We start from the raw sequence: 227,297 nt of genomic DNA, 5'->3' as shown, positions 1-227,297 counted from the left end.
AGTAACTTGTGGATGCTTGGTCCGTGGACATCGGCATCTAGCACGCCGACCCTCTTACCAGAGACCGCAAGAGCCGCGGCTAGGCTCGCGGTCACAAAGCTCTTTCCGACACCACCCTTGTTGCTCATGATAGCGATCTTGTACTTGATCCTCTTCATCCTCTCCACTATCTTCTTCTGTTGCTCCTGTAGTGCCTTCATCCTCTGTGCAACAGCCTTGTATTCCCCCCTGTTGATTCTCATGGACGACATCTAGCACACCACGGTCTATTTTGCAGGAGAGGCTTTTAACTACCAGGTATAGGCTTGTAGTAGCGGGATGAGGAGTTTGCCGAGTCTGAAGCCCTAGTAGTTGGGCGATGCCGAGTGGTGACCTCACCGACCTTCTAATTAGTCCTGGACTCCACCATGACCCTTGAGGGGTCCGGCGATGAAGATGGTTTTAAGAGGTGAGCCCCATGGGTGATGATCAGGGACCCACGCCGGGAGCCGGCCTCTGCCTGGAGGATCTCCCCTTTGTTAACCCAGAGAGCGCCTATGAGGTATGGTCGATTCTCCAATACAGGGAATACCTCAGGGTTGACATTCTCTTGTATGACAGTCCTGGCTTGGAAGTCTATGCTAGAGGAACCCTGGGAGCCGACTGTGTGTATGTAGAGGAGCTTCATATAAGGAGCTGCGGTGAAGGAGCTGAACGCCTCATACCATTCGCGGATGAGGCTGAGGTAGTTAGGATTAGCTTGGAGAGGATCGGCGGTTCGAACTGTGTTGTACTGGTAGCTAGCTTCAACCCAGTCGCCAGAGCTGCGAGGCTTCTAGAAAAAATAGGTATCACCGGCAAACTAGGAGTACTAGGGTATAGACCTGTGGTGGAGGTAGCCTGATGAAGAACACCATTGTGCTGCCGCGGATCCGCATTAGGGTGGCTAAGTGGCTTCCGAAAGAGGACTTCTACCAGCTCACAAGAATAGCAAGGTATCTGGGGCGCTTCGATAACTATTCGGTTTTCGAGCTTGACCCCGACCGTATAAATAGGAGTGGGCTTGGATTGGACGATATCCTAGCTATTATCAGCAGTATTGATGGTGTCAATGAAGAGGATAGAGAGGCGTTGAAACAACTCATAGCAGAGGCGACCCGAGTCGACGTGTACTTCGGGGATGACGGCTGGATACGGGTTAAATCCAAGGTATACCTTAAGGATATTCTAAGCGAACACGGTATAAGGCTTCCCTATGATAGGAGCGAACACGCCTACAAGGCTCCCCCATACATGTATAGGAGGATTATCGAGGCGTTACAGCGAAGAGGGTTACCCGTTAACGATGAAATCGGCTTACTAGACTCTAGAGCACGGCTTCCGCGGCCCATAGAATTCAAGGGCAAACTAAGGCCCTACCAGGAAGAGGCGCTTGAGAAGTGGCGGTCAAACGGGTATACAGGGATAATTGCTCTACCCACGGGAGCCGGTAAAACTGTCATCGCCATCGCTGGGATCGCGGAGCTGGGAGTCAGGACGTTGGTCGTAGTCTATACTAAAGAACAGGTGAAGCAGTGGATTGAAGCCATCAGGCACTTCACTAACGCTGGAGCCATGGTTGGAGCCTATTACAGCGATGAGAAGCGGCTAGCCCCTATCACGGTAACTACCTACCAGACCACGCATCGCCACCTTAAAGTATTCTCAAGAAACTATGCTTTTGTGGTCTATGACGAGGCACACCATCTGCCGGCTGATAAGTTTAAGGCTATATCGATTGGGCTTGCAGCTCCCTACAGGCTTGGCTTGTCTGCTACCGTTGAGCGGGAGGATGGGAAGCACGAAGAGATCTTCCCGTTGATAGGTGGTGTAATCTTCTCGCTAACCCCCGGCGAGCTCACCAGGCAGGGATACCTGGCTACGTATGTAATTAGGACTAGGAAGGTGAAGTTGCTTGACAACGAAAGGAAGAGGTATGAGGAGCTTAGGAGAAAGTACCAGGCCCTATCTCGGGGTAGGACTTTCCAGGAGCTACTTGAGGCTGCCAAGAAGGGAGACAAGAGTGCTATAGAGGCCTTGCGCGTCCACAAGGAGATGGTGAAACTAGTACAGCATAGCGAGGCAAAGCTGAGGGAGGCCGAGAAAATAATAAACAGTGAACTCGCAAAAGGGTCTAAGATCATAGTCTTTACACAGCTTAAATCCCAGGCCGAGGAGATAGCTAGAAGAGTCAATGGCTTACTCTTACACGGCGGCCTCGACAAGACCCGTAGAGCCCGTATACTGGATACCTTCAAGCGTAGCAGAACCGGTGTGTTGGTAGTGACTACAGTCGGCGACGAGGGCCTCGATATACCGGACGCTAACGTGGGAATTCTCCTTTCTGGCACTGGTTCGCATAGGCAGTTCATACAGAGGCTGGGCCGGTTATTGAGGCCCAAGCCCGGTAAGAATACCGCGGTGCTCTACGAGGTCATAGCCGCGGGGACTAGTGAAGAGTATCAAGCTAGGAAGAGGAGGATGTCTAGGTTATAGATGTGTGGGGCCTCTGGTTTAGAGGTATTCTTTTATCAGGCTTGGTATCTCGAACGGGGTTCTAGCTACTTTCACCCCGACCTCTTCCAGGGCTTTGACTTTGCCTTCGTAGGTGCCGGTCCCCATCATTATTATCGCGCCCGCGTGGCCCATTCGTTTCCCGGGTGGGGCCGTTCTGCCTGCTATGAAGGCAACTACTGGCTTCGTGAACCTGCCTTCAGCTATCATCTTAGCGGCTCTCTCCTCCATGTCGCCTCCGATCTCTCCCACTAGTACTAGTGCCTTCGTCTCTGGATCCTTCTCGAAATACTCCATTGCCTCTGTAAAGGATAATCCTATGATTGGGTCTCCTCCGATGCCGATGACGGTACTCTGTCCTATACCCTCCTTTGACAGGGCATAGCCTATCTCATAGGTTAATGTACCGCTTCTTGAAACTATGCCTACGGGACCTGGCTTAAACGTTGCACCCGGCATTATTCCTACCTTTGACTTGCCGGGGGATATTATGCCTGGGCAGTTGGGTCCTATGACTACCGTCCCTTTTTGCTTTGCATAGTTGACGAACTTTAGGGTTTCGTGGACCGGTATGTGCTCGGTGATTACTACGACCAGCTTCATCCCAGCGTCCACAGCCTCGTACACCGCGTCGGGCGCGAATCTCGCCGGGACGAATATTATCGAGGTATTGGCGTCTGGATGAGCCTCTACCGCCTCCTTCATCGTATCATACACTGGCACTCCATGCACTTCTTGGCCTCCCTTGCCTGGGGTTACTCCAGCCACTATCTTCGTCCCGTAGTCTAGCATGAGCTTGGTATGGAACGAGCCCTCTCTGCCCGTTATGCCTTGGACTATTACCTTCGAGTTCTCGTCTAATAGGACGGCCATTTCACGCCACCCCTCTCTCCTATAACTCTATCACCCTTTTTACTGCTTCAATAGGATCTGTGAAGGCTTCTATCCCCGCTTTCTGCAGTATCTCCTTGCCCTCCTCGGCCCGCGTTCCAGCCAGCCTTATTACTATGGGCTTCGGTATCTGGCCTAGCTCCTCCATGGCCTTGACTATTCCCTTAGCTACTTCGTCTCCCCTGGTTATTCCCCCGAATATGTTTATGAATATCTTCTTGGCCTTGGGATACTCTATGAGGAATGAGACCGCCTTCTTGACTAGGTCGGCACTGGCACCGCCGCCTATGTCTAGGAAGTTAGCTGGTTTGCCGCCGAACTCGTATACGAGGTCCATTGTGGTCATGGTTAAGCCTGCCCCGTTACCGATTATCCCCACCTCTCCGTCGAGCTCGACGAAAGCTAGCCCTGCCTTCCGCGCTTTGATCTCCCACTCCGTATACTCGCCTGTCAGCTCTATCTCCTTTACAAGCTCTTGGTGCCTGTAGAGGGCGTTGTCGTCGACTATCATCCTGGCGTCTAGGGGTATCACCTCGTCTCCCACGAGTGCTAGTGGGTTCGACTCTGCTAGTTCAGAGTCATATTCCACGAACACGTTGTACAGCGCCGTTAGGAAGCGTGAGAAGCTAGATAACGCTTTCCCGGACAGCCCTATCTTCTTCCCTATGAGTCTGGCCTGGTATCCTTTCATCCCGATGAAGGGGTCTATGTGCTGCCGGACTATGCTCTCTGGTTTCTCCCTGGAGATCTCCTCTATGTCCATTCCACCGTACTTGCTTGCTAGGACGACCGGCTTCCTGGCACTCCTGTCGAGAACTATCGCTGCATAGAGCTCTACCTCGTGGGGGATAGCCTCCTCTATTAGGAGTAGCCTCGGCACTAATCCTTTGATGGGCTTGTTAAATAGTTCCTGGACTACCTGTCTGACCTCTTCCTCGGTCTTCGCCATCTTTATGCCTCCTGCTTTACCCCTCCCGGCTACTAGGACCTGCGCCTTGACCACGACTGGTGGCGTCAGGCCTGCCTCCTTCATCTTGGCTATTGGGTCATCCGAGGGCGTGACCAGGACGCTTCTAGGTACCTTAACCCCCTTTCTAGCAAGTATCTCCTTGGCTTCATACTCGAATAACTTCAAGCCAATCCACCCTTCCACAGTGATGTTACGTAGCGCGTTGCAATTTAAATGCTGAATCCATTCCCAAGGTATTAGCCGGCTGTAGGATCGTTTTTAGGTGCCTCGTGAGCCTGGTTACTCCTCATAGCCCCCATTACTAGCTGGGGGCTTGGCCCTTACACGTCGCTTCATCGGCTTCCGTCCAGTTCTGTCGCCGGGGAAGGTTAAATGGCTCCAGACACCGGGGGTTACTAGAGGGAGGAGATTGTATGCCTCGTGTGGATGCTGGATGGATCGTCCTTGATAAGCCAGCCGTAGAGGGTGAAGGCTATGACAGGGTATTGGACGCTGTCGAATCGACCGGTGGAGTACTAGTTACCTATCCCAGCATAGTTACTGCACGTGGGACTCTACGGAGTGTTAGACTGGCGCTTGCGGTGGGTAGTGTTATACTTCCACCCGGTTCAGGGCTCAAGGGCTATGTCATTACCAGTCCAGAATGGGTCGATGGGTGTGTTATCAACGAACTCGCTGGTACGGGTCTAGAGCGGTCGGGGATTGGCGAGGAGCGAGAGATTACGGGGAGGCTTGTAGCGTATAACGCTAGGGATCCCATAGCGTTGTCTGCGAACGGGGTCAAGGGCGTTTTTCGTACAAGAGGGTCCCTATCCGGGTGTATTCCTCTAGTGCTGTTGGATGGCCAGCCTGTCATTGGAGCCAGAGGCGATGGCGTGTATTGTACAAACATCGTTGAGGGTCCCTCAATAGAGTTCCTTAATTTTACTGCTAGGCTATACGCCTCCTGTAGGGGGCGATGAGTAGGCTACCCTACACCGAAATAATGTATGTGGAGCACCGACCACTACATGAGCCCCTACTGCATGGTGGGTATGGTATGGGGCTTCCCGGTAGACGTGAACTAGCTGTTTACCGCCTCGTCTTGGAGCTCGGCGAGGCGAATCTGGGCACGATTATAGATAACGTGTCCAAGGAGTTGTGCATGACGCGTAAAACTGCGAGGAATATAATCAAGTATTTGGCTAAGATTGGTGCTCTTGAGGTTATCAAATACCCCGGGGAGCTCTCGGTGCGTGCTAGGGATCCCCGCGAGTTCCTAGAAATACTTACAAGCGGCTACATAAGCTCGCGTAGGGAGCGTTGCAGGGATAATAAATAGACGGTTGTAAGGGTACTTCCATCGAAGACGGGGATGAGGAGGGCTGTACTCGCCAACGCCCCCGGTCCCGGGGGGCTGTGAAGAAGCCTTTAAGTCCCGACCCGCATAGATTACAACCTTTTACCTCTGCCCCGAAGACACCCTATAGGAGGTGGATGAGATGTCGCTTAGGCTGAGGAGACTGAAGAGGATACCTAAGGGCGAGGAGTACGATGTAGTGATAGTAGGCGGTGGTCCAGCTGGCCTCAGCTCCGCGATCTATACGCAAAGGTTCCTCTTGAGGACGCTCGTCGTGGCTAAAGAGCTCGGTGGACAGCTCAACTTGACAGATTACATCGACGACTATCCCGGGCTCGGTAAAATCAGGGCCAGCGACCTGGTTAACAAGTTCAAGAAGCATGCAGAGATGTTCAAGGCCGATATATACTATCCCGAGGAGGTTGTGAGGTTCGAACGCTTGCCCGATGGGCGTCTAAGGGTTCTCGGTAAAAGGGGTCTCGACGTGGTAGCCAAGGCCGTGATAATGGCTGTTGGCTCGACTAGGCGAAAGCTGGGCGTCCCCGGGGAGAGGGAGTTTAGCGGTAGAGGCGTTAGCTACTGTAGCGTGTGCGACGCTCCCTTCTATGCTGGGAAGGACTCAGTCGTTGTCGTCGGAGGCGGAGACGCGGCTTTTGAGGGGGCTATACTTCTGAGCGGCTACGTGAGGAAGGTATACCTGGTGCACAGGCGGGATCAGTTCCGTGCTAAACCATTTTTCGTCCAGGTCGCCAAGTCTAAGGACAACATAGAGTTCTTGTTGAATAGCATCGTTACCGAGATAAAGGGGGATGGGAAGGTCAAGTCGGTCGTCGTAAAGAATAGAGTCACTGGCGAGGAGAGGGAGATAAAAGTAGACGGGGTCTTCATCGAAATAGGCTTCGAGCCCCCCAAGGAGTGGTTCGAGAGCCTCGGGCTCAACACTGACGACGCGGGTTACATCAAGGTAGACGAGTGGATGAGGACTAATCTTGACGGGGTATTCGCCGCGGGAGACTGCACTAGCCAATGGCGCGGGTTCAGGCAGGTCATTACCGCCGCGGCGATGGGCGCTGTTGCAGCCTACAGCGCCTATAATTACATCGTCGAGAAGGGATGGTATCGGCCGGTCGAGCTGAGCATCGAGGGTACAATATTTCAACGCTAGCATGATCATGCACTAGATAAGACTATGGGGGTTAACCGGGGAGCTACAATGGCTAGTCTACGGTTGAGAGATGCCGTGGAGAGGGTACCGGACCCCTACAAGCCTCTAGCCGAGGTAATGGCCAGGCAAAAGTATCATTTCGTCGGGAGGCATACTGTGGTCAAAAAGTGCTATTGGACGCATACCGCCATAGTGGAGAATAGGTTCTGCTACAAGTGTAAGTTCTATGGCATAGAGAGCCATAGGGACATCCAGATGAGTCCATCCGCCTTCTGGTGCTGGAATGCATGTCTACACTGCTGGAGAATCAGGCCTCAGGACCTAGGCATCGACGTAGATGAAACGAGGATGCCCTTCAGCGACGACCCGAGAGAGATAGTTGACGGTATAATACGCGAGCATAGGAGGATCGTTAGTGGATACAAGGGGCACCCTAAGGCCGACCCCAAGAGGATAGAGGAGGCCATGAACCCGGTGCACGTCACGATGAGCCTAACCGGGGAGCCAACACTCTATGAGCTACTGGGAGACTTGATAAAAGAGATTCACAGGCGTGGTATGACTACGTTCGTCGTGACCAGGGGGGTGCGCCCGGACGTCCTAGCGGGCCTCGACGAGGAGCCCAGTCAACTTTACATTAGCCTTGAAGCCTGGGATAGAAAGAGCTACAACTACTTCAATAGGCCCCTAGTACCGAGGGGATGGGACCTAACCTTGGAGACGCTCCGGATACTCCCGAGCTTCTCCAGCCCGACAGTATATAGGATAACGCTCGTCAAGGGCTTCAACGACACTGCAGAGGCTCTAAGGGGGTTTGCTAGGCTCGTTGAAATCGGGCTGCCAACCTACGTGGAGGTAAAAGCCTACATGTGGGTTGGGGCTAGTAGGGAGAGGCTCAGCAAGGCAAACATGCCCAGCCACGACGAAGTTAGAAGGTTCGCCTGGAGGCTCTCTGAGCTCACAGGTTATAAGGTGCTTGGCGAGGTCAAGGCGAGTAGAGTAGTGCTGTTAAGCTCTATAGAGAAACCGATCAGGCATGGAAAGGGGTGCCCGGAGGGGCCCGAGGCACCCGAACCACCAGGCGGGGGAGAATACGACGTGGAGGACCCCGAGCTAACCTACTAGGCTCCAATAATAAGTATGTGGTGGGGACCCTCCTTTCCATGGCGCCGATGACGATCAACCTCGTCACCGACTCCAAGGTGGAGAATGCGCCGGAATCTGAGGCGCCTAGCTTAATCCTGTGGGGTGAATCTAGGTGGGTGGAGAAGGCCTGGAGGAAGCTGTTGAAGCAACGGCGGAACTGCTCAGTAGATCTACTTATGCCATCGTATTCACGGGCTCGGGTATATCCTCGGAGGCAGGGATACCGACTTTCCGGGGAAGAGATGGTCTCTGGAACAAGTATAGGCCGGAGGAACTCGCATCGCCAGAGGCCTTCAAGAGGGACCCCCTAAGGGTTTGGAGATGGTATGCTTGGAGGCTGAAACTGGTCCTACAGGCGAGGCCGACGCCAGCCCATAGAGTTATAGCCGCGCTGGAGAATAGGGGCTTGGTAAGGTCTGTTGTAACACAGAATGTTGACGGCCTGCACCAAAGGGCTGGTTCCAGGAATGTAATCGAGCTACACGGTTCTATACTGCGGGCGCGTTGCACGGGTTGCGGCTACAAGTGGATGATAGACAGGGTCCTGGAGGATAGCGAGTTGCCCCTGAGATGCCCCAGGTGTTCCTCACTTGCCAGGCCCGATGTTGTCTGGTTCGGCGAGGCTCTACCTCCCGATGCTCTTCGTAGAGCCTACAGTGAATTCCTTAAGGCCGATCTAGTCCTGGTTGTCGGCACTAGTGGGGTTGTCGAGCCCGCTGGCAGCCTGCCACTCCTTGCAGTCGAGAACGGTGCCAAGCTCGTTAACATTAACCTTGAGCCGAACAGGTACTCTGGTATTGCGCACGTGAATTATATGGGGTCTTCAAGCGGGTTCTTTAAGGCTCTAGCCGAGAGGCTAAAGATATCTATATGAGGCTGGCGCCACTCCATAAGTGGTTCCGCCTGGAGAGGCAATGGATGTGGTGCCAGGGGCGTGAGAAGCCATAGCGTACCCAGGATCGTGGTGAAGCGTAGAGGGAGCGTGTTGGAATACGCGTTACGTGTGATTGTCGAGTTCAATAGGGGGTTTGAGAGGATCGGGCTTATCGGTTATGGAAGGGACGTCTGCGTGCTAGCCGACGTCGTCGCAGAGGTACGTAGGAGGCTGGGGGGTTCTGTCGAGATTGTTGGATGGGAGATAGATAGTAGGCGGGTAGGGGGTGGGAGGGAGAGCTACTTGTACGTTGAGTTAGCCTATAGGCCCGAATCCTAGGGGCTATTCACCGGCCGTGTCAAGTCGAGATGGCGGTCCGCGATAGATTTGCCGCGTCTACCAACCCTGTTATGAGCGACTTCACATCCTCTATGACCTCGATTGGATCGGTCTCGCCGCGTTCTATGCTGGTTAGCCTCTCTTCCATTCTCCTGCTGGTCTCTTCGGAGACTAGCTCGGCGAAGTTCTCGGCTAGGTACCCGTAGACGCTGATACCGTGCTTTGTCGGTATCAGGTAGTTGAGCCTCTTACTCTCGATTACATAGCCGTGCCTTATATTGGCCTCTATCGCCTTGGCATAGGTGCTAGGCCTGCCTATGCCGCGCTTCTTCATCAACTGTATAACGTCTCCGGACTTTAGTAGTGACACCGCGCTGGCCCTCACGACACGCGTCTCCAGTACCGGGATCTCCTGGCCCTTTGATAACCCGTCAGCCCACTTCCTGGCCCTGGGCTTGTAGACTAGATGGAATCCCTCGCCCCGGTAGTCGACCGGGCCCTCGACCACTTCGTTTAGTGTGCCTAGCCTGAGCGTTATCGACGCCATTTTCACTGTTGACGGGGTCATCTGGCTGGCGATGAACCTCCTGAATATCAGGTCGTAGAGCTTTATGTGGGCTCTAGTCAGTTTTAGCGGGACCTTTATAGTACCATCGTAGACCATTCGTTCGAGTTCCTCTGGAGATATGGGTCTTGTGGGCCTGATTGCTTCGTGTGCTCCAGAGTCGCCCCAAGACCTGGGCCTGTAGAGGTGCTTTAGGCCAGTCTTTTCTAGATAGGAGGCCGCTATAGCCATCCCGGTTTTAGATACCCTGGTGGAGTCTGTTCTATGGTACGTAATCAAGCCGCTTTCAAATAAGTCTTGGGCTAGCTTCATGGTGAACCGGGCGTTATAGGAGTACCTTCTAGACGCCTCGTAGAGTAGGGAGTCCGTGGTGAAGGGGGGTGGGGGGTTATGTGTTTCCTCCCAGTATGTGGCTTCGGCCACAATTATACTCTTGGATTGTGCCGCTTGCTCGGCTTCTGCTTTATCCTTTGTGAAGAAGTAGACTCTGCCGTCTTCTAATACCGCTACTACCCGGTAGCCCCTCCCTCTCTTGTACTCCTCGTACCTGTCGATTATCCATCCGAGAACTGGAGTCTGTACCCGGCCGGCTCCGTACCATCTCTTACCGAATACGCTCCATAGGTGGCTGCTGAGGTAGAACCCTATCCATCTGTCCTCTATTCTCCTGACGATCTGAGCGTTAACTAGCGGCTCTTCTATGCCGTTTGCGTTCCTTAGGGCTTCTAGAACTGCCTCCCTCGTAACCTCGTGGAATCTCCCCCTCTTTATGTTGTCGTTATAGGGTTTTAGGGCGAGGTAGACGTCCCATGCTATCTTCTCGCCTTCCCGGTCTGGGTCGGTTGCTATGATTACCTCGTCGACTTCCGTAGCTAGCTTTCTCAATAGTTGTATAGTCCTCCTTGAGTCGTTGACGTTTACCGAGCCGCAGCGGGGGCAGGGGCCGGTGCCAGCGTATTGGTATCCGCAGTCGAGGCATCTCCTTATCGGGGCATAGACGGGTCTTATCCTACCGTTATCCATAATGACGCCATATACCCCGTCGTCTTCATCGATTGATAGATCGTATAGATGCCCTCTCGTGGCTGTTATCGTGAGCAGATACACTATGCCGGTCTCCGGGTCGCTAACGCTTGTCTCGTAAATAGTCGTTCTACCACTTCTCCTCTTGCTTGGTCTGCCCCAGAACCAGGCTATTGTCCGGGCTTTAGTGGGTGACTCCACTATGAGGAGGACTGATTTAACTGTGACCTTCTTCCCTTTACCCTTCCTGCTCTCCTCGATCCTAGCCAGCTCGTCTTCCACGGAGACCCTTGAGAAGTCTACAGGCTTGTCGCTAGTGTACCAGGAGAGTCTCTCCCAGAGTGCCTCTACGAGATCCTTTCTCCGCTCCAGGATTATGCTTACTCCATAAGTCATTGTGCCCTTGTAGAGCCTGCTCGTCCTGCCACTGGCTTGTAGGTATGTTGGGGCATCGGGTATGATGACCGATAGCTTGTCCCCGCTATTTTCAAGGACGATTCCTCCGATCCTCAGCGTTTCCCCTACTCCAATGCGTGTTTTGAATTCTTCCTCCGCCCGATCGGCGGCTTCCTTCATCGTCGAGATTAGCTCCCTTAGAAGGCCCTCTGGCTTGATCCTACCCTTGAACGCCATGGATACTATACTGTAATCTGTTATTTTATCCATTAGCTTCCTTATTTTATCGATATAGGACTTAGCCCACTCTATACCCTGATCATTCAAGTAGTATAGCAGTGTCAAGAGGCGCCTAGGGTTTGAAACAGCATCTTCATAAAGTTGAATCCTGGCTGGTACGCCCAGGAATACAGCATACCTGACTTTTTCCGGAAGATCGAGTCCCCTCACTATGACACCGTACCTGCTGGCCACGCCGACTAGGATCTTTACCTTACCGCTAGCCAGCTTCTCTATACTCCTCCGGGAGCCAGCTAGCGCCAGTGAAGCTGGTATACCCGCCTCATCCAGCTTCTTATAGACTAGCTTCGCATGTGTTTTACCATATAACTGTGAGATGAATACTATCCCCCCGTCTCCCATGGTTTTAACTATCTCTATAACATCGCCAATAGGATTTTCCGTGATCTTATAGGTGTCGAGGACGTTCCTCATGTAGTCAGTTCCACCGCCGACCTCGAAGCCGAGTAGCTCCTTGAAGAGTAAGTGTCTTATGCCCCGTGGCCTGCCCGTTGCAGATGCGATAACTAGTTGACCCTGGCTACCGTCTATCGAGGCTCGTAACCTGGATTCTACCTCAGCTACTCTCGACCTTAATTCCTCGATTTTCTCCTCTTTCCCTGAGGCTAGGGCGGCGTACAGTTTGAGTTTGGCCTTGACTAGCTCCTCTGCAGCCTCTATCGATTCCCTTGAGAACCCCAGTAGTAGGAGGACCCTGTCGACGTTTCTGCTATTCCTGAGTAGACTGTCCACATCGTCGACTATGACTAGGTTGAAACCGCTGCTTCCGGATAATAGATCGAATCTCCTCTGCAAGAAACTTGTGGTCACAACGAGTACCTTATAACTGCCCTTCTTGATCCTTTCAAGCTGCTGCTCCTTCAACGCCTTCGGCATAGAACCATAATAGTAGGCTAGCTCCCCTCCCACTAACCCCTTGAGCCTCTCAACAACCTGTTTGGCCAAGTTCTCGGTAGGAACCAGATAAAGCACGCGCCACCGGTCACGGCGGACTCTATAGGATGCATAGGCCTGTAACAGCGTGGACTTCCCCACTCCCGTGGGTGCTATTATAGCCAGGCTCTCAAGGGAGAGTAGCCTCTTAGCCCAGCTAGCTTGAGCGCTCCAGAGGCTCGACCCCACCCTAGCCTCGAAAAAGACTTTAAAATCGTCGAATCTCTCCGCTAGGTCGTACAGCCATAGATAACCCTTCAACACGCCTCTCTTAGCGAGGCTCTGGGCTATCTCAGTCACCGTGCCAGCAGTCGCATTAGGCAGGCAAGCCTCGCATGGAAGGCCCTTTTCCAGTCTCTCGGCACTTATAGGCCCGCCACAGTTAGGGCATGAGGTCTTGAAGATGGGGTCGAGCCTCTTCATAGTGGTATCACCGGTCTTACTCGTGGACCTCGTCTAGCTAGATGCCGTACTCCTGTTGCCTATTACGCGGGAGGCCGGGATAATGGAGCTATTACCCGGTATCACCAGGTTAATAACACGGACCAGTACCGGATGCCATGCAGGAACCCTAGTATTTACCTTAAGTCTATTTACTCCTACATGTATCCTAGTAACTGGTGATGTATTATGGCGAAGTTCGGAGACATCATATACACCCCGGAGGAGGCGCCCGAGCAAGTCATCTCCAAGGCCGAGACACACACAGCCAAGATAGAGGCGCCAGAGGTGGTTAAGAAAGGAGAGGCTTTCGAAGTCAAGATAACCGTCGGTCCCCATGAGATGAAGACCCACCACTCGATCAGGTATGCAGAAGTATGGTTCTATGAGGAGGGGAGGCCCTTCAACCCTGTACGAGTAGCAAAGATAGAGTGGGAACCCGAGTACACCGTCGCAGAGGCTTCGCTGAAGCTCACGCTAAACAAGAGCGGTACACTGTACGTTATAACATACTGCAACCTGCATGGACTCTGGGAAGCTAGAAAAGAGATAAAAGTCGAGTAACGCCATCAATAATAACCTAATATAACCATAAAATTAATCAACACGCTAATTAGCCCCCCTACAAACAAGCCAGTAAACATTCTTTTTCCCTTGATACCGAGCAGTACACTAGCGATGGATCCTGTATAGACTCCAGTGAAGGGCAACGGCACCGCGACGAAAGCGACGAGTCCTATCCAGCCGTAACGCTTGATTAGGGGACTAGCTTTCTCCAGGCTCCTATTCTCAAGCCACACGACAAAGCGCTGTAGTAGCGGTATCCTAGACAACATTCCTTCACGTGCAGAGTCTAGTATTCCCTCGATTAGGAGTGTTATAACTAGTGACAAGATAAACAACCCGGTTATTGTTACGGCTAGTGCCTCTAGAGGAGGCATCCCGTATATGGTTACTCCAGCCCATATGGCGAATCTCGGTTCTATAATGGGGATAAACGACAGTATGAGCGTTGACAAGCGTGGGTCTAGCGTCGAGAGGGCCTGTATTACGTCGTTACGTGTTATCATGACCGTAGACCCTCTATGTTAAATGTTCTCTTGAGGGCGCTGGGCAGTGATATCGTTATTGCGAGTAGTATGATTGATAGTATGGCTGATGCCTTAATCGAAATAAGATACTTGTTAGATATAATATTTATTATAAATAGTATGATCGCCGCTGCCGCCGGATACGAAGAATAACTCGAAGCTGACAACAAGAGGGCCGCCATTGCCATTGATAACACTACCATTGACAACGATAGACCCAGGAGGTTAGGCGAACTCAAAACCATTAGAATCGACGTCAAGAACGCTACTGAATAAGACACGATCCTTGCTCTAAATATGTAATTATACGCGATACTGGTAATCTTGATTATTTTGTCGAATCGCTCCTCCAGCTTCAAAACGGCATCGACTAGTTTCCACCGTTCGCCAGCGCTGTCAAGTACAGCGAGGCCCTCTACCACGGTCTTCTCCATAGTCTTCCATCCTAGTCTCTTGTAGGTTCCAACGAATTCCTCCATTTTGGATGCGAAGTCGTCTAGACGATCCCTTACGTAGCCCCACTCAAGGTCGCTACGAGCATTTAGCGATGCTCTTGCTAGGGCAGCATACACCGGCTCTAACTCGTCGTAGATAGGCCTCAGCTCCTTGTTGGCCCTCACCATATTCTACACCATCTAAAATTAAATTTAATAGAAGAAATAATATTTCTCTTCTATGTACTTAGCCGCGTTAAGGAGCAGGTATTTCAAGGCGTCAGCCGTTACATAGTAGTGAGATATAACAACGTCATCCTTCCTATTCTCACTATAAGCAGAGGTTATCCTAACATTATACAGTTCCTGGGGGAACATCTGCTTGATCCGTTCATAGTTCTTGACAACCGTCTCCGGAGTAACTATGAGTTCCTTGGGCCTATGGGCCTGTGTAGGCTTTATATAAACTCTCAGGGGTTCCCTCATTCTTACCGGTTTGAAGCTGTTCTCGAACTCCTCCATCGAGACCACCTCTTCAAGCGATCTTAGGAGGGTCCACCTCCAGTCATCATCATCGATATCGATAAATCCAACTACTCTTATATCGTCGTAATCCGGGCGTCTCATGTCTTTTATCTTAGCCTCCACAGTTTTCTCTGCTAGTTCAAGTATATCAGCCAGCTCGAATACTGTCAGTGCGGAGCCCTCTAGCATGCGTGCTATTCTCCTGGCCAGGTCTGGCATCCAGGGTTTTACCGGCGGCGCCTTTAGTATCTCTCTGGCGATGGGGGTTAGTCCTCCTCCCATCGGCGTATGTACCTTTATCTTGCCCTCCTGTAGCATGGTGATGAACTCTCTCGCCGTCTCTATATCCAGGTATTCTTCTATAACCTGCCTCTTGGCCTCCTCAACTATAAAGTAGTCTTCCTCGACGTCTATAGAGCCTATCTTGCCGAAAGATAGCTGTATATCGCGTATTACCTGGTATAGATAGGGACTCTTATCGAGCACAGTCCAGACGATGTCATATATCTCGTCGGGATTTATCTCCATAAACGTTTCAAGAGGGTTTAAACCAGGGGATTTCACGCTAAAACCGGAGAACGAGGCCCTATAATAGACGTTTAACCCTAGAACCTTCATGGCCTCATGGAAAGCTATTAGACCTAATACCTCGTTGGCGCCGCTCCCCAGCAGTACAGTCACTATATGTTCGTCGTTGTAGGTCTCGTATATAACAGAGTCCGTTGACGGTGTAGGCAGGCCTCGTCTCCTGTACTCTTTCGACCATCTACGCAGTATCTCTAAACCGTAATCTTCAACTTCGACTCCGGGAGGGACCCCGTTTTCAAGGATAGCCGATATCCTCTCGGCGACCGTCTTGCTCCTCCGCGGACCTTCCCCTCTCCATAGGGGTACTTCAGCCGGTGAATCGCTGGGCTCTACTTCTACTTTACCAGAGTTGTCGTCTATCTTTTTGATGAGCCAGGAACCGCCGGCTAGACGTATCACGTCGCCTGTTCTAAGATGCCTGTATACGAATACAGAGTCAATATAACCTATTATCCTATCATTATATTTTACGATAAAAGTGTCTCGCTCATTTATCATAGAGAAGAACTCGCTGAAATCCCTACTCCACCAGGCCTTGGCACCTTTGTCACCTCTAAACCTCCATATCTTGTAGAACCCGGAGCCCAGTCTGACGTAGTCGCCTTCCCTCCTCAAAGTGCCCAATGATACCATATAGTCTATTAGATCGTGGAATTCCTCGCGGGAGACGTTTACCGCTGGGCTACTGGCTATGAGTGCATATATATCGTCGATTTTCATCTTCTTTTTAGATAAAAGTAGACCTTGTACCTGTCTAGCCAATACGTCTAGAGGTATCCTGCGGATAGAAGTATTCTCTACCTTCTTCTCGACCGCTAGTGACGCGATAGCCATAGACTCTAGGAGATCTAATGGCTCCGTCGCTATGATTACACCCCTGGGAGTGCCGCCACGGACATGCCCGCTTCTACCAATCCTCTGTAGCAGGCTAGCAACTCTTCCAGGCGACTTTACCTGGATAACTTTTCTTATCCTACCTACGTCGATCCCGACCTCCAAGGTCTTAGTACATACTATTGCCGACAACTCTCCACTCCGGAGCTTGTCCTCGGCCTCCTCTCTGAGCTCCGCTGATACACTAGAATGATGAACGAATACATCCCTAACGTTGAGCTCTTCGAGAGCCCCCTTTATCCTCTCGGCAACATACCTGCTGTTAACGAATATGAGTGAAGGTTTCTCGACTTCTTCTACGACCTTTCTAGCCACAGCAATCCACGGATCGCCTGAGTCCTCGTTAGTGTAAACGATAGAGATCTCTGGGTGCTTAATCATCTCGGGGTCTACTATGCTTTTAGGCCGCTGGCTAGCTCCAGAGAGGAGGGTTATCGTCCACTCTGGATCACCCACTGTAGCCGATAAGCCTATCACTTGTATATCCCTGCCAGTAAGCTTTCTGAGCCTCTCTAGCTGGAGTGCGAACTGGGCCCCTCTCTTACTGGCTAGTAGCTCGTGTACCTCGTCGACGATTATCCACTGTAGGTTCCTATAGTTTTGCCGGAACTTGGGGGCCCAGTCTAAATCTATCTCTAGGCTCTCAGGGGTTGTAATGAGTATATGAGGTTTCTCCCGTAGTCTACGGCTTCTTTCGCTGGAACTGGTATCGCCGTGCTTTCTAGCGACTTTGAAACCCAGCCTGTCAGTCCACCATTTAACGCGGAGGTATATGTCATTGATTAACGCCTTCATGGGTGTTATATAGAGTAGAGAGACCGGCTGTGCCCTAGAGTTCAACATCATGGATAGAATAGGTAGGAGTGCGGCCTCGGTCTTACCCTCTCCTGTCGGAGCCATGATCAACACATTATGCCCATTGAATATCGCTGGCAGTGCCAACTCTTGGACCGGAGTTAGACTAGACCATCCCTTTTCATCGACGAGCTCCCTGACCTTTGGATGGAGCATCTCTATGATAGTGCTTTCCCTGCTCATCCCTCCTATCACGCCCTATGTCGTATCCTCTCGATGCGGAGTTAGCAGCCATTGTCACACGCTGTGACCTTAAAGTAGAGCGCAGATTATCGCTTATTAATTTAGCGTTTCGATCCATTGCTTAGAGGGTGGCGTAACTCTTGGCAAAAAGGCTTTATGAGTGCGTAGTTTGTGGGCGTAAATTCCCAGAAGGCCAGGGCATAGTAATCTCCAAAGGAAACACCGTATTATACTTTCATAGCAGCAGGTGTGCTGCCAGGTTTCTTCGAGCGTTGTTAGAGAACTCCGAGAGCACATGCATCGAAAAGAGCCTGGGAGAGACTCTTGAGCAGTTTCAGAAGGCTATAGAGAGAAAGAGAAAAAGTTCTAGGAAAGTCATATAGCTGGGGAGCCAGTTGAGGATCAAGGTTAGACTCTACAGTATTATCTCCGAACTCGTAGGCAAGCGAGAGGTATCCATCAACGTTCGGGATGGCGCAAATCTTCAGGAGCTGTTCCGCTATCTCTCCGATAATTACGCCGGCTTTCTCGAAGCTATCAGGATCCTTGGAAAAGATAACATAATCGTACTAGACGATAGAGGCCGGAGACTATCCTGGAGCGATAACGTGAAAAGCACTCTTGTCCACGTAATGCCTCCTCCCGAGGGTGGAAACGTTGCCGTAATCGAGACCGGTATTCTAGCCAAAGGAGAGACGATAGACTTGAACAGACTGGTGGAGAACGCTATAACATCCTCCGACTCCACCGGAGCTATAGCTGTATTCGTCGGATCGGTCCGCTCTGATAATTTCGGCAAAAGTGTTAAGAAGCTTGTATACGAAGATGCTGGCAAGTTGACTGCGCTTAAGCTCAGGGAAATAGCTAGGGAAGTACTAGAGAAGTATAAGCTCTCCTATCTTGCAGCCTATCACTATGTAGGCGAATTAGAGCCTGGCGATTTGACGATGATAGTCGTTGTGGCTTCTAGGAGCAGGAAAGAGGCGTTTCCGGCTATGGAGGAGTTAGTAGAGTCTATGAAGAGAAAGTTGCCTATATGGAAGAAGGAGGTTTACGACGATGGTAGCTATAGCTACATACTGGGGGGAAAGCCGTACAGTGTTAAGTCTTGAGGTTTAACTTTAGGTTCTCTAATATCCTCCTGGCGTTATTTATAGCCTCTTCCTCGCTGGCGGCGGCTACATTGACCACTATGTTAGTGTCCCCGACTTTGACGCGGTATCTCTTCTGTCCGCCTATAGTGTAAACCTCTATTATCCTAAACTCCTGGTCCATAGCTTGTCCCGCTGTTGTCTCCTATTCCCAGGAGTTATTAATCAGCTGGCAGACTGGATATGAGGGTGTCGAAATGTGGAGACAAGCGTGCCTAGGATCATAGTGGAGCCTCCGGGGCCCCGGGCTAGGAGCGTTATAGAGAAGGACAAGGACCTTATTATGCAGTCTTTCAGCCGATGGTATCCTATAGTGGTTAAAGAGGCGCAAGGGGCTGTCGTGGAGGACGTAGATGGCAATCTTTACATTGACATGAACAGCGGGCTTGTCGTGACTAATGTAGGCCACCGTAACCCTGTCGTGGTCGATGCTATTAAAAAACAGTTGGATAAACTAATACATTATTCCCTCACAGATTTCTACTACGAGGAAGCCGTTGCTGGAGCCGAGAGGTTACTATCTATAGCCCCGATTAGCAATGGCAAGGTCTTCTACACGAACAGCGGAGCTGAGAGCATAGAGGGAGTCCTAAAGATCGCTAGGGGGCACTTCAGAAACGCTAGGCCCTACGTAATAGCCTTCCTAGGAGCCTTCCACGGAAGAACGTACGGCGCTATGAGCGTCACAGCAAGCAAGCCGGTCCAGAGAAAGGGCTTCTCGCCCCTGGTCCCAGGCATAATACATGTACCCTACCCCTATCCGTACAGATGCCCCTTTAGGGCAGAGACGGCAGAGGAGTGCGGCGAGTCGGTGATCGAGTACATCGAGGAGTGGATTTTCGGGAAAATGGTTGACCCTAGCGAGGTCTCTTTAGTCTTAGTTGAGCCTATTCAGGGGGAAGGCGGCTATATTGTGCCGCCGGACAACTTCCTACCCAGGCTGAGGAGGCTTACCGAGAAACACGGTATATTGCTCGCGAGCGACGAGGTTCAGGCGGGTATGGGTAGGACTGGTAAGTGGTTCGCGATCACTCATTGGAACGTGACTCCGGATCTCATGGCTTTAGCTAAGGGGATAGCAAATGGCCTCCCCCTGGGAGCTGTCATTGGAAGATCAGACGTTATGGATATACCTAGAGGAGGCCACGCGAACACCTTCGGAGGTAACCCTGTTGCGCTGGCTGCTATGATGGCTGTTATTGACTTTATCGAGAAAGAACACTTGCTTGACAGGGTTTCGAGGCTAGGAGAAGAGATTAAGAAGTTCTTCATGGATCTCGCCAGTGAAGTCGAGCTGATCGGCGATGTGAGAGGTAAAGGGTTCATGATTGGCGTGGAGCTCGTTAAAGATAGGAAGACGAAGGAGCCGGCTAAAGATGAGATGGTTAGGGTAATGACTAGCGCTTTCAAGAGAGGCGTCCTTGTGGTTGGAGCTGGGGTTTCAACGTTGAGGATCGCTCCTCCATTGACGATACCCGAGGATCTGTTGTGGAAGGCTCTCGAAATAATAGGAGACGTGATTAGAGACGTTTATCGGAGCAATAGGCCTTCTTAGGCACATAGACGAGTTTATTCTTACTATAATCAGGTCTTTTCTCGATTATTCCCCGTCTCAATAAATCTGATATAATCCTTCTAATTACTTGTAATTCTACACTGGATAGACGCGCTTTAAGTTCCGCTATTGTACATTCGCCGCAACTACAAAGTACTTCTAATATCTTCTCTTCCATCTTCATCTCCCGGGGTGAGTACTCGATGGCGGGCCCTTATAGTTATAATAGGTGTGTAAATAAGCGAATTAGAGCTTTGGGATGGGGAGCTATACTCGTTTCTCTGGCTAGTTCTCTGCTTAGTCTATACGCATACATTAAATTAAATATAATATTTTACTTTTTTATGATATTTTTATGGATTATAATTGCTCTCGCATCCATAAAAGTGTATCTATCGTTTCCCTGCGGGAATAACAATTCATAGGCCCTGCTACTATATCGTTTTACGAATCCTAGACGTTCAAGCCTGGATAACACCTTACCGGCGGTTCTCTCCGAGACGCCCAATCTTCTCGCTATCTCCTGAATAGTTATGTATTTCTTATTATTTTTATATAGATCCATGGCGAGTAATTCCAAGTCTATTGTTACCTTTATCGCAGCACTCAATCCCTACACCGTAACAGTAGAGGATTACTTTATTAAACTGGTGGAGACTCCTCTCCGAATCTAATTGGGTGTGAGACGGATATGGTTAAGGTACTCTCCAAATACAAGTACATAGTCGAAGAGCTAGGTCTGAGACAGCTGGACGTATACAGGATAAAGGGTGAAAAAGACGTTATAAAAGACGTAGTTAGGCTATACGATCCCGCTACAACCAAAGTCATTACGGTAGACCTAGGTAAAATACGAGAGTCGATGAATCCACTTGAATTCCTTGAGAAAATAGCTGACGCAGCAAAGAAAGAGGGGATAAGCCTACCCGAGAGGAAACTCCGTGAACTAAGGGATACACTAAGCAAATAAATATAATTATAGAAATTATCTAGCTACCATGCAGAGTTCCTAGCTATCTCTAACACTTCATCTAAAGTCGGCATGTTTGAACCCCCTCTCCTGAGTATCTTTGCGGCGCCCGCGGCCATCGCCATCTTTAATGAATCCTTTATACTACACTTATTTATGAGACATATATTGAACATTGCGTTAAATGCGTCTCCAGCTCCTGTCACATCCACAGGGTTAGGTGTTATAGGTGGATATAGCTCTATTTCGAAACCTCTAGTGATTACCTTAGCGCCTATGCGACCCTTTTTAATAACTATAATCAAGTCGTCCGTCCCATACACTAAATCCATAATATTTATATTATTTTTTATAATTAAGTTATTTAATTCTTTATCGTTGATATAGAGAACACTCACAATACCACTATACAGTGCCTCCATAACACCGCCAGGATCCCTGTACACCTCCCCTCCAGGGTCATATGTAGCAAGCCTATCGCCTATCAAGGATCTAGACTCCCTAACTACATGGCCCCTTACACTAGCGAAGTGAACGACCTCCCCTTCAGACGGGATCATAGACCCGGTTACACCCTCATTAGCCCCACGAACAGTAATCATAGTCCTAGTAGACTTCCTTGGAGCTACGATAACAACTACTATACCCGGGGGTTCGCCTTTGGCGACTTGGACAAAAGAAGTATCTACGCCCATTTTCTTCAGATCGTCTAGGATCCCTAGTCTAACTAGGTCCTCTCCAGCCCTGGCAACTAAGATTGGAGAATGACCGAATCTTGCAACAGCTACAGCATAGTTCGTCGCTGCGCCACCTGGGCCTATCCAGGCCCGCCTAGCAAAGGTAGTAGTATCCTCGTCGGGATACGAATCCACTTCAACGCTTATATCTATATTTATATTACCTATTACGACGTGAGTCTGAGCAGGCCCGGATAAAAGTATCTCTTCCCAGCGCTTTCCTTCACTCGATCCCAATTCCAAAGCACCCTTACAGCTTCATTAGCAACAGCAACAGCCTCTTCAACCCCGGCATTAGGTACGAATTTGTCGGTTATTCTATTTGCTACTACAGCACAAATGCATCCCGCTCTAACCCCATATATGGAGGATAACGTGAATAACGCGCTGGACTCCATTTCAAAGCCCATTACGCCTATCTCCGAGAGGCTTGGAATTAAACTAGAAGCTTCCACTGTAAAATACCCCTTGTAACCAGGCCTGCCCTGGCCTAAGTAGAAGCTATCAGTAGTAGCTACAACACCAACACTATACCTTACACCCAGCAACTCTGCCGCCTCAATGAGAGCTTGAACAACCTCGTAATGTGCCAGTGCCGGATATGAGATATCCACGTATTGCTTACTAGTACCCTCCAGCCTGACCGCACCAGTGCCTATAACTAGAGTACCCGGCTCTAGATCACTCAGTATACCGCCCATTGTCCCGACTCTTATCAGAGTATGAGCCCCCACACGCAACAACTCTTCCACTGCAATGGCCGTGCTAGGGGACCCTATACCAGTGCTGGTAGTAGTGATTGGCGCTCCTTTGTATACGCCTGTATACGTTTTGAACTCCCGATGATAAGCTACAAGCCTTCTCTCATCCCAGCTTGCAGATATTAAATCAGCCCTCTCAGGATCACCCGGGAGAAGCACATAGGGGGCGATATCACCTGGACCTACTTCAATATGGTACTGGCGCCCCCTGGATGCGACTGGTATAGCGGCGCTCTTCAGCTCTTCAGGCATCGTCTTAACCCCTCCTTATAATGTACCTGGCCGGGCCCCTACTAATATAAGAGAGCGAAGTTACTATGAGGGGATGCGGTGTGGGGCGCTACGACAGAACTATCGGGATCCTTTTGAGCGTTGTTGGTTTTGTATTGGCGGTTCCCCTAGTTTACCTTACGATAAGGCTGGATTACCAATCGTTCATAAATATCTTAAAAATTTTATTTATTATTTTATTATTTATCATTGGTTCGCTGTTGAGCGCTACAGGAATAATATTAGCTCTGGGATGGCCGAAATCCAGCGAAGAGGCACAGGATCTATCGTGACGCACCATGACTGTAAAAGTACTAGTTAGAAGCAAGCGCGACGCCGACGCAGTAAAAGCGAGCCTAGAGAAGTTCCCCGAAACTACTCATTGGACCGTGAAGAGCCTAGGCGGGGTCAGAGGAGGCAAGCTATACGATTCAATTCTGGACGAGATCGAGCCCTTCTCTATAATACTACTAGGGTGGGAGGATCGCGAAATCCATGAGAAAATAAGCCAGTTAACCCTCCGCATCCCCTTCACCGCCTCGATACTGGCCCGCACCAAGAAGGTCAGGAATAGCACCATAGAGATGATAAACGCCCTCTTCAGCAGGGCCAGGGCAATTATCAGGATGCGCACTCTTTGGAACGGAACCTATGTGCTATCAGGATGGAGGGAAGGCGAGCCTATAGAGGTACCAATGGAGCCATACGGCGATGCCTTCTTCCTGTATGGTAAGGGTTCTATGCACGCGCTCAAAGTCCTAGGCCTCCCTGAGCCCGATAACGGCGACGCTCCTATTCTATATGCTGTTAAACTAGCCAAGGGATTACATTACATCTATAGTGGAAACGAGCTTATCGGTGAAATCTACATGAACAATCATGGTCTTCGACCCCACGGCAAATCTATAAAAAGAAATATACTTGTTAAAAAGCATTTAGACGTGAGCGAATTAATAAACACTAATAAACCAATAATAGACATACTAGTAAAAGAGAGTAAATCCTATTTACAAAATATTGCCCATTACGACAAGAAAATAGTTCCTCTAAGCGGAGGAAAAGACTCCGCTGCAGCACTACTACTAGCCCTAGAGGAGTTCAATCGAGACGAGATAACTGCGATCTACGTAGACACCGGCATCGACTTTGACGAAAACAGAGACTATGTGATTAACCTAACTAGTAAATTGAATATCGATCTCATCATTGTTGAAGCTGGCGTAGATAAAGGTCTACTAAGCGGGTATCCACTTCCAACGCCCAATAATAGGTGGTGTACTGCTAGAAAACTAGCTGCGTTAAAGAAGGCCATAGAAAGGATCTCCAGTGGAAAGAGGATCGCCCTCATAGTAGGAGATAGGGACTCCGAGTCCGACCGCAGGAGCAGAAGGCCCTTGCTGCGCGTCGACAAAGGATTACCCTATCCAACCATAGCTCCTCTGAGGCTCTGGTCTGCCGCCCATGTAATGGTTTTTCTCTGGTCTAGAAATATTGGAGTCAACCCACTCTATGACTATGGTTTTTACAGGACGGGGTGTTACGTGTGTTTCTCCCTTAGATCATGGGAGCTCTCAATAATGAACGAGCATGGCATCCTCGATAGGATCATGAATAGGAAACCCCACCATGAAACCTTTATTAAACGATTCCTCGAAGAGAAATCTAGGGACTCGTAAAGTGAGTAGTATAGAAGAGCGTCTAAAGCTGATAACACGGAACACCTCCGAGGTTATCACTATAAAAGAACTCCGGGAAAAACTTGAGTCGGGCGTGAAACTTAAGGGATACATAGGCTATGAGCCCAGCGGACTAGTTCATATAGGTTGGCTAATCTGGATGCTTAAGGTACGAGACCTTGTCAGAGCTGGCGTCGATTTCACCGTGTTGGAGGCGACATGGCATGCCCACATAAATGATAAGCTTGGAGGTGACCTCAACCTCATCAGAGAGTCCACTAAAATCGTTAGGGCCGTGTTTAGGGCTATTGGGGTTAATGAGGGAGATATCAAATATGTGGATGCGGAGGATCTGGCCTCCGATAAGGATTATTGGGCCCTGGTAGTTAGAGTGGCCAAGAACAATACGCTGCACAGGATTAAGAGGGCTATGACTATAATGGGTAGGAGAGCCGAGGAGGCAGAGATCGATGCGTCTAAGCTCATCTATCCCATGATGCAGACTGCGGATATTTTTTATCTAGACCTCGATATAGCCTTGGGTGGAATGGATCAACGGAAAGCCCATATGCTGGCTCGCGACACGGCCGAGAAGATCGGATTGAAGAAGCCTATTGCAATACACACGCCAATACTAACCGGGCTTCGTGGAGCCGGTAGAATGGATACAAGCAAATTAGAGAGAGACGAGATACTTGCTATGATCAAGATGAGTAAGAGCAAACCGGGGCAGACTATATTCGTTCATGCATCGCCGGATGACATACGCAGGGTAATAAGTAAGGCCTATTGTCCCCCTAGAGAGGTGAATTATAATCCTATCATAGAGATAAATAAATACCTGTTATTCCAACAAGAAGGATTCAAACTAGTCGTCGAAAGACCGGCGAAATACGGGGGAACCGTAATATATGAGTCTTATGAGGAGCTTGAGCGTGATTATATAGAGGGCAGACTTCATCCCGCTGATCTCAAGCACGCAACAGCTGAGGCGCTCATCAAATTCCTGGAACCCATAAGGTCTAGCCTCTTATCCGATAGAGAACTAGTCGAGGTAATAAGGAAGATAGAGGAATATTATAATCTATAAATAAATATTTATAATTCTATTCTAGTTGTAACTAGACAATAACATAAAAGAAGCGTCATAACAACCCTACTAAGAGGACATAAAGACTGAGACGCTCAGAGCGGCTCTCAAGTTCCACCCGAACAAATACACCCGCGAGGTGATGTACAATGAAGTACCTAATCAAGGCGCGGCTCGAAGTCGACGGGCGAGTCGATAAACACGACGTTATCGGGGCCATATTTGGCCAGACAGAGGGCCTTCTAGGCAGCGAGTTTAACCTGGAGGAGCTACAGAAGAAGGATAAGATAGGGAGAGTCCACGTTGATATACGGTACCAGGGTACAAAGACGACAGGAACCATAACAATACCGAGCAACCTAGACAGAGTGGAGACGGCAATACTAGCAGCGATGCTGGAGACGGTTGATAGAATCGGGCCGTACACAGCTCGAATCACGATCGATGAAATCAAAGATCTAAGAGCGGAGAAGATAAAGCATATACTGAAGAGGAGCAAAGAGATACTGAAGAAAATGAAGGAAGCAGAGCCGGATATAAGAGAGATAATGCGGCAAGTACAGGCCTCCGAAGAGGAGAAGCCTAGACTCGTCGAATACGGGCCCGAGAAGCTACCAGCCGGGCCTGACGTAGACAAGTCTGATACCGTGATAATCGTTGAGGGCAGGGCTGATGTACTAAACCTACTGCGCTATGGCTACACTAACGTTATCGCATTGGAGGGAGCCAGAGAGAAAATACCTAAGACCATCATCGACTTGACTAAGAAGAAGCAAGCCATAGCCCTTGTAGACGGTGACCGTGGAGGAGAACTCATACTAAAGACTCTCCTCGACCAGGCTGACATAGACTATGTAGCTAGAGCACCAAAAGATATGGAGGTCGAGGAATTAACGGGTAGAGAGATAGCCCAGGCACTAGAGCAGATGGTCCCAGCCGAGACCTACAAGAAGAAGCTAGGCCTCATAAAGGAGAAGCCCCAGACGGCACCCAAGGCCGTAGAACAAAGCGTGTCGGAGGCGAAAGAGGAGAAACCCACTATTACTCCGACGGTCGAAGAGAAAGCGATAGAGGAGGAGAAAAAGGAGAAGCCCCTTGAACTAGCTGCCATTCCAAAGACGGTCATAGACGAGATACCCAAGTTAAAGGGGAGCCTAGAAGCAATATTATACGATGAGAACTGGAACCCTGTAAAACGGATAAGCGTCAGGGACCTATACCCTGAACTACAGAGGATAGAGCCAGGCTCTATTTACGGCATCGTGTTCGACGGTATAATCACACAGAGGATTATTGACGCTGCAGCAGAGAAAGGAGTGAAGGTGCTTATCGGTGCTAGGACTGGAACAAAGCTAGTCGGCAAGCCCAGCGAGATACTGTTCTTTACTTTCAGCGATTTAACCTAGCCTCCCATGAACTCTAGTAGGCTAGTCTGCCTGCCTCCACCTTTTAATCTTTTTTCTGTCACGCCAAAATACTTTAATATTCTCATCACAGCCGGGATCAGCTGCTTGTCGATGTAATAGTCTATATCAAGCTCGGCGGGCTTAGCCAGAAAGTACGGCTTTACCCTCTTTGACAAGGGCCCTGTACCCTTAACTACAACGTAACCGATCTTCATACCCGGATGGACTTTTATACCCAGCTTCTTCAGCTGTCTAGCCACGACAACGTGAGGCTGCTCTGCCGTATACTCTTCAAGCCTCTTTGAAAGCGTCTTCCATATTATCAGTTTTCTCATATCTATTTTTCCTTTACGTAGTTCCTCTATAACGCCTCTAACATATGATACCGCTTTCTCGACGTCCCCGGTTGACAGGACTATCTCAGCGACCTTCATCTGGGCCTCCTTGGCTAGCTCGCTCCAATCCCCTCTCATAGCCTCAAATCCAACTACGTCTATCTTACCCTTATCGGTTAATCCAACATAGCGCTTCTTAGCCTCTGTAAAATATACTCTTTTGTATATTTTATCTATTTTTACCTCGAATCCGAGCTTCTCCTCTATCCATCTAATTAGACTCTCCACCTTAACCTTATCGTAAGTCACGAACAGGCTGTCGGTATCACCATATATAACGTCAAGCCCCAGCTCCTTGGCCTTGCTAATGGCTCTTTTAATGATAGATCGCCCCCACGCGGTTATCGACTCGGCGCATGCCTTACAATACCAGCGTGCATGAGGCCAGCCCATGTAGCCGTAGGACGCGTTGGCCAGGAGTTTTACCGCCTTCTGCCTCTCATTGAGTAGGTTGTACATGGGTGATCCTTCGGGATATTTCTTTAACTCGCTCTTTATCCTCCTCCTTATGTCAAGGAATTTCTGGACCACTAGTTTGAAGAAGCCTGGGGGGTTCTTTCTAAACTTGTGACCTACTTCTGGCGCTATGTTTACCTCGGATTCCTTGTAGGGCTCCCCCGGTTTTACTAGGGTGTCCGGGCCTACATTGTATTTGACCATTATGCTGGGATACATGCTGGCGAAGTCTAGTACCGCTATGTTCTCGTGGATGCCAGGCTTAGGCTTCAGGACTATAGCTCCCGTGTAGGATTCCTCCAGTCTCTCGACCCTATTCGGCACAAGCTCGTTGAACTTGAAGGCTTCACGCATCAGCCTCCACTCAAGACGGAACCCGACGCTAGCCGCCATGACCTGATCCAGCGGGAGCCCGCTAACCTGGCTTAGCTGTGCCCCGAATGGCAGGAATTTCGGTACTAGGCCGTAGGTGGAGTACACGTCGTCCTTAGCGTATTGGAGTAGGGTTGGACGTTTCTCTGGGTCGTCCCAGTACTCGCTTATTTGCCACCATTCAAGCATTACCCTCTTATCTTTGGGCATGACGCCTAGATAGTCGGCTACTTCTTCTAGCGTCTTCATTTTGACCTCATACATCTCATCGGCGAAATCATAGAGATCGACATTGAGCCTGCCAGCTATGCTATAATGTCCATAAACGCTGGGCTGTGGAGGCGAGTTGGCTTTCCTGCCCACGTCTAGCTTGAGACCTAGTACCTTTGATCTCTCAACGAGGTATGGCCAGTCGAACCTATTCTGATTGTATCCAACTATTATGTCGGGGTCATATTCAAGTATCTTCTCTACGAATTTTTTAATTATTAATCTGTCATTGTTGTCCTCGGCAACGAGCAGCTCTGGCTCGCTCATTTCATCGGTCATGTATCCAATGATTATTACAGGGTCCTTCCTTGGATCAGGGGTTCTCTGGGGATTGTATGCCTCAATGTCAAAGGCAAGCAGTCGAAGGTCCTCCAAAGGATCCTTACCAGCGTATCCTTCGAGCTCTTCGAGCTCCCCTCTTATCATGTAAACCCCATCCACTCTAGTACCAGAGGACGCCTGTTTCTCTTCGACGCTCGCCCCATACCATCTGAGCGGATATATGTTCTTGTCGATCAAATACCTCATAGTGAATCTTATATCAGCCTCTAGAACCTCCCTGACGCCAGGGATCCGGGCTACTTTCTCTCTATACTCCCTGACGGTTGACGGTATCGTGGTCTCTATTCTTAACGCGTTGACCCGCTTACCCAGATACCGTTTCTCTACTAATCGGACCTCGGTTATCGGGCTTGAAGGTTTCGATAGTGATTTAATCTTCCTAGCTATATCCTCGATGTCTGCATCATCTTCGACAAGAGCGTAAAAGTATGGTTTAAAGCCTCGATAATAGAGTATGGCCCTCCTATTGTCGTTAAGCCTAGCCCACAGTGCTATAACTGCCTCGCCGCCTAGCACTTCATAACTAGCATCTAGGACTTGGAACTCGATCCACAACTCTACGGCACCCTCCCCCTGTTTAATAGGGTGTTCCGAGAGCCAAATACCTAGCAGTCGTCCAGGAATCGGAACGAGGGATCCAGCAATGCCAGCCTCGGGTCTGCATATAGCCTTTGAGGGAATAGATGGTAGTGGCTTGACAACCCATTCCATGCTCCTAGTAGAGCGGCTACGCAGGAACGGTTTTAAGGCCGAATACCTCAAGGAGCCTACGAGCGGGCCTATAGGGGAACTCATAAGGACATACCTTAGAAGGGATGATTCCCTTCATCACGAGCTCCTAGCCCTTCTCTTCGCCGCCGACAGGTACTGGAACTACTATCTCTCTGAGAAGCCCATCTCTAATCTAAAGAGTGCAGGTTACGTGGTTGTGAGTGATAGATACAAGTATTCCAGTATTGCCTACCAGGGAGCGTTTACCAGTATAGAGTGGGTTTGGGAGGTTAATTCGAGGGTCCCCCACTCCGATATCATTGTGTTCCTAGACGTCCCCGTCGACCTAGCATTGAAGAGGATCGAGTCGCGGGTCATGAACGGATTTGTCCGGGAGGGATACGAGAAACGCGAACTCCTAGAAAAAATATACCATAACTACGATATTGTACTGAAGAGAGCCGAGGAGGAGGGAGTCAGAGTCCTTAGGATATACGAGGTTGAGGGAGATAAGGAGTTAAGCGTCGAGGATGTAAACGAGGAGATCTACTTGCGTCTCGCCGGTTATCTACAATAACCCCTGCTTTACTATTGATACGACTCCTTCTCTGTTAAATTCTATCAGGTCACCTTCATCTACAGATTCGAGGATATTCCTGGCATTGTCAAATAAGGGTATGTCCGCTAGGACGGCGCCCGCGACTAGTATTGGATCGGCGCCTGACTCTACTATAATTGCAGCCGGCTTTCTACCATAATATTTAAGCCCATAAATAGTATAAGACCCGACCGTTGACCCCCTAGGCCTCCCTACAACTAAAACCTTCCCCGTGATCGATCTCCCATCAACTAGCTTACCCGTGCGCGGATCTACTTCCCCATAGAAACTTAGAGCCTCGACCTTAACGGCCTCTCCCCTCCCTTCTCCAGGAACTAGGACCCTAGCGCGAACCTGTATCAACTCTGATCCACCCCCTTGGCCCCTCTACTCGTACGCAGCTGAGACTAACTCTTCTATACTAGCCAGAAACACTGGTAACCCCCTCTTCTTTAGATAGAAATAGGCTTTGAAGCTATTAGTCGCAACTCTCAACTTACCGCTGTATCCAAAAGGCGAGACTATTAGGCACGTGTCCCTGGCTAGAACCACTTTATCTCTGACTCCAGATATGACCTCTGGATGCTGGCTTTGGAGTCTCTCGTATTCTGCCCTGGATAGTGTTATCACTATTTTAGACTTGGGCCGTCCCCTATGCTTTAGAAGCCTATAGACTAGTAAGACGTCCTCTGCACGGGAATGGGGGCATCCGATGAATACAATGTCTGGGGCCGAGGCCGGCTTGTACATTGATACCTCTTCTTCCAGCGCCTCAAAGGGAACTCGCTCGACCCTCTCGAAGGTTTCTATACGCGGGCCGGTGATTCCAGGTATGTAAACCATTCCCAGACTCCCAGCCGCGCCTATAGCCGCTAGCAGCTCCTTTACTGCTAGCTCGTCGCGCAACGACACAGCCAGGTACGGAGGATTCACACTGGTGTATCGCTCTGCTACGACCTTTCCAAATACCCCGGCCTCTACCTCGTCGAGCAGCCTACTTTGTCCTTCTAGGAGGAACGCGGTCCTCGGTATCCTGTTCTCGTCTATGTGCAGCCCCCAGTTGTAGGTCTTGCCCGATATTGCGGCCATTAGAGCTAAGGGGCCCCCTTCCCTGTTAGTTTTGACGCCGAGGACGCTGTTTCCGTATAGTATAGCATTCGACTCCCCCCAGGCGACGCTATCCCCTCTTGCCAGATGGCTTGTATCGGGTAGATGGTAGGGTGTGCAGGTCAGAGTCAGGTTAGCACCCATGGCTTTTAATGCCCTGATTATCCTAGTCTGGCCTTTTATGAACTCCTTGTCGAGGCGCACTCCCACCTCCTCTAGTATTCCTGGATCCTCGTAGTCGAATCCTATTGGGTTCACGCTAGCTGGGACAGAGAACCTGGCTCCCATTTCAACTAGTTTCTCAAGTAATACTGCTCCATGCTCTCCTATCGTTCCATAGGAAATCCCCGAGATGTGGGCGTGTTTTATATCTATCAGGCTTTCGGCGCCTAGGGCCTCCCCGACCTTGACTATAGTTTTCAACGCCAGGGCCTTTGCCTCTCCCTCCTCCCCTTCCAATATGAGCTCCTCTTCTCTGGTTAGATACATCGGCGCTCACCGTGGGAATGAAGCCCTCTCAAACCGTGGATCCCCTATCTCTGGCACCGTAGCGTCTATACCCATCTTTGCCGTGAAACCTTGCCTCGCTGATGGATCTAGGGTCGATCCTCTAGCGTTTTTGATAACTATGAGGTCTCTATCCGCCTGGAAGCGGGTCGCTATAGCCCATTCAACCATCGATGGATCATCTGGATCTATGTCCCCGTCGACCACGATAACGTGTTTGAGGCTTGGGTGTCCTGCGAACGCGGCTAGTATAGCGTTTTTACCGTCGCCTGCGTGGTTCTTCTCTATCGATATTACTGCGTTCAGCCAGCCTCCGCCTCCCCGGGTCAACCTCACCTTGTAGACTCTTGGAACGACTTTTGAGACCGACTCCCAGATATGGGCTTCCCTAGGGAAGCCCATTAGATTGATATGTTCCAGTCCGCCCGGGAGTAAGACGTGTGTGTAGTGTTCTTGGGATACATAGACTTTCTCGACCTTTAGTACGGGTTCTCTGCGGACTTGGTCGTAGAGCATGAGTATGTCGGCGAAGGGCCCCTCTTCTACTCTATCCGGGAGTAGGTAACCCTCAATTATCGCACCTGCCCCGAGTGGGACTGGGTTTCCATGTAGAGGGCTGGGGAAAACCCTTAGACCCCCTATTAATCGTGACGCTACTTCTAGCTCGAAGACGCCTAGGCGTGGTGAGGTTGAGACGCCTAGGAGCACTGCTGGGTGGACTCCTAGTACAATGGTTACTGGGAGCATGCCCTTATCTTTCACCGCGCTAGTGTACAGGCGGTAGAGGTGCCTTGGAACTATTCTGACTGCAGCGGTCTGCCTGTTAATGTACATTATCCTGTGTATGCTGGCGTTGCATACCTCCCGGTGGCAGGCTACGAAGAAGGCTGCCGTTAGGTAGCGGTTTCCATCTTTCTCGTAGAATTTAACAAAGGGTAGGGCGTCTAACAGTTTTTCCGTCTCCTTGTAGTAGCCTGGGTCCTCCTTGAAGACGAGTTTTGCAGGGCTGCTCACGGCTCTCAAGAGCTTTTCATAGGCTTCCTCGTCGCTCTCGACTTTTAGGGATTTATATATTCTATCCCTGGTCGAGACTAGATTGCCAGTGCTTTTAGTTGTTGCCCCAGAGACTTGGAAAACTGGGATTGTGTCGCTTTCCTGTGTGTCGTGAAGGATCTTGGATGGCTGGAAGTCTCTCTCGACGACACCATAATCTTTTATTTTTATATTATTTTCATTAATATATGTATTTATTGATGTATCTAGCACCGTATGCACCTCTTAATGCTATTGCAATACTGGCTATTATGTCTCTGTCCTTGACAACATCCAGTATCCTCTTAGTCACCATGAGCGTCTTACTCGTACCCCGCTCATCAGTTACCCGGTACGGAATAGAATTGACATCAAATGATGCTGCAGCCGCCTCAAACCCGCTACCATCGCCTACGTAAACCTCACGGCGATTAGCAGGGATCCTCTCTAAGAGTGACTTCACCGTGAAACCGACACTCCCACAGTCCACTTTACCTACATAAACAACTATATCATCCCCTATGCAGGAAAAACCACATCTCCTGCCTGGATCGACTCCCAAGACCAGCCTATTGAAGCGGTCATCGGGATAGGCGAGGGCGAGAGCTAGAGCTCTAATGGAGTCGCTGTCGCTGATGATGGGGCCTGGGTAGTTCCTAAGCGTGTCGACGTAAGCGGATTCCTCGGGGGACCCCTCTAGTGGGGCCACAACCACGTCGGCGTCTATATACTCGTGTAACCCGGGTAGATACACACTAATACCCTGAACCTCCAGTAATTTCTTTATTTTCTTTAACAATTTCAGAGATCTGGGATCAGCCCTCAGCCATGCTATGCTCTTAGCCGAGTCCCTTCACCCTCTCGCTGGAGGCGCTAGTTTATGCCTGTTTATGTGGACGAGTCCGGTTGGAGGGCTATATATTATTGCATAGGCGCCATAGAGGGACTGGTACTCCCCGAATGACGCGTCATATAACTGAGGCGGGTCTATAGAGCCTAGATAGACTCTCATATAGCGTTTGATTCTATCGAACATCATATCCTTGTTCCTGAGATAAACGCCCCCGGAGAGGACTACGAGGTCCGGGTCATAGGCATACTTGACTGCTGCTATTCCAGCTCCATGCACACGACACAAGTAGTCGACGGCGAATAGCGCGAACTCATCGTTTTCACGAGCTAGGTTGAAGAGTAGTTCAGGAGTAAGAGAGCCCTCATACGCGAGTCTCCAAGCTCTTGACTCCAGTCTTTTATTATAGGCTAAGCGTTTGGCCGTTCTAGGGATCCACACTCCTCCGGCTAATGCTTCCCAGTGGCCTTGACCGCCGCATCCACAGGGTGCGTCCTCGTCGAGGTTAAGTGGTATGTGGCCTATCTCGTGCGCGTTGCCTCTGCTGCCTAGGAGTAGATGGTCGTCGACTATTACGCCCCCTCCTACTCCGGAGCCTATGCTCACTAGGACCATGTTCTCGGACCTATGTTTTCCCAGCGTTTTCTCGGCCCATACGCCTGCTACTGTGTCGTTTGCTATTAGAACGTATCTGGCTATGTCTTCCATCATTTCTATTAGGCTTATGGTTGTTTGTTTCATGTTCGGGGGATTCACTATTTGTCCTTTCGTATAATCGAGGGGGCCTGGAGCGGCTATACCTGCGTACTCAATCCTATTAATATTATTTTTATTAAATAATTCTATTATTTTCTCTCTTATAGCCCACTCTATTCCTTCGTCAGGAGTCGCCATCTTAATATATTTTTTTAATTTATTTTTTATAAATAATCCTATGAGGGTCTTCGTCGCACCTATATCTACGGCTAGAACCGGCTCTGCCACTATTAGACGCCCTCAGCAACCGAGCATGATTTATGCTCCATAACCATAAAATCACTAGCGGGACGCGATAATGCCTGTACACATAATGGCCAAGGAAGGCGATATAGCCGAGAACGTCATCGTCGTCGGCGACCCGCTGAGAGCCAAGATGCTATCACAACTCCTAGATAATCCGAGCCTAGTTAACGAGAATCGCTGTCTCCTCACCTACACAGGTAAGTGGCGTGGAAACAATGTTACTATTGCCACCCATGGCGTTGGCGCTCCGTCCGCCGCTATAGTTTTCGAGGAACTTGCCCAGCTCGGTGCCAGGAATATAGTTAGACTCGGTACTGCTGGTGGCGTTGGCGACGCCGTCGAGGTCGGCTCGATAGTCGTTGGGGATTCCGTTTCAACATATTTAGGTGGATGCAGCCTAGCGCAGTACTTCGGCAGGTATATACCGCCTCTCGCACCTTCACACACCCTACTACATAAAATTATAGATATATTTAATAAACATGATATAAAGTACCTGGTGGGATCCGTATTCTGCAGCGACGCTTTCTACGCAGAGACTCCAGAGTTAGAGGGCGATCTCCGGAGAATGGGTGTTCTAGCCATAGAAATGGAGACCGGTATACTCTATGCACTAGCCAGGAAAAACAGGTTAAACGCGCTGTCAATACTACTGGTTTCGAATAAACTAGGCTCGCACGAATTCCTAGATAAACAGCGAATGGAAGCAGTGTTCAAGAAGATAGCCTCGCTCACCCTGGAAGCCCTAACCCTGTGAAACGAGTAAAACATCCCTGTGCATTAATCTGCTCGCATTCACGTGAAAGACTGCATCGCCTGATCGCAGCACAATATGCCCGCCCCAGTACCCGAGCAAGTCAAAAGACTTCCCGGCCAATCTATCCTCCTTGAACTCAGGAGTCGTATAGACTAGATCCGTGGCCTCGCTCAGCACCCTTACAAAACTGTGGTCCCATTCGGTACCCAGCATCCGCGATGCCCTCTCCGCGATGGCTGACAAGGACGGGGCAATTTGAGATGGTGTTAGTCTGGACAGTTTTCTAGCCTTTGCTTGCGTTGCAATGCCCGCCTTACTCACCATTATCTCAGCCCTCCTAGCCTCGTAGAGGCTGTCAGTGACCTGCAGTACCGTAGCCAAGTTATGGGCCTGTTCTGAGAGTCTCTCTAGGAACCTGAACGATCTAGTGACACCTACCTTAGCTCTACCAGAACCTGCATCTGTAAGGTATACAGTGTATTCCGTCCGGTCTATCCTGTCGATTAATTTACAAGCCTCTAACGCGTCTTGTGCGTGCATGCCTAGGCAATACTCGTATATTGCCCTTATGGATCTTTTATGCTGTCTGCAATAGGATTTGGACTCGACCACGCAGTAGAGCCTTCTCCAGGGCTCGTCCCTTTCAAAGAGGGGACCATTATGCCATCTACAGAAGGTCCTCCAAGGCATGGGTGCAAAAGACAGTTTCTTAGCCTCGTACTTGTAGGCATCGGGTCCTCCAGGGTACTGTATTACGAGATAGTCTATCGAGGCCTTGTACTCCTTCAGCTCCCAGGATCGATTCTCGAATAAACCCCGTGATTCGATCTTCTTTGATCCCGATGGCTCTACCCTCTTGTGTATCAAACGTAGTATAGCTCTTTCAGTCATGGCCGACTAGCCTCCCAATCAAGGTACTCCCCTCTAGGAGATATGCCTTTAGCGAAGATAATGGTATTGACTCGAACCCAGTCTGGTTCGAATATTCATAATAATACTCGTAGATAGTTCTAGCTAGGTAGAGGAGTTCTAGCGTCTTTTTATCCGGCAGTTGCCTTTCTCTCCGGTAACCTGAGAGTAGAGATGTAGCCAGGTCTCTGGCGATAACCTTGGTGTCTCCAAGTAGAGCGGCTATCATATGGTCGATGTACTCGATGCTTCTTACGAGAGAGGCTATATCGTATTCGAGGCAGGGCATTGTCTGAGTGTAGGGTTCCGGTCCTGGGTCTGTGTATACTATTCTATTCTCACCTGTTAGGATCTGGTAGAGATGGAGGTCTCCGTGTCCTATCGGTGTCCTGCAGGGTTCCTCCGTGTAGGATAACAGTAATTCCATCATGGCACTACATATCTTTTTAACTATATATTTATTTTCTTTAATTAGTAATGCTAGTCTGCATCTATCTTTTACTATCTCCTCCAGCGTATGCGAAGCCAACAACGACCTAGCTCCTCCACACGACGCTAGCTGGTTATGGAAGAGAGCCATGCTTCTACCTACGTCGTAAACCAGCCTCCTAGTCTCTGCAAGTTCCCCCCTCATGAGGTAAAGTAGGACTCGATCTGCCACCGTCTCATACCTTAGGTATTCGACAACAATACAATTTCTCGAACCAAACAGGAAATTGACCTCCGGGACGAAATCAGTGCATTGACGCAATAATAGATAGTAGTCGATCTCCCCGTTACACGCTAGGAGATAGTCGTTATCTCGATATCTAACTATATAGATTTTCTTGTTTTTTGATGGAAGACTTTCAATATGTTTAACGGGCAGTATTAAATTAATTATGTCAATTATGTTCAAAGATCCTACCCGGTTTGATAAGATAAATTATTGAATTGCCCATTATATTCTATATCATGGCATCGCCGTATCTTATGGGTTGAGAGATGAAGAGATGTCCGCTATGCGGGAAGATGCTAGCCGAGATATCAATTGACTCGCGGAGAATCATAATACGGGGTATATGCCCCGAGGATCGTGACAAGCTACTGGACTTCTATAACAAGCTGAGCGACGAGACTATATACACTAGGTTCTTCTCCATAATTAGATATTTCGATCCCTATGTGGAGAGGCTCGTGTCTAAGTCCGGGATACTCGGCGTGGTAGCCGAAGATGTAGAGACAGGGGAGATTGTTGGCGTCGCAGAACTTATCCTGGAAAAGAACGGGGTAGCCGAGGGTGGAATTGTTATTCTTGAAAGCATGCAGGGGAAGGGCCTTGGGAGCACTATGGCTAAAGTGATGAGGGATATAGCCAGGAGCTTTGGCATAAAAAGGGTCTATGGGTACATCCTGGCTGACAATGTCAAGGCACTGAAACTTGTTAAAAAACTTGGGGGGCGCCTGAAGGAGTACTATTCTTCGATGATCCTAGTCGAGATTCCATTGAACGGAGATTAGCTACATCTACTCGGCTCGTTCAATAGCTCTCCCAGGACGCTCCTGGCATACGCGTAGACATTGTGCGGGTGTATAGATTCGATGCTATCAACCGATACCTCCAGGATTGAATCAGTTGAAACCTTTTTCTTTAGCCTCTTTGCTAGGTTGCAGAGCGCACTCCTGGCTATATCCTCGGCGAACATGGGTCTTCTGTGCGCTTCTATCACTAGTCTCGCCTCTTGCATCCTCTTGAGGTGCGTAAATACGGGGGCGGAGGCGCTGTCTAAGAGTGCGTGAGCTATATCTTCTATGCGAGCCATCTCACCGCGTGTAGTGACTCTCCCCGTTATCAGAACCCTTTGGACGTGGCTCGGAGCTAGATTATCCGTTTTAAGTAATTGACTCACGCTAATCTGTGCACTTGGACATACGCTCATAGCGGCCACGGTCACCGATGTCACCCATGTCCTGCTCCCATCGCGTCTGGTTACCACCGCGACTTCTACGTTTACGGGTTCTACTCCCTGTATGCCATTGTATTCGATCTCGGTGTAGTAGATCGTCCTAGCACGGGCCTCGACCTGTGAGGCATAGTTATGTAGCTTTAGCAGCTTCTGGGAAACAGCCTCTAGGTATTCCTCTATACTCCTAGCGGGGCCTAGCGCGAGTAATCCTGCTAGGTCTAGGGCCTCGATGTTTCTTGAGAGGTGCGCGCCTCTCCTCGAACCGTCTATTGATATGAAAACGTCTAGGTCTAGGTCTAGTACGATCTCTCCCTTGGGAGTGTTTAGCTTGATCCGCCTTTTGACCCCCTTAAACCCTATCTTTTCGAGTGGCAGCTTTATGTCGGGTTCTGTGTCTTGAACTTCCATTCTGCCAGCACCTCTAGGTTAAGTTCAGCCACGGCAATAGGATATCCTATCTCCATCTTCTCCAGTACTTCGGGTGAGATCTCTCCGGCTATCCCTAGGTGTCGTCCCTTTGCGTCGATGATTTCGGCCGTTCTGCCTTCTATGAAGGCTGGATGCCTATACTCCCTGACAGAGAATTTAATATCGAGTATTCTTAGTATAGAGTAGATGACTGCCTGTATGTCCTCGTATCCAACCTCATCATCCATTACCAGGAACCCTATACGATACTCGTCCCTGGGAGGCTCGCCAGGTATGACAATACTCCCTATCTCGAAGACCTTCACAGGCTTGCTAGCATGCACGTTACGCTGAGCCACTGTCAGTAGCGTGGGGACCAGGCTAGGCCTCAGGACACTGTATTCTAGCTGAACGGGGTTCGCTATCTCGACACGCTCTCTGTAACCAGTCAAATCCAGTAGCCCTGGGCTTGTTAGTGTTAGCTGTGCTACCTCGGTGAATCCAAGCCCTATAGCTAGATCCCTCAATAGACGGGATACTCTGGTTTCGGCCATTAGCTTGCCTGGATCGGTTACAACGGGTCTATTAAAGCCGAGTTCCTCGTAACCGATGGCCATTGCTATGTCTTCGACCAGGTCTATCCCGCCTAGTACGTCGGCTCTGAAGGGTGGTACTTCAACGTGTAGATCCGCCCCGGACATCTCTACGTTATACAGCATCCGTTCCAGGGCGTTCTTTATATCAGGGGGCCTCAGTGAGAGTCCTAGAGTCGAATTCACATAGTCGCTCTTCAATGTTAACTTCTCGAATTTAAGAACGGGCGTGTGGAGTATGCTATTGTCATCGGCGTTGACCACCTTTACCATGCCTATGTAGACGCCGGGCCGCTCGGCTAGGTTAGACGCGATTATATCGAGTACCTTTAAAACGGTTTGTAGATCTGTCCCCGTCACGTCTACGAACAGATCTCGTGTCCCAGGTTCCATCCGGGTGATGTCAGAGTTAATGACGGGTGGAATCGCGATTATCTCGTCACCCGAGTATAGAGCGGGGTGCGAGTTATCCCTGCTGTCCAGGGACAGGGTGCCATACTTTTCACCCTGAGGTGTAGTCCTCAGAATCTCGCCGATTGTCATCTTTTCCCCGTGCTCTAATGGCTTCATTTCCTCACTAGTTTTTACGCTTGTGTATTTGAGACTGGTTGAAGGTAGCTTCTCTAGGTCATGGAAGCCTATGGCGACTTTTTTCCTCCTCCTCCCTATCGTATCGTGGAGCTTCTCTTGGAACTGTATTAGCTCGGGGAGAAAGTCTTCATCGACGTTGACGTTGTAGATTACCGCCGCAGCAATATAGGGTCTCTTGGCCGGGGGCTCTACTCTCAGCGAATACTCTGTGGTCGTAGTCCTTGGCTTTCGCCAGCCCAGCCTAGCACCTTGTAACCCCAGGACTGCCCTACCTATCCCTTCTCCCAGATACATGTCGGGCCTGTCGGGGTTTATCTCGACTTCGAACTCGTCCTCTATTAGTTCAGTCTCGCACTTGAGTCTAAATAACGCCTCTTGCAGCTCGCCTATAGTGAGCCCGGTTAGCCTGACCAGCCTCTCGGTCTTAAACCTCAGTACCGGCAAGTTCCATACACCTATACACTCCTAACCTTAAACTCCATAATTTTCTTTACATCTTTAGTATATAATTCCCTGATATCACTAATACCTAATACCGCGGCAGCCAACCTCTCGACTCCAAAGCCCCACGCGCCCACTGGATAATCCACGCCAGCCGCCTCAAGAACCTCTGGCCTGAAGAGGCCAGCGCCAAACAACTCAAGCCATCTTCCATTAGGCAACTGAACATATCCCTCTACACTTGGCTCTGTGAAGGGGAAGTAACCCGGTTTGAGCTTAAGATTCAAGCCAAGTCTTTTAGCAACCTCCTGTAAAAGTCCGATTAAATCCCTGAAAGTGTAACCCTTCCAGCCCATAATACCGTCTAGCTGATGAAACTCCGGTAGATGCGTTGCATCGACGACATCGCTCCTGTAAACTCGTCCGAGAGTGAAGAAGCGTATAGGCGGCTTCGGCCTTTCCACAAGGATTCTCGCTGAGACACTTGTAGTTTGACTCCTTAAGAGTAGCCGAGCAGCTATATCCGGGTTCCACTTGTAACCCCATCCCCTCTCGTGGATGCGTGCGACTCTCTCCACGAGATCGCTATAAGCTGAGAGGTCTGCTTTCCGGGGCTCTTTTATCCATAGCGTGTCATGTATCTCCCGTGCAGGATGGTCTTGGGCCTGGAATAGAACGTCGAAGTTAAATAGCTCTATTTCAACCAAGGGCCCCCTAACCTCTATAAAGCCTAGCTCCTTCATTATATCGCGCAGCATCTCAATGAACTCTACTAGGAAATGCTTCCTAGCCGGGTATATCCGGGGCGGTTCTGCCGTTATATCATAGCGCCTCAAACGTATGCGCCGCCACTCACCTGTCGACACTAACGAACTGGTTAGCTTGGCGTATTCCACGACGACTTTATCCAGGATCGTTTTTGGATCGTGAACAAGCTTGAATTTCCTCTTGATTTCCCTCTTCGACCTAACCAGGCCTCTCTCTACTAACTCTTTAGGAACACTAACATCCTCACCCCTATCAACAGCTTTGAGAACCTCCTCCAGCTTCCCGAGCTCCTCTAGCACCACCCTTGGATCCCTAACTAGCCTAACCCTACCCGACTCAATGGTAATGTACCCCTTCTTCCTAGCCTGACCTATGGCAATGCCCGACTCTCCACCCAGAACTCTACGGATCTCTCCAATATCAGCCTCCCCTCCCGTTCTAAGAACGGTCTCAACGAGTCTCCTCTCTGGAAGACCATTTCTCAACGCATCACGGCCCTTGTCGGTCAAATAGTTATACTCACGGGTTTCCTCCTCGACCTCAACTAGGCCCTTGTCTGCCAAGAGCATTAGGAGGCTGGCTAGCGTTGACTTGCTGATTCCCAGCTTTCTGGCTGCCGCGTCAAGGTAATCCTCTCTTATCCCGGACTCGATGATCCTCTTCAGTAAATCGTACTCGCTCTTACTTACGCTAATCCTACCGCCTGTCAATACAGTGTTTCCCCGAGTTGAGACTTAAGGGGCATAGCGGCGTAAAATTAAGTTAAAGGATTAGGCGGCTATCTATGGGTTAAGAATGCTTTGTATACTCCACCCTCCTCTTCGTCTATCCTTATGAATCCGAAGCGCATCAACTGGAGCCTGCTGTCAACCTTGTATTCACTAATAGCAGATTCTACGAGACCCCTGTACTCGTCGAACTCTAAACCTCTTGGTTCGAGCACTATTAACTGTCTAGAACCGGATAAGGGGACCCATTGTATTATGGGTAGCTTCCTATTGCGCGCATACTCCAAGTCTGGGGTGACTAGGACCGCCCTACCGTCCTCTAATCTAAAGTTTCCTAAGCCAATGAGCCTTACCTCACCTCGTGCGTCTTCCCTGTTTATGACTACCTTATCGCCTGGACAGACTTCTATAACCCTCGATCGTTCGGGCCTGTCGGGGTGATAAGGTATCTTTGCCTTAAGGCAACCGGGTATATCTAGTGCTAGTTCAAGTGGGTCCCATACGAACATTAGCCTATCCGCCAGAGGGTCGAGAAGCTTTCTATTCATTGCGGCTAGGTTGTCCCAGCTTATCCTGGCGTCCCCGCGTTTCACTCCAACTTCTAGTATGAGTTGGCGTATGGCTTCGGGGAGAATCCCTCGCCTCCTAAGCCCGGCTATGGTACCGAAACGTGGGTCGTCGTATCCCAGGAACTTGCCTGGGTTCTCTTCAAGGAGCTTCCTAATGTAGCTCTTGCTCATAATGAATCCCTCCAGCTTCAGTCTGCCAAAGTGGATGAATACCGGGGGTTTCCATTCCATACACTTGTAGACATACGATTGCTTCTCGGTGTTTACCTGGTGCTCTTTGCCCCTGAGAACATGTGTAACCCCCATGAGGTGGTCGTCGACACTCACTGCGAAGTTGTACGTTGGCCACGCGGAATACTTAGAACCGACTAGCGGGTGGGGGTACTTCTCTGTATCTATTATCCTGAAAGCAACCCAGTCCCTGACGCTCGGATTGGGGTGCTTCGGGTCTGTCTTTATACGGAGCACTGCCTCGCCCTCATCGTAATAGCCCGATACCATCTTCTGGAATTCTTCGAGCTGCCATTCTACTGGTTTATCCCGCGTCTCGCAGTATTGGCCTCTTGAGAGGAGTTCCTTTGACTTCTCTCTGCACAAATCTACATAGGCGCATCCTCTTTTGATCACTTCCCTAGCTACATTGTAGAAGATCTCCATCCTTAGACTCTGAATGTATTCATCATGCCACTCGACGTTAAGCCACTTTAGATCCTCCTTGATAAGACCATAGGCTTCGGGTAACGGGGTCTTGGTTCTAGGATCCGTGTCCTCAAAGCGAAGAATCATCTTACCCTTGTACATCTTAGCGTATTCGTCGCTCAATATGGCTGGCCTGGCGTTCCCGAGATGAATAACGAAGTCTGGATTTGGCGCGAACCGCGTCACCACACCACCCTCTATAGCGTCTGGCAGTGGCGGTAAACCCTTCACCTCATCTCTCCTCTCTTCTTCGCCTTGCTGAAGCCAGGGGTATTCCTCTTCTAGCAGCTTCTTCTGTTCATCGAGCGAGAGCGAGTTGATCTCATCAACTATCTCCTTTACAAGCACTACTATCTCTTTTGCCCGCGATTTAAGCTCGGGATAATCGCCCAGGAGCATCGACATTACACTACCTATCTTCGCTTGCCCACCATGCTTTACTGCATTCTTAAGAGCATAACCTTTTACAATTTTCTCTAGATTTTCATCCAATTTCCTCACCAGACGCCACCAGTCCCAGGAAGCTATCTAGCCCTTTCAAGCACTATAAGATCCTCTTCCCTAGCCAGAACAACTATATACCTAGGCGGGTGCGTCCCAGGCTGCCATGCAATATAAAAAACAGTCGCATCCTCATCGACCCTCACAGTCCGCGTCTCCCCCTTACCCGTCAATACATACGCCAATACATCACCACTCCTCAAATCATCCCCCTCAAAAGCGTAAAACACAGTCTGCACACCCTCTACTTGGTATATGATAACCGGTGTGTCCCGTTTTAGCAGCATCGCCTTGTCGTCTTTCCAAGGCACCCTAACGGCGATTTCCCGTGTAGTTCTAGCCTTGAGTAAGTCAAAAGCTAGTTGTATTCCTTCCTCGTAGACTATCTTGCCTAGACCATTGCCCTTGTTACTTGGCGTGATTATGTATTTTCTCGACTTTAGATCGGGATGCAGGTACTCGGTGGAGGAGACTCCTTCTGCATAGACGATTGGGAACCGGTAGTCTTCTCGTGAATAGTCTTTGGCCACTCACCTGTCCCTCTTTATAGAGAATTCAGCTAATTCTTTTAATATTTCTAACGATTTGATATCAGCTATCAATCCAGCCGCCTTTAAATCGTCCATTATTCTCTTCGCATTCTCAACATACTTCTCAGCAAGCGACTCCGCATACTTAAGAGCCCCTGTCCCGACGATTATATCAACAACCCTCTTCAGATCCTCATCGGAATAGTAACCGGATAAAACTCTTTTAACCAGGTTCCTGTCTTCGCCTCTAGCATGCTTCATAGCATAGAGGACAAGGAGAGTCTTCTTACCCCGTCTGAGATCGTTATATATAGGCTTACCTGTTTTCTCTGGATCACCGAAGACCCCTAGTATATCGTCCCTTATCTGGAAAGCAACTCCTACGAAAGCCCCATAATCACCCAGTTTCTCGACAATAGACTCGTCGACGCCTGCTGCGATTGCCCCTAACTTGGCGCTAGCTTCTATGAGTGCCCCCGTTTTTAAATAAACCATCTGTAGGTAGTCGTGGTAATCGACATCGTCTAGCTTCTCAAACAACATATCATAGCCTTGGCCCCTAGAGACTCGGACACTGGCTTCAGTTAATACCTTAAACGCTCTAACCAAACCCTCCTGGGATAGCCCTCTCTCGCTTGACCTGGATATTGCCTTAAAGGATAAGCTAAATAATAGGTCGCCAGCTAGTATGGCCGTAGCCTCGCCCCAAACCTTGTGGACCGTCGGTACTCCACGCCTGAACTCATCTTGGTCCATTATATCGTCGTGTACTAGGGTGAAGTTGTGAAACACTTCTACAGCTGCAGCTAAAGGTAACGCCTTGGATTCTGCATCTTGTCCTCCAAGCATCCTAGCAGTCACGAGTACTATGATTGGTCTAAGCCTTTTCCCGCCAGCTTTCAATAGATGTTGCGATGCCTTGTAAACGTACTCTGGATCACCTTTCAACAACTCATTGAATATATACATGTCTATCATGGGCGGGTACTTGTTTAGTGCATCTTTAAGGTACGAGAACTCCGTCATCTCCTGGCTCCCACCGTGTTTATCCTAGTGATGTTGATGTAATTCGTTAAATTAATGCCTCTGCCCTTTGCCTCTTCGTAGAGACGGCCAGTTATAGTAATGGGAGTTCTCCATAGATCAACAGGTCTCTTTCCACCTGTCAGGAAAATTATTGATTTAATCTGATATAATATTGAATTTATATACTTTCTTAACCCCTCGACTCCAGATCTAATTAAAACTCGGAGCGCGGGCAACGCCAGACCAGCTATGTCAGCCCCAAGCGCTATTACCTTAGCTGCATCGAGACCGTCCCTGATGCCTCCACTACCGACTATATAGGCACCGGGAGCCGCAGTCCTCGTTTCGATTACAGCCAGAGCCGTTGGATTACCCCAATAGTCTGCCAAAGGACCAGCCGGAAGAGGAGCTTCACCTCTTCTGAGTGATCGCAGTACCTCAACTTTTATCCAGTTTGTCCCACCGAGTCCCGCAGTATCAAAACACTTGACACCTATATTGTACAGTTCCCTAGCTACTTCATACGATATCCCTGTGCCCGTCTCCTTTATTATTAGCGGTACATTGACGTGGTCAAGTATTTCCACTATCTTATCAGTAACTCCAGCATAGAACGGATCACCCTCTTTTTGAAAAGCTTCCTGGCCTGGGTTTAAGTGTATAGCGATTGCATCGGCGTCTATCATCTCAACAGCTCTTTTTACATCCTCTATTCCATACTCCCTGGCCAGTTGTGGCGCGCCTATATTAGCTACAAGGAATATGTCAGGGGCTACTTTACGTGCAACCCTGTACGTTCTAGCTAGTTCCGGATACTTGAGTGCCGGTCTTTGACTACCGACACCCATTGCCAAGCCATATTCCTGGGCCACCCTAGCTAACTTCTCGTTAATAGGCTCTACTTCGGGGTGCCCACCGGTCATCCCAGTTATCATTAGAGGCGTGGGGATCTCTCGTCCGCAGAAGTTTGTTTTCAGGGATACATCGTCTAGGTCTACTTCTGGTAATGGGTTATGGACTATCCTGACGTCATCTAGCAGTGTAGGATGGATTGACTCAGGATTTCTCTCCAATACGACGTTGATGTGATCTAGTTTTCTATCCTTGAGTATATCGTCAACCATGCCTTTATCCTCTCCTAGCATGTCTTATCAATGTGCCCGCAGGTTTGCCTTGGAGGACTTTGGCCAGACCCTCTATATCAATGACCCTTATCTCGACGTCGTGGTCTAGAGAATAGCTTAACGCCTTCTCTATTTTCCCGATGACACCTCCCGTCACGTCTATTTCTTTACCGTTAAAGACACGGACTTGATCTATACTGTTTAGGGCTTCGATTACCTCGCCCTTAGGCCCTAATACTCCTGGTTCAGACGTCACAAAGTATACCCTTGTAGCGCCTACAGCGGATGCAACCCACAAAGTTAAATCATCGCCGCTTATGATATATTCCCCCCTATCACTATAGATTATATCACCGTGAGTCATGGGCACCAATCCATTTTCTAGATCCTCAATAATATAATCCAACTTGGAGATCGACTGGCACTTCTTCCTACACAGAACATGGCCTGGGTAGAGGGTGACTGGTAGCCCGTGCTCCAGCAGTATATCCATAACCTTAACTGCGAGCTTTAGCATGATGTATTGGACCATTGAGACATCTCTTTGATCCAGTACGCCTTTTCGACTCCTTCGCTCAAAAACCGCCTGGTGTCCAAAGCTTCCTCCACCGTGAACTAGCACCATACGACCGCCTGCTTCGTAGTATGATCTGAGTATCTTGGAAATCCTAACTAGTGCTTCCTCGTTTACACTGTAAGGCTTATCCTTAAAAGTTATAGCACTTCCTCCAAGTTTTATGACGATAGGCTCCACCAGCTTCTTTCTCGATAGCAATACGGTTTCACCAACAGTATGTATCAAACTCGCCTGGTAGGCCCGGTACATTTATGCAGTTTGGAGGGGGGTAATCAATGTCCCATATTGATGCTATTAAACCATTCTGGAGTTTGCCGAGAGTCTCAGCTATCGCAACTACGTTTCCCTCTTCCCTTAACTTCACCGCCGCCTCTAGCGTCATTACTCCTACCATACGCACTAGGGAGTTGTACACATCTCCCCCTAGGGCTTCTCTGGTGAGTTTCTGGGTTGTTGCCTCGATTGTAGATTTATAGGAGAGATCTCCCTCGAAGGTAGTCTCTATCTTAGCAAACTCCTCGTCGTTTCTAAAGACTACGGGTGTCCCTGTTAGTGTGGAGTACCGTGTGGAATCTATCACGTAGGTCCATCCTGATGGCTTCTCTATGGGATCTGCATAACGCGCTATTTCTAGTATCTCCCAGGTGTCTAGCGTCTCACTGTGGTACTTTGCTAGTGCGTGTACTATCAGAGTGGTGGCTAGAGAATATGCTGATAGCCTAGATAACGCGTTTCTACTATTAATATTAATTTGTAAACATTTATTTGATGTAATTTCTTCCAGGTTAGCTATAAACCCGGATAACAGGTACGCTACATTATCGTCGGCGACGCCTATCTTATGCCTCGGACTACTACACTCACCCACTGCAATGTCTACCCTAGTTCTACCTATTGGTATCGATAGAAAGGGGTTCTCCGAATTAGCTAGGGGGACGCCGATCAACGCAATAGAAGCACTAGCTTCTAGACTATATGTCTTCAACAGCTTCACCTAGTTGCTTAACTAGAGAGCGGGACTTTGATCGAAGCGTAGCCGACAACCCAGTCCTTCTCGCCAGTGACATCGCCAGAGGTAGCATGCTTCAGCAATACCGGCTTTGCAGCGTTTGAATGGAGCGCGTAATTTATGAGTGCCGCTGTCGGAGCCGGCCCGCACATTGTTATGTTATACTCCTCTATGACCCTATATAACCCCGCGTCGTCTAGGTTCAGGATAGCGTTTATCGCTAGTTCATCTTTCCTTAGGGTGACGTCATGCGGCTCGTAGTGGTTGAAGTCTGTGCTCGCTATAAAGACTATATCGACGCCGTTCTCAGCCCGGATTCTTGCTAGTGCCTTCCCTAAATCCCGGGCGACATCAAGTGTTTGTATGTAGATTGTTATCGGGACTATTGGAACTTCACCGCCGTAAACATACTGTATAAATGGAACCTGGACTTCTACGCTGTGCTCGTACACATGGGCTTCGTTATCAAACGAATAATATTGCGTGTATTCCACAATCAACTTCCCGATATCATTGTCGACAGGTATGGTGCCTAGCGGAGTCTCCCATGCATCGCCTCTATAGACCGCAGCTCCCAAACCTATACCGTTATGATTCGGACCTGCTATCACAATAGCCTCGGGCTTCCTCCTCGTCGATAAGTCTAGATAGGCGTGAGCCGCGACAGGACCGCTATACATGTAGCCCGCATGGGGTACCACATAGCCGATCGAGTGTACAACGTCTCCACTAGGCTTTTCTGGCAGCCTACCGGGGCCTATAGGGTGTAGAAACGAGTCTTTGATCGACTTAATCAATGACTCCTTGCTTGCTGGATAGAACGTTCCCGCGTGCATAGGCTTCCTAATCGTCAAACTCCCCATCTCGCGCTCCACCGGGTATATAATAGGAAGCTGGCTAGAGGAAAATAAGGGAGACTCGGGGGGCTACCTGCGTATCCTACTGGCCATGAAGGCCTCATAGTCTACATCTAAGGAATCTGTGGGGCCTAGCTCGCCCCTGTTTCTAAGGATCTCCCTAGTTAGAATCCAGTATAATAGTGCCAGGCTCCTTCTTCCTTTGTTGTTGGCTGGTATGATCAGGTCGAGGTTCTCAATCCTGTTGTCCGTGTCTGCAAACGCAACAACCGGTACTCCTATCTTTGACGCTTCAACTACCGCTTGCTTATCGGTTCTAGGATCAGTTACTAAGACCACGTCCGGCTCCATGTAGTATTCGAGGTAAGGGTTGGTGAATATCCCTGGCACCACTCTTCCCGTTATCGCCTTACATCCTACTCTTTCACACATCATCCTAGCTGGTTTCTGCCCGTATAGACGTACTGATACAACGGCTATCTTCTCTGGAGGGAACTTAGCTAGGAAGTTAGCTGCAATCCTAAGCCTCTCATCTATTTTGGCGACGTCCAGTAGGTAGAAGCCGTCGGGCAGTATCTTGTACGTGAATCTCTTCATGTATTTCGTACAGATCTGTGTGCCGAACACGACCCCGGCTTTACGGTACAGGTCCGCCGGGACCAGTAACTCCTTCGCTGTCGAGGCGCTCATACCCCACCACCAACTCCTCTTACCGGGACCGAGTAGAGTTTAACTCTGAGCTCCCTCGTACGAGGCGAGTCAAACAAAGCAACCTTGTCTATGAAGGATACCGCCGTAAATAACATCCTCCTGCAACAGTATCTCTTCACGCCTAACTCGTCTAAAACCTTCTCGGGATCCTCGCCCGAGGCAACCCTCTCTACAAAGGGCTGCCAGAGATGACCTAGCGGTGCCCCGCATGTGAAACATCTTAATGGCTGTAACATGGCTGATCACCTGTAGGATTTCTGCCATCTCCTTCTAGCACTATATCTCATGTATTTCTCTGGTTCAGTCCGCCTTGGATCGCCAGCCAGCATTGCTCTATCATGCTCCTCGAAGATCTGCCTCAATTTCTCGTTGAGCTTATTCAATCTCTCGCATTCCTCTCCTATCTCTCCCTCGCATTTGAAATACTCTAGAAGGCCCCTAGCTATAGCTGTTCTGACGGCATCGGCTTGCCCCATGAAACCGCCTCCCTCAACACTGACCCTTATGTCAACCAGGGATCTTATCCCTCTACCCGCTAGGAGCAAGGGCTCCAGCATCTTGGCCCTAGCCAGTTCCGGGGTTACAAACTCGATCGGGACGTTGTTTATCCAAACTCTCCCTTTGCCGGGCCTGATTATAGCCCTGGCGATAGCCCTCTTCCTCTTCCCCGTTGATACGACTATCTTGCCCTTCAATCCGCTTCACCCTTCCAGCCCAGCTCCTTTGCTATTCTACCCAGCTCCACATACCATCTGGATAGTCTGGCGGAGCTGGCTTCCTTAAACCTGACTAGCTCCCTGGACTTTAAATCCTCTGGAACCCCGACGTATGCTCTCAACCGTTTTAAGGCTTCTCTACCGCGCTTGTTATGCTTTGGTAGCATCCCCCAGACTGTGTCTTTAAAGAGGTTTACAGGAGATCTGGGCCTCTTGGGCCTTAGCCGGTGTGCGTGGTGGCTTCGTACAGAGAGTATTGTCCTCTTATACGCCTTGATTACCTCGCTGGGCCTTCCACTGACTACAACCTTCTCTACGTTCACAACTATGACCTTGTTCCCCTCTAGGAGTTTCTTGGCAACTATACTGGCTAGTCTACCCAGTATGTGACCCGATCCGTCGATCACTATCTCCTTTTTCTCAACTGCCTTCTCCACGATAACCACACCCCTACGTTATAATCCTAATATTTGAAGCCTTCCTGTTCTCTTTTAACAGGTCTTTTATAGTTAAGGCTCTGGAGCCAGACGCCTTTATCTTCTCCAAGGCGGTCTCTGAGAAGGCAATCGCCGCGATCGTAACCTTCTTCTCCAAGAACCCGCCCCCTAGAACCTTCCCGGGGACGATGATTACTTCCCCTTCATTCGCATAACGGTTTATCTTAGACAGGTTCACCTCGGCTCTTCTACGTGTAGGCCTGGCTAGGAGCTCGGCTATAGAAGCCCATACCGGGGCGTTATCGGATTTCGCCGCTTTCTTTAGATCATCTATTAGCTTTCTTATAACTATATTGGTCGGCCCGGTCCTCTTCACGATGCCTCACCTTCCACCTCCTCTAGTCTTTCTATCAGTCTTCTCGCCCTTGCCTCTAGGGCTTTAACGGACTCTAAAACTATTCGCTCCGGTTTAAGGGCCCCGGTACTCTCTATTGTTAGAATAAGCCTCGACTCGTCGTACTCCACCTCTATTGCTCCAGAACAATCCGTGTCAGCGCAATACACGAGCCCGCTTGTGTTTATGTTCTCCATTATTTCGATAGTCCCTTCACCGCCCTCCTTTAACTTCTCGACTACCTCTGGATATGCTTCGAGGCACTTTAGGCACTTCTCTGAAGCTTTCTTCCCATTGAAACTGATCCTAGGCATGTATTGGAGCGTGGCCGCCGATGCAGGGCTCCACTTGGCATGCTCCTTGCCTCGTCCCAGTCGAGCATATGCTACGACATGCACCCTTTGCCCCGGTATCAGATATAGAAGTGGCGTCTCGGGATAAAGTATCCTTGTAAAATTAGAATTTACAGAGATCTCACTGGCTGTTACGAAACGGCCCTGCTTCTCTCCCTCGTCCACACCTGTATTGAGCACGAGCTTTACATAACACTTCTCGTCTTCCTCGTTAGAATCCTTGCACGCCTCGGGCGATCCTAGTTTGTCCAAGGCTTCGTCACTCTCAAACACAAGCATGCCTAGCCTGTGTGCCAGTATCTCGTCGAAGACACTGGAACTATTATCGTACACGTACACGAAGTCTACAGCCAGGGATGGCACGTCGGATAGAGATAACCTGCGTAGTGCATTAACTAAGACGACGGGGTACTCCGTGAAGAGTAGTTGTATCTCTTTGTCGCTATATTTAACGACGTTCACGCTCCTCTTCGAGTCTCGATTCACTACCTGCTACACCCCGTTAAAATAGAACATAGAGACTAGGAGGCTAGACCCTCCTGCCTCTCCTACCGCCTGGCCTCCTAGTGGTGTCGTGTGGAATGGGTGTTACGTCTTCGATCCTGCCGATAATGAACCCTGCTCGTGCGAGCGCTCTAATCGCAGCTTGAGCGCCCGGACCCGGAGTCTTTGGTCCATGGCCTCCCGGGGCCCTAACCTTAATGTGGACAGCTACAATACCTCTGGCCATAGCCTGTTGTGCGGCCCTGCTAGCTGCTATCATGGCTGCATAAGGCGATGGCTTCTCCCTGTCGGCCCTAACAACCATCCCACCGGATACTCTGGCTACCGTTTCAGCTCCAGTTAAGTCTGTGATATGAACTATTGTATTGTTGAAGCTACTATAGATGTGGGCGACGCCCCATTTCAACTCCCTCATAGGGAACGCCATGCCTAGTCACACCCCCTACTTTTCCTCTTCTACCTTCTCTTTAAAGGGGCTCCCCGGCGTGTAGTCGACTAGAGCCTCCTCATCTCTTCCAACCAGGTAGCCTGGAGACGTCACTCTCCTACCGCCTATGGATATGTGGCCGTGGACTATTAGTTGACGAGCCTGGTATATTGTCCTAGCTAGACCCTTCTTGTACACTATAGTCTGGAGCCTCCTCTCCAACACGTCCGCAGCGGTGAGGCCAAGAATATCGTCGAGCGCGGCATCTTTCTCAACTAAGCCCATAGCATAGAGCCTATCCAGCAACGCTCTCATCTGGTCTCTTCTAATGTCCTCTGGCAGGGCTAGTAGTTGACGGGCTCTATGCCTTAGTTTACGGGCCAGAGTGCCAGCGATCCACAGCTCCTTCTTGTTCTTCAACCCGTATTTTCCTACGAGCTCGATTTCAGCCAACAGCCTATCCTTAATCCAAGGGTGCTTCGGGCCTATCCATTTCTTCCTAGGCTTTCTAGGGTCGCCCATAGCCTACACCATCCCCCTTTTACCTCTTCTTTCTGACGCCAACAGTCATACCCAACCTGCCAGTTGTCCCTGTTCTCTGGCCCCTGACCTTTAATCCTAGCCTGTGCCTCACGCCCCTCCAGCTGCCGATCCTTATCTCTCTTTCGATATCCCTACGTGCATGGAAAATGAGGTCTGGACCTATTAGATGGGTATCCATACCTGTCTCGTAATCCTTCCTTCTATTATACAGCCAACTAGGTAGGCCAAGTTTCGCCAGGTCTTTAACCACGTCTTCTATCTTTTTCACCTCCTCATCCGTCAAGAACCCTGTCCTCATATGGGGGTCTAGACCCAGGAAGCGGATTATCGCTAAGGCCGTCGTATAACCGATACCTTTAATCTCGGAGAGACCGTAAGGAAGCTTGAGTTTCCCGTCGATATCGGTGCCCGCTATCCTGACTATGTATCTGAACTGCCTACCCTCTAGAGCCACTCCTTACTTCACCTTTCTCCATACCTATAGCTACCTTGAATGGGGAGCGTTAGTGGAGGTATAAAATGTGTTGGGGCCCTAGACCCCGGCCTTAGCCCTTAGCTCCTTTACACTCTCGACGATCTCCTTTACGAGAGCCTCCGCTTCTCCCGGGTCTATTATAGCTGCTGAGGCTGCCTGGACCTCTATCCCGGCTGCTTCTCCGAGTTTCTTCTTGCTTGGCACGTATACGTATGGAATCTTCTTCTCGTCACATAGTATTGGCAGGTGAGCGACTATCTCTGGGGGGTCTACGTCTTCGGCTATTATTACTAGCTTCGCAATGCCTCTCTCGCAGGCTTTAGTTGTTTCGTTGGTACCCTTCTTTATCTTGCCAGTCGTCCTGGCCTTTTCGACAGCCTCATACACCTTTAGAGCTAGATCCTCTGGGACCTCGAACTTCACGTAAAACGGCTTACTCATCCTTCATCCTCCTCCCCTTTCGTGGGTCGTCTCGGGTCCAAGATGCTGGATCTAAGGGTATTTAAATTATCCTAGGCATTATATCAGTGGGACACGAGGGGAATAACTATGGGATGCTTGGACAACCTAGGTCCTGGCGACAAGGCTCCTGATATAGTGAATGCGGTAATCGAAATACCTATGGGTAGCAGCGTAAAATACGAGTTCGACAAGGATAATTGCCTCGTCAAAGTTGATAGATTCCTCTATACGAGCATGGTATATCCCTTCAACTATGGATTCGTGCCCGGAACCCTAGAGGAAGACGGGGACCCGGTTGATATACTTGTGATCAGCAGAGAACCGGTCGTGCCCGGTAGCTTAATCGAGGTGGTCCCAATAGCTCTACTGGTTATGGAGGATGAAGAGGGAATCGATAATAAGGTAGTTGCTGTACCTAAAGCTAAGCTAGACCCCCTCTACGCATCGTATAAGGACGTAGATGACATACCTCAACATCTAAAAGATAAAATAAAGCATTTCTTCGAGCATTATAAAGAGCTTGAACCCGGGAAGTGGGTCAAGGTAAGGGATTGGAAGAGTGCCCAGACAGCTCGCGAGAGGATAAACGAGGCTATAGAGCGGTACAAGAAGAAGGGATAGCAGTGATGAAATCCGCACTCCAGAGATATAGGGCGAGAGCAGTTGCAACCATATTAACATCATTAATATTTATATTATTTTTATATTTACCCTTAATCTCCCATTCTATGACTAATCCACAAACCCTCGAAATATACTATTCGGTTCACATAACACCCATACCACCTGGTACAAGCCTATCACTAAACGATGAAGGGCGCGTATACGCTATCGCCCTTGGACACGGATACACGTTGTTAATGCAACTTACAGGGGAAGGCAACATAAGGTTCCCCGAGTTCTTTCCAGGTAACTCTTATGCGTCCAGTTCCATTAAGATAATGGTAAAAAGTATCTTCAAGGAACTAACAACTAAAATAGATTTAGAGTATGCCGAGAAATCTCGGGGCCTCAATATCTATTATCTTAATAAAGCAGATGATAACAAATTGTATGTTTGTAAGTCGCCACTAGTCGCCAAAGGGGGAAATTTCGAGGTTGCATTCAATGAATACTCGATACCGCTCAAGTCCATTGTTGAACTCGATACCGACAATGACGGACTAGCTGATATAGCAGTAATCTTCGATATCCTGTACTCTAACGCTTCCATATGCGGGTACAACACGCTCGCCGGCGCAAAAGCTTACATTCCGCTCGCCGGCGCGATTATTATAGGAATAGCCTCAATAGCCGGTTTCAAGCGCTTTAGATGATGTATCAAACACGAGCTCCCCAGATAATGCGAACAAGCGGGGTCGCTGTGAGATGAGCGAAGAGGAACTTAACTTCAAGTATGCTAGGGTAAGAAGGAACGGGGCAATACTGCTTGGCAGAAACGTTGTAGCCGACGGATTCGATACAAGGCTAGTTAGGGTTGTAACACACGCGCATAGAGACCATACGAAAGCCCTAGCCTCAAGCAATAGGACGAGCATCTACATAATAGCGACTCCCATTACATTTGAATTCCTCAAAATATTAGGATACAATATAAACGATGATAAGAAGCTACCCCTCAAGTACGGAAAACCAGTCACGATCGAGGAGGAGACAATTAGGCTTGAGCGGGCCAGGCATATAGCTGGAAGCGCACAAGTAGTTGTGGAATCAAGGAGTTATAGAGTAGGTTATACCGGAGATTTCAAGATGCCGGGGACAAAACCTCTCAAGGACCTTGACGCCCTGGTCATCGACGCGACCTATGGAAGCCCCCGATACCAGAGACGCTGGAGCGATTGGGAAGCGCTAGACGCGTTGATATCGCTGATCGACGATAAAATACGCCATGGGCCAGTATGGATATATGGATTCAACGGGAAACTCCAAGAGATAATGTTAGAGCTACGGCGTAGAGGAATCGAGTATCCATTCCTAGCCGAACCCCTCGCCTTAGAAATGGCCAAGATATCCTCAGCAGAATATAGAGTGCCTTTAGGCGATATACGGCCCTATACAGGAGGGATTGTAGATGAGAGTGCCTTGGTCTTTGTCCACGAATCTAAGAGAAACGGTAAGATGAGGCTACCTGGAGTACACGTGAGGCTGACTGGATGGGAGGTTAGATCGATGATAAGACAGATCTCACCTAACCACTACAATGTATCCTTCAGCGATCATGCAACCTTCAGAGAGATTATTGAGTATGTAGTCGAGGCTAGCCCAAAAATAGTTATTGTTGATGCATATAGGGGAAGGGATTCATGGTATACGGCTAGATACATCGAGAGAAGGCTAGGGATACGGGCAACTTACATGCCGGTGAGGCCGCGTTGAATGCATATACTCCTGGAATCGACTCTGAAGGATACGATGTCCGGCTTACCAGAGCGCTAATCAGCCATTTAAACTCGCCGTTAATGGCATTAGGTCCACTATTGATGACCCTCTCGATGGTCCTAGCGTTGGTATCGGAGATAGGAGAAGGGACCGTGAACCTCATTCTGGTTCCTCTTACGGTATCCCTGGGATTAATCGGAGGTTACCTTAATCTTCACTCGATCCTAGTACTCTTTAGAACACACGACTTGATCCTGGGGCGTAGGCCAAACACTATTAGATACATCGGCGTCGCAGTCCTTTATACCGCCACCTATTATCTACTTGTCGGGTCTTTCTTAACTAAAAGACTCGTGGTAGATGCGTGGAAAGACGCGGCTAGAGGGCAGATAGGTAATCACCGGTGCAAGGCTCCAGGACCGCTTGTGATTCTAGCAACCCTAGGCGCTATAGTCGGGTTCTTCGCTCGGTGCGTGGCCAACAAGCTGGCGTTACTCCTCGACTCTTTCATTAGAGATCATATCGCTGCTCATGAAGGTCCTAAAGGCTTCAGCCCCGAGGCTAATCAGCGGGAGTAGAATATTCGGTGCTCTAATCCTTCTATCCAAGATAGCCCTCCATGTACTACCGCATTCTTGACAAACCATTAAGCCTATCCGCCTCTGCCTGTTTGTGAAGACGCCTATCGATATCGGATTATCGTTTCCACACCAGGGGCAACGGGGCCTGTCTTTGGAGATTCTCCATTCATAGCCGCAGAACGGGCAGACCATGTGATAACCCTTTTCCCTGACCACCATCGTATGACTTTCCGCTCCGCACACTGGACAGTAGGGTGTCAACTTCTCCTCGATTTCCATTGCTAGTCTTTGCTCGGCTATGCATCTAGCCAGGGACTGGATTATTATCGCCGCTACCATGGCCTCTCCGGATTCTACTTCTCCATTTAGGAACATCTTGGTGGCCTTTTCTAAGTCTATACTGGTCGGGAAATCTATGTTCTCGTCTCTAATTAACTCGTTGACTATTTCCACTAATTTATCATGTATTTGATCTTTTTCTAGTAAACGCCTCACACCGTCATTTAAACCGGCTCTTGGATCGCAGAGACCCTCATTAGCCAATGCACTCTGAAGCTTAAGCTCTATTCTCTCGATAGCAACGGCCCTTTCCTGATCCACTCTTCCTCCGTGAAGTAAGTGGAGGTACTTGTCCAACGCCGTCTCGAACTCTCTTAGTTTTTCTTCGATAGCTCTATCTCCAGAGTCCATAGCTATTCTAGCCCTCTTCCGCGGCTGTTATCAAAGCGTCTTTAATCCATTTATATCCCTGCCATATATTGTGGGGCATTGCGACTATCCTTATTCCATTCCCGAGACAGGAATAAACCCTATATCCCTTGTCTTCCAGATATTTTCTTATTTTATCTATATATTTATGTTTGATGCACTTGATTGGTGCAGGGCCTCCTACCGAGTCGAACCCGACCCGGCTAAGATCTCTGACAATATCATTGATAACAGAGTTGAGGTCACGAGCTAACCCTGAGGGACCCTCTGGCCACTCCTCCATAACTATCCTGAGAGCCACACTAGACGCAAAAACACTACACCCGGGCCTAGTCCCAAGTATCCCAAACTGTCTTTTCCCCGGGAGATAGGGTGATTCGAACCATAGATCCTCAATGACTTCCTCGCTGAACGCAAAGAGCACGCCAGCAGGGGGAGGAGACTCTGGGATCTTATGTAGATCTACCGCGAACGTGGCCATGAACTCGTCAAGATGGAGATCTTTTCTTAAGACGAATCTTGCTATGGAGCCAAAGTATGCCGCGTCTATGTGGATTGCTGATCCCTTCTCTCTCACTCTATCGTAAATTATATCGACGTCGTCAACAAAACCTGTCTCAGTTTTTCCCATAGTAGCGACAACCACGTCGCTGGGATCAACATTATCGATTATCTCCTCTATACTGTATTCCCTGTAATCCATTCCAAGTATGTAGGCTGCCTTGGAAACAGAGTAGTGAGAGCCCTTGGTAGCTATTACCCTTCTTTTACCCCTCCTCCTCCAATACATTAGCGCTAAGAGATTGGACTCCGTCGCCCCGCTTGTCAGGAAGCCTGGATAGACTCTAGAGAAAACTATCCTGGAGAAACGCTCTAGGACATCGCCTAGTTCGCGCTCAAGTAAAGGGTAGGACTCGGTATCACCTAGGTTAGTATGGCTCCATCTAGAACACGCCTCTCTAGCGGGCCACGGCGGGTCCGGTATCATACCGCCTATTACCTTTCGAGACCCCACGGGTTATATTCCACCCCTACCTTCTGCTCTACTGTGAACTACAATTACACCTGTAAGGATGTAAGGCAATAGATAAAAAGAGTTTAGAATTGATTAGCTTAGACTTGTTACGTAATAGGGAGCTATGAATCCCAACGCCAGGGTTGCGAGAGCAGCGATTAGAATAGCTGCGACTACATGCCATCTGGGAGTCACTTCCGTCGGCTCCGACGCGACAAGTTCTCTTATAGCCCTTACGTAGTAGGCCGAGCTTATAGCACTGTTAATTAATGCTATAGCCACTAGTATTATTGAGTAAGACGAAGCAGCGTAGAACAGGTAGAACTTGCCCCAGAAGCCTAGTAGGGGTGGCAGGCCGAGCAGGCTTAGCAATAATATCGCGGTCGAAGCAGCGGCTAGCTTGTCTTTTGATAAGAGGCCTCTCAGCTTGTCTAGGCTCTTCTCGTCGACATTCAGCGGGAATAGAGCTGCTTTAGCCACTCCGTAGGCGGTTGCGTGGATCACTATAGCCGCTAGGGCTAGGCTTACGTTCGTGCTCCCGGTACCTGCAAGGTAGGCCAGTGCGGTGAGGCCCACCAGTATGTAGCCGACCTGAGCGATGCTACTGTAAGCTAGTAATTTCTGGAGATTCCTTGTAGTTAAAGCCGCTATGTTTCCGTAAGTCATTGTCAGCACGGCTAGAGCTGCTAGTATGAGGGCTATATTCCCTGAAACTAGCGGGTTTAGGGATGAGTTGAGTATAACCCTAGCCACTAGTCCTATGAATGCTATCTTGATCATTCCGGTAACGATGCTAACCATATAGCCGTTGCCGTTGGAGTATACGCTTGGTAGCCACCAGTGGAATGGTACTATCCCTATCTTGAAGCCTAGAGCTACAATCGCCGTGATTAGAACTAGAGCACTGAACTTATCTAGCGTCAGGCTTGTTATGGTGAACCCCATCTTGCCGGCTTGCGAAGAGAGTACGTATTCTCCTCCTACCCATATTGCTAGGAATAAGGTGGCTATGGCCCCGATGAATATGTATTGGACTGCTGCACCTCTACTGGCCTTGTCCGCTGGTAGAGCCAGCATGACGTAGCTTATAATGGATACGAGTAGCCAGGTTGCCAGGACCATGAGTGCGTCGGCGGCGCCGAGCAGGAAGAATGTTCCGAATAGTGCCAGTGGTAGTAAGCTATAGTAGGCGGGGCTGCTCTCCCAGTAGGCTGGTTCCTTGTTCGCTGATAGAAGGGATATGGCGGCGGTTAGCGCTATCGAATTCAGCAATAATGCGGTGAATTTATCGTGCTGGATTACGCCGCCATAGAGGTTTAGCGGTGTGCTAGTGTATGTCGCTATGGCCACTAATGCGAATATGAATACCGCTAGCCAGGTTAGAGCGTGTACTAGTTTGCTCGTTCGTGAAGTTGCCATGGATGCGAGTGGTATGATTAGAGCTATTGCGAGGATGCTGTAGAGCCCAGCTTCAATATACGTAACTGTTGAGACCATACACTATCACCCCCATGCGAGGTATACGAAGAGTAGGATTAGCGCGGCGAAGTAAACGTAGAGCATCATGTAATAGTTCGTCTTTCCCCGGTGGAGGGCTCTTAACGCTGAGGCGCCTAGTATGAATAGGACTGGTATCGCGTAATGGTAGAGCATGTCTATGCCGAAGTCCACTACTCCGAGTAGATATGCTAGCGCAGAGAACCCTCCAACGATCACTATATAGTATATCGAGTTGATATACCATCTGTCGTATAGGAAGTCGTGTAGGATCCTAGCCCATCCGGCCTCGGCTATCAGCCTGCGGAAGTCGACCTTCAGCGGTACATAGAGCGCCCATACAATGATGATTGATGCGAATACTAGGCTCAGCACTGTGAGTACTCCCGTGGTTATGTGGAGCGAGAGCTGAATGCTCTCTTCTACACTCAACGTCTCGCCTATAGCCTTGGCTATAGCTCCTCCAGTCCCGGTCCAGTATAGGCCTAGTATCAAGCTCGTTACGGCGAGTATCGTGTACGGCCATAACATGAGTCCGGGGGCCTCGTGTGGTTCATGGCCCTCATGCTTCTCATACGGTTCCAGGTGGAATACCCTCAGCACCATCCTGAAAGTATATGCCGCCGTCAGGGCCGCTGTCACGACTCCAAGCGTGTAGCCCCATCCAAATCCTGCCTCCTCCGCTGTTTTCAGCACTAGTTCCTTTGAGAAGAAGCCACTGAGCGGTGGTATGCCCATTAAGCTTAGACCTGCTAGCCATATTGCTATGGCCGTGATCTTCATGTACTTGGCATACTTGCCCATCGGGTCGATAAACCTGCTGTGGGCAACGTGGATAAGCCAGCCAGCGATGAGGAACAGAGCTGCCTTGAAGACGGCGTGACTTACTAGGTGGGATAAGCCAGCCGAGATACCTAGTGCTAGGCCCTCATAGCCCTTGTCTAGTAGTAGTCCTGCTGCGGCTGCCCCTAGAAACATGTATCCTAGCTGGCTTGCTGTAGAGTAGGCTAGGATTAGTTTTAGCTCGTTGGAAACTAGCGCCATTGTAGCCATCATGAATGCAGTTACTGCTCCCAGGCCCGCCATTAGCAGGAAGTATTCCTTGGCGGCCTCTACAGCCGCCGGATTAGCCCCAAGCAAAGCATAGGCTCCTGCGAAGAATATTGGGACGAAGCGGAGCATGAAGTAGACGCCGGCCTTTACCATCGTGGCAGCGTGGATCAGTGCTGAGACTGGCGTGGGGCCTGTCATGGCGGTTACAAGCCATTCGTGGAACGGGAACTGGGCGCTTTTAGCCAGTGCTCCGAGGCTGAAGGTGACTAGGACTGGGACGAGTATACCCTTCGTGGCAAGATATCCCATCCAGGAACTCGCAGAGGCGGCTAGTTCCGGTATATTGAATGTTCCTGTGAGCAGGAAGAGGACGGCCATTCCGATTAGGAGTCCTATGTCTCCTATCCTCGTGAAGAGGATTGCTCTTACGCCGCTGTGGCTGGGCTCGAAGTACATTGGCTGGCCTAGGGCCTTCCTGCCGGGCACTCCAACCCAGTACTCCTCTTCGTCTGTGTACCAGTGGCCTATTAGCGCGTAGCTGGCTAGTCCTGTGCCTTCCCATCCGATGAACATTAGGACTAGGTTGTCTGCGGTTACTAGTAGTAGCATGCTGGCTACGAAGAAGGTGAAGAAGAAGAAGTATCTCTGGACGCCCCAGTCTCCTTCCATGTACTTCACACTATAGATTGCTATGAGCAGGCTCAGCCATGACACGACTAGGGACATGATCACGCCTAAACCGTCTAGGTAGGTTCCGAGCGTTATGTTGAGCCATGGAACCCATGTTGTTGTCGATAAGCTGTAGATGGGTCCCTCGGCATAGAACTTCTGTGCGGCCATGGTGGCGATGATCGCTGACACTGCTATGCTAAGTACGCTGCCCCAGCCGTATATCTTCTCGTTCTTCACCCCGGCTAGGTATAGTAGTGCTAGTATGAGGGCTCCCAGGTATGGGAACATCCAGATCAGAGACCAGGGGATTAATCCGGTAACCGCTACCGAAGCCTCCATCCCGTATCACCTCAATAAAGCCGCAATCATCTCAGAGGCTGGTTTAAGCGAGTCCATCACAGGTGATATCGCTACGAAGTAGAAGACCCCGATTATGGCTATCAAGAGTACTATCGCTTTGAAACCGTCTAAGACCTCGATTCCAGGCTTGACCCCCATGTTCTTAACGTACTCCTTGAATTGTCCGTAGAATATCCTCCTCATCGTTATGAAGGCATAGGCCGCGCTAATTCCGAATGCCACGATTAAGGCTGCAACTAGTAGTATAAAGAGGCCATACGATGATGTAGCATACGTCTTAACGACTCCTATTGTTATTAGGACTTCGCTCCACATACCCAGGGCCGGCGGCATTCCTACCAGGTGCATGAATCCCAGTAGGGCCGCGGCTGCAGTTAGCGGATAGGCCCTTGCAAGTCCTCCCATCTTCGTAATATCTCTTAGCCCGTGAAGTTCTGTGATGAAGACGCCAGCTGTCATGAAGAGGACTGCCTTGCCGAAGGCGTGACTCAAGTAGTGTAGCATTGCGCCTCCAATACCATATGATGTCAGAGTAGCTATTCCAAGCAGGAGATACCCCATCTGGCTGACGCTTGAGTATGCTAGGAGCCTCTTGAAGTCGGTCTGCCTCAGAGCTACTAGACCACCGTAGATTATCGTCACCAGGCCCAGTATGACTAGAAAGTCTCTAGCCTCAACGAATACGTCTGGGAACAACGGTATCGCGAAGCGGGCTAGCGCATAACCCGCGATACCGATCAGGTTAGGCGACAAGAGAGCCGATATCGGAGTCGGAGCCTCTGCGTGCGCGTAGGGAAGCCACATGTGGACTCCGAAAACCGCCATCTTGATGAAGAGCCCTATTATTACCAGCGCCGCTGCTATTTTTGCACCAGTTGCTAGCACTGTATACGCGGGGGCCGCATAGGCTATCCCAGCTTGGCTTATTTTTACGACGTCGAATGAACCCGCATTGATTCCATAATACAGTACACCTACTAGGAATAGCGCGCCTGCGACGTGGGTCCAGATGAAGTAGAGTAGCGAGATTTTTCTCCGGTCCCCGTAACCGTAGTATGCGATTAGAAGGAATGAAGAGACTAGCGAAAGTTCGAGGAATATGAAGAACTCGATTAGGTTTGTTGCTAGGGCCATTCCCAGCATTGAAGCAGCGAATAGGTCGTAGAGGAAGAAGTACGATCCTATGCCGGGTGGGGACTCGCCCTCATGCCTCATTTCGGCTATCCGGGTTGTCATGTACTTGATACTGTATAGGGCTACCAGGCCCGTTACAATGCTTATTCCTATAACGACCGGAGCCGATAATCCGTCAACCATCATCCGGAACTCTCCTATGCCATGACTCGAAAGGTCTATCTTGTAGGGATCCACTACTCCTTCTTTGATCGAGCCCGCTAACAGGTATGCAAATGTTGCTACACCGGATAGCAGTAGTGTGATTGCGCTAAGCCATGCGTTTAGCTTTGCGTTCTCCCTCTGGGTCAGTGCGATGAAGCCGACGAGCACGGGGAGGATGACTGAAAGCCACCATATAGGGAATCCAGCTTCCATCACTTACACCCCCTCTTCTTCCACCGCCGTGGAGTCTAGCTCCCTTGCTACACGGTAGAATGCCACGATGATCGACACGAGCACGATAACCTCTCCGGAGACGACGGATACTAGTAGAATTGCGAACGCAGTCGTGTAGGCTGGGTTTACTCCAGCGATCACTAAAATAACCAGTAGTATAGCATTGAATAGCACTTCTATGGATAACATCTGTCGTAGGAAGTTCCTCGACGAGGACATACCATAGACGGCTAGCCCGGCAATTACTGATGCCGTAACCACTGTAACACCCGCTGTCGCCGCGTCAACGAAACCCATACCCGATCACCCCCTCCGGGCTATTGAGATAGCCTCTACAAGCGTGGCTGCTAGTGCAACGAACAACAACACGAGTACTATACCGTAATCCGAGGCTAGGATCTCTGAAACCCTTGCAATCGATAAGTGCGTGGGCCTAGCGAACGCTTTGTAGAGCCCTGTTCCAGCCAGTAAGAGGAATAATGATATCGCGACGCTAGCCCCAGCGAAGGCACCGTATACTTCGTCCCTTTTCTCGTCTCCTCCGCCGCCTAGCATTGACACGCTCATGATTATGAACATAACAGCCGCTCCAACATACACGAGTACTAGGAACACGGCTACTAGCGTGTAGCCGAGCAGGGCTACCAATATAGCGTTCAATATGCCTAGTATAGCAAGTGAACCGCTTGCGTAGACTAGATCCTTGCCCCTAACAGTGTAGTAAGCAGCGAGTATCATGGAGGTACCGACTATAGCTGCGAAGAATGGTATGTACTCCTCCATCACCCTTCACCACCCTCCTTGTATGGGACCTTTATGAGGCCCTTCTCCTCGTCGACTATGAATCGGACCGGTACTCCCTCTTCCGCAGTCTTATACTCCGGCGGCTTGAGGAATGATTCCAGGTCTAGATCCATCTCGGCCATATTCTCGTATACAACGTCGTGGTAGGGCACATGGTACAATGCCTCTGTCGGACATACATCGACACAGTAGCCGCAGAATATACACCTCTGGTAGTTGATTACGGGCCAGTTCTTAACCTTCTTCTTGTTTGGATCCTTAGGGTCCGGCTCTGGTATCCGGACCATTTTCATAGCGGCGGCAGGGCAGATCCTGGCGCAGCTAGCACAGTTTATACACTTCTCCTTGACTAGTACTATGAACCCCCTGTACCCTTGCCTCAACTTAGTGTATTCCTTCGGGTACACCAGCGTATAGCGTTTCGGGTCGAGGAAATACTTCACGCCGATCATGATTGCCTCTAGGTTCCCCTTGAAGGCATGGAATACCCCTCTAACGGGTTTCGTCTTCTGCACAGGCTTAGGCGGCATCTCCACTACACCCCCTCATCCGATCAACCCGATATAAGCCTCCCAGATACCCAGGCCGAAGCCTAGTATGGCTAGTGGGAAAAGCATCTTCCAGGCTAGATCGAGCGCTTGATCCAGCCTATACCTACCGTAAACTGATCTGAAGAAGCTAAATATCGCCATTAGGATGGTCGCCTTCACGATTATAACTATCGAGGGTAGCAGGTAGCCTGAGATAAAGCCCGGCCCTGGATGATATGGCAGCCACCCACCTAGGAATGCCAGTGTCACGAAGACAGAGTATACGAACCTTTTGATGTAGGCTGCACCCATGTTGATGCCATAGAGTAGCCCTGAGTACTCGGTGAAGGGTCCCGCTACCACTTCATGCTCACTTTCAGGGATTTCGAAGGGGAAGCCACTAGTCGACATTAGGACTCCTATGAAGGCTGCTAGGAATGCTAGTGGGTTCATTATTATGAACCACTTTCCGCCTACCTGGGCATTCACGATATCCACGAAATTGTACGACAAAACCATTGCTGATGTCGAGAGTATCGATAATATGACTATGAGTTCGTAGGCTGTTATCATATACGCCTCTCTTAAACCGCCAATTATCGAGAACTTATTGTTACTAGCCCAACCAGCTATCACTATGAATATCGCTGACACCGTCGATAAAGCTAGCGAGATCAACACGCTATACTCCATTGGTATGGGCCACCATTTGGGTATACTCGTGAAGGGCACGGCTACCAGGGGCACTATGCTTACAACGAGCGCCGTGAGCGGCGCCAGGAGGAACGCGGCTCTGTCCACGGTCTTAGGTATTATAATCTCCTGGAAGGCATACCTCATCAAGTCAGCGATCAACTGGAACGCGCCGCCTATCCTCGGCGAAACATGCAGGGGGCCGAAACGCCTCTGCACTCTTCCAGCCGTCTTCCTCTCGAACCAGAGTATTCCGATTACCACTGCCAGAGGAGCTATGAGCCCCAATACAATGAGTTGCCAGAGCGGGGGCCATGTTATTATTTCAATTATTATATCCACTATACCCATCTATACCCACCCCCTATCTATCCGCCTCGGGCGGGAAGTAGTCGATGCTACCATAGATTATGGGGAGATCCATGACTCTGTGGCCTGGCGCGATATACTTGAATACGAGCGCGTTCCTAGCAGAAGCTGAGTGTATCCGGATCCTGTAGGGTTTACTCCCGCCGTCGCTCTCCACATAATATGATATCTCGCCCCTGGCGGTCTCGGCCCTTGCATAAGCCTTGCCCTTTGGAACCTTCAACAATGCATAGAGGGGGACTAGCTTAGCCCTACCCTCGGCTTCAAACACCTTCTTGTAGAGTGGGGGAGCTGTTTTCCAGAACCTCTCGTGGAGGATCGGTTCTCTAGGATGCTTGTCGAGCCAGTCAGCGACCTGCTCCAGTATCCTTAGGCTCTGCTTTATCTCCTCGACCCTCTGCCATACCCTTGCCAGTGCATCCCCCTCCTGGAATACTGGGATCTCGAAGTCCAGCTCGTCATAGACCTCGTATGGAGCATTATAGCGGACATCGTAGAGGACCCCACTAGCCCTCAGGTTTGGCCCTGTTACTCCGATCTCTATGGCGAGATTCCTTGGAATGACGCCTACATCCTCGAGCCTTGCTCTAATTACGGGGTTGTCCACGAAGATCTTCCTATACTCCTCTAGTCTCTTCCTCATATACCGGATTGCCTTCCTGAGTTGGTCTGTGAACCCCGCTGGTATGTCTCTCCTGACTCCTCCGAATACGGGGTATGAGTGTGTGAGTCTTGCCCCCGTTAGCCAGTCTGCGAGCTCGATCCATACCTCTCTGTCGCCGAATGGCCACATGTACATGGTCGAGTGGCCTGTGAAGACGCCGAATATGCCGAAGCCGTAGAGGTATGCAGCTATCCTGTTTATCTCGCAGAGGAGTACCCTCAGGTATTTCGCCCGGAGGGGCGGGTCAACGCCTAGTAACTTCTCTACCGCCCTCACGTAGGGTTCCGTCACGTTGCACGCATCGTGTATTGCCATCCTCTCATATAGGGGTATGCCCTTTATCCACTCTCTCCCCTCTCCAAGCTTCTCCATGGTTCTATGCACGTATCCCATATCCGGGTCGGCTTCGACTATGACGTCGCCGTCGATCCTGATTATTATTCTCATGTGACCCGAGCCTGGGTGCTGTGGGCCTATAAACACCTCGTAGAGATTCTTTGAGAGCTTTCTGCTCCACGCTCCAGGAAGCTTGAGGTCGTTGAACCCTACAGAGCCCCTTGCAGAAACCATACCAGACACGTCATCCACCCCCTACTTCTTCTTAGGCGCTTTGAAGATGGGTTCCTCCTTCACTACGAAGTCCTTCCTCAAAGGTCTCTTCTCGGCGATGGGCGGAGCGAGGAGGAGTGGCCTCATATCGGGATGGCCCTCGAATACTATCCCGAAGCCCTCGTACACTTCCCTCTCCTGGAAGTCCGCAGTGGTCCATACATAGTAGAGTGAGGGAACGCTAGTCCTGTCCCTCGGGATACTGTATCCGATGCCGACGATGTATCTCGACAAGTCCGTGTTTCCATAGCTAGAGGCGTGGTAGAATATCTTAATCACGTTCTCCTTAGGGTAGTCGATGGCGGTTACATCCTTCACATGGTCAAAACCCATCTCCTTCATTCTTCTAGCTGCCTCGACAATGCTATCAACCGATACCTCTACATGAATCAAGTCCTTCCCTTCCTCGATGGAAACTATCATATCGCCGAGCTTCTCCTTTATCATAGCCACCAGTGCATCCTTATCCATGGCTAACCCCTCCACCAGAAACAGGGGTCCTCCTTCGGTTTAACGTACTCCTTGTCGGGCCTCCATCCCTCTTCTACGAACTTGCTGGCAACGCCCTTGCTTCTAATCTTCCTCTGGAGCTCTACTATTGCACGCGCAACAGCCTCCGGCCTAGGGGGACAGCCCGGGATGTATACGTCGACTGGTATGATCTCCCATGGCCTTACTATGTTATAGCTGTTATAGAATATACCGCCATCGATCGCACATGCACCCATTGCTATAGCAAACTTGGGCTGGGGCATTTGCTCCCAGACGACTCTAACAGCACAAGCCATCTTCTTAGAGACAGTACCCTCTACCAGGATCATGTTCGTCTGCCTAGCACCAACCCATGGTAGAGCTCCATGCTGCTCGTTATCGTATTTGGGGCTCCAGGCGGCGGCGAACTCACAGCCACAGCAGCTCGTCGTGAGGTGCACTGGCCATAACGAGAAGGCGGTTCCCCAATCGACTAGTTTTCCTAGTCTTAACTTGCCCAACAAGAGTTTCCTAGCGCTCTTAGCGGCTACATCCAGGTTTCCTACGTAGACCTTGCCCTCCTCCCTAGCCATGACCATGGTCACCCCTCAAGCATCCAGGATTCTACCCTCCTGGACTCTCTTATAGCGTAGGCGAGGAGTGGAGTGTATACAGCTAGAAGCACAATATACAGCCATAGCAGATTCCCCAGTATCCCCTTCGGAGCTGCTAGGAGTATACTGAAGATTACTACGGCGGGTTCTATAGCGAGGAATATGATTAGATAGCCCAGGTATTGCATTGAAACTTTGCCGCGGGCCTCTGATTTTGGAGGTGGATTGCCGGCTTCGAATCGTTCCAGCCTATACTTCTCTCTCTGTATTATGTCTGGCCTCGCTCTAGTTATTAGGTCTATCAAGAGTACAACGGCTGCGAGAAGCGCTATGAGAATTATCGGTAGTATCACTAGCCCGGTTGAGGCCTTTACCAGTGTATCCGTGAGGTATTCTAACATAGTTACCCACCGGTGGGGTTTATGCCCCCATAGATAGTCGGGAAGGGTCTGCATAATTATATATAGTAACTTATGTGGGGTAGTAGTATAACCTATACATGGCATTTAAAATAGGATGTAGTTGGCGGTGGGAGTACCGTGGAGTCCGGCGCCTAGAACCCTATTAGATCCGAGATCTTAGGCGGGCTCGGCGGTAGACCCTTCCTCTGTCTTATTTTCTTGATCAGCTCGGGGAGCAGGCTATCGGGGACCGGTGCCCATCTGCTAAACTCTGTGCCCCAGAAGGCCCGTCCTGCAGTAGCGCTCCTAAGCTCTGCAGCTAGATCGAAGCTCTCAGCCACTGGGACCTCTGCTATCACCCTAGCTGCCAAACCCATACTCTGTACCTCCAGGATACGGCCCCTCTTCCTCGACACTACCGCGGCTATAGCACTGACGTACTCCATAGGAGTCCTTATGTCGAGTTTCTGCAGAGGCTCCAGTAGGGTCGGGCTTCCATCTAGTATGCCCGCCCAGATCGCATTCCTCACAGCGGGGTAGATCTGTCCAGGTCCCCTGTGTACCGGGTCCTCGTGTATGACCGCGTCGTGTAGTACGACTTTTATCCCCCTGACGGGCTCCGCCGCCAGCGGGCCCTCCTTTACGGCTAGTCGGAACGCCGCGAGTATGGTGTCCATTACTTCCCTCAGATGCTGTACTCCCGTGGTCTTGTCTACAAATATGTTTAATCCCTCATCGATAGCCCAGATCTTTCTGGCCTCGTCGTAGTCCCACCCGGCCTTGTCTCTTAGAATCCTAGCCCTTTCACGCGGATCCATGTTCTCGGAGATCACGCCTTTTTGTATGAGCTCTAGCGTCTCCTCGTTCAATGGGACCACGCTTATGTAGAACTTGTTGTGTTTGTTGGGGCTCTTGCCCTCGAACACCTGTGACTCTTTTCTGGCGGTTTCACGGTACACCACTATGGGCGGGCTGGCTTTCACCTCCAATCCGTATCTCTCCTTCAGGAAGGTTAGGGCGATCTCTAGGTGTAGCGGCCCCATACCGGATATCAGGTACTCTCCAGTCTCCTCGTTTATCTTAACGACGAGATTGGGGTCCTCTATGGTTAGCTTCCTAAGCGCCTCTATAAGCTTCGGCAGGTCCTGGACCTTCGTCGGCTCCACCGCTATAGTGACTACTGGCTCGCTTACATAGTGTAGTTGCTCGAACGGCGCGGCCTCGTCGAGCTTACTCGTGTCTACTACTGTTTCGCCGGCCCTCACGTCTTCCAAGCCCATAACAGCGCCTATGTTGCCCGCCGGTATCCTCTTTGTAACCTCCCTGAAGGGCCCCATGTAGAGGCTTACCTGGAGTATTCTCGCCTTCTTGTTAGCGGTTAGCAGGTAGACTTCCCTGCCGGGCTCTAGTACTCCGGAGAATACCCTGCCTGTGGCTACGAGGCCCGTCTTCTCGACCCTCACGTCATTGACAAAGAACACTAGTGGACCGTTTGGATCGGCGTTGACCATAGCCTTCCCGAGTTCCGTGTCGAGGTTCCCCTTCCATATCTTGGGGATCCTGTACCTCTGGGCTTCTCTGGGGTTCGGTACGAATCTAACTACCATATCCAGGACTGACTCGTGAACGGGCATTAGCTTAGCTAGCTGTGCTATCTCTTTCTTATCTCCGGTTTCATAGGCTTTGATTATCTCCTTAAAGGTGATGCCCTTCTTGGCCACCATAGGTATGCTTATACCCCACCTGTCCTTTGCGCTTCCGAAAGCCACAGTGCCCTCCTGGGGGTTTAGCTTCCATTTCTTCCGGAACTCGGGCTCCCCATACAAGTCTATTAGATTGTTGACCTCCTTTATTATCTCGATGAAACGCTCCATTATCTTCTCCGGGGGGAGCTTGAGCTCCTTGATTAGCCTATCCACTTTGTTGATGAAGAGTAGCGGGCGCACTCTCTCTTCAAGCGCTTGTCTAATCACGGTCTCGGTCTGAGTCATAACACCCTCGACGGCGTCGACCACAACTATCGCGCCATCAAGCACCCTAAGGCTACGGGTAACCTTCCCCGAGAAGTCAACGTGGCCTGGCGTGTCGATTAGGTTGACCACGTAGGGCTTTCCCTGATACTCGTGGTAGAGGCTTATGTTCGCCGATTTTACCGTGATTCCCCTCTGCTTCTCCACGCTCAGGAAGTCGAGGACCAACGCTTCACCAGCTATCCTCTCACTAATTATACCAGCAGCTGCTAGGAGAGAGTCGCTCAGCGTTGTTTTACCGTGGTCCACGTGGGCTATGATACCTATGTTCCTTATCTGCTCGATGTTATTCATGATTTTCTCGATGTCGGATACGACCTTTACTCTAGCTCCCATTACACTGCACCCCAGCGCTATTGACTCCATTGGTGAAGGGGCTCGATCTAGGGTTTATAAAATCAGAAGGATGTCTATTCCTCCCCCACCCCTCCCACGAAGTCCTCTAGGGTCCCCCTCCTCTGCTTAGAGCCTGGCTTGTACCGGGCCTTCAGTATTCTCTTTATCAACTCGGCTTTCTTCTCACCTATACCGGGCACCTGAGAGAGCTCACTGATGTTAGCATTCATAAACCCTTCTACGGTCCCGAAGGTTTCTAGTATCCTCTCGGCCGTCTTCGGGCCAATGCCGGGAAACGACTCCAGGATGTAGAGTTGCCATTCACGTATAGACTCTATCTTTGGCTTCTTATGTAGAACCACAGCCCTCCTCCCCTGGCCGACCCTACGTGCCAGGGACTCTATGATGATCGCTGAGTGCCAGGGACCCTCACTATACAAGATTTTCGCGTTGAAATCAATCGCGAGAGCCGATAACGCGGCTGTCAGCTGTTTAACCCTGTCCCGGTAACGCCTCAGACGGAATGGATTCCCCTCCACGATGAATACCACGTATGGATAATGCTCGGAAAGCCTCCTAGCCTGGTCGAATAGTCTTCCATCGAATAGGGATCGCGCGAAGTCGAATGCCGTTTTCCTCTCGATGACTATCTCGTCTGAGACCAGGTAATCACCCATGCTTAGCTGTTTCACGACGACTAACAGGTTGGCTGACCTCAATAAGTCGGGTATACCGCTCTTCTCTTCCCTGGTATCGGCGTATATGATTATATTGCTAGCTCGTTCCGCATCCTCTCTATTAACCATGGGATCCCCTCCACTCCACGCATAGCCTAGCCAGTTTACCCGGTAAACTCTTTGACAGCTCTTCTACGAGGATAGCTGGATCGGGGTCAGGGTTCAAATGGACCATTGCCGCTTGCTTATGGCCTCCGCCCTCGCCGCCATACCTGCCAGCTATATACACCGCTATCTCGTCGGCCCTAATGCCGTTTTCTAGAGCCCTCTTTGAAGTCCTGATGGAGACGCGAATCCCTTCGCTTCCCCCGACAACCACAGCTATATCTGCCCCCAGCTCTAAGAGCGCCCGGGCGACGCTCGATTCAAAGCTTCCGACTCTCGTTACGGCCAGTATTATGTCGCCGCATATCCTGGCTGGTCTAAGTCTTGAAGCCGCCTTTATACGGGCAAACCGCTCCGAGAAGTCCGAGTCCCCCTTAGAATCCACATCCACAAGACTAGCCCCACAGGATTGGAGATAGAGGGACGCCCTGAAGGTATGAGAGCCTATAATCCTGAACCTCCGGCTGTCGTAGATTATCCCGGCCAGCGCCAGGCTAGCCTCCCTAGGCCTAATACACAGAGACAGCTCAGCCAGTATGGATGAGACGATCTCGGTTGTAGAAGCTGCACTACTATCGACCAGCCGGAGCTTTGCTATACTCGCGATGAGGCCGGGCTGGTGGTGGTCTATTAGTATGACAGGGGGACCCTCTCTGCTAGCTAGAGTGGCTAGTCCTCCTAGCTGAGATGGATTAGACGAGTCAACTACTATCAATACATCGATGGCCCCTATACTAACTGGTTCACTGCATTCCTTTAGAGAGACGCCAAGTCTAGTTAATAGATCCTTGGAGAGTCTTGAGGGTCCCTCTGGGATATAATGGCAATAAGATACACCATAGGAGTCGAGTAAACGCGATACGAGTATCAGAGAGCCTATTGCGTCGGGGTCCGCGTTTGAATGCGTAGCTATAATGGCGCTCCTGGCCCTTCTTAGCTCATCTGTTAGCTCTACTATCCACCTTTTTAGATAGTTCTGTTTCGAAGGCCTGTCTGGCCGCTTCGATTGCAGCCTCTATCACCTCGTGAAGCATCTTCCTCTCTACGCGAGGTCTTGCTAGATGTATATCGATCACGAGCCTCTCTGGTCCCTCTACCGAGTATGTTGCTTTTAGGGAAATATTATAGTAAGATATCCTTTGTCCTAGCGCGTTCTCTATTACGTGCCTGGCAGCTTCCTCAGCCTTTGAGAGAGCTTTCTCGACCGCCTCGCTATCCGGCCCCGCCAACGGGCGCTCCACCAGATCCGCCTCCTAGCATCTGCGCTAGCTCCTTGCTTAGCCTCTCGACTTCTTTCTGCAGGCTCTCCTCTTGTTTTCTCAAGGCAACAAGCTTCAACTCGAAGCTCTCCTTCTTCTCCTGGAGCTCCTTTACAAGCGCCTCCTTGCTCGTCTTTATCAAAACTATACCTTTCATCCGGTAGAGCTCGGCGTCATCACCTACCCCCTTCAGTTCCTCCAACAGTTTTTCGATATCAGCCAGCGAGGCCTCTAGCAACGCCTTCTCCTGAGCCACGCGAGCCAACAGCTCTCGTGCCTGAACGAATTTCCTATACTTAGCCTCGACCTGTGGGGGCACCTTCTCGATCGCGCCCATAATCTAGCACCAGGATCCACTCGTAAGCCCGGCTTATTAAAGACGACTGTAAGTAACTGGATTCCTTCTAGTTTTCACTGCTCTGAAGCCTGTTTAAGAGAGCTGTATGCTGAGTATGCCAGTAGCAGGAACGAATTTGAGAGTGCCCGCAGCCCCGATAGGCTCCTTGAGGTTACTCTGACAATAATGCACTCGCCTTCTAAATCCACGGTGACTCTTCCCTTGTCTGGTGCTTTGGCCTCGGCCTCCGCCATTAATGCATTATAGAGGTGGGTAGAGTCGGGGCCGATGCATATCTTGTATGAGGCCCTCATAGTCAAGGCGTTTTCACCATCCTCCTCGGTTTTGCCAGCCTTAATCTGGGGCCAACCATTTGACCCCTGAACTTAAACTCCAACCTAACCACGCCTTCCCCCTCCGCCGAGAAAATGGCTAGTATATCGCTGTCTGATGGACGTTCCCATACCCGTGCACGGAACGCTTTGACAAATGCATCCGCGAACTCCTCGGAGAGAGGATCATCGTCTACCTCGACGATAATCCCTCTGGGATGCTCGTCCGGTAGAGGTCTTCGGAGTTCCCTGGAGAGCGCGAGGCCCTTTATAATGAACGTGACTATATTAACTAGATGCCTCTCCTTAACCTCATAAACCCTCATTATACTAGGATTGCCTCTCAGCCCACCGATGACTACCACACGGTCCGCCCCTCTGAGGAGGGCTTCAGAGGCTAGCTCCTGCATAGAATAGTGCCCCCTTGTAAGCCTCTCGGCACCGGGCAATACACTCGATAGATCCTTGACTAGGGATCTCACCCGCGGGGAGGGTCTTCTACTTGAGGTTACTATAATCATAGCCATTATACACCTACCTACCCCAAATCGGATGTGGATCTAGGCTACGCGGGGACTGGTCCTGGTGGTAGTAGATGAATCGGGTTTGGGATTAGAATTGAATACCGCAAGGAGTTATTCCTTTACTATATACTTCTTGAAGTAGGGCGCTAGTCCTGACCTGGGAAGATACGCGGCTCCCGCCCATACATTACCGCACTTTCTACAAGCCCATACTCCGACCGCTATTCTGTACACTGTGCCGACTCTACCGCAGAAGGGGCACACGTGGGGCCCCCGCTTCTTGACTATGATATCCCTTACCCTCTTCCGTACGCTGACTCCATACCTAGGCCCATACGAGCCTGCTGGCCCTACGTTTTTCGTTCTCCTAGCCATTTATCGCACCCCGAGTCTACTGTCCTGGCACCCGGCCACCAATTGCCTCCTCAAGGGATTTAAAGTATACTCGGACAGCATTAGCGCCTATATCGATGGCCTTCAAGATCTCCTCCGGCGTCATAGCTCCGGGGCCGGATTTCTGGATGCCCGCTATCCTCCCCTCAGCGTCATAAGCTATGATAATCCTGGTATCAGAGACTACCTCTTCGTCTAGGTTTGGATCCACGATTAGATAGTCGCCGATCTTAGCTATGTTTGTCGTAAGCACTATCTTGTTTAGCTTGAGTGGGGTGGTACGTTCTTCTTTAACCAGTATCTCGCCGGTTTCAAGCTCCTCGTAGTCTGGCAAGCGGGTGTCTGCTAGCGCCGCCATTGTAGCCAGCATGCTCGCGTCAAACAGGTTGCCATCGTAGTTTAACACGTAGATATCAACATGTATTACCCATACCTTCTGTCCAGGTATGAGTACGAGGCTGCTTCTATCAACGGCGTTGCTCTCTCTTAGACTCCTGTCTATTACTCTGGCTAGCTCTATGGCGTTCTCGTCCGGGGGTCCAGGCTCGAAGAGTGGTGATGCAACCGGTACAAACTCCGCGTTTACCGCTATAACTCCCTCATCGGGGGTATCTTTGAAGGGAGCGCCGACATCGACCTTTACGCCCACGAGCACTTGTGTCTTGCCTAGGTACACCTGGGCGGAGCCCTCGGCCCTTTCAATGACCCCGGTCTCGATCTTCACCAGCCTGGGCGTATAGAGATCTCTCTCCTCTACCCTAAGCCCCTTGGATATGAGTGATAGTATGGTGTTCTTCCTTAGCTCCGGGACTATAGGGACTTTAAACGGTGTTAGGCTCACCTCACTCCACCTCCTCGCTGGAAGCGTATTCCTCTATTAACGCCTTCTTCTCAAGCTCTACTAGTCTTTTGATGGCATCGAGGGCCATGTTCAATCCCCTCTCGACCTCCTCTCTAGTTAGAACTCCGTTGAGCTGGAATAACGTCACCTTGCCTATGCTTGGAGCTGCGGCAATCGGGAGATCGGCCTCACCATTACCGTCCTCCAGCTCATCGACGTCCAAAACCAGTACTCCCTCTATCTTACCGACGGCGACTCCAGCGACGAGAGCTTTCATGGGTATGCCAGCGTTTGCTAGAGCTAGTGAAGCGGCTGTGACAGCGGCGGTTCTTGTCCCTCCATCCGCCTGTAGGACCTCTACGAACACGTCTATCGCTGTTCTCGGGAAGTGCTTGACTAGTATTATGTCTTCGAAGGCCTCTCTCAATACCTTAGACAACTCGATTTCCCTCCTGGAAGGCGCTGGGCTCTTCCTCTCTGCGGTGGAGAAGGGGGCCATGTGATATCTAACCCTCAAGAGAGCTCTATCGGGGAGTATCATAAACCTCTGTAGGGGCTCCCTGGGCCCATATACTGCGGCTAGGATCCGTGTCCTCCCATATTCTACTAGGGCGGATCCGTCAGCGTTGTCCAAGACGTTTACACGCATCCTCACGGGCCTCATCTCCTCGGGTAGACGGCCATCGTGCCGTCTGCCGAGCTCGTCTATGAGTTTGATGCCCTGAATCTTACCCATTACTCCACACCCCTTACCTTCTTCAACTCCTGAATATACTCCTGTACACGGGCTGTTAGCCCGGTTGTATGAGCCTCCCTCTCAATCATTTTTATCGCCAGCACCAGGATGGCCTCCCTGTCGGGATCACTGCATTTAACATGAATCCTACCGTTCACAGCCACGAACACGTCACATCCCGTCTCCTCTTGGAGCATGTTGAGCATACTCCTCTTCTTACCGATCACCCTGGGTATCTTGGCCGCCTGTATTTCAACTATCTTGCCATCGACTATCTTGCCCAGGCCTTTGTCCTGGACAGTTAATAGGGGGCTTCGAGACCTATCAAAGGCTACTACCTTGGCTTTCAAATAATCCCCCACGTTGAGATACTGGGTTAAATCGTCTGAGAGGGGGTTAAAGGGCCTCCCCAGGAAGTCCTGCGCGTTCAACACGGCTACATAGGGCGAGTTTATATCGACTTGCCAGTTCATTACTCCTATCGATTGCACCATTCCTATCACTATGTCACCTGGCTTGGGTATGTAGACGCTCTGTAGTGGTATGAAGTTCGCCTTGTCATCGTGTAGATCAAGGATCCCCATGACTGTAGCATACTTACTGCCGCCTACTTCAACAACATAGGGCTCCTTAGCCTCGACCTCGTCCGGTAGCTTGTCCCCTGGGACTACTATAACCCTGCCGCTACCCTCTCCGCTCACTATTTAATCACCTTTACGTCTATCCGTGCTTGACCCTTGGTCAAGCCCTGTATGCGGGATACCGTTTCCACCTGGGACCCCGCTGGGATTTCTATCTCCGCTACTAGGCTTCCGTCGTGGCGCCACTCGGTTTTAAGCAGGGTGCCCAGCCTAGCCAGTTCCCTATATATCCTCCCGGAGAAGCTAGGTGGTACCTCTACTTTGACTATCGCCCGGGCTAGCTTGATAGGCATTATCCGGGCGATCTTCTTGACGGCCTCTATTGCCTGGCTCTCAGCGTCTTTGAATGGGTCTACTCCTATCCTTAGCTGGTCGAAGGCGGTTTCAATCCTTGTCTCTGGGATCGGCCTGCCTGTCTTCGGGTCGATGGCGTTCCTAGCTATGTACATTATGATTTGCCTCCTCTTAGCCTCGATAAGCTTTCTCCTCTGTTCTTCGGTTAACTGTATGTTGCCCTCGCGGAGTATTTTCTCGGCTATCTTAACTATATCCTCCGTGTTGAAGGCGCTTCTAATCTCGCTGGGACTGGCTTTGAGGCCCTTCCTTGAGTCCCTGTAGACGGTATCCGTCCATAATACATCCTCTAAATCGACGTTCTCGCCTTCCTTGAATTTGAACGCCAGATCAGGTCTTACTAGTATTTCGAAGCGCTTTCCTTTAACTTCTATCCACGCTATTACATAATCCTGTTTCTTGCCTGGCATTCACCTACACCCAGAGTAATATTTTATTGGAGGTCCCCTTTTATTCGGTGAAAATTGCTTGTGCCGGGAGTTATTTATTTAAAAGTTTATCCCTTAGCTTGTCGACGTGTTCTCGTATCTCTTCTGGGGTCATCTTCTTGAAAATTCGATCGTCGGATTTAACGTATCCTATCTCGACCAGACGAGGTAGCTCTTCTATTAGTTCTTCTTTCTCCATTTTCTCGCCGCCTCCTTCAATTTTGCTCTTGAATATTGCCTCCAAGACTAGATCAATTATCTCGTCGAAACCCATGTCTTTTCTATAGTTTTGCTCTAGGAATCCGTTGACGAAGGACTCACCGGAGCCGATAGCTACTGCGTAGTAGTTGAAGAATTGCCCTCCAGGGTCTGTTTTTATAAGTCTTATCTTCCCATCGGGGTTTATGCCTCCGAATATTAGGGATACTCCAAAGGGCCTGACCCCGCCGTGTTGGGTGTATAGTTGTTTTATGTCTGAGATAGCCTTCGCCACGTAGTCGACTGTGGGTGGTTCGCCATAGAGCAGTCGGTGTCTGACCGCTATCAACCTCGCCTGGTCTATCAGTATCCTCCCATCGCTACCCATGCCAGCGAATGCCACTCCGATGTGATCGTCTACTTTGTATATCTTCTCTATGCTCTCTAAGTCTAGTAGTTTCGTGAGTTTCCTCTTCTCGGCGGCCAGTACCACGGCGTCGACTCCCTTTATACCGATACTCGTCCATCCCTTTCTGACGGCCTCGAAGGCGTATCTTACCTGGTATAGGTCGCCCTCTGGCGAGAATATTATGGTAGCCCTATCATACGCTGTTTGAGGCATCATCGCCATTCAGTCATACACCCTCGTCTCCAGGGAGTAGGATGGTGCGGGAGCTTTAAATAATACAGTTAATGGTCACCTGGTTATTTGGGTCCGATGATGAAGAGACCGACCAGAGACTCTCTAGATGGCCGGAGCTTCTCTCCACTGAGGAGTCAGGTGATGCTAACGTGGACTGGCTGGTACCGTTACTAGTGGTCGACATAATACTAATTATATTTATGATATATATTTATAGTATAGTGTCCAGGGTGAGGAAGACCCTTAAGGGACTCCTAACGGCTGCCTCGATAAATCACAGAATAAGGAAAGCCGTAGAGGAAACCAGCCAGAAGCCTAGACGCAGATACATAGTCTTCACTATCGAGACGACAGAAAATATAGATGAACGGAGCCTAGCCAGGGCTATAATCAAAACCGCCGAAGAGATACTAGGAGAGGTTGGTCTTGTCGATTCAGGAATACACCTAGTCTACTATGACCCCGTGAAGCGTCTTGGCGTCATAAGGGTCAAGCACCTATACAAATACCATGCACTCGCCATCCTAGGCCTGGTACGTGATGTAAACGGGGTGAAGATCCGGATCTTGCCATTGGGGACAAGTGGGACCCTCAAAAAGGCGCTTAAAAGAGTAGGTGCTAGGAAGAAGCTGTAGGGTTCTCATCTGGCGGCGGCTACTATCTTTATCACATCGTTATCCTGTAGTACATAGGACTCGCCTACCCTCTGCTTCGTCTTCGCATTAATCGCGTAAAGGAATGTTTTACCTAAGTCAGTGTGTATGATATATGCTAAGTCCCTCGCAGTAGTACCCCTCGGGACTAGGATGACGTCGGGCAGAATCCTGCCATTCTTATCGGTGAATCTATTCGGATCGTCGACGGGATAAACCGCTATGTGATTTAAAACGTCAAGGACAGCTGTATTTATGGCTGCCTGGACGCCTGTCGACCCCCATTTCTCCAGGACTCTATCTACGATCTCTAACAGTTTCCTGGTTTTCTCGTCAATCCTAGATTCGTCTAGTATCTCATAGCTGGGGTCGCCTGGCAGGTATCTGATTACCCCCTCTTTTGCCAGTCGTTTTAAGAGTAGTTCTGCTGCTGAGCTTACAGGAATGACCGGGTAGCTGGGATACGCCTGGCGTAGCCTCTCTATGTTTCTCCAAGCGGTAGGAACGTCCACCTTGTTAGCTACTATTATTACTGGTTTCGATACCTCTCTCAGAGTTTTCATGAAGTTCCTTAGATCGTCGCTACTCCAGGAGGATAGCTTCTTATCTCTTAGCCCGGTCTTGTCTAGTGCAGCGACTACATGGGATTTACGTATACTCAAGCCGGAAAGCCTCTGCGCTATTGCACCGGACACGTCTAGGACCCCTCCAGTGTCTACTGACTTCGAGAACTTAGCCCAGTCCCTAGCTGCTACAGAGTACATCCACTCGTCTATTTCATAAAGTATCTCGCGGACCTCCTCCACCGGATCGTAGGTTCCAGGTCTGGCTGGGACTCCCTCGGGGTCTGTGGCTCCACTAGCATCGACGACCAGTAACAGTGCATCGGCTTGCCTCAGGTTGTCTAGGAATCTATTGCCTAGTCCTCTGCCTTTATGGGCTCCGGGTACTAGGCCTGCAACATCCATTATTTTGACCGGTATAAACCTTTCCCCCCTAACGCATAGGCTATTGGAGGCGTCGCATCTATCTAATCCGAGTTCCCGGTGTACACACGTCTTTCTGACATACGCTACGCCTACGTTAGGCTCGATTGTAACGAAGGGCCTATTGGCGATTTCAACGACCGTCTCCGTCGCTGCAGCGAAGAACGTTGATTTCCCGACGTTAGTCTTCCCCACAACGCCAAGCAGTATCTTTGAGGCCTCCAAAAGCCGCTTCCCCCGCTCTAGGGGTGGAACTGGGGGAGGGGACAGTTTAAAATCCTCGGAAACACCTAACTCCATTCGCCTGGAGCGGATGTGCTGATACTCCAGTGCGGGGTGCGTCGCGATGGCTAAGTCAGTGTATCACTACGTCGCCGAGGCGTGGAAGAGGCCCTACGACGGTGAACACGGGCTACTGATGAAGGCCAGGCTCATCGAGTGGAGGAGGCAGCCGGCTATACTGAGGATAGAGAAGCCTACTCGGATAGACAGGGCTAGGTCGCTCGGCTACAAGGCGAAGCAAGGAGTCATAGTTGTAAGGGTAAGGGTTAGAAAAGGCGGCATGAGAAAGCCTAGGCCCAACAAAGGGAGACGGCCTAAGAGGATGGGCGTTTACGGCTTCGCTCCAGCCAAGAGTATACGTTTGATAGCGGAGGAGAGGGCTCAGAGGAAGTATCCCAACATGGTCGTCCTTAACAGTTACTACGTTGGCGAAGACGGCCTCTACAAGTGGTACGAGGTTATCCTAGTCGACCCAAACCATCCCGCTATAAGATCGGACCCGGAGCTTTCATGGGTGTCTAGCGGGAAACATAAGGGAAGACCCTTCAGAGGGCTAACTAGTGCAGGCAGAAAGATGAGAGGACTAAGGAAGAGTAGGGGATTAAAGGGCACCCACAAGTACAAGTGGAAGAAGAAGAGTAAAGAGAGGGCTTTGAAGAAGAGACACGAGGCAAGCGGTAGAGCTAGGCTCATAGAACCCGACGAGCTAAGAGAGCGCTACCACAAAGGGGACATATGACCGGCTAGTATGCAATAATCCTATTATCCTCTAACCGCTAGTCTAGTACAGTCTTGTAGAGAGGGACCCTCCATGCCAGTGAAATCCCTAGAACTGAGAGTCTACGTTCATGCAACGGAGGACAGGGAGAGAGTGGTCGAGTCGCTAAAGCACGTCCTAGGGGACTGGTGGAGTCGTGCTAGAGTGGCAGAGGAAGTCTATGAGGGGCATTACGGCAACCCGGTAAGGGTTATCACGGCCCGTATAGATGGTGTAGAAGACGCTAGCAGTGCTCTGGACTACATCCTCTCGCGTCTTGGTGAAGGCGATAGGGGCGTGTTACTGCAGAGCTTGGAGGATCGGGTCGATAGGGAGGGGACCCTCTATTTTAGGTTGAGCAAGCAGGAGGCGTACCTTGGCAGGCTACTTGTGTATGAGTCCGACGACGTTATTAGAGTCGCTGTATCGTTCCGAGGCAGGCGCCGGAACGCCATAGAAGAGTATAGGAGGAGGCTAGGTGGAGTGGAGTAGTGTCCTGCTTTATCGACCTCTACACAGAGCCTGTAAACGTGGATGACGCCGTAGATATTGTCAGGTATGCCGGGAGGCTTGGCTATTGCATTGTAGGAATGAGACCCTTTGACCCTAGCGATTGGAGTAGAATAGTGGACGAGGGTCTAAAAGTGGGAGTGAAGATGGTCAAGGTTTACCGGGTCAAAGGCAGTAATCGAGGTGATGTGGCTGGTAGGGCGGCGAAAGCGCCTAGAGGCGTGATACTGGTCGCAGAAGCCAAGAGCCAGGAGATAGCGAGATACGCCAGCGTAAATAAGAGGTTTGCTGGCTACATTGTTGTGCCTGGCATGGAGAGGATCGTAGATAGGAGCACGAGGAACCTCTTCCGTGAAAGGGGATGGGGGGTCGTCATAGTACTACTCCGGTACCTCTTAGGGAAACGAGACAAGGCCACATGGAGATACTATTATCTCTCGCTCAGGAGGGGGTTTGCCTACAACGTGGATATAGCCCTGGCCAGCGGTGCTAGGGATAGTAGCGAGCTGTGGCATCCCATGTCGGCGGCTGGCGTGGCCAGCATCGTTGGCGTCCCAGGAGAGTATGCTCGTCTATGGCTCACCAGTGCCCCAGCCAGGCTCATCGATGCCTTCCAGAGGCGATAACCGAGAGGAAGGACTTGTACTCGAACCTTAGGCTTCTAAGGCTAGCATAGGGATGTTCAACTAGCTCGTGCCATGGCGGGTCCCACTCCACAGGCTTCTCGGCTAAGTAGTATTCGAGGTTCAACCGGCTCTCTCTGGCTACCCCCTTGAACTGTCCGAGCCTGGCCCCCCTCCTTGCCCATTCTATTATCAACTGGGAGATTCTGGAGTCACCCCTCGAAAAGACGGTCTGTGGTATGATCCATTTGGGATCATACCAAGTAACTCGGCCGCCTTTCCTAGATACACTCTTCCTCAATAACTGGATTCTCCTGGCGGCTATCTTGGGGTCTGGGGCGGGAGCCCATTGTAGTGGGGTTACAGGCTTCGGGATGAAGGGGTTTATGGAGACCTTGAGGGTCCCTCCGCCTCTAGCAACTCTAATCGCCGCTTCCTCCGCCAGGCGGATCGTCTCTATGAACTCGTTATCTAGCTCTCCAGGGAAGCCGGTTATTAGGTAGAGTTTTACATTGTTTAACCCTGCCTCTAGGACAGTGTCTATAGCATTCATTGTCCCCTCTAAACCTATGCACTTGTTTATAGCCTCGCCTATCCGGCAGCTCCCCGTCTCCGGGGCTATCGTTATCGTTCTTTGACCGCCTTCAGCTATGAGCCTGGCCCTATCGACAGTGAGCGTCTCAGCCCTTATACTGGGGACTGATACCTCTAAGCCGAGGGCCACTGCATGTGCGAGTATCCCCTCAGCGTCTGGGTTATCGAAGAAGGCTAGGCTATAGAAGCTCACCTTCCCAGCCCTAGTCTCTTCTAACCCTGCCTCTAGTAGGTTCCTTAGGGTGGCATAGCCTCTATCGCGTTTTGGCCGGAAGATCGCTCCCTCCATGCAGAACCTACACATCCTGCTACAGCCCCGCGTTGTCTCCAGCATAAAGGATCTGCCCCATACAGGCTCCACTCCGGGAGGGACTCGCTGGTTCACCGGGTACCATGCTTTATCGAGGTCCTTTACATAGATCCTCTTAACCCTCTCCTTCAAGCCTGGGATTAGCAGGCCTGGCGTGCTGGCTAGCCTCTCTAGAGCCCTTCTCCTGGTTTCGGCTTGCGACGCGTCTATTATGTCGTCGAGCACCGGCTCTGCCTCTCCGACTAGTACAGCGTCTAGGATGGGTGTTAGAGGCGCTGGATTTGCGGTTACAGAGGGACCCCCAGCCAGTATTACGGGGTGTTCTCCGGTTCTTTCATTCCTCCAGACGGGTATCCCTGCATTGTCTAGGGCCTTGATCAGCTCCGTGTAGAGGAGCTCGTATGGGAGGCTCGTCACAACGATTCTTGCCTTCCGGGGATGGGGAGAGGGACGCTCAGCGACTAGCTCCCCATCCTCTAGAAAATATGTAGCTGTTCGAACCCTGTTCTCCTCTAAGTAGGCTTTCAGCATGTGGAATGCTATGCTGGAGTACGCCACTCGCCTGTCGGAGAGATACACTAGTGCTATCTCTAGCTGCACTTAACTACACCGTTCTTCTCGACGTCCCTCTTCACGACGCAGCCGGGGTACACTAGAGCGTGTGATCCTATCTTTACTCCGGGGTATATCGAGACGTTTATACCTGTCTGGGCGTACCCGCCTATTACCGCGCCGAGTTTGCTCCTGCCCGTGTCGACCCTGACATTTTTTATACTCATCTTAATTGTCTTCTTGTCGAACCTTAGGTTAGCCGTTACTGTTCCAGCCCCCAGGTTAACGTGCTCGCCCACTATGCTATCGCCGATATAGTTGAGGTGGGGCGCCTTGGCGCCCTCGAACAGAATGGAGGCTTTAAACTCTGTCGAGTGGCCTACCTTGGATCCGTCTCCCAGGACCCCCCAGCCACGTATGTAGGCGTGAGGGCCGACGACCGCGCCACGTCCTATATACGCGGGTCCCTCCAGGACTGTGAATGGCTTGATGACTGCGCCCTCCTCGACAATAACGGGTCCCTCCAGGACAGCAGTGGAGTGTACCTCGCCTTGTACCCTAGTCTGGCCCGTCTTCGAGGCTAGAGCTAGCCTGTTTGCCTCCAGGAGATCCCAGGGCCTTCCTATGTCCAGCCACTGTCCCTTGTCTGCAACCTTGACTATTCTCACCGGGTAGTCTTGAGCTAGCATAGTTAACCCGTCGGTGGCTTCATACTCATTCCTCGGCGATAAGGGGATTTTCTTGAAGTAGCTGGCGTGCTCTCGGCCCAGTTTTATCATGCCCGCGAAGACCAGGTTACTCGGCTCCCTCCCCCTGGGGGGCTTCTCGACTATTCTTTTCATGTATGTGTCTTCTAGTGTCTCAAGCACACCGTACTCCCAAGGCTTGTCCACGGGTGCTGCTAGTATGGAGGGCGTCTCTGACGAAGCCATTGACTCGTAGACTCTAGCGTCGATGTATATGTCCGAGTAGATTATCAGGAATTCGTCGCCGTTTGAACTGGCTAGGGCTTTATTTATCGCGTCCCCGGTCCCCTTCTCTCCTTCTTGGTTGACGATCGTGGCTTCGAATCCACAGTCTCTGACGTGCCTTCTTATGTCGTCGATCATGTACGATGCCACGACTATAATCTCGTCGGGGGAATAGGATTCCGTGGCTAGTCGGAGGTGGCGGCATAGGATTGTCTCGTCTACTACCGGCATTAGGGGTTTAGGCCTTGTCTCGGTCAGGGGCCTTAGCCTCTCCCCCTTTCCCGCCGCCAGTAGTATTAGGCTTTTCATCCTCTAATCCTCCTAGTCTATCGTGGAGTAGGGTGGCGAACGCTATAAGCGCTGAGGCTATAGCGTATTCCGTCGATAGAGTGACTCCTGGAGCCACGTCGATTACTAGGTCAGCGTACCTGTATATGCCTAGGGGGACGCCCTCGCGGGAGCCTGCTAGAATGTTGACCCTCTTGCCTTTTACGAGGAGCTCCCACAGGGTATCAGCTACCTTTGAGACGGGCTCACCCTCGGGTTCTAGTACTATTATGACTTCGCCTCTCCGGTCTCTGACTAGCTGGTGTATGTCCTGGAGGTAGACGGGGACCCTCCTAGTCTCCCTATGGTAGCTCCTAGATTGTATCCTGTACCTGGATTCTATCCCCTCGAAGAGACCGTTTAGGAACTCCGATAGCTGCCTCGCATCCACACTACCAGCCGGCGCCACTACAAGCTCCTTCACCTCAAAGTTCTGGACCTCCCTACCTATCCTTACACCCATGTTACGGCACGCGTCTAGGGGGCCCAGATATGGCATCTGGACTACGCTCAGCCGCTTGAAGAGTCTAGTGACAGGGTTTTTGCCGGGCTTCATCTTCTTCCATTCTATGCTGCCCGGCTGTATAGAGATTAGTGCAGTGTCTTGGAGTATCTCCACTATGACTAGCTTGTCCGGTCGCGTCAGGTTGACGCAGGCCCCGGAGGCCTTCCTTACTTTCTCTCCCACGATAACGTTAACGTCTATGCTTGTAAAGGAATGTCTCCCCCTCCTGACCGTCCTAACGGCAAAGCACTCGCTACTAGATATATGGTGGCGGGATAATTCCGCTGCTTTCTCGGCTATCTCGGAGGGATCAGCCTTGGCGACCGCCATGACCGGTATTATGCGATCCGCCTCCACAACCTTGTCCGCTATCTCCTTCTCGTCGCCGTCTTTACAGTTATACACGAGGACTAGGCCTTTGAACCCCTTTGGCGAGGGCTTTGCCCTCACCCAGGGTAAGGCCTCCTCGATTCTAGCGGCAGCTATCCTCTCCATCCCAAGGGATGTCTTGACGAGTATACATGGGTCTGTGCGAGCGCTGGTCAATCTGGAGATGCTCCCTCTGGAACCGCCTGGGCTTGTGGAGGTGGTGCTACCTGGCTCTTAACTGTATTGGGGAGATGACAACAGCCTTCTCGGGGCCCTCTGCTCCCGGAACCCAGAGTAGCTTCGACTTGGCTATCTCCACCTTTCTTATTGCATAGATTTTCCTAGCAGCCTCGTCTATCTCTTGGGCGAGGCTTCCTTCTTGGTCGCTGAATACCATTGCTTGTATGAACTCGTCTAGCGACGACTCAGAAGCCCTTTTCTCTATAATCTCCTTCATCCTCTTCCGGATAAGCTTCTTCTGGCTACTCTTGCACCGGTATCTAGTGAAGACCATCGCAGTCACCCTTAGCCCATAGCCGTCCTTGGTCCATACATCGAAGATGCCGGTTATCTTACTGCTTTTCCTCCTAGTGAGGCTCCTTATATAATCTCGGAGCAGCTCGTGCCCCTTGAATCTCGTATACGCTGTTTCTCCTTCGACCTTTACTATCTGGAAGTATAGCTTTATGTGGACGTGGGCGTAGTCTCCCGTGATATCGAAAAGAGTAACTTCCATGACCCTACCTATCAGCTTGTCGGGATCGTCCGCCGGAGTAATCCCCAGTGGCGCCTCCCCGAAGAGCGGGGGAGCCACAACCGTGTACCATTTCTTAAGCCTCCACGTATCCCCGGTAGGCCTTCCACGCCTCCTCCTTGCCATTCGTATCCACCAGCCTCAGCGACTTCCGGTGGGTGTTGCTCTAGCCCGAGTTTAAAGGTATTGTTACTGCATATTAGCTTACCGCCTCAAGCGCGGCCTTTAGAGAATAAAACAGGTCGTCGATAGTGTTTCTCAGAGTCAGTATCCTCTTCGGATCCTCGCAACCCCATACAGTTACCCTGCATACGAGATAGATTCCCTCGGCCGTACAGCTCACAGCAACATGGGGTGGGGCTGCGAGATTGTCCGGTTGAAGCGCGCTAGCTAGATGGATGGCGTCGCTAGTCCTAACCTCTATCACCGCGTTACACTCTCTTTCACGCATAGCCTTAGACCCTCCTCATGCGCGGCCTTTACCTCGACTAGCTTACGGGATTCGCCGTATCCTAGCGCCTCTTCTACCTGTAGCGTAGAGGCGCATAGCGTGTCTCCGTCTTCGAAGAGGAGTATCGCTTCGTTCACCCGACCCTTGTACCTTAGCGCCCTCCAGGCGAATAACGGCGATATACCCTCTGCTAGATTAACCTTGTATCCACGGATCCATGGTTGTATCCTAGTCTTTATCAGCCTGGCGTCCTCTATGAAGTCCGCGAAAGGCTTGGATACGCTTAAATGGTGGTTTTCTAGCGATTCTACCAGGTCTTCTAGGCGTGTTGCCAGAGATAGTGGTAGCGAGTAATCCCCTCTGGAGTCCATAGCATAGAGTATACTGTTCGATCTGAGTCTTGGATCATAGTTTAGAGTCTTGGATGTTACCAGCCCTGAAATATACTCTCCTACATCCACATCCCTACCAGTGTATTCCCTTATATATGACAATATAATTAATGCTATCCTCTCTAACTCGTCTCTCTTTAGAGTAGCGGCCACCCTGCTCGTGTACTCGCCGGCCCCGTTACCCTGCAACAACTCAATACAGTGCTCGCCGGCACCCGTTAGCCCCGGATAATAGGGGTCTAAGGTGCTAGCTATACCTTCGCATATCGTATGCGTCCCGGGCTTGTAGACCTTGAGGGTGTTAACCACCTCTAAGTTCAGGCCAGCTTCAATTAATGCCTCATAAAATATTCTATCTAGTCCATGCATTTTCCCCGTCTTCTTGATGTAGCTCCCCCAGTACGCTCCTGCCAGCAAGAGTAGTAGGTGTTCTCTCCTGCTGTAGGTTCCGCCTGTCGATGTGAATATTAGTCCCAGGATCGCTGGCAGGCTCCCCTGTCCTGTCACGTATGTTGCGCCTGGCGGTGGAGGGGTCTCCGCAACGTGGGATATGGAGAGTAACATGGACGATATCTCCGAAGACTTATAGGAGGGGTTATTATATCCTATTACGACCGTCGGCGTGTCTATTCTAGGCGGTGGTCTGACAGAGACCTTGTATATCGGTCTTATTCCGAATGAGCCTAAAACCGCTAGGATGGGTATCGAGGAAAGTATAGACTCAGGCCTCGGATACACACGAACCCTCACTATGCCTTCGCTGATTCCCTCCTCCACCAGCCTCTCCAATTGCCGCGCAGCTGCTGGAAGCGTTCTCTCTAGGGACTTGTCCGGCTCAAGTGATAGTTTTAACACTACCCTCTACCGAGAGGGGAAGAGTATCGGATTAGGGATATAATGGGTTTAAGCTAGCTGTACTCTGCTACCAGGAGCTTTGCCCTCTCGGGGCTATAGGTCCATTCTGGAGGAAGCACGCCCCTCTTCTTGTAGTATTTCACGAGCCTCCTTATCTTCGACTCCAGGTCGAGAAGCCCCTTTTTAGCGTTGAAGTCCTTAGGATGCTCGGATAGATGCCTCCTTAAGTTGACGGCTTTCCTTATGAGCGTCATTAAGTCTTCTGGTAGCGGTGGAGCTACCCCCTTTTCCTTCAAGACGCGTGTTACCTTTTTCCCGAGAAGTGGCTTGGCTAGTGGTATACCGAACTGGTCTCTAAGGATTATTCCTATCATGCTAGGCCCATAGCCCTTCTTCGCTAGCTCCTCTATTATACCCTCTATCTCCTCCGGCGTGTAGATTATCCATGACGGCACTGTGGGTCTAGCTGGCCGTGTAGAGTGCGAACGTCCCTTCTCTCTCTTCTTATTCAATCCATTACCACCCGAGTCTTTGCCTCCCCGTCTCTCCCATAGGTTTGTTGAGCTAGCCCCTGTAGGTTATAAATGGTTAGCTGGCCAGGCCCGCAGACAATAGTATTAGTGAGGAGGCCAGTGCAATCAATAGGTTATCGTCGATAGGCCCGAACTCATACCTTTCGACGAAACTCGATATAACTCCTGCGAGGCCACCCATGAGCCCGCCATATATGAGTCCTAGTGGAACCACTACCAGGGCCATGGCCACGTTACCCAACCAGTGTTTCGTCCTTCTGGCGAAGAGATAGTTCCTCACAACTCCCGTTACCGCGTCGCCGAAGGCTATGAAGAGCGCTGGAAGAACTGCTAAGCGGGGATCCCCAAGGATGATCCACAATATGAATAAGCTTATACCCCAGGCTATGGTAAAATTGACCTCGTACATGTTATCTCTAGTCTGAAACCAGTAGAGCAACTTGCCCCTTCTATGGAAATAGTAGAGGAAGCCCCCGAGTGCTAGAGCTGCCAGCGCTGGTAGAAGTGGTGTCGAGTAGAGTACTGGCGTGAGCAGCGCGATAACGCCTCCCGCCATTATATGGATTATCTTCCGGTTATAGTATATGGCAACGTTATGGGGGAGACCTTTTCCAATGAAGTATCTGTACGTGTACTTAGTGGCGAAGACCACAAACAAAGCGTATAGGCCTAAGAGAAGAGTAACCATCAGCTCCCGACCTAGATCACTCGGCACTAGGCCAGCCCCCGTCAATACTACCCCCCATCTCGATTGTTCGTTGCTGGAAGAAGTAACGAACCGTGATATTAACTCTCTAGGAGTATCGGTGTTTCTATAGAGTTAGGATAGGAGCCTGGTGCGGCGGCCGGGATTTGAACCCGGGACCTCCGGCTTGGCAGGCCGGCGTCCTAGTCCAGGCTAGACGACCGCCGCTCCCTTTGTTCCTTGATCGATCTCCGGGGTTTATTAGGATTCTCTTAGCCGTGTTCCACAGTGCCAGCGCAATTGTACAATATAATAGTGTGCGTCAGAGTCTTTATCTTTTTAATGATTTCATACAGGTGTGTGGATACATAGTGAAACTTAAATACAAGTACTTATCCGAAGCTATTTCGGATAAGTGCTAGGGTGAGAGACATGCCCGGAGAAATCCCACTCATAGGAGAGAAGTTCCCCGAGATGGAAGTCGTCACCGACCACGGAGTCGTGAAGCTGCCAGACGCCTTCAAGGGCAAATGGTTCGTGCTATTCAGCCACCCTGCAGACTTCACGCCAGTATGTACAACCGAGTTCGTAGCCTTCTCCCTAAGATACGAGGACTTCAAGAAGCTGAACACCGAACTCATAGGGCTCAGCGTTGACAGCAACTTCAGCCATATCAAGTGGAAGGAGTGGATAGAGAAGGAGCTAGGAGTGAAGGTTCCCTTCCCAATAATCGCGGACCCACAGGGCAATGTCGCCAAGAAGCTAGGTCTCCTCCATGCCGAGAGCAGTACTCACACCGTCAGGGCCGTGTTCGTGGTTGACGATAAAGGTGTCATAAGGACGATACTCTACTACCCGCTGGAGCTCGGAAGGCTAATAGACGAGATCTTAAGGATAGTGACTGCGCTACAGATCAGCGACAAGTACGGCAGAGCCGTGCCAGCCAACTGGCCTAACAACGAGATCATAGGCGACAAGCTCATAGTACCACCGCCAGGCACCTACAGCGAGGCGATGGAGAGGATGAAGCAGTTCAAATGCAAGGACTGGTGGTTCTGCTGGGACGACAACGCCAGCGAAGAGGAGAAGAACCTAGCTAGGGGCTTCATAGAGAGAGCCGCTAAGAAGCCCGAGAAGCTCCTAGCAGAGTAGTCCCGCGTCACTCATTAGCCTCTTTTTCCCCTTACCTAGGCGATCGGCTTTCCTTCGATTCTTGCTTCACTGACTCTGGTTACTCCACGCCTTTCTAACTCGAATACATGCCTTAGTATTCTGTAGGCATTAGTCCTCGATAGAAACTGGTTGTTGTTACCGCAGTAGGGACTGAACACGCATTTCGGACACCCGTCCTCGCAATCGCATTCTACCAGGATTTTCTCGGTTACCTCGTGTATCCTCTCTAGCCTCTCGTAGACTAGTCTGGCAGCGCCGTGGCCCCCGGGCACCGAGTCGTAGATTACTATGTGGCCTGAGGGATAACTCACCCCTCCTAGATCCGTTTCAGCTGCACCCACCACTGGTTTAGCCGCCGATATGAGTGCGTGTTCTAGCGCGTGGTATCCGCTGATCAAGGCTACCGGGCTAGATATTCCCGGGTTGGGGTATCTTGTTACAAGGGCTTTTGTGTAATATGACCATGTTAGTGGTTCCTTGTAGTCCATCGTGTAGAGCTTTCTCCCCGTATATTCCTCTCTGACGATGTATCCGCTTACTATAACTACTAGTTTTACGTCGGCATAAACTAGTTTCAATGGCCCTATCTGCCTGGATTCCAGGGGTATTATCTCCGTTACGTCCACTGTGTAGAGCGGCTTTGTGTAGAAATTAACATCTGCTCCAAGCCTTCTCACCTCGGCTATCATTCTCTCTAGGTCGAGTTTAACCGATAGGTAGGAGCGGCCCATATGATAGTAGATTGCCCCGGGATACAGGTCGTATAGGGCGGGAGGCAGGTCTCTATAGCCAATCTTTTTGCCCTGCTCGACTATAGAGACCCGTATTCCAACGCTCCGTAACCCGCCGTGTTTCTCGACGAATATCCTAGCCCTGCTCCAGTCAGGATAGATTTTATCCTTAGCATTCTTGAGCAGGCCCAGCTTCTCCACCTCTTTCACGACGCTTCTCAGCTCCATGGGGAGCGACTCCGGGTTGACGAATCCCTCTTGCATTGCTAGAGCTACCAAGTGGAGCTTCGCTACCTCTCTGTTAGAGGGTTCGATATAACTTGGATCTGGCTCCTGCGAGAAGAATTCCCTCGGCCTCCTAGCGAAGTAGGACTCAATGGGGTTGTCTCCTAGCAATGTTATTACTATGCCCGGTCTGTCGCGTCTACCAGCCCTACCAGCCCTTTGTAGATAGCTTGAGAAGCTATGCGGCAAGTTAACCATTAGGACGGCGTCTAAATCCCCTATATCTACGCCTAGCTCCATTGTGGGAGTTGCAACTATTGCCATAAGGCTGCCGTTGCGGAACTCGTCCTCAATCTTTTTCCTGTAGTCGCTGGGTAGCCCGGCTCTATGAACCCCTACTTTGACCCCGACGCTTTTCCTGGTTATCCTGGCTACAAGCTCTGCCATTTGTTGGCTGTCGACAAAGGCTAGGGTCTTTAGCCCCATACGGACTAGCAATCCTATTATAGACGCTGCGAGGCTCCATCTACTCCCGGATCCTACGTTTACTAGGACGTGTATAGCTGTTCCCTTCCTTCTCCTTGGACCCTCTACTATCTTCGGCGTCGAGCCGAATAGTCTCTCGCCTAGCTCCCTGGGATTTCCTATGGTCGCGCCTGCGCCGATATGTCTAAGCTCTCCTGTTATCTTTTCGAGCCTATAGAGAACCCATTTTACGTGGGTTCCAAACACGCCGCGGTATACGTGCATCTCGTCGAGGACTAGTATGCTCGCCCTTGAGACTAGCCTCTTTATCCTAGACGAGTGTATCAAGCCATAGTGTAGCATATCCGGGTTTGTTACTAGTATATGGGGTGGCTCGGAATATATCTTGTCTCGTTCTCCGCTTGGAGTGTCACCGTCCAGAACCGCGACATGGTAGCCTAGGTGCCCCTCGGCCAGCCTCTTCATCCTAATGTACTGGTCCCTTGCAAGCGCTTTGGTCGGATAAGAGATTATGGCGTAGGGCCTAGCAATATCCTCGCCTCGACGCAGCATATCGTCTAGGAGTGGTATCATGAACGCCTCTGTCTTGCCAGTACCCGTGCCAGCTACGATCACCATATCGTTGCCCGATCTATAAGTTTCGAGTGCATCGCGTTGGAAGGAGTATAGCTTCTCTATACCATAAGCTCTTAGAGCCCTTTTGAGTTGAGGCGTCATATCCACTTCCTCAAGGCTGACAAGCTTGTCTGAGCCGCTGCTGGTCTCTACCTCAACGTGGATTATGCTACCCTTTTGACGCTTCGCGGCTAGGTCTAACCGGGCTATCAGGTCTCTGAGTTCTTGGCTTACCTCGTTGATTGACACTCCTACTCTACACCTGTGTTCCAGTTGTATCTTCTAACATGCTTTGATAGACCAAGCACCTCTAGAGCCTTCTCTATAGACCAAGCATACTTGGGGTCTCCTCTAAGCCTCCTGATTTTTCTTTTAGCTAAACGGGCTTCCAGAACTAGTTCTCCTTCATCATTAAAAACCTTGAATAACCCCTTGATATGCCCCCTAGAGTTTAGGATTAGCCATGCATGAACCACCAGAGACCCCCGGGGGACCTCCAGTTTTACTACACCAGCTACTCCTCTCTTATACGTACCACGGCCCTGTATGGCTGGTTTTGAAACTATTTCCGCGGAGCCATCACTATGTATAAGGACTACAACTGCCCTGGCCGCATGCAGCCCCGATACGCTTTTCGTAGCCTCTACTGGAAGCTCTAATCTAGCCAATCCCTGCAGGCCCTCCGAGCACTTGTATTGGTTGGAGGCTTTAACTCCCTTCACCACGCACCAGGAAGTTATGGGAGTGGATAATTGACTGGATCTGACGTGGTCGTCGTCGGTTTAGGGCCTAGTGGCGCGCTTTTCTCCTGGATGGCGGCTTCTATGGGCTATCGCGTTGTAGGATACGATTTCCAGAGAACCTATCGAAAGCCTTGTGGCGACGCCGTCGTCGTCAATAGAGAATACGAAGCTCTGCTCCGCCGATCTAATAGTATAACTGGAATCGTTAGGAGGCATATAATTGATATTGACGGGGAGAAGACTATTGACATAGATCATAGCCGTCCAGCGTGGTACATTATCGATAAAGCCGGGTTCGTCGATTACCTGAGAGAAGCGGCTTTGAGCGAGGGTGCACACGTCGTCTATAAGCAGGTTAAGCCGGAAAGCGTTGGAGGACATGTAGTGGTCGATGCTAGAGGCCCCTACGCACATTCCTCAAACAGAAACGCATGGATAATGGCCTATAGAGCCCTCGTGAAAAGCGATGCATGGCCCGAGGATACTGCGCTGCTACGATTCGAGACTACTTCATCGGGGATCCTGTGGATTTTCCCGGGCAACCGTAGGGGAGTTGTTAATGTGGGCGGCGGGGTCAAGGGCGCTTCTATAAGCGAGGTTAAACGGTATATTATCTCGATTGTCAGGGAGAGGCTGGGGAGTAATGCTGAAGTCATAGAGGAGTCGGTTGCGCCAATAGCCGTTTACTCCAAGGTTGACCCAGTCAGAGGGAGGGTCGTCAAGCTGGGCGAGGCTGGCGGTCTGATAAACTCCGCTGGGGGAGAGGGTATCCGGATGGCTCTTCTCTCGGCTCTGAGGACGAAGGAGATCCTAGCCGAGGGCCTGGAGGGATTCAACAGTAAGTATCCTAGCACGATACGGGACATAGCCTCCGAGGCTATCTTATCACGAAGGCTTCTCTACGCTATGGAGAGAGCTAAGCCCGGTCTTGGGAGAGAGATATTGACTGGGCTACCTGTATCGTTTTGGCATGGGTTCCTGAGGGGCGAGCTATCTAGGACTCTGATAGCGAGATCGCTGATTAGCAGGCCTAGGACTGCTCTGCTAGTCCTCAGAGCTCTCTTATCCTCTCAAGCTTAGACTCTATAGATTCTAGCCTAGACGACTTTCCTTGCCTGCATATAGTGTAGTGTAGCACAGAGTCGGCCACCCTAATAGTTGCACTGAAGTTGCCTCCTTCGACCTCTACTGCCCCATCGTCTCTGAGTGAAACCTTGTATCCCTTCATTTTGAGGAACCTATACACTACCTCGGGGGCCAGCCTTTGCCTCTCCTTAGACTCCTCCGTCTTCATTAGCTCCTTTAACCGCATCTCCGCTTTCTCGGCTACTGGCGGGCAGGATTCACGGTATTCTTGCGCTAAGGCTTTCAGGATACTCTGTAGGACGTCTTCTACATTCGTGGATTTGACGTAGGTTACTAGGGCGTCGAAATCCTCCGAGTCTAGATAGTCTAGTAGCCTGTAGGGGTCTCCGCCGAACACCGTGAACTTGTATTTCTCCTCTGCCTTGCTAAACCTGTTCCTTATCTCGTTGAAGGCGCTTATCGGTATCTTCTCGGCATACCTGGACAGTATGTGGTTTACTATGTGCCTCAGGAAGTCTTTTGTGGGCCTGCACTCTATGGGTTCTTGCCTTTCCATACCTTGACCGGATGCCAATTCTCTTCACCGCTATTAGACGCAAGTGCTAGGTAGTGTTGTTCCACTTATTTCCATTAGAGCGTTGCATCTCCTCTAATCCTTTTCTTCCTTTTTTATCGACCCTAGAGCCTTCCTCCCTCTGACCCTCTTTATCTTCACCCTGACAGTTTCCCCTGGTTCAAGATCCTCGGAAGACTCATCAACTGCTATCTCGTACCCCGAGTATAGGCCGATAGGCCTGCCTTCATCGTCTACCCCTGTTATCCTAATCTTGACCGTTGTCCCCTCTCTCACTGGTGGCGAGCGCCTCTTGTTGTCGCTTTCCGGATTCTTGTATGTGGGGTATATGCTTAACCTCTCATAACTTGTAGAATAAGGGTCTCGCTTTTTCCTCTTCGAGTTCCTGGACACACGGATCCACCGGGCTTCTGGTAGGGGGATAGCGTCTAGGGGATTTAAAGGATAGCTTGTCTCTTCTTTAGATATAGGATGAAGAGCAGAGGCGCCTGAAGCCAGGATGAGGAGGCTGAGCTACGCTGACCGCTATATCCCCGCGTAGATACGTCTACTCGCCTGTACTGGTCTTAGCCCTTGTGTTTGTCATTGCTATATCCGTGTATACGGGTTACGAGTCGTATAGATACGCGTTGGCCAACAGTAAGAGCGATCAACTCTATGTTAGCGACGAGATATATTATGTTGATTCTGCCCGGCGGTATCTTGAGTTTATATTCGATGTAGATGTCAATGCCTCGATGTATAGCAATAAGACCAATACAGACTATTTTAACCTAGAACATCCACCGCTTGGCAAATATCTTATTGCTCTGTCTATGATACTTTATGGAGACAACCCCCTTGGATGGCGCATGCCTGGAATCATCGAATCGGGGCTTATTGTACTATTTATGGGATGGACCCTTCTCTTAGCCGGAAAGAACAGAATAGCTGGGGCTCTGGCAAGCATAGCGGGCGTAGCTGCACTCGGATCCGAGAAACTATTGGCCGTTTCCGGTTCTATAGCCATGCTAGACATACACCTAGCGTTCTTCACATCACTCACGGTATCATTCCTCCTTCTAGGAAAGAGACGCCCAGCTCTTATAGCGGGGAGCCTAGCTTTATCGACCAAGCTCAGCGGCGCGGCATCGATAGTAGCAGTGATGCTATACGATCTCTATCGGGAGGGCTCTGTGAGGGTTAAAGCTAAGAGACTATCGGAAGACGTGTTGATACCATTTATCATCTATGTCGCCCTAATGATCCCTCTAATAGCATACTTCGGCCCGGTGGATATAGTAAAGGAGACTCTGTCGGCCTTGAAGTGGCACGTGACTTCAAGGCCCCCTGGTCCTCCTACATCAACTCCGCTAGGCTGGATACTCAATAGCAACCCGTTTTATTACTCGTTTAAGCCAGCGGCTCAGGCAGCTACCCTAAACACGATTTTACATTTAACTGTCCTCATAGTAATGGCTCCGCTGGTCTATGTTGCTACAAAGTGCAGGTCTGACCAGCTACTTGTCGGCCCCCTAAACTATCTATCGGTCCTGATTATCTACGCCCTGGTGTGGGTTCTCGGCAACAGGACCCTCTATAGTTTCTATTCTGTCCAGTTGATCCCTCCGATGGCCGCTACAATAGGCTCGCTGGTTATAGTTGGAGGTGTGATAAGATGCCAGAGATACGATTAGCGCTGGCAGAACTCACCCGTGGTGAGACTCCTAGAGAATCGCTGAAGGCCGCGAAGCTCGTTCTCAACGCTATAAAGAGAGTTCTCTCCGATGATCTTACAGTATTGTTTCCGGAGAATTGGCTAACAAGAAATGTAGTGGAAGAGAACGACTATATATCAATTATTGAAGGTTTATACGCGGAATACGGCTATCCGATATTTTCTGGTCTAGCTTATATTAGGGATAGCGAACGCATAGTCAGCCGCGGATACTTTGCTGGCGATCGTGGAGTTACGGGTATATGTGAGAAACATTTCCCTAGCAAGGCTGTTGGGGAGAGAGGCTGGGTTTCGCCCGGTAGCTTAGCTAGGATCGTAGAGGTGAACGGGGTTAAGATTGGTTGCTTGGCGTGCGTCGACGTCTTCTACCCGGAGATGGCCCGGGATCTAGTGGTTAGAGGCGTGGATTTAATCTACAATCCTGCATCGATACCTAGCGATAGAGTTAGACTCTGGCAGGGGATTCTATCTACGCGCGCAGCTGAGAACATAGTCTTCACTGCTGGAGTTAACACCATTGGGGTAACATATCCCGATGGCAGGTTTACTGGTGGGGGTAGCGCTGTATTCAAGCCAGACGGCCAGCCAGTAGAGGCTCTTAGGGGCATTGACGTCGTTAGGGTGTACCGTATAGAGACCGAGTTTATCGATGATATCAGAAAACGATGGGCATTCAGAGAAGACTTAATTAGCAGACTCTCTAGCATCTACTCCAGGCCGGGTCGCTAACTCTTAATTCGCCTCCTAGAGACCCATCTATGGGGGTGGAGAAAATGGATGAGGGCCTGGCCAACGTATTTGACAAGCTGGAACCCTTAAGCAAGGGACAGGAGAGACTCTTCTCCGTATTGCGTAGCGAAGACGTTAATATCGTTGGTGTGTTTGGGCCCACTGGGACCGGTAAAAGTTATGTGACCCTAGCATACGGGCTACAGTCTCTATCTAGGAAGCGCTATAAGAGGATAGTGATAGCTAGGCCCATTATAGATGTTACAACGGGTCAAGAGGTAACCATTACCAGTGATCCAGAGCACTATGTTAAGTTAGCGAGCGAGTACATAGCTGATATTGCCTCGTCCCTGGCTGGAGAAGACGTCATCGGGAAACTAGTAGAGGCAAGGAAGCTTGTCTTGGTAGATCCTCACCTGCTTCGGGGTAGGAGTTTTGACGATTCACTGATCATCCTAGACGATGCCCAGAACGCTGCTCCAGAGACCATAGTAGAGATAATCACGAGACTAGGCAATAACTCTAGGCTCATAATAGCGGGAGACCCTATATTCCAGAAGGGTCCCCGCAGCGAGGGGATCGTGCTCGCGAGAGAAATACTTATGGGTGAAGAGAACGCCGAGATAATTGATCTCGGAGTGAAGGATATAATCCGGCCGGGCGCCAGGCTCGGACTCCGCTTACTTTTGGAATTACAGGTTAGGAGGAGGCGCATGAGCGAGATAGAAGAGAGGATCGCCGAGGAGGCTAGGAACATCTCGCCGGACGCAGATATAATAAATGTAGCGTATCTTGTTGATCTGAAGAAGAAGTGGGGCATTGAGAGCGATCATGTCCCCGACGCATTAATACTCGTCAAGGAGGGCCATCTAGGAAGGTTAATCGGACACGGAGGAGAGAGGATAGCCAGGATAGAGGAGGAAACAGGTTTAAGCCTCAGGGCGGTACAGCTTACACTGGACTTTAAAGAGTATATCAGGGCAATACACCCAGTGGCTTGGGTACACAAGCATGTCATCGACTTTGACTTTGCTGGCCCGGAGCTGAGGCTTCTGGTTAGCAAGGGTAACCTAGGGCCTGTAATCGGCCAGAAAGGAATCTATATAAAATTCGTTGATGAGGTATTCCGCAACCTGTTCGGGTTCGGTGTATACGTAGTTGAAAGCAGGGAAGGGGGAAGGAGAAAGCGGTAAACCCTAATTGTTTTATTCCTCCTCGACATCGTAGAGTTCAACCACTACCCTAGCCCGGACCCTGTCGCTGGAGAAAGGAGGGACATTCTCGCCTAGATCCACTGCAAAGACCACATTATTGCCTAGATCGTCGGTAAATCTAACCTCCGCTACATATCTGGGCCTCGGCCCTCCTGACTCGGCTATCTTCATGGCGGCCTCCATTATCCTGGAGAGAGCCATCTGAAACGCCACCGGGCTAGATAGGTCTTCGGGCTTTAGGACTATGCTCTGCATTCCACTCATCACTTTCCCTATCCGTGCCTTACCATAGTACTCCTTCTTTACCTCGGACTCTTCCATCTCGTATTACACCGTGCCAGTCAGTATTGTCCGGGGTATTATTGCCTTTAATAGACAGAGGAAGAGATTTCTTCCCCAGAGGCTTATGGAGAGAGGAGGGTGTGCTGCTTGTCAGCCAAGCGCGGCCACGCAGACCTAGTCGAGACCTTGAAGAAGATCGAAGAGAAGTGGCAGAAAGAGTGGGAGAAAGCTGGCGTATTCGAGCCGGAGCCTGACGAGGCAAAACCGAAGTTCTTCGTAACGTTTCCTTTCCCCTATGTTAACGCGTATCCGCATCTAGGCGGTGCATTCACTATACTTAGGGCGGACATAACTGCACGTTATAAGAGGTTGAGAGGCTATAATGTACTATTTCCGCAGGGTTGGCATGCTACGGGAGGGCCAATCGTAGCCTCTGCTCTACGATTAAGGGAGGGCGACCCCAGCATAATTAGAACACTAAAAATGATGGGTGTGGAGGAGGAAGAGCTGGATAAATTCAAGGACCCGGCCTACTGGGTCTACTACTTTACCAGGGGATGGAAGAGGGATTTGAAGAGGTATGGCATGAGTATCGACTGGAGGAGGGAGTTCTACACGACCAGCTTGAACCCTTACTACAGCAAGTTCGTTGAATGGCAGTATTTGAAGTTACGCGAGAAAGGGCTCGTTGGCAAGGGAGAGCATCCTGTGGTGTGGTGTCCTAAGGAGAAGAAGGTTGTCGGAGACCATGACCGGTTAGACGAGTATGCTGGCATTAGCCCTGTCGAGGCCGTTATAATTAAGTTTAGACTAGACGATGGGACGGTCGTGCCGGCACTGACATTCAGGCCCGAGACTGTCTATGGTGTGACTAACATCTGGGTTAGACCCGACTATACATATCTTATAGTCGACGTCAATGGTGAAAGATGGATTTTAAACACTTATATGAGAGATGAACTGGCCGATCAAAAATTCGAAGTCAACACGGTCGACACTATATCAGGGCGGGAACTACTGGGTAAGGTCGCTAGAAACCCCGTTAACGGAGACTGGGTCCCGATACTGCCAGCCACATTCGTAGACCCCGAACTGGGTACCGGGATAGTTATGAGCGTGCCGGCCCATGCCCCCTACGACTATATAGCCCTAAAAGAGCTACAGGAGAAGCCCGAACTCCTCGAAAAATACGGGCTAGCGCCTGACATCGTTAGAGGCCTAAAGCCGATACCCCTAATCAAAGTTGAGGGTTACTCTTCAATACCAGCAAAGGATGCGGTGGAAGCCCGGGGAATCAAGAGTCAGGAAGAACGTGAGAAGCTTGAAGCCGCGACCAAGGAGGTCTACTCTAAGGAGTACCATACTGGCGTTCTATTAGACGTGGCGGGACAGTGGTCGGGTAGAAGGGTCATCGACGCTAAGAAGGAGATCGTAGAGTGGATGGAGAAGCAGGGCTTTGCTATCCAGATATATACACTGCCCTCCCGTGTATACTGTCGTTGTGGCGCGCGAACCCATGTTAAGATTGTATCCAATCAGTGGTTCTTGCTCTATAGTAACCCAGAGTGGAAGAGACTAGCCCATAGGGCTGTTGACAGGATGCGATTCTACCCCTTGAGGCTACGAGAGGTTTTCCACAGTACTATAGACTGGCTTAGGGATTGGGCGTTTACGCATCAACGGGAGCTGGGCACTCCCCTGCCCTGGGACAGGGAGTGGGTGATCGAGAGTCTAAGCGACTCAACGATATACATGGCGTATTACACTATAGCGAAATACCTGCAGAACCCGGAGACGTATGGGATAAAGCCTGAACAGCTAAAGCCAGAGTTGTTCGACTATATATTCCTAGGTAAGGGTGATGCAGAAAGCGTTTCGGAGGCTACAGGTATCTCTGTGGAACTTCTGGAGGCTATGAGGAGAGAGTTCCTCTACTGGTACCCCGTCGACGCCAGAATTAGCGGTAAGGATTTAATTCCAAATCATTTGACATTTTTCATATTTCACCATGTCGCCATATTTGACGAGAAACACTGGCCTAGAGGAATAGGGGTCAACGGCTGGATACTTGTAGAAGGAGAGAAGATGAGCAAGGCGAAGGGTAACTTCATACTCCTAAGACAAGCTCTAGATTGGTGGGGAGCCGATGCTACCCGGTGGGCAGAGGTACTCGCTGGCGCGGACGCTGGACTCGATGACGCCAATTTCGAGCCTAGCGTGGCCGAAAAAGCTGTTGAGGAACTCGTTTGGTGGATTAAGTTCGCCGAGTCGAATTACGGTAGAGGACGAACCTATAGATTAGTTATTGATGATTGGTTTGAGAGCGTGTTAAACAAGACTATTCTCGAAGTCACTAAAGCTATGGATGATATGAATTATAAAACAGCTCTGGTGAAGGCTTACTATGGAATGCAAGCCCACTATAAATGGTATCTCAAGAGAGCTGGATCCCCCAATAAAGAATTACTAAAGAAATACATAGAAAGCGTTACACTCATGATAGCACCCTTCGTGCCACACGTCGCCGAGGAAACTTGGAGTAGAATTGGCAAGAAGCCCTTCGTATCGCTAGCTAGATGGCCGGAAGCAGACGAGACAAAGATAAACGACGAAGTGGAGAGGGCTGAGGAGATTATAAGAAGGGTCATTGATGACATCAAAGAAATCAAGAAATTCGTTAGAGATCCGCACAAGGCTAACGTGGTTGTAGCCGCTTCATGGAAATACGAGTTCGTACGAAGCATAATTGAAGCTAGGAAGAAGGGATTCGACCTCCGGTCTTCTATTAAAGAGGCGATAAAGGCTCTTCCGAGCGAATACAAGAAAGAGGCTGGAAAGCTGGTTCCGGTTATAATGCAGAACCCTGATATTCTGAGTTTGTACGTAGAGAGACACTTAGAGCTGAAGTCTTTGAGGGAAGCAGGAGAGTTCATCGCTAGAGAGACCGAATTGAGCGAAGTCTCTATCAAGGTTGAGGAGGAGTATAGTCCAGGTAAGAAGATAGCCCTGCCATCCAAGCCAGCGATCATATTAGAGTGAGAGGGGTGCACGCTCTATGAGCATACCCGTGGCTGATGCACATACACATACAAACCCGGCGAGGGGTCTGGGCGCCGCTAAAATAGCGGATAGATTTCATAGGAGTGGAGGCTGGTTTATGGCTATCGTTGCGTTGCCTCCATGGGCGTATGGTCTAGACTTTGCAGGGATAGAGTCCTACAGAGAGGTCTTAGATATTCTGACTAGAGAATGTATGGCAGCCGAAGAGGCTGGCCTTAAAGTCTCATGCCTAGCCGGGTTTCATCCGGCCGACGTCGACAAGCTGATAGACAAGTATAGAATGGATCCTAGAGAAGTGTTGGAGCTTGGCTTGCGTGTAGTCGAGGAATACGGCAATGCTTGTCGTGATGGGTTCCTAGATGGCATAGGAGAAGTTGGTAGACAGCACTATAAGACGACTGCTGAAAGAGTTATCATAAGCGAGATCATACTGGAGAGGGCCCTAGAGATAGCCAATGATGACGATTGTATCGTACACATGCACCTCGAAAACATGGGGTCCGTGACTATAGATCTCGTTGACAGGTACGTTGAGAGGATCGGCGCTTCCAAGGTCAAGCACCGGATAGTATTCCATCATATGAAACCAGGCCACTCTGTATATGCATCCAAGCTAGGATATCCAGCCACCATACCGGGCACGCCGGAGTTACTCAAGAACGTGTTAGGCAAGACGCCTCCGGTGTTTATGCTTGAAAGCGATCATATCGACGATCCGATGCGTCCCGGCGCCGTTGTGTATCCCTGGGTCATGGCTGACCAGGTAAACCGGTTGCGTAAACGTGTCGGCGACGATTACCTTCATAGAATAAATATTGATAATATAGTTAATGTTTATAGGGTTTCGCCTCCCTAGAGGATCTCTCTATCGAATCCACTACTTTAAGCACTTCTTCGCTGGACAGTCTTACAGCATTCATATAACTGGTTGACACCGCTTTTAGAGACGGATTATCGCCGCCTATCATTATCGTATGTATTTTTACTTTATTTCTAAGTATTATACTATTCAGTACCGATATCGATAGACGATCCTCGCCGTCAGTAATTAACACGACATCAACGTCTTCTGCCCTCCTCCCCTTTCGGTCACTGATATCGTCTACCGCGACAGCGATAGCCCTAGTTATATCAGTCCCTCCACTCGCCTTCACAGTCCCCAGATATTCCAGGAGCCTAACGATATCCCTAGGCCTAGCCCTTCTACTTATACTCATCAAACTATGTGGGATCGCGTCGAAGAATCTTACATAGAAGGGCCTATTCTCCCTAAGTGCTGCTTGAAAAAGAGCTACCGCCACGGCCCTGGCCCAGTCGATTTTACTACCAGCCATGCTACCGCTCTTGTCTAGCAACACGTAGATGGGTCCCTCCTGGAGGTTAAACACTCTCGTATAGAGAAGTAGCTTTGACTCAGCGTATAGTGTATAGAATACCTCGTCGGGTAGGGCTAGTTGTGTCGGGTGAAGTCTCTCCACGTCACTACCGAGTTCTATGCCTTCAATCCATCCTTTAGGGAACCTCTCGGTTCTCCTAGCGAACCTTGATGGAATCTTGACTCCCGATAGCTTCTCCAAGACCTTGGCTACGTCTGTTCTCCTCACAAGGTATAGTATTGCTTCGAGAACGTCTTCGAAGGCGAGTTCCGACGTGTTGCCCGCGAGAGCACTGTTTACCAGCGATTCCACGCTTTTTGCTAGCTTTGAATCGATTTCAGCTTGTTGAAGTGCTAGCGATACTGCCCTTTTGATGTGCCCGTCAATACTATTCTTGTCCTCCCCGTTGAGATCCTGGGAAGTTAGCGAGCGCGGCATGTTGCGGATTACTCTCTCTAGGATGGATGCTGAGGCCACTAGGCTAGTCATCCTGTCGACTACCGTCTGCGGCTTCACCCTCCAGAAGCCAGCATCGTCGAGTATGGACCTCACTATGATAGCCTTTACTCTGCTAGCCTCATCATTCTCCTCGGTCTCAGGATGTGCTACCCTAGGCAGGGGTAGGTAGAACGAGTAGTAGATTGATGCAGCGAGTTGGGCGTCTAGCCATTCAGGCTGGCTCAGAGATCCGAGTAGCTTTTGCACTAGCCTAATGACTAGGCTTCCTTGGTATTCTACTACGACGTCCGATATGTTTCCCGTCTCAACTAGCAGCTTCATCCCTTTATCACACATTTAGCTTCGACATTACCTTGTCGATCAAGTAATCTATCTCCTCCATTATCTCGCTCGCCCGTTTAATTATTTCTTGATCGTCTATTCCCTCGACCAAAGCTTGAATCTTGGATCGCGTCGCCTTTAGGCTTCTATAATAGTCTATCAGGCGTGGATCGAATGAGGCTACCTTGTCTATCACCTCTCTTGTCTTCTCTAGGTTTACCTTTATTGCTTCTAGTTCCCTTAGGATTCTCTCCTTTGTTTTCAGTTCCTCTGTTAGTATTGTGTTTATTTTAGTGAAATCCTCGGGGTCTCTGGGCACAGTGTACTTGAGCACTATTAGGTCCTGCTCTGTCGCATATGTTCGCCCCTCTAGCAGTGCGTTCGCCGCTATAGCTTTCAGTATCTTCCCTTTCCTTCTGTCGGTTATGTGTAGATTCTTATCCTCTAATACCATATATATTCTTATTAATTTATCTTTTATATTGTATACGTCTATGTTATAGAGTATGAACTCGCGCGCCCGCCTGACCTCCTCCAAGCTCATTACAGGCTCGGACGACTCGTACCCTCTCCTCTCTATCTCCCACGACGCCGACAACAATGGGTCCCATAGTTCCGGTGGTAAAGGCTCTACCCTGTGCCTGAAAAGGAATCTATCATAGAGCGCCTGCAATTCTTGCTCCTCGGGTACGTTGTTTGAGGCGGCTATTATAGTCCAGAGGTTAGTCCTCAACTCTGTATAACCGTCGTAGACAATCCTCTCCTGCATTATACTGAGCAAGCTGTTCAACACGGCACTACTAGCGTTAAATATCTCGTCTAAAAACGCTATCTCTGCCTCAGGCAGCTTCCCCCGTGTTATCCTCCTATACTCACCTTCTTTAAGAGCCCTGATGTCTAAAGGCCCGAGCAGCTCACCGGGCTCGGTATATCTGGTCAACAGGTACTTGAAGAACCTTGCTTCGACTAGGGTAGCAAGTCTCCTGGCTAGGGCGCTCTTCGCAGTACCGGGCTCGCCTAGAAGCAATACGTGCTCTCCGGTTATCAGGGCCATTACGAGGAGGCGGGCCTCCTCGTCTCTGCCCACGAAAGGCTTCTTCAGCTCTTCGTACAATGTCCTCACACGTTTGACCATTATTTCATGTTCCTGCTTCTGCAACTCTTTCTGCCCCTTAGCCTTCCCCTCTATGGCTCATTGGAATCGGAGTGTTAATCTATTTCTCCTAATCTAGGCGTGCTACACGGTTAATATGGGGTGCCTGGTTGTGGAGAACTGCGAGGTCCCAGGCGAGTTACTTGAAGCGGCGCTCTCCGTGTCGGGGAACTCTTACGCTCGATATTCGGGGTTTCGCGTAGCAGCGGCTGTCAGGGACGAAAGAGGCCGTGTTTTTAGCGGTGTCAACGTGGAGAACTCTAGCTACGGACTGACAGTATGCGCCGAAAGGGTAGCTGTTTTTAACGCGGTTACTCATGGAGCGAGGGAGATCAAAGATGTGTTGGTTCTTGCCTTAGATAGCGACTATCCCGTTCCCCCGTGTGGAGCTTGCCTGCAGGTTTTGAGGGAGTTTTCTAGTGGTGATGCAATTGTCTATATGGTGTCGGGAAGGACCTGGAGGTGCCGTGTAATGAGACTCGGAGAGCTGTTACCCTTAGGTTTCACCCTGGAGGGGCGGTCAATGGAGTAACCTGTCTTCATATACTGGTCTGGTGAAACCAGTCCTCTCATCCCGCCCTGTATCTCAAGTCCTCTAGCCAATACTATAATAACCCCAGTTAGGGATAGCCTATCCGGCCCGTATAGGGGCTCTGTATCGGGAACAGGGAGAATCGTATTGGAGAGCGGAAGAGAAGAGGTTAGGAAGATCTCCTCTCTCCGTGAAGGAGAGAATGACGTCAACGTCCGTGTAAGAGTTATCAAGACTATGGATCCAAAGGTTGTAGAGACGCGTAAAGGGCCTAGGACTATAAGTGAAGCGATTGTCGGCGATGAGACTGGTAGGATAAAGATGACGCTCTGGGGGAAGCACGCTGGAACGCTGCAGGAGGGCCAGGCTGTAGAGGTTAGTGGTGCATGGACGACCTCCTATAGAGGCGAAGTCCAGTTAAACGTGGGATATAGAGGCGATATTAAGGAGGTTTCCGACGAAGATGTTGCCAGCGAGGAGGAGATACCAGAGGAGACTCCAAAGGCGACTCGGGGCTACTCTGGGAGAGGAGGATTCTATAAGGGCGGATTTGGCGGTTATCGATCGAGGAATAGGCCTAGATAACTTGTACTCCTTGCTATACCTATAGATCCGGGGATGATTTTTTAGCACGTCTGGGAAGCCTTCCGTAGAGAAGGCTGATGACCGGCCTCCACCGGTCATGACCCATAATACAAATATCAAAAATTAAAAATGTTTAGGTAGTTGGTTGGTTATCCCACTGGGTAGTTGTCTGGCACCTTCGCCCGGAAGTATTTGCCTGTCTCCGGGCTCTGGAATAGACCTATCTTCACTCCCTTCCTGTTCTTAGGCTTCAGCTCCCAGACCTTCTTCGGGACTAGTTCTACTTCCTTTCCAGTGTAGGGGTCTCTTACCTTCACCGGGGCCTTCTTTGCCGTCTTTCTCCTGGCCATACAAGTCCACCTCTACAAAGTTGGTTCTTGTCAATTAACCTCGATAGTAGTTTACGTTAATATATGTTATTGAAGAGTTTTAGCCATTTTCTCCATGGCACGCCAAGTATCTTTAAAGGTATCTTTAAAGGAATCCTTTAAGATAACGTTGGTACCTCTTAAGGAATTGATTAGTTGATTAATTAGCACGATACAGCTGATTGGATCATACAATAGCGTAGAGCAGTCTTGGCTAGGAGTACCGGCTTGCCCACCCTGCGGAGGACGTATTTTAGAGTATAGCTCTTCTCGTATACCTCATCCATGTTTGATAAATCAACGGTCTCCCATATGTACCCTTTCTCGCCTATGATACCTGCTTTAACCGTTGAACCCTCTAGAATGAGCTTTGCCCCTTGCACATCAGCTTCAAATACGCTGTTCCCCAGTTTCACTGCGAATGGATTTGAATTATATTTAGCTATAATTGTAAATTCTCCTGCGCTTCTTATGAAGAGACCGCCGCAATCCGAGTCGCAGAACTCTTGAGTGCATTTACCCTTATGGGAGCCCAAGCATTCTATCTTGCCAGCGAGTTCTCTTGCCCCGTTTACCAGTGTGAGGATGCTATCAGCAACTCCGACAGCGACTGCCGCTTTATACCCCTCTTTCGGCAGAGCATCTATAATGGCTTCGAGTCTGTTGACGAGTTGCTGGCCTAGTTGCCTTTGCATACTCATCCTCGAACCCTCCTATACGCCCGGGGTATGGGGCATTAGCTAGAGGACTTAAAATTAGTTCCCCGAGGCTGGTTCAGGTATGCCAGGCCTGACTATTTTCCTTGCTAAGGCTAAGCGTCTCCTTACAGGTTCTATGCCCCCGAAACCGCGTATACACTCTATGCAAACCCTTCTCACGTTGTCAATCTGAACCAGGCATTCATCGCATCCAAGCCTGCCACAGAGTACACAGTAACCTATAGCTGGTTTTTCACCGCATATAGCACACTGTGTCTGACTACACACCAGGCATAGGCCATTCACTTGGTGCTCTACACAGACTTCCCTTCCACACCCTGGACATTTCATTGTTGATGGGTTCCTATTGCATATCTCGCATAGTGTCACCAAACCACTACACCGAGTGTATCTGGTATAACTCCCCTCCTGACTAGTAGCTCATAGGTTCTCCATATCCTCTTATCGGTGACGTATCTAGTCGTAAACCCGTTTTCCTCTAGGAGTCTTCTTACTATGTCGGGGAACTCGTCTGGGTTTATGCCTCTGGCGCTAAGGGCTGCTTCGGCTACTATTTGAGCTAGATCCCTCGTTGAGGGGAGTTTTTGTTTTCTCTTGGAGCGCCCAGAGGCTTCTCCCTTTATCTCGCTTATGGATTCTATTAGGTCTTCAAGCACATCCTCTGGAATGTCTATTTCCTTCCCCACCGCTTGCAACACCTTCCAGCGTGTCACTCGGTGTTTATGGTAGCCCTATTATTTCCGGCCTATTACATCTGACTCGGGCGGTATTATCCTCGTACTTTGCAGGTAATCCCGTGTGATTACTGTCTATTCCACTCCATGTGAGCCCCCTGCAGTATACTTATAGCGGTGTTGTAGTGTGGAGCAGAGGCTTGTCGACGAGAGGATCTCTATGGTTTTTTCCAGGGAAATCCAGAGGCTTGTCGACGAGATTGCATGGGTTGATAGGAGGCTGTACGAGTTAGATGGTGATGAGAGTGAGGAGGCTAGGGTCGAGGTCATATTGTTGAGGACTCTCCGTGACCACCTAGTTAGTGATCTGAAGGAGTTGGGCGGCTTTAGTGGTGGGCTTGAGTGGGAGAAGGTTCCCTCTATTAGCAGTGTTGGAGTTGATGGTAGGGAGGACGCGTTGGGATACTCGTAGTAGACTCTATATATTTTAGATATATTTAAATAATTTGTTATGTCATATAATTCCTTAAGTTATACTATACAGCCACTACTGAATAGTTTATAAACCTGGAGTAGGTATCGTAGGCTTTATATACTTTTCCGATACTCTAGTATATGGAGTATACGGGGTGTGCACAGATGGTACCAGTTAAGACGACGATCGATGTGAGACTAGTTGAGAGAGTGAGAAAAAAGATAATGAAAGAATTCGAGCAAATGAGGCAAATGCTGGACACGGGCGAGGTCGGTATCGAGATCTCACTCGCGTTGTCAGATGAGGAGGTAGAGAAGCTCGTACTCTTAGCACTAGCTGAGGCTAGGCGACCAATCTCCTGGAGAGAGTTCAAACAGATATTCACAGGCGTCGTCGGCGAGGACAGGCTTAGGAGAATACTCTCTAACTTGAAGGCGCGCGACGTCATAGTGGAACTAACCAGGACTCGCTACAGTCTCCCGGAGTACGTTCCAGTCAGCGAGTTGAGTAAAGTCAAGAATCCACGAGTGCTTTCGAAGGTGTTATCTCGATCTAAGATACAATAAACACTTTAACGCACCGTAGAGGCGTAAGCAGCCCTTTATACTGCAGCACGGAGGACACCGGGTACCTGGGGGTTCTAGCGATATGCCAAAGGCCACGATAAGGAGGGTCGGTAAGCTGGCTATCATTGAGACCGAGTACGGTCAGAGGGCTGTAGTGCCCGTAGATACTCTATGCGACCTGGTAATAAACCACAACATAATCATCGTCAACGAGGATATAAGGTGTGAGAAGGTTGGCAAGGGCTAGCCACAGCAGTGTAGAGGACGACATAATAGCCCTCCTGAGGGAGACCGGAATAGCGAGAAAGACGGCCAAAGGAAACGAGTGGCCCCAATGCAGGGAGCTAACAGGGATTACGAGAGACGATCAGCCATTCTTCCTATACATATACCAGGGCCGGTATAGTGGGAGGACAATAATACGGATAACCCCGACGCCGCAAGACTGCATACACGCTCTATATACGCCAAACGCCTTATACGTAGTCCACATAGGCAACGAGGAAGAACTAAAGAAATCACTAGAAATAAAGATAAAAACAATAACAAGAATACATGGTCAGAGCAAACAATAAAACCCCCAACAACCCCCAACACGACAAACGGCGGGGTAAAACAGCGGGGTAGGGTAGCCTGGCAGCCCGCGGGGCTCATATGAGCCTGGGGCTGCCGGCCGCTATTCCTCCGCACATCTGGTTCCCTTCCAAATCACTAATCACTAATATTGACATAATCAAGAATGACTCTTCGCTACATCAAATTAATCAGGTAATACTAGCAAATGTAGAAGTGTAGGTATTACTACGTGAATGTTTAATGCTAGACCCCGAAATCGACAAAACAATTAAAAGGGATTAAGCCAAAAAATAGAGATACACTAATAATAAAATTATATTTAATTTTTAAAACTATAAGACTTATCCTAACAGATGGACATTATTCAACATTAAATAATTTTTTATAAAAAATATCTGAGATAATCCTATGTAAAGACAGAGAAATGCTTAAGGCTCCTAGAAAATGTTTACTAGAATAAAAAATAAAATATTTAACTATAAATTATTTAATCTAATATAAAATATAATGAAAAATCAAGGATAAAATATTAAGCCCTTTTTCAATACCAAGTGAATAGCGGCCGGCAGCCCCGCCTCGGAGACACACTCCCGGGAGAGTATCCCGGGAAGGTCCAGCCCGAGGTCGGTGGTTCAAATCCACCCCCCGCTACCAGTGGGGGCCCCGCCGCCATGTTTCTTCTCTTCTCCTCCTGTTGGTGTGTGTTTTTGTAGTTGTTTGTTTCTTTTGTGTTGGTTGGTGTTGTGGTGTGAGGTTGGCTTATGTTGTGTTGGATGGTGCTGGTGATGGGTTTGGTGGTGGGCCTTGTAGTTTGGAGGTTGCTGTTAAGCCTGTGATTGATGGGTTGGCGGGGCATAGTGTTTGTGGGTTGGTTTATACTGTGGGTCGTGGTGTTGCTCCTGAGAGTGATGTTGCTGTCTTGAGCTTGTTGGGCTATGATCCTGTGAGGTACTATACTGGGAGGGGGCCTTTGGAGGCCCTTGGGGCCGGTATACCTTTTAGGGAGGGCTGGCTCGCCCTGAGAGCGAATTTTGCGACGGTAGATCCAAGGACCCTCCGGATCATTGATAGGAGGACTGGTAGGAGCTTGACCACGTGGGAGGCGAGACTGCTGGCCGAGGCAGTCGACGGTATGGATCTCGATGGGGGTAGAGCTAAGGCGCTGTTCAAGGCCACCATAGGGCACAGAGGGGTCCTGGTGATCAAACACGAGACCATGAAGCTCTCGGCGGATATAACAAACACCGATCCAGCCTACGAGAGGAGGGGCCCGATAAGCCATGCAAGGAAGCAATTCGAACCCTACATTCAAGAGGCAAAGCCCCTCACAAGCAATCCAGGAGCGGTGCTGGCTGCTAAGCTGGTCAACGAGTTCACCAGGAGGGCGATAGAGATCCTAGACACACACCCAGTAAACCAGGGAAGGCGGGAGAGGGGATTACCCCCGGCAAACGCTATACTACTACGAGACGCTGGAGACCGTCTCCCAGCGGCTGAGCCCTTCAAAGAAAAACATGGCATAGAAATGGCCAGTATAGTTGAGATGGTCGTGGAACGCGGCATCGCAAGGGCCCTAGGGCTCAAGGACCTGGACCTGGGCGTCGACCCCCAAGAGATCCCGAGGAACGAGTTACTCGCTAGAGAAGCTGAGCTAGCGGCTAAAGCCTTGGAGGAATATAGCGGGGTCTATGTACACCTTAAGGGGCCCGACGAACCAGGCCACGATGGGGATCTAGAGGAGAAGGTCAGGGCTATAGAGGACATAGACAGGTTCTTCTTCAGGAGCTTCTTAAACCGCATAAACCCTGAGGAGACGCTAATCATAGTAACCAGCGACCACGCAACACCATGGTACATGAAAGCGCATAGTGACGACCCAGTGCCGCTGATGTTCTCCAACCCCGGGATAGAAACCGGACACAAGGGGTTCAACGAGAAGGAGTGTGAGAAGGGAGAGCTCGGTATACTAGAGAAGGGGTATATGATAGTGCCGAGAGCCATCGAGTATATGAAGAGGCTAGAGGGTTAAGCCGAGAGCCTCGGCAATAACCTCCCTAATCAAATCCCTGAGCTCAAGTCTATCCCGTAGCAAACTAGACACGTAACGCTTCAAATTATCCTCGATCTCCTTAACCCTAGTATATCCGAGTGAAACGTAACTCCTAGCCTTCAGAATAGTGGCAAGGGACTCGCTCACACGTGCCACGAGAGCCTCCACACTAGAACTCTCCTCGAACTCTATCACAAGCTCCTTCAGAGCGTTGCTGAAGGGCAGCGTCTTCACAGCCCTCAACTCAGCCTCCCTTTTAGCATCGCCAATCCCAGCGGTCTTAGCGATATCGCCTATAACACTCTCTCCCACGTCATGAACTAATGCAACTAGAGCAGCCCTATAGGGGTCGATCTCGACGCCCCTATCCCTGAGCCTAACAGCGAGCTCAAACGCTATAACGGCGGAAGCAAAGGAATGCTCCGCAACGGATTCCGCCAAGGCGCTTGGGACTCCCCGCAACATCCAGCCTGTGCGGCTCAGGCTGGAGAGAGCCTCGATCACTTCATACATAGAGCCAACACCCATAATCCACACCCCTTTAATAGGCCACGCTATAGAATCTAATACTGTCTAGCCTAAGAGAGTCTAGGGACCCTCTTCCTCTAGCTTTCAGCAAGGCCTCCTTAACCCTGAAAAAGTCGTCCTCCAGGACTAAACCGTGACGATACATTACAAACGCACAAGAGGTCGTTACAGCTGCGATAAACAACCCGCCTTCAACGAGGAGATCCAGGCCCGACTCGACATCCTTCAGCGATAACAAGCACGAGCCCTCGGGATGGGTGTGCACCGAGGCGACGGACTTGACGAAAGGGAGGGTGACCCTATAATGCTCTCCCTCGAACACGGCTAAGAGGCCGTTCACAGTATAGATTCCCATGTATTCTATTCCGCTCCGAGTAGTCTCGAAGGCTAGCTTCTTATAGAGAGAAGCATCCGTCCGTAGAACTAAGCTGGGGAGAGCCTCGTAGAGAGAGCCCAGCCTTACACCCCAGACTTCCTCATCGGGAACGATCTCGATAGACACGGGCCCACCGCTAGCTAGCTCAACCCTATCATCTAATCTCTCCGAAACCCCAGAAGAGGGGGGCCTGACCCTAACAGTGACTAGGCCCTCAGATATACGGGTTTCAAGCCACTCTTTATCCAAGAGCCTCTCGTCGACCTCAAGGGCTTGAGGCGGCGACTCTGCATCGAGGGAGAGCCTCTCCAGGAGGTCTATTATCCCGTAGTACACAGCCAGTAGGCTTGAGGCCTTAGTACTTTCAAGCCACTGTTTCTTCGCGGTCACCCTCACGCACCACTCCGGAAATAAACCCTGCTCGTTAACACCACGAGGTGGTAGTATCGGCGCAGCGGGCAAATAAGCCTGCAACGACTCGGGTGTGCTCTACATGGCTAGCCGGTATGTTGAAGCGGTCATAGCTCTACTAGACGAGATAATAATAGCTACATTCCTAGTCTACATATTCCTCTACTTCCTAGAGAGGGAAGACATAATCACGGCTGAGCACATTATAATTATCACAGTAGTCTACGCGGGAATCATAGGCTACATAACCTATAGGGTCGCGCAACTACAGGCTTCCAGGGCGAAGATAGGGCCAGAGGCGCTAATCGGGCTCACAGGCGAGGTATTAGAGGATCTAGATCCCCAGGGAAAAGTCCTCATAGAGGGAGAGATCTGGACCGCGGTCTCTGCCCGTGGAGACGTGATCAAGAGGGGCGAGAAAGTACGTGTTATTAGTAGAAAAGGCTTGACGTTATACGTCGAGAGGATCGGGAGATAATATGATGCCTTGCCCATGTGACAATAAAGACGGTATAGAACTCGCTATCTGCATAGCACCACCCCCCGGAGACTACGACGTGGAAATAGAGATATCACCGAAATATAGCATAGTCGTCAACAGTGAAGGAATACATGTCAAGCAAACCGTCTTGGAAGACACGCTACCGTTTACAAGGACAGTGACACGAAAGGTCGGCCCGGAGTTCCTAGAGAGAGTAATAATAAAGATCCCAAAGGATAAGCTACCATGCATTGCGGCCAGAGCCCTGGTCGACGCTGCAGAAAACGGGTCCGAGGTCGCCAGAGAGAAATTAAATAGATGTAGAAAGCTAGTAGACGAGCTCGCCAGGCAATGCTAGCCCTTAACGTATTCCCTCCCGATAATCTCTCTTGCTATGATATACCTCATGATGTTCTGTGCTCCCTCGGCTCCAACCACATATGAGAGCTGCCCTAGGAAACCTCTAGCAACATTCGTCTCCTTCACATAGCTGTTGGCTCCATAAACTGTCATGAGAGTCTCAAAGGCCTTGAACCCCGTTTGAACCGCCTTGAGCTTCGCCGAAGCCGAGTAGAAGTTTAGATCCTTAGGCTTCAGCCCGGGCTCCCGCCTTATGTATATCCTGTCGGCCATCCACGCTGCCTCGTAGACTAGTAATCTAGCTGATTCAAGCTCCATTGCAACCTCTGCTATAGGGAAGCTAACTCCCTGGAACGAGGCTATTGATCTACCACCGAATAATTCTCTAGTCCTGGCCCACTCAACCATCCTCTCCAGAGCCCACCTACCGGCTCCTATGTTTGCAGCCGCAACTAGGATTCTAGCTAGTGTGAAGCCCTCCATCGCATAGTAGAATCCCTTATTTTCTTCGCCGATCAGGTATCTTGCTGGGACCTCCACGTCCCTGAAAGTTAACATTCCCGTTGAGATGCCATGCCTCCCGATCGTGTTTAGGATAGAGTACTCGAAGCCCTCGGGGACACTACCATTCTTGTTACCTATGAAGGCTAGGGCCGATATCGCCTTATGCCCTGCTTCTTGGGGGCCCGTTCTGGCTATAAGGAACCAAGAGCCTAGATCGAGCTGCTTCATCGACTCTCTGACGCCACTGATGAATATCTTCTCTCCGTTGACGACGTACTTGTCCCCTTTTCTATCAGCTCTAGTCCTGGTTCCAGCTACGTCGCTCCCGCCGTGTGGCTCTGTGGAGGCTATGCCGAAGAACCCCCTACCACGGCCCACGAGGGGGAGTATCTCTTGTTTAATCTCATCATCGCCGTACCTGTATAGTATAAAGGGCCATGCGTTGTTTAGCAGGGTGAAGACTGCTACCGCAACTGACGGGTCGTGATACGCTATTTCCTCGACGGCTATGGCTGCTGTCGTGAAGTCGCCTCCCTGGCCCCCGTATTCCTCGGGAACCGGGATAGCGAAGAGTCCTTGCTCGCCCATCTTATGGATCAGCTCGGTCGGGATCCAATGATCTTCGTCTATCTTGTCCCAGAGGGGTTGGAGTTCCTTGGAGAGGAATTCCCTGACAGCCTCGCGGAACAGTTTCTGGTCTTCGCTGAATTCAAAATTCACTCGGTGCACCCGTGTTATCCCGATAGTTATGCCGGGTATAAAGTACTGTGTAACACGGCTATACATATTTCGGGAGAATATCTATAGATCCTACACACAATTACCGTAGCTATTGGTGGCGGTTATGCAGCCTGGCACGGCCGAGAGATACTCTGTAGAGAGAGTAGAGACCTACGAGTTTCCCTTGACAAAACCGTCAAACTACTACATAGTAGATGTCGCTGGCACGAGGATCTTGGTGGACGCAGGAGCGCATGAAGTCCTAGAGGCCGGAGATGACGCTGTAGGTGTTTTATTGACTCATTGGCACTGGGATCATAGTAGAGGCCTTGTAAGTCTCAGGGAGAAGATCGTCTGCGCTGGCCGTGAAACAATTGATATGTTGTCCTCGATAAGAAACGTTGAGAGAAGCGTTTTACGGCCCCTAAGGGCCATGGGCATATCTGTTAGAGAGGGTTCCGATCCCATCTCAGGATTCTTTAGATCTATACTAGACATGTATTCAAAGATCATCGATGGATTAAAAAATAATATAGTATTCGAATATAGTGAGTGTCCTTTGAGGAAACTAGTAGAATTCGAAGTCCTCCCATGCCCAGGGCATACAGACGACCACAACTGTATAGTAATTGGCGGCACCATTTTCGTTGGAGACAACGCAACTCTAGGCGAATCGCCTACAACCATAAACTACAGGGACTACATGCATACAGTACACAGGATACATGCTGGGAAATGGGAAACACTGGCACCGGGCCACGGAAACCTACTTGATAGAGGAGAGACGATAAAGTACTTCTCGACTGTTATCGACAGGAAGAATAAGAGGATGGCCCGCGTCGTGGCTTCTCTAGCAAAGGGGACAACCAACTTCAACGACCTGCTCAAAGACGTATACGGGTTAAAACCCGAACCCCAAGCCTACGTACCCGCTAGGACGCTGATCGGATACCTGAGACTCCTAGAACACTATAGACTAGCTGAGATCCGATGGGAGAGTTCCCCTCTACAAATAACCTTCCTAGGCTGAGCCGCGGCTTATCGCCTGCGCCTACTCAGCCTTCTAGCCTCTCTCTCTGTCTCCCTCAGGATCAGGATGTCGCCTAGTCTCACAGCGCCCATCACGTTCCTGGTTATAATCCTGCCCTTATCCCTACCTTCAAGGATCCTAACGCGCACCTGGGTAACTTCGCCCGCAACACCAGTCCTGCCAATAATCTGGATGACCTCGGCTGGATAACCGATCTCCTCTATTATGCTAGACTTCTCCTCCGCCGACATTCGTACACACCCTGCTATCAGGCACCCATCGTTGAGACTTAAAGGTATTAATTCCCTCTCCCACCGCTTGTGGATCCGGGGAGTGGATAAGATGCCGAAACTGAGAACCTGCGATTACTGCGGCAGGCCCATCGAGCCAGGCACAGGGATAATGTTCGTTACCAAGAGAGGGCAGGTATTATGGTTCTGCAGCAGCAAGTGTTACAAGAGCTTCCTAAAGCTGAGACGAAGACCCGACAGGCTCGAATGGATTAGGAAGATGAAGAAGAAACTAGCCTAGACAATACCTCCCCGACGCCGAGAAACCCCTTTATACCCAAGTAATTCCACCTGCGCATTACTCGGTGCGAACCCATGGCTGTCGAGAAGACTCTAGTGCTAGTTAAGCCCGACGGCGTGAAGAGGGGGCTAATCGGTGAAGTGATTTCTAGATTCGAGCGTAAGGGGTTAAAGATAAGGGCTCTGAAAATGCTGTGGATGACCCGGGAACAAGCACAGGAGTTCTACAGCGTACACAGAGACAAGCCGTTCTACAACGATCTCGTGGACTTCATAACCAGCGGCCCTATCGTTGCCATGGTGCTCGAAGGCGATGAAGCTATCAGCGTCGTCAGGCTAATGATAGGAGCGACTGACGGTAGAAAAGCCTCTCCAGGCACAATTAGAGGCGACTACGCTCTATCGATCCAGAACAACATAGTCCATGCCAGCGATAGCAAGGAGAGCTTCGACAGGGAGTTTCCAGTCGTTTTCAAGAGTGAGGAAGTAGTCCCCGAGTACTAGGCCTTCATGGCCTTCAGCTTCATCAACACCCCAGCATATGCGGTATCTCCCGCTTTCTTCTTAATCTCGGCGATCTCCTTCAATACACTAAGCTCGTCCTTAGAGAGTAGATCCCTAAACTCGGTTACCAGCCTCCTTGCATGCTCCGCGGGAATGTTAGTATACAATATATCCCCTTCATCGACGTGACGGCCGATCAATATCCTCCCCTGGATCGAAACAGCCACCTCCATTCCCAACCTAGCCTCTGGCAGGCTCCTATCGCGATCCCTGATAGCAAGTATCCTGCCTAGGGGTCTACCTTTCTCATCCATAACCGGATAGCCAGGCTTTATTATGCCGGCCTCCACCTTTACCCCCACAATGGCTGGATCGCTCCTTCTAAACACGAATCCAGGCAGGATCCTAAACCTTCCAGGCCTGACTAGTTCTGCCAGCTTCCTTGCCCGCTCCCTCTCCTTCTCCTCCACGACCCACTTCTCGTATTCCTCTAGTAGCCTGTAGATTACATTGTCCTGGAAGATCTTGACCTCTAGCCTCTTAGCCTCTTCCAGCGCTTCAGGGAGAATCTTTACGTTGAAAGCCAGTATGACTCCTAGATAGGGGTCCTCCTTCCTGGTTATCGAGGCATCAATGACGTCGATCTTAGATACTGGGCCTATATCAGCTATCCTAACGGGTATATTCCTCCTCTTGAGGGCAGCTACAAGGGCCTCCAACGTCCCGAGCGTGTCGGCTTTAACCACCACGCCCACTTTATCGGTCCTTATCCGGATCTCCTCAAGCTCCCGTCTCACCTCATTCATCAGCTTCTCTACATCAGACTCCGAAGCAGCAACGTACAAGGGTGAACCGGCTAGAGCTTCATCGAGTCCTGGAGCGGCAATTCTCACGCCAGCCGCTGCGTAGACCTCGTTGACATTCGTGAACCTTGCTTCCCTAGCGCGTATGTCCTGGAGAGGCTTTGGCATGAGCAACGCTCTAACCGTAGTCTTGATCGGGCCATTCCTTCCACCCAGCACGATTGTATCGCCCACACGAATAACTCCCTCGTAAATCACTGCATCGAGGGTCTTTCCAAGGCCCGGGTGATCCTTTACCTCAAGAACAACCCCCTTAGCGGGTCCCTCAGCGTATCTAAGCTTCCTCTGCAGGTATTGCTGTGTCAGTCCAGCGAGGACTGCCAGGAGCTCTGGTATCCCCTCTCCCGTCCTGGCCGACACTGGGACTACGGCTATAGCCTTGGTGAAGTCTTTTATCCGTGTGAAGAGCTCCGCCGGCAACCCGAGCTCGTAGAGCTTACCCACGATCTCGTAGACCTTCTCCTCCAGCAGGCTCTGAACCTCTGGCTTCTGCTTCTTGATAGTGAATATGAAGGGCTCGCCTGGGTGGGGTTCCCACCCTGGTATGCGGTCTATCTTGTTGGCTGCTACCAGGAAGGGCACCCTTCTCTCCTTGAGAAGCTCGACCGCCTCATAAGTCTGAGGTTGGAAGCCCTCCATTATGTCTATGACTACTATTGCAAAGTCGGCGACGCTGCCTCCACGGCGTCTCAGGTTTGAGAAGAGTTCGTGGCCTGGCGTGTCGATGAATAGGAGCCCTGGTATGATTAGTTTAACTGGGATGACTTTTTTCAGGGGCTCGGCTATCTTCTCGATGACCTCGGCTGGGACGAAGCTAGCCCCAATATGCTGTGTTATCCCGCCAGCCTCCCTCGCAGCTACAGCCGTCTTCCTGATCTTGTCGAGTAAACTAGTCTTGCCGTGGTCCACATGGCCTAGCACCGTTACTATTGGCTGCCTCAGCCTAGGCCCCTTCGTTGTCTCGCTTCTAGCCTCCATTTCCAGCGGCACCCGGGATTCTAGCTCTTGGATAAACGTTATTAGGTGTGTGGTGGAGGCGTTTACCAGCGATGAGCTGGTCGGCGCCCGGGGGGTTAGCGGGTTCCCCCGGGTAGACCGGCGTGGAGGTGTATAGGGTATGGCTGAAGAGGCACCCCCACTTAGAGTAGTGATCTCGGACCCGAAAGGTGGGAGGAAGATACTCAAGGTTAAGGTGAAGGGTATAGAGGACGAACAACTCGAACTTAAACCAGAGATGAGAAGGGAGAAGGAGAAGGGCAGGGTTAGAAAGGAGAGGCTAGTACTCCCTCCTGCAAAGCTCAATTCCAAGCTAGCTAAGGAGCTTGAGCTAGACGAGATAGGCGTGTTAACGCTTAGATTCAAGACCGAGGATGGAAGAGTCAACGAAACCTTCAAGGTTATAATAGACGATAACGTGCCCGACGGCGAAGTACACGTCAATCTGGAGCTCCTGGGGGAGCTTGCAGGAAACATGGAAGCCGATGCAGAGGCCTTCAGGGCTAAGGCATGGCAGATCGCCATCCCCCAGAAGCAAGTCGAGAAACTAGCCGGGCTCGAAATAGGCGACATCTTCGAGGGCACTATCGTGGGCCTACCTGGTGTAAGACTAAAGATTAGGGGAGGAAGCGACGCAACCGGGTTCCCCATGCATCCTGGAGTCCCAGGCTCTGCCAAGAGGAAAATACTACTATCGGGGCCCCCAGGCTTTAAGCCCAGGGAGAAGGGGGAGAGGAGGAGGAAGACCGTCAGGGGCAGGATGATCCCGGACCCGAGGGGAGAAAGGAGGAAGACCGTGCTGGCGCAGTTAAACGTCGCCATACATTACGAGACTAGCAGCTAAACCCCTAATACCTCCTATACTATCACACCCCTCTAAGGGAGGTAAAAGCTATGAGCACAGAGAACGAGAGACAGCCTGAGGTAAACATAGGAGTAGTCGGCCATGTGGATCACGGCAAGACCACGCTAGTTCAAGCGCTTACCGGTATATGGACCATGAGGCATAGCGAGGAGATTCGAAGGGGTATGACGATTAAACTGGGATATGCCGACGGCGAGATATGGGAGTGCAGTGGGTGTAGTTTCCCGGATAAATACTCTCCGGAGCCAGTCTGCGAGTGCGATCCAAACGCTAATCCCGTGCTGAAGCGCCGGGTGTCCTATGTAGACGCTCCAGGCCACGAGATACTCATGGCTACCATGTTATCGGGAGCCGCCCTGATGGACGGCGCTATACTAGTTGTAGCGGCTAATGAGCCATGCCCGCAGCCACAGACTAGGGAGCATCTAGTGGCTCTCGAAATCATAGGCGTTGACAAGATAATTATAGTACAGAATAAGGTCGATGTTGTAAGCCCCGAGCGCGCGAGAGAGAGCTATAACGAGATAAAACGCTTTATAGACGGCACGATAGCCGAGGGAGCTCCTATTATACCTGTGAGTGCGTTGAAGAGGGCTAACATAGACGCGGTGCTAGCGGCGATAGAGACGTATATACCGACGCCAGAGAGGGAGCTCGATAAGCCGCCACTGATGTTCATAGCCAGGAGCTTCGACGTGAATAAGCCTGGAACCCCTCCAGAACAACTGGTCGGCGGTGTCATAGGTGGAGGGATAACGCACGGTGTCTTCAAGGTCGGCGACGAGATCGAGATACTGCCGGGTATCCCAGTTAGGAAACCCGGCGGCAGAATGGTCTATGAACCGCTCTACTCTACTATAACAAGCCTGAAGTTCGGCAGAGTGAGTGTCGAGGAGGCCAAACCTGGAGGGTTAGTTGCTATTGGAACGGAGCTCGATCCCTCAGTAACCAAAGCGGATAACCTCGTTGGCAACGCGGTCGGCAAGCCAGGGAAGCTTCCGCCGGTTCTAGATACCATACGCGTGGAGTACAGGCTCCTTGACAGGGTCGTTGGACTGAAGGAGGAGGTTAAAGTCGAACCCCTCAGGAAGGGTGAGATGCTCATGATAACCGTGGGGACAGCTATAACGTTGGGTGTGCTTCAATCCGTGACGAAGGACTACTTTGAAGCAAAGCTTCGGAGGCCCGTTGTAGCCTGGGATGGAGCTAGGGTAGCATTCAGTAGGAGGATCCATGGGAGATGGAGGCTGATAGGCTGGGGATTCGCCAGAGAGTAATTGTAATGGTAGATACGAACATCCTAATCGGTCTCGCCTCGGGCCTAATTACACAATACCTTATAGGAGAGGCGCTTGAAACCCTCTACATTCTAGGTGTGCCTGGTTCTGTTGTAAGGGAGTTGGAGCGCCTGGCCGAATCCTCTCCGTCGCTAAAGACTAGGAAGCTAGCTAGGAGGGCTCTAGACATATTGGCAAGCAACAAGTTACAACATATAGTCTTGGAAACCATGGACGCAGGTGACGTTGACGACGAGATCCTACTAACAGCCGTCGAATTAAAGAATAAGGGCTATAGGATAGTAGTCGCAACTAACGATAAGGGCTTGAGGAAGAGGCTTAGGAGCCATGGCATACCAACGCTCTATTATAGAGAGACCGAGGGTCTAATGGAGGTCGAATGGCTACCCCCGTAAAATGCTCCTCTGTATTAGACAAGAGTTATCGCCTCTGTTCAGAACTCCTTAAATACAACTTCCTACAGCCCAAGAATCATGCAAGACACGAGCTAGACGGGTATACGCATGGAATTGATGGGTGGGCGGCTTGTACGTTGAAGTGGAAGCCGAAGAGTGGATAGGACTGCTTACCAGTCCAGACGAGGACGTCGACAAGGCGGCATTGGCGCATCTGAGAGAGCAGCTCGAAGGTAAACTGGATCAAGAGCTTGGGGGAATTATAATAGCCGTCTTGGATGCGCGGGTTGTGAGCGAAGGCGTTCTCCTGCCTCTGCCAGGTGACGCCCAAGTGTACTATGTCGTTAGGTATCGGATGCTGGTCTTTAAGCCTATTCTACTGGAAGTGGTTCGTGGCATTGTTAGAGAGGCGAGGGAGATAGGCATATTCGTCGACCTCGGGCCCCTAGACGGGTTCGTCTTTAGGAATCAGATCATGGATGAACCAGTCGAGTTCCTCCCCGAGAGAAGGGCTTTCAGGGGCGTGCAGTCCCACCGTATAGTAGAGATCAACGACATAGTTAGGGCACGTATAACACAGATAGGCAAGGACAGGCGAGGATACGGTATCAGGATTGGTCTAACCATGAGACAACCCTATCTCGGGAAGGAAGAGTGGATAAAGGGTGGAGCATAGTGGCCAGGGGTAGGGCTCCCAGCAAGAAGCCAAAACTCAAGGCTTGCAAAAAATGTGGTGCGCTGGTCACGGGAGAGACGAATGTATGTCCTGTATGCGGCTCGACCGAGTTCACGACAAACTGGGAGGGGATGATCGTGATTATAAACCCTGAAACCTCCGAGCTAGCTAAAGAACTAGATATAAACAGTCCTGGGATCTTCGCTATAAGGGTTGCAGGGAGAGTTGTCAAGAGAAGGGAGGCATAATTGCCCGAACCCGCGTTTATACTGCCGGCTGACGCGAGGCGAGACTTCTCTAGGCCCAGGGGATTAGTATATAGGGGGGACCTGGTCGAGCTGCTTGAGGATGCCCACGAACCCTTATACTGTATCGGAGACGTTGTATCGCGTTACTGCGCTGTGACACGGAAAAAACACGTTGTGCTTGTAGTCGATGGAAAGACAAGGAGAATGGTGGAAGTACGTGACGTCATGTATGAGGGATATACGCAAATCCGTATATCGAATCCGCCGGGAACCGTCACCTTAAAGTCGATCCAAACCATATGTAGACTAGCCAGGAATCCCGGCAAGTGGGTAATCAATGTGGACGGAGAGGAGGATATGCTGGCGTTGCCCGCCCTCGCCTGTCTACAAAAGGAGGGCACAGTAGTCTATGGCGTTCCCGGCATAGGCGCCACCATAATAAACGTGACACTCCCCATCGGCCGCGAAGCCCAGGCTAGGTTCCTGGAGCTAAAGCCGAGCCTCATCTAATAGAGAGAATATATCCTTTTAACCCGTCTATCCCCTCCATAACCGGGGAACGACAACCTGGGTGTTGGATATGAGTGGGCAACTGACGCGCATCGACCTGGGCGACGGGGTGTGGGCTGAGATACTTGAGGATAAATACAATCCTCTAATCAAGAGGAGGGAGCTCAAACTCCTGGTACACCATGAACACCAGTCGACTCCCATGAGGATAAACGTACGGTTGTCGATCGCCGAGAAGCTGGGAGTCGATATACAGAGAGTCTACGTTAGAAGTATTGAATCCGAGTACGGCATTGGCTTGTCGAAAGCCGAGGTCCACATATATGACTCCCTTGAACGAGCACTCCAGTTCGAGCCGCAATACATTATAGACCGGAATGGCGGTGTGAATCCCTTTGAGGAGGAGTAAACAGCCGAGGTGATGTAGATGGGCAAGAGGAAGGTACAGGTATGGAAGCTCTATGAAGTCGACTATGACAACTGGACCATAAAGAGGAAGAATAAGAAGTGCCCCAGGTGTGGCAGCTTCATGGCACACCATACCAAGCCTGTGGAGAGGTGGCACTGTGGCAACTGTGGCTACACGGAATTCGTTGGAAGGAAGAGATGACGACGCTATAGTTCTAGGGATCGAATCAACCGCCCACACCTTCGGCGTAGGTATTGTAGCCAGCAAGCCCCCATACATCCTCTCGGATGTACGGAGGAACTATAAACCCAAGTCGGGGGGCATCCTGCCCCGAGAGGTAGCTCAGTTCTTCTCTACAGTAGCCGGCGAAGCTGTTAGAACAGCTCTGGAAGAGGCTGGGGTGACAATGAGAGACGTCGATGCCATAGCCGTAGCCCTGGGCCCCGGAATGGGGCCCGCTCTACGTGTGGGAGCTACCGTGGCCAGAGCACTCGCCTCTAAATACTCGAAGCCCTTGGTGCCGGTCAACCACGGGGTCGCTCATATCGAGATAGCACGCTTCCTGACCGGGTTGAGGGACCCCCTAGCCCTCTATGTATCGGGAGGAACCACTATGGTGGTAAGCTACCTTGATGGGAGATACAGGGTGTTCGGTGAAACGCTCGACATCGCGCTGGGAAACCTCCTTGACACCTTTGCCCGGGAGATAGGCATTGCCCCGCCATACGTGGTCCAGGGACGGCACGCGGTCGATGTATGCGCAGAAAAAGGCGGCTTCATAGAGGATCTTCCATACGTTGTGAAGGGACAGGACGTGTCTTTTTCTGGACTTCTCACCGCTGCCATAAGAGCCGTTGAGAGGGGGTTAGACAAAGCCGATGTATGCTATACTCTACGGGAGATCTCGTATTCAAGCGTCATTGAAGTGGCCGAACGGGGCCTGGCTCATACCGGTAAGGGCGAGTTCGTTCTAACAGGCGGTGTAGCCGCTAGTGCATTGCTAAACGAGAAAGCCAGTAAGATGACCATCCTCCACGAGGTCAAGTTCCGCCGGATCCCTCCACGCTATGCGGGCGATAATGGCGTCATGATAGCGTTAACAGGGCTTCTAGCCTACAAGTCAGGGATTAGGCCGCTCAGGCCGGTCGACGCGGTAGTAAGACAGCGGTGGAGGCTTGATAGGGTGGATGTGCCTTGGTACCCTATGACCCTAGGAGGGTATTAGACCACGTCCGCAGAAGCACAGTATTACTGGCTAGAGGCGCCGAGTCCGAGTTACGTAGGGGGACCCTCGCAGGCCTCAAGACGGTTTACAAGATAAGAGTCGAGAAACCCTACATGGATCCGAGGCTCGACTACAAGCTGAGGCGGGTGAGGACTGCTAGAGAGGCAAAGGTTATAGCCGTAGCCCTGGACTCGGGGGTATCGGCTCCACGTCTCTACATGGTCTTGCCTTCAATAGGCCTCATAGCGATGGAGTATATAGAGGGGCCGAGGCTTAAGGAGGCTCTATGGGCGGGTGCGGTCGATCCGGCCTGGGCTGGTGTGCGGGCTGGTAGGGTGCTTGCGAGGCTACACCTTGCGGGCATAGTCCATGGGGATCCCACTACCTCAAACTACATTGTTAGAGGAGACGAACTAGTGTTGATAGACTATGGATTGTCCGAGTTCTCCAAGGCCGTAGAGGATAGGGCGGTAGACTTACATCTTTTCAGGAGGGCGGTAGAGGCCACGCACGCTAGGATCGCTGAAAGCGTCTATACGGCCTTCCTAGAGGGCTATCGAGAGGTCATGGGGAGCCTTGCTGATCCGGTCATGGAGAGAGTCGGGGAGATTAGCTTGAGGGGCAGATACGTGGAGGAGAGGAGGAAGAGTGTCTGGGGCGTGTAAGCTATACTTAGTCACTGGGAATAGACACAAGCTTGAGGAGGCAAACGACATACTGAAGAGTTACGGGGTTAGGCTAGAACAGGCACCTGTGAGGGAGAAGCTGGAGATACAGACGAATAGCCTGGAAGAGATCGCGATATACGCCGCGAGACACGCCTACAAGCTAATGAGGGTCCCCCTAGTTGTCGACGACTCCGGTCTCTTCGTAGATGCACTAAACGGGTTCCCAGGTCCCTATAGTAGCTACGTCTACAAGAAGATCGGCTACTGGGGGCTACTGAGGCTCTTAGAAGGGATGGGTAACCGGAGGGCCTGCTTTAAGACAGTAGCAACCCTGATACTCCCGCCCATAGAGAAGATATTTACCGGGGAGGCCTGCGGCGTTATAACCTGGGAAGCCCGTGGAAGCCATGGATTCGGGTTCGACCCGATCTTTATTCCGGACGGCTACGAGAAAACCTATGCAGAGATGAGCCCTGAGGAGAAGAACAGGGTTTCACACCGCTTCAAAGCCTTCTCGAAGCTGGGGGAGTGGATAGCTAGGTACCAGGTTAAATGTTGACCCTATATTTCACGCCGTTCGGCGGCGCTTTGCGAAATAACACGTCCCCCGAGAGATGGAAACCGGTCTTGGCTCTTGATTCTTGATTCTATACGCTATACTTGCTGGGCCTCATCATAAGCCCGCAGGGAATAACCGGCTATGTTAGGCCTGGGATAGGATCTATCCAAGGATCCCGATGGGGCCAGGACGAGAAGAGGAACTCCTATGGTGCGGGGGGTGGGATTCGAACCCACGCAGGCCTACGCCAACGGGTCTTAAGCCCGCCCCCTTTGGCCAGGCTCGGGCACCCCCGCACCGTATTCTCTAGATATTTCTCTGAGTGGGGAAATAGGTGTTACCGTGTACCTAACGGGCGCTTCGTCGATTCCTAGAGGGTCCCCTCCTGTGCGGGGCACGATGCGCCTTTTACTATTTGGGAAGAGCTATTACGGAGAGCGTTAGGGCTATTTGCTTGCTTGACTATAGATTGTTGGATAAGACGGTTGAAGTGTTAGGTCTCTAGCTTGATACTGTTGAGGGGGTGTCGGTAGGGCGTGGCTAGTCCGCTGGTAGAACAGGTTATAGCGGCAAGCGGAGGCGACCCTCTAAGATTGTCGCTTTATATGTCATCTGTAGCCATGGCGCTAACCACCTTGGGGGGCCTAGGAGTATTGTTTGCGGGCGACTTGAGGGACCCTCGCAGGTTCTCTCTGTTGATCGACCTCGGACTGGGATTCAGCTCGGGGGTTATGCTTGTAGCGAGCTTTACAAGCCTCCTGCTTCCCTCTATCGAGTCCTACGGCGTCACGGCTCCGCTCTTGGGCTTGGCCCTCGGGGCTCTAGTAATCCATGTTATAAACATGGTCGTTCCACACGAGCACTTCGTTAAGGGATATGAGGGACCCGCAGCCGGGATTAGGAAGCTTAAGGCCGCATGGCTCGTAGCCTTCGCTATAATAATACACAACCTGCCGGAAGGGCTCTCGATCGGAGCCGCAAGCAGCTACTCTGGAGTAAACGGTGTAACCATCGGGCTGGCCATTGCAATCCAAGACATACCAGAGGGGTTGGCCGTTAGTATCCCCGTCTATGCATCGACGGGTAGCACGTGGAAGGGGATATTCTATGCATGGCTCAGCGGCTTCTCAGAGGTCCTCACAGCTCTCCCGGCGGCTGCACTTTCCAAGTACTCGATAATACTTCTCCCATACATGATGGGGTTCGGGGCAGGAGCAATGATCTATGTTGTCAGCCACGAGGCACTACCCGAGACCCACAGGAGTGGACATGAGGATAAGGCTACGCTCTCGTTCTTTGCTGGATTCATCGTGATGCTGATCCTGGATACACTCCTGGGCTGAGAAAGAGGGAATGGTGGACCGGCCGGGATTTGAACCCGGGGCCTCCCGGATGCCAACCGGGCGCTCTTCCAGGCTGAGCTACCGGCCCAACCCCTCTAGGGTCCGGTGAATACCTATCTATCGGCCCGGGGTTTTAAAGTCTCTGGATTACCGCTATGCTACCCGCTGGACTATAATACCGGGTTAACCCCCATTATACCCTCTATAGGCATTACTTCCTATGGATCATGTGGAGCCGTGGGGTCCAGGGGATGAGTAGAGTTATAGACGATATCTTCGAAGCCGCGGTGAAGTCGAGGATCTTTAGGAACAGGGAAAAGCTACTGCCCGATTACGTCCCCGACGTCCTCCCTCATAGAGACGAGGAGATCAAGCGTTTAGCGATGGTCCTCGCCCCTAGCCTGCGAGGGGAGAAGCCCAACAACGTGTTCATTTACGGGCTAACTGGGACCGGTAAGACCGCTGTTACCAGGCTCGTGTTGAGGAAGCTAGTGGAGAAATCCGCTAGAGCTGATAGCCGGGTCATCCCCGTGTATGTTAACGTGAGGCACCGCGACACTCCCTATAGAGTGATCGCTGACATAGCCGAGGGGATAGGCCTGAGGGTGCCCTTTACAGGGCTCTCGGTGGGAGAGGTTTATCGGCGTGTGGTTAACAGGCTTAATAGAAGGCCGGGCGTCTACATAGTCGTCCTCGACGAGATCGACTTCCTGGTTAGGAGACACGGAGACGACCTCCTTTATAAACTGACTAGGATCAACGAGGACCTATCCCGGTCCAGGGTCTCGTTAATCGGGATAACTAATAGCACGACACTCATCGATAATTTAGACCCACGGGTCAAGAGTAGCCTGGGAGAGGAAGAGATAGTCTTCCCACCGTACAATGCCGAGCAACTAGAGGATATACTGAGAGATAGAAGCAGGGATGCCTTCTATCCAGGCGTCCTCGACGACGATGTCATCCCACTATGCGCAGCGCTTGCCGCAAGAGAGCATGGAGACGCGAGGAGAGCCCTAGACCTACTTAGGGTTGCAGGAGAGATAGCCGAGAGGAGCGGAGATAAGATCGTCACGAAGAGACACGTAATGACCGCCCGGATGGAAATTGAGAAGGATAGGGTTGCAGAGGTTGTTAAAACCCTGCCCCTCCATGGGAAACTAGTGCTAGCTGCCGCAGCTATAGCGACCCTAGGCGGGAGGAGGAGGGCCACAACCGGCGATGTCTACGACGGGTATAGACGGCTTGTGGCTGAGGCTCAGTTAGAGGAGGTGACTTTTAGGAGGGTCTCAGGAATTATAGCAGAGTTGGATATGCTGGGTATCCTGAGGACGCGGACCATTAGCAGGGGTAGATACGGGAAGACTAGGATAATTGAATTAGCAGCCGATCCCCAGGCGATAATAGGCGTCCTCTCGAACGACCTTGACCTGGAGGAACTCCGGGGATTGCTGAGGGAGCGGATAGTTGGTAAGGGTGATAGCCTGCGATGACGGTGTGGTGAAGAAGCTTGGCGAGGGCGTGACGATTGCCACTTGCCTCTCGTGGTCGAGCGAGGATGGGTTAGAGGATCTGGCGTTTCTACCTGTGCACGTGGATGGACTTGACGCTTCTGCTATATTATCTTACCTCGTGACGGTCGTCTCTCCTGGGAGGATGGCTGACGCTATACTCTTGGATAGCCTTACGATCGCCGGGTTCAACGTGGTATCTCCTGATACCCTATATAGGGCTAGGCGGGTCCCTGTGGTGGTAGTGTATACGTACAGGCCCAGCTATCGTAGGCTCTCTAGGGGTCTGGAGGCGAGCGGCCTTCCTCTAAGGAGTGTTAGATCGAGGATCCTTCGGTTAGTCGACGACTATACGCGGATTTGTACCCCGTTGGGCGAGTTGTTTATAGTGGCCTGGCGGGCTTCTATCGAGGATGCACGGAGGATTGTAGTAGAGGCCCAGGGCAGGGATAGGAAGCCTATTCCACTCCGGCTAGCGCACTATATTTCCTCGGCCCTATCAAGGATTATATACGATTAGTGGCAACGTGTATTATCCCAGACGACTACATCATTCTATACGAGACGCGAGGTGTACTGCTGTGATAACCATTATAGGCGCCGGGAAAGTCGGTACTAGCGCCGCTGCCTTCATGATGCTCAAGGAACTCGATGACATACTCCTCATCGATATAATACCAAACAAGCCGCAGGGCGAAGCCCTAGACCTAGGCCACGCCGCATCGATCCTAGGCATAAGCGTTGACATAAGTGGTTCCAACGACTTCAAAGACATGGCTGGCAGCGACGTGGTCGTCGTAACAGCTGGATTCCCAAGGAAGCCTGGAATGACTAGAGAAGAGTTGCTAAGCAAGAACGCGGGAGTGATAGCAGACATAGCCGAGAAGATAAAAGAGTACGCGCCAAACAGCATCGTGCTGCTCACAACAAACCCGCTCGACGCGATGACTTATGTAATGTACAAGAAGCTAGGCTTCCCGAGGGAGAGAGTTATTGGATTCAGCGGCGTACTAGACGCTGGCCGGCTAGCATACTACGCTTCAAAGAAGCTCAAGGTTAGCCCCGCCAGCATAGTCCCAGTCGTGCTGGGAATGCACGGCCAAGCCATGTTCCCAGTGCCACGTCTCTCAACAGTGCTGGGCGTCCCGTTAACAGAGCTCCTCTCCGATGAGGAGATAGAGGACATCAGGACTCAGACCGTCAAAGCAGGAGCAACCATAACCGAGCTAAGAGGATACAGTAGCAACTACGGGCCCGGGGCAGGACTAGCAGTAATGGTAGAGTCCATAAAGAGGGACCAAAAGAAGGCGTTCATCGCGAGCGCCTACCTGAAGGGCGAGTACGGCTTCAACGACATAGTCCTTGAGGTACCCTTGGTCCTGGGCAAGTCCGGGATAGAGAGGATCCTAGAACTACCATTGACCGACGAGGAGAAGAAAGGGCTTGCAGAGAGTGCCGCCGCCGTTAAAAAGCTCATCGACGCGTTACCCGAGGAGTTTAAATAAACATAAACACTACCTTTTTTACTCAACCGGCCTAGCGTTTAGGTATTTTACGGCCAAGAAATCTGTCTCCTGGGGATTGGCCTCGCGTAACCCCATACCCCTAGCCTTAGCCAAGTCCCTACAGGCGGCTTCTAGCATCTCCGCCTCGATAGGAAATATATTTTCCTCGTCGAACTCGATGAATATCGCATAGATACGTCTTCTCTCGTCGTAAACCACGTGTATACATGGTGGGTTATCGCATTGGAGTGTTCTCCTCGGTTCACTTCCACGCTTTTTCTTCAACTTGCTACACCCAGAACCTCGATATCTCGTCGACTGGCGGCTCCTTTAATTCTACGACCCGACCGTCTTCCACTAGCCTGACCCGGGGAGGACCCTCCTTAACGCGACCTATCACGCTAGCCTCGAAGCCGTGTGTTCTGGCCTCCTCAATAACATCGTCTAGATTACCCTTGGAGGTCGCCGCTATGAGGGTCCCACTACTTATGAGTCTCAGGGGGTCAAGTGAAAGAGCAGAGGTTACCGATCTAACTGCGTCTTCGACTATTATCTCGCTACGCCACACCTCGACCAATTTACCGGAAGCCAGGGCAAGCTCCACGAGACTACCAAGTATCCCTCCCTCCGTAGCATCATGCATGGAGTTTACCAGGCCCTTCTCAGCTAGGCTCAATGCTACGTTGATAATAGAAAGCCTCTCGCCCAGACTGACTGCCTTCTCTATAGTTTCCTCGCTGACCCCCCTCTGCAACAGTAGATCCCTGAAATCCCTGACGAGTATGGAAGCGCCCTCCCTAGCAGCAGAGCCGATCTGGACCACATAATCACCATCCCGCGCATTACCAGTGGGCACCAGGCATCTCTTACACGCGCAGCCCATCACGTAAACCGCTACTATCGGCTTCATTAACCCGGGAGTGTATTCTGTGTGCCCCCCGATTACCTCGATCCCTAGCTCCTCCGCCGCCCTACCTATTTCTTCTGCTAGATCCTCGACTAGACTCAGAGAATATCCCTTTGGGAGTAGTAGGAGGACCTGGGCCCATCGAGGTCTAGCCCCGGTTACTGCAACATCGTTTGAAGACACAACGACTGCTAGTCTACCTATACCGGATCCAGCCTCTGTTATCGGGTCTACGTGTGATACTAGGAAGCAGTTCCCTAGGTCTACCACGCCTGCGTCTTCGCCGGGACCTGGTCCTATGACTGTGGAGGGCCATCTAACGCCTCTTATCGAAGCGACTAGCTTGGCTAGTGCTGGGTAGGGTAGCTTTCCTATCTGGTTACCACTCTCTCCTGGCAATCCTAGCAGCCTCTACCATGTTTTTGAGCTTCATCCTCGCTATCTCCCGGGGCAGTCTTTTCAGTCCACAGTCGGGGTCTATGTAGATCTTCTCTGGGGGTAGTATCCCCAACTTCATTAGCTGGTTTATAGAGTCAACTATTTCCTCGACGGTCTCTATCTGCGTTGTATGAACGTCTATCACTCCATAGCCTAGTTCCTTGTCGAATCCGTATTCCTTTAGATAGGGTAGTAGGCGGAAGTCGCTGTTTTTGAATTCGAGGTCGAACTGGTCGACGGGATAGTCTAGTATGTAGGGTAGCACCTTCTCTATTCGTCCGAAACATATGTGTACTATCTTCTTAGCCTCTATACCTTTGAGCATGACTCTCAGGGCTTCTCCTAAAAGCTCTGCTTCCTCTTTCCAGGGTCTTGTTGAGAGGGCTGGTTCGTCTACTTGGATATACTTGGCGCCGGCATTGACTAACGCTTCTATTTCCTTTCTGAGCGCCTTTGCGAGTTCTATGAGTGCTTTGTACCTGTCACCGTAGTACAGGTCGAAGCTCCACTCAAGCATTGTGTAGGGACCCGTTAGGATACCCTTTACCGGGCGTCCCTGCGCATACTTAGAAGCTGTTTCCCAGTCGTCGAGGGTCATGGGCTTAGTCCACTGGACCCTTCCCGTTATGATGGGTTTCCTGAAGTACACGTTGTCGAAAATCTTGACCCATTCACCCGTCTTATAACCATCCATTATCTCTGCGAAGTAGACTACCATGTCTTCTCTGCTCTGCTCCCCGTCACTTATTATATCGACGCCTGCCCATATCTGGTCCTCCACAACGGTCTTAATAGCCTCTTCAATAAGCCTTCTAAACTCCTCCTTTCCAACCTCACCCTTCTTCTTCAACTTCAACGCCTTCGATGCCGGGGGCAGCTTAGGATAGCTACCCACGACCGTGGTCGGGAACTTCTCGGGTACCCTATACTCCATCCTTGTCACCTCCACATGTTTACCAGCTCGTGGCCGAGTCTCCTACTGTATTCCTCTAGGATATGGGCCAGTAGGAAGGTCTTCCTCAAACTGTATCTATATGGTATGAGGTCCATCCAAGTGGTAGTTGTTATAACGAGTTCCTCCGGATCACAACTCCTTTTGACCCGTTCTCCGCTAGACACAATCTTGTCCGGGTCATCATCATAGATCCTGCGGGCATCTATCAAGCCCAGTACAGGAGTATGGTCTCCGAGACCCTTGGATTCTAAGAGGCTCAGAGCCCTCTCTCCAACGTCCGCGACGTCAATCATCAAATACTTAGCCCGTACATCCAGTAACCTCTCATAGACTCTGGGTTGAGGCGCGTCGAAGTATAATGCGAGTATCGATGTGTCCTCGAAGCCATCTACGATCATGTTGACTAGGTCGACCGCCAGGGCAGCATCATCTACATCTGCATCTATAGAGGCTAGGAAGGGCTCATCTATCTGGACCATGCCAGCCCCGGCCTCCAGGGCTAATTCCACCTCCCTCCTCAACACGTAAGCTATCTTCTCAGCCAGCTCTGCATCGGAATACCCACTCCTGTTCTTGGATAGCTTTGTGAAGGTGACTGGCCCCGGGACAACTATCTTTAGCTTCGAGGGATCTGCCAGGAGAGCGTATTCCAGAACTCTCCTGGCTAAGACAGGCTCGATTATATCAGGTTCCCCCGTGAATACCGGGATCCTGTAGAAGAAGTTGTTGTCGAAGTAGCGTAGCAAACCATCGACCGCAACGTTCCTCCAGGACTCAACGAATGGACGGAATATGTCGTGCCAGTCTATCATTCCATCCACTACATAGTGGAATCCAGCGGCTTTCTGGACACCTATAATTTCACTGTGCGCCTTTACTAGGTCGATATTTGCCTCGGATAGTCTCTTGGATCCCCTCTCCTTATCTCTCAGGGCGTACCTGGCGTAACGGCCCCTGGGGTAGCCTCCGAGCACCATGCCCCAGATCTTCAATGTATCATCCTCTGTTATAGACCATCCCAGTAGGTGTTTTTGACAGTTACTATTGTGGTCATGCCGAGTGGTAGCGAGAATTCTCTACTATGTAGAAACAATTACACAAACTATATATCTACTAGCATAACATTCTCCAAATGGTGCAGTGACCTAATGAGCAGGTATCACGACGAGACCAGTGTAGAAAACATAGTGGGCATACTAGAGAAGCTCGGGCACAGGTTGACACCACAGAGAATAATAGTAGCTAAAATAATCCTTGACAACGTAAAGGATCATCCATCCTTCAAGGAAATACACCAGCTAGCCACAAAACAGTTACCCAGGCTAGGAGTATCAACAACCTACATGATCATGAAAATGCTAGAAGAGGCAGGAGTAATAACGACCTTCGAAGCAAACGGAGAAACCCACATAGACAGCCCACACCCCCATATAAACATCGTGTGCCAAGATACCGGCGAGATAAAAGACCTGGAAAACAATGAGTACACCAATGAAATAATCCAAGCAACCATACAAGAAGCAAACAGGCAAGGAATAAAAATAAGAAATCCAATTATAATCGTTAAAGCCGCTTGTAGCGAAGAAAGACAAGGCTAAGCCTATAAATCGACCAACCCTATAATCATTCAACCGGGCACGCCCACCACGAACAGGGGCGTGAGGGCCCGTCGTCTAGCCTGGTTAGGACGCCGCCCTCACACGGCGGAGGTCCGGGGTTCAAATCCCCGCGGGCCCACCACTTTGGGAACTTTCCATGTACTTCAAATATCTGAGCTTCGAGTAAAGGATATGAGGAGGCATTCCCTATCATAAGCTTGGGATGCGGAGTTGTCGGAGACTATTAAGGTGAAGAAGAGTATATATGATATCCTGGTTAGAATTGCAAGAGAGCAGGGCATGTCTACACCAGAGAAAGTGTTAGAAGAGTTAGTTCTCGAAAAAGCTGGTGTTCCCAGGGACATGTTTGGTATCGACAGGGGCAAGGTTAAGCCATACACGGAGAAGGATAGGATGGAAGATAGGGGATAAGCGATTTGCCTGTATATGATACATATGCGTGGATTGAGTATTTTAGAGGTAGTGAGAAGGGCGCTATCGTGAAGCGGCTTCTGGAGTCCCAGGAAGGATCTACTCCATCGATAGTACTAGCGGAAGTAGCTAGGAAATATAGAAGAGAAGGTTTCAATGAGGACGATATTCTAAAGAGGTTACTGTTTATTGTTGGCAAGACGGAAGTAGTAACAATCGATATAGAGATATCACTAAAAGCCTCCGAAATATATCTGGAACTATTAGAGCTATCTAAAAAGCTGAGGTTAAGGACACCTAGCCTAGCTGATGCTATAGTATATTCTATTGCAATGCTAAAGCAGGACAAACTAGTTACTGGAGATAAATTATTTAGAAATATGGAAAATGTTATTTATATTGGAGATTAGAAATAGAAGCAACTTGTTCCTCGTATAAATTAGTTGGACTTACGAGAGCCATGCATATCTGATGATAGATGATATCGGCTTGGATATTCCTCCTGCTATTATGTTTGGATTACATGCATACTCTGGATATGAACCTTTACATATCTATGTGTTCTCACACGGCAGAGAGATTTCGGGATTCAAATCCCCCCGGGTCCACCAAACTTTATCATTACCTATCTTAACGGAATTATCCTTACAGTGTTCCTACGAACTACAATTAGTTTGTCATAAGGATTCTCCACTGACTTGAGAGCGGAGATTATTCGATTTGTGATATACTCTGGATTCACAGGTCGAATTCGCATTAGCATGACGCCTGGCACGTTAGGATTAGTGAGGGCCATTCTTCCGAAGTCCTTGTCAAATGTTATAATTATTCTCTTTTCTTTTATTGAGAGTTGTACTACCTGCTCATCACTAATACCAGGATTTACTTCCCAGACGGATACCACGTCGTAGTTTAGGCTTCTGAGGGACTGTATGGTAGTTCTTGGAATGTTTCGTCGGCCAGGATTTTAGGCTTTGACGACAACTTCCTCCCTCAGCACTCTAGCAGCGTATCTCACTGCCGCTAACACATCCTCCCGCGTGAGGTGTGGGTACTCCTTTAGTATATCGTCAATTGACCATCCGCTAGCGATAAGCTCTAGTATAAAGTAGACGGGGATTCTTGACCCTTTTATAACAGGCTTGCCACCCATAATTTTCGGGTTAACAACTATTCTCTCTTCAGCACCAGCCATCGGCTCCTACCCATGTTGTACCTGGTAAACTCAGCTAACTTAAACCTAGCTTTATTACTGTAACTAGTTTATGCATATCTGATGGTAAATGATATCTAAAATGATATCATTGCTGCTATTATTTTTAGACTCCATGCATATCTGTTATATGAATTTGTTGCATATCTATGAGCTCCCGCACGGTAGAGGCTGCGGGGGTTCAAACCCACAGACACACTATCAGACATAAATATCGCATTAGCTCCCGCATCATTATCAAAATTAGAGAATAGTTTAGGCTAACTTGATTACCCTCCTATAGCAGCAGTAACATGTGGGTCTTCGAAGATGTCTGAGGTAGAGGGTATTGTTAAGGGCGGTGTGATTATTCCGCTTAAGCCCTTAACGGAGCTTGAAGGTAAGAAGGTCAAGATAAAGATAGTCGAAGTTGAGGGCGTCGATGCAGAGAAGCTCTACTCCTATCTTAGGCTTTTAAGGGAGGGTGAAGATGTCGAAGAACTCTTCGAAATATAGGCTAAGGAGATATTGTTGTCCTAGAGCTTCCCTTCACAGACTTACTAGGCTCTAAACTGAGACCGGTCTTAGTATTAAATGCAGTAGACTTAGACGATGATATGATAGTGGCGAAGATAACCGGCTCCTCTGGCCTGCATAGAATACCGATAACGCAATTAGACTTAGCTATTGGTCGTTTAAAGAAGGAGCCAAGCTATATAGACTGTTCAAGCATCTTTACGGCGGAGAAGAAATTAGTTGTGAAGGCCGCTGGCAGGCTTGCTGAAGAGTCTCTACTTAAGGTTAAGGAGGAATTAAGAAATATTTTTGACTTAAAGTAAAGAATCCTCTAACTCTTGGGGCGGAGGACTCTATCTAGCAATCATTCATAACGCATGGTTGTTAATATCAATCTGGATATCCATAATGCTAAAATGTGAACTTTATACATATCTATGTGTTCTCACACGGCGGAGGTCCGGGGTGCAAATCCCTGGGCCTGGTAAAGGATGTGAGGAGGTGTTTCGTACAGGAGCTTTGAGATGTGGAATTGTCAGAGACTATTAAGGCGAAGAAGAGTCTCTACGAGATTCTAGTTAGAATCGCAAAAGAGCGGGGCACATATCTACATCCGTCGTGAGGTAGCTCCTGGATTCCCAGGAAGGATATACTCCTTTAATTGTCTCTAGCTAAAATAGCTAGGAAGTATAGGAGAGATGGTTTCGATGAGAACGGTATTCTAAAGAGGTTATTGTTTATTGTTAGCGAGCCAGAAATAGTAGCTATTGTAGTCCTGCAACTCCCTCCTTCTGGATCCTCTCGGAGTTACTGGGCTCTGAACTAAGGCCGGTTTTGAAATTAAATTAAATATGGTAGTAGAAAAGAGAATAGGGAGTTGCATTTGTAATACTTGAGTATGGGATCTGATAGTGGTTGTTCTAGGTTTTGCCTATACTCGTAGGAGGTCTTGTTCTTCATCGTGGCTCTCGCACTTCCCCACAATAATCACATAATTATAATTATTATAATTTATTATAAATATAATATATCTGTCGTCGTTCGTCTTCCTGACCTCAATGCTAACGGATTCTTTGAGCAGCGATAGGACACTTCCGATTTCGTGGAGCGGGAATGCATGCTTATCCTTGCGCTCTCTGGACTGCATTGTGGTTAGAGGGTATGGCTGCGACTCGTCTATTATCTTTTCGACCGCTTCTTTGTCTGTGACTAGGGTTGTGCAGTCGCCTATTCTCAGGCCTGGGTATTTTTCTCCGGCTAATTCTATTGTTGTTAGCCCGATAGGCCTGTAATGGCATATAATGTGCCCTGTATCGGGGTCTAAGGCTGCGTGGATCTCCATCAGGTTCTCTATTACGATGTGTGGTATATACGATGCTTCCCTGTTTATCTTCACCCTCTCGACCCCCAGGGAAACATTTACATGGGCTTTCTATAGAAATACTGTTGGGGGCTGATGAAGTATACTCCCCAGCCCGACCGGCTAGTGGGGATAATTCCTTTAACTGAGGCCCGATCCCGTGGCAGCCCGTCTAACGGCTTCATGTAGCCAGCATGCAACATAGTGGTCTTTCTTAACCTCAGCTAGTGGAGGCTCCTTGACTGGGCATAGCTTGGCGATCTCACTCTTCTTCTCTGCCTCCGCATCATAGCTTAGGCAGCGTGGATGGAACCTGCAGCCGGGTGGTATGTTTATCGCGTTTGGTACTTCTCCTTTCACGGGGAGCTCTCTGTAGCCTATCCTGTTTGAGGGGTCCGGATCTGGTATAGCCGCTATTAGCGCCCTTGTGTAGGGGTGTAGGGGGTCTGCGATGACCTCTCTTGCATCGCCTAGCTCCACTATCTTGCCTAGGTACATTACGGCGATTCTATCGCATATGTAGCGGGCGACTGCTAGGTCGTGTGTAATGAATATGTATGATACCCCGGTGGTTTTCCTGAGGTCTAGCAGGACCTCCAGGATCTCTGCCCTTATGGATACGTCGAGCATCGACACCGGTTCATCAGCTACTATTAGCCTTGGATTTGATATTATGGCCCTGGCTATCGCTACTCTCTGCCTTTGTCCTCCGCTCAGCTGGTGGGGATACCTGTCTATGAAGTCTGATGCGGGGGTTAGCTTTACGCCTTCAAGTGTTTTAGCTATCAGCTCTAGTCTCTCCTCCTTCGAACCCCCTATTCCGTGGACTAGGAGCGGTTCCTCTAGGATGTCTTTGACCCTGAACCTGGGATTCAGGCTCCCATAGGGGTCCTGGTATATCATCTGTATATCTCTCCTGATGGGCTTGTATCTCTTCTCCGGCAGGGATAATATCTCGACCCAGCCTCCATCGCTGGGTCTTACGCCCAGCTTCTCAAGCCTCTCTAGGGTTACCTCTCTCGGCTTGAAGAACGCCTTTCCCTTTGTTATAGGAACCAGTTTCATCAGAGCCTTACCGGTGGTTGTCTTCCCACACCCGCTCTCGCCTACTAGGCAGAAGATCTCCCTCTCCCTTAAATTGAAGGATACGCCATCAACTGCCCTCACGAACAGCTTTGATTTTCCTGTTATTACATCGATTATCCCACGCCTAACCGGGAACCACACGTGTAGGTCATGTACCCTTAGTATCTCCTCTCCCAGCTCTATACGATAGAAGCTCAACTACACTCACCTCCTAGAGTGAAGCCAGCATGCAACCCAGTGGCCCTTCTCTACCTCCTCGAATGGGGGCTCGTCCTTGTCACAGGGCTCGAACTTCCTCGGGCACCGGGGGTGGAACCTGCATCCTTGCGGAGGTCTCCGGAGATCGGGTGGGGTGCCAGGTATATACTCTAGCTTGTGAATATCACCTTTGAGTCTAGGCACGGCTCTTATTAGGGCCTGTGTATAGGGGTGTAGCGGTTTCTCGAATATCTCCTCGGCTTTACCGTACTCGACTATCTTACCCGCGTACATTACCGCTATTTTCTCCGATAACTCAGTTACTACCCCAAGGTCGTGTGTTATCAGGATTATGCTTATCCCCTTCTCCCTATGCAGCTTCTTCATCAGATTTAGTATCTGTGCTTGGACGACTACGTCGAGAGCGGTTGTAGGCTCGTCTGCTATCACTATGTCGGGCTCCATGGCTATGGCCATGGCAATAACTATCCTCTGCTTCTGGCCCCCGGATAACTCGTGGGGGTACCTGTCTAGGATTTCGGGGGGAAGCCCAACTGCCTCGACCAGCTCCTTAGCCTTCTCCAGTGCTTCCTCTCTCTCCAGGTTTAGGTGGTGTGTTAGCGGCTCTATTATCTGGTCTCCGACCTTGTATACGGGGTTTAGCGCGTTCATAGCCCCCTGGAATATCATGCTTATCTTCCTCCACCTTATCTTCCTCCTAACCTCCGACTCGCTCATTTTCGTGATGTCCATTCCGTCGATCTTTATCGACCCGCTCATGATTTTACCTGGTGGTGGTACTAGCTTCATTAGACTCCATGCTAGGGTGCTCTTTCCACATCCGCTTTCACCGACTATTCCGAGGGTTTCTCCTTTGTTGAGTTTCAGCGAGACGCCATCTACTGCTCGTACTACTCCTCTGAGCGTGAAGAAGTATGTTCTTAGGTTGTTCACCTCCAGCACTGTTGACATCCTAGCTCTCACCGGTAGAGGGTTTAACCGGGGTAATGTAAGTTTACTGGATAGGGATAAATGTGTGAGGGGTTTAGAAAAAATAAGTTTATAATAAAAGAAATATTATTTGGTCTACTTTCTCAGATAATAATACGCTGCAGCTAGTATTATTATTACTATTATTATTGCTGCTATCGTGGTTCCACTGACTCCTCCAGCAGCCGTGGTTGTGGTGGTTGTAGTCGTAGTAGTGGTCGGCTGCGGTGCAGCGGTCGTGGTGGTTGTAGTCGTAGTAGTGGTTGTACTGGTGGTCGTTGTTGTAGTGGTTGTGGTGGTTGTAGTCGTAGTAGTGGTCGGCTGCGGCTTTACTAGATGGACTACCTGACTGTCGAGTCCAGGGTTGGAGTATCCCTTCGGGTAGATCATCACGCTTAGCTGGTAGTAGCCCTCAGGCATGTCCTGTGGTAGTACCACCTGGAACTGGCCAGGTGCTGTCTGGGTGAACTTCAGGAATATGGAGTCGAACGTGTCAAGGTTTATCAGTACTGCGAATGGCTCTACATCATCCATTGTAGCTGGCTGTCCGTTGACCTCTACGGTTATCGTCGCAACTATACTGCCTGCAGTGTTAGGCGTCACCGGTAATACGGTTGTTGATATTGACACGCTCTTGGGCTGTAGCTCCTGGTAGAGCTTTGCTGGGTCGAGTGGGAACGCGCTCCACCTCTTGAGTGTTACCTGGTCGTTCACGCTATCATAGCTCTCTAGATAGTAGGGTCCCTCTCCGATCAGTAGGTGGTTGTACTCGTTAGCGAATGCTATTAGGTTGTTGACTCTCTGCCTCCATTCGTCTAGTGTTAGTAGGCCCATGTTGATTAGGTCCTGGACCCATGATGGCTGTGGGTTGTCGGTCGCGTTCTGTATTAGCTGGACCATCTTCTCTACCTGTGTCGGGTCTATCAGGTGCACTGCGTAGATGCCCTGGTCTGGGTTCTGGCTCCTGTAGTCCCATACGTAGTTGGGGCTGCTCCTTACTAGTAGGTCCATGGCAGCTAGTAGCTCTAGTGGAGTGACGCTCCATCTGTCGGCTGTGGCAGCTACGATTCCTGGGTCTATGTGGTCGTAGTCTGTGTAGACAGCTATTGCAGTCTCGTTGATTATCTTCACGGCTTTGAGCGTTGAGAGTGTTGTGGCGTAGTTCCTAGCGACTCTCTTCTCGAACCACGGGTCTTGCGTTGTGTTGGTGCTGGTGTCCGTACCCCACTCGAATATCACGGCTAGTGGTGCTATCAAGTCTGCTAGGGTCATTTGGGTGTTGTCGTGGAATGTGACTTGTGGTAGTATCTTGTAGTTTAGTATGACTTCGTTGGCCACCTTCTCTCCGGCTACTCCTGCCTCAGCGGCTGTCACGAACTTGTGCTGGGCTGGGTCATAGAGTATTGCGTCGTCGGGGATTGTCGCGTTCTTCTCTACCTTCCACGTTGTGCTGCCAAGTGGGCTCCAGCCTGGCTGTCCGTCGGTTATCCTTGACTGTACTCCGAATGGGAAGTATACCGCTGCCCTGACTGCTATTGCGCTATACATGTCGGCGAATCCGCCTACTGGGTTCCATACCCATCCTTCCTTGTAGACGTACCTGTTGCTGAACTTGACGGTGTCGCCCTTGGAGTATTGTAGGCTGACATAGGTGAACTCGTTCCATGGTGTGGCCTTGGGGCTCTGGACTATGCCGCCTAGGTCCTTTGAGACGACTAGGATGTCAGCTGTCTGTACTATGAATATCCTTATGGACTCCTGGAAGCCCATCCATACGCCCTCGTTTATCATCTGCCAGAACTGGTCTTCGCTCGTGTAGTTGCCAGTGTCTAGCCACTCTCCGAGCTTGTCCAGGGTCTTGTTCTGGTAGTCGCCGCCCCAGGATACGTCTGGGACGCCACCCCAGTATCCGGTGTAGAACCACACGAAGTTACCGTAGTCGTACTTGGTCATTCCGGTGATTCCCCAGCCCTCAGTGTAGATCTGCCACTCACAGGCGCTCGGGTCTCCGTAGTAGACTAGCTGGATTGCTCCGCTGAAGTCCTTGTAGAGGTAGTCTACGGTTAGTCCTACCTCTTCTAGCTTGTGTGCCACGAGTTCTCCTATGTCCTTTCTCTGGTCCTCGACCCTGATGACGAACTTCACGGTAACCGGCTGTCCATTGTAGTACCACTTACCGTCGTTGCCCTTGGTTGCTCCTAGTTCTTGTAGTGCTTCTGCTAATAGTTGCTTACCGTACTCCTCGCCCTTGTTCTCGATTAGGAACTGTATCTTTAGGGCTGTTCCTACTAGGTATGGGTAGTCTGGATCATTGGGTATCCATGGTATGTACTGTGGTATTCCGAAGCCCTTGAATATGTTTGCTACGATGTCGCTTCTCGGCACTAGGAACTGTAGTGCGAACCTGGCCTTTCTGTTTACGAAAATGTTTAGGCTCCCGTCACTGCAGTGGTTGGGGTTGAGTAGTAGGTTGTCCATTCCGCTGTATGGTGTTATTAGGTCGAATCCAGCGTCCTTTAGCCTCATTGCGGCGTCTGGGTCGCCTATCGGGAATAGTCTTGCCTGTGTATCGCCCGTTAGTAGGCTCCCTATAGCGTTGGTGTCCTCCTCTATCCTCTTCGTTATGATCGTTTGCACGTATTGCGCGCTGCTAACTAGCCCGGCTGCGACTGGTATTACGAATAATGCTATCATTATTAGTGCTACCGCCTTCTTCAAACACATCTCACCCTATGATTATTCGGTCATAGTAACATTATCGTGGGAAGGGCTTTATAAAGTATTTGGAATACCACCAATCATTAAAAGAAATTTGATATAAATAATTGTCTATCCTACACTACTTCTGCAGCTTCGGGGCCACTATCGGCTCGATTGCTCTCCCAATTAACAGGAACGTGGCCGAGAATATCACTAATGCGAGGCCTGGGAATATGTACATCCACCACCATCCCGTCGTCACAGCCTTGACGTTATACGCCAACTGCAGCATCTTACCCCATGTGGGGGCTGATGGATCGCCGAAGCCGAGTAGTGCTAGGCTTGCCTCTGCTACTATAATCCCGGGGATTGATAGTACGGCTATAGCCATGGTGTACGGGTATATCTGTGGGAAGATATGCTTGAATATTATCTTCTTCGTCGACACTCCAACGGCCTTGGCTGCCTCGATATATAACTGTTCCGAGATCTGTAGGGCCATACTCCTGACTACTATAACGGGGCCTGCCCATGAAAGGGCGATCATGATTAGAGCCAGGGACTTCAAGGTGATGGTGCCGAAGGCATAGGATATAGCAATTAGTATTGGGAGGAATGGCAGGGATAACATGACGTCGGCGATCCTCATTAGGATCTCTCCCTTTATATCCTTCCAGTACCCTGCCAGGGTCCCATATATCGCGCCGATGAATGTTGAGACGAAGGTTACAGTAAAGCCTAGTAGGAAGGCGTATGGGAGCCCTAGTAGGAGGCCTAGGCCGATGGGCCTAGAGTAGACGTCAGTCCCGAAGAACCCGTAGCAGTTACCCATTAACCTGAACTTGTAGTGTACTATACCCATACCGTTCTTGGCGGCATCGGCGGCGTTGGCCAAGACGACTGCATACATGCCTATGTGCACCTTGTATGTACCGCTGAGGCCTGTGATCTTGCCATTGTCTACTGTTGCGAATAGCATTCTAGGGTCGAGGAGGGTTTGGTTAGATGCTTGTATCCCTAGTATCTCGTATAGTCTGGAGAGGGTCTTGTCTAGTGTAGATGCGAGGTAGGGTGAATTCTTGTAGTTGGATAGGGTCTCGGCTCTTGCATTGTAGGTAACGTTGCCCTCCACCGTCTTCTTTATAACCGAGCCGTATATGGTTAGCACGTTGGTCGCGTTTTGTCCTTGACTGTAGAGTTGTCCCTGGAAGAATATTACTGGGATGAAATTGATTGCTTCGCTATCAGGCCTCTCTATGTACATCCAGGCGGAGGTGACTACTACCTGGCCTGAGGCTTGGAGGTCTGTGGGGATCTTTAGTGTCAGGAGTAGTCTTACATCGCTTGGCAGTGAGTGGCTAGTTATGTTGATTGTTCCCTCATAGTCGTAGTAGACTACTTTGTAGAAGCCGGTTTGGAGTATTGGTGTTAGTTGCTTGTCTAGTATATCGTAGAGGTCTGGCGCTACTATACGTAGGTCCTCGGGAATCTTGCTCATGACTTCTTGATGGACCTTTAAGTCCTCCTTAGCCTGGGTTATGGTATTGAACTTGTCTTTGACGACCCAGCACGGAGGGACTGTTGCAGGATACTTGTAGGGGTAGTATGCCTGCTTACCCTGTTCATACAGCTTCATCCCGTCGGGGTAATATGCCGCCACCGCGTAGAATGCCAGGATTACCTGGATTAGCAGGAGGGCGACCCCTACTTTACCGCTCCAGGTTCGGAGCACGATCTTCATGTTAGACTTGAAGTTCTCGAACAATCACATCACCCCCTCACGCCCTCTTGATCCTCGGATCTAGTAGTGTGTACAGTATGTCCAGGACTAGCCTGGTCACTAGGTAGAGGAGCGTCGTCACATACGTTAGGACCGTTAGGACTGCCACGTCATTGGCGGAGATGGCGTCCCAGTAGAGCTTCCCTAGGCCCGGCCACTCGAATATCAACTCCGTGATTATTGCTCCAGCGAAGACGCTTAGGACGATTGAGAAGAGTACTATTGTTACTATTGGCGGTGCGGCTGCCCGTAGCACGTGCTTCCTCAGGACTGTTGGCTCCGGCAGGCCTTTTGCCCTAGCTACCATTACGAAGTCCTCGTTGAAGACGTCCAACAAGATGTTCCTCATCCTGTACGCCGTATCGCCTACGCTGAGCACGGTGACTGTCAGCACTGGGAGTGCTGCCTTTGAGAGTAGGTTTCCTATGTCGTGTGGATTGAAGTTCTCCGTCACCTTTGGGAAGATGTGGTATCGTTGTGTGAAGAAGAATATGAAGACCATGGCGAGCCACCACCAGGGCATGCTGACGCTGAACACGCTCCACCCCACTATCGTGTTGTCGAGTATACCTCCGGGTCTCCTGGCGGCGTAGAGGGCTAGTGGTGTTGCTAGTAGGATCACTATTGTTGACGATGTCGTGAATAGGAGGACGCTGAAGGGGACCCTCTCAAGTATTATATGATACGCGTTCTTGTCCCCCTGCTTGTAGAAGAAGAAGCCCCTCGTCTCCAGTGTGGCACTGGAATTTACTGGTTCGAAGGTAAGCATGGTCTTGGTATACCTAGTCGCTATTATGTACCACGGCTTGTCTAGCCCGCGGTTGTGTATCTCCTCTTGAGTCAACTGGTCTATATACCACCGCAACGCGTCCTTATCGAGGGTTTCATTGTTTATGGGGAGTCCATGGGACTTAGCATACTCCATGTACTCCTTTATTATCTCCTTCTTGAGCTCCTGCCCCCCGGGCAACCTGAGTTGCGCGATAACCTCCTGCTGTATCTCTTGCCTGAGAGCCTGCTTCTGTCTCTCGGTCAGTGGCCCGGCGAATATCGCGGCGACAATGAATGTTACAATTACTAGTACTATGACGAAGTTAACCAGCTTCACCGCAAGCCAGCGCACACCCAACCACCAATACTGTCATCGCGGCCGGACAACATCGCCCGGCCAGTATTACATCCCCTAACAACCATACCCTCCTCGACTCTAAAATTATTAGCCCTGGAGCCGGAAAGCCCTCCGCGGCGTCGACCATGAAGGCGAGAATATACCTGCCCTATTATATCGTCGAGACGGGTAGAGGAAAGCGCTTCTATGGCGAGACACATCTATCCCTAAGAGCCCTGTGGACTAGGATACTAGTATTGGCCACGCCAAGAGACCTCGGATTCATAAAGATGCCCCTGGGAGGCACACGCCTTGAACCACTGGCAAAGCCGGACGAGTACGGTAGGAAGATTACTGAGGCCCTGGAGAGGGCTAGCGAAGTTTCCAGGACAAAGCCGACGTTCAAGATAGGGGGAGTAAGGGGTCTGCTGAAGGCTATGGTGACTGGTTTCAGGTCGAAGGTTTCTGTCAAGAGCGGGCCCGAGCTCGAAGCCCGGCTCATACTATACTATGCATCCCGTGCTCTCGGCCTAGAGCCCGGGGATAGGGTGAGGGTATACCCGGAGACTCTGTGGCTCCCCGTCGAGGTCCTCGTGGGTGGTGATGGAGGGGTAGAGGCTTACATCTCCTCTAAGGGAGTGGAGGAGCGGTTCACACTCCTAGAGAAGTTCGCCTCCATGGACGCCGGGGTGAGGGAATCGATCATAGCGGCGATAGAGTCCTGGAAACCTTTATAGTAGCCCGGGGCTAGTATATTTTAAGTGTAGGAATCGAGGTGTACGCCATGGCGCTCGCTATCGTGATGATAAACGTCGAGGTCGGGAAGGAGAACGAGATCTTCGAGAAGCTCTTCGAGCTACCAGAGGTCAAGGAGGTATACATGGTCTACGGGGTCCACGACGTCATAGCAGTCATAGAGGCCGACACCATGGACTCCCTGAGGACCCTGATAACAGAGAAGATAAGGCGGATGGACGGAGTAAAGAGTAGCATGACCAGCATCGTGGTAATGCATAAGAAGAAGGAATAGCCTCCTAGTAGATCCCCCGGTCGCCGGGATTGACGACTCCCACGGCAAACCCGGATTCTTTCCCACACCCCTTCACCATAGCCATTGACGACTCCGACACCCCCTGGGGCGGGTGCACCACGCACCTAGCATGGATCATCCTCTCAAGGCTGCGGGACCACGTGGTACTGGCAGACTATCCCCTACTCGTGAGGCTCAACCCCGTGGTCCCCAGGAAGACCCGGGGCAACGCGGCAGTAGTCATAAGAGGATACACGAGGCTAGACTATGAGGATCTCTACGAGATGATCAACGGGGTAATCGACGGCTACATGCCTGTAAAAGCCCCCGGCAAGTCGCCCGGGCTCGCGCTCTACAGGGGAACAGAGCCCTGGAGGGTCCCTCTACTCAGAATCCTCTACCACAGGGGTAGGAGGGAATTCATACCTGTAGAGCTGGCCGAGGAAGCAGCGGCTAGACTAGGCATAACAGCGAGGAGAGGTAGCGGGCTCGTCGGCGCCATCCTCTCGCTGGCGGCTCTGGCGCCCTGGGACCCCTACACGTTCGAGCTCATAGCATACAGGCGCGTAGAGAAGCTTGGAGAGGATCGATGCGTGAGAGGCGATCCCATGGACGAGGCCAAACTGCCCCCGTGCGAATATGCCAACTACGACCTGGTCACTGGCAAGCTAGTAGCCGCCCCCGGGGGGCCCGACCCCGTGCTCATAGGCTTCCGGGGGGCCGAGCCTACATGCCTTGGAAAGGCTTCGAGGCTGTTATGCGAGGAGCCCGCTGGCTGGGTGCTCTACAGGACGAACCAACACACGGGGGCGGGTCCCCTGAGGGTCCCCCTCAGACCCTACAACTACGTCAAGCTCAGGGGTGTAGTAGCTAAGAGGCCTAGAGAGCTCCCCGGAGGCCACGTGATCGTAGAGCTCGACGCCCAGTGGGGGAGGGTCCCTCTAGCCTTCTACAGGGAAACAGGCCCTCTGCGGGAAGTGGCCCGGATGCTGGTGGAGGGCGACCTCATCGGGGTCGAGGGCGGGGTCGTGCCCAGGAGCAGGGGGAACACTATAGCAGTCGACGTATTGGTCGTCTATAGGCTAGCCAGCGAGGAAGTATACCTGGCCCCTAGGTGTCCTAGGTGCGGGTCCCGCATGAAGAGTATGGGGAAAGGGAAGGGGTACCGGTGCGAGAGATGCGGGTATAGGGATCCCCGTGCCAGGCCAGTCAGGGTGAGGGTCCCTCGACCACTCACACCAGGCCGGTACACCCCTCCCGTCTCGTCGGCTAGGCATCTCACCAAGTACAACTGGTGGGAGCCAGCCGTGGGAGGAGGGACCCCCGCCTCGATGCCTGTGGAGTGTGTTGTCAGCCAGGAAGCTGAGCCTCCTCCACTCTCCTATGGGTGGGAGTATTGTAAACCATTGGTTTACAACCCCCCTGTTTCAAGTGGAGCATGAGGGTATTAGCGGGGGGACCCCCTGCCTTCAAGTGGAGAATTGTTGAGATTGATTGCGTTGACCGATGCTTTTCGTGGCTGTTGTTTATGATGTTTGCATAATGAGTATAAATGAATATATGATATGAAAAATAATTATTTATATGTGGTGTCCGGTCCTCGCAACAAGGGGGAGTAGGATCCAGTGGAACTGGTGGGGCGAGGGGGTGGCATTAGCCTGGAGCGTGGGATATAAAAGGACCCCTCCGTTTCCACTGGAGCCGTGTAGACGCCCACAATAATATCCCGGGGGGAATACGTGGTAGACGTGGGTGCGTTGTCCTGGAGGGTTGCAACGCTAAGAGGGCGGCCGCGCTAGGAGCTCTGCAGCTTGTCAGTGATCTAGGCGTAGAAGTCGAGAGAATCGGCGTGGGCACGGGGTCCACTGTCGCCCAGCTGATAGAGGTGCTCCCCTCTACGGGCATAAAACCCTCCGTGGTAGCCTCGTCGAGCCTGGCCTCGGCGTTGATGCTGGCTGATAGGGGTTATGCCCCGGTGCATCCCAGCGTAGCCCCGGTACTAGACGTCTATATCGATGGAGCCGACGAGGTGGATCCGAGGGGCAACCTGGTCAAGGGCCGGGGGGCGGCGCTCCTCGGGGAGAAGATACTGGCTAGTAGGAGTAGGCTGAACATATTCATAGTCACGGGGGAGAAGCTCGTCCCCAGGCTGGGCTCCAGGAGGCCGATCCCGGTCGAGGTCGTGAGGGACGCGTTAACCCCCGTGGTCGAGGCTATACGTAGGAGGTTCCCCGATACCGCTCCACGGACTGGTGGCGGCAAGGATGGTCCTGTGATCAGCGACTGGGGAGGGGTCATCGTGGATGTCCACACGGGTCCCCTGAGGGACCCTCTGGAGGTTGAGGGGTTCCTACGCAGTATACCGGGTGTGGTCGAGACGGGCCTCTTCATAGGCTATACTGATTACGTCGTGGTCGGCCGGGACGATTGTGGATGGGAGGTGTTAAGGTTCGAGCGACCCCACACCCTATGAGTCCGTAGAAGAGCTCCTGTCCTCGGACCCCCCAGGCCAGTGGGCCGAGAAGGTGAGGGCCCTGGCCTACTCTAACAGGTTCGTCCGCTTGTGGAGGGACCCTCCCTTGATGGTGTACCTGGGCGATCACGGGGATTACCTGCTAGTCGACGGCCATTACTGTAGTTGCCCCGGGTTCACGATGAGGACTAGTAGGAGGGGGGTCGCTGGCTGCACGCATGTCTATGCGGTTAGGATAGCGTTGAGGGAGGGGCGTTTCAGGGACCTCTCGGGGTCTCTGAGTCCAGGGGACGTGGCGGCTATTGTGTGGGAGGTGTTGACTGGGGGCCTGGCTGTTATGGTTAGGAGGATGTTGGCTCTAGAAGATCATGTGGGCGATGACTACTATGGCGGCGAAGATGGTTGATGCCAGGACGAGGGTCGTGGGGCTCATCTTTATCTTGCCCTCGTATTCATCGTAGAAGGCTATTAGTCCCGCGGCGCTCATGGGGCCGCCTTCCCTCTTCCTCTTCTTTGCCATAGCCTGTACACCCCGGGTTTCCAAGGGTTGGTTGAGGAGGCTAAATTAACTTAACCGGGCATACCGTTGCTGGGTGTCGACGTATTGGCCCTGACCCTGAGATGCTTTGCGGAGGCTATGAGGGCTTCGTACCTTGAGAGGGATAGGGAGAGGGGTCTCTTCGAGACGTTTTCGTGGCTCGTGGAGGAGGTCGGCGAGCTCGCCGAGGCCCTTAGGAGTGGGAGGCCCGAGAGGATTAGGGAGGAGGTGGCAGACGTGTTGGCCTGGACTATCAGCATAGCGAACCTGGTGGGCGTGGACGTTGAGGACGCCGTGCTCTCGAAGTACGGTCTCGACATTAAATTAGCTGGATGCCGCGAGGGACCCTCCTAGCCCTTCTTGAAAGCTCCTATTACCTCCTCTAGCATCTCCGGCCTCTTCTCTGCAAGGGTCCCTGTTACGAGCCCGTCTGCCCCGGCGGATGCGAGTTCCCTAGCCGTCTGGGGGTCCCTCACCCCGCCCCCGACTAGGAGCAGGGGGCCTAGCCCAGCCTGGACTAGTAGACTCTTAGTGTAGGATACGGCTTCTGGGGGGACCGGGTTGGGCGCACCGCTTCCAGCCTCCAGGTATATCACTTCTGCACCCATCATGGCTCCAGCGAGGGCGTGGATGGCGACGAGTTCTGGGTGCTCGTAGGGTATTGGCCTGGCCCTCCCTATGTATCCGGCGGCGCCCCCGTATCCGACTATAATGTATGCCGTGGGTATGGGTTCGAGCTCCATCTTGAGCACTAGTGGCGCGGCCTGGACCTGCACGCCTGAGAGATAGTATACGTCTTCGCTGTTCAGGAGGGTCATGAATAGGACTGCATCGGCTTTCGGCGTCAGCCCATTGAGGTTGCCTGGGAATAATATGACTGGTAGCCCCGCGTTCTTCACCGCCTCGACGGTCTTTGACAGGGCAGGCTCGTGGACTCCCGTGGAGCCCCCTACTAGTATGGCATCGGTACCCGCATCCCTGGCCCTCTTAGCCCTCTCCAGGGCCGACGCGGGGGAGTCCTTGTCTGGGTCGATTAGTGTGAAGTGTAGTCTACTCTTCCTCCTCTTCTCCTTCAGCCAGTTCAGAAGCTTCCCCTTCATACTCTACCACTTCCTCTCCTCCAGACTCTCCCTGCGAGCACTCCTCTAGCCGGTCCTCGTATACCATGTCAACGATCTTGTTGTAAACATCAACCCTATCAAACACGTCAGGAACCTTGAGCTCGCAGTAGAGGCCACATGTGCCACAGCGGACTATGGCTAGCTTGGTCCTGGGCTCTCCACTCTTCTTAAAGTCCACCGTGAGGGTCATGCTACCGCATCGGGGGCACTGGAAGTATCTCGGCGGCAGTGTACGCTTCTTTACTATCCTCTTCCTCCTCTTCCTCCTCCTACCCATTCCAAAGCACCAGTCCGGGCTCATCGAGTGCCTAGCCAGCGTGTTATTTATTTTGATTAATCCCGGGTATCAGCGTATCTGAAGGTGTCGTAGCGTGGTGGAGTATAGGATTCGTGACCCCTCATTGTCTGGTGAGGGTTGGAGGAAGATCGAGTGGGCAGAGGCCCATATGCCGGTTGTAGTAGAGTTGAGGAGAAGGTACGAGGGAGAGAGGCCTCTGTCGGGCTATAAGGTGTCGATGGTACTGCATGTGACCAAGGAGACAGCGGTCCTAGCGCGTACCCTAAAGGCCTGGGGGGCAGAGGTTTACCTAGCTGCGAGCAACCCCTTGTCCACGCAGGACGATGTCGCGGCGGCGCTTGTCGAGGACGGGATAAACGTGTTCGCGTGGAGGGGCATGTCGACGGAGGAGTACTTCTGGGCTATCGACAAGGTCGCGGGAGTACGTCCTCACCTGGCAGTGGATGACGGGGGAGATCTACATGTCTATCTACACGAGAAGAGGAGGGATGTGGCTGAGGGGGTCCTCGGGGGCACGGAAGAGACAACTACTGGGGTGTTGAGGGAGAGGGCCCTTGAGAGGGAGGGTAAGCTCCTATACCCGATTATAGCCGTGAATAATGCGATGACAAAGTATCTCTTCGATAACAGGTATGGTACCGGGCAGAGCACGATAGACGGGATCCTCCGGGCCACCAACATATTGCTAGCGGGAAGGAAGGCGGTAGTTGCAGGCTATGGATGGGTTGGCCGTGGCATAGCAATGAGGCTCAAGGGAATGGGTGCAAGGGTCATTGTGACAGAGGTCGATCCCATCAGGGCGTTAGAAGCCGTCATGGATGGATTCGAGGTCATGCCCATGGATAAGGCGGCAGAGATAGGTGAGATCTTCGTCACAGCCACGAGTAACAGGGACGTGATTAGGCGAGGGCATTTCCTCAAGATGAGGGATGGCGCGGTATTAGCCAATGCGGGCCACTTCAACGTCGAGATAAATGTGAGGGAGCTGGAGGAGGTGGCGGTGTCTAAGCGAGATCTTAGGAGGTATGTCACCGAGTATAGACTAGCTGATGGTAGGAGGCTTTACCTGTTGGCCGAGGGCAGGCTCGTCAATCTAGTCGCTGCCGAGGGCCACCCGAGCGAGGTCATGGACATGAGCTTCGCGAATCAAGCACTCTCGCTATTGTACCTGAAGGAAAACGCGTCGAGGCTTGAGAGGAGGGTCTATAATGTATCTAGGGACCAGGATGAGCTGGTCGCGAGGCTGAAACTAGAGACGATGGGCATTGATATAGATAAGCTTACCCCCGAGCAAATAGAGTACCTCCATGGGAAAGCGTAGAAGATAAATCCCCATCCCGTAGTAATACCCATGACGGGACGGGCGCTTGGCACCTGGGCCCGTAGCTCAGCCAGGTAGAGCGCCCGGCTCATAACCGGGTGGTCGGGGGTTCAAATCCCCCCGGGCCCACCAATCCAATGAAAGCTACCTACACATGAGTTCTCCACGCAACGAACTATTCTGTGCACGGCTAACCATCCGGGTAGCGTAGTCGAGATCGATCGGTATTCGGGCTCTGGAAGCCTCAGCACGCTTTGGCATCTCTGAGGGGGGTAGGTCTATGAGTATCGGGCTATTTGGAAGTTGGAGTGAGGTTTGGAGGGCTCTGAGGAAAGTCGGTCTTCATCCCGGACTGGGTCCGCGTCGCTCCACCATCTTCATAGCCGGGTAGAGGGTTCCCGGGTAGAGGTGTTATTTTTAGCCTTGCTTCGGGGCTTCTCTCCTCTCCTCCATGGTCGGCGCGGGTAGTGCTTCTACTCTTGCGTGGCGTGCCATCTCTCTCAGGATCGTGTTCTTTGACACCATTCCTACTAGCCGACCTTCCTCGTCTACTACAGGAAGCCCGTCCACGTTTTCCTCTTTGAACGCCTGTATGGCCTTTAGCACCGTGTCCTTTGGCGTTAGCCGTGTCTTGACTGGGACCATAACGTCTGCGGCCATTAGCGGCATGACCTTGACGTACCTGGCCTTCTTGGGTCCAGCTTTTATGAGCCTCCTGACCCATATTAGCCGCCTACTCTTCCTTGCTATGAGTGAGTCTTCGTATGCCATGAATGGGAGTCTGTTAGAGCTTATTACACCGTAGACTCTGTCTCCTTCTGAGACTACTAGCGCGTCGAGCATGAATGTAGTCATTTTGTTGATGGCATGCGCTAGGCTATGGTGTGGATGTACTCTCGCGGTTTTTATGGGAACCATTACATTCTCTACGTAGAGCTTGCCTACCTGGTGCTTCGCATAGGCCTCTATCAAGTCGTCCTTTGTAATGAATCCAACTATGTTTCCATCATCGTCTTCTACTATTGCGACCTCCGCGTTGTTAGACAACATCTTCAGGGCGACATTCTCAACAGGCTCATTGGCTTTGACCCGTGGGACCACCTTTGTCATGACAAAGTCTATGAAGAACTTGTCGTAGATCCTCCTACGCCATATCGGTCCCTTCAGCGCGATGGCCTTCAACATGTTCCACTTGGAGACGACTCCAACTATCCTCCCAGCTTCGTCTACGACCAAGAGATAGTCTGTCTTCCTCCTGAGCATTTCTTTCCTCGCGTGCTCGACGGTATCGTTTATAGTTATGGATGGAAGCTCTTCCCTGGCTATGTCGCCGGCTACTACTCCCAACTCCTTGTATACTCCCTTGGGCGCCTTTGTTACAGCCTCCTGGATCAAGCTCTGCTCACTCCTATAGTAGACCTTCTCTTCGGGTGCAACGGGTTTCGGTAGTGGTAGAGGCTTGCGAGGCACTCTACCGGGCTTTGCACCTTCTATGTACACCTTTACTACATCGGCCTGAGTTAGTATACCGACTATCTTCCCCTCCTCGTCTACCACCGGTATTATGGAGAAGTCATTATCCGCCATGACCTTGGCTGCCTGCTCGATTGGTGTGTCGGGCGTGGCTACGACTACTCCCCTGGTCATGATCCTCCTAACCTTGGCCGGGGTTACTATCTTCCCGGCTCTAATCTCTCTGTGGAACCTCCATCTACCCTTCCTAATCAAGTCGAAGGGCGTTATAACACCGATAGGGACAGGCTCCTCCTTACTCCTCACCACTACAACGCCGGGTATGCCTTTGAACACGAACTTCGACCATACCTTGTTAATCGGCGTATCCGAGGTGACAATGTAGTCGTCTAGGTCCTTTACAGTCATCGCCTCGGCGACTGTTTCTGCTAGCGGCTTGAACTCTCTGGATAGGAAAGCAGCTAGTATATCTCTTAGTGTAACTACGCCGACGAGTTTGCCATCGCGGTCGACTACGGGTGCCGCGTCTACTTTGAACTCCTCCATGGTTTTGAAGGCCTCGTCGATACTCATGTCAACGTTTAGTTGTGGGAACTCGCGGGCGACGTCGGAGACGCGTAGATTCGTTCTAGTGCTTGTTGGTATGATTGCTTCGATTCGTGTTAAAAAGCCATAGTATTTATTAGTTTTTTCATCTTTTATTACTGGTATTATCCTTTCCTCTGTATCTCTGAAGATAGCGCGTATTCTTGCGAGGGGCGCGTTCGGCAGTACCTTGGCTGCAGCCTCCCGCGCTACCTCCCATATCTTCAAGCATTATACACCTCCCTTACCTGCCTTCACGTAATACTAGTACCTCCTACTAAAGGAGTCTGTTTAACCCAACACATAATAAAGGTCTGGGTATTAGTATTCTAAGTAGAGGTAGTAAGGCCCCAGAGACCACGCTAGAAGGCTGACTTGGGGACAGGGAAGATCCGGCAACAGTGAAGAGAGGTGGCAAGGGAGATGGAGCCAAAGAACGGGAAAGAATCGGTGCTCTGCCCGAAATGCAAGGTCCCAATGGTATACATGATGGAGGCCGAGAAAAACTCTACTGGCAGGAGGATTACAAGATACTACCGATGCCCAGTATGTGGGACTAAGATAATAGTAGAGAAGCTACTGATCAAGCCTGTTAACGGGAAGCTAAGGATCTACGATCTAATGAATGGGAGCCGGGAGATAGTATATGGAAGGCCTCTGCCAGCCAAAGTTAAAAAACAACAGAGAAGACGCGTCAAATAACCAAAACGCCAACCCCATATTATTTCTTAGACCGGTAATCTAGAGAGCCACGGCCCCGGTGTCAGGGGGTGAGATCGACCAGGTTGAAGTTGAAAGGGCTTATACAGGATCTAAGAACCGTGACCAGAATCTACAGCGACGTTAAATCGATAGCGAGGAGGATGTTCATAACCAACAGCATAGATAGCATAGTGGCGGCACTGGGAGTGAGCGTAGGAGGATACGGGCCAGAAGCCAATATGAAGCTACTAGCCATGGGGATCATAGGCGGCGGCGTAGCCATGGGCGCTATAAGCGCCATGCTGGGAGTCTACCTGTCTGAGAGGGCTGAGAGGCTCAAGGAGTACAAGGATCTCGAACGCAAACTGGCCCATACTCTTAAAGGGAGTATTCATTGGAAGGCAGCTAGGCTTATACCATTATATGTAGCCCTATGGAGCGGTTTTGGAGCTCTGATATTTCCCTCTCTTATAGCCCTCCCGCTTATACTGGCTAGCATGGGCCTAGTCCTGCCATACCCGGCTTACCTCGCCTCTCTCGGTGTAGGGCTTGCGTCGATGGGTGTTTTGGGCTGGTACCTTTCAAGGGTGAGCGGCGAGAACCCCCTTCACTCTATACTCAGAGCCCTCGGGATGGGTCTCCTGGCGATCCTGATCGTCTCGGTGCTTAAGGTTGCAGTCGTCTAGCTCCACAGCGATCCATCCACTATTAGATAATAGTAGATTCCAACGAGCTTCTCTAGTTCGCGTAGATCGATGAACTCGTCCGGCGCGTGAGCCGTCTCCCCGCTGGGTCCATAGGCCAGAGTCTCTATCCCCTTCATAGTATAGTACCGTAGATCGAGTCCTCCGGGGCAAACTACAGGCTCTCCGAGGCTCACTCCGACTCTCTGCGCAGCTGTCTTTAGAGCGTTATACAATTCTTTAGGCTCGTTTATGGCAGGCTCCATTTCACTAATGTATTCGATTCTATACTCTAGGCCGTGGAGCGTGGACAACCACCTGGTGATAGCCTCTATCTCGGCTTTGACATCGCTAACCTTCTCTTCAGGTATCAGTCTTCTATCTAGGGTGAAATAGAATTCTCCCGGCACCTGGTTAGTCTTACCCCCGCCTTTTACGCCGGCCTCGCCTCCTATCATGACCGTGGGGTACATGGACTCTTCGGGTATCGTCTTGTACCTGCTTTTCCTGGTCGATAGGATGGGTGTATAAGTTTTCTGTAAGTCTATAGCCAGCTGGGATGCGAGTAGGAAGGCGTTCTTCCCCCTCCACGGGGTGCTTCCGTGGGCGTTTTTGCCTATGACTGTTAGGCGCGTCCATAGGAGGCCCTTATGACCGTTCCATGGGTGTTGGAGCCCGCTTGGCTCGGGGATAATTACGTAGTCTGGGAGTTTTTCTTTTAGGACCTCGTCCACTAGGTACTTGGTGCCACAGTCGCCACCGATTTCCTCATCGGGGACTAGTGCTATCTCAACGTTGTGAAATGCTTTACCGTTTGATGCCTGCAATGCTTTAACGGCACCTAGGACGGCTGCGATGCCTCCCTTCATATCTATAGCTCCTCTTCCATACAGTTTCCCGTTGACTATGACCGGGTTGAACGGGCTGGTGACTCTCCATCCCTGTCCACCGGGGACTACGTCATAGTGCCCATTAAAATGAAGAGTTTTATTGGAGGATCCGTTGATCCTTGCAAGAACTATGTAGCGGGGATTCTTACCGGCTCCGGTGCAGTGTCTCTCCTGGTATTCTCCCGGAACCTTGATTGTAGTCACATGATCCGCGATTCTTGACAGTTCTTCTTCGAGGAGTGACGCGATTTCGCCATAATGTTCGCCGCGTGGAGATACGCTTGGGATGGAGATGAGTCTTTTGAGTATATCTACTGCGTACTCGTATCCCTCTCGAATGTGTGCGGGTCTACTCAATTCGTCCTCATCGAGTAGTATACAGGATGTCGTATCGTGGATATAACGTCTACCGGCTGGCATGCTAGGGTGATGGCGTGTGGGTAAAAATATCGGGTTGGCTTGAGGCTGCGGCTCCTGTAGTGGCGACAATCCCCCGGGAGACTATAGCCTCCCCCGGGGGCGTTTCCTATTCCAGGCTCCTATCGGTGAAGCCGCTCTCTACCTTTTCCGGCTTTAACACGTCTACTATGTATTCGAATGCTGTCTCGGGGTCCGTGTGGCTACCGCAGCTGTATACATCGACTGTTGCGAACCTGTACTCGGGCCATGTATGTATCGTTATGTGGCTCTCTAAGATAACGGCGACTACGCTCACGCCTTCCCCTATTTTCCACGACTTGATGTCTAGGATTGTCATGTTGCCGGCTTCCGCTGATTTCCTGACGATCTCCTCTAATGTATGGGGGTCGCGTAGGGCTTCCACGTTATTGCAGTTTATGAGGTTACCGTATACGTGTTTTCCTATGACTTTTGCCTCCTCATATCTCGCGTATTGCATCTCCATGAGTAATCCCCCCTTATTAACCCCCAGCAGTAGAGGAGGGGGGTATATGAAGAAATTAAAGCTTGACCCCCTGGCACCTGGTCTAATAGGCCTTGGAGGAGCTGATGTCTATAGAGCGGTGTCTCAGGTGAGCATCAATACAACTAATGTAATATATAATATAAGGATTTTTGGTAGTGCTGTTGGCAGTGGAGTAGCAACATACATGCTAGCGGTGATCATATACGTAGCCAGTACGCTGCTCTGGGCTCTAAGATGGTACCTTTCCCTAAAGAGGCTGGGAAGCAGAGTCACTTTCCTAAACGTCTATACAGCGATAATGGGAGGCATACTATTCAACAACATAACACCGAGCCTCAAATTCGGCGGGGAGGGTTTCAGAGCGGGCTGGCTAAGGGCCACGGAAGACGTGCCCGTAGAGAGGTCATTTATCACCATAATCTACGAGAGAGTCACGGAGATCCCGGGGGTCGCGACTGTTCTTGTGCTAGCATTATTCTCGGGCACGGATAGATTATCTACCCTAGCGGCGAGCCTGCCCGCTATAGTGGGATTAGCACACATGCCGACTATGATCCGGGATAAGATATCCTCTGTCAAGAGAAGACTAGGAGGGGACGTGAGGTTCCTACTCCGGGATTGGAGCCTAACACTCACGGCGTCCTCTATAGGTATAGCCATATGGCTGCAAGACATCGCCAGATTCTACCTCATCGCGTCGAGTCTAGGAGTCCATTTATCGTTAGGCAACGCCGCGGTCCTCTCGTTGGGTTATCTGTTATTTGGAATGGGGCCCACGCCTGGAGGTATAGGATTCGTTGAAGGCGGCCTTGTATCGATCCTTGCGGCCATGGGCGTGCCGCTGAATAAAGCTGGCCTCATAGTCTTGGGCGAGAGACTTATCTCCACAGTATTAGCTAGTCTACTCGGAGTGATCCTTGTACTCCTGAGGGGCGGGATTAAATTATTCAGGGAGGCCTCTAGGATCGCGAGGGAGAGGAAGATAGTAGTTGGAGACGCTGAGGATAGCACTAGTATCGGACTGGTATATGCCTAGAAGAGGAGGCGTCGAGACGGCTATCTATAATCTAGCCAAGACGCTAAGGGATCATGGACATGATCCAATCGTAGTAACTCACCAGAACAGGGTATTAAGGGACCCTCCCTTGGTTTCATACGACGATGGTATACCGGTCGTTAGGTTCAAGCTCCCCCTAAGGGGTGACGATTATACTATATCCCCTAAAGCAGCTAAACTCCTCTACAAGTTCCTAAAGTACAACGGTGTCGATCTAGTCCATGGCCACAGTGTTTTATCTCCATTCGCGAACATGGCGGTGCATGTCGGCAAGGGAATACTAGGTATACCAACGGTGCTGACACACCATAGCCTCATTAGCAGCGAACTTAGGGTTTGGCATAGCATCCTCCTCAAATACGGTGTTTACAGGGCCGACGAGCTAACAGCGGTATCGAAAGCCGCTGGCAGGGACCTGGAAGAGATAGTCCCTGCGAGGAAGGTCCGTGTAACACCCAATTGCATGGATATAAGGGGGTGGAGGAGTGTTGAGGCGCTAGAGCTGGAAGGAGACCCTGTGCTTCTATACGTAGCGAGGCTTATACCTAGGAAGAATCCCTTCCTAGCCCTAAAGGCTTATGAGGGTGTTGTAAAGGAGAAGCCTTCGGCCTCGCTCTATATAGTTGGTGGGGGGTCTCTGGAGCGTGAGATAAAAGAGTACGTTGAGAGGAAGGGGTTGCGTAGAGCGGTTCTCGTCGGCCCGGTCGACCGCCGCATGGTTGGAGGGTATATGGCTGGTTCGGATCTTTTCCTAGCCACGGGGCGTAGGGAGGCCTTCTCGCTAGCAAGCCTAGAGGCTATGGCGCTGGGGCTACCTGTGGTTGGCTTTAGCGGTACTGGCGTTGAGGATCTTGTAACTGACGGTTTTAACGGGTTCCTAGCCTCTACGGAGACCGAGTTTATAGAGAAGGCCCGCATTCTTAGCCTGGACGACGATCTCCGCCTTATGTTCTCCCGGAGATCACTATTGGCCTCTGAGAGATACGACTGTAATAACGTGTATCCAAGGTATTTAGAGGTGTACAGGAGTGCCCTGGAGAAGTGCTCCAGGGAGAAGAGATTCCTCCTCTATAGACTCTATAGGCTAGTTAGAATGGATCCGGTAAAACCCGGTGAATGGTGTGAATACAGGCGGGAGTGCTATGAGGGGTTGCAAGCTGAGAAGGGTGGTATTCCTTACATTCGACGTAGAGCCGGACGCTCCACCATACCAGTCTCAGAGCAATCTCGGTATTAGGGAGGGCCTACCCTGGATTCTAGACTTCCTACGCGAGACCGGGGTTAAGGCTACATTCTTCGTGACTGCCGGCTTGGTAAGGGCTTTAAGCTGGTTCGAGGAACTCGTTAACGATATAGTTGATGAGGGACACGAGATTGGTAGCCACGGGCTGGACCATTCTAGACTGGATAAGCTTCCCCTGAGAGAGGCGGCGAGGCATATCCGGGAGAGCATAAGGATACTATCGAGTTACAGTGAAATACATAGCTTTAGAGCTCCTAACCTCCAGCTACCAGAGCAACTTCTACACGTGCTCGTAGAGGAGGGTGTTAGGGTAGATTCAAGCATCGCATCCTATAAGTCGGGGAGGGTAACGGAGCCCTTCTGGTATAGTGGTAGACTCCTACGAGTCCCAGTGACGTCTACAAGTAGCACGATACGCTTACCCGGGCCCCTAGCTATAAGGGCGACACTGCCGGGGAAGAGGGACTTTTATTCACTATTCTATCATCCATGGGAGTTCGTCAGGATAAGGAGAAGACCGATATATAGGCCCGATATATGGCTCGGAACAGGCAACCATGCTAGGCGCATGCTAGCTCGTATAGTAAAAGACGCTATTTCCAGCGGATTCCGGTTCGCACTAATGAGGGAGGCCCTCCGTTTATGTAGTGTATAGTGTATTAGCCTCTAACAAGCAGTTGGTAACGGTGGTTGGCGAGGGTTAGAGACTTGGCCTCGGTCGGCATGGGCGCGGTAACAGGCCTTTACTCTACCTATTCGTTCCAATCGGCGATCCTGATTGATAATAAGAGCGTGTACGATAATGTGAAGAAGAGCCTAGAGGCGGTATCGTCGGAGAGGGAGGGCTATAGTGGGGTCCGGTCAGTGGTGGGGAGCTATGGCGACACCCGCCTTGCACTAGTATATACGCCTTCATATCCACAGGCTATAGCCGAGGTCGTGGCCGAGCTATACCTCCTCGGCGCTAGGAGGGTTATACTGATAGGCAGGGGATATAGGCTCTCCAGAAGGGTAACGCCTGGCTCGGTTTTAATAGCGCTTGGTGCGGTTCCGCGTGATTCCGTTTCAAGGAGGATCGCGCCCAGCGGCCTGCCTCTCTTGGCAGCGCAGGCCCTATACTCCAGGGCTAGGTCTGTATCAATGGTCCGCTTCCCCGATCTGGAGTGGATTTACGGGTTAACAGTTACATTGGACTCGGCTAGGATGAAATGGACGTTGCCCGAGGCCGAGGAGTTCGTGGGGACAAGAGGAGTCTTCACATTGGAATCCATGGTTGCGCCGCTCTACGCGCTTCAATACGAGTACACGAACCTAGAGGCCCTTGCATTCGTAACCGCGTTCCGGCAATACAGTAGGGTCCTGACGCCGCTTGAGTCTCCGGCCGAAACATATACTAGGCTCTTAGAGCGGGAGTCCAAGATACAGAGCATACTATACACCGTTGCGTTGGAGACGCTCTCGTCGCGTGAAGAAGAGGGCTAGGAGGCTGGGGGGCCGCGTGTTGAAGGCCGAAAGAGAGGCCAGGGATATAATTGATGACATTATGGTTAGGCTTGAGATGCTTGAGCGAGAACTCTACTCTTTCTCCAGGGATATAAGGTATAAGGGTAGAATAGCCAGGATCCGGGACTGGATGGACGATATACACGACCTGCTTATAGAGTTGAAGCACGCCTCTGAGAGCTCTCGGCCTTCTCGACAATAAGCAGAGGGCCATCTTTAGCTATAACCCTTACAGTGTCTCCCGGCTCTATGACTTGGTCTCTCGATACAGCCTTCCAGTACTCTCCATCCACGAGCACGAAGCCCGGTTCCTCCGGGGTTATCCTGTCTATAGCCTTCCCGGTCTCCCCTATTATACTCCAGACTATCGGCTTCCTCCTTCTAACCTGCAAGATCTTATACACGGTGAAGGCGGTTATTACAGCGAAACTCGCCCCGATCGCGTACACGGCTTTTATGAGAGAGCTAGCGTATTCGGGAGAAATAGCGAAGCCCGTGCTACTGAGGGGCAACAGGGCTATGCCAAGGACTATCATTGCTATGCCAGTCCCGCCGATTATCCCGAATCCAGGCGTATAGAACTCTATCAACAGTAGTAGCGCTCCTAGTCCAAGCAGGACTAGGCTAGCGGTATTCGGGTTAAACCCGGTCCCCACCAGGCCCATTATCAAGAGCAGCGCCCCTATAGCCGCCGAGGCATAATGCCCCGATGCCAGCCCGAAGAGGACGATCAGCATGCCTAGAGACACTAGAAGGCCTGAGAGCAGGGGGTCGGAGAGCGTGTGCAGGAGTGTCACCCTGGGGCCCGGAGGGACCCTCTCTATAGATCCGTCGAGTGATATCAGAACCCTATCTCCCGAGGGGAGGGCTACAACACTCCCGTTCACCTTACTAATCAAATCGCTAAGGCTCCCAGCAACGAGGTCGATTATATGATAGCGTAGAGCCTCCTCGGCCCCGTAATTATCGTTTTTTAAGACGAATCTTACAAGGGCGGTCGCGTTTCTACCCCTAGTCGCACCATGCTCACAGAGTACTTTGATTATCGGATTTATTATCTTCGACTCGTTTATAGGCTCATAGCCTCCCGTCGAGGGATTATACGCTACAGGCTGGAGGGACCCTATAATCGTCCCTGGCTGCATAGCAGCTATATGTGTCGACACAAGTATCAGTGTGCCCGCGCTTTCAGCCCATCGATCCGTGACGTATCCTATAACAGGGACCCTAGCTCTACTTATATTGGTTACAATGTTCAGCGCCGCGTCTAGGTAACCACCAGGAGTGTTTAGCCTTAAGACCAGGACCGCGTTTTCCCGCTCGGCGGTTCTTATAGCCGAGTTCACGTAGTCCATCATTGCGGTATCGATCACGCCAGTGACGTCTATGTAGATGGTTTTAGGGCCTACTATCCTATCGTATTTCGACCCCCTTGGAAGTATTCCATACTTCTTCTCCACGTTCCCACAGTACTTCCTGCCCAGGTCTATCTTTTCGCTCTTCATAGTAGTCGCGGTTGTGTTCCCGGATTCTGCGCTAGCAACTATGATAGACGCCGCTAGGAGCGCCATGAAAAAAACAGTGATTACCAGCCTAGAGTATTGGCGCGTCATAGCGTCTACTCCCTTTTGCTCTTCTGCTTCTCCACGGCGGAGGCCACGCCAATCATCTCACTCATCGTAGTCTGAAGCCCTGCCCCGGAACTGACTACTATCAGGTTCTTCTCCTTAGCTATCTCGACCAGGGTCTGCAGCTCTCTGAGCCTCAGCGCGGCAGGGTGCTTCTCGTAGAATTCGGCGGCTTCCGCCATTATCTTCGCCGCTTGCCTCTCTCCCTCGGCCTCGATTATCCTGGCCCTTCTCCACCTCTCTGCCTCGGCCTGTTTTGCCATGGCTCTTAGCATCGTTTCTGGTAGCTTGACTTCTTTTAGCGTCACAGCTGTTACCTTTATGCCCCACGGGTCTGTTAGGATGTCGAGGATCTCTTGGAGCTTCTTATTTATCTCCTCTCTCTTCGTGAGTAGGTCGTCTAGTTCCACCTGGCCTATCACGTCTCTCAGGGTTGTCTGGGCCAGCATGAGGACTCCGTAGTGGTAGTTTTCTATCTTGGTCACGGCTTTGACTGGGTCGAACACTTTGTAGTAGACGACGGCGTCGACTCCGACCGTGACGTTATCCTTGGTTATAGTCCTCTGCTCTGGCACGTCTGCCGTCACGATCCTAAGGTCGACTTTTATGAAGTTGTCTACAAAGGGTATTATGAAGAATAAGCCAGGCCCCTTTGCCCCTAGAAGCCTGCCAAGCCTGAATATGACAGCCCTCTCATACTCCTTAACGACTTTTATGCTCATGGATAGGAATATCAGGAGTATGAATAGAACTACCAGTAGCTCTATTATCGAGGAAGAGACCTCGGGCACGCCGGCAGCCTGCAATAGGGTGAAGAATCTCTCCAGCAAGCCAGGCACCTCGGTGATCATTCCCCCAGTTACACCTTTTATAGTTAGACTAGGATATATCGATATACCAGTGGATCTCAGCCCCTAGACTGGTAGTAGAGGATGGGTAGTAGATTTGGAAAAGCCATAGCGTCGCGCCTAGAAAACGAGCTGGCAAACATACTCTGGGACATGGGCTATGCAGTCGTACGGGGTCCCTCAAGTGGTTCGGGAACTAAGAGGAGATACCAGCCGGACCTAGTCGCGGTGAAGAAGGGAGTCGTACTGGTTATTGAAGCCAAGAAGGGCCGTCGTGGAAAGCCTGTATACGTGCCAGCCCGCCAGGTCAAGGGTTTGAGGGAGTTCGCTGTAAGGGCGGGTGCGATAGCCCTTGTAGCGGTTAGGCTGCCTGGATCGGTGGAGTGGCGGATTCACAGGCTAGAGGACTTACCACTTACCCCAGGTGGTAGCGCTAAGATCGCCGTCCCCGAAGATGGCCTTCGCCTGGAGGTCTTCGATGAACTCATGTTTCCTAGACATAGGAGGTTAACGGAGTTCACCGGCTAAGGCCTCTAAAAGGGTATAATTCTAAGCTCGTATCCAGCCTTCTCAGCCAGCTTCCTCAGCCTCTTGATTCTCCTGGCGGTGAGCTTTGGACTGTAGCGTGGCACCCTTACTAGGATGACCCTGTCTCGTATCTCGACCGCAGCGTCAGGCAACATCTTCAGGATGTGCTTTTCCAGGGACTCTGCCTGCTTCTTCCCCTTCTCCTTTACCGGGACCACCATAGTCTGCTCTCCGAAGGTGTATATCTCGTACTCAAGCTCTCCTGTGAGGAAGTCTTTCACCTCGACCACTGGCCTGGAGAGTTCTGCCTCCCTGAGGCCTGTAGGCAGCTTTACCGTCATTGAGAGCTCGTATACCTTCTCCACTTGGCCTTCGTTGATGAATATCACAGTGTCTATTATACTCGGGATCATGCCTAGTTCCACCCTTCGTATGAACCTTTGTACAGCGTCTATCGGCGTTGTAGCGTGGACTACCCCGACCATTCCAATCCCGGCTAGCCTTAGGTCGACGTACAGCTGGAAGTCCTCATCGCTCCTTAATTCGTCGTAGAAGGTATAATCGGGCCTGGATAGGAGGAGTATATCATGTAGCTCTCCCAGGTCTGCATAGTTCTTAGAGTACTGGGTCACCGTCGGGGGTAACCGCATGTCTCTAGGCGATTCTATGGTCTTCACTATTTTACCCTTACTAGCGTAGAACTCGGCTAGCGCTTGGGCGAACGTGGTCTTACCCATTCCGGGGGCTCCCGCTATCAATATTCCCTCGGCTCGTTCTATGAGCCTATTAAGCAGTTTCTCCGGGATGTTATAGTCGTCGAGGCTGAGCTTGGCTATTGGCCTAACAGCGGTTATTTCCCAGCCCTCGCTTAGCGGGGGCCTCGTTATGACTATTCTATAGTCGTGTAACTGTACTATGGTCGATCCGGGCCTATCTATCTCTACGAACCCGTCTTCCATCCGGGATGCGGCCTCGACCACCTCCCTAGCTATTTCCTCTATATCCTTGCGTGTCATCGGCTCGCTGGAGATCGCTACGAACGCCCATTTACCGGGCCTGCCTATCTTAGCTAGCGGAGGGGCTCCTTCTTTCAAGTGAACGCTCATGGTCTTGTCTGTGAAGTAGTCCTCTATCCTAAGCCTCCTCCTCCCCGTGTCGGCTGCAAAGAGCACGGGGGTTCCCATAGCTTTTGCTGCACTCACCTGTATTCTATCACTAGTCACGAGCACCGCTCCCGACTTCCACGCGTAGTCCCTGACAATCTTCTTCACGGAATCTATCGTCAATTCCCTCGGGTACCTAGTTTCATCGTCCACAACCATCACTTCTACCGTATCGGTAGCCTGTGCTAAGAGCCTAGAGAGCTCGCTTAGACCAGTGAATCCATGAGATAGGCCTCTTCTAGCCTCAGAATATAGGAATTCTACGATAGCCTTGTGGATAATTATCCTACCAGCCACTTCGCCGCGCTGGATAAGCCTCAGCAGGGAACCGTCTATCACGGAGTCTATATCGGCTACGTAGAGTTTCTTCTCTTCCACGCGCAATCCCCGGTTAAGCCGTGTTACTTCATTTATTCCCAGCATTAACAAATGGCATTATGTAGGCCGTATAAGCTTATCATTAACTCGATTGGAGTCGATCTATCGGGTGTCGGCGTTGTTCGACGTATTGGTTACGGGCTCTATACTGTACACTGGGCAAGATATCATCCGAGACGGCTATGTCTACATAAAAAATGGTAAAGTGATCGACTTCGGCAAGGCCCCGGTACCCGAGGAGTATACGTTCGTGAATTTAGTCCTCGGCGGGACTGGCAGGATAATCGCGCCAAGCCTCACCGCGATAATAGATGCGGTATCATACCCCATAAGGATGAAGCAACCAAGCCTTCCGGAGAGACTAGCATTCTATGAGAAACTGGGCGTCTCAGAGGCCGTAACCCTCGCACTACCAGCGGTATACGAAGCCCACATGGCCGGGATAGGCCACGTTATAATAGAGTATACGAGCCTAGAGTTGCCCAACAGGTTGCTGGCCGAGGTCGGAGGCAGGTATGGTTTAGCATATCCCGCGTGTAAAGGAGAATCTATCGCTAGCGAGGCTCAGGTAGTTGTACCCCTTGAGGGCGAGGGATGTACTGGCGAAGGTCTAGTACACGTAGAGGGTCCCTCAGGGAGTATAGGGGGAGAGAAGGTTCTCGCGTTATTCAGGAGGCTTACGTATTCCAGGCTTGAGGGGGATCCTCTAGAGGAGTCCAACAGGTTGAGGCGCGCTATAGGATTGGGCCCCGCCCGGATAGAGAAGGGTGCCAGGGCCGAGATAACGGTTTACGACGTCTCCAGGCCCCCGGGCATGTTCCTCGACTATGCTAATGTAGATATCATAGAGAAGATATACGTCTCGGGTGCCCGCCTTGAGACGCTACTGGTCGGAGACTCTATACTAGTAGACCAGGGAGAGCACCTCTACATAGTCGAGAAACACTTCTCCGAGGCTAGGAGGAGGGGAACGAGGCTCTTGGAGCGTCGCTGATCGAGGGCGTCTCCATCCCCACGGTCAGAGTGAACGCTGCGCTCATCCGCCTATCTCAACTATACTAGCCGTAACCCTATATTTCCCAACGGCTTTATCCAGCTCCTCCCCGAATATAGCGGGGTCCCCCCTCGGGGTAGGATCAACGCCCAGACTACAGGTCTCCACCTGCCTGCTGACACTCTCATACAGGCCTATATCCCTTACAAGCCTCATTACGTCATCCTTGTCCATACCAGACACCGGCCTGATAACGGGGAGCTCCATGGACGAGCCAATTAACCTCATGTTCCTAACCGTCTGTGTGGCCACCTGCCCTATGCTTTCCCCAGTAACCAGAGCCTCGTACCCATTATTCAGGGCTAGCTTCTGGGCCTCTATCAACATTAGCCTCCTCAGCACGAGAACCCTATACTTAGGCCTCACACTGGAAGCGACAACCCTCATAGCATCCCTGAAGTCAACTACATACATCTTCAGCCTCCTACCATAGACCCACTCTCTAGCCATGAGCCTCGCCGTCTCCACAGCGTTATCCAGAGCCTCCTTCACCCCGGCATCGAAGTATACTAGGTCAGCGGGGGACCCTCTACGCATGACGAGCCAGGCGGCAGCCGTTGAATCGAACCCCCCGCTATAGAGTACCAGTGTAGGCTCCTCGCTACCAAGAGGCAGTCCCCCGGGTCCCTTGATTATGGTGTCGTAGAAGTACGCAGTATGGTCTCTAATCTCTACATAGGCTATGTATTCCGGGTCTCTTAGGTCCACCGAGGCGTTTGTTGAAGCTAGGAGTCTAGAGCCGACTAGCCTCTCTACATCTAGGCTCGTAAAGTCATGGGTACCGCTTCGCCTTGCCGTGACCCTGAACCTCTTTCCTCTAATCCTTTCTGCGAAGTAGTCGCTGGCCTTACTAGCTAAATCCTCCAGGTTTGAGAATTTTACTGCTACTGCTGGCGAGGTCGATTTGACGCCGAAGACTCTAGCCGCCGCCTTGGATGCGGCTGCCACGTCCGTGGGCCTCCTAACTATGATTCTACCCTGTAGTCTTTCTACCAGCCCTTCTAACCCCTTCCTTTCGAGGGCCTCCTTTATGTGGCTAGCCAGCATCTTCTCTAGCCGGGGCCTGGTGTGTCTACCTTTCACGGCTATCTCGGAGTACCTGACTAGTGCCACGGGCTCCATAGTGCCCCCATGGTATATCTGGGGTTCGCGCATTGATTAACCTCCTCTCAACTACTACTCTGGAGAGGAGGTATCGGATGAAGAGGGTTTCGTTTAAGTGGCGCGACGGGTATGTAATCTTACGCGACGACGGTGGCGATCTCGTTGTCGAGGGCTCCAACTCTGTTATAAGGTTTAGCATCCGGGAGGTTGGTGTGAAGGGCCTCTTCCAGGGTATCAGAGAGCACGTCGAGGGTAGACGGGGCGAAAGGAAGATCGTCTACATAGACTTTGCCTTCCCCCTTAAAGGTACAGGAAAGCCCGTCGACATAGTATTTTCGAGACATGTCGACACCTATGTAGGATCCTACGGGGTAAGCTATACCGCTGTAGAGGGGATAGGCTTCTACCTAACCATATACCCACCCCCCGGAGCCCTATACGAGAACGCTGTAGTCTACGACGATGGGATCGCTATAACAACGCTATCCAGGCGCCACGTTTATGTCATGGAGGACGGTATTAGAAGGGTTATCATGGTGTAGCCCTCATTGTTGGCGGGTTTAAGCATCAATAGAGACCGCCTAGAGTGGCTGGCTAGGTTTATGGCCATGCACTATACGACCCAAGGGTCTCCCTCTCCGGCTCCAGTAACCGATCTCTCAAGAGAGGATATAGTGCGATATGCTGTAGTGGCTCATGCGATCGACTACGGCCTAGGTAGTAAACGGCAGCGCCTCCATTCTATCATATTGGAGCACGCCAGGAGCGGTGGATTAACGGCCTTAGAACTGTCCAATATCAAGAGGGAGAAGCTTGGAGACGACATATTTAGGAGCGCTGGGATCAGGGTTCCAGACGTTGACAGGCGCGTCATGCTGTTGAGGGATATAGGGATTAAAGTTTCTAGGATCTACGGCGGAGAGTTTTACAGGCTAGTGGTTGAGTCCCGCGGCCAGCTCGTGTATAAGGGTTATGGTTTCCTGGAACTCGCCGAGGACTTCAAGGCGTACAGATCCCCGGCTAGATCGAAGCCTTTACGCCTGGCCATGGAGCTGTATAGCCTAGGCGTGCTACCCTCCCATGATTTATGGAATGCCGATGTAGTCGTCGATTCAAGTATGCTGGGGCTCGCCATCAGGTCGGGCGTCCTTGAACTTGACGGGGAGATGCTTGAGAGGATCAGTGCGGGGGTCCCTCTGGATCCTAGAGAGGACGTGGTTTTGAGGACTACGACCGCCTATGCCTTTAGGGCCGCGTCCATCGAGGCGGGTCTAGATCCATTTAGCGCTACGAGAGTTCTACGTTATATTTACGAGAGGTATTGTAGCCCCCACGAAATGGCTGAGGAGTGTCTCGCCTCTGAGAGGCCCCTGCTAAGAGTTAGGGACCCTCTACCTCCCGCAGGAGCCTGGTGGGACTAGGGTCTAGATTATTTTCTTCTATTCTATAGTTATGGCATTGGAGTGAAGGGTAATGGCGTCGGGCGAGCTGGATAGGGTTGAGGAGTCCTCCGGCAAAGGGATACCGGTGTGGGGTTACGCTCTGGGAGGCCCCAAGGTCGGATCTGGGCCTGGGGCTTCTGTCAAGGGGGCTCTATGGGTTAGTCTACCCAGAGCCGGTGAGCGCGTGGAGACTCTAGTCCTGTCTGTCGGCGTCTTCGTTGATCCCGACGTTAAACCTCCCCTCTCATGGAAGCTGGTTGTAGACGGTGTATCAGTGTCCAGGGAGTTTAGACCCCAGTTCGTCGCTGAGACCGATAGCGGGGTCTACCTGAAGGCGGTGTACGATGTAAAGCCGATTCTAGCTACAAAGGTTGTTAGACAAGAAAGCCACAAAATCCTAGTCTTCCGTGACGCCGTGCACCCCATAAGGATTGCCGACGTCTTTCTTTATTCCAGGTTTGCCAGCGAGAAGGCTAGCTACTCTGTCTCCTACTGGACTGGAGCCGTGGCACTAGAACCAGGGGATCTATACAAGGTAGACGCCAACATAGGTAGGGGCTTTGGAGGTAAGCGCGTTGCAGGCGTAGTGGTTCACGCGCCCTACCACGACTCCCAGTTCGAGGTTATTGCCGGCGGGTCACGTGTTGAGAGGGTTATGGGTCAGGGAGTTCATTACGTAGAGGTAGGAATCCCTTATAGAGGGTCGCCGATACCGGTTTCCGTCCGATACGTTAACCCGGGGTATAGGTTTTTCCCGAGGATCGGCTTAGTCTCTGAGGTTGTCGTAAGAGAGCTGAGGGCTCCTGCACCGGAGCCTAAGCTCGTGGTTGACAAGGTAGAGACCGTGGGGGATAGAGTTAGGGTTAAGGGTTACGTCGAGAATGTTGGTGACGATACTCTGGGGTCTACGATGCTAGTGGTACTGGCTCTGGGGGCTAGGCTCGCCCGCAGGACTCTACCTCCCCTCAAACCGGGTTCGCGAGTGGATTTTGACGTGGAATTCGATGTATCAAGGCTCCCTGTTAGGCCCTCCAGGGCTAGCCTTAGGCTTATCTGGAGGAGGCTTGGAGAAACCCGGCTCATAGCCGAGGACATATCCATATAGCGGCTCTACAATCGCCCCCTCCTATAGATATACTCCCTGAGGGGCTTGGCCAGGTTATAGCAGTCTAGGCCCTTCTCAATCAGCCCCTCCTCCACTAGCTTATCTATCTTGTCCTGGGGATCCCTCACGCCCATCCTAGTCAACTCTTTGACCGCCCTCAGGTCTCCTACTGATAGATTCTTGTAGAAGTACTCGAATACTATTTTCAGATCTCTGGGCAGCCTACGTGACTTCTCTAGCAACTCCATGGCTCTAGCCATGGTATCATCTATTACCATTACATCTCCCCGGTTATTTACTTGGAGCCAGGCCAGGGTTGAAATCTGCAAGGGGTTCGCAGGGCTTGGCTGGCAGGCTGTTGAAGAGGATAGCCGCTGAGGTGCTGGGAGGGGACAGGGCCAGTAGTATATGGTCGAGGCTCGATATAGTCGGGGATATAGCTATAATCAAGAAGCCGTTTGACGGCAATGTGTCCCTTAGCGATATGGTCAAGATAGCTGAGAGGCTGATCGAAGAGCTACCCTATATTAAGAGCGTGTGGATGGCGGCTACGCCGGTGGAGGGTCCCTACAAGACTAGGGAGTACATACACCTGGCAGGCGAGCCTAGGAGCGAGACTGTATACTCTGAGCATGGATGCAGGTTCAAGGTAGACATAAGGAGGGCCTTCGTCACTCCTAGGCTAAACTACGAGCACTTGCGTGTGGCTGGGCTGGTGAGACCTGGAGAGATCGTGGTCAATATGTTCGCTGGCGTTGGAATATTCTCTGTAATCATAGCCTGTAAATCCACGCCTCGCAAGGTCTATAGCATAGACATCAACCCGGACGCATACAAGTATATGGTGGAGAATGTAGAGCTAAACAGGGTTCAAGGCCTCGTTGAACCGTTACTGGGGGACGCGGCCGAGGTAATCGAGTCTAGCCTATCGAACGTAGCGGATAGGGTGCTGATGCCCCTCCCAGAGCTGGCACTGGAGTATCTGCCTTACGCAGTGAAGGCCCTGCGTGGAGGCAGGGGGTTTATTCACGTTTACCTCCACGTTAGATCCCCTAAGGGGAGCGATCCCTTTAAGAAGGCCGCTATTCTCGTGGGGGAGAGGCTGGAGGAGTTAGGGGTTAGATATAAGGTGGTGGGCGTACGCAGGGTCCGGCCTGTGGGTCCGAGGACGCTGCAGATGGCTGTTGACGTGGTGATCGAGGAGTGACTAGGAGGAGACAGTGGAGCCGGGTCAAGGACGAGGCTATGAGAGTCGCCGTTACCGAGAGAGACGTGGGGTACCTGGACCCGGGGATAGGCGGTTTACTAGACGTATTTAATAGAATGGGGAGACTAGCCACTACAAGCAGCTGTATAGGTAGAATAGCCCTAGTGGAGGGGAAGGTCCACTGGGGCCGGGATGGAGAGTCTAGGATAGTCTATAAGACGCACAACCGCCTTACCCCGGAAGAACTTATCAGGGTTCTTTCGAGAGGCTACCAGAATCTATGGCTGAAGGCAACGGGTCCTATAATGCATGTGAGAACGAATAGCATGGAATGCGCGCGTTATCTATTGGAAAAGGCCAGGGAGCACGGCTTCAAGCACAGCGGGATTATATCCTATAACGGTGGCTCTAGCGGGGTAGTCGTTGAGCTCATGAGTGCAAGTCAAATCTCGACGCCCATGGTGGTGGATGGGGTGATTGTGGTGAAACTGGGTAGGAGGCATTTAGAAGCGCTTGTTAGGAGAGCCAATAGCGCTGTTGAAGAGGGTAGGCGTAGGCTGTCTTCGCTTGCGGGCGAGTTATCTGCTAATCCCGGTGTCTGCGGGTAGAGGCTATGTATTCAGACAGCGGTCCTTTACCCCTGCATTCCGAGCATATCTTTTCTCTGAGGGCGACATCGCACGTATAGGGCTTGTAGTTGCGGGCCTCGTCTAGTAGGATATCCGCCATTAGACTTGTTAGTGCTCTTGGAGCGATTTTTGAGGAGTAGAGGAGTTCTTCTAAGTATTCCGGGGGTGCACCGGTGTTTGCTAGGAATGTTACTAGCATGTAGAATTGGCCTTGTGTCGGTGTTACACCGTTTTTCATATCATTCACTATCTCTCTAATACATGGGGGTATCTTGGCTGGATCGAACTTCCCCATGGTTCTCCAGTCGATTCGGGAGGCCGTCTTCTTTCCGAGTTCTTCTAGTCTTGGAAGGGTTAGTTCGCTGTATGCTCCGGCTAGATCCTCGATATATATTTTTATTTTTAATAATAATAATTCTTCTAGTAGTGTTCTATCCATGTACACTAGCCCCTCCAGTAAAAAGGAATTGACCAGCTTCAACCTGGGCTCGTCTACCTGGCTTGCAACAGATAGATAATCAGGCAAATTCACAGCATACTGGAGCAACCGGGGTATAACACCTTTAGCCGGACTATACAGCCAGTTCAACGCAACACGCCTCTCATACACCCTTAAGCCCAGGCTACGAGCCAGCCTCACCACACCCTCCCTAGTTTCCCTAGAGATAAACCTACGAGCCCTACGGGCCTCGGCCTCAGAGAACCTTTTCAACAAACGTAGCGACCCCGACTTAGCTACTGCGGCTAGCGCGGAATGGAAGGATAGCACCTCCTCCCAGGTATCGCCCCCGATACTGTCGGGGAGCTCGCCGCTCTCTAACACAATAGCGAGTCTCTTAGCCGAGAGTCTCAGGGCCTCATCGTCCTCTAGGAGCTCTTCTATTGGCCCGTAGTAGTCGTGTTCTCTCCTAGCGTATTCTCCTAGATTAACCAGGTAGGGATACTTAGCCTGCCACAGCAAACCGGGACCCTCGCGTACCGACGCCTTGTTAGAGCCTGGAGAGTTTTCGATCCGCCATGTTATCTCAGGTTTATGGGGGAGGGCACATTATATTTACTCGGTATCGATACTCTACGACGTGGTGATGCGTTTTGACGACTATAGCTAGGAGGATAGCAGAGTGGGCTAACTCCCTATCCTACGACCAACTTCCAAGCGAGGTTATAGAAGAGGTGAAGAAGAGGTTTATCGACACGCTAGGAGTCGCCGTAGGGGCCTACAGGGAGGAGCCCGTCTCTATAGCGAGACACATAGCTAGGGGCACAGCGGGATCAAGGATACGAGCCACACTGTGGGGTACGCGTTCGGAGGCGTCGGCTGATCAAGCTGATTTCGCGAACGGGTGTGCAGCACGCTACTTCGACTTCAACGATACATACCTCTCCAAGGAAGCCCTTCATCCTAGCGATTCGATCCCCGCGGTTGTCGCTGCAGCAGAGATAGTTGATGCGCCGGCTGAGAAGGTTATTGAAGGCATAGTAGCTGCCTATGAAGTGATAGGAGCATTAGCCGACGCCTATAGTGTAAGGTCTAGGGGGCTTGACCACACAGTATATATAAATATAGGCAGCGCTGTAGGTGCGGCTAAAGTCCTAGGCCTAGACGTAGCTAAGATGGAGCATGCTATCAATATAGCAACAAACACGAGTCTAGCATTAAGGCAGACTAGGGCCGGAGAGCTCTCCATGTGGAAAGGCTGTGCTGCCGCTCATGCCTCTAGGAATGGCCTCTTCTCCGCTCTACTAGCTTGGAAAGGCATGACGGGCCCCTCTCCGGTATTCGAGGGAGAGTTCGGCTTCTTCAATGTCGCGCTGTGCGGCGATAAATTTGAGCTCCCAGAACTCGGCAAACCAAAGTTCAGGCTTCTAAAGACTAGTATAAAGTACTGGCCTGTCGAGTACCACTCCATGTCTGCAGTAGATGCTGCTTTGAAGATAGTCGAGAAGGTAGGCAAGATCAACCCAGATGATGTTGAGGAGGTCAAGATAGACACCTTTACTGTTAGCTACAAGATAATTGTAAAGGACCCGGAGAAATGGGATCCAAAGACTAGGGAGACAGCGGACCACAGCCTCCCATACATAGTCGCGGCGGCCCTCATCGACGGAAAGATATGGCTTGAAACCTTTAAACCAGAGAGGTATCTCGCCGAGGACGTGCGGAAGCTAATGAGGAAGATGAAGGTCGAAGTGGATCCGAAGGCCGACGAACTATATCCCGATGGGATACTGAATAGAATCACGATCAAGTTTAAGGATGGTAGAACCGTGTCGGAAGAGAACGTCTATCCGCCAGGCCACTTCATGAACCCCTTGGACCGAGGCGGTGTCGAGAACAAGTTCTTGAAACTCGTAACTATGTATGTGGACGAGGATAGGGCTAAGGAGTTCCTGCTGCGTGCGTGGAACCTGGAGAGGGTTGAGAATATAGGTGGGTTGATTAGACTCCTTGCAGTAGAGGACTAGCGTCTCCTCCTTAATCCTTTCGTCTTTTTCTCTATTCCGATAGCATAGTAGCCGCCAATGGTTCCAAGTATGATGCCTATTACGAATACAGTTACAGCTATTGTGCCCTCGCGCTTCACTTTTTCTCTGAGTTTGGCTATTTGATATTCTCTTACCTTGATTTCATTTTTCCAGTAGGATTCGCATCCTTTGTATTCTTCAAGGGTCTTACTAATATTTTTATATTTTTTATTAATATTATTTAATTTATCTTGTAGGATCACCACCGTTTCATTCAACTTAGCTATAATCTCTCTCCCATATATCACCTCCTTGAAGTCGTTCGAGGCCCCCGAATATACTGCTGTAACCACGGTTTCCAGACCACTAGCCAGCAACGCATAGGGCTCATACCCTGCTACGGCCAGCCTAAACGAGATCATATCCCTGCTGCTGAAGACAATAGAATATAGTAGCCCAGTTTCGTTGCCGAACCCGGCTAATGGGTTAGCGGGAAGCGACGCTGGATCGAGCACGCCCACTTGATCCGGCCCGGCTTCTGCCTCGGGCGGTTCCACGTATCCTGCAACCAGACTCGGTATAGTATTATTCTCTGGAGTCCCGATTAGGGCGGCCGAGTGGAGTTTCCCTGTTAGAAGTATCATCTCCGGCCCCGTTATATCGACGTTAAGGGTTTCATCGCTGTATTGTGCGATGGCTTGTTTCCAGTTGCCCGCGTGTTTCTCGTCTATTGGTAGAACGAAATAGACCTTTGCAGGTGTTCCTGATATCTTGATTTTCACGTTGATGTATGGCGTATATGATCCTAGATACAGGGAGAGTTCTACATGTCTATTTAGGGCTTCTCCGGTTAGCTCTATTTTCAGGAGGTCCTCGGTGTAGTTGACTACCGTATAGTTGTCCCATGAAACTCTCTCCACGTTTCCGTTGTCTTGCAATAGAACTATTATTGCGGGCAGCGTCTGGGGATTCACGGTTACGCCTGCATCGCTTCCCTTCTTGATAATGAGAGAGCTAATCTCCTTTAATTCTTTATTTATTATTATTTTATAAAATGTAGTATTTATTATCGTCGTCGCCTCTGTTTCTTTGACTTCGGCATAGGGATTCGGATAATTGTTGTAGAGGGTCCCCTGTGCTCTACTCGCGAGGGGGACGCGAACTAATAACCCAAATACTAATATAATTATGATTATTATAGCTTTCCTCTTCAACTATCACACCGATGCGGTTATGGGCCTCTAACTGGTTTATTATTGTTTAGAGGATTCAGTTAGTGGTAACCGGTGGATGCAACTGCCAGCGAGCACGGGGTGCAGAAGAGAGTTCAAGGCAACCGTATTCACAGGCCTCGGAGAAGGAGCGTTCTACGTAAGCATATACGGGAAAGGATTCCGCCACAAACTAGGGATAACACCCTATCCAGGAACGTTAAATGCAAGGCTAGCCGATGACGATGTAGAGGACTTCAACAAGTGCCTGAAGAGCCTGGAAGGGACTGTGATAGAGCCCCCCGAGATACCCGGGGTCAAGCTAGCCCCCGTAATGGTATACCCGGCTTACATAAACGGAATCCCAGTCTGGATAGTTCGCCCCCAGATAACCGTTTACAAGGAGAATGTAGTCGAGTTCGTAGCGGAGGAAAATTTAAGGGAACTCCTTAACCTCCAAGACGGGGACTTGTTAAGGATTATTCTGGGCGATCCTTGACGCGTCCTACGGCCGTGGAGGAATCTCCCACTCATCAAGCCCCGGAGTGCTCCCGGGGATTCGTGGGAGAGCGGGGGAGTCCACGGCCCATATATCTATGTAGTCTAAAGCGGGCCCCCGCAAATAAAGCCTATCAAGCCTTAACGTCTAGGCTTTCTTAGGTTTCTCACCCAGGGTCCTCATTAGCAGCCTTGCAGCTACTATGAGGCTATCCCATACGGGTGCTAGTGGGGGTGCGTATCCTATATCTGTTGCAAAGAGGTCCCACACCGTTGCCTGTGTCGTTAGGAGTGATGCTATAACGTTTATCCTCCAAAGCACGGTTTCACTCTTACCTACGGCTTGCGCGCCTAGTAGCTTTCCTGTGTCAGCATCTGCTACTACCTTCAGGGTTAGGGGTTCCGAGCCGGGCATGTAGTGTGCCTTGGTCCTGGCGTTTACCTTGGCTTCGACCACGTTATATCCCATGTTCTCGGCTTCACTCTTAGATAAACCGGTCCGCGCGACTACAGCATTGAAAGTCTTGAATGTACTTGTTCCAACACTGCCTGGGAAGACGGCTTCCCTTCCAGCTATATTGCTCCCAGCCACATAGCCCTGCTTGTTGGCCACTGGAGCGAAGGGTCTCCAGACTCTTCTCCCGGTGACTAGATCCTTGTGCTCTACAGCGTCTCCCACAGCATATACATAGTCTATACTGGTTCTCATATACTCGTCTGTCCATATGGCGCCCGTCTCTCCTATCTTTAGACCTATTGACTTGGCTAACTCGATGTTAGGCTCAATACCTACACCTACTATGAAGAGATCGCCTGCAATATCGCCCTTCTCTGTAACCACGCTTGTCACACGTCCATCAGATATCCTGAATTCTTTGACCGGGGCTCCCGTTATGACTTCTACGTTATTCGATTCGAGCTCGGACTTAACTAGTTCTGCTAGATCGGGATCCAGGGTTCTAGGCGCTACCTGGTCTAGTGCCTCGACTAGAGTCACCTTAAGGCCGAGCTCGGTTAGGGTCTCTGCCAGCTCTAGCCCAACGTATCCAGCGCCAACGATGACCGCTCTTGACCCGGTGTTGAGTCGAAGCGCGTAGTCTCTTATTTCCTGTGCCGTGTCTAGGTGTTTTATGTAGAACGCGTTGCGTGCTTCATTTAGCTCGGGCCATATCCGGGGGGCTTTGCTCCGGGCGCCGGTCGCTAGGAGGAGGTAATCGAATTCAAGTTCGCCCTCCTTGCCGCTCTTTAATTCCCGGTAGTGGATTTTCTTCGAGTCTATGTCTATCCAGGTCACCTCGGTTTCTAGCCTCAGGTCTATTCCCCGCTTCCTGGTAAACTCTTCTGGAGGATAGTATAGGAGGTCGCTGAGCCTCTTCACGATGCACCCTACGTGGTACGGTATTCCGCATAGGGCGAAGCTAACCCATCTAGTCTTCTCGAAAACCGTTACATCGAGCTTCTTGTTTAGCCTCTTTGCCCTGGACGCTGCTGCCATTCCGGCGGCGCCACCGCCTACAACGACTAGCCTGGCCATGAATGTCCACCATGGTTTTAGACGTGTTTACGGCTGGGTTTATTGTCTTTCGCAATACCTGGTCATCATTAATTAATCCCTGTCTGGGATCCCGTATAATCAAGGGGGGTAGCGTGGGGCTTGCCGTATCTGGAGGCCGATACAGCTATTATTCATGGAAGGATTGTAGAGGACTTGAGACTGCCTTTCCACATGGACGTTTCTTATAGAACAGTTGTTATTCCTGGTTTCTCGGATACGCATGCTCATCCTCAGGTTATTGATGCGGGCTTGGATAATCAAAGGGGGTTTTGGCCCGACAGTTATAGGTGGTTGGACGAGCGCAGGCTTCATGTCGACGAGGTCATGCTCAGACAGGACATAGGCTTATCGGCTAGACTGGCCGAGCTAGCTTTGAAGAGGGCTGTGCTTGAGGGTGTGACGCTTATCGCTTTCACGGGAGTTCTCGAAGCTAATCTCAAGGCTAGGCTTAGGTTCCCGGGTGGTCCGAGGCTAGTTCTCCTTCCAACCTCGATGGATAGAGCTGGCTGGATGAAGCCGGCAGAGGTACTACACTTATACAATAAATACTATAATTATTTAGAAGATAGTCTGCTCCGTATAGGTATTTTCGTGCATAGCTTACGGTGGGCTAGCAGGTCTACGTTTAGGGAAGCCTTAGTCCTGGCCTCTAATACGGGCATGCCTCTAGGTCTGCACCTGTCCGAAGGCATAAGCGAGAAATCAGAGTTCGTAGCGCGGGTCTCTGAGGCACCCCGCCTACCTAGGATAATAGCAGTGCATTGTATCGAGGATAACCCCCGTGAAATGGGAATACGATGCTCATCGTGTCCCGGCTCGAATATGATTCTCTATGGACGTAGCCGGACGAGCCTGGAGGGAGTCACCAGCTTTGGAAGCGACTGGCCCCACTTAATAGGCACAGTGTCGAGGCACATAGGATTAATTCTCCGCCTGTTCCCAGCACGCCTAGGCAGTGTATTGTATAGGATAACAACTGGCGGCTACATTGATTATGGAGTGCAACACAATGGGGATCTCGTAGCATATGACAGTCCTCTTGAAGACGTTATCACCGGGAGGGTATTGCCACGCATGGTTATGGTAGCTGGCAACATAGTTGTTGACGAGAGTGTTATACCGGATACAGGCGAATCTCTGTCTGATGTGGAGAGGGAGGTTAGGGAGGTCTCAAAGTATGCGTCCGAGGTTTATGGCGATGGCTCTCCCCCTCTACTACCAGGCCCTCGATTCATATGGGATATAATGGAGTCCCTAGGTGGAGAGCCTAATATAAGCCTGTCCGGGGAAGTCTTCGTCCAGCATGGTCTTCAGTAGTCCTACTATACTAGCTAGAAGTCTGGGATCGTTTGAATGAATCGCTACTACTATTGTTAAGCTAGCCTGTGAGAGAGTCTTTATCTCGGGGATTAATGCTGAAACACTGATTAGCGTGGTACTACATGCGTGGAGGGACCATGAGCTACCTCGAACGTTGTTTTCACACGTGGTAGAGAGCTTCCTATTTATGGTATCGAGAATGGCAGGTATAATCGTGGGCTCGCTTGACTCGATTACGAGTCCTACGTTATAGCAGTTCTTCAAGATTATACCACCCGGGTATAGTGTGCTACCCGCGTTAAGGTTAAAGATAAACCGATATACAGGCCAGACCTTCAACTAATCACGGGTGAGTGCTTGCCTCAACGTGACCTCGACCGGTTGCGCCAGGCTCTACTGATAGTGCTCTCGACGCCGGTTAAACCGGGCGCTACGCACAGGCTGAGACTGGACGCTTTATTCGAAACACGACTCTCCGAGAGTGTGATCCTGTTTAACTACATGGAACAGGCATTCGAGAGAGGCATTAAGCTTGGGAGGGGAGACATTGACGCAAAGAGCTTGGGGCTCGGTAGGATGATAGCCGATGCACTAAGGGACGCCTTCGACTTCACGGGAAGAAAGCCCGTGCCAGGCATCGTTTACTCGGCGATCGCAACAGCCATCGCTACTGGCTACTCTAGTGTATCCGGTAAGAGCGTCATGTATGAAGCAAGCAGGCTGTCCAGGATACTGCCTTACACTACAGGCGTCTCGGACGCGATTGACTTCGTGGAGGGATTAGAGGGTGTAGGTGCAAGTGACTACCTCTTAAACCTTGATAGGAAAGGTATAACTAGGCATAGCATAAGGTTGAATTCTCTTTCGCTAGGGGACCTTGCTGAGGTGTTGTACGATCTCGATGCAGGCTTTGCATTCAACGCACGCCACTTCACGTCAATAAAGGATGCTTATAGCGAGGCCTTATCGGCGAGCAATATCCTTGAGGCCTCTTTGAGAGCCTTCTATAGAATCGGACTGGATAGAGGGCTCTTCGAGAGAGTTCCAAGTGAGGGCATCCTAGAGTATTTTATCAAGCTAGACAAGGGGGCGCTAGGCAAGTCTCAGGACAACGATAGACTACTTGGATGCGCATACGCGGGCGTTGCCCTTGCATACGTAGAGAAGCCTTTGCCTCTCCCCTAACCCTCTAGTAGCCCCCATAGACTATTACTAGTCTCCTGGGCCTGACGTACTTCCTCGCGAATATTAACAGGAGCGCGATGCCCGTTAGGAATCCTCCTATATGCGCCCAGAAGGCTACGCCGGCTTGTACGCCGGTGAAGACTACTAGTAGCCCCATCGCCAGCTGGTATACGAACCAAATTAGGATATAGACGCTGGCCGGCATTCGGAGCGGGATCGGGATGTATCCCCAGAAAGTCAGTACTTCCACCTCGCTATGGGGGAACAATGTAAGGTACGCCCCTAACACGCCGCTGATAGCGCCGCTAGCGCCTATAGCCGGGATGAGGAAGGGGTTTACACCGGTTGAGAGAGCGGCGTTTCCTATCAGGTGCGACGGCATAAATGTGATGCTGGCTATGTGGAATAATGTTGCTCCCAGGCCCGAGAGGATGTAGAAGACCAGGTATCTTAAGCGGCCCATGACTCTTTCGATGTCGTCGCCGAAGATATACAGGTAGAGCATGTTTCCTAGGAGATGCGCTAGTCCTCCATGGAGGAACATTGAAGTTATCAGTGTATGGTATCCTTCTCCTGCTAGTAGTCTTCCTGGCACCATTCCGAGATCGTACACTACTTCATTGTAGTTTATCGCTCCTGGGACGAGTAGGGAGGGATAGGTTATTCCAACAAAGAATATAATTATATTTAATATTATAATAGTGGTATTTACTATTGGAAACGCTCTAGACCCGCGGTATCCCGTGTCACTTACAGGTAGCATCGAGTAATCCCGACCCCAAGTAAACTTCATAGACTTCTGCTTATAAATGCTAGGAATAGCATGGACAGTGGGACGAGTATGAGTGGGAGAAGCAGAATAGTGCAGTTGCTGTTAATGACTAAGCCAAAACAGCTAGCGTTACTGATGATTACCATGTACGGTGCATACTTTATAGGTGGCGGGGGCCTTGACGCCCGTACCCTGCTTCTCCTAACATTGACTGGCATAGGATCGGCTGGTGGTGTTACAGCCCTTAACATGTACTTGGAGGTTGATATCGACAGGCTCATGCCGAGAACTAGATCCCGTCCATTGCCCAGTGGCTCTCTATCTAGGAGGGAGGCACTTTACGGGATATCTGGCTTGATTCTGATGGGTACTCTAGCAGGTGCCTTCATAAACAAATACGTGGTTTTAGCTTCCTTAATAGGTTTGTATTTCGATATTATTGCTTATACCGAGATAGCTAAGAGAAGAACCGAATGGGCCCTCTTGCTTGGGAGTGTAGCGGGGAGCATGCCTGCTCTAGGCGGATGGGCAGCTGCTAGGGCGTCGATAGACCTACTGGGGATAATGCTGGCATCCATAGTGTACGTGTGGCAACCCCTCCATGTAGCCTTTATACACTATTACTATGAGGACCAGTACAATGGTGCTGGTATCCCAACGATTCCCTCTAAGCTAGGATCCCACGCATTTGCTCAACTGGCGCTGTATTCGGTCACAGCTACAATACTATTATCATGGATAGTTTCCGTGAAGCTAGGTGGAGGATTTCTTAGCGCTTCTATAGTGACTATACTGGGTTTCATGGCTTTACGCGTTGTGTCGAGTTTCAAGAGGTCTCCCAGTAAAATTCTTGCGCGTAATATGATAAAGTTTGCCAGTCCCCTAGTAGGAATAATATTTATATTATTGCCATTAGAGATTCATATTATAAATAATATATGGTGAGCTCTATGAACAATTCTAGAGACGGATGCACATCGAGTAGCGTGGCTGGATGCGTGTTAATTGCCTCGGCCGGGGGAATAGCTTTACTGTCACTCGTAGTAGAATCAGCAGTAGTCCCTATCATCTATACTATAATCGTGTTATCACTTGGCTTAGTTCTCTACAATATCTCGGGGCATAAGCTTTCAACAACACTATCGGTATCGACAATCATTATAATATTGCTCTCAATATATTATAGTAGCATAATAGTATTGACGGCAGTCTTCTACGCGACACTCCTCCTCATACTCTATTCCACGAAGAAAATAGAGTTGTCTCTAGCCTACTGGCCCGTGGTGATACTACCAGCATATGCTTATGGAGGCGTCTCTTGGCTTCCGCTTTACTCTGCTCTATCCATCGCCACGTCAGTGATGCTCTCCTATATGGAAAGTAAGCGCGGCCACGTCTTTATGATGCTAACCATAGCCCCCATTGTGGTGATGGTTGACCCGCTCCTCTCAGCAGCGATTTCTGCATCAACCCTAGCACTCTCGGTGGTCCTAGCGGGGATTGTGGAACGCTCTGGGTGTCCGTTTACACAGGATTCGGGCCTAGTCTTTGTAGGAGTCGGTGTATCATTGCTCGGCGTGCTCGCCGCCTTGGCAGGAAAGCCATGGGCAAACTACTGGCTCGTCCTATGGATAACAGGCTTTCTATTCATAGAAGCTGGCGCTTTAGTTCCTCAAGAATTATATCATAGTAGCGCTTCTTAGGCATCTTTATCCTGGCTATCCTATGAGTCATCCCCGCGCGTGTTTCGGCCCCGTTCGTCAGTTTCGGGAGGACATAGGGTCTCCTGATCTTGTTGACCTCAACCAGTTTCCTTGCCGCGGCCAGTATTCTCTCGTTTAGATTGCCTTCTCTTATGTCTGGTAGAAGCGAGGGACGCGGACCCTTCCAGTTCAAACAGGGTGAAAGGTCCCCGAAAGGACCGACCCTGATCCTACTGCATCCCATGCAGAAGAGCGGGTTGTTGTAGGGGCGTACGATTTCGATCTTCGCCCCCGAGGGGAGTACGTAGACCGGTCTATTGTGGAGCTTTCTCCTCACCACTTTGGCTCCATGTCTTACTAGCTCTTTTTCTATTGTATTGAGGGGTGCATAGTAGTTCTTGAAGAACTTGGCTCCCATCCCCACCGGGTGTAGCTCTATTAACTGTAGCACTGCATCGAATCTATACGCGAGGTCTAGAATGTTCCAGACCTCCTTGTCGTTGACCCCTTTCAGGACTACCATGTTGACCTTTAGTCGGAGGCCTTGATTGGCGGCGGCTCTCAGGCCATTTAGTGCTCTCTCTAATCCATTGACTCCTGTAATGAATTCGTAGACCTTACTCCTAAGGCTGTGTATGGATATGTTAACGCGGTTCAGACCAGCTTCAGCCAGGGGGCCAGCCAGCTTTTCTAGGAGGTAGCCGTTGGTCGTCATAGAGATCTCTCCGTCGGGGGCTCCGGCTTTTAGCTCTCTCACTATACTAACAATATCTCCTCTGATCAGGGGCTCGCCTCCAGTTATTTTGAACTTAGACACGCCAAGTAGGCTAGCTGCACGGGCAATGACATAGTAGTCCTCAGCTTTCAGTAGAGGGCTAAGTCTCCCGGGCTTAACCGGTCCTGTAACGGGTTCGCCTTCCACGTGGCAAAAGATGCATTTGTAGTTGCACTCGACTGTGACTGCTATTCTCAAGTTATCGAAGGGCCTCATATACGCGTCATGTACCCTCATTAGATTCCCAGCCTCTCACCGGTCATAGCGCTACTCTATCTAGTAGAGCCAGCCCCGGCTATAACCCGCCTTCTGTACTACGGCGGCATTCGACTCAGCGGTCACTCCTCCAGCCTCGCGCGGCGCCTCCTCGGCTGGAAGCCTTGCTCCACCGGGGTCGACCGTTTCACCGCATCCCCAGGCTCCTCGGCTGGTTACCACCCTCCAGTTACCTGGAGGGTCTCGCAGCTTCACTGTCATCGGCCTGGGGCCGTGTCGTTTCTGTGTCGTTGCCGCGGGTTTCACCCGCGCCCCTTGCGGGGCCCGGTTGCCGCGGGGAGGGCGGAGTTTCCTCGGGCCCTTTATGGCCCGTCGGCCGCCAGCCGGGGCTGGCCTTCTATTATTGTCGTTTTCGGGGCTATTGTAACTTGGTAAGTATAAGGTTTTCCGTGCTTGTTATTCGTGATGGAGCACATCCTATAATAAATTATTATATAATATAAAAGTATTTTGTAATTTAGATTGCTACAAAACTATATAATTCCGTTCCAATGTGGGTTCTGATGGAGCGAAGAGGAAATGAGCGTTCAAGCTGTGCTTCTCGCGGTGCATGAATTATGTGGTGGAAAAACAAGTTCATCCGCGTCCTCCAATTTAACATAGAGGATCCCTACGGGTTTTTCGCCGATAGAATTACAAGCGATACGCTGGTATCGCTTGCGAGGAAGGTCCGTGCGAACACTCTGATAGTATTCGCTAGAGACGGCTGGGGCAGGGTCTTTTACGCTGGAAGCAGACTTTATCCAAGGCATCACAATGCTGCATTAGACCTAAAGGAGTTAGTCGACAAAGCCAGAGAGCACGGCATCCATGTCATCGTCATGGCTGCTCACACGGCCAACAGATACCTGTATAGGCTGCATCCGAGCTGGGCCCAAAGGAATTCAGAGGGAGAGGTCGTTGTACTAGAACACTATCCTAGGACCGCTAAGATAATCGATCCCCACTGGCCCCTCATATGCCCCAACAGTCCGGCACTGGACCAGTACTTTGTCCCCGAAGTGGAGGAGGCAGTAAAATTAACTGGAGCAGACGGACTACTTCTAGATAGCTTTAGGTATCTACCCGATCCACAACGCGCTTGTTTTTGCAAGTACTGTAGACTAAAATTCTCGTCGGAGTATGGGGAAGAACTACCCACAAGGATTAACATGGAAGACGAGGTTTCAAGGCATGCCTGGGAGTGGAGATACAAGGTCAACGTAAGGGCAATTGAAAGGATGGCTAGAGCAGTTAAAAGAGCTAATCCCAACGCCCTCTTCATGTATAACAGTCACCCTGCAGGATGGGCTGGCAGGGGTAACATCGTAGTCTCGAAAACCAGACACATACTCGACGGCGTCTTCGCCGAGGCTAGCGAAGTCGACGTGAGAGGGCCAGGCATGTTAACTATAGTAACCAAGTTAACACGAGCCCTCCTAGGCGACAAAGATAAACCGGTCTTCGTCAGCAGGAACATGTTCTACGATCTGCGCCCAGTCCATAGCCCTCCGGAAGAGGCTATACGGCTCGGTCTATGGGAAATAGTCGCGGCGGGAGGCTATCCCCAGGCAACGATCTTCTCGTCCCAGTTCTTCACCGACAATAGGGCTGTGGAGGCATTGGAGTCTGTCTACGAGGAGATGGAGCGTGTCGAGGACTACCTCGTAGATAGAGAACCAGTTAACTATCTGGGAATACTCTTCGACCCGGACACTCACGACAAGCAGTACTGGAATAAGCCAGAGTACTATATAGGCGAGGTGGAAGGATTCATATTCATGGCAATGCACAAGCACCTCCCATGGAGTATTATATCGGCCCAAGACCTAGACAAGGAGGCTATACACGAGAAACACCCCGTTATTATAGCCCCCGGAATGACCATTCTATCCGAAGACGGTAAGGAAGAACTGGAAAGATACGTATACGAGGGCGGCACGCTTATCGCAACACACGAGTTTGGCATAATGAGGCCCGACTTCACCTATCGCGAGGCAATAGCGCTACAGGAAGTCTTCGGGTTCAACTATGAAGGCACATTCCACTTCGGCTTTGGCTACGTACACCTGAACAAAGATGGTAACGGTGACTTATGGAGGGACCTCCCAGAAGCCATCCCACTCGGAGATCACAGCGCCGCCTTTGTGAAGGAGCGCTTCGAACCACGTCTAGGAGAGCTAGTCAGAGCCAGAATAGTGTCAGCACATCCCCTAGCAATGGCGAGGCTCGGCCGCAGTGCCTATGGGTACGAATACACCCTAGGCAAGAGTACTCCAGCTCCGGACTCAGTACTAGACCTGGCTGCAGTTACATACAACGAATACGGAAGGGGCCGTACGCTCTACTACTCCTTCCGCTTGGGAGCACATTATTCCAGGCTAGGTCTCCCCGACTACGCGGAGCTTTTTGCCAGGCCCTTAAGCCGTTACGCGCCTAGGCCACCCATAACACTTGAAGGACCTGATACAGTCCAGATGGAAGCATATAGAAAGGGAGAGCAGCTGGTAATCCACCTGGTAAACCACACGACAAACCAGAGGATACTAAGTGCGCCCACAGGGCCTAGCAAACAATCGCTGCCAGGCTTTGACCCCGCATACAGGGTTCATCCTATCAGGACTATAATCCCCGTGGCCAATCTAACCCTCAAAGTATCTCGTACTCTAATAGAAGGCGAACCGTCGGCATGGAATCCCATTACAGGGGATAACTTTGATATAGAAGCCAGGAACGACTACATTAATGTAAGAGTGCCGCGGGTAAAGGATCACGCCATGATAGTTATTAGCCGGAGGGCTTGACCTCCCTAACTCTAAAACCTCTTATATGTATTGGCCTGTCACTTGCGGCTTCGAGGGCTTCGCTTAGGGCTTCACTCATGGTAGGGTGTGGGAACACTACTTCACTAGCTTCTTCAACTGTAAGACCTTTACGTACTATTAGAGCCGCTATGGCAGCACTCTCGCCTGCATCGGGGTAGGCCATGTGGATACCTATTATTTTCTTGTCTAGTTTATTATATATTATTTTGGTGAAGCCCTCTTTAATTCCATAGATCCTCGATTTAGCCAATCCACCAACTGGTATTCTTACTTCAACAGCGTTCAATCCCATACTCCTGGCTTCTTCCAGGGTGATTCCAACAGACACAAAGTCTACTGGCCCGAAAACCACTTGCGGTATCGGGTCGATGCCCCTCGGCTTGCCGCCGTTAATGCATTCTGACACGTTTACTGCTTGTTTCATGGCTTTATGGGCTAGTAATGGAGGCCCGGCTATATCGCCAGCCGCGTAGATTCCTGGCATGCTGGTTTGCCCGCATTTGTTGGTTTTCACGAAGCCCTTCCGGTCTAGATCCAGGCCAATTCTCCTTGCCTCTTCATTCCTGGGCACGCGGCCGATGGCTATCAGGAGCGAGTCGGCGTGTATAGAGCCATTACTAGTCAGGATCTCTATAGATTTATCATTAAGTTTGACTTTGTTAACCGGCGTCTTCAGTAGGATCTTCACACCGAGCCTTGAGAGCATTCTCCTAGCCAACAAGCCGAAATCCCTATCCATTCCAGGCAGAAGTCTATCCAACGCCTCTATCAAGGTAACCTTTAAGCCGAGTCTGGCGAGGATAAACGAGTACTCTACACCTATATAGCCACCGCCTACCACTGCTATGGAGTCGATTGACTCGAATTCGAAGTTTAAAATGGACCTGTTGTCATGCACTCTCCTTCCATCGACGTTTGCCCATTGTGGTATTAGGGGCGTGCTGCCTGTGGACAAGATAATAGCCTTTCTAGCTTCGTAGATCCTCCCATTTATATCGACGGTTTTTGATGGAAGTACTCTAGCTCTGCCGTTGACGACTTCTACATCGTAGCTAGCTAGTAGTGATTCGATGCTTGTAGAGACGTCATTTGCGATGTTTCGGGCGAATGAGAAGGATTCACCAATTATATTATTTATATTATAGTTAATCCTTGATAAATGATCTAATGAGGCAGCGACACTCCTAAGGCTTTTAGTAGGCACACATCCATAATTAGTGCATTCACCGCCTAGCCGATCCTCCTCAACTAGCAAGACCTTGTAACCCAGTTCAGACAGCCTAATCGCAGCTGGATACCCGCCTGGCCCGCCTCCGACAATAATCGCGTCATAAGCCACGCTATCCACCATGAGCAATTTAAGCCGGGTCTCCTAATAACGGGATTGTATTTGCCAGTAAAAGTCTACGAAACTGTCACACGGAGGATGTCAAGTCTAGCTATTATGTATGGTATTTAAGGAGTCGTGATTGTGTTGGTGGGCCCGCGGGGATTTGAACCCCGGACCTCCGCCGTGTAAGGGCGGCGTCCTAACCAGGCTAGACGACGGGCCCTGCCATATCCCTCATTTAGCCTGGAGAGGATTTTATAGAGTTTGGTGCACAGACTCCAACCTAGTCTGGCTCTACTATTGTGCCGATCCTCTCGCCTCTCAGCGCCTTTAGGAGGTTACTAGGATCAGAGCCGTCTATGAAGTGTATCGGTATCCTACTACGACGCGCTATCTTCACAGCTAGATGATCTATCAGGGTATATCGCCCCGCTTGTTGTTCGTAGGAAGATACTATTTCCTCTAGGTCATTCAAAGTTATCCTTTCAAGGAGCCTTGAGCCAGGTAGCTTTGGATCTTTATCATACACCCCCTCAACTTTATTGAGCATATTTATCACTTTCTCCGCATTGATCGCCTCCGCAATTAATAGGGAAACGGCGTTGGTACTCTGCCCTGGCTCAAATCCTCCTACTACCGGTATCTGTCCCCGGGAATAGACCTCCAGTACAGCTTCTACATTACTTGGAATCTCAAGGGGGCTTCTGGGATAGAGAAGCGAAGCAAGTAAACGCGCATTCAACCGAGATACTTTAATGCCTAAGAGATCTTGTAGAGATTGATTAATATCTAGTCCCCGAAGCACGTTTATGTATTCTCGTGCTATAGGTCCTCCTCCAACTACAATCGCCAACCTCATACCACTTTCATGGATCTCGGAGATAATCCGGCGGAGTTCAGCCACATACTCTAGCCTCGGCGGGTAAATCAGGGATCCACTAATCTTTACAACAATCGCCCTCAACTCTCTACACCCAAGGACAAAATGAGACGATTTATATTATAATCCTATACTCACAAATAAAATCATTATATATAATTATTATATAGTATATAAATAAATTTATATAAATAGGTTGTAAGTTATAAAGACGTTTTGGGTGTATAGAATAATGTTACTAACTGTAGCTAGTATTATAGGCATAATAGGGACTGTTACTGGTATTATATTTTATCTACGTGAGCATGAAATAAGGAGAGAAATTGAGCTTCAACTGAAAGAAAAACAGCGATTAAGGGATATGTCAAAAATGTTAGGCGATCTTATAGAACGGTTAGAATCTATACTATATTCTATATATAATTATAATTCAAAAAATATAAATATAAATGAAGATTTAATGTCTGTGGTGGATGATATATTAAAATGTGCTTTCGATACGAAGAAAACTATTATAAGGATTGCTAATGAAATAGAGGTAATTAGTGAAACCGTTGATGAGACGAAGAATGAAAAACGCTTTAGAAAGTTCCGAGTTGATACTGCAGAGGAGGCTATTACATATTTCAAGGCAGATCTAACTCTATTACTTTCATCCAGTGTAGAGTGTGATTATGGCTATACACTTCCATACCCAACGGAGTATATAGTAGAACAAATACGACGGATATATAAAAAATCTAGTATTATGTTATCTGAGTTTGGAGATCTACTTAGCTTATTTGGTGCATCTGAACTGTTTGAAGAACTTTTAATGAGACTCATTGACGTAATGTATAATATTGCTAGAAAGATGATCGAGGGTTTTAACGTACAATTAGATACTGTAGAAAACAGTAAGGAGCTAGCATATTTAGTATTGAAAGAATCAATAAATTATAAACAAAATGAAGAAAATTTTGAGCGATTAAAAAGCCTTTTAGAGCAACTTAAAGATCTTAGGGTCAAGATTACGCAGGCCAGCTTTTGATAATTTTTATTGCGGTCTCAAAGAAAGTTATAAACTAAGTTTAAACTTGTATGTCTCACTCTCACGAAGCTAAGCGAAACACTATCAAACACATGTTATTTTTTTGAGATACATAGTCTATATAATAAGATATAAGAATAAAACAATAAGGAGTCGTGATTGTGTTGGTGGGCCCGCGGGGATTTGAACCCCGGACCTCCGCCGTGTCAGGGCGGCGTCCTAACCAGGCTAGACGACGGGCCCTGCCATATCCCTCATTTAGCCTGGAGAGGATTTTATAGAGTTTGGTGCACAGACTCCAACCTAGTCGGGCTCCTCCAAGTGCTCTTGTCCCTATTAGCTGGTTTCACCGAGAGGGATTTATGCCTCGACGTATTCTATATCCCGGATTGATACGATACCTATGAGTCTCCCATCTTTATCGACAACTGGTAGATGCCTAGTTTTTAACTTGGCCATTAGGAACCGTGCGTTTTCCACGGGCTCCTCGGGATCTATACTAACAGGGCTTGGCGTCATTACCTCGGATATAAGAGTCTTCTCGGGGTCGAGCTTCTTTGCTATAACCCTCTTTAACAAATCGCGTTCTGTGAAGATGCCAACTAGCTTTCCCTCTTCATCGATAACAGGTAGCGCGCCAATGTCGAGGCTAGCCATTCGAGTGACGGCCTCCCAGACTGTAGAGGAGGGTTTCACTGTAACTGGATTTACTGTCATAACGTCTTTAACCAAGTACTTTCTTCTAGCCAGTGACAAGCGGGCCACCCCACTATACTCTAGCATAATATATAGCTAATCATGGTTATTATTTCAAACCTTGCTTGTCCACGCTACTGGCTCGGTTCACGGTTTTCACCGGGAGAGGAATGGTTGGTATAGCGTGGTTGTGTTGTCTGGTGGACCGGCCGGGATTTGAACCCGGGGCCTCCGCCGTGCGAGGGCGGCGCTCTTCCAGGCTGAGCTACCGGCCCGCTTATGGTCGGCCGGTAACTGTATCGTTTCCTTTGAGGGGATTATTATTTTACTCTAGCATACACTTATATATTAATGTGTAGATAAAATTATTTGATTTTTGGAGGTTTAATATACTTTATTTCTTGCTTGAAGAATTTAAGTAGCTCGCTGCGCTGCCTCCTCCTCTCTCTAGCTCTTTCATACAACTCCCTCTGCCAGGGTTCCCTAGGCTTGAAAGGCGGGACAGGCCTTGGCTTTCCGTCGGCCCCCAAATGTACAAGCGTGAAATAACTTGTCGTGGCATGTCTTTTCACGTCGCCGCTAGGGTTCTCAGTTATAGCCTTGACTGTGACCTCGACACTAGTATTGCCAACGTAGGTAACAGCCGTGTGTATCTCCAGTATGTCACCGACCCAGATCGGGGATACAAAGTCGGTCGCGTCGACGCCAGCTGTAACCATTATCCCCTTAGAGTATTTGATGGCGGTGATCCCGGCTAGCTCGTCCATAAGGTACATGAGTCTTCCGCCATGCATTGCGTTCAATGCGAGAGTGTCCTCGGGATTTACCAGTTTATACGAGGTTAATTGGGCTTCTGGGTGGATCGACTTGGGCGGGTTTAGGTCCTGGGGGTTTAACCTCGGTCCCCTCTGTTCTCTCCTCTGCTTAGCCCTCTCATGCAGTTCTCTCTCAAGAGGACCCTTTGGGGTTAGGCACGTGGGAACGCGTCTGGGCTTTATGGACTCGTCGACTGCAACGTAAGTCATGTGTGCTGCTGTCGTAAGCACTCTATCGCCTGTAGCCGGGTTTTCTTCTTCCATGAGTGTGGTGAGCTCAATACTACTTCTACCTATATATTCGACCCAGCTAGTTATGACGGCATTGTGTCCTAGATGCACGGGATTGATGAAGAACACGTGGTCCAAATGGGCTATGAATGCGGGTCCCCTGGCGACGCGCATAGCTGCCATGCTAGCTGTTGTGATCATCCACCTGAGCCCAACACCGCCGTGTAATATCCCTAGTGGGTTTATGTGTGTCGGGCTCACCAGATGGACTGTCTCGACTAGTGTTTCTGAGATAGACAACTCCCGTATACATTCATTCGTCACGATTTCCCGACCGTATGGGATAGAGGAGAGGACGGGAGGATATTTTACGTTTGGGTTTGGAGTTTATTCCTCGGTGCTCGACAGGAGTACGACTTCCCCCCCGGCTTCTTCTATCTTTTCTATAGCGGATTTGCTTGCCTTTGGGACAATGACCTTAACTGGTTTGGTTATTTTTCCGAAGCCTAGGAGCTTGTTGTATCCTAGCTCTATGAGATTGATGACCGGCATGTCGCCTTCGTAGTTTAGTCCTCCTTTTCTAGCCAGCTTGTCGAAGAGCTCTGAGAGCTCGTCTAAGTTAATTAGCTTAGGCTTGTAGCCTACTCTTATCCTGGGCGGGTTGAACCCGTGTTTCCCGAACCATCTTGGAGCGTATTTTATCGTCCACGTCCACTCATGTTTTCCGAGCCCTGCAGCGCCTCTCCCACCTCTTGAACCGCTCTTCCTATGCTGGCCTATTTGACCCCAGCTCATGGTCCTTGATCGTCCTCTTAGCTTCCTGGTCTTTTTCCTTCTCCTCACCACCATTATCATCCACCTCCTTATATCATTTTTACTAATAGTTTATTTATATCGGTTCCCCGATAGCCGAGTTCTCCGGAGTTAGTGTAGTGGCGTTTTATGGTTCTCCTGAATCCTCCCCTAGGCGGATGCAGTCTAAAGAATGGTTTAACGCCTTTTTCCTCAAGCCTATGATAATGTATCTCTCCGCTCAGTAACTTATCAGCTAGTTCGGGGATTCCCTTCTCCAGACCTAGATTAGTCTTTACCCACTCGTCTGTTAAGGGCTTGTCTCCTATGAGTCGCCCCCTTGTACGCAGGAGCTTTATGAGGGTGTCTCTATCGATTTCACCCCATGTAGCCCAGTCTTGTACTTTCCTCAGCATGTTCTCGATACCAGGCAGGCTACTGTGGTATAGTGACGCCGCGTATTTCTGCCTCAGCCGTAATAAGTAGAGGGTTCGTTCTGTATCAGGGTTCACGTCCGCTTGTCCTCTTAATCTAATTACAACGTACAATGGCAACTCAACCCACCTCGCTAGGATCTATACCAGTCTAGCGGCGTCATGAACCTGTATGTGTTCCTAAGGGCTAGGAAGACTGCCCTAGCGAAGTTGTAGCTGGTCCTGGTCTCTCCCTTTGTAAAGGTCCACAGGTCGCTGATTCCAGCTAGCCTTAAGACCTTCTTTGCAACGTCTCCTGCAACCAGGCCGGTGCCTTTCGGCGCGGGTTTCAGGATTACCTCGACGCTACCACTCTTCCCCCTGACCGTGAAGGGGACGCTATGAGACTCACCACAAGTGCACTCCCAGCTTCCACAGCCCCTCCTCACGGGAGTAATGTTTAGTTTTGCGTTTCTCAACGCCTTGTTGATCGCCTCCCTGAATTGACGTGCTTTTCCTTTTCCGAGGCCAACGTATCCGTCACCGTTTCCTATAACAACGACGGCCCTGAACTTGGTTACCCTCCCAGCATCGGTCATTTTTTGTACTATAGAGACGTCGATTACCTCGTGCTGTAGCTGTTCTCCTATTAGGTAGTCGACTATCTCTGGTTCTAATAGTGGAAGGTTCCTCCGGAAGATCTCTTCGAGGCTTGTGATCTTACCTTCTAGAACCAGTCTTCCCACTTTGGTTCGCGGAACCCAGTTCTCTAAACTAGGGCTAGCCATGCTCACTACTCCTCACCTCCTTTAGCGATTCGGGTTCGTGCGAGTTTGACTTCGTGTTCGCGTTTAATCTTCTCTAGCACCTCGTCGAAATGGCTGGGTAGTCCCTCGGGTTTTAGGCCTTTCTCTAGATATTTAGAGAACTGTATTCGATATTTTTCCGGGTTTTTCTCGGCGAGTTCCTCGGCCCATAACGCTATGTGCTCGCCTCGTATCCTCTCCATGGAAGGAAGTATCTCCTCGCTATGGGGGATCTTTAATCCAGCGTCTAGGGCTCCCTTCAACGCTGCGAATACACGCGATCCCGGGACGGGATCAGCTAGGCCTATATCGAGGACAGCCTCCTCTACACCGGCAAGTAGCGCTCTATATCCCGCTAGTAGCCCCGTCAGGTATGCGGAAGAGGTGTTACCCGTTCCTCCAAGCCACCCGTATTTCTTGACAAGCTCTCTGCTATGCGCGACGGCGATCATCTTGTCCCCTTCTATCTTGGCTTCGGCGAACTGTACTATTATGTACTTGAGAGTCCTCCTTACCACCATCCTAGGCTTGCCTGACGCAATCAACTTTAGCCTCTTGTAGTAGTTGGTCTTACCTTCTCTCCTCCTCCTCCAGGGTACCCTGTATCTAGGTCCGCGCCCCATTATTGTCCGCCCTCCTTAAGCAAGCCAGCCTCTGCTAGATGCCTCCTCAGATCGCCGAGGCTCCTAAATGCTCCTCCCTTGGCTAGCCTGTAATACCTCCTATAAATACCCCTATCTATCACTCCATGATCTCTGAGCCATCGTAGATATCTTCTCATCTTCCTTATCCTATGTATCCAGTCCTCTTTCGGATCGACTCTGGCTCCCTGAGCGCCTTTTCTCTTACCGTATCCTCTCCTCCTGCCCTTCCTTCTCTGCGAATGCCTGTACAGCCATCTCTCTCTGCTATTACCCTTCTTCGGTTCTACGCGTATGATATTCTTCTTGGCCAGCGCTATGATATCCCGCCGTGTTACGGCCTGCGAGATCTCCTCCTCGTGTTCGGGGTTAGGGCTTATCCATATTCTACTCTCGCCGACGCCGAAGACCTCCGCTGCTAATCGCCTCTGCAGCCTGTAGTCCATCAGCCACACCCCCTACGGATTAGCCACCCTGAATCCACGCATGAGCGCCTCCCTTACAAGCGTATTCCTCTTACGGAGCCCGACTGTAGAGGCTATAACAACTATGTGCTCCTGGGGATCTAGCCCTTCTAGGTCTCTAATACTGGCGACCCTAGCCGGCTTGAGGCCGCTTGGGTGCAGGCCTCTAAGGTCAGAGGGAGTACCGTAGCCCACCTTGACTATAGGCGGATATCCCTTGATCTGCAACCTCATTTTGCTATCGTTGCCCTTCGGCTTCCGCCAGTACTCTCTTCTTTCAAACTTCCAGAAACGCCACGAGAGATACCTTCTGAACACGGGTTTTTCCCTGTGCTTGGCTAGCTTTTTCTGCAACTTCCTCCTCTCCCTTAACCTCTCAAGGACCTCTTCTCTCTCAGTCATCCTTCAACCACCCCCTTCTCGTATATGTAGATCCCGTCCATGAACTTCCTCCTATCGAACCCAGTGATTTTTGTGGCTCTCTCTATGTTGGCCGCGGTCTGGCCTACGGCTTCGATATCGATTCCCTCGACTATTACATCATTCTTCTTGACCGTGACCTTGACGCCGGGCAAGATCTTGGCAACTCTGGGAGCCTTTTCTCCGAGGAAATTACTTATAATGAACTTATCACCTTCAATCTTTATACTGATAGGGAAGTGGCTGTAGATCACCTTCAACTTGTAACGATAGCCTTTAGTTACACCTACTATCATGTTCTTGATATGAGCTGCGATTGTACCTATCATCGCTCTCTTTCTAGCATCGGCGAAATAAGATTCAATGACAATCTTACTATCTTCTCTCCGTACCAGTACGCCTTTAACCCGGGGCAGCACGCGGGTTAGACTCCCCTTAGGACCAGTAACTGTTACCTTCTCATTCTCTATTTCTACGTTAACTCCATCTGGTATCTCGACCTCTTTAACCACATGCACATCTTTACCCATCGCTACCTGCACCTACCCCAGCCTCTTCTACCCCTATACAAGCCCCTTTATAGACTATTTGCCCGCTGGATCCCGGGGTTCAAGAGTAATACGAGGGCTCTAAGGGGTTATAGAAGGGTTCTTTACCATATAATAGTGACGGGAAATGGGGGCTAGTAGACGTAGGCTAGTAGTATGCCCCCTATCCTTCTCTTTATAGCCTCTTTATGGCTCATAACACCCTGGCTCGTCGAGAGTATCAGTACACCTATATCCCTGCTCGCCAAATACTTTCTCAAGCTCTCTGGCATGGCGGTCAGCTCTCTATAGGAGACAGGGACCCTGGGCTTGACGACATTGGTCTTATTTATCCTGCCAAGGAGTTGCACGCGGAATTTACCCCATCTACCGTCGTCGATGTATTCGAACTCGCCTATGTAACCCTCCTGCTGGAGTACACGGAGAACTGCGGCTATTAGTTTCGAGGCAGGCATTATCAGGGTCTCCTTCTTACCCCTCATTTCAGCGTTCTGTATAGCTGCAAGCGCATTCGCCAACGTGTCAAGCATAACCATTATCCCACCCCTCTAGCGATTCTTCTTAAACCCCAGTAGAGGGGCTATCTCCCGGAAACACTGTCTGCAAAGATATAGGCCATATTTCTGGATTACAGCGTCCCTAGTACCACACCTCTGGCAGCGTTGCGCGCCTCTCCCCATCCTCTTAGGCTTCGGTGGCCTTATCTTCGCCACTACTCGACACCCCCTATACAAATGACACTCCGAACATCTGGTTTAATAGCACCATGGTCTCTTCCCTAGTGACGCGATGTCTCCTCGGTATATGGTTCTTCCTAGCCCTCTTCCGTCTCACGATCCTGTGGCCCGGCCTCTCGATAGTGACCACGACATCCATGCCTAAGATACCCACTTCTGGGTCATACTTTACGCCGGGTATAAGGATATGCTCTTCTATGCCAAACGCGATGTTTCCGAACTCGTCAATACTCTTCTCCTTGAGCCTCTTCCCTACAGCCTCTAAAGCTTTTTCAAGGAATTTGATAGCTCGTTCTTTCCTTAGAGTGACCATTACTGCTATGTTTTCTCCCTTCCTAACCCCGAATGCTCGAATGGTTCTCTTAGCTTTCCTGAATACGGGTTTCTGCCCGGTTAGCTCTTCAAGCACCTTTGCCGCATTCATTAGCTTTTCACCACTGTACCCTATGGCTATATTGACTGTCACCTTCGATATCCTGGGTTTCCTCATGGGATTCTTCCAGGCCTCAAGGATCTCTTCTAGCTTCTCCGGTGCAACTGGGAGGCTCATTTCCACGCACCCTCCGGAAGGCTTATCACAGGCTCATCCTTTCCTATGACGAAGACGTATTCTAGGCTAGTCTGGAACTTATGGCCTTCCTGGTCTTCGATAGTTACTATACTCCTCGTGCGTCCCCAACCCCTCTGAACGTTAACTATCCTGCCTACCCTCCCAACGTTTCTACCAGCGGTGATTATCGAGAGCATTCCGTTCTCGAATTTTAGATGATCTCTAATCGTTTGATCCGGTATGGTTATCACTAGCGTATCAAGGGTCTTGTATACGTCTTCGACCGGATTCCTGGGATCCTTGACTTTAACTAGTAGATTTCTCCCATCATGGAGGTTGAGCTGTATGTGACCTCCCCTAATTGTAGTCTTGTTGTTTATCCTGACAGGCTTTATTCCAGCCTCCTCTTTAGGTATTGGATGTAGCTTGAAGAATTTGACTGGGTATGGTATGAATCTGAAGGCTTCCCCTGTGTCTACGATCTCGATTACGTCAAATAAGCCGACCGGGTACTTGTAGTCCTTCCTAATCCTCCCATCAACTTTGAAATGCCCCTCGCTTATGAGCTTTCTGGCCTCCCTACCGGTCTTGGCATATCCCAGCACGTTCCTAGCAATTAACAGGAGGGGTAAGCTGAATTCTGAAGGGTGAGGACCTGGTCGCGGCTTTACACTCCACTTGTACTCCTTTCTAAGTATGGGCCAGAACTTAGGCGCCGCGAGCGCTTTAAGCCTCCTTTGTCCTCCCATTCGCGCCATTACTCCTCACCGCCTCTTTCTACCTGGGTTCCCTCGGTCAGTTCTTTCTTCGCTCCTCTTCTCTCTATTATCCTCCTTCTCCAGTCATCTAGTTTTAGGTCTATAATCTCAACCTTCGAGGGATGTATGGGCCGGAATACCGGTGTTTTATCGGCTTTCTCTATGGTTACGCCGTCGATGTGTATCCTGTAGGTTTTCAGGTTGACCTCCACGACTTCTCCCTCGGCACCTTTGAAGTCTCCCCTTGTAACTCTGACCTTGTCGCCCTTCCTCACAGGGAGCCTTTTTATGCCATACTTTTCTTGGAGTTCCTTGCTTAGGGGCGCGGTAACCAGCTTCTGCCTCGCATGAAGGGGTGCATTATAGTACGCCTTTCTCTGCTTTCTAGGATGCCTACTCACTGTAAGCCTAACCATTGCGATTGACACCCCTATATTATCGTCGTAGCCAGCTTGGCTATTCTAGGCCATCTAACCGCTGCCTCTTTCGCTACGGGTCCCCTGATCTCGCTGCCTCTGGGAGTACCGTCTTGTGATACGATGACTACAGCGTTGTCCTCGAAAGAGACCCAGGTCCCGTCAGGCCTTCTGAAGGGCCTCCTCTGCCTTACTATAACGGCGTAGGTGACCTGTCTCCTCATCTGGGGGGTTCCCTTCTTAACGGTCACCACGACTAGATCGCCTACACCTGCGAAGGGAAGGCGTCTAACCCTTGTCTTCACGCCGGGGACGTTGATGATCATAACCTCCCTAGCTCCACTATTGTCGGCGACGCTTACGTAGCTCCCGACCTGTAGTCCAGCGTTAACGCCAGTTCTTGAGAGCACTGCACCGTACTTTTTCTTGGGCATTCCATGTCTCCCCTCCATCTAAGCTGTTGCATAGGGTTTAACTACGCTTCCTTACTCCTAGTACTACGAACTTGACGGTCTTCGAGATGGGCCTGGTCTCTCCGATTACAACCCTGTCCCCGGGTTTCACGTCGATGCAGTCTGGCAGGTGCGCATGGATTTTCTTGCTTCTCCTAGCGTATCTCTTGTATTTGGGGTCGTAGTAGAGGTATTCGTGTCTAATCACGGCCATCCTCTTAGCCCTAACCTTTTCGACGGTCCCCTCGATTAATATGCCACGGACTCTTAAGCTGCCATGCCAGGGGCAATTGGGATCACTACACTCCCTTTCGGGTGGCGATACCCCGGGTATCTTTAAAGCCTTGACAGGCTTCACGGCAGGCATTCTCCTTACCTCCTCACTATCCTCCGTGCCCTTTCTGGGGGAGATCCCATTATATGGTCTCCCCTCACCAGCGTATACTTCCCGCCTGGTAGCTTAACTCGGAATAAACCCCCGGATTTAAGTATTACCAAGGTCTTCCCCGTAGCAGCAGCTATCCAGAGGGTTCTAGGGGTTTCCCAGAGGATTACACCCCTCACCCCTATAAGTTCGGGGTTAGGGTGATTGAGGACTTCGATCTCTAACCCTATTAACTCATGGAAAATAATGTTTTTGGGTGTTCTCTTCATTAAATCTTACCCTTTAGTTTTCCTCTCATTGAGGATTGTCAGTATCCTCGCTATATTCCTCTTGAGCTCCCTGAGCCTGCCAGGGTTCTCCAGCACACCAACGGAGGCTTTGTGCCTTAGGACGATTAACTCGGTCCTGAACTCTCTCAAGAGATCCTCTAGTTCCTTTGAATCCTTCTCTCTTAGCTCGCTGGGTTTGACTTTATGCTTCGCCACTCTCTCCCACCTCTTCTATTAACTCTTCGAGCTCGCTTGGGAGTTCGCCTTCGCTTACCTCTTCTTCTCCCCTGATGCGTTCTATGAGGTCTCTTACTTCCTCTTCTTCCTTGATTCTAATGTAGTCGGCGGGCTTGCCTGGTTTCGCTATAACGACCTTGACACCTATAATGCCCTTTGGAAGTTTCGCGTGGGCAATAGCGCGATCTACTAGCATATCCACGTTATGCCCGGCCTTGTACACTTTACCTGCACTGTATTTCTCGAATCTGGCCCTTTCGCTCGTTAGCTTACCACTGATCGTTATCTCGACTCCGATGGCCCCGTTCGCCATTATCCTTCGCAGCGCCGCGAAGGCTACTCTCCTGAAGTGGAAGCCCCTCTCTATGTTCCTGGCTATCCTGAAGGCCTGGACCCTTGCATCCAGCTCTGGGTTCTCCGGCTCGCTTACAGTTATCTGTACTCCCTCGAAGCCGAAGACCGTCTGGAATATATTGTGTAGCCTTCTTATCGTAGAGCCTCTCCTGCCAATTATCAGGGCTGGCCTCTCAGCATAGATGTGTATTCGAGTTCCAAGCCCTGACTGAGTGACTATGACGCCGCTGTATCCGGCTTCATAGAAGTTCTGGGCCAGGTACTCGTCTACCTTCGCCCTTATCAAGCCGAGGTTGAGGAATATCTTGTGGGCCCTGGTAACCACGCTAACTCACCTCCTCCACTACAATCTCCACGTGACTGTGGATTCTATTCTTCGGGGACGCCCTGCCATAGGCTCTGGGCATCCACCTCTTGAGCGTTAGGCCCTTGTGGGCGGCCACGTGTATGATTTTGAGCCGCTCAACGTCTAGCTGCTTCTGGGCTGCGTTGTTTTCCACGTTGTTAACCAGTTTTAACATGTACTTGGCAGCCTTCACGGGGTATCTTCCTATGGGCCAACCCCACCTGTCGGCTAGACCCCTTCTATGTGCCTGTTTTCCATGAGCCCGCCTGAAAGGTACAGCTTCCTCCATTTTAATGACCCGGCGTAGATACTCCCTGGCCTCGCCCAGCCACATGCCTTTGATGGCCTCCGCCACCTCTCTCATTATCTTTGGATGCACCGGCGCATCCCATATTACAGCCTTTGCGATCTTGCTCTCGTCCCGTATCTTTACGCTGTATTTCCAGCGAGGCAAATCCTATGCACCCCCTCACTTGCCTATGTGTAAGCTGCTCCTCGTCGCCTTGAGCCCGGGTTCGCCGTGTGTCACGATCTTGGTCGTGTGGCTGAACTCTCCTAGATAGTGCCCGATCATCTCGGGAACAATACGGACGGGCACGAACTCCTTTCCGTTATAGACTGCAATGGTATAGCCGACCATCTCCGGCAGAATCACCATATCTCTTACATGGGTCTTTATCACGGGAGGCCTCTTACCCTTCTTCCAGGCCTCGACTATTTTAGGCCTCAACTTGCGTATCTTCAGCAGTAACTTCTTCTGGGCTGGTGTGAAGCCCCTGAGCAGGCTCCTCCTCTGCCTCGATGGTAGTAGCTTGACCAGGTCATCTAGAGGCATTTCTAGTAGCTCCTCAAGCTTCTTACCTCTATACCTGAACCGGGCCCACTCTGGCGGGAACTCTATGTCTTTAGCCAACCGTTTAACCCCCCGATAGCGCGAATCCACTCCGCTTTATAGCTCTATCTCCCGGAAGCTTAGGAGTTGTCTACCGGTTTTAATGTGATTCCCTAGGATCGGAGGAGTATCCTGAGCAAGTGTTGTGCGGCCCTCCTCGGCGTGGAGGCTATAACGACCCTAGCTCCCTGCTCTTCGACTCTAACCCGGGTTATCTCGTCGTGGCTCCCTGGTACTATGAAGATAACCCGTTTACCCGCCTTGACTAGCCTGGCAACAACCTCCTCGACCGGCTCGTCCCTGATCGTTTGCCTCAGATCGGTTATCACAATCATCTTCTTAACACCCGGGACGTTAGCCTGCAGTAGGGCTTTCGAGATGTTCGTGAACCCGGTGAAATCGGCGTCGAAGAGAGCTCTGATAAACTCTCTCTTCGTGAAGGGGCCCTCGTGCACTATAGTATCGTGGCTGAATACGACGAGCCTCTGGAGATGCCTTGGGAATAGACTTGCTACCGCAATAGCCCATGTCGAGTAATCGAGCATAGACCCGCTGGAGTCCAGTGCTAGGCTTATCCTAGATGTCTTCTTCCTCTTCAGATATACTATAGGCCTCGGAGCGTACCTTATACTCCCATATATGCTCCTCCTCACATCGATGCGGCCCGGAGGCGTTTGACCTAGATACCTATCCCTGAGCAGCCTCAGCCCTTCCCGGGCCGAGAATCTATTCAGAATACGCTCGGCCGCGCGTAGGATCAACCGGCTCCACTCCGGGTTAGCCCTCCTATACATATCCCTAAGCAACCTAATCCTAGCGGGGTAGTCTAGGCCCCTGAGAGCCTCATCTACCAACCCGGGATTCACTGGTCCCTTCAAAGATGTAGCGAGGCCAATGATGGCGTTAGACTCCTTTATCATTTCAACCACATGAGAGTAGTTAACAAGCGAGGAACCATCGGCGGTGCCGCCTCTATGCAATTCCCTCAGGGCGCGCTCTACATAGTACTTCGCCATATCAGCTCTAGCCTCGTCTCCAGTCTCGGCATATTTAAGCGCCTCCCTTAAGCTCTTAGCAGCGTTAACAGCGGCCTCCAGTAATAGGCCCCCTCCAAGCTTCCTCAAGGATCCCCTCCCGAGACTCCATAGGAGTCGTGGATTGACGCTGCTGACTAGCTTCCTTGCGTCCTCAGAGTCTAGGCTGTTGACTCCCTTGGCGACGAGCTCGCCTCCGGCGTCGATGCCCATAGTATTGGCGGCGTCGATGATGTCATTAACTCCAAGCTTGTCTACATCGAGCCTGGAGACGCTAGCCAGCCTCCTCCTTATGACGGGTGTAAGAAGACCTGCATCTTCAAGGATCTCGGCCACCCGATTGGGATCATGTATCCTTGATCCAGAGTTCACCCTTCTAGCCAGCTCTTCGGCCACGAGCTCTCGCGTTGTACGGTCATGCTTTCTCTTGGCAGCTTCAGCTAATTTGAGAAGGTTCCTCTCGCTCATACCCGATAATTGACTCCGGTCGGGCCTAATTCTTGCTTCAACGGTGTTCATTAAGTCATCCCATCTAGCGCTGTACATGCCTCTAGCGGCCTCGTCGATACTTGAGTAGCCGTTGAGAGCGATTCTCCAAGCGAGCCTATCTAGCTCCTGGTTCGAGAGTAGTCTCTCCCTGCCCGGCCTGCCCCTTATCGCCCCGATACTCTTTAGCTTTGTATACGAGGCTAACGCTGCTCTCCTCTCCTTGCTGGACTTCTTGGCTAGCCTCTTCTTGGAGACCCTATCGCCGGGGCGTACTCCCATCGCCCCGATCTCCTTTCTCAGCTCTCTAGCAATCTTCTCTGCACGCTCCCTCACCCCCCTCCCGGCTAGTTCCTTCGCAACTAGCTCCTCGAAGTATTCAAGCCCCGCTTGCACGCCAGTGAAGGAGGTCCAGAGGATGTATGCTAGGTCTGTCCTTGTCATCGAACCGGTGAGTAGTTTGTATGACTTCGCTAGTTCAACAGCTTTTACGAGATCTGCAGTGGAGACGGTCTTATTTTGACCTCTCAGCTTGTATCCGACCTCTATAATGGTATTGATAATATCGTCATCGTCGATGCTCAAGGTCCGCCACCGAGGAACCTCTCTAGGATCTCCCTGACCTCTTCTTCGTCCTCAACCCTCTTGGCGAGCACGGGCATCCCCACCTCCGCGACGTCGTTCACGCTGACTATGTCGGATCCACGGATCCGCGCTAGTTCCTGAGCCATCCTAGCCCATAGCACGGCCTCAGCCGTGCCAGGCTTGTGCTGGACTCCCGACTTCCTGAGAGCGGTTATCACGTCGATTATGGTGCCTGCTATGTCTGGGGGTATCCGGGGTTTAGAGTTGGTCCTGATCCTGACTATCCTGGCCTCAACGTCTCTCGGCGGATAGTCGAAGCTCACCCTGACAACCCTCCTGAGGAACGCGTCGCTTAACTCGTTCTGGGCTATGTCCTCCGGGTTACTAGTGAATATTATCTGGAAGCCGTACCCATTAGCCTTAAACATTCGCCTGAGTTCTGGTACTATTATCCTCCTCTTATCCGATATATCCAGGAGCAGGTTTTGGAAGTCCTCGCTGCTCCTCCTTATCTCATCCACTAGAACCCCTGTGTCCAGTATGAGGGCCGCTAGCAGGGGCCGGGGGATGAAGCTTTCCTCGTTGAAACCCTTTCTCAAGGCCATTACTGGGTGGAAGTCGCCTATAACCTTGTACTCATCGTAGTTCTCACTGCATGGAAGTATGAAGGGCTTTTTCCCGCTCCAGAGCTCCAGGAGGGCCTCTCCTATCTCAGTCTTCCCAGTCCCGGGGGGTCCCTCGAATAGAACAGGTCTTGAAGTCATGAAGGCGGCGTAGGTGACCGCTACTATTCGTTTATCGACGACAAGCTTGTATTTATCCTCAAGAATCCTGACCGCTTCCTGGGGGTCCCTTACTGGGCTCCCTATATCCGACTTGATGGCCTCACCGTATATCTCGCGGACTAGCTCTTCGATCGACCCTACTCCCGGCATAGCACAGGCTCCCCAGCACCTTTGATTAACTGGATGCTCCAGAGCTAATTACCCGTTGGGACCGCTAGCTAAACGAGTCGTCTACAGGGACCTCGGCCAGCCAACGGCCAGGCTCATAGAGTTCAGCGTCGAGGCCATCGAGTCCCTCGTCGAGCTTATAGCACAGCTCCCTGAAAGGACACTTAGCGCATTTCCTGGCGCTCCTCTTCGCGTAGGGGACTATACCGTGCTCCCTCACCAGCACCACCTCGTCTATCAATTTGAGGAGCCTAGAAACCTTCTCCTCGTCCAGGGTCGACGAGCGAGACCGGCTTAAGTACTCGATCTTTATTAGAGCGTTCTTCGCGTTGAGCAGGCGAGTCAGCATGAAGGCGTAGGCCGATGCCTGGGCTGAATCACTCACCCACACGCCCTTCGAGGGACCCCTGCCACTCTTCCTCTCTATAACTACGAGATCGCCTCCACGGACTTCATAAGAGTCCGGTCGCCCTCGTAGCACGATGTTCGATCCGACCTCGACCTCGATTCTCTCTTCTAGTATCCTCCCCTTGGCCCTGTCGGGTAATCCCTTGATCCAGTGTAGTATACGGCCGATCCAGAGTCTAATACGCTCGGCCGCCGTAAAGCTTCTCCCCACGTGGACATCGAAGAAGTAGAACCGGGGACAGTATGCGTATTCATGTAACTCGCTGGGGTACACTATTATCTTCCTAGGGTCCCTCATGCCACATTCACTTTGTCGTATCTATCCAGTCAACTTTCACATACATGGTCCCCAGGAGACCCTTTATAAGATCTCTTATCTCGTCCTCGTAGCCGGGCTCTTCCAGTAGCAGCTCTATATACCGGAAGTCGCTGTGTATCCTAGACTTGTGGTCTACTAGCTCTGCATTATACTTCTTTCTAAGGACCTCCTTCACCCTCTCATGCGATTCATCGCTAAAGGTGTTGTAATAGATCCTGTAGAGCCTCTTCATACACCCACCCCCATACCTGTATCATTGTATGGCGTCTTATAATTGAATGGCCTCTTCGCGAAATAACCCAATATCTCTTTATAAATCTCCCAATGTTATCTACTAGTGGAACGGAAGTGGGGGTTAGTGGGATGAGACTGACCTCTCTGGCCAAGATAGATTCGAAGGGCAGGGTAACAATACCCCAGACTATCAGAGAGGCGCTAGACATAGAGCCCGGGATGATAGTAGTCCTACTAGCCGACCTGGACCGGAGGGAGATAATTATCTCCCCCATATCGGCGTCAAGCAAATACATCTACGAGATCGAAGTAGAGATGATGGATAAACCAGGAGCGCTAGCCATGCTAACGCAAAAACTAGCGGAAATGCACATAGATATAGTAGCGACTAGGTGCGCTGCCATCTCCAGAGGGGAGAGCGGGAATTGTACAGTGATCGTAGACGTGTCCAAGGCCAAGGCAGGCATAGAGGACGTTAAGAGGGCGTTGGAAGAGCTAGACGTGGTTACGCTGGTAAGGATTAGGAGTTTTGAAGCATTTACCCAGTAGAGGACGGGAAAGGGTCCCAGTGGTGCCGCTCAAGTTAAGGCTAACGGGATACGCGTACCTAGTTCTTTACCCAGGCCTGGCCACTCCTATAGACGCCGTGTCAGTCCTGGTAGTCGACGGCGAAAAAGCGGTTCTAGTAGACACTGGGTCCGGCGTCGAGGCCGCGGTTAAGGCGATCGCAGCTTCCCTGGCAGAGCTAGGCTACCCCAGGCGGTTCTCGATCGAGATCGCTGTAAATACGCATGGGCATGTAAATAATTCGGGGGGAGACTGGTGGGTCCACGATGTTCTAAAAGCTACTATAGCAGCTCGCCCACCAGACTCAAGATGGATCGAGGAAGGCGACGAAGATAGGACCGCTGCTAGAGATTATGGACTCCGGTTCCGGGGGGTCCCTGTGGGTTTAGTTGTCGAGGGGGACCCATACGAGTTGAGCCTGGACAAGATCACCCTCTCCATGATACACACCCCAGGTCATACCCCGGGTAGCCAATCAATAGTTGTCGAGGGCGAGGATAGACTTGTAGTCGTCGGAGATGCACTGGGGAGCCTCTCTAACAAGTGGGGGTCTAGCGAGAGGGACTGGTGGAGAAGCCTCGACAGGATCAAGGGATTAGACCCAGGCATACTCTGCACCAGCGTCAGGTGTTATATCGGGCCGGCCGCCAGAGAGTATCTAGACATGGTAGAGAAGGAGGGACCCTCGTGGATTGACGAGGATCAACGTTAAAGTGGGTACCTGTGGTTTTACCAGGTCGCGTAGACTGGTATTCGCCGAGCTAGACATAGTAGAGGTGCAGCAGACCTTCTACGACCCCCGTGTAATCTCGTCTCTAAAACGCATAAGACAGGAGGCTCCGGAGGACTTCGAGTTCAGCATTAAAGCATGGATGCTAGTTACCCACAAGTACAATGCAAAGCTATGGAAAAGACTGAAAAAGCCCGTTCCCGGCGGCAAGGAGGACTATGGCTTCTTCCAGGACAATAAAGTGGTTGCATGGGCTTGGGGAGAGACTATAAACGCGGCAGAGGCGATCGGAGCAATGATAATAGTCCTGCAAACGCCGGCGAGCTTCAAGCCAACGGAAGAAAACATAAACCGTCTATCGACCTTCCTATCAAAGCACTGGCCAGAGGGATATACCCTGGCCTGGGAGCCCCGAGGGGAATGGTGGAATAGGAGGGATCTCCTTGAGAGCTTCAACAGGGAGTTCGGCCTCCTCATCGCTGGCGACGTCTTAAGGGGGCGCACGCCTCCCCCTAGCCAGGATACGCTCTACACGCGTCTCCACGGGCTGGGGGGAAGCGAGGTCAATTACAGGTACAAGTATACAGTAGAGGACCTCCAGAGGCTGCTTGATATAGTCAGGAGTGGCAGGTGGGGGCTCTCGTATGTATTGTTCAACAACGTGTTTTCCTATGAGGACGCAGTCGCGTTTAAGAGACTCTATGAGTCCTCTATCCTAAATAACCCCTAGGAAGGTATAGTTAAAACGCCGGACCCGGGAGCCGCGGCAATCGCGGCGGGCGACAAGCCTCCCCGGGCCCGCTTGGTAGACCGCGGCGAGGAATGACGGCTTAGACGAATGCGGGGATGTCGCGTTATGCCTCGGGCCACGCTAGGCTGGTATCGGTGCGAGGTTTGCGGTAGGAAGGCTTACGTATACCAGTGCCGCTATAATGGGAGGACCGTGTTGATATGCCCCTACTGTATACTAGCGCTCTGGGGCAATAGGGGATTCTACTGTAATGCGCCTATCGTGAAGAAGCTTGGAAAGGTGGCGCCCAAGGCTAGATGGGGCGAGGCCAATACCCTCGTATCCAGTATCGATTCGCAGTTGAAGTCGAAGGCCCGGTATAGGGGTGGAAAGCCTAGCCGAGGGCGGGCGCGGCGTAGATAATCAGTTTCTCGGCGTTTGGGAACGTAAAGGTCGCCCTCAGGGGATAGTCGTTTTCGAACTCGACCGTTACACTCTCGGCGGCTCCGGTAGGCTTTGTCAGGGCCTGCAGGCTGTTTAGCGTATATGATGAAGTCGACTCCTCCGCTACGTTCAAGCTAAGCAATGGATCCCCCTCCTTCATTATCCACTCGTACTCTTTCTCCTCCCCGGCGGCCCTCGCGATTACCTCTTCCTTCGTGGCCCTGAGCTCCAGGACGTCTCCAACTATCTTGGCGTCCTGGATCATACTCTTGAAATCATCGGCTTCTAGTATGAACCTAGCTTTCCCCTCCATCCTTGGCTCCTTTATCTCCCTGGCCTCCAGTAAAGTAACTGGAAGGTAGAAGGTCCTTGAGATGCCAGTCTTCCTATCCTCCAGGACGATCTTCAAGGTATCGCCTCCCGACTCAAGTTCGAAGACGAGGGCGTCATTCCGCGTGGCCCTTCTGACGATTTTGTTTAACTCATCAGTACGTAGCCTTATCACGACCTCATCGTCTACACTGTACTCGTCAAAGGCTGTTATAGGCGCTCTCAGCACCGCTAGACTGGTTTTATCGGGGCTCATGAGGTACGCTACGAGGCCTTCTAGGGAGAAGAATAGGTCTCCCTCGTCATTGATCTTAGCTAGCGTCTGGGTTATGTACTTGAATTTGACCGGTGCTGGATGTACTACCCTGACCGTCAATCCTCTACCCCTCGTTATGTATTGCCGCCTTTTAGAGTAATAAACCCGGGGCCTCTCTAAGGAAGCTTGGTGTAACGGATTGCCCGGGAATATAGTAGTCGAGGTAGACATGGGTAAATACAAGAATGTTAGGGTCCCTCTGGAGGAGGCTGAAAAACTTATCTCCCTGGTGGTCGATAGGCTAGGCTTTGAATCAAGCGATGTAAACGAGGCCTATAGGATGCTGAGGAACTTTGACGTATTCTATGAAACACAGAAGAAGAAGTTCAAGGATTACCTAGTGCCGTCGAAATCCATGAACGACATGATACTTGGGAGGGTTATAGTCGACAAGATCAAGCTCGTCAGGGAGGGGGATAAGAGGATAGTGGTATTGTCTTTCGACAGGAGGGTCCCCCTGGACGTCATTGTCGGGGCGCTGGAGGAGCTAGGCTACAAGGTAGAGGTAAAACAGTATAAGCTAGCCTAGTCACTTCTTTTTGGCCTTGGCCTCCGCCTTACTGGTCTTCTTTTTGCTCTCCTTCTTCCTGCTCTTTTTACTGGTCTTCTTTTTGGCCTCCTTCTTTTTCTTCTCTTTGGGCTTGTATTTCTCCTCCAGTTCCTTAAACCTTGGCAGTATCGACTCGGCGTATATAGCGCGGGCTTCCTGAACCGTTAGCTCGCCCCTAGCGACCTTCTCTAAGAGCTCTGAGATCTCGATCATTGCTTCCAGTAGCTCCGGGTTAGTGACAGCATATGTAGCTACTTCGACTTCCATGTCTTCCTCGGACACGCGCCGCACCCATCATAACCCAATAGCGATTGTCAAGGCGTATTAAACACCTACTTCCACTAAAGCCCAGCCCCCGCTGCAATACGCGTATGCCAGCGCAGTCCGGTGGCTCATCTCTATAAGCCCGCTCAGCGGCCTCCAGGTGTCGGGGAATAACCTCCCAAGTACTGTGGCGGTTAGCAGCGGGTCCCCGAGCGGGCCTAGTATGACTCCCGATCCCTCGGGCCCTCTCGCCGGTGCTAGCAGGTCTGACTCGGGCTTACAGAACGATGCTATTACTAGGGTTTTCTTCGAGATCTCAGACAGGTATTTCTGTAGGCTGCGAGGGCTCTCGATGCACGACGAGATTACTACTAGATCGTCGTCCTTTATGGACTCGGGAAGAGCAAGCAAGATGCCCTCTCTAGAAGCAGCGTCGATAGCTCCAAGCGATAGATTAACGTCACGGCCAGATTCTTCCACGTATTTGAGCAGGCTGTAAACGTCGTCGGTTTCACCAGGCTTGTCCAAGTCTATTGCCACGATCCGCTTGCCGTTTCTGTTGGCTTTGGCCACCCATTGAGCAAGTTTGAGGGGTTTGCTACTGTAAATCCACAATATAGACTTCCACCCCATGGCTAGGACTGCGTCGCCATCATGGGAGCACGCAATCCCCCTAGCCCTCCAGCGCTTAAAGGCACTGCCCGCGACTATTCTCGTTGTGCTAGTCTCTATTTCATAGCCTACAAGCCTTCCAACCCTTAATCCACGGCAATACAGTGGCGGTACGGGGGTAAAGGAGGCGTAGAGGCTTATCGCTATGACCCCAAACACGCCTAGCGAGGCAACGGCTCCACCAGCTATCGCTATGAGGGGATTTACTGCTATCCTAGATAATAGGAGTCCCCCGCCTAGCACGAAGGGCCAATAGTCAGCACCTGGTTTCACCATCCCAAGTCTCGCTAGTATCAGGGCCGAGGTTATGGACGCCAGCACTGGGGTCATATAGTACCTTTTACCTATCGTAAACGCCTCCAGAGCACTATCCCAGGGGCCACGTAGATACGCTATGACAAGTATCATGCCTAGACCTAGGATGGACAGAATGTACCACTGGTATTGTATTAGTCCTTCTGCCATCTGTGGCTTTAGGTAGATTAGCGATAAAAGGCCTATAAGGGGGCTTTTACTGTATATGCCCAAGCCCACCGAGGCTAGCATAGAGATTAGCGGTACCAGCGCCCTATACATGAAGGCTCCGAGCAGGGCGCCTCCCTGGAACAGATCGGTCTTGTCGAGGTTGTGGATTACTAGGAGTAGGGCTAGGGGGGCTAAGATTTTGCCTACCGGGCTGCACCTCCTAGGCATCAAGGCCTATAGCCAGTGGCTATTAGGCCCGGGTCTAGGGTATATCTTTACCTAGGACTCCCTGAAACCAGAGGCCCTGGTGGCATAGAAAGCGAGTGGATAACAGGCATGGCTAACGTGTTCGACCTGCTCAACCCGTCGCTGAGGAAGGCGATTGAGAGGCTGGGATACACAAGTCCCCTCCCAATCCAAGCCAAGGCTATACCGGTTGTCCTAACCGGTAGCCACACACTCATAACAGCTCCCACGGGGAGCGGGAAGACCGAGGCAGCGCTCTTCCCAGTTCTTTCAATGCTCTTGGACAAGCTCGATAATGGCGTCAAGCTTAAGGGGGCTAGGGTAGTCTATATAACGCCGCTCAGGGCGCTCAACCGCGATGTAGCGCTTCGAATAGCCAGGATAGCCGAGGCGGTTGGGCTAAGCGTATTCCTCAGGCACGGGGACACCGTCCAGTCCGATAGGAGGAGGTTCATAGCTAAGCCATCACCTATAGTTGTGACAACGCCGGAGTCGCTAAACCTAATGCTGACCACGGCTCATAGGGAGAGGATATGGGGTAATGTCGAGTGGGTTATAGTGGATGAGGTACACGAGCTCATAGATAGCAAAAGGGGGGCCGAGCTCTCAGTAGTTCTTGAGCGGTTACAGAGAATCTCCAAGAGGAGGATACAGCGCATCGGCTTGTCGGCTACACTGTCGAGGAGGTCCGTCTCAGAGGCGGCCGATATGCTAGCCTTTGATAGGAGGCTTTCGATAGTGGAGGACTACTCCACGAAGAAATACGAGATCAAGGTCGCTATAGTTGACGGGGACAGGTACTGGGAGAGAGCCGTAGCGAAGATAGCCGATTTAGCTAGTAGTGTTGACGGTTCTGTCCTAGTCTTCACCAACACTAGGGGTACCGCCGAGAAGTTGGCCAGTAGCCTAGCCGGGTATCTCAAGAAGAAGGGGATTGGCTATAGAGTCGAGGTACACCACGGGAGCCTATCGCGTAGTATCCGGGAAGAAGTGGAACGAGGTTTCAGAAAAGGCGAGGTCAAGATACTGGTCTCTACATCAAGCATGGAGCTGGGTATTGATATAGGTCTAGTAGACCTGGTAGTGCAATTCATGTCGCCCCGGCAGGTAATTGCTATGACTCAGAGAGCCGGGCGAGCAGGTCATAGCCTGTTTGAAGTGAGCAGGGGGGTGATAGTTACATCCTCTAATATATTCGAGATCCTTGAGTCGGGCGTGATAGCTGTTAGGACGGAGAAGGGCCACCTAGAGGATCTAAGCTTGCCTCGCAACTCCTACGATGTGGCCTCTCACCAGATCGCGGCGCTGACCATAGAGGAGAGATCGCTGGCCGTCGACTTGATAAGAGGGGTTTTCCGGGGCTCTGGTTCCCTGAACGGGTTAAGCGACGACGAGATAGACTCTATACTGGTTCACCTCGACAACGTTAATATAACACGCTATAACCCCGAGGGCGGCAGCGTGAGGCTTGGTAGAAGGACGCTCTCATACTTTTACAGGGTATCAATGATACCAGACGAGCTATCATTCCACGTATACGATATGGTAACCGGCTCCAGGGTGGGAGACGTCAGCGAGAAATTCGTAGAGTCACAGCTCCTAAAACAACGCGACACCGGTAGATTCCGCTTTGTCCTAGGCGGTAGGATCTGGGAGGCGGTATCAATAGACTACGAGAAGGGTAAAATTGAGGCAGTCCCTCTGGTATCGGAGGATGCGCTGATCCCCTCATGGGAGGGCGAGATCATACCTGTGAGCTACAGAATCGCGAGGGAAGTCTGCTCCATACTCTCGCTGTGCCAGCACGACCCCGAGGACTGTCGTAGAATGCTTGCCTACAGGAAGATACCTGTAGAGTGGGCGGAGAAGGTTGTAAAGGTACTCAGGGAGTCTGCCAGGTCCTTCGGAGAGCATCTGTTGCACCCCTATAATGGTATTCTAGAGTCTACTGGTGGCATCACCATATTGTATTCTTGCCTCGGCAGCAATGGAAACCTAGCGCTGGCCCTCCTACTATCTAAGCTACTGGAGAGTCATGTGAGGGTAGAGTTCGACTACATTCCCTACGCCATAGTATTCCGCTCGCCAGTAGGCGTTCCATGTCATCTCGTAGAGAATGCCCTGCTCAAAGCCAGAGAGATGGACGACGCCGAGAGGCTGGTCCTCCTCCAGGACGCCGTCAGGAGGTCTCGCACGTACTTGATCCGCTTCATCCGCGTCGCTAAGAGAATGGGCGTCGTTGACCCTGATAAGAGGCTTCCACTGGATTTCGCCAGGCGCCTATCCGACAACCTCAGGGGGAGCGTTGTTGAGGTAGAGACCATCAGGGAGATTATGCAGGAGAAAGCAGATGTACGCGCGTTAAATGACTACCTGGATAACCTGAGAGAGGTTAGATGCGTGGATACGGGAGGGGAGCCCTCGCCACTCGCAAGGGAGGTCCTGGACAACCCCTATATCAAGAGAGACGTCGCCGTTAAGGTTTCGAGGCTGGCTATGGACAAGATAATCGAGTCGATCAAGAAGAGCCTGTCCAGGAGAAGCGTCATAATGCTATGCCTCTCATGTGGGAGGGCGAGGAGGATAACGGCGTCAGAGGCGTGGCGTAAGCCCAGGTGCCCCTACTGCGGGTCCCTCGCAATAGCGCCTCTACCAGCTACCGAGTACGGCGAGAGAATGCTTCAAGCCTATGAGAAAATGAGGAGTGGCTCTAAGATACGGGGCGAGGAGAGGAAACTCGTCAAGGAGGTCCGTGAGAGGGCGTCGCTATACCTTAACTACGCTGGCCAAGGCCTGGGCAGGTATGTGGTAGAGGCTCTAATGACCTATGGTGTTGGCCCGGCTCGGGCGAAGAGGCTTCTATCGGATCTCGTGAATAAGGGCGAGCGGTTCTTCTACGAGGACCTCTTGAGGGCCATGGAGGAATACGCTGCTAACCGGCAGTATTGGAGTACGAGAAGGAGGATTGAAAGGAGCGGTTGACGAATAATATTAATCCGCTTTTAGAGACGAGGATGTGGATAGGGAGGACGGTTAATGGAGGATTGTAGAGTAGCGGTTATAGCCGACTGGGATGCTGACGGCGTCGTTGGAGCCGCGCTCATATACTATGCCCAGGAGAAGAGGGGCGTGTTTCCCATAGATTCAAGGGAGAAGGTATGCCTCATACCGGCGGGCCCGAGGAGTATCGTTGACGAGATTGGGGATAGGTGCTGGGAGGTAGTCGTTATAGTCGATATACCCTACACGCCCGAGGTAGACGCGGCGCTTAAGGCGTTAAAGGAAAGGTGCGGCGCCAAGATATACTACTTCGACCACCACTCAAGCACGCTGACAAACCTGGCCGAACTAGAGGAGAAGTATGGTGTCTTCGGGGTCGTGGGCAAATCCTCCTCCGCGGTTATAATCAAGAGGTTCCTAGAGGGGATGGGTGTCAGGTTTACGCAGAGGCTCAACGACTTCGTCACGGCCGTAGCGGTCCTGGAAGGAGGTAGAAGGTGGGTCAAGGAGGAAGTCAGCGAGAAACTAGTGACGATCGCAGCTTCGATCTCGAAGATGCTAAATCAAACCCGGAACCGAGAGGCATGGATTAAGTACGTTAAGTGGGTTGCCAACCCCCTGCCCTTCGAAGACCCAGGCATAAAACTCCGGGTAGACGACCGGGTAAACCTGTTGAAGGCCGGCGTGGAGCTCTCGGAACAGGCCGACAAAGAGATACGCGACACCGCTCTCCAACTGGCCATGTCCGCCGTCAACCTAGGCTACTTGAGGTTCGTAGACGCCAGAGACAAGTGGAAGAAGAGGGGCGCCTCGGCTCTAGCCTCCGCGATTTACAAGATAGTGAACGTCCCAGTGGCGTTGCTGGTCGAGAAAACAGACGGGGGCCGGTTACTCGTAGTTAGATCCGGCCACGGAGAGGCGATGCCCGTAATCGAAGCACTCTACGACATGGGTATAGTGGTCGACAAGGGAGGCCACGGCAACATAGCAGTGGCCAAGCTCAACGACGCCGTCACAGTAGCCAGGCTAAAGGAAGCGCTCAGGAGAGCGTTCATAGAAGCAATGAGGAAACGGAGCCAATACCAGAAGCTATTGGACGATCGACAATGAGTCTATAGAGGGACCCCGTCGAGCCCGCGCATGGTGCCGCCGCCGGGATTTGAACCCGGGTCACGGGCTCGAGAGGCCCGCATACTGGGCCGGGCTATACTACGGCGGCTCCTCTGGGGTCCCCTGCTCTTGGTCATTGGAGGTGGGGGTTTTTAGTGTTTCCTCTTTCTGGCCTTGTTTATGGTACTCGAAGAGTAGGTCGTATCCTATGAGTGCCTGTACTAGGTCTATGTTCATGGTGTACCCGTGTTTCCCCCTCTCTAGTATTAGGAATGGCAGTGGTATCGGGTGGGAGTAGTATGATAGTATCGCTGCTAGGTGGGTCCCTATGGCTAGTGATAGCGGTATCCACCTCGCTTCTACATAGGTTGAGAGGAGGACTGCGTATGCCACTATAGCTACATCTACTACTACGCTGGCCCCGAAGGGCCCGGCCGCATACCCCATAGTGAGTCCTATGGCAAATGCGAATGCGTAAGCGACTATGTACGCGGCGGCGTATTCCCTGTCCACCGTGAGTCCTCCGGGCCTAGTGGAGTGCCGGGCAATTAATTAATAAGGAGAACAGTCTTACAGGAGCCTGGCGATTCGCTGTCCACTAATGGGTGCCTAATAATGGATCTTAAACCTAGGATAAGTGAGAAGAGATGGTCCGTAGAATATGAGAAAGAGCTTATAGAGCAGTGGGAGAAGGAGGGCCTATACAAGCCCTCCTATGATACAAGCGATGAGAGGCCCATCCTAGTTGTGGACACGCCTCCACCCTATGCTAGTGGAAAGTGGCATGTAGCGGGGACGGCCCATTATGCCCAGATAGACATGATAGCCCGTTACTTCAGGCTCAAGGGATACAATGTGGTAGTACCGTTCTACGCCGATAGGAATGGTCTACCAGTCGAGGTACAGGTCGAGAAGACCCACAACGTCTACGCGCATGAGATGGCTAAGACCCCCGAAGGCAGGCAAAAGTTCCTCGAACTCTGCAAGGAGTTCCTAGACAAGGCCGAGGGTGAGATCGTCAAGGTCTGGAGGAGGATCGGGTGCTCCTTCGACTACTGGCGAGACGGGACCGACAGCCCCACATACAGGACTCTGACCCAGGCCTCCTTCATCGAACTGTACAAGAGAGGCCTAATCTACGAGGACTCTCGACCAGTGCGCTGGTGTCCCCGGTGTAGAACCACCCTAGCCGAGGCTGAAGTGGAGTACAGGGTCGAGGAGGGGTTCCTGTACTATATAAAGTATAAGCTCTCTGATACAGGCGAGGACTTGATCGTCGCCACGACAAGACCGGAATTGCTGGCTGGATGCGCCGCCCTAGCCTATAATCCGAGCGACGAACGGTATAAGGGTCTGAAGGGTAGGAAAGCGATAGCCCCCATATACAATCACGAGGTCGAGATAATAGAGCACCCCGCGGTGGATCCAAGCTATGGAACAGGGCTTATGATGATATGTAGCTTCGGCGACGAGGAAGACGTCAGGCTGTTCAGCGAGCTGGGCTTGAAGCCCAAGTGGCTGATAAACCCGGATGGCACTATGAGGGAAGAGGCGGGTCCCATAGCAGGGCTCCCCGTTGATAAAGCCAGGGAGAGGATAGTAGAGCTGCTTGAGGAGAAGGGCCTTCTGGTGAAGAAAGAGAGGATCACCCACAAAGTCCCCATTTGCTGGCGTTGCAAGACGCCGCTGCAGATTATATACAGGAAGGAGTATTTCTTAAAACAGCTAGATTATAAGGATAAAATTAAGGAGATCGCTGGGACCATAGACTTCAAGCCCGAAATGCACAGGAGAAAACTCTACGATTGGATAGATAGTATAACAATGGACTGGCCCATATCAAGGGACAGATACTACGCGACAGAAATACCCATATGGACCTGTAAAAAGTGCGGTGCAAAGCTAGTCCCAGAACCCGGGAAGTACTACAGGCCGTGGATAGACGAACCACCCTGGGACTCCTGTCCACGCTGTGGGGCGCCGAAGGAATACCTTGAAGGGGAGAAGCGCGTGTTCGACACGTGGTTTGATTCCAGTATCAGCGTACTCTACGTTACACGCTGGATGAGGGACGAGGCCTTCTTCAAGAGAGCCTTCAAGAACACGCTGAGGCCGCAGGGCCAGGACATAATCCGGACCTGGCTCTACTATAGCCTGTTAAGGGTCTATCAGTTGACTGGTAAAAGGGCGTTTAGATGGGTTAGGATAACCGGTATGGGCTTGGACCCCAAGGGTCGCCCGATGCATAAATCCCTGGGCAATGTAATCGACCCGGACCCGGTCGTGGAGATGTATGGAGCAGACGCGTTCAGGTTCTGGTCTGCTATCGCGGCTAAGCTAGGCTATGACTATAGATTTGACGAGAACAAGATAAAGACTGGTAGGAACTTCGTGACAAAGATATGGAACCTCGCTAGGTTTGTATCAGCCTTCCCCGAACCGGAGTCAGCAGAGCTAACACTAGCGGATAAGGCCTTCATAGCCCTGCAGGACAAGTACCTAGTAGAGATCGACGAGGCATATGCCGGTTTAGATGTATTCGACCCAACACAGAAGTCATACGAGTTCATCTGGGACATATACGCAGCTCACTACGTAGAGCTAGCCAAGAACAGGGCATACAACAGAGAGGGCGTTTACACGGTAGAGGAGCAAAAGAGCGCATGGGCCGCACTACACTTAATGCTTAGAAGAAGCCTAATAGCACTCTCTCCAATAATGCCCTTCGTGACAGACTACGCCTTCAGGAAACTCTATGGAGCGAGTGTACACGTCCAGAGCTATCCAACCCCGGTGTTCGAGGACCAAGAGAGAGAGGAGCTGGCAAAACTAGCTCTCGGCATAATCGAGTTTAACAAGGTTATCTGGGCCTACAAGAGGGACCGGGGCCTAAAACTAGTACAGCCAGTCAACAACGTAGTATTCTATGTTCCAGCCTCTCTAAGCACAGCTGTCAAGGATCTTGAGGCTATGCACAAGGTTAGGATCAATGTCTACGAGGGCGAGCCTCCGGCAGGAGCCTCCAGTCTAGGCGGAGGCTTCTATATAGTCGAGACCAGCTAACACACCTACTCTTAGACGTACTCTTAGATACTCGGTCTGCCATGAGATAGCGTTGGTGCAGGGATTTGATAGTAGATGTAATTGATAGGCGAAGGGAGCGTTTAAAGGTGAAGCCGGAATCCGAGGAGGACCTCTGGGTTCTGAAGACGGTGCTTAGACCCGGCGACTATGTTACGGGGAGGACGTTCCGTGACGTTGCCAGAGGTGGTAGAGGTGAGAAGGAGAAGAGGCCTATAACCGTTAAACTAGTTGTTAAACAAGTAGAGTTCCAGCCCTTCACGGGAAAACTTAGAGTCTTCGGTGTAATCGTCGAGGGACCCGAAGAGTATGGTGTAAAGGGAAAGCACCAGTCGATCCTAGTAACGCCGGGCACCGAGTTAATAATAGAGAGGAGGGGTGGTTGGCCCCAGAAGACTTTAGAGAAGCTCAAGAGCGCGGGTCCAAGGGGCAGAGCCGTCATAGCCGCGGTTGACTACGACGAATACGCGATAGCGGTCCTATCCGTTCACGGGATCAAGCTCGTAATAGACACGCACACCAGGCTACCGGGCAAGGAGGATCCCTCTAGAGAGCAAGAGCTTGATAGACTTGTCAACGAGGTCGCCAGGCGCATAGTGGATACAGCCTCCACCTACGATGCCAGGATAGTCGTTGTAGCCGGGCCCGGCGCGCTGAAAGGTCTAGTGGCCGATAAGGTCAAGGTCCTGTCGAGGAACCTCCATGTCGTGGTTGATGACGTCTCAATGGGCGGCCGCAGCGGTATAGAGGAGGCCCTCCGCAGACCTACCATATGGTCTGCCCTGAGAGAGTATACCATAACGGAGGCTGAGCAGCTACTAGCGGAGGTCCTCAAGGACGCGTCCAGGGGTGGAGAACGCATAGCCATGGGGCCCAAGGAAGTGTACTTGCTAGCTAAGATGGGCGCCGTCGAGAGAGTCATCGTGGTTGACTCTATAATCTACTCCATAGACGACGAGACCCGGGAAACTGTTACAGAAGCACTTGAAGAGATAGAGAATCGTGGAGGACATATAGTGATCGTGCCCGAGGACTCGCCTATCGGCGAGAGGGTTAGAATGATGGGCGGCATCATAGCATTGCTGAGGTTTAATGTGCCAGCCGCTGCTAGATCTCTAGACGCTGGAGACTAGCGTTATCGTCTCCCTGACCAGCGGGTGCTTCCTGATCTTAGTCACTATCTCGTCCAGCTCGGCCATATCACTTACTTCCAATCTCACAACCACATCATAGCTACCATACGTTACAAGTGCCTCGGTAACCGAGGGCTTCAGAGACCTCGCGAAGTTCGCAACATCATATTCTCCCCCTATATCAGTCCTGACTAAAACGTAGGCCACGATCCCCAAGCCGATGCACCTTGCTCAAGGGTTAGCATCTATAACCTCGACCCCAATTAAAGTTTACCGGCCGCAGTGATGTAAGGTTAGAAAGGATAACTGCCAAGCCCAACCTCTACTTATAGGGCTATGGGCGTTGGCCGGCGCTACTGAGCGGCCCCCTACGGATAGCCTCTATCGCGTCTCTCTCCACGTCATGGGAGAAGACGGCAAGAGTTCCTATAGGCTCGACCCGTGATATCCCGATAGACGGTTTAACTCCTCCGGGGCCAAGATAATATCCGCCACATCCATTGACGAGGCCAATGCCCGCGGCGACATCGATGTTCCTGAGCTTGGATCTCAGGTCTATGAAGGCCTTGCCCCTTCCAACTGCAACGTAGGCGATCTCTAGGGCGGCGCTTCCCAGGCTCCTAATCTTCATCCCCCTGCCAAGTATGGCTATGATATCGGCTAGTTTCACGGCCGCCTCCGGGTGTTCCACGTAGACGTACAGGAACCTCTCACTATCGCCTAGCCTTTCTACGGGTGTTCCCCCCAGATAACATTTCTCTGTGGTGAAGGACATCGGATAGCCATAGAATATGGGTTGGACGACTCCCGCAATTACATCATCGAGACTCTTAGCTTGTCTGCTGGCTACCGCTATCGAGACAGAGCTCCAGGGTATACAGTTCGCATAGTTCCTACTACCATCCAAGGGATCGATCAATACGGTAAAGTCCCCTCTAGTCGTCTCCACAACGCCTGACTCCTCTGTGACGAAGCGCCCTGAAACCCCCTCATTGACGAGGGCGTCGATTATGTAAGCCTCGCTCTCCAGGTCGGCCTTAAAGGTCTCCTCGCCAACCCTCTCGGTAGCCTTGCCTGTACACGCGATATCCCTCAGGAATCCCGCAGCCTCTCCAGCAACCTTGACTAGTACCCTCCTTAGGTCGTCATGCGAATATTCCATAAGCCAACACCCCAGCTAGATCAACTCTGTGTCAGACGATTTTAACCCGGGATTGTCTATCCTGGCGAGTTCTACGAATAGTTTCAGGGAATCGACAAGTCTCTCGTCGGGAATACCTTCGGCTCCAAGCGATACGGCCAAGACCCTCCTAGTCTCCATGGTGATCCTAGTCTCCATGGCGTCCCTATGCGGATACACGTGGACTACACGGTTAGACGCATCTACTATAACAGGGGTCCCCTTACCCAGCACCTTGGACTCCGAGCCTATCGGTTTGAAGTAGCAGGCCTCCCTGCACCTAAGCAGCCTCAACGGCAGACGCGTCTTATCCAGGTCGTATAGGCCTATCGGGACTAGATAGTATAGGCTGGCAGCGTTACCCGGATCCACTATATTGTTTATCCTGGGAACAGGCTTTCCCCGTATAATCCGCCTAGCCAGGGCTTCGCTACTAGGCCTAACCTTCGTGGGATCTATTCCAAGCCTCCAGAGCGTTTTCCTGTAGGCTCTAACTATGGGGTCACTTGTAAGCATTGACGGGTCATTATACCTTGCTTTGAACTCTTCGATAAGAGCCTGTATCCTCTGTGAGAGCTCCTGCGAGGAATCTCTAACTGTGACATTATCCAGGGCCAACACGGCTACCTTGATACCCATATCCTTTAGACCTTCTTCTATCTCCATAAAGCTTCCCGGCACTAGCTAGGCACCAGTAGTAGGGGACCAGTATGAAGGCTTAAATGGCTCCTCTAAAGGCGTTTCTAACCTCAGGACGTGGTGGCCCCCGATTGGGTATCTTCAGCAGGTTCCTGAAACCTAGCTCCCAAGAGAGGCCCAGGGTAGCGCAGAGTCCATTTATGAAGAAGAGGATTGACGAGGCCCTGGCCGCGCTCTCGAAAGTGGTAGTGCCAGGCTATGATGTTGATATCGTCTCAAGCGGTGTAGTCACCCGGATCAGGGTAAGTACTGATGGATCCCGAATAATTGTATTCCTGGACTATACAGGGTCAAACCCCGGCTGTAGCTTCTGCAGGTTCCTAAACGACAGGATATGGGGCAAAATCATAGGTGATGCAAAGCGGCATCTTGAGGAGGCCGGGTTCAAGGAGTCGTTTTTCCTAGATGCAGTGACTGGTGCACCGATAGTGACAACATAGTTTAACCTCATAGCACCTAAACAAGTTCCCAGGGGATTTGCCCGGTGGGCGTAGCCATATCAGGGTATCTAAAGATACTATCACTGGCAGTACTGGTCCTCGTGGTAGTAGGACTAGTGATTGTGGGAGTCCGCGGCATGGCCATAGTAGAGGGTCGTAGTATGGAACCCCTGTTCCATACAGGGGATGTGGTCTTTCTAGAGAAGAAGAACCCGGGCGAGATAAAGATTGGCGACATCATAGTGTATGAGTCGCTAGACGGTAAATACATAATCCATAGGATCATTGGAGTGTATGAGGCCGGAGGCCTTGTATGCTATGTTGTCAAGGGCGATAACAATCCCATCCCGGATCCGGGCGTCCCGCCGTGTCCCCTGAGGAATGGGGTACGGGGGGTACCTTATTCGAGGATTAAAGGTGTTGTGGTGTCTGTTGATGATGTGCCCGTGAAGATACCTTACTTGGGCGGGTTGACGCTGCTCCTTAGGGGTTAGTTTCTGTTAGGAGGCGAGAGACTTCTACCACCCATTGGCCGGCGTCGGATTTCCTTGAGGCTAGCAGTTTCAGAGCCTTGCTCTCGTCGACGCCCATTCTCTCCATTATCGTGGGAAGGTGGGCTTTGATGCGGTGTAGGGCGTCGTTGTGGTGTTTGCAGAGTGGCATGGGTTCTCTGGTCACGGCTTCTCTCCCGCAGATAATGCATTTCACGGCCGGTTCTAGAACGCCTAATGCAATAGCCAGTCTACGCTCTACGGAGTCTAGTTTTTCATAGTACTTCTCTATAAGTGTGTTTAGCTCTTTGATGGTTTCCTCGATAACGGAGGCCCTCGTGTATCGACGGCTCCTTATTTTTTCGATTAATTGTTCGAATCTCCTGGTCAACTCCACCTTTGCAAGGTCCGGGAATAGTTCTTCTATTATATCAGCTACCATGATTCCCAGGTCGGTCACGATCGTGGCGCCCTTCCGAGACTCAAGATACCTTCTTTTAAACAATATTTCGATTATTCTGGCCCTTGTGGCCTCGGTCCCAATCCCATTCGCCTCCATCCATTTCAGTAAACTCGACCTGCTGAGCGCAGGCTTCCTAGCGGTCCATTTAGTATTATAATTAACCTTTATAATATCTATCATCTCGTTTTCCCTAAGTACTGGTAAACGGTTCTCCTTTGGTTTCAGGAATAGATAGTACCGCCACCAGCCCTCATCTACGACCACAATTCCCTTAGCCGAGTATAATCTACCCTCGCCGTCGACCATGAGTACATCTGTCCTATCAACTACGGCCGCGGTCGAGAAGGCTGCCAGAAACCTCCTCACTATCAAATCGTATATCCTAGCATGGTCCTTGTCAAGCCCTCGGGGAATCTCTCCAGTAGGATATATAGCTGGATGCGCTGGGTCATCCTTCCTACCCTGCACGGGTTTAAGGACGCCTCCCGTCTCTGTGAGGAGCTCGTCCACTAGAATCCTATACTCGCCTATCCTCCTCAGGGAATCCAAGATCGACCGGTAGTTTATAGTAGGAGGCAGCTTCTGACTATTGGTCCTCGGATAGCTTATCAATGCGTCTAGATAGAGGTCTTCAGCGAGCTTCTGGGTCTTCAGGGGCGAGTACTTGTATAAACGTGCTGCTTCAGCCTGGAGATCGCCTAGATTAAACGCTGGAGGCGGCCTGACTTTGACAGTCGACTTGTGGACGCCAGTGATTTTCATCCGGGGATTGCTTCTTAGATACCTCGCTATCTCTTCGGCTTCCATCTTGGTCTTAGGAGCCCACTGATGGGGATACGCTTTAAACACTATGCCATCCTTCTCCAGGGTAACAACCAAATGAAAGACCGGGAGGGGCACGGCCAGTTTTATCTCTCGCCACCTGCGGACGGCTTCTACGAGCGTCGGCGACTGCACTCTTCCAGCGCTTAGCACGATAGGCTTGCCAGCGATCCGTCGCACCGCGTGCATCAGCGCCCTCGATACATTTATGCCCCAAAGCCAGTCCATCTCGTGTCTAGCCTTGCCAGCTTCAACCATCTCTTTATCGAGAGGCCGCAGGTTCCTGTATGAGAGCCTCAACTCGGCTGGACTCAGGCTGGAGAAGACCATCCTCCGTGCCCGGGCTGTGTCGCCGAACGCCTCGATTATCATATATCCGATTAGGCTGCCCTCTATATCATAGTCGCAGGCATTTATGTATCTTGCAGCTCTCGGCAGGATGTATTTCAGAGTATTATAGAATTTCCTAAGGTAGCTGGCGCCTTTATCGTATTCCCATAGCGGCCGCCATTCATATTCATACACGGGAAAGCCCCGTTTCCAGGTAGTGACGCCGAAGAGGTGGCCCGCGCTGGAGACGACTACTATCCTCTCCCCGTTATGCCTAATCATCCAGTAAGGGACCCCGTAGAGCCTACACTTGACGGCTCCACCAAGGGCTCTAGCTATCTTCTCGGCGGCCTTCGGCTTCTCTGCTATTATCGCCGTGAACCCGGAGCCCAAATAACAGCCTTTCCCGCCCGCGACATACCTAGAGCCTACTCTCCGGGGCCGGTGCAATTTCCCTCATTCCTCATGAGGGGACGGGTAGGGTTAGCACTAGCAATACAGTGTAGACAACAGCTATCAAAGCAGTCGTAGCGTCGACCCCTATCTCGCTTATCGCGGGGCCGGGATGGACTCCCCGGGAGAGCATGTATAGGCCCAGGACTAGCAGGGTGAATACTAGCAGGCCGGGGACCATCGTAGAAGCTATCAGGAGGAGTACGATGACTAGCTGTGATACAAAAGCGTGCCCCCGGGAGCCTAGCAGGCTCCTAACTATATGGCCCCCGTCAAGCATGGCTACGGGGATTAGGTTCAGGAACGTCACAAAGAACACGATGTAGGCTGAGAATGCCATCGGGCTTAACACAATAGCTTCCCCGGGCCCGGGGTTGCCTGGCGCGGGGAAGAGCATCATGATCAATGGCGTTAGCGGTAGAGAGGCCAACCCCGTGGCTGGCCTGATCACGGAATGCATTATACCGTAGTAGGCTACCGGTATTGCAGCTATGAAGCCCGCTATGGGCCCCGCTATACCAATTATTGCTAGGTGCCTGTTCCTTGAAGGCAGCCATCGCATGTTTATAACAGCCCCGAAGGTTCCGATGAATCCCAGTTGTAGCGGCGGGGCTGGCAATAGATAGGGTAGGCTCCTAGGCACATGGTATTTCTTCATGGCTATATAGTGCCCGGATTCGTGGATTATCAGGGGGAGGAGCAGTCCCAACAGGTACCCCCATGGACTCCAGGCTAAGCCGGTTCCCTCCCTGGCGAAAGCCAGGCCTGAGATGTAAACGGTTGCCAGGGTTGCCGCAGCCAGTACCGCGTGGAGCGGTATTTTGGAGCGCTTCTTCGGAGTAGAGGCTACTTGTAGCACGACTCCTATCCTGGTTCTAACGGCCCTCATATAGCAGTTCTCCTCTAATAGTCTATTGTAGAGTTCCTCTAGAGACGAGGTTAGGCTGCCTCTCTTGGAGCGTATCACTAGAAACGATGTTACCTCGTCATCATGGGAGACCTCTTCTACTTCGAGGTAACTACTTATTATACTGGCGCATCTAGGAGAGAGCACGCCGCTACTCGACTCCAAGCTTCATCCCGAGTTCTAGGAGGACCTTGAGTGGTATTGCCTGGCCGTACCCAGAAGTATGGTATCTGAATACCGATATGGGCAGGATGCCCTTCTCCACCTCGTACCTAGCGATGTCCACGGGATTCTTCGATCCAACGACATCGGGGGGAACGAGTGGCGGTATCCCTATGCTTAGCTGATAGGTTCTTACACCGATTATCCTGGCTTTTTCGTACCTCGTCAGATAGGGAGGGCCTATCCTGACACGTTCATCGATTACTGGGTAGTTGTTGTTAAACTCCGCGTTCACCTGGTATCCCCATTACTCGGTCATTGTTAACCAGTCTAGTGATATATCTATTTCTATCACAATGCTTTGCCTAGGGGTGGAACCTTGGGAGTTCTTCCGAGATGGCTGATACCAGCGTTGCTGACTTTCCTGCTCTGGGGGATATGGGGTGTTCTGCTTAAGGAAGCCCAGAGGGGTAGGAGCTGGCAGGAAGTCTATGTAACTACCAATACTGCTATAATCATCATGGTCTTGGTGGTCCTGGCTACTAGTGGTGGCTTAAAGTTGTTCATTACGGGCAAGCAAGGCGTTATAGCGTTGCTCGCTGGCTTCAGCGGGACCCTGGGTTACCTGTTTCTCGTGAAGGCGTTGGAGGCTGGCGGTAAGATATCGGTTGTCATACCATTGACGCAGCTCTCCCCCGCTCTGACAGTAGTGCTAGGGGTCTTGTTCCTGGGAGAGCACCTATCGCAGAAACAGGCTCTCGGGGTGGTATTAGCTTTAATAGCTGTGTATCTGTTATCAAGTTAAATAAAATATAAAATAAATTATAAGATATTATTGATGGTAAGGAAAGGCTATACCTGCTAGAACTCGAAGTTGCCGCCGCCGAACTTACCGGGTCCCTCTTCTTCCTCTTCCCCGCCTTCTCCTTCCTTGCCCTCCTCCTTCTTCGGAGGCGCGGCGGAGATGACATCGTCTATCTTCAGCAAGCTTATGGCCGCCTCGCTAGCACTCTTGATTGCCTGCTTCTTCACTAGTATCGGCTCGTATACGTTGAGCTTTGTCATGTCTTCTTCGATCTTACCTTCGACCACGTTAACTCCGGCGAACTTGTAGCCCTTCGCGTGAAGGCTCCTCAGCTGCAGCAGTGTGTCGAGCGCGTCCATGCCAGCGCTCTCAGCTAGGACTACAGGCACCACCTCCAGTGCCTCGGAGTACGCCTCTACGGCCATCTGCTCCTTGCCGCTGAGGGACTTGGCGTAGTCCTTTAGTTTTAGCGCGATCTCGATCTCGACAGCACCACCACCGCCGACTATCTTCGGCTCCTTCATTATGTTCCTGAGCGAGTGGAGCGCGTCCATTACGTTCCTCTCGGCTTCATCTAGTAGCATGTCGTTGGCGCCTCTGAGGAGTATTGTTACGCTTTTTGGGTTCTTTGCTCCTTCTATGAATATCATTTTGTCTTCTCCTACTCTTTTTTCTTCTACTAGCTCCGCATAACCCAGATCCTCTGGTTTGAGGTCTCTTAGGCTGGTTACTATTTTTGCTCCTGTTGCCTTGGCTATTTTTTCTATGTCGCTCCTCTTCACCCTCCTCACAGCCATAATACCCTTCTTAGCGAGGAAGTGCTGAGCAACCTCATCAATACCCTTCTGAGTAACAACAACACTAGCACCAGTAGCAG

Annotated in this window: 263 protein-coding genes, 10 tRNA genes and 1 other RNA gene (1 of these 274 running past the window's edge); 110 read left to right on the top strand and 164 right to left on the bottom strand. The window is 51.0% G+C overall.

The window, feature by feature from the left end:
* Positions 1–251 carry the 5' end (the start) of an Mrp/NBP35 family ATP-binding protein gene (locus F7C38_04385; protein MCE4600784.1) on the bottom strand. The gene continues 625 nt to the left of window position 1, outside the view, so the window shows 251 of its 876 coding nt (coding positions 1–251); its start codon is at positions 249–251; its stop codon lies off the left edge, out of view.
* 206 nt (positions 252–457) lie between these two features.
* On the opposite strand from F7C38_04385, the gene F7C38_04380 reads away from it, so the two are divergent.
* A complete protein-coding gene (locus tag F7C38_04380) occupies positions 458–883 on the top strand; it encodes a hypothetical protein (GenBank protein MCE4600783.1) in 426 nt (141 codons plus the stop codon).
* The gene (locus F7C38_04375) at positions 883–2,514 is read left to right on the top strand and encodes a DEAD/DEAH box helicase (GenBank protein MCE4600782.1); all 1,632 of its coding nucleotides are present in this window, start codon (positions 883–885) and stop codon (positions 2,512–2,514) included. The genes F7C38_04380 and F7C38_04375 overlap by 1 nt, the downstream gene beginning before the upstream one ends.
* A gap of 18 nt (positions 2,515–2,532) precedes the next feature.
* Here the strand turns inward: F7C38_04375 and sucD are convergent, their stop codons facing one another.
* A complete protein-coding gene (sucD, locus tag F7C38_04370) occupies positions 2,533–3,405 on the bottom strand; it encodes a succinate--CoA ligase subunit alpha (GenBank protein MCE4600781.1) in 873 nt (290 codons plus the stop codon).
* 19 nt (positions 3,406–3,424) lie between these two features.
* Positions 3,425–4,558, bottom strand: coding sequence for an ADP-forming succinate--CoA ligase subunit beta (gene sucC, locus F7C38_04365; protein MCE4600780.1), 1,134 nt, complete (start codon positions 4,556–4,558; stop codon positions 3,425–3,427).
* A gap of 248 nt (positions 4,559–4,806) precedes the next feature.
* Between sucC and F7C38_04360 the strand changes: the two genes are divergently transcribed.
* The 6 genes from F7C38_04360 to F7C38_04335 all read left to right on the top strand — a co-directional run bounded on the left by F7C38_04360 (position 4,807) and on the right by F7C38_04335 (position 9,256).
* On the top strand, positions 4,807–5,355 hold the full coding sequence (locus F7C38_04360; GenBank protein ID MCE4600779.1) for a hypothetical protein: 549 nt from the start codon (positions 4,807–4,809) through the stop codon (positions 5,353–5,355).
* Positions 5,352–5,714, top strand: coding sequence for a hypothetical protein (locus F7C38_04355; protein MCE4600778.1), 363 nt, complete (start codon positions 5,352–5,354; stop codon positions 5,712–5,714). Before F7C38_04360 ends, F7C38_04355 begins: the two co-directional genes overlap by 4 nt.
* Before the next feature lie 160 nt (positions 5,715–5,874).
* Positions 5,875–6,897 (top strand): thioredoxin-disulfide reductase, encoded by a 1,023-nt coding sequence (gene trxB, locus F7C38_04350; protein MCE4600777.1) that lies wholly within the window; start codon positions 5,875–5,877, stop codon positions 6,895–6,897.
* A 48-nt stretch (positions 6,898–6,945) separates the two neighbouring features.
* Positions 6,946–8,022: a 4-demethylwyosine synthase TYW1 gene (gene twy1 / locus F7C38_04345; protein MCE4600776.1), complete on the top strand. Its 1,077-nt coding sequence runs from the start codon at positions 6,946–6,948 to the stop codon at positions 8,020–8,022.
* A gap of 133 nt (positions 8,023–8,155) precedes the next feature.
* The gene (locus tag F7C38_04340) at positions 8,156–8,917 is read left to right on the top strand and encodes an NAD-dependent deacylase (GenBank protein ID MCE4600775.1); all 762 of its coding nucleotides are present in this window, start codon (positions 8,156–8,158) and stop codon (positions 8,915–8,917) included.
* Between the two features lie 60 nt (positions 8,918–8,977).
* Positions 8,978–9,256: a hypothetical protein gene (locus F7C38_04335; protein ID MCE4600774.1), complete on the top strand. Its 279-nt coding sequence runs from the start codon at positions 8,978–8,980 to the stop codon at positions 9,254–9,256.
* A gap of 19 nt (positions 9,257–9,275) precedes the next feature.
* Here F7C38_04335 and rgy read toward each other — a convergent pair whose 3' ends face one another.
* Positions 9,276–12,896, bottom strand: coding sequence for a reverse gyrase (rgy, locus tag F7C38_04330; protein MCE4600773.1), 3,621 nt, complete (start codon positions 12,894–12,896; stop codon positions 9,276–9,278).
* 207 nt (positions 12,897–13,103) lie between these two features.
* Between rgy and F7C38_04325 the strand changes: the two genes are divergently transcribed.
* Entirely contained in the window at positions 13,104–13,478 is a 375-nt protein-coding gene (locus F7C38_04325; GenBank protein ID MCE4600772.1) for a class II SORL domain-containing protein, read from the top strand.
* A gap of 5 nt (positions 13,479–13,483) precedes the next feature.
* Here F7C38_04325 and F7C38_04320 read toward each other — a convergent pair whose 3' ends face one another.
* From F7C38_04320 to F7C38_04310, 3 genes are read right to left on the bottom strand one after another with little or no spacing between them, the layout of a single operon-like run.
* Positions 13,484–13,984, bottom strand: a complete 501-nt coding sequence (locus F7C38_04320) for a small multi-drug export protein (protein ID MCE4600771.1) — start codon at positions 13,982–13,984, stop codon at positions 13,484–13,486.
* Positions 13,981–14,628 carry a hypothetical protein gene (locus F7C38_04315; GenBank protein MCE4600770.1) on the bottom strand — a complete coding sequence of 216 codons (648 nt, stop codon included), beginning with the start codon at positions 14,626–14,628 and terminating at the stop codon, positions 13,981–13,983. Before F7C38_04315 ends, F7C38_04320 begins: the two co-directional genes overlap by 4 nt.
* 24 nt (positions 14,629–14,652) lie before the next feature.
* Positions 14,653–17,484, bottom strand: coding sequence for a DEAD/DEAH box helicase (locus F7C38_04310; protein MCE4600769.1), 2,832 nt, complete (start codon positions 17,482–17,484; stop codon positions 14,653–14,655).
* 140 nt (positions 17,485–17,624) lie between these two features.
* Here F7C38_04310 and F7C38_04305 point away from each other — a divergent pair, with 140 nt between their 5' ends.
* Both F7C38_04305 and F7C38_04300 read left to right on the top strand, forming a co-directional pair.
* Complete coding sequence (locus F7C38_04305) at positions 17,625–17,867, top strand: hypothetical protein (GenBank protein ID MCE4600768.1); 243 nt, start codon at positions 17,625–17,627, stop codon at positions 17,865–17,867.
* A gap of 12 nt (positions 17,868–17,879) precedes the next feature.
* Positions 17,880–18,596 (top strand): molybdenum cofactor biosynthesis protein MoaE, encoded by a 717-nt coding sequence (locus F7C38_04300; GenBank protein MCE4600767.1) that lies wholly within the window; start codon positions 17,880–17,882, stop codon positions 18,594–18,596.
* Here F7C38_04300 and F7C38_04295 read toward each other — a convergent pair.
* Complete coding sequence (locus F7C38_04295; GenBank protein ID MCE4600766.1) at positions 18,586–18,759, bottom strand: hypothetical protein; 174 nt, start codon at positions 18,757–18,759, stop codon at positions 18,586–18,588. The two genes, F7C38_04300 and F7C38_04295, sit on opposite strands and share 11 nt — an antisense overlap.
* 75 nt (positions 18,760–18,834) lie before the next feature.
* Here F7C38_04295 and F7C38_04290 point away from each other — a divergent pair, with 75 nt between their 5' ends.
* Positions 18,835–20,190, top strand: coding sequence for an acetyl ornithine aminotransferase family protein (locus tag F7C38_04290; protein ID MCE4600765.1), 1,356 nt, complete (start codon positions 18,835–18,837; stop codon positions 20,188–20,190).
* A 334-nt stretch (positions 20,191–20,524) separates the two neighbouring features.
* Here the strand turns inward: F7C38_04290 and F7C38_04285 are convergent, their stop codons facing one another.
* Positions 20,525–20,800, bottom strand: coding sequence for an HTH domain-containing protein (locus F7C38_04285; GenBank protein ID MCE4600764.1), 276 nt, complete (start codon positions 20,798–20,800; stop codon positions 20,525–20,527).
* Between the two features lie 81 nt (positions 20,801–20,881).
* Here F7C38_04285 and F7C38_04280 point away from each other — a divergent pair, with 81 nt between their 5' ends.
* On the top strand, positions 20,882–21,160 hold the full coding sequence (locus F7C38_04280) for a hypothetical protein (GenBank protein MCE4600763.1): 279 nt from the start codon (positions 20,882–20,884) through the stop codon (positions 21,158–21,160).
* Between the two features lie 23 nt (positions 21,161–21,183).
* On the opposite strand, the gene F7C38_04275 is transcribed toward F7C38_04280, so the two are convergent.
* Together F7C38_04275 and udp are read right to left on the bottom strand one after the other, a co-directional pair.
* Positions 21,184–22,134 (bottom strand): PfkB family carbohydrate kinase, encoded by a 951-nt coding sequence (locus F7C38_04275; GenBank protein MCE4600762.1) that lies wholly within the window; start codon positions 22,132–22,134, stop codon positions 21,184–21,186.
* The gene (gene udp, locus F7C38_04270) at positions 22,065–22,910 is read right to left on the bottom strand and encodes a uridine phosphorylase (GenBank protein MCE4600761.1); all 846 of its coding nucleotides are present in this window, start codon (positions 22,908–22,910) and stop codon (positions 22,065–22,067) included. Before udp ends, F7C38_04275 begins: the two co-directional genes overlap by 70 nt.
* 80 nt (positions 22,911–22,990) lie before the next feature.
* Between udp and F7C38_04265 the strand changes: the two genes are divergently transcribed.
* From F7C38_04265 to F7C38_04250, 4 genes are all read left to right on the top strand, one after another.
* Complete coding sequence (locus tag F7C38_04265) at positions 22,991–23,221, top strand: hypothetical protein (GenBank protein MCE4600760.1); 231 nt, start codon at positions 22,991–22,993, stop codon at positions 23,219–23,221.
* A 6-nt stretch (positions 23,222–23,227) separates the two neighbouring features.
* Positions 23,228–24,604, top strand: a complete 1,377-nt coding sequence (locus F7C38_04260; protein MCE4600759.1) for a phosphoadenosine phosphosulfate reductase family protein — start codon at positions 23,228–23,230, stop codon at positions 24,602–24,604.
* A gap of 1 nt (position 24,605) precedes the next feature.
* Positions 24,606–25,694 carry a tyrosine--tRNA ligase gene (locus tag F7C38_04255; protein MCE4600758.1) on the top strand — a complete coding sequence of 363 codons (1,089 nt, stop codon included), beginning with the start codon at positions 24,606–24,608 and terminating at the stop codon, positions 25,692–25,694.
* Between the two features lie 149 nt (positions 25,695–25,843).
* Positions 25,844–27,100 (top strand): DNA primase, encoded by a 1,257-nt coding sequence (locus tag F7C38_04250; protein ID MCE4600757.1) that lies wholly within the window; start codon positions 25,844–25,846, stop codon positions 27,098–27,100.
* Here the strand turns inward: F7C38_04250 and F7C38_04245 are convergent.
* Positions 27,097–29,490, bottom strand: coding sequence for a DNA polymerase II (locus tag F7C38_04245; protein MCE4600756.1), 2,394 nt, complete (start codon positions 29,488–29,490; stop codon positions 27,097–27,099). The genes F7C38_04250 and F7C38_04245 overlap by 4 nt on opposite strands.
* 88 nt (positions 29,491–29,578) lie before the next feature.
* Between F7C38_04245 and tmk the strand changes: the two genes are divergently transcribed.
* The gene (tmk, locus tag F7C38_04240; protein MCE4600755.1) at positions 29,579–30,223 is read left to right on the top strand and encodes a dTMP kinase; all 645 of its coding nucleotides are present in this window, start codon (positions 29,579–29,581) and stop codon (positions 30,221–30,223) included.
* On the opposite strand, the gene F7C38_04235 is transcribed toward tmk, so the two are convergent.
* From F7C38_04235 to F7C38_04215, 5 genes are read right to left on the bottom strand one after another with little or no spacing between them, the layout of a single operon-like run.
* Entirely contained in the window at positions 30,215–30,607 is a 393-nt protein-coding gene (locus F7C38_04235; protein ID MCE4600754.1) for a DUF126 domain-containing protein, read from the bottom strand. The two genes, tmk and F7C38_04235, sit on opposite strands and share 9 nt — an antisense overlap.
* 24 nt (positions 30,608–30,631) lie before the next feature.
* Positions 30,632–31,840 carry an aconitase X gene (locus F7C38_04230; protein ID MCE4600753.1) on the bottom strand — a complete coding sequence of 403 codons (1,209 nt, stop codon included), beginning with the start codon at positions 31,838–31,840 and terminating at the stop codon, positions 30,632–30,634.
* Positions 31,841–31,846: 6 nt separating this feature from the next.
* Positions 31,847–33,124: a UbiD family decarboxylase gene (locus tag F7C38_04225; protein MCE4600752.1), complete on the bottom strand. Its 1,278-nt coding sequence runs from the start codon at positions 33,122–33,124 to the stop codon at positions 31,847–31,849.
* The gene (locus tag F7C38_04220; protein MCE4600751.1) at positions 33,093–33,689 is read right to left on the bottom strand and encodes a hypothetical protein; all 597 of its coding nucleotides are present in this window, start codon (positions 33,687–33,689) and stop codon (positions 33,093–33,095) included. The genes F7C38_04225 and F7C38_04220 overlap by 32 nt, the downstream gene beginning before the upstream one ends.
* A gap of 54 nt (positions 33,690–33,743) precedes the next feature.
* Positions 33,744–34,724 (bottom strand): ROK family protein, encoded by a 981-nt coding sequence (locus tag F7C38_04215; GenBank protein MCE4600750.1) that lies wholly within the window; start codon positions 34,722–34,724, stop codon positions 33,744–33,746.
* A gap of 70 nt (positions 34,725–34,794) precedes the next feature.
* Between F7C38_04215 and F7C38_04210 the strand changes: the two genes are divergently transcribed.
* Positions 34,795–35,499, top strand: coding sequence for a nucleoside phosphorylase (locus tag F7C38_04210; protein ID MCE4600749.1), 705 nt, complete (start codon positions 34,795–34,797; stop codon positions 35,497–35,499).
* Here F7C38_04210 and F7C38_04205 read toward each other — a convergent pair.
* Together F7C38_04205 and F7C38_04200 are read right to left on the bottom strand one after the other, a co-directional pair.
* Positions 35,488–36,390 (bottom strand): DUF2797 domain-containing protein, encoded by a 903-nt coding sequence (locus F7C38_04205; protein ID MCE4600748.1) that lies wholly within the window; start codon positions 36,388–36,390, stop codon positions 35,488–35,490. The two genes, F7C38_04210 and F7C38_04205, sit on opposite strands and share 12 nt — an antisense overlap.
* Entirely contained in the window at positions 36,383–37,069 is a 687-nt protein-coding gene (locus tag F7C38_04200) for a hypothetical protein (GenBank protein ID MCE4600747.1), read from the bottom strand. Before F7C38_04200 ends, F7C38_04205 begins: the two co-directional genes overlap by 8 nt.
* Positions 37,070–37,392: 323 nt before the next feature.
* Here F7C38_04200 and F7C38_04195 point away from each other — a divergent pair, with 323 nt between their 5' ends.
* Complete coding sequence (locus F7C38_04195) at positions 37,393–37,908, top strand: GNAT family N-acetyltransferase (protein MCE4600746.1); 516 nt, start codon at positions 37,393–37,395, stop codon at positions 37,906–37,908.
* Here F7C38_04195 and F7C38_04190 read toward each other — a convergent pair.
* The 20 genes from F7C38_04190 to rpl7ae form a co-directional block, all read right to left on the bottom strand.
* Complete coding sequence (locus F7C38_04190) at positions 37,905–38,762, bottom strand: GTP cyclohydrolase, FolE2/MptA family (protein ID MCE4600745.1); 858 nt, start codon at positions 38,760–38,762, stop codon at positions 37,905–37,907. The genes F7C38_04195 and F7C38_04190 overlap by 4 nt on opposite strands.
* Positions 38,732–40,390, bottom strand: a complete 1,659-nt coding sequence (gene pheT, locus F7C38_04185) for a phenylalanine--tRNA ligase subunit beta (GenBank protein ID MCE4600744.1) — start codon at positions 40,388–40,390, stop codon at positions 38,732–38,734. Before pheT ends, F7C38_04190 begins: the two co-directional genes overlap by 31 nt.
* Positions 40,391–40,401: 11 nt before the next feature.
* Positions 40,402–41,865 carry a phenylalanine--tRNA ligase subunit alpha gene (locus tag F7C38_04180; GenBank protein MCE4600743.1) on the bottom strand — a complete coding sequence of 488 codons (1,464 nt, stop codon included), beginning with the start codon at positions 41,863–41,865 and terminating at the stop codon, positions 40,402–40,404.
* Positions 41,866–41,933: 68 nt separating this feature from the next.
* Positions 41,934–43,652 (bottom strand): glutamate--tRNA ligase, encoded by a 1,719-nt coding sequence (locus F7C38_04175; GenBank protein ID MCE4600742.1) that lies wholly within the window; start codon positions 43,650–43,652, stop codon positions 41,934–41,936.
* 23 nt (positions 43,653–43,675) lie between these two features.
* Positions 43,676–44,182, bottom strand: coding sequence for a DUF2118 domain-containing protein (locus tag F7C38_04170; protein MCE4600741.1), 507 nt, complete (start codon positions 44,180–44,182; stop codon positions 43,676–43,678).
* On the bottom strand, positions 44,183–45,208 hold the full coding sequence (locus tag F7C38_04165) for a polyprenyl synthetase family protein (GenBank protein ID MCE4600740.1): 1,026 nt from the start codon (positions 45,206–45,208) through the stop codon (positions 44,183–44,185). It lies immediately after the preceding gene.
* On the bottom strand, positions 45,205–46,332 hold the full coding sequence (gene fni / locus F7C38_04160) for a type 2 isopentenyl-diphosphate Delta-isomerase (GenBank protein ID MCE4600739.1): 1,128 nt from the start codon (positions 46,330–46,332) through the stop codon (positions 45,205–45,207). The genes F7C38_04165 and fni overlap by 4 nt, the downstream gene beginning before the upstream one ends.
* Before the next feature lie 4 nt (positions 46,333–46,336).
* The gene (locus F7C38_04155; GenBank protein ID MCE4600738.1) at positions 46,337–47,107 is read right to left on the bottom strand and encodes a hypothetical protein; all 771 of its coding nucleotides are present in this window, start codon (positions 47,105–47,107) and stop codon (positions 46,337–46,339) included.
* 7 nt (positions 47,108–47,114) lie between these two features.
* On the bottom strand, positions 47,115–47,894 hold the full coding sequence (locus F7C38_04150) for a hypothetical protein (protein ID MCE4600737.1): 780 nt from the start codon (positions 47,892–47,894) through the stop codon (positions 47,115–47,117).
* 17 nt (positions 47,895–47,911) lie between these two features.
* On the bottom strand, positions 47,912–48,781 hold the full coding sequence (gene amrB / locus F7C38_04145; GenBank protein ID MCE4600736.1) for an AmmeMemoRadiSam system protein B: 870 nt from the start codon (positions 48,779–48,781) through the stop codon (positions 47,912–47,914).
* A 63-nt stretch (positions 48,782–48,844) separates the two neighbouring features.
* Positions 48,845–49,465 carry a 30S ribosomal protein S2 gene (gene rpsB / locus F7C38_04140; GenBank protein MCE4600735.1) on the bottom strand — a complete coding sequence of 207 codons (621 nt, stop codon included), beginning with the start codon at positions 49,463–49,465 and terminating at the stop codon, positions 48,845–48,847.
* Entirely contained in the window at positions 49,462–49,722 is a 261-nt protein-coding gene (locus F7C38_04135; protein ID MCE4600734.1) for a DNA-directed RNA polymerase subunit N, read from the bottom strand. The genes rpsB and F7C38_04135 overlap by 4 nt, the downstream gene beginning before the upstream one ends.
* Before the next feature lie 6 nt (positions 49,723–49,728).
* Entirely contained in the window at positions 49,729–50,181 is a 453-nt protein-coding gene (locus F7C38_04130) for a 30S ribosomal protein S9 (GenBank protein ID MCE4600733.1), read from the bottom strand.
* Positions 50,178–50,639 carry a 50S ribosomal protein L13 gene (rplM, locus tag F7C38_04125; protein MCE4600732.1) on the bottom strand — a complete coding sequence of 154 codons (462 nt, stop codon included), beginning with the start codon at positions 50,637–50,639 and terminating at the stop codon, positions 50,178–50,180. The genes F7C38_04130 and rplM overlap by 4 nt, the downstream gene beginning before the upstream one ends.
* 13 nt (positions 50,640–50,652) lie before the next feature.
* Positions 50,653–51,015: a 50S ribosomal protein L18e gene (locus tag F7C38_04120; protein MCE4600731.1), complete on the bottom strand. Its 363-nt coding sequence runs from the start codon at positions 51,013–51,015 to the stop codon at positions 50,653–50,655.
* On the bottom strand, positions 51,012–51,872 hold the full coding sequence (locus F7C38_04115; protein ID MCE4600730.1) for a DNA-directed RNA polymerase subunit D: 861 nt from the start codon (positions 51,870–51,872) through the stop codon (positions 51,012–51,014). The genes F7C38_04120 and F7C38_04115 overlap by 4 nt, the downstream gene beginning before the upstream one ends.
* 43 nt (positions 51,873–51,915) lie before the next feature.
* On the bottom strand, positions 51,916–52,317 hold the full coding sequence (locus F7C38_04110; GenBank protein MCE4600729.1) for a 30S ribosomal protein S11: 402 nt from the start codon (positions 52,315–52,317) through the stop codon (positions 51,916–51,918).
* A 15-nt stretch (positions 52,318–52,332) separates the two neighbouring features.
* Positions 52,333–52,839 (bottom strand): 30S ribosomal protein S4, encoded by a 507-nt coding sequence (locus tag F7C38_04105; GenBank protein ID MCE4600728.1) that lies wholly within the window; start codon positions 52,837–52,839, stop codon positions 52,333–52,335.
* 19 nt (positions 52,840–52,858) lie between these two features.
* Entirely contained in the window at positions 52,859–53,314 is a 456-nt protein-coding gene (locus tag F7C38_04100; GenBank protein MCE4600727.1) for a 30S ribosomal protein S13, read from the bottom strand.
* 78 nt (positions 53,315–53,392) lie between these two features.
* On the bottom strand, positions 53,393–53,776 hold the full coding sequence (rpl7ae, locus tag F7C38_04095) for a 50S ribosomal protein L7Ae (protein MCE4600726.1): 384 nt from the start codon (positions 53,774–53,776) through the stop codon (positions 53,393–53,395).
* Positions 53,777–53,884: 108 nt separating this feature from the next.
* On the opposite strand from rpl7ae, the gene ppa reads away from it, so the two are divergent.
* From ppa to F7C38_04080, 3 genes are read left to right on the top strand one after another with little or no spacing between them, the layout of a single operon-like run.
* Positions 53,885–54,418, top strand: coding sequence for an inorganic diphosphatase (gene ppa / locus F7C38_04090; protein MCE4600725.1), 534 nt, complete (start codon positions 53,885–53,887; stop codon positions 54,416–54,418).
* Between the two features lie 5 nt (positions 54,419–54,423).
* Entirely contained in the window at positions 54,424–55,113 is a 690-nt protein-coding gene (locus F7C38_04085; protein ID MCE4600724.1) for a hypothetical protein, read from the top strand.
* A 52-nt stretch (positions 55,114–55,165) separates the two neighbouring features.
* Complete coding sequence (locus F7C38_04080) at positions 55,166–56,173, top strand: MBL fold metallo-hydrolase (protein ID MCE4600723.1); 1,008 nt, start codon at positions 55,166–55,168, stop codon at positions 56,171–56,173.
* A 494-nt stretch (positions 56,174–56,667) separates the two neighbouring features.
* On the opposite strand, the gene fdhE is transcribed toward F7C38_04080, so the two are convergent.
* The 26 genes from fdhE to psmA all read right to left on the bottom strand — a co-directional run bounded on the left by fdhE (position 56,668) and on the right by psmA (position 78,671).
* Complete coding sequence (fdhE, locus tag F7C38_04075; GenBank protein MCE4600722.1) at positions 56,668–57,447, bottom strand: formate dehydrogenase accessory protein FdhE; 780 nt, start codon at positions 57,445–57,447, stop codon at positions 56,668–56,670.
* A gap of 7 nt (positions 57,448–57,454) precedes the next feature.
* Entirely contained in the window at positions 57,455–58,255 is an 801-nt protein-coding gene (locus tag F7C38_04070) for a pyridoxal-dependent decarboxylase (GenBank protein MCE4600721.1), read from the bottom strand.
* 318 nt (positions 58,256–58,573) lie between these two features.
* On the bottom strand, positions 58,574–59,977 hold the full coding sequence (locus F7C38_04065) for a hypothetical protein (GenBank protein ID MCE4600720.1): 1,404 nt from the start codon (positions 59,975–59,977) through the stop codon (positions 58,574–58,576).
* A 6-nt stretch (positions 59,978–59,983) separates the two neighbouring features.
* Positions 59,984–62,041, bottom strand: coding sequence for an NADH-quinone oxidoreductase subunit L (locus F7C38_04060; protein ID MCE4600719.1), 2,058 nt, complete (start codon positions 62,039–62,041; stop codon positions 59,984–59,986).
* A gap of 6 nt (positions 62,042–62,047) precedes the next feature.
* Positions 62,048–63,613 carry a NuoM gene (locus tag F7C38_04055; GenBank protein ID MCE4600718.1) on the bottom strand — a complete coding sequence of 522 codons (1,566 nt, stop codon included), beginning with the start codon at positions 63,611–63,613 and terminating at the stop codon, positions 62,048–62,050.
* 3 nt (positions 63,614–63,616) lie between these two features.
* Positions 63,617–63,931 (bottom strand): NADH-quinone oxidoreductase subunit K, encoded by a 315-nt coding sequence (locus F7C38_04050; GenBank protein MCE4600717.1) that lies wholly within the window; start codon positions 63,929–63,931, stop codon positions 63,617–63,619.
* Between the two features lie 6 nt (positions 63,932–63,937).
* Positions 63,938–64,417, bottom strand: coding sequence for an NADH-quinone oxidoreductase subunit J (locus F7C38_04045; GenBank protein ID MCE4600716.1), 480 nt, complete (start codon positions 64,415–64,417; stop codon positions 63,938–63,940).
* Complete coding sequence (gene nuoI / locus F7C38_04040; protein MCE4600715.1) at positions 64,417–64,968, bottom strand: NADH-quinone oxidoreductase subunit NuoI; 552 nt, start codon at positions 64,966–64,968, stop codon at positions 64,417–64,419. Before nuoI ends, F7C38_04045 begins: the two co-directional genes overlap by 1 nt.
* Positions 64,969–64,983: 15 nt before the next feature.
* Positions 64,984–66,012, bottom strand: a complete 1,029-nt coding sequence (gene nuoH, locus F7C38_04035) for an NADH-quinone oxidoreductase subunit NuoH (GenBank protein ID MCE4600714.1) — start codon at positions 66,010–66,012, stop codon at positions 64,984–64,986.
* A gap of 13 nt (positions 66,013–66,025) precedes the next feature.
* Positions 66,026–67,264, bottom strand: a complete 1,239-nt coding sequence (locus tag F7C38_04030) for an NADH-quinone oxidoreductase subunit D (GenBank protein ID MCE4600713.1) — start codon at positions 67,262–67,264, stop codon at positions 66,026–66,028.
* A gap of 21 nt (positions 67,265–67,285) precedes the next feature.
* Positions 67,286–67,774: an NADH-quinone oxidoreductase subunit C gene (locus F7C38_04025; GenBank protein MCE4600712.1), complete on the bottom strand. Its 489-nt coding sequence runs from the start codon at positions 67,772–67,774 to the stop codon at positions 67,286–67,288.
* 2 nt (positions 67,775–67,776) lie between these two features.
* Positions 67,777–68,367 (bottom strand): NADH-quinone oxidoreductase subunit NuoB, encoded by a 591-nt coding sequence (nuoB, locus tag F7C38_04020; protein ID MCE4600711.1) that lies wholly within the window; start codon positions 68,365–68,367, stop codon positions 67,777–67,779.
* Between the two features lie 8 nt (positions 68,368–68,375).
* Positions 68,376–68,789, bottom strand: a complete 414-nt coding sequence (gene ndhC, locus F7C38_04015) for an NADH-quinone oxidoreductase subunit A (protein ID MCE4600710.1) — start codon at positions 68,787–68,789, stop codon at positions 68,376–68,378.
* A 152-nt stretch (positions 68,790–68,941) separates the two neighbouring features.
* Positions 68,942–71,155: an elongation factor EF-2 gene (locus F7C38_04010; protein ID MCE4600709.1), complete on the bottom strand. Its 2,214-nt coding sequence runs from the start codon at positions 71,153–71,155 to the stop codon at positions 68,942–68,944.
* A 74-nt stretch (positions 71,156–71,229) separates the two neighbouring features.
* Positions 71,230–71,961, bottom strand: coding sequence for a helix-hairpin-helix domain-containing protein (locus F7C38_04005; protein MCE4600708.1), 732 nt, complete (start codon positions 71,959–71,961; stop codon positions 71,230–71,232).
* On the bottom strand, positions 71,954–72,865 hold the full coding sequence (locus F7C38_04000) for a DHHA1 domain-containing protein (GenBank protein ID MCE4600707.1): 912 nt from the start codon (positions 72,863–72,865) through the stop codon (positions 71,954–71,956). Before F7C38_04000 ends, F7C38_04005 begins: the two co-directional genes overlap by 8 nt.
* A 70-nt stretch (positions 72,866–72,935) precedes the next feature.
* A complete protein-coding gene (locus F7C38_03995) occupies positions 72,936–73,226 on the bottom strand; it encodes a hypothetical protein (protein ID MCE4600706.1) in 291 nt (96 codons plus the stop codon).
* Positions 73,210–73,593, bottom strand: coding sequence for a prefoldin subunit beta (locus F7C38_03990; GenBank protein MCE4600705.1), 384 nt, complete (start codon positions 73,591–73,593; stop codon positions 73,210–73,212). The genes F7C38_03995 and F7C38_03990 overlap by 17 nt, the downstream gene beginning before the upstream one ends.
* A gap of 74 nt (positions 73,594–73,667) precedes the next feature.
* On the bottom strand, positions 73,668–73,913 hold the full coding sequence (locus F7C38_03985; protein ID MCE4600704.1) for a hypothetical protein: 246 nt from the start codon (positions 73,911–73,913) through the stop codon (positions 73,668–73,670).
* On the bottom strand, positions 73,910–74,335 hold the full coding sequence (locus tag F7C38_03980) for a hypothetical protein (protein MCE4600703.1): 426 nt from the start codon (positions 74,333–74,335) through the stop codon (positions 73,910–73,912). The genes F7C38_03985 and F7C38_03980 overlap by 4 nt, the downstream gene beginning before the upstream one ends.
* Positions 74,336–74,560: 225 nt before the next feature.
* Positions 74,561–74,824 (bottom strand): 50S ribosomal protein L37ae, encoded by a 264-nt coding sequence (locus F7C38_03975; GenBank protein ID MCE4600702.1) that lies wholly within the window; start codon positions 74,822–74,824, stop codon positions 74,561–74,563.
* 16 nt (positions 74,825–74,840) lie between these two features.
* Positions 74,841–75,683 carry an exosome complex protein Rrp42 gene (locus F7C38_03970; GenBank protein ID MCE4600701.1) on the bottom strand — a complete coding sequence of 281 codons (843 nt, stop codon included), beginning with the start codon at positions 75,681–75,683 and terminating at the stop codon, positions 74,841–74,843.
* A 1-nt stretch (position 75,684) separates the two neighbouring features.
* Positions 75,685–76,419 carry an exosome complex exonuclease Rrp41 gene (rrp41, locus tag F7C38_03965; GenBank protein ID MCE4600700.1) on the bottom strand — a complete coding sequence of 245 codons (735 nt, stop codon included), beginning with the start codon at positions 76,417–76,419 and terminating at the stop codon, positions 75,685–75,687.
* Positions 76,419–77,120 (bottom strand): exosome complex RNA-binding protein Rrp4, encoded by a 702-nt coding sequence (gene rrp4 / locus F7C38_03960; GenBank protein ID MCE4600699.1) that lies wholly within the window; start codon positions 77,118–77,120, stop codon positions 76,419–76,421. The genes rrp41 and rrp4 overlap by 1 nt, the downstream gene beginning before the upstream one ends.
* Positions 77,120–77,824 carry a ribosome assembly factor SBDS gene (locus F7C38_03955; protein ID MCE4600698.1) on the bottom strand — a complete coding sequence of 235 codons (705 nt, stop codon included), beginning with the start codon at positions 77,822–77,824 and terminating at the stop codon, positions 77,120–77,122. The genes rrp4 and F7C38_03955 overlap by 1 nt, the downstream gene beginning before the upstream one ends.
* A 70-nt stretch (positions 77,825–77,894) precedes the next feature.
* On the bottom strand, positions 77,895–78,671 hold the full coding sequence (gene psmA / locus F7C38_03950) for an archaeal proteasome endopeptidase complex subunit alpha (GenBank protein MCE4600697.1): 777 nt from the start codon (positions 78,669–78,671) through the stop codon (positions 77,895–77,897).
* 161 nt (positions 78,672–78,832) lie between these two features.
* On the opposite strand from psmA, the gene F7C38_03945 reads away from it, so the two are divergent.
* Positions 78,833–79,318 carry a hypothetical protein gene (locus F7C38_03945; GenBank protein ID MCE4600696.1) on the top strand — a complete coding sequence of 162 codons (486 nt, stop codon included), beginning with the start codon at positions 78,833–78,835 and terminating at the stop codon, positions 79,316–79,318.
* 5 nt (positions 79,319–79,323) lie between these two features.
* Here F7C38_03945 and F7C38_03940 read toward each other — a convergent pair whose 3' ends face one another.
* Complete coding sequence (locus F7C38_03940; protein ID MCE4600695.1) at positions 79,324–80,547, bottom strand: redox-regulated ATPase YchF; 1,224 nt, start codon at positions 80,545–80,547, stop codon at positions 79,324–79,326.
* A gap of 121 nt (positions 80,548–80,668) precedes the next feature.
* On the opposite strand from F7C38_03940, the gene F7C38_03935 reads away from it, so the two are divergent.
* From F7C38_03935 to F7C38_03925, 3 genes are all read left to right on the top strand, one after another.
* A complete protein-coding gene (locus F7C38_03935) occupies positions 80,669–81,343 on the top strand; it encodes a 50S ribosomal protein L15e (protein MCE4600694.1) in 675 nt (224 codons plus the stop codon).
* 72 nt (positions 81,344–81,415) lie between these two features.
* On the top strand, positions 81,416–81,853 hold the full coding sequence (locus tag F7C38_03930) for a hypothetical protein (GenBank protein ID MCE4600693.1): 438 nt from the start codon (positions 81,416–81,418) through the stop codon (positions 81,851–81,853).
* Complete coding sequence (locus F7C38_03925; protein MCE4600692.1) at positions 81,853–82,497, top strand: hypothetical protein; 645 nt, start codon at positions 81,853–81,855, stop codon at positions 82,495–82,497. Before F7C38_03930 ends, F7C38_03925 begins: the two co-directional genes overlap by 1 nt.
* On the opposite strand, the gene F7C38_03920 is transcribed toward F7C38_03925, so the two are convergent.
* From F7C38_03920 to F7C38_03880, 9 genes are all read right to left on the bottom strand, one after another.
* Positions 82,472–83,998, bottom strand: coding sequence for a radical SAM protein (locus F7C38_03920; protein MCE4600691.1), 1,527 nt, complete (start codon positions 83,996–83,998; stop codon positions 82,472–82,474). The two genes, F7C38_03925 and F7C38_03920, sit on opposite strands and share 26 nt — an antisense overlap.
* Positions 83,989–85,230 carry an NTP transferase domain-containing protein gene (locus F7C38_03915; protein ID MCE4600690.1) on the bottom strand — a complete coding sequence of 414 codons (1,242 nt, stop codon included), beginning with the start codon at positions 85,228–85,230 and terminating at the stop codon, positions 83,989–83,991. The genes F7C38_03920 and F7C38_03915 overlap by 10 nt, the downstream gene beginning before the upstream one ends.
* Positions 85,160–86,299, bottom strand: coding sequence for an SPOUT family RNA methylase (locus F7C38_03910; GenBank protein MCE4600689.1), 1,140 nt, complete (start codon positions 86,297–86,299; stop codon positions 85,160–85,162). The genes F7C38_03915 and F7C38_03910 overlap by 71 nt, the downstream gene beginning before the upstream one ends.
* Before the next feature lie 46 nt (positions 86,300–86,345).
* A complete protein-coding gene (locus F7C38_03905; protein ID MCE4600688.1) occupies positions 86,346–87,002 on the bottom strand; it encodes a 30S ribosomal protein S3ae in 657 nt (218 codons plus the stop codon).
* 73 nt (positions 87,003–87,075) lie between these two features.
* Positions 87,076–87,303 (bottom strand): hypothetical protein, encoded by a 228-nt coding sequence (locus tag F7C38_03900; GenBank protein MCE4600687.1) that lies wholly within the window; start codon positions 87,301–87,303, stop codon positions 87,076–87,078.
* Positions 87,300–88,574, bottom strand: a complete 1,275-nt coding sequence (locus tag F7C38_03895) for a hypothetical protein (GenBank protein ID MCE4600686.1) — start codon at positions 88,572–88,574, stop codon at positions 87,300–87,302. Before F7C38_03895 ends, F7C38_03900 begins: the two co-directional genes overlap by 4 nt.
* Before the next feature lie 53 nt (positions 88,575–88,627).
* Positions 88,628–89,086: a 30S ribosomal protein S15 gene (locus tag F7C38_03890; GenBank protein MCE4600685.1), complete on the bottom strand. Its 459-nt coding sequence runs from the start codon at positions 89,084–89,086 to the stop codon at positions 88,628–88,630.
* A 76-nt stretch (positions 89,087–89,162) separates the two neighbouring features.
* Complete coding sequence (locus F7C38_03885; protein MCE4600684.1) at positions 89,163–89,840, bottom strand: dolichol kinase; 678 nt, start codon at positions 89,838–89,840, stop codon at positions 89,163–89,165.
* Between the two features lie 101 nt (positions 89,841–89,941).
* Positions 89,942–90,020: transfer RNA gene (locus F7C38_03880), tRNA-Gly, on the bottom strand.
* A 204-nt stretch (positions 90,021–90,224) separates the two neighbouring features.
* Here F7C38_03880 and F7C38_03875 point away from each other — a divergent pair.
* Positions 90,225–90,944: a peroxiredoxin gene (locus F7C38_03875; GenBank protein MCE4600683.1), complete on the top strand. Its 720-nt coding sequence runs from the start codon at positions 90,225–90,227 to the stop codon at positions 90,942–90,944.
* Positions 90,945–90,979: 35 nt separating this feature from the next.
* Here the strand turns inward: F7C38_03875 and F7C38_03870 are convergent, their stop codons facing one another.
* The gene (locus tag F7C38_03870) at positions 90,980–93,271 is read right to left on the bottom strand and encodes a DEAD/DEAH box helicase (protein MCE4600682.1); all 2,292 of its coding nucleotides are present in this window, start codon (positions 93,269–93,271) and stop codon (positions 90,980–90,982) included.
* Positions 93,272–93,273: 2 nt separating this feature from the next.
* Positions 93,274–93,744, bottom strand: coding sequence for a hypothetical protein (locus F7C38_03865; protein MCE4600681.1), 471 nt, complete (start codon positions 93,742–93,744; stop codon positions 93,274–93,276).
* A 30-nt stretch (positions 93,745–93,774) separates the two neighbouring features.
* On the opposite strand from F7C38_03865, the gene F7C38_03860 reads away from it, so the two are divergent.
* Positions 93,775–94,845: an NAD(P)/FAD-dependent oxidoreductase gene (locus F7C38_03860; GenBank protein ID MCE4600680.1), complete on the top strand. Its 1,071-nt coding sequence runs from the start codon at positions 93,775–93,777 to the stop codon at positions 94,843–94,845.
* Here F7C38_03860 and F7C38_03855 read toward each other — a convergent pair.
* Together F7C38_03855 and F7C38_03850 are read right to left on the bottom strand one after the other, a co-directional pair.
* The gene (locus tag F7C38_03855) at positions 94,817–95,425 is read right to left on the bottom strand and encodes a hypothetical protein (protein ID MCE4600679.1); all 609 of its coding nucleotides are present in this window, start codon (positions 95,423–95,425) and stop codon (positions 94,817–94,819) included. The genes F7C38_03860 and F7C38_03855 overlap by 29 nt on opposite strands.
* Before the next feature lie 75 nt (positions 95,426–95,500).
* On the bottom strand, positions 95,501–95,818 hold the full coding sequence (locus tag F7C38_03850; protein ID MCE4600678.1) for a TRAM domain-containing protein: 318 nt from the start codon (positions 95,816–95,818) through the stop codon (positions 95,501–95,503).
* A gap of 182 nt (positions 95,819–96,000) precedes the next feature.
* Between F7C38_03850 and F7C38_03845 the strand changes: the two genes are divergently transcribed.
* From F7C38_03845 to F7C38_03835, 3 genes are read left to right on the top strand one after another with little or no spacing between them, the layout of a single operon-like run.
* Positions 96,001–97,101 (top strand): hypothetical protein, encoded by a 1,101-nt coding sequence (locus F7C38_03845; GenBank protein MCE4600677.1) that lies wholly within the window; start codon positions 96,001–96,003, stop codon positions 97,099–97,101.
* Positions 97,083–97,871 (top strand): carbon-nitrogen hydrolase family protein, encoded by a 789-nt coding sequence (locus F7C38_03840; protein MCE4600676.1) that lies wholly within the window; start codon positions 97,083–97,085, stop codon positions 97,869–97,871. Before F7C38_03845 ends, F7C38_03840 begins: the two co-directional genes overlap by 19 nt.
* 44 nt (positions 97,872–97,915) lie before the next feature.
* Positions 97,916–99,064, top strand: coding sequence for a PhoH family protein (locus tag F7C38_03835; protein ID MCE4600675.1), 1,149 nt, complete (start codon positions 97,916–97,918; stop codon positions 99,062–99,064).
* A 12-nt stretch (positions 99,065–99,076) separates the two neighbouring features.
* On the opposite strand, the gene F7C38_03830 is transcribed toward F7C38_03835, so the two are convergent.
* Complete coding sequence (locus F7C38_03830) at positions 99,077–99,406, bottom strand: hypothetical protein (GenBank protein MCE4600674.1); 330 nt, start codon at positions 99,404–99,406, stop codon at positions 99,077–99,079.
* A gap of 108 nt (positions 99,407–99,514) precedes the next feature.
* Between F7C38_03830 and leuS the strand changes: the two genes are divergently transcribed.
* Entirely contained in the window at positions 99,515–102,406 is a 2,892-nt protein-coding gene (gene leuS / locus F7C38_03825) for a leucine--tRNA ligase (protein MCE4600673.1), read from the top strand.
* Positions 102,407–102,422: 16 nt separating this feature from the next.
* Positions 102,423–103,283: a TatD family hydrolase gene (locus F7C38_03820; GenBank protein MCE4600672.1), complete on the top strand. Its 861-nt coding sequence runs from the start codon at positions 102,423–102,425 to the stop codon at positions 103,281–103,283.
* Here F7C38_03820 and F7C38_03815 read toward each other — a convergent pair.
* Both F7C38_03815 and F7C38_03810 read right to left on the bottom strand, forming a co-directional pair.
* Positions 103,255–104,583, bottom strand: a complete 1,329-nt coding sequence (locus F7C38_03815) for a VWA domain-containing protein (protein MCE4600671.1) — start codon at positions 104,581–104,583, stop codon at positions 103,255–103,257. The two genes, F7C38_03820 and F7C38_03815, sit on opposite strands and share 29 nt — an antisense overlap.
* Positions 104,584–104,590: 7 nt before the next feature.
* A complete protein-coding gene (locus F7C38_03810; GenBank protein ID MCE4600670.1) occupies positions 104,591–105,718 on the bottom strand; it encodes a MoxR family ATPase in 1,128 nt (375 codons plus the stop codon).
* A gap of 130 nt (positions 105,719–105,848) precedes the next feature.
* On the opposite strand from F7C38_03810, the gene cdd reads away from it, so the two are divergent.
* Together cdd and F7C38_03800 are read left to right on the top strand one after the other, a co-directional pair.
* Positions 105,849–106,268 (top strand): cytidine deaminase, encoded by a 420-nt coding sequence (gene cdd / locus F7C38_03805; GenBank protein ID MCE4600669.1) that lies wholly within the window; start codon positions 105,849–105,851, stop codon positions 106,266–106,268.
* A gap of 147 nt (positions 106,269–106,415) precedes the next feature.
* Entirely contained in the window at positions 106,416–106,853 is a 438-nt protein-coding gene (locus tag F7C38_03800) for an OB-fold nucleic acid binding domain-containing protein (GenBank protein MCE4600668.1), read from the top strand.
* A 149-nt stretch (positions 106,854–107,002) separates the two neighbouring features.
* Here the strand turns inward: F7C38_03800 and F7C38_03795 are convergent, their stop codons facing one another.
* The 3 genes from F7C38_03795 to F7C38_03785 all read right to left on the bottom strand — a co-directional run bounded on the left by F7C38_03795 (position 107,003) and on the right by F7C38_03785 (position 108,626).
* Positions 107,003–107,203: a chromatin protein Cren7 gene (locus F7C38_03795; GenBank protein MCE4600667.1), complete on the bottom strand. Its 201-nt coding sequence runs from the start codon at positions 107,201–107,203 to the stop codon at positions 107,003–107,005.
* Between the two features lie 182 nt (positions 107,204–107,385).
* Positions 107,386–107,922, bottom strand: a complete 537-nt coding sequence (locus tag F7C38_03790) for a hypothetical protein (protein MCE4600666.1) — start codon at positions 107,920–107,922, stop codon at positions 107,386–107,388.
* A 383-nt stretch (positions 107,923–108,305) separates the two neighbouring features.
* The gene (locus F7C38_03785; protein MCE4600665.1) at positions 108,306–108,626 is read right to left on the bottom strand and encodes a hypothetical protein; all 321 of its coding nucleotides are present in this window, start codon (positions 108,624–108,626) and stop codon (positions 108,306–108,308) included.
* 175 nt (positions 108,627–108,801) lie between these two features.
* Between F7C38_03785 and F7C38_03780 the strand changes: the two genes are divergently transcribed.
* The 6 genes from F7C38_03780 to F7C38_03755 all read left to right on the top strand — a co-directional run bounded on the left by F7C38_03780 (position 108,802) and on the right by F7C38_03755 (position 112,260).
* The gene (locus F7C38_03780; protein ID MCE4600664.1) at positions 108,802–109,086 is read left to right on the top strand and encodes a hypothetical protein; all 285 of its coding nucleotides are present in this window, start codon (positions 108,802–108,804) and stop codon (positions 109,084–109,086) included.
* A 167-nt stretch (positions 109,087–109,253) separates the two neighbouring features.
* Entirely contained in the window at positions 109,254–109,655 is a 402-nt protein-coding gene (locus F7C38_03775; GenBank protein MCE4600663.1) for a hypothetical protein, read from the top strand.
* Positions 109,656–109,737: 82 nt separating this feature from the next.
* Positions 109,738–109,902, top strand: a complete 165-nt coding sequence (locus tag F7C38_03770) for a hypothetical protein (protein ID MCE4600662.1) — start codon at positions 109,738–109,740, stop codon at positions 109,900–109,902.
* Positions 109,889–110,230 (top strand): hypothetical protein, encoded by a 342-nt coding sequence (locus tag F7C38_03765; protein ID MCE4600661.1) that lies wholly within the window; start codon positions 109,889–109,891, stop codon positions 110,228–110,230. Before F7C38_03770 ends, F7C38_03765 begins: the two co-directional genes overlap by 14 nt.
* A 42-nt stretch (positions 110,231–110,272) precedes the next feature.
* Positions 110,273–110,885 (top strand) — tRNA-Met (locus F7C38_03760).
* Positions 110,886–110,928: 43 nt separating this feature from the next.
* Positions 110,929–112,260 (top strand): alkaline phosphatase family protein, encoded by a 1,332-nt coding sequence (locus F7C38_03755; protein ID MCE4600660.1) that lies wholly within the window; start codon positions 110,929–110,931, stop codon positions 112,258–112,260.
* On the opposite strand, the gene F7C38_03750 is transcribed toward F7C38_03755, so the two are convergent.
* Positions 112,249–112,794, bottom strand: a complete 546-nt coding sequence (locus F7C38_03750; protein MCE4600659.1) for an HD family hydrolase — start codon at positions 112,792–112,794, stop codon at positions 112,249–112,251. The two genes, F7C38_03755 and F7C38_03750, sit on opposite strands and share 12 nt — an antisense overlap.
* A 28-nt stretch (positions 112,795–112,822) precedes the next feature.
* Positions 112,823–113,575 (bottom strand): hypothetical protein, encoded by a 753-nt coding sequence (locus F7C38_03745; GenBank protein ID MCE4600658.1) that lies wholly within the window; start codon positions 113,573–113,575, stop codon positions 112,823–112,825.
* Positions 113,576–113,678: 103 nt separating this feature from the next.
* Between F7C38_03745 and F7C38_03740 the strand changes: the two genes are divergently transcribed.
* Positions 113,679–114,074 carry a hypothetical protein gene (locus F7C38_03740; protein ID MCE4600657.1) on the top strand — a complete coding sequence of 132 codons (396 nt, stop codon included), beginning with the start codon at positions 113,679–113,681 and terminating at the stop codon, positions 114,072–114,074.
* Positions 114,075–114,078: 4 nt separating this feature from the next.
* Positions 114,079–114,435 carry a hypothetical protein gene (locus F7C38_03735; GenBank protein ID MCE4600656.1) on the top strand — a complete coding sequence of 119 codons (357 nt, stop codon included), beginning with the start codon at positions 114,079–114,081 and terminating at the stop codon, positions 114,433–114,435.
* Here F7C38_03735 and F7C38_03730 read toward each other — a convergent pair.
* Entirely contained in the window at positions 114,432–115,661 is a 1,230-nt protein-coding gene (locus F7C38_03730; GenBank protein MCE4600655.1) for an acyl-CoA/acyl-ACP dehydrogenase, read from the bottom strand. The genes F7C38_03735 and F7C38_03730 overlap by 4 nt on opposite strands.
* Positions 115,662–115,785: 124 nt before the next feature.
* Between F7C38_03730 and F7C38_03725 the strand changes: the two genes are divergently transcribed.
* Entirely contained in the window at positions 115,786–116,691 is a 906-nt protein-coding gene (locus F7C38_03725; GenBank protein MCE4600654.1) for an MBL fold metallo-hydrolase, read from the top strand.
* An 8-nt stretch (positions 116,692–116,699) separates the two neighbouring features.
* Here F7C38_03725 and F7C38_03720 read toward each other — a convergent pair whose 3' ends face one another.
* A complete protein-coding gene (locus F7C38_03720) occupies positions 116,700–116,942 on the bottom strand; it encodes a 30S ribosomal protein S28e (GenBank protein ID MCE4600653.1) in 243 nt (80 codons plus the stop codon).
* Positions 116,943–117,033: 91 nt separating this feature from the next.
* Between F7C38_03720 and F7C38_03715 the strand changes: the two genes are divergently transcribed.
* Together F7C38_03715 and ndk are read left to right on the top strand one after the other, a co-directional pair.
* A complete protein-coding gene (locus F7C38_03715) occupies positions 117,034–117,222 on the top strand; it encodes a 50S ribosomal protein L24e (protein ID MCE4600652.1) in 189 nt (62 codons plus the stop codon).
* Between the two features lie 74 nt (positions 117,223–117,296).
* On the top strand, positions 117,297–117,725 hold the full coding sequence (gene ndk / locus F7C38_03710; GenBank protein MCE4600651.1) for a nucleoside-diphosphate kinase: 429 nt from the start codon (positions 117,297–117,299) through the stop codon (positions 117,723–117,725).
* On the opposite strand, the gene infB is transcribed toward ndk, so the two are convergent.
* On the bottom strand, positions 117,722–119,566 hold the full coding sequence (infB, locus tag F7C38_03705; protein ID MCE4600650.1) for a translation initiation factor IF-2: 1,845 nt from the start codon (positions 119,564–119,566) through the stop codon (positions 117,722–117,724). The genes ndk and infB overlap by 4 nt on opposite strands.
* 139 nt (positions 119,567–119,705) lie before the next feature.
* Between infB and F7C38_03700 the strand changes: the two genes are divergently transcribed.
* The 11 genes from F7C38_03700 to F7C38_03650 all read left to right on the top strand — a co-directional run bounded on the left by F7C38_03700 (position 119,706) and on the right by F7C38_03650 (position 126,437).
* Positions 119,706–120,428, top strand: a complete 723-nt coding sequence (locus F7C38_03700) for a 30S ribosomal protein S6e (GenBank protein ID MCE4600649.1) — start codon at positions 119,706–119,708, stop codon at positions 120,426–120,428.
* Between the two features lie 50 nt (positions 120,429–120,478).
* Positions 120,479–121,726 carry a translation initiation factor IF-2 subunit gamma gene (gene eif2g / locus F7C38_03695; protein ID MCE4600648.1) on the top strand — a complete coding sequence of 416 codons (1,248 nt, stop codon included), beginning with the start codon at positions 120,479–120,481 and terminating at the stop codon, positions 121,724–121,726.
* A 5-nt stretch (positions 121,727–121,731) separates the two neighbouring features.
* On the top strand, positions 121,732–122,142 hold the full coding sequence (locus F7C38_03690; protein MCE4600647.1) for a PIN domain-containing protein: 411 nt from the start codon (positions 121,732–121,734) through the stop codon (positions 122,140–122,142).
* 130 nt (positions 122,143–122,272) lie between these two features.
* Positions 122,273–122,818 carry a DNA-directed RNA polymerase gene (locus F7C38_03685; GenBank protein ID MCE4600646.1) on the top strand — a complete coding sequence of 182 codons (546 nt, stop codon included), beginning with the start codon at positions 122,273–122,275 and terminating at the stop codon, positions 122,816–122,818.
* Positions 122,818–123,066, top strand: a complete 249-nt coding sequence (locus F7C38_03680) for a DNA-directed RNA polymerase, subunit E'' (GenBank protein MCE4600645.1) — start codon at positions 122,818–122,820, stop codon at positions 123,064–123,066. The genes F7C38_03685 and F7C38_03680 overlap by 1 nt, the downstream gene beginning before the upstream one ends.
* A complete protein-coding gene (locus F7C38_03675; protein MCE4600644.1) occupies positions 123,067–123,576 on the top strand; it encodes a DUF359 domain-containing protein in 510 nt (169 codons plus the stop codon).
* A gap of 70 nt (positions 123,577–123,646) precedes the next feature.
* Positions 123,647–123,985, top strand: coding sequence for a 30S ribosomal protein S24e (locus F7C38_03670; GenBank protein MCE4600643.1), 339 nt, complete (start codon positions 123,647–123,649; stop codon positions 123,983–123,985).
* Between the two features lie 18 nt (positions 123,986–124,003).
* Positions 124,004–124,186: a 30S ribosomal protein S27ae gene (locus F7C38_03665; protein MCE4600642.1), complete on the top strand. Its 183-nt coding sequence runs from the start codon at positions 124,004–124,006 to the stop codon at positions 124,184–124,186.
* On the top strand, positions 124,170–125,210 hold the full coding sequence (gene kae1 / locus F7C38_03660) for a N(6)-L-threonylcarbamoyladenine synthase Kae1 (protein MCE4600641.1): 1,041 nt from the start codon (positions 124,170–124,172) through the stop codon (positions 125,208–125,210). Before F7C38_03665 ends, kae1 begins: the two co-directional genes overlap by 17 nt.
* The gene (locus tag F7C38_03655) at positions 125,180–125,875 is read left to right on the top strand and encodes a Kae1-associated kinase Bud32 (protein MCE4600640.1); all 696 of its coding nucleotides are present in this window, start codon (positions 125,180–125,182) and stop codon (positions 125,873–125,875) included. The genes kae1 and F7C38_03655 overlap by 31 nt, the downstream gene beginning before the upstream one ends.
* Positions 125,859–126,437, top strand: a complete 579-nt coding sequence (locus F7C38_03650) for an XTP/dITP diphosphatase (GenBank protein ID MCE4600639.1) — start codon at positions 125,859–125,861, stop codon at positions 126,435–126,437. Before F7C38_03655 ends, F7C38_03650 begins: the two co-directional genes overlap by 17 nt.
* Positions 126,438–126,645: 208 nt before the next feature.
* Here the strand turns inward: F7C38_03650 and F7C38_03645 are convergent.
* A tRNA-Leu gene (locus F7C38_03645) sits at positions 126,646–126,733 on the bottom strand.
* 240 nt (positions 126,734–126,973) lie between these two features.
* Between F7C38_03645 and F7C38_03640 the strand changes: the two genes are divergently transcribed.
* On the top strand, positions 126,974–127,780 hold the full coding sequence (locus F7C38_03640; protein ID MCE4600638.1) for a ZIP family metal transporter: 807 nt from the start codon (positions 126,974–126,976) through the stop codon (positions 127,778–127,780).
* An 11-nt stretch (positions 127,781–127,791) separates the two neighbouring features.
* On the opposite strand, the gene F7C38_03635 is transcribed toward F7C38_03640, so the two are convergent.
* Positions 127,792–127,868, bottom strand: a tRNA-Ala gene (locus tag F7C38_03635).
* Between the two features lie 163 nt (positions 127,869–128,031).
* On the opposite strand from F7C38_03635, the gene F7C38_03630 reads away from it, so the two are divergent.
* From F7C38_03630 to F7C38_03620, 3 genes are all read left to right on the top strand, one after another.
* Positions 128,032–129,273, top strand: coding sequence for an orc1/cdc6 family replication initiation protein (locus F7C38_03630; protein MCE4600637.1), 1,242 nt, complete (start codon positions 128,032–128,034; stop codon positions 129,271–129,273).
* Complete coding sequence (locus F7C38_03625) at positions 129,257–129,811, top strand: DUF99 family protein (protein MCE4600636.1); 555 nt, start codon at positions 129,257–129,259, stop codon at positions 129,809–129,811. Before F7C38_03630 ends, F7C38_03625 begins: the two co-directional genes overlap by 17 nt.
* A gap of 61 nt (positions 129,812–129,872) precedes the next feature.
* Positions 129,873–130,796, top strand: a complete 924-nt coding sequence (locus F7C38_03620) for a malate dehydrogenase (protein ID MCE4600635.1) — start codon at positions 129,873–129,875, stop codon at positions 130,794–130,796.
* A gap of 18 nt (positions 130,797–130,814) precedes the next feature.
* Here F7C38_03620 and F7C38_03615 read toward each other — a convergent pair whose 3' ends face one another.
* From F7C38_03615 to F7C38_03600, 4 genes are read right to left on the bottom strand one after another with little or no spacing between them, the layout of a single operon-like run.
* A complete protein-coding gene (locus tag F7C38_03615; GenBank protein ID MCE4600634.1) occupies positions 130,815–131,081 on the bottom strand; it encodes a hypothetical protein in 267 nt (88 codons plus the stop codon).
* 4 nt (positions 131,082–131,085) lie between these two features.
* Positions 131,086–132,102, bottom strand: a complete 1,017-nt coding sequence (locus F7C38_03610; protein MCE4600633.1) for an AIR synthase family protein — start codon at positions 132,100–132,102, stop codon at positions 131,086–131,088.
* On the bottom strand, positions 132,083–133,075 hold the full coding sequence (locus F7C38_03605; GenBank protein MCE4600632.1) for a methionine synthase: 993 nt from the start codon (positions 133,073–133,075) through the stop codon (positions 132,083–132,085). Before F7C38_03605 ends, F7C38_03610 begins: the two co-directional genes overlap by 20 nt.
* Before the next feature lie 5 nt (positions 133,076–133,080).
* The gene (locus F7C38_03600) at positions 133,081–134,088 is read right to left on the bottom strand and encodes a hypothetical protein (protein ID MCE4600631.1); all 1,008 of its coding nucleotides are present in this window, start codon (positions 134,086–134,088) and stop codon (positions 133,081–133,083) included.
* A gap of 156 nt (positions 134,089–134,244) precedes the next feature.
* Between F7C38_03600 and F7C38_03595 the strand changes: the two genes are divergently transcribed.
* From F7C38_03595 to F7C38_03580, 4 genes are all read left to right on the top strand, one after another.
* Entirely contained in the window at positions 134,245–134,694 is a 450-nt protein-coding gene (locus F7C38_03595; protein ID MCE4600630.1) for a transcriptional repressor, read from the top strand.
* Between the two features lie 64 nt (positions 134,695–134,758).
* Positions 134,759–134,836, top strand: a tRNA-Val gene (locus tag F7C38_03590).
* Between the two features lie 107 nt (positions 134,837–134,943).
* The gene (locus F7C38_03585; GenBank protein MCE4600629.1) at positions 134,944–135,126 is read left to right on the top strand and encodes a hypothetical protein; all 183 of its coding nucleotides are present in this window, start codon (positions 134,944–134,946) and stop codon (positions 135,124–135,126) included.
* Between the two features lie 5 nt (positions 135,127–135,131).
* On the top strand, positions 135,132–135,536 hold the full coding sequence (locus F7C38_03580) for a PIN domain-containing protein (GenBank protein ID MCE4600628.1): 405 nt from the start codon (positions 135,132–135,134) through the stop codon (positions 135,534–135,536).
* A 215-nt stretch (positions 135,537–135,751) separates the two neighbouring features.
* On the opposite strand, the gene F7C38_03575 is transcribed toward F7C38_03580, so the two are convergent.
* Positions 135,752–136,030, bottom strand: coding sequence for a DUF5615 family PIN-like protein (locus F7C38_03575; protein ID MCE4600627.1), 279 nt, complete (start codon positions 136,028–136,030; stop codon positions 135,752–135,754).
* A 63-nt stretch (positions 136,031–136,093) separates the two neighbouring features.
* Positions 136,094–136,321, bottom strand: coding sequence for a DUF433 domain-containing protein (locus F7C38_03570; GenBank protein ID MCE4600626.1), 228 nt, complete (start codon positions 136,319–136,321; stop codon positions 136,094–136,096).
* Positions 136,322–136,648: 327 nt separating this feature from the next.
* Here F7C38_03570 and F7C38_03565 point away from each other — a divergent pair, with 327 nt between their 5' ends.
* Both F7C38_03565 and F7C38_03560 read left to right on the top strand, forming a co-directional pair.
* Complete coding sequence (locus F7C38_03565) at positions 136,649–136,834, top strand: DUF104 domain-containing protein (GenBank protein ID MCE4600625.1); 186 nt, start codon at positions 136,649–136,651, stop codon at positions 136,832–136,834.
* A gap of 56 nt (positions 136,835–136,890) precedes the next feature.
* Positions 136,891–137,157, top strand: coding sequence for a type II toxin-antitoxin system PemK/MazF family toxin (locus tag F7C38_03560; protein MCE4600624.1), 267 nt, complete (start codon positions 136,891–136,893; stop codon positions 137,155–137,157).
* Between the two features lie 608 nt (positions 137,158–137,765).
* Here the strand turns inward: F7C38_03560 and F7C38_03555 are convergent.
* From F7C38_03555 to F7C38_03530, 6 genes are all read right to left on the bottom strand, one after another.
* Positions 137,766–138,230: a hypothetical protein gene (locus tag F7C38_03555; GenBank protein ID MCE4600623.1), complete on the bottom strand. Its 465-nt coding sequence runs from the start codon at positions 138,228–138,230 to the stop codon at positions 137,766–137,768.
* Between the two features lie 105 nt (positions 138,231–138,335).
* Positions 138,336–139,478: an ABC transporter ATP-binding protein gene (locus F7C38_03550; GenBank protein ID MCE4600622.1), complete on the bottom strand. Its 1,143-nt coding sequence runs from the start codon at positions 139,476–139,478 to the stop codon at positions 138,336–138,338.
* A 6-nt stretch (positions 139,479–139,484) separates the two neighbouring features.
* Positions 139,485–140,450, bottom strand: coding sequence for an ABC transporter ATP-binding protein (locus F7C38_03545; protein MCE4600621.1), 966 nt, complete (start codon positions 140,448–140,450; stop codon positions 139,485–139,487).
* 114 nt (positions 140,451–140,564) lie between these two features.
* Complete coding sequence (locus tag F7C38_03540; GenBank protein MCE4600620.1) at positions 140,565–143,186, bottom strand: ABC transporter substrate-binding protein; 2,622 nt, start codon at positions 143,184–143,186, stop codon at positions 140,565–140,567.
* 121 nt (positions 143,187–143,307) lie between these two features.
* Positions 143,308–144,933 (bottom strand): ABC transporter permease subunit, encoded by a 1,626-nt coding sequence (locus F7C38_03535; protein MCE4600619.1) that lies wholly within the window; start codon positions 144,931–144,933, stop codon positions 143,308–143,310.
* Between the two features lie 13 nt (positions 144,934–144,946).
* The gene (locus F7C38_03530; GenBank protein ID MCE4600618.1) at positions 144,947–146,071 is read right to left on the bottom strand and encodes an ABC transporter permease; all 1,125 of its coding nucleotides are present in this window, start codon (positions 146,069–146,071) and stop codon (positions 144,947–144,949) included.
* A gap of 131 nt (positions 146,072–146,202) precedes the next feature.
* On the opposite strand from F7C38_03530, the gene F7C38_03525 reads away from it, so the two are divergent.
* From F7C38_03525 to F7C38_03505, 5 genes are all read left to right on the top strand, one after another.
* A complete protein-coding gene (locus F7C38_03525) occupies positions 146,203–146,793 on the top strand; it encodes a hypothetical protein (protein ID MCE4600617.1) in 591 nt (196 codons plus the stop codon).
* Between the two features lie 47 nt (positions 146,794–146,840).
* The gene (locus F7C38_03520) at positions 146,841–147,086 is read left to right on the top strand and encodes an Lrp/AsnC ligand binding domain-containing protein (protein MCE4600616.1); all 246 of its coding nucleotides are present in this window, start codon (positions 146,841–146,843) and stop codon (positions 147,084–147,086) included.
* Positions 147,087–147,115: 29 nt separating this feature from the next.
* Complete coding sequence (locus F7C38_03515) at positions 147,116–148,528, top strand: tRNA(Ile)(2)-agmatinylcytidine synthase (protein ID MCE4600615.1); 1,413 nt, start codon at positions 147,116–147,118, stop codon at positions 148,526–148,528.
* A 362-nt stretch (positions 148,529–148,890) separates the two neighbouring features.
* Positions 148,891–149,559, top strand: coding sequence for a ribose 5-phosphate isomerase A (rpiA, locus tag F7C38_03510; protein ID MCE4600614.1), 669 nt, complete (start codon positions 148,891–148,893; stop codon positions 149,557–149,559).
* Between the two features lie 52 nt (positions 149,560–149,611).
* Positions 149,612–149,965: a hypothetical protein gene (locus F7C38_03505; GenBank protein MCE4600613.1), complete on the top strand. Its 354-nt coding sequence runs from the start codon at positions 149,612–149,614 to the stop codon at positions 149,963–149,965.
* On the opposite strand, the gene F7C38_03500 is transcribed toward F7C38_03505, so the two are convergent.
* On the bottom strand, positions 149,918–150,079 hold the full coding sequence (locus F7C38_03500; protein MCE4600612.1) for a preprotein translocase subunit Sec61beta: 162 nt from the start codon (positions 150,077–150,079) through the stop codon (positions 149,918–149,920). The genes F7C38_03505 and F7C38_03500 overlap by 48 nt on opposite strands.
* Before the next feature lie 90 nt (positions 150,080–150,169).
* On the opposite strand from F7C38_03500, the gene F7C38_03495 reads away from it, so the two are divergent.
* Positions 150,170–150,451, top strand: a complete 282-nt coding sequence (locus F7C38_03495; GenBank protein ID MCE4600611.1) for a nucleotide pyrophosphohydrolase — start codon at positions 150,170–150,172, stop codon at positions 150,449–150,451.
* Here F7C38_03495 and F7C38_03490 read toward each other — a convergent pair.
* Together F7C38_03490 and F7C38_03485 are read right to left on the bottom strand one after the other, a co-directional pair.
* Entirely contained in the window at positions 150,448–151,197 is a 750-nt protein-coding gene (locus F7C38_03490) for a geranylgeranylglyceryl/heptaprenylglyceryl phosphate synthase (protein MCE4600610.1), read from the bottom strand. The genes F7C38_03495 and F7C38_03490 overlap by 4 nt on opposite strands.
* On the bottom strand, positions 151,148–151,495 hold the full coding sequence (locus tag F7C38_03485; GenBank protein MCE4600609.1) for a hypothetical protein: 348 nt from the start codon (positions 151,493–151,495) through the stop codon (positions 151,148–151,150). Before F7C38_03485 ends, F7C38_03490 begins: the two co-directional genes overlap by 50 nt.
* A gap of 97 nt (positions 151,496–151,592) precedes the next feature.
* On the opposite strand from F7C38_03485, the gene ahcY reads away from it, so the two are divergent.
* Positions 151,593–152,837, top strand: coding sequence for an adenosylhomocysteinase (gene ahcY / locus F7C38_03480; protein MCE4600608.1), 1,245 nt, complete (start codon positions 151,593–151,595; stop codon positions 152,835–152,837).
* A 55-nt stretch (positions 152,838–152,892) separates the two neighbouring features.
* Positions 152,893–152,969: transfer RNA gene (locus tag F7C38_03475), tRNA-Ile, on the top strand.
* 285 nt (positions 152,970–153,254) lie between these two features.
* On the opposite strand, the gene F7C38_03470 is transcribed toward F7C38_03475, so the two are convergent.
* Positions 153,255–155,123: a CBS domain-containing protein gene (locus F7C38_03470; GenBank protein ID MCE4600607.1), complete on the bottom strand. Its 1,869-nt coding sequence runs from the start codon at positions 155,121–155,123 to the stop codon at positions 153,255–153,257.
* A 195-nt stretch (positions 155,124–155,318) separates the two neighbouring features.
* On the opposite strand from F7C38_03470, the gene F7C38_03465 reads away from it, so the two are divergent.
* Both F7C38_03465 and F7C38_03460 read left to right on the top strand, forming a co-directional pair.
* Positions 155,319–155,597, top strand: coding sequence for a hypothetical protein (locus tag F7C38_03465; GenBank protein ID MCE4600606.1), 279 nt, complete (start codon positions 155,319–155,321; stop codon positions 155,595–155,597).
* A gap of 68 nt (positions 155,598–155,665) precedes the next feature.
* Positions 155,666–156,283 carry a hypothetical protein gene (locus tag F7C38_03460; GenBank protein MCE4600605.1) on the top strand — a complete coding sequence of 206 codons (618 nt, stop codon included), beginning with the start codon at positions 155,666–155,668 and terminating at the stop codon, positions 156,281–156,283.
* Here the strand turns inward: F7C38_03460 and F7C38_03455 are convergent.
* Positions 156,280–157,527 carry a M20 family metallopeptidase gene (locus F7C38_03455; protein ID MCE4600604.1) on the bottom strand — a complete coding sequence of 416 codons (1,248 nt, stop codon included), beginning with the start codon at positions 157,525–157,527 and terminating at the stop codon, positions 156,280–156,282. The genes F7C38_03460 and F7C38_03455 overlap by 4 nt on opposite strands.
* A gap of 169 nt (positions 157,528–157,696) precedes the next feature.
* A complete protein-coding gene (gene speD, locus F7C38_03450) occupies positions 157,697–158,074 on the bottom strand; it encodes an adenosylmethionine decarboxylase (GenBank protein ID MCE4600603.1) in 378 nt (125 codons plus the stop codon).
* A gap of 127 nt (positions 158,075–158,201) precedes the next feature.
* Here speD and F7C38_03445 point away from each other — a divergent pair, with 127 nt between their 5' ends.
* Genes F7C38_03445 through F7C38_03425 form a run of 5 tightly spaced genes read left to right on the top strand, consistent with a single transcriptional unit; the run spans position 158,202 to position 162,100 of the window.
* A complete protein-coding gene (locus F7C38_03445) occupies positions 158,202–159,131 on the top strand; it encodes a flippase-like domain-containing protein (GenBank protein ID MCE4600602.1) in 930 nt (309 codons plus the stop codon).
* Entirely contained in the window at positions 159,085–160,389 is a 1,305-nt protein-coding gene (locus F7C38_03440) for a glycosyltransferase family 4 protein (protein ID MCE4600601.1), read from the top strand. Before F7C38_03445 ends, F7C38_03440 begins: the two co-directional genes overlap by 47 nt.
* On the top strand, positions 160,295–161,050 hold the full coding sequence (locus tag F7C38_03435) for a polysaccharide deacetylase family protein (protein ID MCE4600600.1): 756 nt from the start codon (positions 160,295–160,297) through the stop codon (positions 161,048–161,050). Before F7C38_03440 ends, F7C38_03435 begins: the two co-directional genes overlap by 95 nt.
* 35 nt (positions 161,051–161,085) lie before the next feature.
* Complete coding sequence (locus tag F7C38_03430; protein ID MCE4600599.1) at positions 161,086–161,877, top strand: hypothetical protein; 792 nt, start codon at positions 161,086–161,088, stop codon at positions 161,875–161,877.
* Positions 161,861–162,100, top strand: a complete 240-nt coding sequence (locus F7C38_03425) for a hypothetical protein (GenBank protein ID MCE4600598.1) — start codon at positions 161,861–161,863, stop codon at positions 162,098–162,100. Before F7C38_03430 ends, F7C38_03425 begins: the two co-directional genes overlap by 17 nt.
* Here F7C38_03425 and F7C38_03420 read toward each other — a convergent pair.
* Together F7C38_03420 and F7C38_03415 are read right to left on the bottom strand one after the other, a co-directional pair.
* Positions 162,051–163,511, bottom strand: coding sequence for a nodulation protein NfeD (locus F7C38_03420; GenBank protein ID MCE4600597.1), 1,461 nt, complete (start codon positions 163,509–163,511; stop codon positions 162,051–162,053). The two genes, F7C38_03425 and F7C38_03420, sit on opposite strands and share 50 nt — an antisense overlap.
* A gap of 5 nt (positions 163,512–163,516) precedes the next feature.
* Complete coding sequence (locus tag F7C38_03415; protein MCE4600596.1) at positions 163,517–164,248, bottom strand: slipin family protein; 732 nt, start codon at positions 164,246–164,248, stop codon at positions 163,517–163,519.
* 210 nt (positions 164,249–164,458) lie between these two features.
* Here F7C38_03415 and F7C38_03410 point away from each other — a divergent pair, with 210 nt between their 5' ends.
* Positions 164,459–164,902 (top strand): Holliday junction resolvase, encoded by a 444-nt coding sequence (locus F7C38_03410; protein MCE4600595.1) that lies wholly within the window; start codon positions 164,459–164,461, stop codon positions 164,900–164,902.
* Between the two features lie 5 nt (positions 164,903–164,907).
* Here the strand turns inward: F7C38_03410 and F7C38_03405 are convergent, their stop codons facing one another.
* Positions 164,908–166,488 (bottom strand): PINc/VapC family ATPase, encoded by a 1,581-nt coding sequence (locus tag F7C38_03405; GenBank protein MCE4600594.1) that lies wholly within the window; start codon positions 166,486–166,488, stop codon positions 164,908–164,910.
* A 73-nt stretch (positions 166,489–166,561) separates the two neighbouring features.
* Here F7C38_03405 and F7C38_03400 point away from each other — a divergent pair, with 73 nt between their 5' ends.
* Positions 166,562–167,437: a hypothetical protein gene (locus tag F7C38_03400; protein MCE4600593.1), complete on the top strand. Its 876-nt coding sequence runs from the start codon at positions 166,562–166,564 to the stop codon at positions 167,435–167,437.
* 42 nt (positions 167,438–167,479) lie between these two features.
* Here F7C38_03400 and F7C38_03395 read toward each other — a convergent pair whose 3' ends face one another.
* The gene (locus F7C38_03395; protein MCE4600592.1) at positions 167,480–168,652 is read right to left on the bottom strand and encodes a tRNA sulfurtransferase; all 1,173 of its coding nucleotides are present in this window, start codon (positions 168,650–168,652) and stop codon (positions 167,480–167,482) included.
* Between F7C38_03395 and F7C38_03390 the strand changes: the two genes are divergently transcribed.
* From F7C38_03390 to F7C38_03380, 3 genes are read left to right on the top strand one after another with little or no spacing between them, the layout of a single operon-like run.
* Positions 168,652–169,143 carry a hypothetical protein gene (locus tag F7C38_03390; protein MCE4600591.1) on the top strand — a complete coding sequence of 164 codons (492 nt, stop codon included), beginning with the start codon at positions 168,652–168,654 and terminating at the stop codon, positions 169,141–169,143. The two genes, F7C38_03395 and F7C38_03390, sit on opposite strands and share 1 nt — an antisense overlap.
* A 6-nt stretch (positions 169,144–169,149) precedes the next feature.
* Complete coding sequence (locus tag F7C38_03385; protein ID MCE4600590.1) at positions 169,150–170,022, top strand: hypothetical protein; 873 nt, start codon at positions 169,150–169,152, stop codon at positions 170,020–170,022.
* A gap of 52 nt (positions 170,023–170,074) precedes the next feature.
* On the top strand, positions 170,075–171,148 hold the full coding sequence (locus F7C38_03380; GenBank protein MCE4600589.1) for a hypothetical protein: 1,074 nt from the start codon (positions 170,075–170,077) through the stop codon (positions 171,146–171,148).
* Positions 171,149–171,153: 5 nt separating this feature from the next.
* Here the strand turns inward: F7C38_03380 and F7C38_03375 are convergent, their stop codons facing one another.
* Positions 171,154–171,426, bottom strand: coding sequence for a hypothetical protein (locus F7C38_03375; GenBank protein MCE4600588.1), 273 nt, complete (start codon positions 171,424–171,426; stop codon positions 171,154–171,156).
* A 65-nt stretch (positions 171,427–171,491) separates the two neighbouring features.
* Between F7C38_03375 and F7C38_03370 the strand changes: the two genes are divergently transcribed.
* Together F7C38_03370 and F7C38_03365 are read left to right on the top strand one after the other, a co-directional pair.
* Positions 171,492–172,355, top strand: coding sequence for a class I SAM-dependent methyltransferase family protein (locus F7C38_03370; GenBank protein MCE4600587.1), 864 nt, complete (start codon positions 171,492–171,494; stop codon positions 172,353–172,355).
* Positions 172,352–172,963, top strand: coding sequence for a hypothetical protein (locus tag F7C38_03365; GenBank protein ID MCE4600586.1), 612 nt, complete (start codon positions 172,352–172,354; stop codon positions 172,961–172,963). The genes F7C38_03370 and F7C38_03365 overlap by 4 nt, the downstream gene beginning before the upstream one ends.
* Here the strand turns inward: F7C38_03365 and F7C38_03360 are convergent.
* Positions 172,941–173,945, bottom strand: coding sequence for a hypothetical protein (locus tag F7C38_03360; GenBank protein ID MCE4600585.1), 1,005 nt, complete (start codon positions 173,943–173,945; stop codon positions 172,941–172,943). The genes F7C38_03365 and F7C38_03360 overlap by 23 nt on opposite strands.
* 131 nt (positions 173,946–174,076) lie before the next feature.
* Between F7C38_03360 and F7C38_03355 the strand changes: the two genes are divergently transcribed.
* Positions 174,077–175,450: an MmgE/PrpD family protein gene (locus F7C38_03355; protein MCE4600584.1), complete on the top strand. Its 1,374-nt coding sequence runs from the start codon at positions 174,077–174,079 to the stop codon at positions 175,448–175,450.
* On the opposite strand, the gene F7C38_03350 is transcribed toward F7C38_03355, so the two are convergent.
* On the bottom strand, positions 175,447–176,664 hold the full coding sequence (locus F7C38_03350; protein ID MCE4600583.1) for a hypothetical protein: 1,218 nt from the start codon (positions 176,662–176,664) through the stop codon (positions 175,447–175,449). The two genes, F7C38_03355 and F7C38_03350, sit on opposite strands and share 4 nt — an antisense overlap.
* Positions 176,665–176,740: 76 nt before the next feature.
* Here F7C38_03350 and F7C38_03345 point away from each other — a divergent pair, with 76 nt between their 5' ends.
* Entirely contained in the window at positions 176,741–177,160 is a 420-nt protein-coding gene (locus tag F7C38_03345; GenBank protein ID MCE4600582.1) for a CTP-dependent riboflavin kinase, read from the top strand.
* 147 nt (positions 177,161–177,307) lie between these two features.
* Here the strand turns inward: F7C38_03345 and F7C38_03340 are convergent, their stop codons facing one another.
* Positions 177,308–178,693 (bottom strand): FAD-dependent oxidoreductase, encoded by a 1,386-nt coding sequence (locus tag F7C38_03340; protein MCE4600581.1) that lies wholly within the window; start codon positions 178,691–178,693, stop codon positions 177,308–177,310.
* A gap of 312 nt (positions 178,694–179,005) precedes the next feature.
* Here F7C38_03340 and F7C38_03335 point away from each other — a divergent pair, with 312 nt between their 5' ends.
* Complete coding sequence (locus tag F7C38_03335; GenBank protein ID MCE4600580.1) at positions 179,006–180,031, top strand: hypothetical protein; 1,026 nt, start codon at positions 179,006–179,008, stop codon at positions 180,029–180,031.
* Here F7C38_03335 and F7C38_03330 read toward each other — a convergent pair.
* A complete protein-coding gene (locus F7C38_03330; GenBank protein MCE4600579.1) occupies positions 179,969–180,298 on the bottom strand; it encodes a hypothetical protein in 330 nt (109 codons plus the stop codon). The genes F7C38_03335 and F7C38_03330 overlap by 63 nt on opposite strands.
* Before the next feature lie 93 nt (positions 180,299–180,391).
* Here F7C38_03330 and F7C38_03325 point away from each other — a divergent pair, with 93 nt between their 5' ends.
* Entirely contained in the window at positions 180,392–181,219 is an 828-nt protein-coding gene (locus tag F7C38_03325; GenBank protein MCE4600578.1) for a hypothetical protein, read from the top strand.
* Positions 181,220–181,223: 4 nt separating this feature from the next.
* Here F7C38_03325 and F7C38_03320 read toward each other — a convergent pair whose 3' ends face one another.
* Positions 181,224–181,982 (bottom strand): rhomboid family intramembrane serine protease, encoded by a 759-nt coding sequence (locus tag F7C38_03320; protein MCE4600577.1) that lies wholly within the window; start codon positions 181,980–181,982, stop codon positions 181,224–181,226.
* 78 nt (positions 181,983–182,060) lie between these two features.
* Here F7C38_03320 and F7C38_03315 point away from each other — a divergent pair, with 78 nt between their 5' ends.
* Positions 182,061–182,936, top strand: coding sequence for a protoheme IX farnesyltransferase (locus tag F7C38_03315; GenBank protein ID MCE4600576.1), 876 nt, complete (start codon positions 182,061–182,063; stop codon positions 182,934–182,936).
* Positions 182,937–182,941: 5 nt separating this feature from the next.
* Positions 182,942–183,694, top strand: a complete 753-nt coding sequence (locus F7C38_03310; protein MCE4600575.1) for a hypothetical protein — start codon at positions 182,942–182,944, stop codon at positions 183,692–183,694.
* On the opposite strand, the gene moaA is transcribed toward F7C38_03310, so the two are convergent.
* Both moaA and rnpB read right to left on the bottom strand, forming a co-directional pair.
* A complete protein-coding gene (gene moaA / locus F7C38_03305) occupies positions 183,639–184,706 on the bottom strand; it encodes a GTP 3',8-cyclase MoaA (protein ID MCE4600574.1) in 1,068 nt (355 codons plus the stop codon). The two genes, F7C38_03310 and moaA, sit on opposite strands and share 56 nt — an antisense overlap.
* A 49-nt stretch (positions 184,707–184,755) precedes the next feature.
* An RNA gene (gene rnpB / locus F7C38_03300) (RNase P RNA component) lies at positions 184,756–185,077 on the bottom strand.
* A 225-nt stretch (positions 185,078–185,302) separates the two neighbouring features.
* Here rnpB and F7C38_03295 point away from each other — a divergent pair.
* The gene (locus F7C38_03295; protein MCE4600573.1) at positions 185,303–187,528 is read left to right on the top strand and encodes a hypothetical protein; all 2,226 of its coding nucleotides are present in this window, start codon (positions 185,303–185,305) and stop codon (positions 187,526–187,528) included.
* Here the strand turns inward: F7C38_03295 and F7C38_03290 are convergent.
* The 3 genes from F7C38_03290 to pyrH all read right to left on the bottom strand — a co-directional run bounded on the left by F7C38_03290 (position 187,512) and on the right by pyrH (position 189,843).
* Positions 187,512–188,888: an NAD(P)/FAD-dependent oxidoreductase gene (locus F7C38_03290; GenBank protein MCE4600572.1), complete on the bottom strand. Its 1,377-nt coding sequence runs from the start codon at positions 188,886–188,888 to the stop codon at positions 187,512–187,514. The genes F7C38_03295 and F7C38_03290 overlap by 17 nt on opposite strands.
* 136 nt (positions 188,889–189,024) lie before the next feature.
* Positions 189,025–189,102, bottom strand: a tRNA-Val gene (locus tag F7C38_03285).
* Positions 189,103–189,162: 60 nt separating this feature from the next.
* Positions 189,163–189,843 (bottom strand): UMP kinase, encoded by a 681-nt coding sequence (gene pyrH, locus F7C38_03280; protein ID MCE4600571.1) that lies wholly within the window; start codon positions 189,841–189,843, stop codon positions 189,163–189,165.
* 148 nt (positions 189,844–189,991) lie between these two features.
* Here pyrH and F7C38_03275 point away from each other — a divergent pair, with 148 nt between their 5' ends.
* Complete coding sequence (locus F7C38_03275; protein ID MCE4600570.1) at positions 189,992–190,789, top strand: hypothetical protein; 798 nt, start codon at positions 189,992–189,994, stop codon at positions 190,787–190,789.
* Between the two features lie 165 nt (positions 190,790–190,954).
* Here F7C38_03275 and F7C38_03270 read toward each other — a convergent pair.
* From F7C38_03270 to F7C38_03140, 27 genes are all read right to left on the bottom strand, one after another.
* Positions 190,955–191,032: transfer RNA gene (locus F7C38_03270), tRNA-Val, on the bottom strand.
* 117 nt (positions 191,033–191,149) lie between these two features.
* The gene (locus F7C38_03265) at positions 191,150–191,545 is read right to left on the bottom strand and encodes a CBS domain-containing protein (GenBank protein MCE4600569.1); all 396 of its coding nucleotides are present in this window, start codon (positions 191,543–191,545) and stop codon (positions 191,150–191,152) included.
* A gap of 138 nt (positions 191,546–191,683) precedes the next feature.
* A tRNA-Ala gene (locus F7C38_03260) sits at positions 191,684–191,760 on the bottom strand.
* 90 nt (positions 191,761–191,850) lie between these two features.
* A complete protein-coding gene (locus tag F7C38_03255; protein MCE4600568.1) occupies positions 191,851–192,855 on the bottom strand; it encodes an acyl-CoA thioesterase in 1,005 nt (334 codons plus the stop codon).
* Between the two features lie 63 nt (positions 192,856–192,918).
* Complete coding sequence (locus F7C38_03250) at positions 192,919–193,380, bottom strand: 50S ribosomal protein L15 (GenBank protein ID MCE4600567.1); 462 nt, start codon at positions 193,378–193,380, stop codon at positions 192,919–192,921.
* 14 nt (positions 193,381–193,394) lie between these two features.
* The gene (locus F7C38_03245; protein ID MCE4600566.1) at positions 193,395–193,877 is read right to left on the bottom strand and encodes a 50S ribosomal protein L30; all 483 of its coding nucleotides are present in this window, start codon (positions 193,875–193,877) and stop codon (positions 193,395–193,397) included.
* Between the two features lie 14 nt (positions 193,878–193,891).
* Positions 193,892–194,524, bottom strand: a complete 633-nt coding sequence (rpsE, locus tag F7C38_03240; GenBank protein ID MCE4600565.1) for a 30S ribosomal protein S5 — start codon at positions 194,522–194,524, stop codon at positions 193,892–193,894.
* Between the two features lie 5 nt (positions 194,525–194,529).
* Positions 194,530–195,165: a 50S ribosomal protein L18 gene (locus F7C38_03235; GenBank protein MCE4600564.1), complete on the bottom strand. Its 636-nt coding sequence runs from the start codon at positions 195,163–195,165 to the stop codon at positions 194,530–194,532.
* Positions 195,165–195,629 carry a 50S ribosomal protein L19e gene (locus tag F7C38_03230; protein MCE4600563.1) on the bottom strand — a complete coding sequence of 155 codons (465 nt, stop codon included), beginning with the start codon at positions 195,627–195,629 and terminating at the stop codon, positions 195,165–195,167. The genes F7C38_03235 and F7C38_03230 overlap by 1 nt, the downstream gene beginning before the upstream one ends.
* Before the next feature lie 12 nt (positions 195,630–195,641).
* A complete protein-coding gene (locus F7C38_03225; GenBank protein ID MCE4600562.1) occupies positions 195,642–196,049 on the bottom strand; it encodes a 50S ribosomal protein L32e in 408 nt (135 codons plus the stop codon).
* Entirely contained in the window at positions 196,046–196,597 is a 552-nt protein-coding gene (locus tag F7C38_03220) for a 50S ribosomal protein L6 (protein MCE4600561.1), read from the bottom strand. The genes F7C38_03225 and F7C38_03220 overlap by 4 nt, the downstream gene beginning before the upstream one ends.
* A 152-nt stretch (positions 196,598–196,749) precedes the next feature.
* A complete protein-coding gene (locus F7C38_03215; GenBank protein ID MCE4600560.1) occupies positions 196,750–197,151 on the bottom strand; it encodes a 30S ribosomal protein S8 in 402 nt (133 codons plus the stop codon).
* Between the two features lie 12 nt (positions 197,152–197,163).
* The gene (locus F7C38_03210) at positions 197,164–197,328 is read right to left on the bottom strand and encodes a 30S ribosomal protein S14 (GenBank protein MCE4600559.1); all 165 of its coding nucleotides are present in this window, start codon (positions 197,326–197,328) and stop codon (positions 197,164–197,166) included.
* A gap of 13 nt (positions 197,329–197,341) precedes the next feature.
* The gene (locus tag F7C38_03205) at positions 197,342–197,902 is read right to left on the bottom strand and encodes a 50S ribosomal protein L5 (GenBank protein MCE4600558.1); all 561 of its coding nucleotides are present in this window, start codon (positions 197,900–197,902) and stop codon (positions 197,342–197,344) included.
* Entirely contained in the window at positions 197,899–198,660 is a 762-nt protein-coding gene (locus F7C38_03200; GenBank protein ID MCE4600557.1) for a 30S ribosomal protein S4e, read from the bottom strand. The genes F7C38_03205 and F7C38_03200 overlap by 4 nt, the downstream gene beginning before the upstream one ends.
* Complete coding sequence (rplX, locus tag F7C38_03195; GenBank protein MCE4600556.1) at positions 198,660–199,076, bottom strand: 50S ribosomal protein L24; 417 nt, start codon at positions 199,074–199,076, stop codon at positions 198,660–198,662. The genes F7C38_03200 and rplX overlap by 1 nt, the downstream gene beginning before the upstream one ends.
* 14 nt (positions 199,077–199,090) lie before the next feature.
* Positions 199,091–199,510, bottom strand: coding sequence for a 50S ribosomal protein L14 (locus tag F7C38_03190; protein ID MCE4600555.1), 420 nt, complete (start codon positions 199,508–199,510; stop codon positions 199,091–199,093).
* 37 nt (positions 199,511–199,547) lie between these two features.
* Positions 199,548–199,895: a 30S ribosomal protein S17 gene (locus tag F7C38_03185; GenBank protein ID MCE4600554.1), complete on the bottom strand. Its 348-nt coding sequence runs from the start codon at positions 199,893–199,895 to the stop codon at positions 199,548–199,550.
* Positions 199,896–199,900: 5 nt separating this feature from the next.
* Positions 199,901–200,182: a ribonuclease P protein subunit gene (locus F7C38_03180; GenBank protein ID MCE4600553.1), complete on the bottom strand. Its 282-nt coding sequence runs from the start codon at positions 200,180–200,182 to the stop codon at positions 199,901–199,903.
* Between the two features lie 6 nt (positions 200,183–200,188).
* Positions 200,189–200,398, bottom strand: a complete 210-nt coding sequence (gene rpmC, locus F7C38_03175; GenBank protein MCE4600552.1) for a 50S ribosomal protein L29 — start codon at positions 200,396–200,398, stop codon at positions 200,189–200,191.
* The gene (locus F7C38_03170) at positions 200,385–201,098 is read right to left on the bottom strand and encodes a 30S ribosomal protein S3 (protein ID MCE4600551.1); all 714 of its coding nucleotides are present in this window, start codon (positions 201,096–201,098) and stop codon (positions 200,385–200,387) included. Before F7C38_03170 ends, rpmC begins: the two co-directional genes overlap by 14 nt.
* A gap of 1 nt (position 201,099) precedes the next feature.
* A complete protein-coding gene (gene rplV / locus F7C38_03165; protein ID MCE4600550.1) occupies positions 201,100–201,573 on the bottom strand; it encodes a 50S ribosomal protein L22 in 474 nt (157 codons plus the stop codon).
* A 15-nt stretch (positions 201,574–201,588) separates the two neighbouring features.
* Positions 201,589–202,032 (bottom strand): 30S ribosomal protein S19, encoded by a 444-nt coding sequence (locus tag F7C38_03160; protein ID MCE4600549.1) that lies wholly within the window; start codon positions 202,030–202,032, stop codon positions 201,589–201,591.
* Positions 202,033–202,124: 92 nt separating this feature from the next.
* Positions 202,125–204,116, bottom strand: a complete 1,992-nt coding sequence (locus F7C38_03155) for a VWA domain-containing protein (GenBank protein MCE4600548.1) — start codon at positions 204,114–204,116, stop codon at positions 202,125–202,127.
* On the bottom strand, positions 204,113–205,051 hold the full coding sequence (locus F7C38_03150) for a MoxR family ATPase (protein MCE4600547.1): 939 nt from the start codon (positions 205,049–205,051) through the stop codon (positions 204,113–204,115). Before F7C38_03150 ends, F7C38_03155 begins: the two co-directional genes overlap by 4 nt.
* Positions 205,052–205,115: 64 nt before the next feature.
* Entirely contained in the window at positions 205,116–205,775 is a 660-nt protein-coding gene (gene cas4 / locus F7C38_03145; GenBank protein ID MCE4600546.1) for a CRISPR-associated protein Cas4, read from the bottom strand.
* Between the two features lie 7 nt (positions 205,776–205,782).
* Positions 205,783–206,028, bottom strand: a complete 246-nt coding sequence (locus F7C38_03140; GenBank protein MCE4600545.1) for a hypothetical protein — start codon at positions 206,026–206,028, stop codon at positions 205,783–205,785.
* A 131-nt stretch (positions 206,029–206,159) separates the two neighbouring features.
* Here F7C38_03140 and F7C38_03135 point away from each other — a divergent pair, with 131 nt between their 5' ends.
* From F7C38_03135 to F7C38_03120, 4 genes are all read left to right on the top strand, one after another.
* On the top strand, positions 206,160–206,579 hold the full coding sequence (locus tag F7C38_03135) for an AbrB/MazE/SpoVT family DNA-binding domain-containing protein (GenBank protein MCE4600544.1): 420 nt from the start codon (positions 206,160–206,162) through the stop codon (positions 206,577–206,579).
* 22 nt (positions 206,580–206,601) lie between these two features.
* A complete protein-coding gene (locus F7C38_03130; protein ID MCE4600543.1) occupies positions 206,602–207,309 on the top strand; it encodes an MBL fold metallo-hydrolase in 708 nt (235 codons plus the stop codon).
* Positions 207,290–208,057: a DUF72 domain-containing protein gene (locus F7C38_03125; GenBank protein MCE4600542.1), complete on the top strand. Its 768-nt coding sequence runs from the start codon at positions 207,290–207,292 to the stop codon at positions 208,055–208,057. The genes F7C38_03130 and F7C38_03125 overlap by 20 nt, the downstream gene beginning before the upstream one ends.
* Before the next feature lie 126 nt (positions 208,058–208,183).
* A complete protein-coding gene (locus tag F7C38_03120; protein MCE4600541.1) occupies positions 208,184–208,480 on the top strand; it encodes a hypothetical protein in 297 nt (98 codons plus the stop codon).
* Here F7C38_03120 and F7C38_03115 read toward each other — a convergent pair.
* On the bottom strand, positions 208,452–209,207 hold the full coding sequence (locus tag F7C38_03115) for a DNA polymerase sliding clamp (protein MCE4600540.1): 756 nt from the start codon (positions 209,205–209,207) through the stop codon (positions 208,452–208,454). The two genes, F7C38_03120 and F7C38_03115, sit on opposite strands and share 29 nt — an antisense overlap.
* Before the next feature lie 79 nt (positions 209,208–209,286).
* Here F7C38_03115 and F7C38_03110 point away from each other — a divergent pair, with 79 nt between their 5' ends.
* A complete protein-coding gene (locus F7C38_03110; GenBank protein MCE4600539.1) occupies positions 209,287–209,676 on the top strand; it encodes a hypothetical protein in 390 nt (129 codons plus the stop codon).
* On the opposite strand, the gene F7C38_03105 is transcribed toward F7C38_03110, so the two are convergent.
* Entirely contained in the window at positions 209,677–209,979 is a 303-nt protein-coding gene (locus F7C38_03105; protein MCE4600538.1) for a hypothetical protein, read from the bottom strand.
* A 42-nt stretch (positions 209,980–210,021) separates the two neighbouring features.
* Positions 210,022–211,326, bottom strand: a complete 1,305-nt coding sequence (locus F7C38_03100) for a hypothetical protein (protein MCE4600537.1) — start codon at positions 211,324–211,326, stop codon at positions 210,022–210,024.
* Positions 211,327–211,434: 108 nt separating this feature from the next.
* Between F7C38_03100 and F7C38_03095 the strand changes: the two genes are divergently transcribed.
* Positions 211,435–214,326 carry a DEAD/DEAH box helicase gene (locus F7C38_03095; GenBank protein MCE4600536.1) on the top strand — a complete coding sequence of 964 codons (2,892 nt, stop codon included), beginning with the start codon at positions 211,435–211,437 and terminating at the stop codon, positions 214,324–214,326.
* A 54-nt stretch (positions 214,327–214,380) separates the two neighbouring features.
* Positions 214,381–215,454 (top strand): phosphoesterase, encoded by a 1,074-nt coding sequence (locus F7C38_03090; GenBank protein MCE4600535.1) that lies wholly within the window; start codon positions 214,381–214,383, stop codon positions 215,452–215,454.
* 31 nt (positions 215,455–215,485) lie between these two features.
* Here F7C38_03090 and F7C38_03085 read toward each other — a convergent pair.
* Positions 215,486–215,563, bottom strand: a tRNA-Glu gene (locus tag F7C38_03085).
* A complete protein-coding gene (locus tag F7C38_03080; protein MCE4600534.1) occupies positions 215,554–215,967 on the bottom strand; it encodes a hypothetical protein in 414 nt (137 codons plus the stop codon). Before F7C38_03080 ends, F7C38_03085 begins: the two co-directional genes overlap by 10 nt.
* Positions 215,968–216,069: 102 nt before the next feature.
* On the opposite strand from F7C38_03080, the gene F7C38_03075 reads away from it, so the two are divergent.
* Together F7C38_03075 and F7C38_03070 are read left to right on the top strand one after the other, a co-directional pair.
* Entirely contained in the window at positions 216,070–218,517 is a 2,448-nt protein-coding gene (locus F7C38_03075) for a valine--tRNA ligase (GenBank protein MCE4600533.1), read from the top strand.
* Between the two features lie 65 nt (positions 218,518–218,582).
* Entirely contained in the window at positions 218,583–219,668 is a 1,086-nt protein-coding gene (locus F7C38_03070) for an mRNA surveillance protein Pelota (GenBank protein ID MCE4600532.1), read from the top strand.
* Here F7C38_03070 and F7C38_03065 read toward each other — a convergent pair.
* The 3 genes from F7C38_03065 to F7C38_03055 form a co-directional block, all read right to left on the bottom strand.
* A complete protein-coding gene (locus tag F7C38_03065) occupies positions 219,651–219,875 on the bottom strand; it encodes an Lrp/AsnC ligand binding domain-containing protein (protein MCE4600531.1) in 225 nt (74 codons plus the stop codon). The two genes, F7C38_03070 and F7C38_03065, sit on opposite strands and share 18 nt — an antisense overlap.
* A gap of 127 nt (positions 219,876–220,002) precedes the next feature.
* A complete protein-coding gene (locus F7C38_03060; GenBank protein MCE4600530.1) occupies positions 220,003–220,830 on the bottom strand; it encodes a hypothetical protein in 828 nt (275 codons plus the stop codon).
* 15 nt (positions 220,831–220,845) lie between these two features.
* The gene (locus F7C38_03055) at positions 220,846–221,529 is read right to left on the bottom strand and encodes a hypothetical protein (GenBank protein MCE4600529.1); all 684 of its coding nucleotides are present in this window, start codon (positions 221,527–221,529) and stop codon (positions 220,846–220,848) included.
* A gap of 89 nt (positions 221,530–221,618) precedes the next feature.
* Here F7C38_03055 and F7C38_03050 point away from each other — a divergent pair, with 89 nt between their 5' ends.
* Together F7C38_03050 and F7C38_03045 are read left to right on the top strand one after the other, a co-directional pair.
* The gene (locus F7C38_03050) at positions 221,619–221,987 is read left to right on the top strand and encodes an iron-sulfur cluster assembly protein (GenBank protein MCE4600528.1); all 369 of its coding nucleotides are present in this window, start codon (positions 221,619–221,621) and stop codon (positions 221,985–221,987) included.
* A gap of 44 nt (positions 221,988–222,031) precedes the next feature.
* A complete protein-coding gene (locus F7C38_03045; GenBank protein ID MCE4600527.1) occupies positions 222,032–222,481 on the top strand; it encodes a signal peptidase I in 450 nt (149 codons plus the stop codon).
* Here the strand turns inward: F7C38_03045 and F7C38_03040 are convergent.
* The 3 genes from F7C38_03040 to F7C38_03030 all read right to left on the bottom strand — a co-directional run bounded on the left by F7C38_03040 (position 222,471) and on the right by F7C38_03030 (position 225,910).
* Complete coding sequence (locus F7C38_03040; GenBank protein MCE4600526.1) at positions 222,471–224,486, bottom strand: DNA topoisomerase I; 2,016 nt, start codon at positions 224,484–224,486, stop codon at positions 222,471–222,473. The two genes, F7C38_03045 and F7C38_03040, sit on opposite strands and share 11 nt — an antisense overlap.
* Positions 224,487–224,556: 70 nt before the next feature.
* Positions 224,557–225,618, bottom strand: a complete 1,062-nt coding sequence (locus F7C38_03035) for a site-2 protease family protein (protein MCE4600525.1) — start codon at positions 225,616–225,618, stop codon at positions 224,557–224,559.
* Positions 225,605–225,910 (bottom strand): DNA-directed RNA polymerase subunit K, encoded by a 306-nt coding sequence (locus tag F7C38_03030; GenBank protein MCE4600524.1) that lies wholly within the window; start codon positions 225,908–225,910, stop codon positions 225,605–225,607. Before F7C38_03030 ends, F7C38_03035 begins: the two co-directional genes overlap by 14 nt.
* A gap of 84 nt (positions 225,911–225,994) precedes the next feature.
* Between F7C38_03030 and F7C38_03025 the strand changes: the two genes are divergently transcribed.
* Positions 225,995–226,420 (top strand): EamA family transporter, encoded by a 426-nt coding sequence (locus tag F7C38_03025; protein ID MCE4600523.1) that lies wholly within the window; start codon positions 225,995–225,997, stop codon positions 226,418–226,420.
* Between the two features lie 56 nt (positions 226,421–226,476).
* Here the strand turns inward: F7C38_03025 and F7C38_03020 are convergent.
* Positions 226,477–227,297: thermosome subunit (locus tag F7C38_03020; protein ID MCE4600522.1), on the bottom strand; the 821-nt coding region annotated here is incomplete at its 5' end.

This window comes from Candidatus Thermodiscus eudorianus (assembly GCA_015521085.1).
GTDB classification, from domain to species: domain Archaea; phylum Thermoproteota; class Thermoprotei_A; order Sulfolobales; family Acidilobaceae; genus Thermodiscus; species Thermodiscus eudorianus.
Note: the sequence above shows the minus strand (reverse complement) of the source record. Positions and strands in the feature narration are given on the sequence as shown.

Bases quoted from the DNA above. Each gene is read 5' to 3' on its own strand.
- F7C38_04380 (MCE4600783.1), top strand. From the start codon at position 458: ATGGGTGATGATCAGGGACCCACGCCGGGAGCCGGCCTCTGCCTGGAG.
- F7C38_04375 (MCE4600782.1), top strand. From the start codon at position 883: ATGAAGAACACCATTGTGCTGCCGCGGATCCGCATTAGGGTGGCTAAG.
- sucD (MCE4600781.1), bottom strand. From the start codon at position 3,405: ATGGCCGTCCTATTAGACGAGAACTCGAAGGTAATAGTCCAAGGCATA.
- F7C38_04360 (MCE4600779.1), top strand. From the start codon at position 4,807: ATGCCTCGTGTGGATGCTGGATGGATCGTCCTTGATAAGCCAGCCGTA.
- F7C38_04355 (MCE4600778.1), top strand. From the start codon at position 5,352: ATGAGTAGGCTACCCTACACCGAAATAATGTATGTGGAGCACCGACCA.
- trxB (MCE4600777.1), top strand. From the start codon at position 5,875: ATGTCGCTTAGGCTGAGGAGACTGAAGAGGATACCTAAGGGCGAGGAG.
- twy1 (MCE4600776.1), top strand. From the start codon at position 6,946: ATGGCTAGTCTACGGTTGAGAGATGCCGTGGAGAGGGTACCGGACCCC.
- rgy (MCE4600773.1), bottom strand. From the start codon at position 12,896: ATGAAGAGGCTCGACCCCATCTTCAAGACCTCATGCCCTAACTGTGGC.
- F7C38_04325 (MCE4600772.1), top strand. From the start codon at position 13,104: ATGGCGAAGTTCGGAGACATCATATACACCCCGGAGGAGGCGCCCGAG.
- F7C38_04320 (MCE4600771.1), bottom strand. From the start codon at position 13,984: ATGATAACACGTAACGACGTAATACAGGCCCTCTCGACGCTAGACCCA.
- F7C38_04315 (MCE4600770.1), bottom strand. From the start codon at position 14,628: ATGGTGAGGGCCAACAAGGAGCTGAGGCCTATCTACGACGAGTTAGAG.
- F7C38_04310 (MCE4600769.1), bottom strand. From the start codon at position 17,484: ATGAGCAGGGAAAGCACTATCATAGAGATGCTCCATCCAAAGGTCAGG.
- F7C38_04295 (MCE4600766.1), bottom strand. From the start codon at position 18,759: ATGGACCAGGAGTTTAGGATAATAGAGGTTTACACTATAGGCGGACAG.
- F7C38_04280 (MCE4600763.1), top strand. From the start codon at position 20,882: ATGGTTAAGGTACTCTCCAAATACAAGTACATAGTCGAAGAGCTAGGT.
- udp (MCE4600761.1), bottom strand. From the start codon at position 22,910: ATGCCTGAAGAGCTGAAGAGCGCCGCTATACCAGTCGCATCCAGGGGG.
- F7C38_04260 (MCE4600759.1), top strand. From the start codon at position 23,228: ATGACTGTAAAAGTACTAGTTAGAAGCAAGCGCGACGCCGACGCAGTA.
- F7C38_04250 (MCE4600757.1), top strand. From the start codon at position 25,844: ATGAAGTACCTAATCAAGGCGCGGCTCGAAGTCGACGGGCGAGTCGAT.
- tmk (MCE4600755.1), top strand. From the start codon at position 29,579: ATGCCAGCCTCGGGTCTGCATATAGCCTTTGAGGGAATAGATGGTAGT.
- F7C38_04230 (MCE4600753.1), bottom strand. From the start codon at position 31,840: ATGTATCTAACCAGAGAAGAGGAGCTCATATTGGAAGGGGAGGAGGGA.
- F7C38_04210 (MCE4600749.1), top strand. From the start codon at position 34,795: ATGCCTGTACACATAATGGCCAAGGAAGGCGATATAGCCGAGAACGTC.
- F7C38_04205 (MCE4600748.1), bottom strand. From the start codon at position 36,390: ATGACTGAAAGAGCTATACTACGTTTGATACACAAGAGGGTAGAGCCA.
- F7C38_04195 (MCE4600746.1), top strand. From the start codon at position 37,393: ATGAAGAGATGTCCGCTATGCGGGAAGATGCTAGCCGAGATATCAATT.
- F7C38_04190 (MCE4600745.1), bottom strand. From the start codon at position 38,762: ATGGAAGTTCAAGACACAGAACCCGACATAAAGCTGCCACTCGAAAAG.
- F7C38_04165 (MCE4600740.1), bottom strand. From the start codon at position 45,208: ATGACGGAGTTCTCGTACCTTAAAGATGCACTAAACAAGTACCCGCCC.
- fni (MCE4600739.1), bottom strand. From the start codon at position 46,332: ATGGTTGACGATATACTCAAGGATAGAAAACTAGATCACATCAACGTC.
- amrB (MCE4600736.1), bottom strand. From the start codon at position 48,781: ATGGGGAGTTTGACGATTAGGAAGCCTATGCACGCGGGAACGTTCTAT.
- rpsB (MCE4600735.1), bottom strand. From the start codon at position 49,465: ATGAGCGCCTCGACAGCGAAGGAGTTACTGGTCCCGGCGGACCTGTAC.
- F7C38_04135 (MCE4600734.1), bottom strand. From the start codon at position 49,722: ATGTTACAGCCATTAAGATGTTTCACATGCGGGGCACCGCTAGGTCAT.
- F7C38_04110 (MCE4600729.1), bottom strand. From the start codon at position 52,317: ATGGCGTTCCCTATGAGGGAGTTGAAATGGGGCGTCGCCCACATCTAT.
- F7C38_04105 (MCE4600728.1), bottom strand. From the start codon at position 52,839: ATGGGCGACCCTAGAAAGCCTAGGAAGAAATGGATAGGCCCGAAGCAC.
- rpl7ae (MCE4600726.1), bottom strand. From the start codon at position 53,776: ATGAGTAAGCCGTTTTACGTGAAGTTCGAGGTCCCAGAGGATCTAGCT.
- ppa (MCE4600725.1), top strand. From the start codon at position 53,885: ATGGGATGCTTGGACAACCTAGGTCCTGGCGACAAGGCTCCTGATATA.
- F7C38_04085 (MCE4600724.1), top strand. From the start codon at position 54,424: ATGAAATCCGCACTCCAGAGATATAGGGCGAGAGCAGTTGCAACCATA.
- F7C38_04080 (MCE4600723.1), top strand. From the start codon at position 55,166: ATGAGCGAAGAGGAACTTAACTTCAAGTATGCTAGGGTAAGAAGGAAC.
- fdhE (MCE4600722.1), bottom strand. From the start codon at position 57,447: ATGGACTCTGGAGATAGAGCTATCGAAGAAAAACTAAGAGAGTTCGAG.
- F7C38_04070 (MCE4600721.1), bottom strand. From the start codon at position 58,255: ATGTATTGGAGGAGGAGGGGTAAAAGAAGGGTAATAGCTACCAAGGGC.
- F7C38_04065 (MCE4600720.1), bottom strand. From the start codon at position 59,977: ATGGTCTCAACAGTTACGTATATTGAAGCTGGGCTCTACAGCATCCTC.
- F7C38_04060 (MCE4600719.1), bottom strand. From the start codon at position 62,041: ATGGAGGCTTCGGTAGCGGTTACCGGATTAATCCCCTGGTCTCTGATC.
- F7C38_04055 (MCE4600718.1), bottom strand. From the start codon at position 63,613: ATGGAAGCTGGATTCCCTATATGGTGGCTTTCAGTCATCCTCCCCGTG.
- F7C38_04050 (MCE4600717.1), bottom strand. From the start codon at position 63,931: ATGGGTTTCGTTGACGCGGCGACAGCGGGTGTTACAGTGGTTACGGCA.
- F7C38_04045 (MCE4600716.1), bottom strand. From the start codon at position 64,417: ATGGAGGAGTACATACCATTCTTCGCAGCTATAGTCGGTACCTCCATG.
- nuoI (MCE4600715.1), bottom strand. From the start codon at position 64,968: ATGCCGCCTAAGCCTGTGCAGAAGACGAAACCCGTTAGAGGGGTATTC.
- nuoH (MCE4600714.1), bottom strand. From the start codon at position 66,012: ATGGGTATAGTGGATATAATAATTGAAATAATAACATGGCCCCCGCTC.
- F7C38_04030 (MCE4600713.1), bottom strand. From the start codon at position 67,264: ATGGTTTCTGCAAGGGGCTCTGTAGGGTTCAACGACCTCAAGCTTCCT.
- F7C38_04025 (MCE4600712.1), bottom strand. From the start codon at position 67,774: ATGGATAAGGATGCACTGGTGGCTATGATAAAGGAGAAGCTCGGCGAT.
- nuoB (MCE4600711.1), bottom strand. From the start codon at position 68,367: ATGGCTAGGGAGGAGGGCAAGGTCTACGTAGGAAACCTGGATGTAGCC.
- ndhC (MCE4600710.1), bottom strand. From the start codon at position 68,789: ATGTTAGAATACCTCACGGATACACTGGTAAAGGCCTCAACCGGGCTA.
- F7C38_04010 (MCE4600709.1), bottom strand. From the start codon at position 71,155: ATGGGAGCTAGAGTAAAGGTCGTATCCGACATCGAGAAAATCATGAAT.
- F7C38_04005 (MCE4600708.1), bottom strand. From the start codon at position 71,961: ATGGTTAATAGAGAGGATGCGGAACGAGCTAGCAATATAATCATATAC.
- F7C38_03990 (MCE4600705.1), bottom strand. From the start codon at position 73,593: ATGGGCGCGATCGAGAAGGTGCCCCCACAGGTCGAGGCTAAGTATAGG.
- F7C38_03980 (MCE4600703.1), bottom strand. From the start codon at position 74,335: ATGCAGGAGCTAGCCTCTGAAGCCCTCCTCAGAGGGGCGGACCGTGTG.
- F7C38_03975 (MCE4600702.1), bottom strand. From the start codon at position 74,824: ATGGCTAGGAGAACGAAAAACGTAGGGCCAGCAGGCTCGTATGGGCCT.
- rrp41 (MCE4600700.1), bottom strand. From the start codon at position 76,419: ATGGGTAAGATTCAGGGCATCAAACTCATAGACGAGCTCGGCAGACGG.
- F7C38_03955 (MCE4600698.1), bottom strand. From the start codon at position 77,824: ATGCCAGGCAAGAAACAGGATTATGTAATAGCGTGGATAGAAGTTAAA.
- psmA (MCE4600697.1), bottom strand. From the start codon at position 78,671: ATGGCGATGATGCCTCAAACAGCGTATGATAGGGCTACCATAATATTC.
- F7C38_03935 (MCE4600694.1), top strand. From the start codon at position 80,669: ATGGCTAAGTCAGTGTATCACTACGTCGCCGAGGCGTGGAAGAGGCCC.
- F7C38_03930 (MCE4600693.1), top strand. From the start codon at position 81,416: ATGCCAGTGAAATCCCTAGAACTGAGAGTCTACGTTCATGCAACGGAG.
- F7C38_03915 (MCE4600690.1), bottom strand. From the start codon at position 85,230: ATGAAAAGCCTAATACTACTGGCGGCGGGAAAGGGGGAGAGGCTAAGG.
- F7C38_03905 (MCE4600688.1), bottom strand. From the start codon at position 87,002: ATGGCAAGGAGGAGGCGTGGAAGGCCTACCGGGGATACGTGGAGGCTT.
- F7C38_03875 (MCE4600683.1), top strand. From the start codon at position 90,225: ATGCCCGGAGAAATCCCACTCATAGGAGAGAAGTTCCCCGAGATGGAA.
- F7C38_03840 (MCE4600676.1), top strand. From the start codon at position 97,083: ATGCCAGAGATACGATTAGCGCTGGCAGAACTCACCCGTGGTGAGACT.
- F7C38_03835 (MCE4600675.1), top strand. From the start codon at position 97,916: ATGGATGAGGGCCTGGCCAACGTATTTGACAAGCTGGAACCCTTAAGC.
- F7C38_03830 (MCE4600674.1), bottom strand. From the start codon at position 99,406: ATGGAAGAGTCCGAGGTAAAGAAGGAGTACTATGGTAAGGCACGGATA.
- F7C38_03820 (MCE4600672.1), top strand. From the start codon at position 102,423: ATGAGCATACCCGTGGCTGATGCACATACACATACAAACCCGGCGAGG.
- F7C38_03815 (MCE4600671.1), bottom strand. From the start codon at position 104,583: ATGAAGCTGCTAGTTGAGACGGGAAACATATCGGACGTCGTAGTAGAA.
- F7C38_03810 (MCE4600670.1), bottom strand. From the start codon at position 105,718: ATGGTCAAACGTGTGAGGACATTGTACGAAGAGCTGAAGAAGCCTTTC.
- F7C38_03795 (MCE4600667.1), bottom strand. From the start codon at position 107,203: ATGGCCAGGAGAAAGACGGCAAAGAAGGCCCCGGTGAAGGTAAGAGAC.
- F7C38_03790 (MCE4600666.1), bottom strand. From the start codon at position 107,922: ATGAGTATGCAAAGGCAACTAGGCCAGCAACTCGTCAACAGACTCGAA.
- F7C38_03775 (MCE4600663.1), top strand. From the start codon at position 109,254: ATGGTACCAGTTAAGACGACGATCGATGTGAGACTAGTTGAGAGAGTG.
- F7C38_03770 (MCE4600662.1), top strand. From the start codon at position 109,738: ATGCCAAAGGCCACGATAAGGAGGGTCGGTAAGCTGGCTATCATTGAG.
- F7C38_03750 (MCE4600659.1), bottom strand. From the start codon at position 112,794: ATGTATGAAGTGATCGAGGCTCTCTCCAGCCTGAGCCGCACAGGCTGG.
- F7C38_03740 (MCE4600657.1), top strand. From the start codon at position 113,679: ATGGCTAGCCGGTATGTTGAAGCGGTCATAGCTCTACTAGACGAGATA.
- F7C38_03735 (MCE4600656.1), top strand. From the start codon at position 114,079: ATGCCTTGCCCATGTGACAATAAAGACGGTATAGAACTCGCTATCTGC.
- F7C38_03725 (MCE4600654.1), top strand. From the start codon at position 115,786: ATGCAGCCTGGCACGGCCGAGAGATACTCTGTAGAGAGAGTAGAGACC.
- F7C38_03720 (MCE4600653.1), bottom strand. From the start codon at position 116,942: ATGTCGGCGGAGGAGAAGTCTAGCATAATAGAGGAGATCGGTTATCCA.
- F7C38_03715 (MCE4600652.1), top strand. From the start codon at position 117,034: ATGCCGAAACTGAGAACCTGCGATTACTGCGGCAGGCCCATCGAGCCA.
- ndk (MCE4600651.1), top strand. From the start codon at position 117,297: ATGGCTGTCGAGAAGACTCTAGTGCTAGTTAAGCCCGACGGCGTGAAG.
- infB (MCE4600650.1), bottom strand. From the start codon at position 119,566: ATGGAGGCTAGAAGCGAGACAACGAAGGGGCCTAGGCTGAGGCAGCCA.
- F7C38_03700 (MCE4600649.1), top strand. From the start codon at position 119,706: ATGGCTGAAGAGGCACCCCCACTTAGAGTAGTGATCTCGGACCCGAAA.
- eif2g (MCE4600648.1), top strand. From the start codon at position 120,479: ATGAGCACAGAGAACGAGAGACAGCCTGAGGTAAACATAGGAGTAGTC.
- F7C38_03690 (MCE4600647.1), top strand. From the start codon at position 121,732: ATGGTAGATACGAACATCCTAATCGGTCTCGCCTCGGGCCTAATTACA.
- F7C38_03670 (MCE4600643.1), top strand. From the start codon at position 123,647: ATGAGTGGGCAACTGACGCGCATCGACCTGGGCGACGGGGTGTGGGCT.
- F7C38_03665 (MCE4600642.1), top strand. From the start codon at position 124,004: ATGGGCAAGAGGAAGGTACAGGTATGGAAGCTCTATGAAGTCGACTAT.
- F7C38_03630 (MCE4600637.1), top strand. From the start codon at position 128,032: ATGAGTAGAGTTATAGACGATATCTTCGAAGCCGCGGTGAAGTCGAGG.
- F7C38_03605 (MCE4600632.1), bottom strand. From the start codon at position 133,075: ATGGAGTATAGGGTACCCGAGAAGTTCCCGACCACGGTCGTGGGTAGC.
- F7C38_03595 (MCE4600630.1), top strand. From the start codon at position 134,245: ATGAGCAGGTATCACGACGAGACCAGTGTAGAAAACATAGTGGGCATA.
- F7C38_03570 (MCE4600626.1), bottom strand. From the start codon at position 136,321: ATGGCTGGTGCTGAAGAGAGAATAGTTGTTAACCCGAAAATTATGGGT.
- F7C38_03565 (MCE4600625.1), top strand. From the start codon at position 136,649: ATGTCTGAGGTAGAGGGTATTGTTAAGGGCGGTGTGATTATTCCGCTT.
- F7C38_03545 (MCE4600621.1), bottom strand. From the start codon at position 140,450: ATGTCAACAGTGCTGGAGGTGAACAACCTAAGAACATACTTCTTCACG.
- F7C38_03525 (MCE4600617.1), top strand. From the start codon at position 146,203: ATGAAGGCGAGAATATACCTGCCCTATTATATCGTCGAGACGGGTAGA.
- F7C38_03520 (MCE4600616.1), top strand. From the start codon at position 146,841: ATGGCGCTCGCTATCGTGATGATAAACGTCGAGGTCGGGAAGGAGAAC.
- F7C38_03500 (MCE4600612.1), bottom strand. From the start codon at position 150,079: ATGGCAAAGAAGAGGAAGAGGGAAGGCGGCCCCATGAGCGCCGCGGGA.
- F7C38_03490 (MCE4600610.1), bottom strand. From the start codon at position 151,197: ATGAAGGGGAAGCTTCTGAACTGGCTGAAGGAGAAGAGGAGGAAGAGT.
- F7C38_03485 (MCE4600609.1), bottom strand. From the start codon at position 151,495: ATGGGTAGGAGGAGGAAGAGGAGGAAGAGGATAGTAAAGAAGCGTACA.
- F7C38_03465 (MCE4600606.1), top strand. From the start codon at position 155,319: ATGGAGCCAAAGAACGGGAAAGAATCGGTGCTCTGCCCGAAATGCAAG.
- speD (MCE4600603.1), bottom strand. From the start codon at position 158,074: ATGGAGATGCAATACGCGAGATATGAGGAGGCAAAAGTCATAGGAAAA.
- F7C38_03435 (MCE4600600.1), top strand. From the start codon at position 160,295: ATGAGGGGTTGCAAGCTGAGAAGGGTGGTATTCCTTACATTCGACGTA.
- F7C38_03420 (MCE4600597.1), bottom strand. From the start codon at position 163,511: ATGACGCGCCAATACTCTAGGCTGGTAATCACTGTTTTTTTCATGGCG.
- F7C38_03415 (MCE4600596.1), bottom strand. From the start codon at position 164,248: ATGAGCATAAAAGTCGTTAAGGAGTATGAGAGGGCTGTCATATTCAGG.
- F7C38_03410 (MCE4600595.1), top strand. From the start codon at position 164,459: ATGGGTAGTAGATTTGGAAAAGCCATAGCGTCGCGCCTAGAAAACGAG.
- F7C38_03405 (MCE4600594.1), bottom strand. From the start codon at position 166,488: ATGCTGGGAATAAATGAAGTAACACGGCTTAACCGGGGATTGCGCGTG.
- F7C38_03395 (MCE4600592.1), bottom strand. From the start codon at position 168,652: ATGCGCGAACCCCAGATATACCATGGGGGCACTATGGAGCCCGTGGCA.
- F7C38_03380 (MCE4600589.1), top strand. From the start codon at position 170,075: ATGGCGTCGGGCGAGCTGGATAGGGTTGAGGAGTCCTCCGGCAAAGGG.
- F7C38_03375 (MCE4600588.1), bottom strand. From the start codon at position 171,426: ATGGTAATAGATGATACCATGGCTAGAGCCATGGAGTTGCTAGAGAAG.
- F7C38_03345 (MCE4600582.1), top strand. From the start codon at position 176,741: ATGCAACTGCCAGCGAGCACGGGGTGCAGAAGAGAGTTCAAGGCAACC.
- F7C38_03340 (MCE4600581.1), bottom strand. From the start codon at position 178,693: ATGGCCAGGCTAGTCGTTGTAGGCGGTGGCGCCGCCGGAATGGCAGCA.
- F7C38_03320 (MCE4600577.1), bottom strand. From the start codon at position 181,982: ATGCTACCTGTAAGTGACACGGGATACCGCGGGTCTAGAGCGTTTCCA.
- F7C38_03315 (MCE4600576.1), top strand. From the start codon at position 182,061: ATGAGTGGGAGAAGCAGAATAGTGCAGTTGCTGTTAATGACTAAGCCA.
- F7C38_03310 (MCE4600575.1), top strand. From the start codon at position 182,942: ATGAACAATTCTAGAGACGGATGCACATCGAGTAGCGTGGCTGGATGC.
- moaA (MCE4600574.1), bottom strand. From the start codon at position 184,706: ATGAGGGTACATGACGCGTATATGAGGCCCTTCGATAACTTGAGAATA.
- F7C38_03295 (MCE4600573.1), top strand. From the start codon at position 185,303: ATGTGGTGGAAAAACAAGTTCATCCGCGTCCTCCAATTTAACATAGAG.
- F7C38_03275 (MCE4600570.1), top strand. From the start codon at position 189,992: ATGTTACTAACTGTAGCTAGTATTATAGGCATAATAGGGACTGTTACT.
- F7C38_03250 (MCE4600567.1), bottom strand. From the start codon at position 193,380: ATGGTGGTGAGGAGAAGGAAAAAGACCAGGAAGCTAAGAGGACGATCA.
- rpsE (MCE4600565.1), bottom strand. From the start codon at position 194,524: ATGGCTAGCCCTAGTTTAGAGAACTGGGTTCCGCGAACCAAAGTGGGA.
- F7C38_03235 (MCE4600564.1), bottom strand. From the start codon at position 195,165: ATGGGGCGCGGACCTAGATACAGGGTACCCTGGAGGAGGAGGAGAGAA.
- F7C38_03230 (MCE4600563.1), bottom strand. From the start codon at position 195,629: ATGGACTACAGGCTGCAGAGGCGATTAGCAGCGGAGGTCTTCGGCGTC.
- F7C38_03225 (MCE4600562.1), bottom strand. From the start codon at position 196,049: ATGACTGAGAGAGAAGAGGTCCTTGAGAGGTTAAGGGAGAGGAGGAAG.
- F7C38_03220 (MCE4600561.1), bottom strand. From the start codon at position 196,597: ATGGGTAAAGATGTGCATGTGGTTAAAGAGGTCGAGATACCAGATGGA.
- F7C38_03215 (MCE4600560.1), bottom strand. From the start codon at position 197,151: ATGGTTATGCTTGACACGTTGGCGAATGCGCTTGCAGCTATACAGAAC.
- F7C38_03205 (MCE4600558.1), bottom strand. From the start codon at position 197,902: ATGAGCCTCCCAGTTGCACCGGAGAAGCTAGAAGAGATCCTTGAGGCC.
- F7C38_03200 (MCE4600557.1), bottom strand. From the start codon at position 198,660: ATGGCGCGAATGGGAGGACAAAGGAGGCTTAAAGCGCTCGCGGCGCCT.
- rplX (MCE4600556.1), bottom strand. From the start codon at position 199,076: ATGGTTAGGCTTACAGTGAGTAGGCATCCTAGAAAGCAGAGAAAGGCG.
- F7C38_03190 (MCE4600555.1), bottom strand. From the start codon at position 199,510: ATGCCCAAGAAAAAGTACGGTGCAGTGCTCTCAAGAACTGGCGTTAAC.
- F7C38_03185 (MCE4600554.1), bottom strand. From the start codon at position 199,895: ATGCCTGCCGTGAAGCCTGTCAAGGCTTTAAAGATACCCGGGGTATCG.
- F7C38_03180 (MCE4600553.1), bottom strand. From the start codon at position 200,182: ATGAAGAGAACACCCAAAAACATTATTTTCCATGAGTTAATAGGGTTA.
- F7C38_03150 (MCE4600547.1), bottom strand. From the start codon at position 205,051: ATGCCGGGAGTAGGGTCGATCGAAGAGCTAGTCCGCGAGATATACGGT.
- cas4 (MCE4600546.1), bottom strand. From the start codon at position 205,775: ATGAGGGACCCTAGGAAGATAATAGTGTACCCCAGCGAGTTACATGAA.
- F7C38_03140 (MCE4600545.1), bottom strand. From the start codon at position 206,028: ATGAAGAGGCTCTACAGGATCTATTACAACACCTTTAGCGATGAATCG.
- F7C38_03135 (MCE4600544.1), top strand. From the start codon at position 206,160: ATGAGACTGACCTCTCTGGCCAAGATAGATTCGAAGGGCAGGGTAACA.
- F7C38_03120 (MCE4600541.1), top strand. From the start codon at position 208,184: ATGCCTCGGGCCACGCTAGGCTGGTATCGGTGCGAGGTTTGCGGTAGG.
- F7C38_03100 (MCE4600537.1), bottom strand. From the start codon at position 211,326: ATGCCTAGGAGGTGCAGCCCGGTAGGCAAAATCTTAGCCCCCCTAGCC.
- F7C38_03095 (MCE4600536.1), top strand. From the start codon at position 211,435: ATGGCTAACGTGTTCGACCTGCTCAACCCGTCGCTGAGGAAGGCGATT.
- F7C38_03090 (MCE4600535.1), top strand. From the start codon at position 214,381: ATGGAGGATTGTAGAGTAGCGGTTATAGCCGACTGGGATGCTGACGGC.
- F7C38_03075 (MCE4600533.1), top strand. From the start codon at position 216,070: ATGGATCTTAAACCTAGGATAAGTGAGAAGAGATGGTCCGTAGAATAT.
- F7C38_03060 (MCE4600530.1), bottom strand. From the start codon at position 220,830: ATGGAATATTCGCATGACGACCTAAGGAGGGTACTAGTCAAGGTTGCT.